A 230,686-nucleotide genomic window follows, 5' to 3' on the forward strand; every position below is an offset into this window, starting at 1 on the left:
GCCAACGCACCCCGCGATTGCTTTTGTCGTCGATGCGCATCGTGCGGGTACGACTGTTGCCGTCGCGCTGATGACGCAACTCGGTCAGATTGCCGCCATCGTCGTAGCTATACGTCTGGGTGTAATTGAGGCGGTTTCGCTCGTCGGGCGGTCGCGGCAGGCCGGGAATGTCCGGGGGCAGGGCGTCGTCATGACCGGTCGCACGGATCAGGCGATACAGGGAGTCGTAGTCGAATTCACGGTGGCCGTCGACCCGTTGATTGGCGAACCAGGTGGGCTCGAAGGCGTGGTCTTCGATGCGGATGATATTGCCGACGCGATCGTAGAAATATTGCAGATCCTGCAATGCGGGTTGGCCGGGCTTATGACTGATCTGCTTGCGCAAGCGTCCGTCGGCTGGATCGTAGGTCCATTCGCTGAGCACACCGTTGCCGTCCTCTTGCTCGATGAGCTGGCCATTAGCGTTGTAGTGCGCATCCTCCAGGACTTGCGTGATGTTTGCCTTCACTTGCAAGTGCATTTGCCTGAGCTGCCCGGCAAGACCATAGCGCGAGGTTCTGCGATGGCCGCCGGCGTCGGTCTGTTCAAGCACGGCGCCAAGCGGACTGAACACCTGATGGCTGGTGAACGCTTGGTGATCATCAAATGTGCGCTTTTCCACCAGTGTCTGTCCGGTGAGGGCATAGCTGGTGATATCCAGCGAGCCTGACGGATCTGTCTGCTGGATCAACCGGCCGCGCAGGTTGGAGTCTGCTCCGGCGGAGCCGGAGGCGTAAGTGAAGGTATTGAGCTGATTTTCGCCGTTTCCCGACACTTCGAGCTGCACCACGCGCAATTGCCCGTCAAAGGTCGATTGCCAGACATGGCCGCGCGCGTCCCATTGCTGCCGAGGCTCCCCGGCCGGCCCCGGCAGCAGCAAACGCCAGCCGCTATCGACACTGTCGGTGAACACCGCATCGCCATTGATGGAATAAACAGTGGTGGTGTTTGCAATGGGCAGGCGCGGATCCTGTTGCGCGACCGGACGTCCGGCCACATCGTGTTCCTGAAACGTCACAACAGCGCTGACCGCGTCCTCTGCCACGGTACGCAAATAAGCGACCTGACGGACTGGCAGGCCACGTCCGTCGCTGGCTGTCAGCGAAGGCGTGCGCCAATGTGTGGAGGCGCTCATGCGCCTGACCCTCGCGTAGACACCACCTCTTCAGCGGTGTCGTTGAAGTCTTCGCTGGTGTGATACCAGGGATGATACGTCTCGCGGGAAAAGTCGCCCTTGGCGTTGATCAGCTTGATCGGACGTCCCGTTGCGTCATAGAACAGCTGATCGAAGAGCCCGAGTTGGCGCAGCGATTGATCATTGACGTAGCGGTGCGTGTTAGCGAAAAACGGCCGGTATTGGCGCTGTGCGAGACCCTTGTTGTTGTATTCGACGCGTTCGCTGATACGCCAGCGTGTCTGCGTCGGTTGCTCACCTTCTTCGATCAGCAATTGACCATCCTCACCCACCACATAAGCCAGCCCGGGGTCGACCTTCTGCTGGGTTTGCAGTACCCGACCAAAGCCATCGACGCAGGTTTTGACAATCTGGATCTGTGCCTTGACGGTGTCATAGGGATAGCGGTCGGCACTGAGCACCACGGTGTGTACCGGCTCTCGGTACGCCAGTTCAATTGCCTCGAGCAATTGCTGGTCTTCAGGCGTCAGGACGTGATTTTGCGCAAGCCGGCGTCTTGCGCTGGCGCGGATCTGCCCGCCGGGCAACAGATCGTCCTGCTTGATTGACAGGGTTTGAAGCGTGGAGGCGGGTATCAGGCCCATCCAGCTGAACAGGTTTTTGTGCAGGGTGCTGGCTGCGTTTTTTACAGTGTCCTCCGGATACTGGATGGCCTGTTCCGGACTGGGGGCCGGCAAGGTCCAGTCATCGGTCAGCTTGTCGAATCCGGCAGGTTGGCCATTCTCGGTACCGTGAAAGCTGATGACCAGCGGCTGACCGGAAGGCTCATGGATGACTTCTTCAGTGTTGTCGTTGGCGTCGGTGATTCGCTTGGGTTTCAGGGCGTGGTAATCGAATTCCGCGACCTGCACGGCACAACCGTCGGGCAACTCCATGCGCATGACCGTCAGCCAGTGTTGATCGTATTCGGCTTTGGTCACGCCATGGCTTGGCGTTTCGTTGAAATCGAGCACTTTATAGAACGCTTGCAAGTCGCCGTACCGAGCCAGATTGAACCGCGATGACCAAAGGTTTTGTTCCTCGCTCGGCGGCGTTTCGAACAGCATCGGCATGGGCGAGTAACCAATTGCCTTGAGGGCCTCGCGAATGTTCAGATCCGGCACAATGCTGTAAGCCTCCAGCGCGGTCTTGTCCAGCAGGGCAAGCTCCAGAGAATGCGACAGGGCTTCGAATCCGGCGACGCCGTCCTCCAGTTCAATACCCTCTACGTCCACATAGTGCTGTATGGATTGGGAAGTCAGTACCCGTTCGATGGCCCATTCTTGCGAATCCTGCAGCTTTCTCAACGATTCGAAAGATATCTGTGCCGGGTTCAGCTCGCCGGGTAGCGTACCTTTGGTCAATTTCAGCGCGTCGCCCCGTTCCTGATAGGGCAAGCCCAGTCGCCATTGCTGCGGCTCTGGCAGATTGATCAGACGCGCACGGGTCTCACTGATGTAAAAGTATTGCTGCGCCTCGTCGTGAGCGTCGGACCACCATTGATTCAGGTGGTCCTCGGTGAAGGGTGGCGGGCTCTGGGCGGTCAACCTGCGCGCATAGCTCACCGTCAGTGCATGGGTCGCGGCGCCATAAGCGTCCCAGCGCAGGCTGACATCGTGGCGGCACAGCGGGTCATTGATAAAGCCGTCGTACTGATAACTGATTGCTTCAACCTGAAGGGGCAGCAGAACGGCTGCGGCATATGGCCCCTGGGGCCGCACCTCGCGCACCAGATAACGCTTTTCCTCTACCGAGTACAGCTTGGCAGCGCCAGGTACCTGCGAATCTTCCTGGTAGGCAAGGGTCTCCGTTCGGGCGACCGAGCCGACCAGTGCCTGCGCAATCCGGTAGCGACTGTCGGCATCTTCCGGGGTGACAGGCTCATCGATTTCACCTTTGGGGTGATAACGACTGAACAGGGTTTCGCCCAACGGGCAGGCGTCCACGTCCGCGTTGAAATAATCCTCGCGGGAACGATTCATTTCCTGCCCGTTGTGAAACCAGGTGCATGTTTGCACCGGCTCGTTGAAGCCAGGCTCTGAAGGATCGGCTCCAATCTCGCAGTCAAGTTGCTGCAAATAGCCGAACCCGCGAAATTCCCGTTCCCTGCCGTCGTAGAACCCTTCGCGCCAGGTGAATGACTGGGTCAACCGGTTGTCGGTGATCTCGTCGTGTTGCTCCTGTTTCTTCACCACGGCCAGCGGAAACGGCAGATGACATACCGGTGCACGCGCAAGTGCCAGCAGCCGCTCCTTTTCATCCAGCCATTCCTGAGCCGAACTGCGATAAGTCACGCTGCTGGAGTAACCCATGTTGTTGTTGCTGTTGACCAGCAGATAGGGCTTGGCTGCAACAAAATCGTAGCGCCAATGCCGAGGCTGGATATGCGGCACCGTCAGAATCAGGCTGGCGCAACCGAGGCCTTGCAGGTCGGCGAAACTGACCTGGCACAAGCGGTCATAGCGCACTTCTTCGGGCCACGGCACGCTGACGGGAATCTGCTCCAGACCGTTGCCGCCCCGGTTCAGGTAAATGTCGAACCCTTCGGATCGCAGATAGATCAGCGCGGGCGCGCCGGAGCCATCGAGGTCGGCCAGGCGCACTCGTGCGGCGTCGAATTCGTCGTAGGTGAAGGGCAGGGCACTGATCTTGCGACCTTGACCGAATTTGCCATGACCAAGATTCGGCCAGCAGCGGACTTCGTCATGGCGGATGCGACACAGTTCGGGCATGTCGCTGCCGAGCAGATTGCCCAGAAGCACCAGTTCGGTTCGCGAGTTACTGAACACCGGCAGACGGTCGTCTTCGTATGCATGGGGGATTTCCTGTGCGGCGGCGAAGCCTTTTTCGCGCAGGCTGGCATAGAGCCGCACACGGTCGTGGCTGATGCTGGCCGCTGACATCAGGCCGTCGCCGCTGAAATCCCCCATGGTCAAAGTCAGATCCTGGTGTTCCCGGGGAAACGTGTCGAACGCGCTGAACAATTCGAATTGTCGCTGCGCATTCAGCGCATGGAACCCGCAGTAACCCAACCGGGCGATGATCAGGTCCAGGCGCCCATCGCCGGTCAGATCCAGCAGTTGCGCCACGGCGCGGTTACGATCTGCCACCGGGATCTTGTCCAGCAGAGCCCATGGGCCGTAACCGATCAGTTCGGTACCAGGCGCCGCGCGCAGCGGCTCGCGGTAGTACCAGGCGTTGTCATAGCGGCAGAGAAAACCCGGCACGCCCTCGCCATACAGATCGACACATTGGTAGAACCCGCCGTCTTCGATGCCCGGTTGAGTTTCGTTTTCCAACAGGCGTGCAGGTGTCTTGTTGATCTCGAAGGGCGAGTATTCGAACTCTAGCGGCGGTGAATGCTCGACATTGCCTTGCGCATCGAAGGCCTGATAGTGCGCCGCGCTGATCTGGCTGTAGGCCCACGGCGTAGAGTTCTGGATAGGTCGATATTCCAGCAGCAGGCGACGGGCAAGTTTCGCCTCTGTCGCCAGGCCCTCGGGGAAGTGATGAAACATCAACACCTGCTGGCACAGCCTGCGGGTGCTCAGCTCAAAACCCTGGCCATAGGTGGAAAACGGATCCGGTCGCAGCCGCCAGCGGTTCACTTCTTCGTAGCTCGGGGTCTCCGTCAGCGAACTGCTGCGTTCGCCGTAATCGAACACCAGTTGAAAATGCCAAGGCAAATCCGTCGGCCGGTCGGTGTCCCAGCTATAGAGACGGTCGCTCGCCGTGGCATTGCCATAACACACCCGGCGCAGATAACGCTGGGCGCGGTAGTCGTGAATCGGGTCGTGCTCGTCAGGCTGATCGTCGGGCTTGTACTCGTAGCAGATGTGTTCGCCATGGGCGTTCATGCTTTCACACAGCAGCCAGCTACTGATGCGCGATTCGTCGTCGGGGTCGGCACGGCGTGAGGCGCTGGTTTTGCCGTAGACATGCAACGTGCCGTCGGCACCGTGGACCAGCCAGAAGGGGGCTCCACCGTCAGCCGGATGCCAGCATTCGCGCAGGGAAAAATCGCTTTCGATCCGCGTCCGGTAAGACACGACGTTGTGTTCGGGAATGGGGCGGTCTCTGTAGCTGTGTTCCGTGCGTGACTTCAAGTCTCCGGCATCATCGAGCTCCGGCATCCACACCTCGCCGTCATGCCCGATGATTTCATCGTGCTCGGTATAACGTGGAACACCTTTGTTGGTGCGGCGACTGATCTGGCTCAGGCCCAGGTGGCAACCAAGGCCAAACGGACCGTTACCGCTCTGGCTGTTGATTGCCAAGGGTATTTGCGGGTCGTAGCCACGACCGCTCGATAGCGGGATCAGCAATTCGCATCCAGCCGAGGCGGTCGGCCCGACGGCGCTCCAGCTTTTGCCGATGGTGGCGATCGATGAGCTCTTGGCGATGGAAGGAGCTGTGATGCTGAGGTCTTGATCGGCCATGGTCGAATCCGTTCGCGCTACATAGGGCGTATGGACAGACGCTAACAGGAGTGGGCCAGAGATGGACCTGTCAGATCTGACAGGTGCGCAAGATCATTTTCTGTGCATGGGAAATTCTGTTATCGCGATTGGTTTGAACAAGCAAAAACGGCCGGGGCATCTTTGCGGATGCGCCGGCCGTTTTCATACGCCTGAGGCTTACTGCACTTCTACCGCCAGGCTTTCGCTGATCTTCTGTTGCCAGATCGCCGGGCCAGTGATGTGTACCGACTCACCTTTGCTGTCCACCGCTACGGTGACCGGCATGTCCTTGACCTCGAACTCGTAGATCGCTTCCATGCCCAGCTCGGCAAATGCCAGCACCTTGGACTTCTTGATCGCTTGCGCAACCAGGTACGCAGCGCCGCCGACTGCCATCAGGTACACAGCCTTGTTGTCCTTGATCGCGTCGATCGCGGTCGGGCCGCGCTCGGACTTGCCGATCATGCCCAGCAGGCCGGTCTGCTCGAGGATCTGGCGGGTGAACTTGTCCATCCGCGTTGCGGTGGTAGGACCCGCCGGGCCAACCACTTCGTCACCGACCGGATCAACCGGGCCGACGTAATAGATGAAACGACCTTTCAGATCCACCGGCAGGGTTTCACCCTTGTTCAGCATCTCGACCATGCGCTTGTGCGCGGCGTCGCGACCGGTGAGCATCTTGCCGTTGAGCAGCACGGTTTCGCCCGGCTTCCAGCTCTGCACGTCTTCCGGGGTCAGGGTGTCGAGGTTGACACGACGCGCCGACGGGCCGGCTTCCCAGACGATTTCCGGGTAGGCGTCCAGCGGTGGCGCCTCCAGCGAGGCCGGGCCGGAACCGTCGAGCACGAAGTGTGCGTGACGGGTGGCGGCGCAGTTGGGGATCATGCACACCGGCAAGGATGCGGCGTGGGTCGGGTAATCCATGATCTTCACGTCGAGCACGGTGGTCAGGCCACCGAGGCCCTGGGCGCCGATGCCCAACTGGTTGACCTTCTCGAACAGCTCCAGACGCATTTCTTCGATGCGGTTCTGCGGGCCACGGGCCTTGAGCTCGTGAATGTCGATGGATTCCATCAACACTTCCTTGGCCATCACCGCGGCTTTCTCGGCGGTGCCGCCGATGCCGATGCCGAGCATGCCCGGCGGGCACCAGCCGGCGCCCATGGTCGGCACGGTTTTCAATACCCAGTCGACGATCGAGTCGGACGGGTTGAGCATGGCCATTTTCGACTTGTTCTCGGAACCGCCGCCCTTGGCCGCCACGTCCACTTCCACGGTGTTACCCGGGACGATGGAGTAGTGGATCACCGCCGGGGTGTTGTCCTTGGTGTTCTTGCGAGCGCCTGCCGGGTCGGCAAGGATCGAGGCACGCAGGACGTTTTCCGGCAGGTTGTAGGCGCGACGCACGCCTTCGTTGATCATGTCGTCCAGGCCCATGGTGGCGCCATCCCAGCGCACGTCCATGCCGACACGGACGAACACGGTGACGATACCGGTGTCCTGGCAGATCGGGCGATGGCCGGTGGCGCACATGCGCGAGTTGATCAGGATCTGCGCCATCGAATCACGGGCCGCTGGCGACTCTTCGCGCAGGTAGGCTTCGTGCATCGCCTGGATGAAATCCACGGGGTGGTAATAGGAAATGAACTGCAGGGCGTCGGCAACGCTCTGAATCAGGTCATCTTGCTTGATCACGGTCATGAGTCGCGCTCCTCTGAAACACGGGAACATTCTATGGGGCAGCTTGAGGCTTTCGGCTCACAGCTGATCCTCTGGCACGCCGGGGCTGCTGGCGCGACGCTAAAAAGGCGCGGCAGTATACCGCGCCTCGGTGGGGCGTACACGCGCCGGCAGTCATTCGTTGGTCGCATGGGTGGGCGAATATCGGACAGCGGGTTTGCACTTCAGGATCGCCCCCCTCACCCCAGCCCTCTCCCCCAGATGGGGCGAGGGGGAAAGGGAGCCGATCTTCATCTTGTTCAAAAACTAAGTCCGGCTCAGGAAAATGAAGCTGTTTTGTGCCGTTTCCAGACTCGAGTTCGGCGCGATGTTTGAAGTCGGTGTAACTCGGATAAACAACCCGGTCAGTCCCCTCTCCCTCTGGGAGAGGGCTAGGGTGAGGGGCTTTTGGCGGTGTCAGTGGGCCACACTTTTGACGTCAATTTTCGAGCCCGAAAATCGGTGGTCATTTAGCGACCGGGCCTCTAAAGTGGCATCCGGTCTGTAGAGTAGGACACTCGGTCAGCCTCCTATCGCACGGTGAGTCAACGATTGACCCATAACGCCATTCAACGCCTTTTGCTCAAACGCTTCGCCCTCGCTGCGGCCACCTACGGATTGGCTCTGCTGCTGCTGTGGCTGGCGTTTTTCACCGGGCATTACCAGCAATCGCTCAGTGGCGTGGCCATCGGCAGCGCGCTGGTGGTGATCAGTCAGGCGAGCCTTTTCGCCATGTTCTGGAGCGGGCGCAACCAGCGCTTCGCCGACCCCAGCCTGACCGAAGCGCAAGTGCTGATGGGTCTGGGCTGGCAGACGTGGCTGATCGCCCATGTCGACGAGGCGCGCGGTGCGTTTCTGGTGTTCTATGTGCTGATTCTGCTGTTTGGCCTGTTCCATCTCACCCGACGGGTGTTCATCCGCTGTGCGCTGTTGGTGTTCTTCAGTTTTTCCGCGATTACCCTGTGGGATGCCTACCACTTCCGCTTGGCCGAGCCTGCGCTCGCAGCGTTGCAGGTGTGCATTCTGGCGATGGTCTTGGCGTGGCTCGTGCTTTACGCACGTTTTGTCCAGGTTTCCCGACAACGTCAGCGCCAGCGTCGGTTTGCCTTGCAGGCGCATCAGGACACCCTGCGCGGGATGATGCGCCAGCTTGAAGATCTGGTCGCCACCGACGAACTGACCGGGCTGTTCAATCGCCGGCATTTCCTGCGCATCGCCTCGCGCGAGCTGAACGCGCTGGACAGCGACGTGATGCATGGGCTGGCGCTGATCGATCTGGACCACTTCAAGCGCATCAACGACCTGCACGGCCACGCCGCCGGCGATCAGGTATTGCAGGCGTTTGCCGGGGTGGCGCAAGCCTGTCTGCGCGACGGTGACGTGCTGGCGCGTTATGGTGGCGAGGAATTCGTCGTGCTGGTGCCCGACTGTGATGCCGAACGCCTGACCGCGTGTTGCGAACGTTTGCGCATCGCCTTCAGTGAGGTGGAATTAATGGGCCTGCAAGTGCGCAACCTGAGCCTGTCGGCGGGCATGACCCTGCTGTCCGTTGGCGATGATCTGGATGAGGCGTTGCAGCGTGCCGATCAGGCGCTGTATCGGGCCAAGCGTGACGGGCGCAATCGTTGTGCCGCCGCGTGGGAGAACATTGATGCCTGAATTGCGCGTCGGTGATCGGCAGTGGACGGTTGAGGCGGGCAGCAACCTGCTCGACAGTCTCAATCAGAACGGCGTTGCCGTGCCCTACAGCTGTCGCGCCGGCAGTTGCCATGCCTGTCTGGTGCAATGCATCCAGGGCCTGCCCGCCGACAATCGTCCGGATGCCTTGAGTGCCGAGCAACGTCAGGACGGTTGGCGCCTGGCTTGTCAGTGTCAGGTGGTCGAAGACTTGCAGGTACACACTTTCGACCCGATCAGCGACGGCCGCCCGGCCGTGGTCGAAGCGCTGGACTGGCTCAGCGACAGCGTTCTGCGCCTGCGCCTGACCCCGCAGCGGCCATTGCGCTACAGCGCCGGCCAGCATCTGGTGCTGTGGATCGGCCACATCGCCCGACCGTACTCGCTGGCGAGCCTGCCGCAAGAAGACCGCTTTCTCGAGTTCCACCTGGATTGCCGCCAGCCCGGCGAATTCATCGATGCCGCACGCAAGCTGCAGATCGGCGACTCGATCCGCCTTGGCGAACTGCGCGGCGGTGCCTTGCATTACGATCCGGACTGGCACGCCCGGCCGCTGTGGCTGCTGGCTGCCGGCACTGGTTTGGGGCCGTTGTTCGGGGTGCTGCGTGAGGCCTTGCGTGAGGATCACCAAGGCGCCATTCGCGTCATTCACCTGGCCCATGACGAACGCGAGCACTACCTGGCCAAACCCCTTGCCGCACTGGCCGCGCAGCGGGAAAACCTCAGTGTCGAGCTGTGGGCAGCGGCCGACTCGGCCGCCGCTTTGGCACAACTGCGCCTTGTTTCCCGGCAGACCCTGGCCTTAGTCTGCGGCTCGACGGCCAGTGTCGACGCGTTCGCCAAGCGTCTGTATCTGGCCGGATTGCCGCGCAATCAACTGCTGGCCGACGTGTTTGTGAGCCGTGGTTGAGCGCTGATTTTCAGACGCGAGACACGCCATGACCGAAGCCATCCTGCTGGAACGCGAACGCGGTTTGCTGACCCTGCGCCTCAACCGCCCGGACAAGAAAAACGCCCTGACCCGCGCCATGTACAGCCGCCTCGCCGAAGCACTGAAACAGGCCGACAGCGACCCCGAAATCAATGCCGTACTGATCAGCGGCAGCGCCGAGTGCTTCACCGCCGGCAATGACATCGCCGACTTCATCGAACAACCGCCGAGCGACCTCGACAGCCCGGTGTTTCACTTCATGCTCAATCTGCTCGAATGCCGCAAACCGGTGATCGCCGCCGTGGCCGGTGCTGCGGTGGGTATCGGCACGACCCTGCTGCTGCATTGCGATCTGGTCTATGTCAGCCGCGACGCCCGGCTGCGCATGCCGTTCGTCAACCTCGGATTGTGCCCGGAATTCGGCTCCAGCCTGATCCTGCCGCGTTTGCTCGGGCAAGCGAAAGCGGCTGAGTTGTTATTGCTCGGCGAAGGCTTTAGCGGCGCACAGGCTGCGCAATGGGGAATTGCCACAGACGCGCTGGACAGTGGCGCGGCTGCGTTGAGCAAGGCCCGGGAAATGGCGCTGCGGTTTGATGAGCTGCCGGCCGAAGCGGTGCACATCAGCAAGCAACTGATGCGAGCGCCCGATCGCGAGCTGCTGCGCAAAGTGATCGAGGAGGAGGGCGCATTGTTTACCCAGCGGCTGCGTTCGCCAGAGGCGGTGGCGGCGTTGAGCGGGTTCTTTCGCTGAGTGTCAAGACGCCTTCGCGAGCAGGCTCGCTCCCACAGGAGATTGCATTTCAAGTGTGAGAGCGAGCCTGCTCGCGAAAGGGCCTTACCAGACAAAATATCTGTTGAATCATAAGCAAAAAAGCCCCGCCATTCACATGGCGGGGCTTTTGCGTTTCAGCTGCCGGTCACTCAGACCTGCGGATCACCGACATGCAGGATCTTCATGCCATTGGTGCCGCCAGTGGTGTGGTAGCTGTCGCCCTTGGTCAGGATGACCCAGTCGCCTTTTTCCACAACGCCGCGCTTGGTCAGCTCGTCGATGGCTTTCTGGCTGACTTCGTGCGGTTCCAGCGAGGCCGGGTCGAACGGGATGGTGTAGACACCACGGAACATTGCTGCGCGGGCCTGGGCTTCGCGGTGCGGGGTGAACGCGTAGATCGGCACCGAGGAGCGGATCCGCGACATGATCAGCGGGGTGAAGCCGCTTTCAGTAAGCGCGATGATCGCTTTGACGCCCGGGAAGTGGTTGGCGGTGTACATGGTCGCCAGCGCGATGCTCTCGTCGCAGCGGCTGAATTCCTTGCCGATGCGGTGGCTGGAGGTCTTGCCGGTCGGGTGTTTCTCGGCGCCGACGCAGATGCGCGCCATCGCCTGCACGGCTTCCAGCGGGTAGAGACCAGCGGCGGATTCGGCCGAGAGCATCACGGCGTCGGTGTAGTCGAGCACGGCGTTGGCCACGTCGGATACTTCGGCGCGGGTCGGCATCGGGTTCTGGATCATCGACTCCATCATCTGCGTCGCGACGATCACGGCCTTGTTGTGGCGACGTGCGTGCAGAATGATTTTCTTCTGAATGCCCACCAGTTCGGCATCGCCGATTTCCACACCGAGGTCGCCACGGGCAACCATCACCGCGTCGGAGGCCTTGATCAGGCCGTCGAGGGTTTCGTCGTCGGCCACGGCTTCGGCGCGTTCGATCTTCGCCACCAGCCAGGCAGTGCCGCCGGCCTCGTCACGCAGTTGACGGGCGTATTCCATGTCGGCGGCGTCGCGCGGGAAGGATACGGCGAGGTAGTCGACTTCCATTTCGGCGGCGAGCTTGATGTCGGCCTTGTCTTTTTCAGTCAGGGCCGGCGCGGTCAGACCGCCACCGCGACGGTTGATGCCTTTGTGGTCGGACAGCGGGCCGCCGATGGTCACCACGCAATGCAGTTCAGTGGCGGTGGCGGTTTCAACGCGCATCACCACACGGCCGTCGTCGAGCAGCAGCTCGTCGCCCACGCCGCAGTCCTTGACCAGATCCGGGTAGTCGATGCCGACCACCTGCTGGTTGCCTTCGGTCAACGGATGGCTGGTGGAGAAGGTGAACTTGTCACCGATCTTCAGCTCGATCTTCTTGTTGGCGAATTTGGCGATACGGATTTTCGGGCCTTGCAGGTCACCGAGCAGGGCGACAAAGCGGCCGTGCTTGGCAGCGAGGTCACGCACCAGCTTCGCGCGAGCCTTGTGCTCGTCGGGGGTGCCGTGGGAGAAGTTCAGACGGGCGACGTCCAGACCAGCCAGAATCAGCTGTTCGAGAACTTCCGGCGAGTTACTGGCCGGGCCAAGGGTAGCGACGATTTTGGTACGACGGACGGACATGCAAAGACTCCTGAGTTCAAGCGCAGGCAGAGGCTACTATGCTCGAAGGGTGTAGTCATTGTTCGAATGCACTACTTATCGTTTTCTTTATTGAACGCGGCAACTTTGCGACCAGCGCGTCTGAAGTTTTCCGACCTGGGGTCGATACAGAGCACAAGACAGGAGAACCCCCATGCGATTGTTGCCCATTGCCGCCCTTTCCCTCAGCGTCCTCGCCGCGACGGGCTGCACCCGTTGGTCGATGAACCACCATTTGAACAACGCCTACAGCGCCTATGAACGCGGCAATTGCGAGCAGGTCATGCTCGAACTGTCCAAGGTCGAACGCGCCAGCCGCGCCCGCCCGTACGTGTGGCCGGAAGTGTCGATGATGCGCGGTCAGTGCCTGGAACGACAGAAGCTCTACATCGACGCGGTGCAGACCTACCAGTTCATCATCGCTTCGTACCCCAACAGTGAATACGCCTACCGCGCCCGCGCGCGTCTGGAAACGTTGCAGAGCCTGGGCCATTACCCGACACGCAGCGCCGCTGCGGTGGTTCGGCCGACGCGCTTCTGACGCGGTTTTCGTACAAAATCTGGCCGTCTGTACAAGCTCCGCTATAGTCAAGGAAACCGTTTCGAGCCGTGTCTCGATAACGGCGCAACACCTGCGACTGGCAGTTACAAGGTGACGGCGATTGTCGCGACCGTCACACCGGAAGCGGGGAGAGCGGGCCTGTCGCACAGGTTCGTTCCGAAGCACAGGTGCGGCTCCGTGACGGAGCCCTGCATGGCGAACAGCACATCATGTTTACCGACCGCCGGATCGAACGGCATCAATTGCCGTATTACCTCAGAGTGTTCAACAGCGTCACCGACAAACCCGTCGGCTTTCTCGGCAATGTGTCTACGGACGGGCTGATGCTGATCAGCCAGTTGCCGATGATGATCGGGGTGGATTTTCAGTTACGCCTCAAGGTCCCCGCCCGCGATGGCAGCCAGCAAGTCATCGATTTCAGCGCCTGTTGCGTGTGGTGCCATGAAGACGCCACGCCGCTGCATTACGACGCCGGTTTCATCCTGCGCCGCGCTCCCCCGGAGTTCGGCCAACTGGTGCTGGCGCTGAAGCAGTATTTCAGTTTTCAGCCGTTGCCCGCTTCTGCCTGAACAGCAAAAGATCGCAGCCTTCGGCAGCTCCTACAGGGGGAGCGCATTCCAAATGTAGGAGCTGCCGAAGGCTGCGATCTTTTGATTTTTACGTCACGCCACCGCGATCGCCCGCTCCTGATCCAGCGCCTTTTCCGCCAGCAATAGGCCCATCTCGCTCAACTGATAGATCGCCATCGCCAGATGTCGCGGCTTGTCCTCGAGGCTGTCCGCCAGGTCGAGCAGCAGAATGCTGACCGAAGAAAAGGTTTCGTAGGTTTGAATGGCCATCGCTTCGGGGTTGATGTCGGGCGCGACCATGAACATCTGCATGCCGCGATCGACGGAATTGCACGACGGCGCAGATGCGGGTTTTTTCAGGTAGTGATCGAGGGCTTTTTCAGCGGCCTCGTGGAGTCTGGTGGAATCGGGGGAGGCGTAGGGGGAGGTCGAGTCTTCGGTTTCAGGGGGATTGGGTGTTGGTTTGATCATGGTGATAACCCTTGGTTGGGGCCTACACCCCTCGCGACTAAACGAAAGGGTGGCGGCTGGACGCAGGTTAGTCGACCGGGGGTATCACCAAAAACCGGCGCGCCGAAGCGCCCTGCGTACAGCCACCATCGAGTGCGGGGATAGGGATTACCCGACTGGATGACGCTTATACACCTTGATGACAAACCCCCGGGCGACTAAACCCGACCACTGATTGGCAGCGGCACGGATCACGTTACGGGGCAGCTTCAAAGCGCACAAGCCGGCGGATTCTGAGTGATGTGTAGGCAACGGCGCAAGCCGATGTAGCCGCGTGTTAATGACTGAAGGACGTCTGCATGTTGCAGCGTGGGAATAGTTACCGCTGATCGGGACTGTCAGGTTTTACAGGTGTCATTTCGTGCTTACGGTTCTTCAATGAGGCACCCAGGTACCGACGGTATAAGGAAGCTCGATCATGTCCGACCATGAGAACCCAGGCTCCAATCCTCCAGAAGATGGCCCGTTTCCTGAGGACCATCGCCCTTCCCAAAAATCCGATGATCCGATTTCCGAAGAGCCGGGAATCCTGGTCGCGGATTTGGAGTATGAGGCCGGCTCCGAGTCACTGTTAGTAGATACCACGATGGACTTCAAGTTTCGTATACCGGTAAACGATGGCCGTTATCACAACGTTCATCTGGATTTTCACGGAGCCGATAATTACTACCGACGTATCACTGAAAGTGCATGGTTGGGGGGCGTCTGGCACAGTATTCGAGTCGAAGACCTTCCCGAGAGTGACCTGCAAGTCAGAGTTGATGGAAGATGGGATTACATTGATCAATGGTCAAGGTGGACACCGCGGACTTTGCTGGTCAGAAAGGCTGCTCGCATTGCCAGCAATCGTACTGTGACTACAACGGTTCCAGGCCTCGCCGGTAAAGGCAGCAAAATCACGCTTGTGCGTCCCAATTCAGGCACTGTACTGAGCACAACGGCCATTACCAATGGCTACGGAAATTGGACTGTCACGCTCCTTGATAATGTCCCTCAGGGTTTACAGGATTTCATTATCCGTGAGGAGTATGGAAATACGCAGGGGCGCTACGCGGGGAAAGCGTCACTGACCGTACTCAAGCCTGTAACGCTCAGTCCGTTGCCGCAGGTTATAAGTACACAAACGCCGCAATTTGCGGGTACAGGCGGTCTGCACCAAGAGTTGACAAGAGTGGATGTTTACATCAAAGACACATCGATCAAAGTATTGGCCTACGCAAAGATCGAAATTGATGGGTCATGGGGTGGTACCAGCACTTATAAGTTTGCGTTCGGCAAAAATTATTCTCTAGTCGCCAGTCAAAGATACGATGGCGCAACATCTGTGCCGTCAGTCCAACGAAATTTTTATGTCATTGACCCCCCCCGAATAACGTCTCCTGGATTGACGCAGACGGTGGACATGACATCGACGTTCACAGGCACTGTCGTCGCCGGGATCTCCAGTGCTGTTGCTGTGCGTTCGGAAAACACCCAAGCTCAAATCAGCACCCCAACCGATGCCGCCACAGGCGCATGGTCTGCATCTTTCACGCTGACACCTGGTCCGCATTCAATTGTCGGCACGCATACCTATTTGGGAACGACATCACTGACCAGCCAACCCTTCGGCATACGAGTACGCACGGGCAAGCCGACGGTCACATATACGCAAGCCAATGAAACGATCACATTTTCCGGCACCGGACATTTCGACGAGAAGCTCAGAACCGAAATCGAGTTCACTATCCTCGAAAGTCCAGCCGACCCAATGCCGGTCGCGCCTCCAAATGCACAAGTACAGCGCAACGGCACTTGGAGCACCACCGTAACGGGCTGGAAATTTGGCACCTATAAAATCAACGCCGTCCAGAAGATCAGAGACAACGCCAGCGGCTGGATCGACTCGCTGCCGCTGACCTTCGAAGTAAAGAATGTCCTCCCCGATGTCAGTGATGTGCAATTCACCAACGACTACCAACCGACCTTCAGCGGCAAAGGCTTCAACGGCGCCACGGTGAATCCACGCAGGCCCAATAGCGGAGATCTCGAAGCGCCAGCAGTGGAGGTTGCTGGCGGGCGGTGGTCTACCAAGGCTTCAACGGTCTGGGGACCCTCGTTTGAGCGTCAGGTCCACATCAAGCAATATCTCGACGGGCACCAGTCGCCAAACTGGTTTGTCCTCAAAGTCACCATCCCGCCGCAGGCCCCTGGCTTGAACGAGCCTGAAGATGACGGACTTTCGCCCAGGTTCGGCGGCACGTGCTGGCCGGGTGCAACCGTGAACATTGAGTACAGCGACGAAACCGGCATTGTGCACAAGGGCATCGTCAGTGCTGGCACGTGGCAGTTCAGGCGCGACAAAGAATTTGCCCTGGATATCACACATACCGTCACGGTGACCCAGGTCGCCGCGCAGCAAACTTCGCAGCCGACGTCCACGACATTCATTGTCAGGAGAGCGATGGTTACGCCAGTGATTACCCAGCCGCCGAACGGCTCGGAAGTCGGTCGTGCTGTAACGGTCGAGGGCACGATGGGTATGGTGGGCGCCACTTTGCAACTGCGCGACAAGCAGTTTGATCGTCCCTTGGGCGATCCGAAAATATTGAGCCAGGATGGCGACTGGTCGATTGNATGGGTATGGTGGGCGCCACTTTGCAACTGCGCGACAAGCAGTTTGATCGTCCCTTGGGCGATCCGAAAATATTGAGCCAGGATGGCGACTGGTCGATTGACCTGAGYCTCGAGCAATTCAGGCTCTACACCTTTGACGCCCAGCAGACACTGGACGGTCGACCGTCGCTACACAGTGACGAGCATGAATTGACGGTGGTGCTGCTRCCGCCAGAATTTCTCCAGCCGATACAACACGGCAAGTTGCCACGAACCGCGTTGCTCAAGGGTACGGGCATGAGGGGCGGGGTTGTCGACGTCTGTCTGCAAGGGCTTGCCGAACCTCTGCTCAGTGATGTCATTGTGGATTGGRCGGGCAATTGGCAAGCCGAAGTGACGTTGCCGGTGGGCAGCAAAACGATCTGGGCCCGGCAGAGGTTCATGGATGAAAGCGGCAAACTGCAGGAGTCGAAAGACAGCGAGCCGCTGCACTTTGACATTGTGCCAGCGGCACCCTTCATTGAAACCCCGRTCGAGGGCGATGCCATCGGGCAGCAGGTGGTGGTGTGCGGTTTTGGCGTGCCGGGCGATACGGTTACGGTGACGCTGGTAGGTGCCGCGCGTTCCGAGCCGGCAAGCGCCGTCGTGCAGGAAAATCGCACYTGGTCAGTGATGCTCGATGCAAGTCTGCTCGGCGGGGGGCTTTACCGGCTCGAGGCAGTCGCATCTCTGGACGGGTTCGAATCATTTGAAACCCTGCGCTCGGTCTTTCTGGGTACTTTCCGNTGGTCAGTGATGCTCGATGCAAGTCTGCTCGGCGGGGGGCTTTACCGGCTCGAGGCAGTCGCATCTCTGGACGGGTTCGAATCATTTGAAACCCTGCGCTCGGTCWTTCTGGGTACTTTCCGACCTGTGCTCGACGGGCCTGCAGCCGGACGCTGGGTCAGTCATCCAGTGCAGTTCAGCGGCAAGGGCCGTCCGGGCGTGGGCGCCATCGTGAGTTGGTACAACCCGGATRTTCAGTGGCTGGCTCAGGTACCCGTGGTCGATGAGCACTGGCGCGGGGCGGCGACAAGGGCACTGCCTCTGGCGGGCAACTGGTACCGATTCCGGCAGACGCTGACTGACGCGGCGGATGACGCAACGATGTCCGATTGGGCNGCGGGGCGGCGACAAGGGCACTGCCTCTGGCGGGCAACTGGTACCGATTCCGGCAGACGCTGACTGACGCGGCGGATGACGCAACGATGTCCGATTGGGCTGACAGCGCGCGTTTTGAAGTCGAAGCTGCGCGCTTGCCCCACGCCGACTCCTGAAATCCAGCTTCCGACGAACGGCTATCAAAACTGTCAGAACTGACAGTGGACTTGACGGCGTTCGAAGCGCTCAATCGTACTCACTGAATGTGCAGCCTGACGAAGGACGTCAGGTTGCGCGGGCCAGTTGTCGCCTAAAGGAATCTGATCATGGTTGATTCGCGCCGTCCCGCCCTGCAACTGTTCGATGAGTTGTTCAGCGAGGAACAACGAGCACAGAACGTCGGACTGCAGAACCTCGAGACATACCTGCAAAACGGTGGATCAATTTATCCACTGGTTGAAAGGGGTGTTCAATGCATGGTCCAAGAGCATCAGCTCAGCGTTGAGCAAGCGCAACAATATTGGCGCGGCGCCAATAGCATAGCCACGTCTCAGCGGCGCCAATTTATCGAGCAGACGCTGAGGGGCACCAGGCCCGCGCCAAAGCGCAGCTCCAGCGGTTTGTTATCGATCGTGGACGGTCCCAATTATCACGCTCTGATCGGTACCGATTTTTCCGCGTTGTGCCCGCCAGATGCACTGGAGTCCATCTGGTCGCCAGTGGCGTATCTGATCGACTTGTTGCGCTGGGTTCGTGACCGTCTGGAGGGTATCAGAGAGGAAGACGATTTCTCGCTGCATAACCGGCGCACAGATCTCTTGGCACTGAAGGTCGACTTCAATGCGGTTTATCAATCGATCTCTTCTGTGGACATCATCGTTGAGGTGCTGGAGAAATTCATCGCGGCGCAAACGGATATCGAATCCATCGAAGACGCGCTGATCGCAGCCCGCTACCCCAATGGTCTGCCTTATTACCAGCATTGGGTCACAATTGATGGTATCGCGCAGTTTCATGACTTGTCGGTGGGCGACTTCGAGCACCGGGTCGACCTGGCTTATCCCTATTTTCTGCAAGCCAATGCTCGAGGTGCCAATACTGCACAGGGTTTCGCCCATGCCTCGCGGCTTGGCCCTTATCAGCGCCAGTTGCTGACCGAACCGCGTGCGGATTTCGCCCTTCGCGAAGATTTTTTTGCGCACAACTTTGGTACCTATACCGAGATGTATTCGAATCTCAATCAGGTGGAGTTTTTCGGTCAGCGCACCAAGCTCGACAGCCGACAGATCGAGGCTCTTCTGTCGATTGGCGACTTTGCTCCCGTGCGCTCGGCCAATGTGACCTACCCGGATGAAACGCCCAAGCAGCCTGAAAGCGAGCGCTCGGGTTCGGTTTACATCAATGACGGTACTGCGCCGGCGGTGGGTTTCGATCCTGCAACCAAGCCTCGCATTCGAATGACGGCAAACCCCGACGAACTCATCGGGTTCAACCGCTATACCCGGATGAATCAGATGGTGCGTCTGGCCAACTGGACAGGATTGCCGTTCGAACAGCTGGACGCAGTGTTGACATCGGTCATCCGGGCAACAGGGCGCGGCAATTCAACGAAAGGTCACAGCAACGAGATGGACATCTCCAGTGGCGCGGTTCATGCGCTTGGGTTGTTCCAGACGTTGCGCGAGCGCTACGAATGCACCGCCGCGGACTTTGCTGTGTTTGTGGGTGAGCTGTCGGTTTATGGCCGCGGTGAAGCGCTCTCGCAATTCGATCAGGTGTTCAATTTTCAAACCGGTTATCGCGAGCCTTTCAAGCTCGACAACGATGAGTTTGCGGTGGCGCCGATACCGGGCGTGGTGGATCTGACGATCAGCCAGCTCTGCAGTGGTCTGGCGATTGATCCGCAGACTTATTACGTGCTGGCGAACGCTGTGGCCAAGGCTCATGGCTTGACCGACAAATTGAAGCGCAACGCAGCGATCATCTCGAGCTTCTACCGTTTGGTGAGGCTGGCCCGGCTGTTGAACATCACTCCGGTTGAAGGCGTGCTGATGCTATCGATCCTGGGCGGCGATGACTGGGTCAATGGCTTGGCCGGTACTCCTGTCATCCACGATGTACCGGACGGTTCACCGGATGCGCTGGAACTGATCGAGGCTATGCAAAGTTGCGTGCAGTGGTGCGCGCAAAACAATCTGCCGGTGTTGTGGGTGTTGCAGCATGCGGTCGCTGCGCCAGCGGCTCAGGATCCATCCGAACAGGATGAGCAGTTTTTCGAGCAGGTTCGCAATTTGCTGCCGACTGCACAGTTGTCCAATAGTACGTTTCTCATGGCAGGCGTTCCGGCAGCCGGGGCCGCGGACTGGATCGAATTTCTCGCGACATCCGCCGACAGCCTGGGGCCGATAACCGACGGGCATGGTTTGATCCTGCCTCCGGAGGGAAGCGCTGAGATGTATCTGGCCTCCGTCCATAAAAAAATCGCCTGGGCGGTCGACAGCGCCTTGGGTGAGATCGAGCCAGCGTTGCGGCAGAGCATCATCGACAGCATGGTCAGCGCGTTTTTACAGATGCGCGATGCGCAGACTTCGCTGGTCAAGGAGACGCTGGCGGCATACGCCGGCGTTGGCGTGGATCAGGCATTGCCGGTCCTGAACTGGGCAGACGTCACGGTGCATCAGTTACTGCTGCATGTGCTGGAGCAAGCGGATGCGGGGAGCGAAGGGGGCGGCCGAACTCGCCCCCGAGTTGCCGACACATCATTCGATCTACTGGCTGAAGTTCGCCGGCGCAGTGAGGTGGTGTCGACCCTGGGGTTAAGCGCGGCGCTGTTGCAGGATTATCTGGATAGCGGCTACAAGGACTGGCTGGTTCAGGACGACAAGCATGCGTTGACGGTGCGCACGCTTTATTACCTGACCATGCTCACTCGCGCTTTTGCCCTCGCCTCAGCCTCGAGCGGCCAACCGCCACAGAAGCTGTTGGACTACCTGCGCCAGGTCAACGCATTGCCGGATGTCACCGGAGATGCGAGATGGCTGGCACAACAGGCGGCGGCGATCAAACTGGCCGATTTTTTTGGCTGGAGCGTTCAGGAAGTGCGCGAATGTGTCAGCCGCATCGATCCCGACCTGAAGGTGTTGAAAAACCTTCCCCAGCTCGATTTGTTGATGCGCGTGCTGGCGCTGTCCACCGAGACCGGCATGGATGCGTTAACGATTTTTCTCATTGGCAATCTGCCCGAAACCGTCGACAAAAAATCCTATGCCGATGCCGCCGAACATGCCCTGCTCGGCGAGTCCGATACTCGTGCCCCGATCGTGCATGTTCCAGGCGACGTCAACGGGCTGGTCACAATCACGTGCGAAGTGGTGGGTGACAGCACCGTCGTGGCTAACAAGCCAGACGAAAAAGTCATTTATAAAGTGACCCTCAAAGACGCCAATGGAAAGTCGCTGAGTGGCGTCAATGTTTATTGGCGCGCGACATTGGGCACCATTGAATACAAGGCGACGGGAACGGACGGAACACTTTTGGCCGAGTTTATCCCCGGCAAGGTCATGGGCCGCGACACGCCACTGCTTTGGTTGGATTTGTTCGAGCCGCAATACGCCCCTCCCATAGAAGTCACCGCCGACTTCAGTACGTTGTCGTTCCCTATTGCAGAACTTTCACCTACGCCTTTGGAAACAGTGAAACACGGTCATGAAGTAGAACTGTATGCGGTGCTGGAGGACAACTACGGAAACCGCGGACAAAACTCGCTCGTGGAGTGGTTCGGCAAGAACGTTCCGCCCGCGAAGATGGATGCCGTCACCATTCGGCCGGCGCAGGGGTTCACAGATCAGCAGGGGCTTACCCGGGTTTTTGTCTCAAGCAAGACGGGCGGCACATTCGTGTTCAGCGTTCGCTCTCAGTCTGGGGAAAACGAAAGAATATTCCCCCATGCCATTACCTTTGCCAGGGAGTAGCGGCAGGGCGTTGCATACCGCCTGGCGAACGTTTTTCCCCGGGCCATATTCCAAGGAGCAAGATCATGGCACTGAGTAATATTGGCGGGCTGCTGGAAAAACGTCGCTCGGCACTTCTTGAATACTGCATCGGTCAAGTGGCCAATGATAAATACCCTTTTCTGAAAACACCTGAAGACTTGTTTGAATTGCTGCGCATGGATCCTCTGGATACTTATCAGGTCAAGAGTTCCAGAGTTGCCGAAGCGATAAGTTGTGTGCAGCAGTACATCCATGCGGTGTATCGAAAGCTGGAACCAGGATTCCGGGATCACGAGTTCGACAAGCGTCATCTGCGCGAATGGGAGATTTTCAGCAATTATCCCGACTGGACCGTGCCCCACCAGATTTCATGCTATGCGGAAAACTTCATCGTTCCATCGGTGCGATTGCGCAAAACCAGTCTGTTCAAGAATCTGGAAAACAACCTGAACCAGGCCCGTCTGGACAAAGATACCGTGCAGGCGGCGCTGCAGGATTATTTGCAGGCATTCGAACAAGTCTGCGATCTCGATGTGATCAGCTGTTTCATGGACGGCGTGACACCGGCCAAAGCTGATTACTACTTTCTGGGGCGGCAGCGGGTGCAGCCGTTTCAGTATTTCTGGCGCAAGGCCGAGATCGAACTGGGCGCAACCAGCGTTTCGGTCAATCCGGCGGTCTGGAGTGAATGGCAGGCCGTGGAAATCCCGACCGCCGATCAGGTGCTGGATATCCGCCCGGTGTTCTGGAATGGCCGGTTGTGTGTGGTCTGGGCGGAATGGCGCGACGCGGTAGTCGCGAGTGCAGCGGAGTCGCTCAGCCCGAGCAAACTGGTGATCAATCTGGCATTCATGAAGCAGAACGGGCAGTGGTCTGCGCCGTTGTGTGTGCACAGTTCAGAACACAAGGACGAGGGTTTGGCGAGCTCCAGACTGATTGCGACGGTGCAGGTCGATTATCTGAATCCGAAGGGCAAGTTGGGGATTTTACTGACGGGCAACCTATCTTCGCCATCCGGCAGTCTGCGGGTGCATGGTGTCTACGACGTTCTGATGCGCCCCCTTCTGGACGGTGGCGCATGGCTGGATCTGGCGCTTGAGGAGCGATTTGTCAGCAACGATACGGTTCAGCACCCACTGAACAGTCAGGTGACTGTTGTCACTCGCATACAGACCCATGGTTCCCTGACGCCCTATCTCGACCTGCACGTTATGGCAACGCGCGCGGATGACAAAGATGTGCTGACGGTGCAGGGTTTTTGCAGCCCCACGGGCCTGGACAGCGCTCGGTTGAAAATGGAGCTGCAAATTGCAGGTCTGCCTTCTGATAGTGACCCGCCGCCGATCCTCGAAGAACAGGATGCAGGCGGGGGCTGGGTAACTCAGTCGTGGACTTCCTCGCGGACGAAAGGCACCTGGCCCACGCCAGTCATTTTTTCATTCGCCTCTCCCACTTCCCCGACAGGACAGAAAGAGTTCGACCTGACGATTGTCGATCTCATGGATTTCGTCCCGCCAGCTCTGCACAAGAACAGTACCGACGGGGCACAGTTTCTTTCATTCAATCAAACTGGACTGGCGTTGAAATTCATTCGGCTCAATTCCTTGTTTGGCTCGGAACTGGTGAGATGCTCGAATATTTCCGTGGACGCCGTGCTGGACTGGTCCAACCAGTTCATTCGCGAACCGTCGCCGATCGGCGCAGAGTTCGTTGAACCACCCAATGGTGCCTTCGACGGTGCCAATGGTCTGAACTTCTGGGAGCTGTTTTTTCACCTGCCGCATTTGATTGCCACCCGGTTGCGCGACGAAGAACGCTTTCAGGAAGCGCAGAGCTGGCTGCATTACGTATTCGATCCACAGGCCACCGCAGATCCGGCCAATCCGCCGGTTCCGATCGCGAACCCGAAACCGGCGTATTGGCGTTGCCGGCCTCTGGATATCGCAACAGCGCCGGGCAATCCAGGGTGGGAAATCCAGAATCCCCTCGATCCGGATGCCATTGGCTATGCCGCACCCGCACATTTTCAGATCCTGATGTTCACCGACTACGTAGAAAACCTGATGGCGTGGGGCGATTGGTATTACCGACAATTGACCCGTGACAGTCTGGTGGCCGCCAAGCTTTGCTATGTCCAGGCCGGGTTTCTGATGGGCAAGGCGCCCACCGCCGACACAGCGACTCATTGGCAGACCGACACCGTGGAAAACCTCTTGGACAATTGCGAATCGCGACCCCTGCTTGAAGCGCTTGAAAAAACGCTGGATTTCAACCTGGCAGATTACCCGATCGCTTCCGACACCCCGCCGATCCTGGGTTTGTTGGCCTGCGAACCTTTCAGAATTCCGATCAATCAATCGCTGCTCGACCTGTTCGCAAAGCCGCAGCAACGCCTTGATAACCTGCGCAACAATCTCACGATCGATGGCAAACCGCTGGACGTGTTGCTGTTCAGCCCGATGACCGATCCCAGGCAATTGCTCCGCGATCTGGCCGCTGGTAGCGCGGCCGGGCCCAGACCGATGGGCGGGCGCCTGGTGGTCAATGCGTATCGCTGGCGGGTCACGTTCGAAGTCGCGTTGCGCGGGGTACAGAGCCTGCGGGATTTCGGCAGTCTGGTGCTGCGTCTGCTCGAGCAACGCGACCGTGCCGAGCAGGAAGAATCGCAGCAGAACCATTTGCTTGAGCTGGGTCGCTATGCCGAAACGGTACAGGAACAATCCATCGCCCAATTGGAGGCGAATGTCACAGCGCTGAAGCAGAGTCGGGCAATGGCGCAGGACCGGGCCGACGCCTATGCAATGCGTTACAGCGAAAACGTTTCGCCGATCGAGTATCAGGTCATGGCCAGTCTGCAGCAGTCGAAGACATCAGCACTGCAGGCCAAAGTTGTCAGGGTGGCAGGGGGCGTCATCGCGGCGTTGCCAAAAATCTATGGTACTTCCAACGGTGGCTTCAAACCCGAACACACTTTCGATGCGGTGGCTTTCGGCCTGGAGGTTTCTTCGTCATTGCTGCAAATCGACGCCGACCGACAGGCCACCACTGAAGGTTATCGCCGTCGCCGCAGTGAGTGGGCGCTGCAACGCGATCAGGCGCTGGCGGAGGTGGGCGCAATCGATGCGCAGATCGAAGCGCAAAGCCATGCGGTCAGCGCGGCGAGGTCCAGCCTTGAACAGACGCTCAGGGCCAACAGCCAAGCGTTGACCATGTACAACTTCCTTAAAAAACGCGCGAGCAATGCCGAGCTGTTCGGCTGGATGCTTGGCCAGCTCAAGGCTCTGCACTATCAGGCGTACGACGCAGTCGTCAGCCTGTGCCTTAGTGCTCAGGCTTCATTGGCTGCCGAAACCGGGGATTATGATGCCCCCGTCCCTTTGCCTCAGGCCTGGCTCGATCACCGTTATGGTCTGGGCTCGGGTGAACAACTGCATATGTACCTGCTGGACCAGGAGCGCAGGCGCTTGCAAAGCTACGAGCGGCGGCCGGAACTGATCAAAACCATTTCCTTGCAGCAGTTGTACGACGACAGAATCGAGCCTCAAGAGGGCATAGCCAGCTGGGCAGATGCACACGCGCAATTGATGGCAACAGGTGTGTTGGAGTTCAGACTGACCCAGTTGTTGTTCGACCGTGATCATCCTGGCCATTTCTGCCGGCAGATCAGTTCGGTGGAAGTCGATCTGCCTGTGCTGGCCGGTCCCTACGAGGATGTGCGGGCAACGTTGCAGCAGATCAGTAGCGTGACCGCGACCCGACCGACCACACAGTCTGTGCAGTATTTGCATAACCCCACCGCAATCGCACCTGGCGATCTGCTGTTCAACCTGCGTAGCGGTCAGCAGATCGTTTTGTCGGTCGGGCTTGGCGATAATGGCCAGACCCACCAGAAACCCGACGAAGGATTGCTCAACCCGTTTGAATACACGGGTGCCGTTTCCCATTGGCGGCTGAGTTTTCCTCGCCCGCTTAATCAGCCGCAAGCTGCAATGCTCAAATCCTTGACCAATATCATTCTTCGCGTGCGGTACTCCATCAAGGCCGGCGAGCCGACGTACGTCCAAAAGGTCACAGACCTGGTGACCGAGGCTGAAAACACCTATCTGGCGCGCCAACGCAACGGAGCCAGCGATCATGAATGAGCCCGTCGTGCAAAAAAATGAAAGCCTGCTGCTCAATGGTGACTTCAATGATCGACTCAAAGAGTGGCGTACCAGCGGTAGGGTTGGCCTGGCGAGCGAGTTTTATGATGGCGAGTTAGTCAATTTCATGGAGGTCGGTGTCGGGGCTTCGGCCACACAGGAAGTCAAAGCTCCCAAAACCCCCGGTGCACAAGCCGGTTACGAACTGACGTTTCTATGTGAACTGCGGCCCGGCGTTTCATGGTCGGGCGAATCGGGCTGGTTGCACATCCGCAAGCGCGGTGAAGTGTTGATGAGCATCGAGCTCACGGCGCCAGAAGGTCGGAATCCGGAGCTCGAAAACGCCCGACGGCTGGCGGGACAGCCGCTTGAATTCAAGCCGCGCGCGTATCAACGGTCGCTGGATCAATTGGAATTCGTCAGCGATGACGCATTGAGCTTCGAGGTCAGCGGTGTCCCTGACAACACGGGCGACAATCGTTCGGCAATCTGCATCACTCGAATCGACCTGCAACTGAAGCTTGAACCGCTGCAACTGCAGACGGTGCGACTGGATAGCGAAGATCTGCCACCAGGCCAGACGTTATACCTTTGCCTGGGCGCTTCCCTTGGCGATGACCCGGACGACTCTCTGTTCATTCCCCACGGCCTGTCTTTTATTCCGGCAGACGGCAGCGCCTGGCTGGATACGAATATCGCATTGATCATTCACGGCAACCCGATGGAGTCAGTCAAGGCGACCCCCGACTGGGGCGCCTATCAACCGCTATTGTCGCAGTGGTCGCTCGATTGCCCGGATATGCAGGAGGAAAAGGCTCATGACTTCACGATAAGTCTGGTGAACCAGTACAACGCCGAGCCTTACACGATTGACGTATCGTTGGGGCATCATCGATTAGCGCTTCGCGAAGTACAGTGCGCGGCTTATTACCCGGTCCTGGAGTATGCGCAAAGCGTCCGTTTGGGTGTGCAGGTTCTCTCTTACTACACCAGTCAGGCGCTTGATGGCCGGGAAGTCAGGTGGACGACTGCCGGGCAAGGTGTTCTGGGCACCAGCATCACTGATGAACAAGGCTTGGTCTACTTCGATTTCGTTCCTGAGCAAGCAGGCGATTTCGTCCTCACAGCTTCGGTCGACAGTCCTTATTACCCTAGTGGCGAGGTGACTCTCGAGTTTTCGGTCACGGTGCTGGCGACCGATCCCTGGATGGACTTGCGTTGCGTTGTCGAATCGCAGGTAACCCTGTGGAGCGCGATCGGTTATCCCAATCGTGGCACTGATTACCCCTTCATTGTGCGCTTGCCCGCCGACAGCCCTTTGCTGGCGACTGATCTATCGCTGCACTGGAGCGGCGTCGGGCATGAAGAGCTGAAGGTCACGGTCAACCCGCCACTCCAGCAACCGGTCGCTTTCGATGGGGACGATAGTCTCTGGACGCTGGCCTGCGAGGACTGGCTGGACGGTCGCTTCGAACTGTCATTGGTCTGCTCGAAGCTGTTACTGCCATCGCCGCGTAAACCCATGTCGCTGGCGCGCAACAAGGTCAGGATCGCTGACACGCGCGGCCCGAATATTTCACCGGTTGTCGAGGACTCCGAAAAGACGTTGATGCGGGTGCAGGTGGTGCATGTCACTGACAAAGGTGCCGGTGAGCCAGTGATTGATGCGATCGTCGACTGGCAAACCCCCGAGGGCATTGTCGAGTCTCGTACCGGCAGTGGGGGCTGGGCCAGCCTGTATTACCGACCGTTGACGGCTTTGAGCAACGAGACGATTACCGCCAGTGTGAGTGCCTACGAAGGCGGGCCGGCAGATGAACACTCATTTTCGGTCACGGCGTTTGCACGAGACGAATGGAAGGACAAGGTCAGCATCACGTTTGATGCCGTTCCGATTGCCCATGACGGAATCGCATGCAAGCGCGGCCAGAGGCATATCCTGACGGTCCGGGCATTAGCGGGCAGCCCGTTGATTGGCGAGGCAATTACGCTCGGATGGCGGAACGAAAATCCAGAGAACGGTCTGGCGGTGAGCGACCTTGACGTACCGAGAATATTGCGCGAAGGGGAAGATCTGAGTTGGTTGTTCAGCTCTGATCGTATCGAAAGTACCAGCAGTATTTTCGAGGTGAGTTTGCGCACTGACACTCTCACGAACAAGGATTTTTCTTGCCGACTGTTATCACCTGACCTCCATGAAGAAATGACCGTGGTCCTGGATCAGATGACCGATCTCAGGGGCCAGCCACTCTTTCCGTGTATCGGCGCTGTACATCGCTATATCTTCCGCACCAATGCGCTAAGCCCTTTAGTGGGTATTGCCATGGATCTGGTATGGAGTGGAAGCCCGGCGGCAGAGCTCGGAATCGAATTGAGTCCACCCCGCGGAAGCGAAAATTTTGTGGATGACAGCGGGTTTATCTGGACGCTGGACTGTTCAAAAAGTACCAAACCCGGTGTCTTCGCACTTCGGTTCGTTATCGATACCCATGGTTTCAGCGACATCAATACGATGACCTTGGGCCACAATAAAATCACTATCGAAGACGCCCGTGCATCTGCGGTGGATCCGGTCATTGGGCAGGATCCTGCGTGGATGTGGCTGAAGGTACGCTCCCCTTATGGTCCCGACCTCGCTCTGGATCAAGTGCCTGTTCAATGGACAGGCGACGGCAGCACCGAAGAGCACAGGACGGCTGCCGATGGCTGGAGTGGTTTTCCCTTTGCGCCATCCACCGCAGGTGAACATGTGGTGACAGCGGCGGTTATCAGCCCTTATGACCGTTTTGAAGAGCGCCGAACCATGAAGGTTCTAGCGCTGGAAGGGGATCCCTGGGCCGGATTTGAATACAGTTTCGACTCCCAACCGTTTCAGCCACTGGGTCAAAGCGCTGAGTTCCCTCGGCGCAAGGGGCAGCACCAATTGCGCGTGAGTGCCCCGGCGGGCAGCGCGTTGTTTGACCATCACCTGACGCTGGGCATGACCGGCACCGGGCCGACGGAATTGGGCATGCGCTTCGAGGAGCCACGTCTGGGTGACCCCAGGCTTTTCTCGAGCGCTGGAATGACCTATCGGTTCAACGCGGGCGACATCAAGGACGGGCGTTTCGGCCTGCGCTTTTCCTCGGCGCGGTTGGCCAGGCTTTCTCCGGTTATTGCAATGTCGCTGGGGCAAGGCGCGCAGGTGGTAAAAATTGCGGATCGTTCACGCAGCAGTCAGACGCTGTTTTGGGGCGAGGCTGTATCTGAGCAGATCACCATTGTGTCGGGCATCAGTGGCAGACCGATGGTGGGGATGAAGGTTGTCTGGTGCAGTCCGGACCTTGGTGAGGTGACCACCACTACCAACTTCTACGGTGAAGCGCGGATACGGTTTGTGCCGACAACACCGGGTGCGGCGCAACTGACCGCCACGGTGGGCGATGCGCTGTATTCGGAGTCGATTTCTTTACCGTTTTTGCTGCACGAGCCCCGGGAGATCAAGGAACTGATCAGCGCTGATCCGAGCGGGTATCCGGGGCAGGTGATGACCGCGCAAGTCCTGGTAGTGTCAGCCAGTACCGCGCAACCCTTGGCCAATGTCGAAGTGATGTGGGAGTACGACCGCACCTCGCTGCCGACAACCCTGACGGATGCCGAAGGCAAGGCAACGGCGCGCATTGTCTTGGGAGGAGCAGGCGAGGCTGCATTGCGGGCGTCGGTAAAGGGTGGTTTGGCTGGCTGGGTGGTAAAAACGCTCTGGTTGACCGTCACTGAGTGTCCAGCAGCGGTGGAATCCGTTGTTGCGTCGCCTAATCCGGTTCCCTTGCAGACCTACGTCTCCATGACCGCGCTGATTGTGGCCAAGGAGGGGCGAGAGCCCATGCCCAGACGGAAAATCCTTGTTTCCACAAATGGAGCACCGTTCACTGAGTCGTTTACCGATCACCGCGGGCGATACCAGGCTCACTGGCGGCCGATGAACCTTACGGAGCAGATTTCGCTGGTCGTCAAAGTAGAAAACAGCGACGGCACTTCGGACAGCGGCGCTGTGTATGTTGCAGTCACCAACTGATCGAATCTGTCAGATCGCAGCGGTCTTTTTCCAGCTCATGTAACTTGTCACCAGTCCGGCCCCCAGCTCGGCGGGCCGAACATCCATCACTGCAACGCCATGAGCAGTCAGCCGCTCATGGAGTTGCGAGCGGGCATTGAGAAAATCGATGGTGCCGCAGTAGGCGAGCGCCTCGGGCAACGTTTGCACCGTGGTCTGGTGCAATGTATCCAACGCCTGTTCACGCAGGCTCGCCACCAGCACCCGATGTTGTGCGCTCAGACGTTTGACTGCGGCCAGCAGTTGCTCGTCTTCATCGCGCAAATTGGTTACCAGCACTACCAGCGCCCTACGCTTTTGGCGGGCCAATAGCTGGTTGGCTGCAGCCTGATAATCGGCGGGGCGCTGAGTGCTCTCGAGGTCATAAACAGCGTTGAGCAAGACATTCAGTTGGCCGCTGCCTTTGACCGGCGCGACATGGCGCGGCTTATCACCGGCAAAGGTACTCATGCCCACCGCATCCCCTTGGCGCAACGCCACATAACTGAGTAACAGGCAGGCATTGAGCGCGTGATCGAAGTGCGACAGCTCACCGTCCTGGCTGCGCATCTGCCGGCCGCAGTCGAGCATGAAAATGATCTGCTGATCTCTTTCGTCTTCGTACTCGCGGGCAATCGGTGTGCGCTGACGGGCGGTGGCTTTCCAGTCGATCTGGCGCAGGCTGTCGCCCTCGCGAAATTCGCGCAACTGATGGAATTCCTGACCCTGACCGCGCCGTTGTCGTTGGCGCACGCCGAGCTGGCTGAGCCAGTTGTCGACGGCGCGCAACTCGCCGCCGTAAAGCCGGGCGAAGTCCGGGAAGACGCGGGTTTCGTCGCGGACGCTGAGCAGGCGTTTGCCGGACCATAATCCCAAAGGGCTGGGCAGGTTGACTTCGCACTGTTCGAAGCTGAAATGCCCGCGTTCGAGAGGGCGCAGACGGTAGCTGATCTGGCTGACATGGCCGGGTTGAAGCTCGACAAGCATCGGCAGATGTTCAAACGCCAGACCGTCGGGAACGTGGTCGAAGAGTCCAATGGCCAGTGGCTCGGCAAATTCATGGGCCACCTCCAGCTTCACCTCCGCCCAGCGCCCCAATGCCAGGCTGCCGGGCATCTGTCGCTTGATGCGCGGCGAGGGCAGGCGTCTGAGGCGCACAGCGTCGATCACCGCCAAGGCCAGCAGCGCCAGGAGCAAACCCCAGTTGATCGAAATCAGGCTGGACGGGAGGTCGATCTGCAACGCCTGCAACGCGCCGAGCACGATACTGACAACCACCAGCAAGGCCAGCCAGATCAGCAGCAGCCGAGACGGTTTCACAGGCGCGGCGCCGGCACTTGATCGAGCAATTGCGTGAGCACCTGATCGACCTGCAGGCCTTCGATATCCAGCTCCGGCGCGATGCGCACGCGATGACGCAACACCGCCAGCGCGCAGCCTTTGATGTCATCCGGGATTACAAACTCGCCGCCGCGCAACAACGCCCGGGCACGGGCACAGCGAACCAATGCAATCGAGGCGCGTGGCCCGGCGCCGAGGGTCAGCCCCGGCCAGGTGCGCGTGCTGCGCGCCAGGCGCACGGCGTAATCGAGGACCTGATCGTCCAGCGGCAAATCACTGGCGATGCGCTGCAAGGCTTGAACATCCTTGGCTTGCAACACCGTGCGCAGCGGTTGCACATCGAGCATGTCGGCGCGGGTCGAACGACAGACCTGACGGACCATGTTCAGCTCCTGATCGGCGTCGGGGTAATCCATACGCACCTTGAGCATGAAGCGGTCAAGCTCGGCTTCCGGCAGTGGATAGGTGCCTTCCTGTTCGATCGGATTCTGCGTCGCCAGCACCATGAACGGTTGCGCGATGGGCAGGGCGCGTCCTTCGAGCGTCACCTGGCGCTCCTGCATGGCTTCGAGCAACGCTGCCTGGGTTTTTGCCGGGGCGCGGTTGATCTCGTCCGCCAGCAGCAGGTTGGTGAACAGCGGGCCTTTGCGCAGCTTGAACTGCTCGGTCTGCAAGTCATACACGGCGTGACCGGTGACGTCGCTGGGCATCAGATCAGGGGTGAACTGGATGCGCGCGAACTCGCCGCCAAAGCATCGCGCCAGTGCTCGCACCAGCAAGGTTTTGCCCAGGCCGGGCACGCCTTCAAGCAGCACGTGGCCGCCGGCAATCAGCGCGGTCAGGACAGCGTCGACCACCGCATCCTGGCCAATCAGCGCCTTGTTCAATTCGTTGCGCACTGCCTGCGCCAACTGGCTGGCGCGCTGGCGCTGCTGGGCGGCGTGCGTCGCGCTGCCGGGCTCGATCTGTTCAGTCATAACGCGTTCCTCAAGGTTTGCAGATGAGCGACCTGACGGCTGAATTCGGCGCTGGACAAACGCTGCTTCGGTCGTGGGCTCAGGGCCTGGCTGATGGCGCGGGTGGGTTGCCGGGTCAGGCGCGATAACGCCAGCCATTGCTCGGCCACATTCAATTGATCGAAACCGGGATGGCGGCGGCGGGCGCGGCGCAGGATGTCTTGTTGCAAGGCTTGCAGCAGCGCCTGCTGGCCGTTGTGGCGCAGGAGGAAATCGGCGCTCGCACGCAGATGCTCCAGCAGTTGGCGGCGACCCGCTGGCGCCGGCATTTGCACCGGGCCGTGACGCACGCCGGCCTGCCACAACCACAGGCCGATCAAGGCGAGCAGGGCGACAATGGCCTGCGCAAAGTAGCGCCAGAGCAACGTCCACAGACCATCGTGCGCCGTGTTGTAAACCAGCGTGACGTCGGTGTCGGCGCTCAGATACCAGAGCAGCCAGGCGTTGTCGTATTTGCCGATAGCCGGGGTTTTCCACAGCTCGGCATCGGTGACCACGGTGATCGTGCCGAGGCCGTACACCCGTTGCATCATGTGCGTGGCTTTGGCGCTGTTGGCCCAGGCTTGCGCGACATTGTTCGGGTCGTCGAGGTGGAAGTCGGTGTCGAAACCGGCGTAGGCCGGCGCGTCTTCATCTTCCAGATACAGTTTGGTCAGTTTCGGGAAGCGGTCCTTTTCCCCGTCCTCGGGAGGATCTTTCAAGTCCTTGCTCAGCGATTGGTGCAGTTGCACCTTGTCGAGCAGCAGATCATTACTTTGCCCGGTTTGCGCATCCCACAACGATTCGGCGACGAACACCAGACGTCCTCCGGCGCGAGTCCAGTTCAACACCTGATCGACTTCACGCGGTGTCATCCGGGCGCGCTCGCCGAACAACAACAAGGTGTGGCTGTGCGGATCGATCTGCGGCAGTACCGCCAGGGTCTCGGCGTGACTGACCGCGAGGCCGCGCTCGCGCAGGAACATTTCCGCCGCCAGATAAGGATTGGCTTGCGCGGCAGGCGAGGGGCCGTGATCGATGACTTCCTGATAAGGGCGGGCTTTGAGGTAGAGGAACAGACTCAAGCCGCCAAGCAGCAAAAACGCCAGCGCAGCCAACGACCCGCCAATGCGCCGGTTCAATGCCCGGACCCTTTGCTGAACAATTCACGCCAGCCGTTACACAGCTCTGCTTGCAGGTGCGCGGCTGGAAGTCGGTGCCCGTAGGCCATGTTCTGCCAGTGAACAGTGAGGTTGCGGCTGTAGGCGAGCAGGTCCGGGCGTTGCAATTGCTCGATGCGGTTGAGGATCTGGCTCTCGGTGTCGGCGGCTTTGAGCGTCAGGTCGAAATCATGCAACAGATGGCTGAGCAGGCCGCGATAGAGCAGGCCCAGCGCGGCCCGAGGTTCGCTCAGCCACAATTGTTCGGCACTGGCGGCGATGTCATCGGGAAGGGTTTCACGGTTCAGATCCAGCCCGAAGACGTGTGGCGGCGCCGGTGGTTTGCTGCGCGAGGGCAGGTTCGGGCGACGACTGACGAAGGCCCGGAGAAATTCGCGATAACGCCAGACCAGCCAGCCCAGCGCGGCAATCAGCGCGCCCCACAACAGCACTTCAATCACGTGCGCCAAGGCATCAAGGTGTCGACCGTCGAGCCAACCGAGAAGGGTTTTCAGCCACTGCGGAGCCTCACCCGGTTGCGCGTCCTTGGCCGGGCTTGCCGGGTCGTCTCCGAAGCGATAGCGGGTGACGCTTTCCTTGTTCTTGAACGGCGGTTGTTCGAGCAGCGACTGGATGCTGTCGCGCGAGGCCTGACTGGTCAGCGGCTGATTGAGCAACCGTGGAGCATCCGGCGCATCGCTGGCCCATACCGGTTGCAGGTTCGGCAGCAGCAGACACGCCGCCAGCAACACACCGAGCACGCTGCTGTTCAAACGCTGGCGCAAACGGCGGAAAACCAGCTCGATGTCCCAGGCTTCCAGTTGCGTGCGACGGTTCAGGTACAGGCTGAAGCCGCAGGCGACATAAACCGGTCCCCAGGCCACCAGGATCAGCGCATAAAAAACGTTGGTCAGGTGCTCCAGCCAGCGCCAGTCCTGATCGGCGGCAAGCAGCAGCGATTGCCAGTCCCAGTCGGTTTCGATCTGCTGCGGCAAGAGCATGTAGAACAGCAGCATCAAGCCGATCCACAGTGCGGTTTCCAGATGCACGCCGATAATCGTCAGCCATTGCGCGGCGCCACCGTTGCGTTGCAGCAGCACCAGCAGACGTTGTTGTCTGGCCTCGCCGTCGAGCCCTTCGAGTTGGGTCACTGGCAGCACAAAGCTGCGACTCAGACTCAGCCGTCGCCAGGTCAGACTGGCCAGCAGTTGCGGCTTGAGCAGGCGCGGCCACTCGCGCAAGGCTTGTCTGAGGGTTGGCGTTTCACCGAACAGCGCTTTGGAGAGGATGTACAGCGGCAGGCGTTCGTAGGCCGGTTTCAGCCACCAGAAAATGAACACCGCCAGTGATGGCCAATCCCACAGCAACAGGCTGAGCAGGGCGAACAGCGGCAGGGTGACGATCGCCCAACTGGTCATCAACAACCGGCGATGCTGCTGGCTCATCAACACGCCCAGGTCCATGGCTTCCCAGGTCGTGCGCGGGCGGATCACTACGCTGGCGTCACTCAGGCGCATGACGAATCCTTCCGGCAAATAGCAGATACACCGCGACGGTCAGCCACAGCGCGGCGCCGACGGCGTATTTGGTCAGCGGCGTGACACTGGTTTTCGACGACCAATAAGCCTCGATGAATGCTGCGATCAACAGGAACAACATCGCCCCACACACCAGCAACACGCTTTTGCGTGCGGCCAGACGCAGCGCCTCGCCCCATGTCAGACGTCCGGGGGCGATCAGCGCCCAGCCCAGCTTGAGGCCCGCCGCGCCGGCGAGGGCAATGGCGCTCAGTTCGAACGCACCGTGACCGATCACGAACGACCAGAAGGTCTGGCCGAAACCGATCTCGCTGAGATGCCCGGCCACCGCGCCGATGATCATGCCGTTGTAAAGCAGGAAAAAACCGCTGCCCACGCCCATCAGCAAACCGCTGGCGAACGTCTGAAAGGCGATGCCCGTGTTGTGCATCACGTAATAGCCGAACATTACCCAGTCTTCGCTGGCCGCCCGTTCCGCCGAGCGTCCGAGGTGGCCGGCAACGGGGTCGTACATGCCTTGCATCTCGCGCACCTGTTCGGCCGGGATCAGGTTGTAGATCAGTTCCGGGAACAGATAAACCAGCACGCCAAAACCGATCAGGCTGCCGAAAAACAACAGGCTGGCGGCCGCAACGAAGCGCCATTGTTCGCGCACCAGTCGCGGGAAGTCGGCGAGGATAAAGCTGATGATTTGCGCCCCGAGCCGACTGCGATGCCGATAGAGCTGTTGATGGCCGCGCAGCACTTGTTGTTGCAATGAATCGATCAGAAAACTGCTGTAGCCGCGCGCCTGGGCCAGAGCCAGATGTTGGCAGAGACGCCGATAGGCCTTGGGAAAATCGCTGACTTGCGCTGTCTCCTTGCCTTGTTCTAGGCGTTCGAGCGCCACGGCGAAGCGCTCCCATTCGGCCTTGTGGCGACTTTCGAACAGGCTCTGCTTCATGCGCTCGGCCCCAACAGGCCGCGCGCGATGCCGTTGAGTTCAGACACGGCTTTGGGCGCAGAGATGTGCAGCGGCTGCGCCAGCAATGCCGCCAGCTCGTTGACCCGTGCGGGAGAGAGCTCGGCCTGACGCTCGGCGAAACCGAGTACCGCGCGTTGTTCGCTCAAGGTCAGCGGAACGGGGCTGCGGCGAGGTTCAGCGTCAGGCAGTTGCGGGCGGCTCAGCGGGCGTTCGCTGTAAACCACCAAGGTGCCGGCGGCAATGTCGCCGAGGCGTTTGAAGGTCGGGTGTTGCAGGCAACTGAGCGCACCGAGGAAATAGCCGAAGGGCAGTAGATCGACAAAGCGCAACAGGTTGCGCAATAGCGAGGCCGACCAGCCGATCGGCGTGCCGTCATCGTGCACCACGCGCAAACCCAGCCATTGCTTACCCGGCGAACGGCCCTGACGCAGCACCTCGAACAGCACCATGTACCACCAGCTGATGGCAAACAGCAGCAAGGAACCGAGGCCCATGCCGAGCTTGCCGAGAAATGCCAGCGCGATAAACAGCACGCCGAGGATCAAGCCGCGAATGCCTAGATCGATGGCAAACGCCACGGCGCGCACCATCAACCCGGCGGGGCGCAGTGGCAGATCGATGCCTTCCGGCGTTTCGACCTGATGCCGGGTATCCAGCGGTGCTTTCCTTCGCGGTGCTGTGGGCTCGAGCATGGGCTACCTGATGTTCGCCTGTTCGGGATGCAAGTGCGCCTGATGCTAGCAGCCTCTCGGGTGTGGGAGCGAGCCTGCTCGCGAATGTGGTGGATCAGTCAGCCTATGTGCAACTGACGGAAAGCCTTCGCGAGCAGGCTCGCTCCCACAAGGGCAATGCATTCCAGTTGTAGGAATCTGGAGAAATTGCTGTTCGAGGGCGACCAGGCTGGCCGTGGCAACCCTGAAACGCCTAGACTTCGCCGATCTTCTGTTCAGGATTCGCCCGTGACTTCAATCTTCTGGTACGACTACGAAACCACTGGCATCAATCCGCGCAACGACCGACCGCTGCAGGTGGCCGGGATTCGCACCGACCATGCGCTCAACGAAATCGACGAGCCGGTCAATCTCTATTGCCAGCCCAGCGAGGACATCCTGCCGCACCCGGCGGCGTGCGCGATCACCGGCATCACCCCGGGCCAGCTCGCTGAAAAAGGCCTGAGCGAAGCCGACTTCATGACTCGCGTACATGCGCAACTGGCCGCACCGGGGACCTGTGGCGCCGGTTACAACACCTTGCGTTTCGACGACGAGATGACCCGCTACAGCCTGTATCGCAATTTCTTCGACCCCTATGCCCGTGAATGGCAGGGCGGCAACAGTCGCTGGGATCTGATTGATGTGGTGCGCGCCGCTTACGCATTGCGCCCCGATGGTCTGGTCTGGCCGACCGATGATGAAGGCCGCGTGACCCTCAAGCTCGAACGTCTCACGGCGGCCAACAATATCGATCACGGCCATGCCCACGAGGCGCTGTCGGATGTGCGCGCCACCATCGCACTGGCGCGGCTGATTCGCGAGAAACAACCCAAGCTCTACGAGTGGCTGTTCCAGTTGCGCAGCAAACAGAAGGTGATGGATCAGATCCGCCTGTTGCAGCCACTGGTGCATGTGTCCGGGCGTTTCTCGGCGGCGCGCAGTTATGTCGGCGTGGTGTTGCCGCTGGCCTGGCACCCGAAGAATCGCAACGCCTTGATCGTCTGTGATCTGCATCTTGATCCGCAGGGGTTGCTGGACCTCGATGCGCAAGCCTTGCGTCAGCGTCTTTATACCCGTCGCGATGAGTTGGTCGAAGGTGAGTTACCGGTACCGCTCAAGCTGATTCATATCAATCGTTGCCCGGTAGTGGCGCCGCTGGCGGTATTGCGCGCACAAGACCAGCAGCGCCTTGGGCTGGACATGGCGCTTTATCATGAGCGGGCAGTGCGACTAACTGACGCACAACAAGTCTGGAAAGATAAAGTCGCGGCGATTTATGCCAGCGAAGACTTCGTTCCCAGCGAAGATCCCGAGCAGCAGTTGTACGATGGATTTATCGGTGATCGTGATCGTCGTTTATGCGAACAAGTTCGAACGGCGGATCCTGCGCAGTTGGCGCAAGAGCAGTGGCCTTTCGATGATGAACGTTTGCCTGAATTACTTTTTCGATATCGAGCACGCAACTTTCCGGACACCCTGGATGTGGCCGAGCAAGAGCGCTGGAAATTATTTTGTCAGCAACGCCTGACGCAACCTGAGGCCGGTGCGCCGAATACCGTGCAGTCATTTATCGAGGCGGCAGAGCAATGGTCGCTTAGTGCGTCACCGATGCAGCGAGAGGTGCTCAATGACTGGCAGAATTATGTCCAGGCATTACGCAAACGTTTGAATCTGTGAAATCGAACATGCCCGGACAATAAATTACGGGCATAAAAAAACGCCAGCGCTAGCTGGCGTTCTTTTGTTCGCGGATCGCTCTGCGAAGGCGTTGCGGCTTAGCCCAGCAGGGTCGCCCAGCCTTCAACCACGTCGCCGCCCCACTTGGCTTTCCACTCTTTCAGAGTCTTGTGGTTGCCACCTTTGGTTTCGATGACTTCACCGTTGTGCGGGTTTTTGTATTGCTTAACTTTGCGTGCACGCTTGGTGCCGGTAGTTTTCACTGCGCCGCCGCGTGGAGCCTTGGATTTGGCTTCTGGATCCAGCAGCGCGATGATGTCACGCAGGGACTTGGAGTATTCACCCATCAGCGTGCGCAGTTTGCCTTCGAATTCCAGTTCGGCTTGCAGTTTGTCGTCTTCGGACAGGTTCTTCAGACGGGCTTGCAGCTCTTTGATGGCTTCTTCGGTGGCGCGATATTCGTTGATCAAGGACATGAGTACTACCTTTTTTAGAATGCTGAATGACAGGGGACAGTGCCGCAATAATAGTCAGGCTGTTTCATCAAGTAAACATTTAGATCGGCTTTTTATTTAAATGAGTTACAGGAATTAGCCGCGCTTTGAATGTTCCGTTAAATAATGTGATGCAGTCAGCACAGATATTTACAGTTGTCTGACAAAAGCCCCGCTAAAGCGTCACTGTCTTGACGTAAGACCTGCGCCAGAAAGCCGTTTGACCATGCTTTGTCCCACCCGGCGCGTATGCGTACTGCAGTTTTCCTGCGCAGTCGCTAGAATGGCGGCCTTTGTGAAGTTCTGGAGTTTCCCCCTCATGCGCACTTTTCGGCTGGTGATCTCTTGCCCGGACCGCGTTGGCATCGTTGCCAAAGTCAGTAATTTTCTGGCCTCTCATAATGGCTGGATCACCGAAGCGAGCCACCACTCTGACAATCAAGTGGGCTGGTTCTTCATGCGTCACGAAATCCGTGCCGATTCCCTGCCGTTCGGTATTGAAGAGTTGCGCGAGAAGTTCGCGCCGATCGCCGAAGAGTTCTCGATGGACTGGCGCATCACCGACACCGAGCAGAAAAAACGCGTGGTGCTGATGGCCAGCCGCGAATCCCACTGCCTGGCCGACCTGCTGCACCGCTGGCACAGCGATGAACTGGATTGCGAAATCGCCTGCGTGATCTCCAACCATGACGACCTGCGCAGCATGGTCGAGTGGCACGGCATCCCTTACTACCACGTGCCGGTCAATCCGCAGGACAAGCAGCCAGCATTCGACGAAGTATCGAGGCTGGTCAAACAGCACGACGCCGAAGTGGTGGTGCTGGCGCGCTACATGCAGATCCTGCCGCCGGACATGTGCCGCGAATACGCGCACAAAGTCATCAACATTCACCACAGCTTCCTGCCATCGTTCGTCGGCGCCAAGCCGTATCATCAGGCGTCGCTGCGTGGTGTGAAGCTGATCGGCGCGACCTGCCACTATGTCACTGAAGAGCTGGACGCCGGCCCGATCATCGAGCAGGACGTGGTGCGTGTCAGCCACAGCGACAGCATCGAAGACATGGTGCGTTTCGGCCGTGACGTCGAGAAGATGGTGCTGGCCCGTGGTCTGCGTTATCACCTGGAAGACCGCGTGCTGGTGCACGGCAACAAGACAGTTGTGTTCTGATCGAGCACGACACGCTTGAAAAACCAGGGGCCTGGGCGTTGAATCGCTCAGGCCCTTGTCATTTGAGCCCGAGGAAAAGTCATGAGCGATCCGCTGGACAAAGCCACTTCCAAAGCCCCCGCCACTCTTGGTGAAGGTTGCCTCAGCCGCTACGATCCGGATGACATGAGCCCGGACGACGGCACCGAATTCCCCGGTGCCGCCGAGCTTTGGGAGCAGCTCCAACAAGAGCAGGACGAACCTAAGAAGCCTGCCTGACGTTCATCAACTTCTTCAGCAACGGCTTGCCCAGCATCAACACGAACACCGGGCCGCCAACCAGCAGATAGAAGTAATACGTCACCACGCGCCAGATCAGGATCGCCGCCGCTGCGGTGGATTTGCCCACCATCGGCGCGAGCAGCGCAGCCGAGGTCAGCTCTGCCGCCCCTGCGCCGCCGGGTAACAGGCTGAATTGGCCGGCGCCCAGCGAAAGCATCTGCACCAGAAAACTCCACGCCCACTGCAAATCCGCGCCGAGCCCGCGCAGGGCCAGATACAGCACGCTGTAGCGCAGCAGCCAGTGCAAGCAGGTCAGGGCGAACACCTGAACCAGCGTCTGCCAGGGCAACTTCAAGGTATCGGTAAACGCTGCGAGAAAGTGCAGCAACTTGCGCGCCCAGCGTCGACGAGTGCGTGCCGTCACGTTCATTCCTGCCAACAGCCGCCCGCTCAGGCGAATCAACGCTCGGTGATAACGCGCGATCAACACGCAACTGAACAACCCCCCAAACAACGAAACGGCGCTGACGGTCAGCAGCCACTCGAGGCGATCGCTCAGGTGCTGGAACAGCGCATAGATCAGAATCCCGCTGAGTGCGCAGAGAAAGAACAGCAGATCGCTGAGCTGATCCATGGCAAACACTGCGCTGCCTCGCGCCGGACGCACGCCGCAACGGGCGAGCAGAGCCATGATCGTCAGCGGCCCGCCGCTGCCGCCGGGCGTGGCGCAATACGCGAACTCGGCCGCCATCACCACGCCGAGGCTTTTCAAGGGCGCGACTTTTTCTCGCTGGTCGCCGAGCAACAAACGCAAGCGCAGCGTATTGATGCCCCAGCAGAGCAGAATCATGCCGAACATGATCAACAGCCAGTGCAGCGGAAAACTGCGCAGGCGCGACCACGTCTCGCCGCCGCCGAGCAGTACCGGAATCAGCACCGCCGCCAGCAGGCCGATCAGCAACAACAGGCTGCGCTTCATGCTGCGCGTTCCAGCTGACCGCGCTGTCGGGCCAGCCAGTCGATCTTGGTCAGCGGCACGCGTCCCTCCGCCAGCAGGCGTTGCAGCGTGTGCAACCAGTAATCGCGAGAAAAGCGGTGACGCATGTCCACCGGATGCAGGCCCAGACGAATCACCGATGCCTCGCGCCAGCGCTGTTCACGCTGGTCGCTGACGATTTTCGACAAGCCACGACGCCAGGCACTGCGCGCACTCCACACCAGCCCCGGTGCATCTATGGCGCTGAAGTCGGGCAAGCGATAAAGATGCTGCGGATCGCTGGTGTAACTGAGCGGTAATTCGCGCAAGGCCTGGCGGGTGCCGTCGCTCATCAGCCAGGCCGGGGCGACGAAACCCTGCACCGGCCAGTCGAAGCGCTGAAACATGTCCAGACCTGCGTGCAGGCGGGCAAGGGCAGCTTCGCGGGACAGGCGGTAAAACTCGCCTTCGTGGGTGTAGACCCGGCGCATGAACCAGTCGCGCGGGGTGTTTGGCATGGGTTCCTGATCGTCGTGGTAGTAGCCGTGCAGCGCCAGTTCATCGCCTCGGGTGACCCTGGCATCGAGCACTCGGCGAAACGCCGGGTTGGCGTCAAGGGCATCGTGGCGATGGAAATCCGGCACCACCAGCCACGTCATCGGCACATCACCCAAGGCATCGACAGCCTCGACGAAGGGCTGGTAATCCGCCCACGTCGAGGGCGCCACATCATGCAACACCAGGCAAACAGCTTTCATTTCTTCAACCATTGGCCACCCGTGGCAGCGTATGGCCGAGCACGGCGTGATAGTGGCTGAGCAGGCTGTCGACCACGGTGTCCCAGGCATAATGCCGTTCGACGTGCTGGCGCGCCTGTTGACCGAGGCGGGCGCAGCCGCGACTGAACAGCTCGCGCACGGCATTGGCCATGGCCTGCGGATTGTTCGGTGCACAGAGCAGGCCGCAGGACTCGTTGACGATCTCTTCAAACGCCCCGGCCGCCACCGCCACCACGGGAATGCCGCAGGCCATGGCCTCAAGGATGACCAGGCCGAAGGTTTCCTGGTCGCCGGCATGCAGCAGCGCATCGGCGCTGGCCATCAGCCGCGCGACTTTCGGCGCCGGGCAGAATTCGTCGATAACGCTGACGTTGTCCGGCACCGCCGCAGGCATCGACGAGCCGACCAACAACAAGTGATAGCGCGGACCGAGGCGTTGCATGCACTTGAGCAGCACCGGCAGGTTTTTCTCCTTGGAACCGCGCCCGGCAAAGATCAGCAGGCGCGTGTCTTCGGCAATGCCCAGCTCGGCCCGCAGGCCAGGGTCGCGGACGTCGGGATGGAAAGTGTGCAGATCCACGCCCAGCGGTTGCACATGGACATTGCGTACACCAAGCCCGATGAGCTTGTCGGCCATGACCTGGCTCGGCGCGAGAACGCGGTCGAAATTGCCGTAGAGACGGGTGACATAAGCTTCGACATTCGGTGTGACCCAATGGCCCATGCGATTGCCCGCCAGCAGCGGTAGATCCGAGTGATAAAAGCCGATCACCGGAACGTCCAGCTGCCGCCGCGCATCCAGCGCCGCCCATGCGGTGAGGTAGGGATCGCCGACTTCGATCAGATCCGGCTGCAGATCCTGCAGGACGTTTCGCCATGGCGCCAGCCGCAGCGGGAAGCGATAGCCTTTGCCAAAGGGCAGGGCGGGCGCTGGAACCGTATAAATGCCGTCATGTTCACCCAGTCGCGCGCCGGGGATCAGCAGGCTGTGGCGAATGGCGTTGCGCTCGCCAAGGCGACGGTGTTTGGCATCCAGATAAGTCCGCACGCCACCGCTGGCCGGGGCGTAGAACATGGTGATGTCGGCGATATGCACGGTGAGCAACCCTCCGCTGTGTTGTTCTCCCTTGATTGACCTTTATCCAGAATAGATGTTCGGTCGGGATTGCGCGGTGGGGTGTCACTCGGGTTTTGTTGAAAGGTAGATATTCGCGAGCAGGCTCGCTCCCACAATGGAATGCATTTTCCCTGTGGGAGCGAGCCTGCTCGCGAAGCGGCCAGTCGTCGCAGCTTAAATCCTGAAGCTGCCAACCAACTGCTTGAGACGCGAAGCCTGCTGCTCCAGATCCGAACAAGCGCGCAACGTCGCTTGCAGGTTCTCCACGCCTTCCTGGTTCAGCGTGTTGATCTCGGTGATATCGACATTGATCGACTCGACCACCGCGGTTTGTTCTTCGGTCGCGGTCGCCACCGACTGGTTCATCCCGTCGATCTCGCCAATGCGCAGGGTCACGCTGTTCAGGCGTTCGCCGGCGAGGTTGGCGATCTCGACGCTGTCCTGGCTGTGGCGCTGGCTGTCGCTCATGGTGCTCACCGATTCTCGAGCGCCGACTTGCAGCTCCTCGATCATGGTCTGCACCTGTTGGGCCGATTCCTGAGTGCGGTGCGCGAGGTTGCGCACTTCGTCGGCCACCACGGCAAAACCACGACCGGCCTCACCGGCGCGCGCCGCTTCGATCGCCGCGTTCAGCGCCAACAGGTTGGTCTGCTGGGAAATGCTAGTGATCACTTCGAGAATCTGGCCGATGTTGACGGTCTTGCTGTTCAGCGACTCGATGTTGGTGCTCGACGCGCTGAGCATGCTCGACAGCTGGTTCATCGCTTTGATGCTGCGCTCCACCACTTGCTGGCCATCTTCGGCCAGACCCCGGGCGTCGCTGGCCTGATTCGACGCTTGCGCGGCGTTGCGGGCGATTTCCTGGGCGGCGGCGCCGAGCTGATTGATCGCGGCGGCAACACTGCTGGTGCGCGAAGCTTGCTGGTCGGAGTTGTACATCGACGAGTTCGACGCAGCGACCACGCGCAGGGCGACCTCGTTGACCTGGCCGGTGGCCGAGGACACTTCGCGGATCGAACCGTGAATACGCTCGACGAAGCGGTTGAATGCGGTGCCGAGGATGCCGAATTCATCGTTATTGACGATGTTCAGGCGTTTGGTCAGGTCGCCTTCGCCGTCGGCGATGTCTTCCATGGCGCGGGTCATCACGTGCAGCGGCTGGATCAGCAGGCGGATGAGCATGCCGAGCAGGGCAATGATGATTACCACGGCAATGATGGTTGCGATTACCGCTGAGGTGCGGAATTCGCTGAGCATCGCGTAGGCCTGGTCTTTATCGATCGACAGACCGATGTACCAGTTCACCGACGGCAGGCCCTTGATCGGGGCGAAGGTGACGATGCGGGTTTTGCCGTCGACGCTCACTTCGCTGAAATCGCTGCTGATGCGCGGCGTGTCTTGTGGGTAGGCTTCTTTGAGCGACTTCATTACCAGGGCCTTGTCCGGGTGGACGAGGATCTTGCCGTCAGCGCTGATCAGAAACGCATAGCCCATGCCGTCGAAATCCCGCGCGGCGAGGGTGTCGATCAGCGATTGCAGGCTGAGGTCGCCGCCGACCACGCCGACGCTCTGCCCGGCCTTTTTCGACGCGGTGGCGATGGAAATGATCAACTGGCCGGTGGCCGCATCGATGTAGGGTTCGGTCAGGGTCGACGTGCTGCTGCTTTCGGCACCTTTATACCAAGGGCGCACGCGGGGATCGAAACCGTCCGGCATCTTCACGTCCGGGCGGATGGTGAAATGCCCGGTGGCATCGCCCAGGTAGGTGGCCATGAACGTCGAGGTCAGGCTTTTCTGTTCCAGCAGGCTGGCGACCGTGGCAGGTTCCGGGTTGATGGCGATGTTCTGCGCGGCGTTCTCGATCAGCAGAATGCGCCCGCTGAGCCAGGTCTGGATGTTGCCGGCGGTGACCTCGCCCATTTCATTGAGGTAGTTGTTCAGATCATCGCGGATCGCATTGCGCTGCAGCCAGTCGTTGTACAACGTGAACGAGGCAAAAGCGGCAATGACGATGAGAGCGGCGGCAAGCAAAATCTTATGGCTGAAGCGCAGGTTTTTGTTCATGGCTTGGGGTTCCGCTAAGGTCTTAATGTCCTGGGCGTGCTTTGATAGAGACGCGCACTATGGGCAAGGTTGAAAAATTGATATTTCCGGCTCTCCTTAGGGAAATGTCCGACCCGGTTTTCTGGCGGGTCTGTCCAATTTATGTATCGGCCATGTGTCATCAAAGATTAACCATTGGGTGAGAAAATGCCTGACTCCTCGCAACTCGTTATCGGCGCTGATCCGGCCGCGCAACCCATCGCTCAGGCCATGCGCCTGGCCAACCGCCACGGCCTGATCGCCGGCGCCACCGGCACCGGTAAAACCGTGACGTTGCAGCGCCTGGCCGAAGCCTTCAGCGACGCCGGTGTGGCAGTGTTCGCTGCCGACATCAAGGGCGACCTGTGCGGCCTCGGTGCTGCCGGCAACCCGCAGGGCAAAGTTGCCGAGCGCATCGCCGGCATGCCTTGGCTTGGTCACACGCCGCAGGCTTATCCCGTCACGCTGTGGGATATCCACGGTGAATCCGGTCATCCGCTGCGCACCACGCTGAGCGAAATGGGTCCGCTACTGATCGGCAGCCTGCTCGAGCTGACCGACAGTCAGCAGTCGGCGCTTTACGCGGCCTTCAAGGTGGCGGATCGCGAAGGGCTGTTGCTGCTGGATCTCAAGGATCTGAAAGCGCTGCTCAATCACCTCAAGGACAATCCACAGTTGCTCGGCGAAGACGCCGCGCTGATGACCACCGGTTCCAGCCAGGCGCTGCTGCGCCGGTTGGCGACGCTGGAGCAGCAGGGCGCCGAAGCCCTGTTCGGCGAGCCGGCGCTGCAACTCGAAGACATTCTGCAACCGGGCGCCGATGGCCGTGGACGTATCCATCTGCTCGATGCCAGTCGGCTGGTGCACGAGGCGCCGAAGGTTTACGCAACGTTCCTGCTGTGGCTGCTGGCCGAGTTGTTCGAGCAACTGCCCGAGCGCGGCGACGCCGACAAGCCGCTGCTGGCGCTGTTTTTCGACGAGGCGCACTTGCTGTTCGGCGACACGCCCAAAGCTCTGCAAGAACGGCTCGAGCAAGTGGTGCGTTTGATTCGTTCCAAAGGCGTTGGCGTGTATTTCGTCACCCAGTCGCCGGCGGATCTGCCGGATGACGTGCTGGCGCAGTTGGGCTTGCGTATTCAACACGGTCTGCGTGCGTTCACCGCCAAAGAGCAGAAATCCCTGCGTGCGGTTGCGGATGGCTTTCGGCCGAATCCGGCGTTCGACAGTCTGTCGGTGCTGACTGAGTTAGGTATTGGTGAGGCGCTGGTCGGCACGCTGACCGAGAAGGGCACGCCGGAAATGGTCCAGCGCGTGCTGGTGGCACCGCCGCAATCGCGGATCGGCCCGCTGACTGAAACCGAGCGCACCGTGCTGATCGCCGGCTCGCCGTTCAAGGGCCGTTATGACAAGCCGATCGATCGCGAGTCGGCCTATGAAGTCCTGATGGGACGCAAAGGGCTGGCGCCCGAGGCTGAAACACCAGCGGGCAAAGCTGCGGCCGAAGAGCCGAGCCTAGCTGACCGCGCTGGCGAATTCCTCGGCACGGCGGCAGGGCAGGCGCTGAAATCAGCGATGCGCCAGGCGGCCAATAACCTTGGCAAGCAGTTGGTGCGCGGGTTGATGGGTTCTTTATTGGGTGGCAGCAAGCGCCGCTGATCTCAGGCGAATCGAAGATCAAAACTGTGGGAGCGAGCCTGCTCGCGAAAGCGCTGTGTCATTCAACATCAATGTCGTCTGACACGGCCTCTTCGCGAGCAGGCTCGCTCCCACACGGAATGGTGTGCGCGGTCAGGTCTTGCTTTTGGCATGCGCCGCCAGCCGCTCCAGCGCCGCGCGCAATCCCGGATCGCTGATCCCGTCGGCCGTCGACTGAATCGTCTCTGCCGCACTGCTGGACAGATCCATCGAGTGCCCAACTGCCCGATGCTGCACGATCGGCGGGCGCACGCTGAATTTGATCCGCGTCAGGTTGGCGAACTCTTCGAACAGTTGCAGTTGCCGTTGCAGGCGTTTCTGCTGATAGCGCAGGCGCGTCGCCCAATGGCCGTCAGTGACCACCAGCGACAGCTCGCCTTCGCGCCACTTGGCCACGCGGCAATGCTCGCGGGCGGCCGGTTGCAGCTGGCTTTCGAGCAGACGCTGCAAATGCTCCAGGCGCTGGGCATGGCCGAGGATGGCTTTGAGCGGTTTGGCTTCACGTAACAGAGCGGCGGGTGCTCTGGCCGTGAGAGGGCGAAACGCCATGATCGAACACCTGAAAGTCACAGAGGCGCCATGGTAGCAGAAAGCTGCGGAACCTCTGGCCCATTGCTTTTGTCCCTGATTTGCTCATTAAATCAACGCCTGACTTCTTTCCCTCGACGGGTTGAAGTTGAGCAAAACGCCCCTATTTTAAGTGAGCCCCGTCAAAGCGCAGTGCCAGCATCGTGGAACATCGCCACTTTCCTCACCACCGTTTCCGGGTAGAATGCTCGTTCGCATGCGGCCATGAGGGCTGCACGGGCGACTCACGGGGCCGCCCTCCATCCCTTTAGTGTGGAAGATCCTGCCGATATGTTTGCGCCTTTGTTAAAGAAACTTTTTGGAAGCAAGAACGAGCGTGAAGTCAAACGCATGCTCAAGACGGTGCAGCTCGTCAATGCCTTCGAAGAGCAAATGGTGGCCCTTTCGGACGATCAATTGCGCGCCAAGACCGCCGAGTTCAAGGCCCGTATCGCCAAAGGGGAGACCCTCGACAAGCTGTTGCCGGAAGCCTTCGCCGTCGCCCGCGAGGCCGGCAAGCGTGTGATGGGCATGCGCCACTTCGACGTGCAACTCGTCGGCGGCATGACCTTGCACGAAGGCAAGATCGCCGAAATGCGCACCGGTGAGGGCAAGACCCTCGTGGCCACCCTGGGTGTTTACCTCAACGCACTGTCCGGCAAGGGCGTGCACGTTGTGACCGTGAACGACTACCTGGCCCGCCGTGATGCCAACTGGATGCGCCCGCTGTATGAATTCCTCGGCCTGACCGTCGGCGTCGTGACGCCGTTCCAGCCGCCGGAAGAAAAGCGTGCCGCCTACGCCGCCGACATCACCTACGGCACCAACAACGAATTCGGTTTCGACTACCTGCGCGACAACATGGCGTTCAGCATGGATGAAAAATTCCAGCGCGAACTCAACTTTGCCGTGATCGACGAAGTCGACTCCATCCTCATCGACGAAGCGCGTACTCCGCTGATCATTTCCGGTCAGGCCGAGGACAGCTCCAAGCTGTACATGGAGATCAACAAACTGATCCCGCAGCTGGAACTGCACGTCGAGGAAGTCGAAGGCCAGGTCACCAAGGCCGGCCACTACACCGTTGACGAAAAGACCCGTCAGGTCGAACTCAACGAAGCCGGTCACCAGTTCATCGAAGAAATGCTCACCCGCGTCGGCCTGCTGGCCGAAGGCGAGAGCCTGTACTCGGCGCACAACCTTGGCCTGCTGACCCACGTCTACGCCGGTCTGCGTGCGCACAAGCTGTTCAATCGCAACATTGAATACATCGTGCAGGACGGTCAGGTCGTACTGGTCGACGAACACACCGGTCGTACCATGCCGGGTCGTCGTTTGTCCGAAGGCCTGCACCAGGCTATCGAAGCCAAGGAAGGTCTGAACATCCAGGCCGAGAGCCAGACCCTGGCCTCGACCACCTTCCAGAACTACTTCCGTCTGTACACCAAGCTGTCCGGCATGACCGGTACCGCCGACACCGAAGCGTTCGAATTCCACCAGATCTATGGTCTGGAAGTCATGGTCATTCCGCCGAACAAACCGTTGGCGCGTAAAGACTACAACGACCTGGTGTTCCTCACCGCCGAAGAGAAATACGCGGCGATCGTCGCGGACATCAAGGAAAGCATGGCCGCCGGTCGTCCGGTGCTGGTGGGTACCGCGACCATCGAGACGTCCGAGCACATGTCCGAATTGCTCGTCAAAGAAGGCATCGAACACAAGGTTCTCAACGCCAAGTTCCACGAAAAAGAAGCTGAGATCATCGCTCAGGCCGGTCGTCCGGGTGCGCTGACCATCGCCACCAACATGGCCGGTCGTGGTACCGACATCCTGTTGGGCGGCAACTGGGAAGTGGAAGTCGCTTCGCTGGAGAACCCGACTCCTGAGCAGATCGCGCAGATCAAGGCCGACTGGCAGAAGCGTCACCAGCAAGTGCTGGAGTCCGGCGGCTTGCAGGTAATTGCTTCCGAGCGTCACGAATCGCGCCGTATCGACAACCAGCTGCGTGGCCGTGCCGGCCGTCAGGGCGATGCCGGTTCGAGCCGCTTCTACCTGTCGCTGGAAGACAGCCTGATGCGCATCTTCGCCTCTGACCGGGTGAAGAACTTCATGAAAGCCCTGGGCATGCAGCCGGGCGAAGCGATCGAGCACCGTATGGTGACCAACGCGATCGAGAAGGCGCAGCGCAAGGTTGAAGGCCGCAACTTCGACATCCGTAAGCAACTGCTCGAGTTCGACGACGTCAACAACGAACAGCGTAAAGTGATCTATCACATGCGTAACACGTTGCTGGCCGCTGACAACATCGGTGAGACCATCGCCGACTTCCGTCAGGACGTGCTCAACGCTACCGTCAGTGCCCACATTCCGCCGCAATCGCTGCCAGAGCAGTGGGACGTGGCCGGTCTGGAAGCGTCGATCGAAAGCGATTTCGGCGTGAAACTGCCGATCCAGCAATGGCTCGACGAAGACGATCACCTGTACGAAGAAACCCTGCGCGAGAAGCTCATGACCGAGCTGATGGCGGCGTACAACGAGAAAGAAGACCAGGCCGGTGCCGAGGCGCTGCGCTCGTTCGAGAAGCAGATCGTCCTGCGCGTACTCGACGACCTGTGGAAAGATCATCTGTCGACCATGGATCACCTGCGTCACGGCATTCACTTGCGTGGCTATGCGCAGAAGAACCCGAAGCAGGAATACAAGCGCGAATCCTTCACACTGTTCTCCGAGCTCCTCGATTCGATCAAGCGCGACTCGATCCGCGTGCTCTCGCATGTTCAGGTTCGTCGCGAAGATCCGGAAGCCGAAGAGCAACGTCTGCGTCAGGAGGCCGAAGCACTGGCGGCGCGCATGCAGTTCGAGCACGCCGAAGCGCCTGGCCTGGATCAGCCGGAAGCGCTGGGTGAAGAGGTCGATGTGGCACTGGCCACCGCCGCTGCCCCGGTGCGCAACGAGCAGAAGCTGGGCCGCAACGAACTGTGCTACTGCGGTTCGGGCAAGAAATACAAGCATTGCCACGGGCAGATCCAGTAAAACCCGTTTCAATCGCTGAACACCCCGCGCCGCGACCGGCTCCTGCCGTCGCGGCGTTTTGCCATTTATCCCACCGTCCTTTCCCGTGGCGGTGCTGACATCATTGAGTAAGGAGCGCATTCATGGCTGTTGGTCTTGGTCCTTTGCCAACGTTGCACCCGGTTGCCGGTTTTGAACTCGGTATCGCCTCGGCCGGCATCAAGCGCCCGGGGCGCAAGGATGTAGTGGTGATGCGCTGTGCTGAAGGTTCGACCGTGGCTGGCGTGTTCACCCTGAACGCGTTCTGCGCCGCGCCGGTGATCCTGGCGAAAAAGCGCGTGCACAATGCCGTGCGTTACTTGCTGACCAACACGGGCAATGCCAACGCCGGCACCGGCGAACCGGGCCTGGCCGCCGCCGAGCGCACCACCGCTAAACTGGCTGAGCTGACCGGCGTCGATGCCAGCCAGATTCTGCCGTACTCCACTGGCGTGATCGGCGAGCCGCTGCCGGTCGAGAAGATCGAAGGCGCACTGCAAGCCGCGCTGGATGATCTGTCGGAGAACAACTGGGAAGCCGCGGCCACCGGGATCATGACCACCGACACCCTGCCCAAGGGCGCCAGCCGCCAGTTCGAGCATGACGGCGTGACCATCACTGTCACCGGCATCAGCAAAGGCGCCGGCATGATTCGCCCGAACATGGCGACCATGCTGGGTTACATCGCCACCGACGCCAAAGTCTCCCGCGAGGTGCTGCACAACCTGATGCTCGACGGCGCCAACAAGTCGTTCAACCGCATCACCATCGACGGCGACACCTCGACCAACGACTGCTGCATGTTGATCGCTACAGGTAAGGCCGCGCTGCCCGAGATCACCCACGCTGAAGGCGAGCTGTTCGCCAAGCTGAAACAAGCCGTGTTCGAAGTGTGCATGGACGTCGCCCAGGCCATCGTGCGTGACGGCGAAGGCGCGACCAAATTCGTTACCGTTGAAGTGAATGGCGGCGGCAACCATCAGGAATGCCTGGACGTCGGTTACACCGTGGCCCACTCGCCGCTGATCAAGACCGCGCTGTTCGCCTCTGACCCGAACTGGGGCCGTATCCTCGCTGCCGTGGGCCGTGCCGGCGTGCCGGATCTGGACGTGAGCAAGATCGACGTGTTCCTCGGCGACGTGTGCATCGCCAGCCGTGGCGCCCGCGCCGCGACCTACACTGAAGCCCAGGGCTCGGCAGTGATGCAGCTGGAAGAAATCACCATCCGCATCGAACTGGGCCGCGGTGATTGCAGCGAAACCATCTGGACCACCGACCTGTCGCATGAGTACGTGAAGATCAACGCTGAATACCGTACTTGATTCAAGGTGTGGGAGTGGGCTGCCGGCCTCTTCGCGGGCAAGCCCGCTCCCACAGTGATTGCGGTCGTTCACAAATGCCGTGTACACCACCAAAACCTGTGGGAGCGGGCTTGCCCGCGATGACGGACGACCAGACGCCAGACATTCTGGATTGTTTCCCTGACGAAAAGGCGCCACACCATGTCCCTGCACCTGATCATCGGCGACAAACTGCTTTCCTCCTGGTCCCTGCGTGCGGCACTGGCGCTGGACCTGACCGGCGCACCCTACAGCGAAGAGCTGATCAAGCTCGGCAAACCCGACACCCGCGAGCGCCTGCTCAAGCACTCGCCGACCGGCAAGGTGCCGCTGCTGCATACCACCCGTGGCACCATCGCCGATTCGCTGGCCATTGCTGAGTACCTCGCTGAGCAGTTTCCGTCCGAGCAACTCTGGCCGAGCGATACCTTTGCCCGCGCGCAGGCCCGCTCGGCCTGCGCACAAATGCACAGCGGCTTCTTCGCCATGCGTAACCACATGCCGTTCAACCTGAGCCAAGACGCACCGCTGAATCCTGTGCCGCCAGAAGTGAAGGTCGATATCGAACGCATGCTCGCGCTGTGGGCCGAATGCCGCGCGGCAGCGACGGAAGAGGGGCCGTACCTGTTCGGTCGTGTCAGCCTTGCCGATGCCTTTTTTGCGCCGATCGCCGTGCGCTTGCGCACCTATCAGGTGAAGCTGCCGGCGGTCGACGAAGCCTATGTTGAAACCATCTACCAATGGCCCGCCTTCAAAGCGTGGCAAAAGGCTGGACTGGAGGAATTGAACCCGTGAAACGCGTCCACGTCGCCGCTGCCGTCATTCGTGACGGCGCCGGCAAAATCCTTATCGCCCGCCGTGCCGACACTCAACACCAGGGCGGCTTGTGGGAATTTCCCGGTGGCAAGGTCGAGGCTGACGAATCGGTCGAGTCGGCACTGGCTCGCGAGCTGCACGAAGAGCTGGGCATCGTCGTTGATGCTGCGCGGCCGCTGATCAAGGTTCGCCACGATTACCCGGACAAACAGGTCTTGCTGGATGTCTGGGAAGTCTCGGCGTTCAGTGGCGAACCCCACGGCGCTGAAGGCCAGCCACTGGCCTGGGTCACTGCCAGGGAATTGATCAACTACGAGTTCCCGGCGGCCAATCAGCCGATCGTCGCGGCGGCGCGCTTGCCTGCCGAATACTTGATCACTCCCGAAGATCTGGAAGGCCCGGCCTTGTTGCGCGGCATCCAGAAAGCGATTGCCGGCGGAATCAAATTGATCCAGCTGCGCGCACCCAACGGCTACGACCCGAAATACCGTGATCTGGCGGTCGACGCGGTGGGCCTGTGCGCCGGCAAGGCGCAGTTGATGATCAAAGGGCCGTTCGAATGGCTGGGCGATTTCCCGTCTGCCGGATGGCACATCACCGCTGCCCAACTGCGTAAATACGCAGCGGCAGGACGTCCGTTGCCGGCTGAGCGCTGGCTCGCGGCGTCCTGCCATGACGCCGAAGAACTGGCGCTGGCCGAGCAGATGGGCGTTGATTTCGTCACTCTGTCGCCGGTGCAGCCGACGTTGACGCACCCGGATGCGCAGCCGTTGGGGTGGGAGCAGGCACAGGCGTTGATTGACGGTTTCAGTAAACCGGTGTTTCTGCTCGGTGGAGTAGGGCCGGCGGAGCGCGAGAAGGCTTGGGGTACTGGGGCTCAGGGTGTCGCGGGGATTCGGGCGTTCTGGCCTGATCCAGTGTAAGGGCTACCGACCTCTTCGCGAGCAGGCTCGCTCCCACAGTGGATTGCATTTCTCCAGTCAGAATGCAGTCAAATGTGGGAGCGAGCCTGCTCGCGAAGGCGCCCTGACAGGCGCTACTTTCCTTCAGGTTTCGCCGCCGGCTGCCACAAAATCTCCGCCACCCCCTGCCGCCGCGCAATCAACCGCGCCACAACAAACAGCAAATCCGACAACCGATTGATATACGCCAGGCCAACCCCGGCCAACGGCTCCAGCGCATTCAAATGCTGACAGCGCCGCTCGGCACTGCGCGCCAGACTGCGGCAGACATGTGCCTGCGCAATCAACATCGAACCACCCGGCAAGATGAAGTTTTCCAGCGGCCCCAGCTCTTCATTCCACACATCGATGGCCGCTTCCAGTCGCTCGATTTCGGCCTCGTTCAACGCCTGATATTCAGGCATCGCCAGTTCGCCACCGAGGTCGAACAGGCGATGCTGACAAGGCGCCAACACTTCGATGATTTCATTCAGCGCCGGATGCACTTCGCGCTCGGCGAGCAAACCGGCGAGCAACACGCCGACCTGACTGTTCAGCGTATCGACCTCGCCGATCGCCTCGATGCGCGGGTGATCCTTGGGGACGCGACGGCCGTCACCGAGGCCGGTTTCGCCTTTGTCGCCGGTGCGGGTGTAGATCTTCGACAAGCGAAAGCCCATGGGTTACCTCGGTAGTGAATTGGTTTCGGTGGTCAACGGCGCAGGCTGCACCAGCGGCAGACGCAGAGTGAAGCAAGTGCCCTGGCCGGGCGCCGACTGCACTTCCATCTGGCCTTTGTGATTGTTGGTGATGATGAAGTACGACACCGACAGGCCAAGGCCGGTGCCCTGGCCGATTTCCTTGGTGGTAAAGAACGGCTCGAAAGTGCGCTTGCGCACGTTCTCGCTCATGCCGATGCCGTTGTCCTCGACCTGAATCTCGGCCCACGGCGGATTGAGCCTGGTGCGCAAAATGATCCGGCCCGGCTCGCTGTCGTCTTCGCGCTGATGAATCGCCTGCGCGGCATTTTTCAGCAGATTGAGCAGCACCTGTTCCAGTTCGTTGGCGGTGCCCGGCACCGGACCCAGTGCCGGGTCGAACTGGCGGATGATCGCCTGGCCCTTGAAGTCGAAGCCGATGGCCAGATCGAAATCGTTGCCGGCGATCTCAACGGCCTGATCGATCAGCGCCGGTAGATCGCACGGCGCCATTTGCCGGGTGCTGCGGCGGCTGAAGCTGAGCATGTGCGTGACGATTTTCGCTGCGCGGGCGCCGGCCTGTTGAATGCCGTCGAGCAGTTGCGGGACTTCGCGGCCTTGCAGGTAGCGGTTCACAGTGTCCAGTTCGATGCCCATTTGTTCGGCAGTCTCGATGTTCTTCGGCAGATCCGCCGACAGACGCCGGCGAATGTTCTGCACGTTGTGCAGGATCGCGCCGAGCGGGTTGTTGATTTCATGGGCCATGCCGGCCGCGAGGCCACCGACCGAGAGCATCTTCTCCGACTGCACCATCATTTCTTCCAGCGACAGACGCTGAGTGATGTCATCGATACGGATCACCACGCCGCGCCCGGCACCGCCCATCAGCGGATAAAACGTCAGCGCATAATGCTTGGGTTCATCGTCCTTGAACCAGGTTACCCGGTCGACTTTGGCCACGGTGTGCTGTTCGACGGTGGCCTTGAGCTGCGGCAAAAACGGCTTGAGCGGTTCGAAGGCGAGGAAGATCGGCTGGTTCAAAGCCTCATCCAGGCGTGTACCGGAGAGCGCGCTGGCCTCTTGATTCCATTGAGTGACGTAGAGCTGCTCGTCGAGGGCGATCAGCGCCGAGGGCATCGAGTCGATGATGCTGTTGAGGTAATTCTGGAAGCCGGTGAGCTTCTTCTCGATCTTGCTGCGCACCTGGACTTCGAGTTCCAGTTTGCGGTTGGTGTGGCGGGTTTCCTCGGCCAGCCCCTGCGCCTGATCGTAGGCGGCCTGCGAGTCGTCGCGGGCGCGTTTCAATTGCTGCTCGCGGGCTTCGATGCGCGAAAGCATGGTGTTGAACGCCTCGGCCAGACTGCCGATTTCGTCGTGGTTGCCGCGCGCGGCGCGCAGGGCGTAGTTCTCTTCGCGGGTGACCTGCCGGGACAATTCCTCCAGCTGATGAATCGGCCGGGTAATCAGGCGCTTGATCTGCCGGGCGATGACCAGCCACAGCAAGACGCTGAAGATCAGGATGCCGAGGCTGGCGGTCAGGGTGCCGGTGTAGAACGCCATCGGCAGTTCGCTGCTGGCCACCAGCAACAGATGCCCAGGTGCGGCGCCGGGGCGGGGCAGGGTGATCAGTTGATTGCTGCGAAACTCGGTGAGTTGCCAGGCTTCGACATGGCGGTAGCGCTCGGGGAGGCTGAGTTTTTCGCCGCGCTGCACTTGCGCCAGGCGTTCACCCTTGCCGTCATACAGGGCGGCGGCGCGCAGCGGTGAATAACTGTCGAGTTCCTTGAGCAGGCGCTCGGCGCTGCGCGGCGACTCCAGCGCATCGCTGACCAGACTCGGATTGGCGATCAGCCGGCCGATGGTCTGCAGGGCTTGTGGCGCCATGCTTTCCTGAGAAATGTAGTAGGCGGCGCTGATAAAGGTCAGGTTGGCGACGAGCAGAACCGTGGTCAACAACACCAGCAGGGCGGCCAGCAGTTTCTGGCCGACCGGCAGGTTTTCAAGGCGCTGGCGCAATGGCATCAGGTTTATCGCAGCAGGGGAACAAGTCGTCAGCCTAGCGGCTGCTCAGTCGCTGGGCAATCCACGCTTGTGCAGATGAGCGATCAGGCGTTGCTGCAACTGCTGCAGATGCGGCAGGTTCAACTGATGGCGCTCGGCAACTTTGCAGGCGTGGCCCAACAGATAGCTGATCTCGGTGCGGCGCTGGTTGGCGACGTCCTGATACATCGAAGAGTAATTGGCGGCGGTGGCGTGGATCACTCGTTCGACTTCCGCTTGCAGATTGTCCGCCGCAGCGGGTTGGCCGCAGCGTTCGAGCAGTTCGGTCAATTCGGCACAGAGTGTGGCAACTTCGCAGTGATGCTCGCTCAGCCCGCCGTTGCGGCAATCGTGGAGCACGGTCAGCGGGTTGATCGCGCAGTTCAGCGCCAGTTTGCGCCACAGTCGGGTGAGGATGTCAGCGCTCCATTCATGGGGAATGTTCGCCGCTTGCAGATCGTCCAGCCAGACCGGCGCCAGCGGATTTGCCGCATCGCCCAGCCAGTTGAAACCGTGACCGGCAAACACCACGCGCCAATCGCCATCGCGGAACGCGCCCTCGGTGCTGGACGCGCTGATGCAGCGCGCTTGCGGTACCCGCGCGGCCACGGCGTCCTGACTGCCAAGGCCGTTTTGCAGGAGGATCAGTTCGGCGTCCGGAGCGAGGCGTGAAGCGAGGCGGGCGACGGCCTCTTCGGCGTCATAGGCCTTGCACGCGACCAGTAAACGGCGAATTGGCTCGGGGCTGTCCGGGGTTTCGCCGGGAACTGCATAGGTATGAGCTTGTCCGTTTTCTACCAGGGTCAAGCCGCCCACTGCCTCGTAGCTGTGCAAGCGCGCGGCATCGCGCAGGATCAGTTGCACAGGCAAGCCGGCCCGGGCCAGACGTGTCGCCCAGAGTGTGCCGAGGCTGCCGGCGCCGAGTACATGCCAGGTGGTCGACATCAGTTTTTTGCTCGATTGCTTGCAGGCATGTGAGGCTCGCCGTATCGGTAGGAAAAGACCCGTTATAATGAGCCCGATTTTAACCGCAAGCCAAGCGCGCTCCATCCACATCGAGCGCGCCTTTTATTGGAGAGATTACATGCCGTCGTTCGACGTGGTATCCGAACTGGACAAACACGAACTCACCAACGCGGTCGAGAACGCCGTGAAGGAACTCGATCGTCGTTATGACCTGAAAGGCAAGGGCAGCTTCGAGTTCAAGGAAAAAGACCTGACCGTCAGCCTCACCGCCGAAGCTGCTTTCCAGCTCGAAGCGATGATCGAAATCCTCAAGCTGGCGCTGACCAAGCGCAAGATCGACGTGCAGTGCCTTGAGGTCAAGGATGCTTACGCTTCGGGCAAACTGATGAAGCAGGACGCCATCCTCAAGGAAGGCATCGACAAAGAGCTGGCAAAGAAAATCGTCGGCCACATCAAGGAAGCCAAGCTCAAGGTCCAGGCCGCCATTCAGGGCGAGCAGGTGCGTGTCACTGGCAAGAAGCGCGACGATTTGCAGGAAGCCATCGCGGCCCTGCGTGCCAGGGAATTCGGCATGCCGCTGCAGTTCAACAACTTCCGCGACTAAGCTTGGTCTGAAGGCTATGTGGGAGCGAGCCTGCTCGCGAATGCGGTGTTTCATTCAGCGAAAAGTTGACTGACACGCCGCATTCGCGAGCAGGCTCGCTCCCACAGTTGTTTTGAATACCCCGGGAAGCCGGAAATCAGGAGATAGAACATGGATTTGAATGCGGAAGTGGACCACCTGGTCAAGGCGTCCCAGGCGTGGATCCCGATGATCATGGAATACGGCAGCCGCGTACTGCTGGCAGTGATTACCCTGGCCATCGGCTGGTGGCTGATCAACAAGGTCACGCAAAAACTCGGCGGTCTGCTCGCTCTGCGCAATGCCGATCTGGCACTGCAAGGCTTTATCAGCAGCCTGGCCAACATCATTCTCAAGGTGCTGCTGATTGTCAGCGTCGCGTCGATGATCGGCGTCGAAACCACCTCGTTCGTCGCGGCCATCGGTGCTGCCGGTCTGGCGATTGGCTTGGCCTTGCAGGGCAGCCTGGCCAACTTCGCTGGCGGCGTGCTGATTCTGTTGTTCCGCCCGTTCCGTATCGGTGACTGGATCGAAGCCCAAGGTGTAGCGGGTACTGTCGACAGCATCCAGATTTTCCACACCGTGCTGCGTACCGGTGACAACAAGACCATCATCCTGCCCAACGGCAACCTGTCGAACGGCATCATCACCAACACCAACCGCCAGCCAACCCGCAAAGTCGTGTTCGACGTGGGCGTGGATTACGAAGCGGATCTGCAGAAGGCCCGTCAAGTACTGCTGGATCTGGCCAAGGATCCCCGCGTCATGCAGGACCCGGAGCCACAGGCAGTGATTTCGACATTGGGTGACAGCTCGATCACTGTTTCCCTGCGCGTATGGGTTAAAACTGCGGACTATTGGGATGTGATGTTCATGTTTAATGAACAGGCGCGAGATCGTTTGAAGGCTGCGGGCATTGATATTCCATTTCCGCAGCGGGTTATACGTGTGGTGCAGGAATCTGCCACGCAGTAAGCGTCTTGGAAGTTGGCTTGGCAGTCAGCAACTAATATAAAACCCGAGCAGTGTGTGCACTCTCGGGTTTTTTATCGGCGCGATGAAACTATGCTGGCTAATAAGTAGCTAGCTAATGTTTGTCTGTTTGATCAGTTATTCATCCATAAAAAAACCGCCCACCTGATACAGGCGGGCGGTTTTGTTAGACCAGAGCTCTACAGTACGTCAGCTTCGCATCCTTATTAGAGGATGTTCAGTGGGTACTCGATGATCAGACGGGTGTCGTTGTTATCAGACGAGTAACCGCTGTAGGCACCGTTGGAGCGGTACATGGCGTAACGCAGACGGAACGACAGGTCTTTGGCCGGACCTTCCTGAACCACGTACTTGGACTCGGCGTTCCACTCGTTCTCTTTACCTTCACCCAGACCGTTGGTCTTGATGTTGTCACCCATCACATAACGGGTCATGAAGCTCAGGCCAGGTACGCCGTAAGTCTTCATGTTCAGGTCATAGCGAGCCTGCCACGATTTTTCTTCGCGGCCCACGAAGTCGGAAATCTGGATGGAGTTGGCCACGAAAATTGTACTGTTGCCGTCAACGCCATAGTAGTAAGCGTTGTCGCCGCTCGACTGCTGGTAAGCAACGGTGAACTTGTGGGCGCCCAAGCTGTAAGCTGCTGCCAAGGACCACAGGTTGTTGTCTACGCCACGGGTATCGTTGTCGTCGGTCTCGTCGCCAATTGCACTGACCAAGTCGCCGCGTTTGTCGCCTTTGGTGTGGTAACCGTTGAAGTCGAAGTTCAGCGACTGCTCGTCGTTGATCGGCAAGGTGTAGTTGAGGTTGACGTAGTACTTCTTGAAGTAGTCTTCAGCGTCGGAAGCAGCCAATGCACCGGTGAAATTGTCTGTGAAGGCGTAGCTGGCACCGAAGATGTTGATGCTGGTCAGGCCTTTGCCGCCATTGCCATCTTCATCCGGCAGACCGGCGATGCTGTCGCGGCCCATGCCGGTCTGCTTGCTCAGCGCTGTGAAGCGACCTGCGCTAAGTTCCAGACCTTTGATCTCTTTGGAAGTGATCAGGGTACCGGTGGCGACTTCTGGCAGCAGACGGCTGTCGTCAGTGGCGAAAACCGGGCTGGCAACGAATTGCTGACCGTATTTCAGAACGGTGTCGGATACACGGAATTTGACTGCGCCGCCGACCTTGCCCTGGGATTTCTCAGGGTTGCCATCGCTGTCGTTGGCGAACAAGCCGTTACCCCGACGACCCGAACCGCCGTCCAGTTTTACCGAACCCATGGCCATGGCGTCGAGACCGAAGCCTACGGTGCCTTGAGTGAAGCCCGACTCGTAAGTCAGCAGTTGGCTGAGACCGCTATCCTGGCGATAGCCACTTTTGAAAGTGCCGTCACCGTTGGAAACGTTGCCCGCGCCATTTTTGTAGTCGCGGTTCATGTATTCGAAACGAGTCTTCAGTTTCAGGCTCTGATCTTCCAGGAAACCTTTGGCTTCATCCTGAGAAGACGCCATTGCGAACTGCGAGGTGCCTGCTGCAACAGCCAGGGCGATCATGCTCCACTTCATCACGCGCATCGTGATTTGCTCCTTTGGTTTTTAGAAGAGTACTGCCGTCCCACCTGTTTTATTATCTGGGCGGCTCTTTCTTTTTGTGTCGGCGCAAACTTATATCACGCCGACATTGTTGGCGATACTTGCGAAATCAACCTTTCAGCTTCTTTACGGCGTTGTCGCAAAAGGAGCGCTGGATGTCGCAAATTCACAGTACCGATGCAGCCGGACTGACAACTTTATCGCTGTTTCCGGGCCTTTTTTGCATCGCTAAAAAAGAGTCCCTGGCAAAACACTTGAATCTCCATCGGGCAACCCTGCCACTGTTTTTATTGGCTTCAAGCGACCACTTCCAGCGGTGCGCTTATAGTCCATACGGTTACTAATGCAACAAGCGTGCACAAACCGCGAAAACGCTGCGGTTATTTTTCTGTGGGCCGCTCGCAGATGTGAAAACCGTGTGAAAACGGGGCTCCGGAGCCTTTTTTTCTGCGGGCTTGACGAGGTTCTCCCAATGGTGTTGCAGCGCACCCAAGGTGCGCAGGACAGCAAAAAACGTTACCGGTTCACCCCGTACTGAGTATTTAGCGGATGCCCGACCCAGTGAGCGTAGTCGTGTTGTGCAGTTTTGGTGCAAAAAAATCATGAATCCAGCCTTGGCCAATCTGGCGGCGATTGACCTGAGGTACGGCAGATCAAGGATTTTCGTGCAGCTCTTCACGTCAAGGCTCATGTCGGGGCCTGTGTTGGTGCGCGGCCGGGATAAATGTTTCATGTCGGAGCGCCTGGCGATTTACTGCCGGCAGCGGCGTGAAGCTCGCTGCATTCGCAGGTATGCTGCCGTTCTGTCGCTTGGCGCGCTGCTTCGAATGGGCCGCCGCTAAGCTGAGTTAGAGGATCAGCGGGAGTGCTCACAGTGTTTGCTTTGGATTCACGACTTCAACAGGACGCCCTGGTCATCGGCGACTTTCCGTTGTGCCGGCTGTTGCTGTCCAACGACAGCAATTACCCTTGGTTCATCCTGGTACCTCGTCGCGAGGATATAAGCGAGTTGTTTCAGTTGGATGTCGCCGATCAGCAGCAACTGTGGCAGGAAACCACCACCCTTGCCGAGTTACTCAAGGATTCGTTCGACGCGGACAAGCTGAACGTGGCAACCCTGGGTAACGTTGTCAGCCAGTTACATATGCATGTGATCGTGCGTAAGCGTGACGATGTCGCCTGGCCGGCTCCGGTCTGGGGCAGGCACCCGGCCAAGCCGTACAGCGCGGAACAGGTAGCAGCCATTCGCGAGCGCTTGCGTCTGGTGCTGACCGATGAATTCACTTTTTTGGAGGGCTGAGTCATGAGCCTTGAAGGACGCGTTACCGATCTGGAAAGCCGTCTGGCCTTTCAGGATGACACCATTCAGGCATTGAACGATGTGCTGGTGGCGCAGCAGAAGGTCATCGAGCGCTTGCAATTGCAGATGGAAGCGCTGATCAAGCGTCACGAAGAGATGGTCGGGCAGTTCGGTGCTTTTGAGGAAGATGCACCGCCGCCGCATTATTGAGCCATTCGGCAGGCATAAAAAAACCGCGAACAGACAGGCTGTTCGCGGTTTTTTTTTTGCTTTGGATCAGCGACGCGGCAGAGCGGCGATCACGTCCTCGGCTTGCAGGCCTTTGTCGCGGTTCATCACCGAGAACTCGACGCGCTGGCCTTCGACCAGAACACGGTGGCCTTCGCCACGAATGGCGCGAAAGTGCACGAAAATATCATCGCCGGAGTCCCGGGAGATAAACCCGAAACCCTTGGAAGTGTTGAACCACTTCACGGTGCCGGTATCGCGATTGCTCATGTCATAGGTGGTCGGCGCAGCGGCCGGTGACGATTTGTAAAAGCTCACGGCCAAATGCAGCAGCACGGCAACCAGGGCGATCACCAGACTGAACAACACCGCCGGTTGGCCAGCGATGACCGGCATTGGTGCGATCAGCGTCAGGGTTTGCAGGACGACAGTCAGCACCAGCAGGGCGCTGACCAGATTTTGCAGATGCTGGCGCGGGCCTTTGTTCCAGTACGGAATCACTGGAGCGATGACCAGGTTCAGCAGGCCGAAAAAGGCCAGGTAAAGTGCATCGGGCTGTTGCAGGTAAGGAACGGCTTCGGCTTTCAGGCTGGGTATGAACGACAGCAGCAAGGCTGCTGCGCCCATTAGCAGGTGGACGATTTTCAACATTTTGATTGGCTCACGTTATGACGGCTCACAAGGAAGAGCTGAAGGCGCACGGTTCGCTTCAGGACAAAATAAGAGGCGGTGGACACGTACACGGCATCAGCCTATGCGCAACACCCCGGAAAATAGGGCATGGCGACACACTGCCTATTTAACAGCAAAGCCTGCGGCTACTCAAATCAGCCCGGCCAGCGGCAGAAAAACGGTCGATTTGTCGCAGTCTGACCACGGATTCATAGCTGCGAGCCGGCTCTTGCCTTGCTACAGTGGGACCGAACCTGCTGGATGAATTCAATCACTGTTAGGGGGCAAGCATGGCAATTGATATCGGTATCAGTGAAGAAGACCGCAAATCCATCGTCGAAGGGCTGTCGCGACTGCTGTCGGACACCTACGTGCTGTATCTGAAAACCCATAACTTCCACTGGAACGTCACTGGCCCGATGTTTCGCACGTTGCACCTGATGTTCGAAGAGCAATACAACGAGCTGGCGCTGGCCGTCGATTTGATCGCCGAGCGTATCCGTGCGTTGGGCTTCCCGGCGCCGGGTGCCTACGCGACCTACGCGCGTCTTTCTTCTATTAAAGAAGAAGTCGGTGTGCCGAGCGCCGAAGACATGATCAAGCAACTGGTCGAAGGCCAGGAAGCGGTGACCCGTACCGCGCGCGGCATTTTCCCGCTGCTGGACAAGGTCAGCGATGAGCCGACCGCTGACCTGCTGACCCAGCGCATGCAAGTGCACGAGAAAACTGCGTGGATGCTGCGCGCGCTGCTCGAGGAATGACCCGGCCGCTGCGGACGGCGTGAGGTCGTCCGCATGCTCTCCAGACTCTTACCGTTGTCGTTGGCTTATCCTACGAGGCTGGTCAACAAGTCGTATGGCGCGAACTTTGTTACTGGGTTTTTATGAAGGCGCAGGATGTTGCCTTATAAATCAGCAGTCATGGCAAAGGAGTGTCAACGCTATGGTAGAAGGAGACAGGCGAAGCGACAGGATGTCGGCTTCGCGGCATGTAATAAAGGTCGATCCGTTTGTCAGCGAGTTCGACATGAACCTGATCCGGCCGCTGTCGCGGTCGATTCGCCTCAATGGTTTTGCGACCTGCCTGCGACTCGAGCAGGTCTACTGGAACATACTCGGCGGCATGGCCGAGGACAATCATTGCTCGATCAGCACACTGCTATCCCACGTTGATCGTGAGGTGCATCTGCGTTACGGCGGAGTGAAGAATTTCAGTGCGCTGGTGCGGGTGGTTTGCGTCATGAACGGGATCAAAGATCTCGCACCCGCAGTTTCGCGCTGAAACGGCGGTTGCAACGAGGTTGCGGGCTGTGCAGCGTTACGGCTGCACAGCCCGCATTTAATCGATATAATCCCGCGCTTTCGCCGCAAAGCCCTGCGCGCGGCAGCAATCTGATCGCCGAGACACCTCCATGCCAATGTACGATTACCTATGTGCTTCCTGTGGTCATCAGTTGGAAGCCATTCAGAAGATCAGCGACGCACCGTTGGTCGATTGCCCTGCCTGCCAGGCGCCCGAACTGAAGAAGCAGCTGTCCATGCCGGGTTTTCGCCTCAGCGGCAACGGTTGGTACGAGACCGACTTCAAGACCGGAGCCAAGAAAAATCTGGCCGGTGGCGACAAAGCTGACTAGGGTTCCAACCCTGAACGAACGACACGCGTGAGTTTCCGCCCTGCTTGATCGCGGCCGGATCTCCACCGAATTTCGAATTACGAGAAGCGAACCACACCATGATGCGCAGCCACTATTGCGGCCAACTGAACGAAAGCCTGGAAGGCCAGGAAATTACCCTTTGCGGATGGGTTCACCGTCGCCGCGACCACGGCGGGGTGATTTTCCTCGATATCCGTGATCGTGATGGTCTGGCTCAGGTGGTGTTCGATCCGGATCGCGCCGAGAGCTTCGCCGCCGCCGACCGCGTGCGCAGCGAATACGTCGTGAAGATCACCGGCAAGGTGCGTCTGCGTCCGGCCGGCGCGACCAACGCCAACATGGCCTCGGGCATGATCGAAGTGCTGGGTTATGAACTGGAAGTGCTGAACGAGTCGGAAACCCCGCCGTTCCCGCTCAACGAGTTCTCCGACGTCGGCGAAGAAACCCGCCTGCGCTATCGCTTCCTCGACCTGCGTCGTCCGGAAATGGCCGAGAAGCTGCGCCTGCGTTCGCGCATGACCACCAGCATCCGTCGCTTCCTCGACGAGAACGGCTTCCTCGACGTCGAAACGCCGATCCTGACCCGGGCCACTCCGGAAGGTGCGCGTGACTATCTGGTGCCGAGCCGTACCCACGCCGGTTCGTTCTTCGCCCTCCCGCAATCGCCGCAGCTGTTCAAGCAACTGCTGATGGTGGCCGGCTTCGACCGTTACTACCAGATCGCCAAGTGCTTCCGTGACGAAGACCTGCGTGCCGACCGTCAGCCGGAATTCACCCAGATCGACATCGAGACCAGCTTCCTCGATGAAAAAGAGATCATGGGCCTGACCGAGCAGATGATCCGCAACCTGTTCAAGGAAGTGCTGAACCTGGAGTTCGGCGAATTCCCGCACATGACCTTCGAAGAAGCCATGCGCCGCTACGGTTCGGACAAGCCGGACCTGCGTATTCCGCTGGAACTGGTTGACGTTGCCGACCAGTTGAAAGAGGTCGACTTCAAGGTGTTCAGCGGCCCGGCCAACGATCCGAAGTGCCGCATCGCCGCACTGCGTGTTCCAGGCGGGGCGAGCATGCCGCGCAAGCAGATCGACGACTACACCAAGTTCGTCGGCATCTACGGTGCCAAGGGCCTGGCGTACATCAAGGTCAACGAGCGTGCCGCCGGTGTTGAAGGTCTGCAATCGCCGATCGTGAAGAACATCCCGGAAGACAAGCTCAACGTGATCCTCGATCGCGTTGGCGCAGTCGATGGCGATATCGTGTTCTTCGGTGCCGACAAGGCCAAGATCGTCAGCGAAGCCCTGGGCGCGCTGCGTATCAAACTCGGTCACGACCTGAAGCTGCTGACCTGCGAGTGGGCGCCAATGTGGGTCGTCGACTTCCCGATGTTCGAAGAGAACGACGACGGCAGCTTCTCGGCGCTGCACCACCCGTTCACTGCACCGAAGTGCACCCCGCAGGAGCTCGAAGCCAACCCGGCCGGCGCACTGTCCCGTGCGTACGACATGGTCTTGAACGGCACCGAGCTGGGCGGCGGTTCGATCCGTATCCATCGCAAGGAAATGCAGCAAGCGGTATTCCGCCTGCTGGGCATCAACGAAGCGGAACAGGAAGAGAAGTTCGGCTTCCTGCTCGACGCGCTGAAGTACGGCGCACCGCCGCACGGTGGTCTGGCCTTCGGTCTGGACCGTCTGGTGATGCTGATGACCGGCGCCCAGTCGATCCGTGAAGTGATCGCCTTCCCGAAAACCCAGAGTGCTGCCGACGTGATGACGCAGGCTCCGGGCGTAGTGGATGCCAAGGCATTGCGCGAGCTGCACATTCGCCTGCGCGAAACGCCAAAGGCTGAGTAAGACGGGCCTGAAGGCGCATCTTCGGATGCGCCTTTTTTCTTTCTCAGGTCGAATTTTTCAATTGCCGGCCGCTGCCTCGGCGGGGCGGGCAAGGTTTCAAAGAGCATTCGGAGCAAGTTATGGCAGGTCATTCCAAGTGGGCAAACATCAAGCACCGCAAAGAACGTCAGGATGCCAAGAGGGGCAAGATCTTCACCAAGTGGATCCGTGAACTGACCGTTGCGGCCCGTCAGGGTGGCGGTGATCCGGGTTCCAACCCGCGTCTGCGTCTGGCTCTGGACAAGGCGTTGAGCGCGAACATGAGTCGCGACATCATCGACCGTGCCGTCGCGCGCGGTGCCGGCGCCACTGAAGCGGACAACGTTGAAGAACTGACCTACGAAGGTTACGGCCCGGGCGGTGTGGCGGTGATGGTCGAGTGCATGACCGACAACCGCAACCGCACTGCGGCGGCTGTGCGTCACGCGTTCAGCAAGTGTGGCGGCAACCTCGGCACCGATGGTTCGGTGGCGTATCTGTTCGAGCGCAAGGGCCAGATCAGCTTCGCTCCGGGCGTCGATGAAGACGCACTGACCGAAGCGGCGCTGGAAGCCGATGCCGATGACGTGGTCACCCACGAAGACGGTTCGATCGACGTGTTCACCTCGTTCACCGGTTTCTATGCGGTGCGCAACGCGCTGGAAGCGGCCGGGTTCAAGGGTGACGATGCGGAAATCGTCATGCAGCCGACCACCAGCGCCGAGCTGGATCTGGAAGGCGCGGAGAAGGTGCTCAAGCTGATCGATATGCTTGAGGACCTGGACGACGTGCAGAACGTCTATTCCAACGCGGATATCCCGGAAGACGTCGCCGCTCAGCTTGGCTGATGTAAATAGAAAGGTCGCAGTTTTTTGCTGGCTCTACACTTCTTCTGTAGGAGCTGCCGAAGGCTGCGATCTTTTGATCTTTTAAAAACACAAAGATCGCAGCCTTCGGCAGCTCCTACATGTACCCTCAGCTTTCGCATCATTTTCTGCAGGCGTTATGACTCTAATCCTTGGTATCGACCCCGGTTCGCGCATCACCGGTTACGGGATCGTTCGCGATACCGGGCGGGGTGGCTGCATCTATGTGGCCTCGGGCTGCATTCGCACCGGTTCCGGCGAGCTGCATGAGCGTCTGCAGATCGTCTATCGCGGCGTGCGCGAAATCATCAAGACCTACGGCCCGGTGACCATGGGCATCGAAAAGGTGTTCATGGCGAAAAACGCCGACTCGGCGCTGAAGCTCGGACAGGCGCGGGGCGCTGCGATTGTCGCCGGCGCCGAAGAGTGTCTGGAAATCGCCGAGTACACCGCCACGCAAGTCAAACAGGCGGTGGTCGGCACCGGTGCGGCCAATAAGGAGCAGGTGCAGATGATGGTCATGCACATGCTCAAGTTGACCAGCAAGCCGCAGATCGACGCCTCCGACGCCCTCGCGATTGCCATTTGCCATGCGCACACGCGCTCAAGCCTGCTGCCGCACGGGCTGGGAACCGCACGCAGTCGTGGCGGGCGCCTGCGTCTCTGATAGCATCAGCATCAATTTTCTCGAAAGTGACTTCGCGGTGCCTGTGTTGTCGGCGCGCAAGCCACCTTCAATCGTCGCCAGCCCACGGCTGGCCAGCGCTCAAGGATTCAAAACGTGATTGGACGCTTGCGCGGCACCCTGGCTGAGAAACAGCCGCCGCACCTGATTCTCGATGTGAACGGCCTTGGCTATGAGGTGGAAGTGCCCATGACCACCCTTTATCGTCTGCCGTCGGTCGGCGAACCGCTGACCCTGCACACCCATTTGGTCGTACGCGAAGATGCGCAATTGCTCTATGGTTTTGCCGGCAAGCGTGAGCGAGACTTCTTTCGCGAGCTGATCCGTCTCAATGGCGTCGGACCGAAACTGGCGCTGGCGTTGATGTCGAGCCTGGAAGTCGACGAGCTGGTGCGCTGCGTGCAGTCTCAGGACACTTCGGCGCTGACCAAGGTGCCGGGGGTTGGCAAGAAAACCGCCGAGCGTTTGCTGGTGGAATTGAAAGATCGCTTCAAGGCCTGGGAAACTTCGCCGGCGATGTTCGCGCTGGTGCCGAATCAGCCGGACGGCCCGGCGCCGGTCAACAGTGCCGAGACCGATGCGGTCAGCGCGTTGATCTCGCTGGGCTACAAGCCGCAGGAAGCGAGCAAGGCGATTTCCGCGATCAAAGACAAGAACCTGAGCAGCGAAGACCTGATCCGCCGCGCTCTGAAGGGAATGATTTAAGTGATTGAAGCTGATCGTCTGATCGCCGCCGCGCACAGCCCGCGCGAGCGCGAAGAAGTCCAGGATCGGGCCATCCGCCCGGTCAGCCTGGCCGACTACATTGGCCAGCCGACCGTGCGCGAGCAGATGGAGCTGTTTATCCAGGCCGCCCGTGGCCGCAGCGAATCCCTCGATCACACCCTGATCTTCGGCCCGCCGGGGCTGGGCAAGACCACGCTGGCGAACATCATTGCCCAGGAAATGGGCGTGTCGATCAAGAGCACCTCCGGGCCAGTGCTGGAACGCCCGGGTGATCTGGCCGCGTTGCTGACCAATCTTGAGCCGCACGATGTGTTGTTCATCGACGAAATCCATCGTCTATCGCCGATCGTTGAAGAAGTGCTGTATCCGGCGATGGAAGATTTCCAGCTCGATATCATGATTGGCGAGGGGCCGGCGGCGCGCTCGATCAAACTGGACCTGCCGCCTTTCACTCTGGTCGGCGCCACCACCCGCGCCGGCATGCTGACCAATCCGTTGCGTGATCGCTTCGGTATCGTCCAGCGCCTGGAGTTCTACAGCACGGCGGATCTGGCAACGATCGTCAGTCGTTCGGCGGCCATTCTCGGTCTGCCGCTGGATCCGGAAGGTTCGTTCGAGATCGCCCGTCGCGCCCGTGGCACACCGCGAATTGCCAACCGTCTGCTGCGGCGGGTGCGCGATTTCGCTGAAGTACGCGCCAAGGGCCACATCACCAAAGCGGTGGCGGATCTGGCGCTGAACCTGCTGGACGTCGATGAACACGGTTTCGATCACCAGGACCGGCGCCTGCTGTTGACCATGATCGAGAAGTTCGACGGCGGTCCGGTTGGTATCGACAGTCTGGCGGCGGCGATCAGTGAAGAACGCCACACCATTGAAGACGTGCTCGAACCGTATCTGATTCAGCAGGGCTATATCATGCGCACGCCACGGGGTAGGGTGGTGACGCGGCATGCCTATCTGCATTTCGGTTTGAATGTTCCGTCACGCATGGGCGAGATGCCCGTGGCAGACGAGTTTCTCGACGCCGTCGACGATTGATACACATTTGTTGGTGATTTATTCAGGGTTTGTACTGTCAGACGACGGTACTTTTGCGTTAAAGCTTTGAAACCACGAAAAACAGTTGTCTGGCCGGATTGGCAACCTGAGGAGTAAGCACTAGAGTATGCGCGCGCAAAACGGGCTTGAGCCGTTCGCACATCGTTGTCGCGTTTATTACGAGGACACCGATGCGGGCGGCATCGTGTATTACGTTAATTACCTCAAGTTTATGGAACGGGCTCGAACCGAGCGGCTACGGGAACTGGGTTTTGCCCAATCTGTGCTTGCCGGAGAGGACCTGTTGTTCGTCGTGCATTCCAGCGAAGCGCGCTACCACGCGCCGGCGCGACTGGATGACGAACTGCTGGTAAGCGCTGATGTAATCGAATTGAACCGTGCCAGCCTGCGCTTCAAACAGCAGGTCAGGCGGGCCACGGATAATGTGCTGCTCTGCGAAGGGCAGTTTTTGGTGGCCTGCGTGCGCACCGACAGTTTGAAACCCCGGGCCCTTCCCGAAGACCTGCGTGCGGCCTTCGCCGACGCGGTCGGCCCGGGTACACACTCAAAGCAGGAGATAAAGCGTGGAAGCTAACGTCGTCGACCATTCCTCCATGTGGAGCCTGGTCAGCAATGCCAGCATCGTGGTGCAGTTGGTAATGTTGACCCTGGTGGCCGCATCGGTGACCTCATGGATCATGATCTTTCAGCGCAGCAACTTGCTGCGCGCCGGTCGACGCGCCCTGGAGAGCTTCGAAGAGCGCTTCTGGTCGGGTATCGACCTGTCCAAACTGTACCGTCAGGCTGGCAGCAACCCTGATCCGGATTCGGGCGTGGAGCAGATTTTCCGTGCCGGCTTCAAGGAATTCTCCCGTCTGCGTCAGCAGCCAGGTGTCGATCCTGAAGCCGTGATGGAAGGTGTCGCTCGTGCGATGCGCGTGGCCATCTCGCGCGAAGAAGAGAAACTTGAGCAGAGCTTGCCGTTCCTCGCCACCGTCGGTTCGGTCAGCCCTTATATCGGTCTGTTCGGCACCGTGTGGGGGATCATGAACTCCTTCCGCGGTCTGGCCAGCGCCCAGCAAGCGACCCTGGCCACCGTTGCCCCGGGTATCGCCGAAGCCCTCATCGCCACCGCGATCGGCCTGTTCGCTGCGATCCCGGCGGTCATCGCTTACAACCGTTTTGCTGCGCGCAGCGAAACCTTGCTGGGCCGCTACTACACCTTCGCCGATGAATTCCAGGCGATCCTGCACCGCAAAGTGCACACCAGCGAAGAATAAGCAGGTATTTCCCGATGGCTTTAATCGCTCGAGCTCGCAAAAAGCGCAAGCCGGTCGCCGAGATGAACGTGGTGCCCTACATCGACGTGATGTTGGTGCTGCTGGTCATCTTCATGGTGACCGCGCCGATGCTCAATCAGGGCGTGAAAGTTGATCTGCCCAAGGTTTCCAGCGAAGCCTTGCCGCAGGACAACAACACTCAGGTCCTGACCATTTCGATCAAGGCTGACAAGACCTACTACTGGAACCTTGGCAGCGAAGTCGACACCGAGAAGCAACAGGACAGGGCCATGACCCTGCCACAGATGACGGACGCGGTGACCAAGATCATCCGCGCCGGCACCGAGGGCGGCAAACGCACCCAGGTGTTCATTCGTGGTGACAAGACTGTCGACTACGGCGCCGTCATGGGTGCCATGGGCGGGTTGCAGAAAGCCGGGGTCGGTAACGTTGGTCTGATTACCGAGGCCCCCTGATGCAGCAACAGCGAGAGCCGTCCGCCTCGGAAAGCTACTTCTGGCCTAGTGTTCTGGCAATCGTCCTGCACGTGCTGGTGTTCGGCATGCTGTTCGTCAGTTTTGCCTTCACGCCCGAACTGCCGCCGGCCAAGCCGATCGTCCAGGCGACTCTGTACCAGCTGAAATCGAAAAGTCAGGCGACCACCCAGACCAATCAGAAGATTGCGGGTGAGGCGAAGAAATCCGCCGCGCGCCAGACCGAAGTCGAACAGATGGAACAGAAAAAGATCGAGCAGGAAGCGGTGAAGGCGGCGGAACAAAAGAAAGAGGAAGCGGCTCAAAAGGCCGAGGAAGCCAAGAAGGCCGACGAGGCGAAAAAAGCCGACGAGGCGAAAAAGGCTGATGAAGCCAAGAAAGCCGACGACGCGAAGAAAGCCGAAGCGAAAAAGGCCGAAGAGAAACAATTGGCTGATATAGCCAAGAAGAAGGCCGAAGACGAAGCGAAAAAGGCTGCTGAGGAAGAGGCGAAGAAGGCCGCTGCCGAAGAAGCCAAGAAGAAGATCGTCGAAGACGCGAAGAAGAAAGCCGCCGAAGACGCCAAGAAGAAAGCTGAAGCTGAAGAGGCGAAGAAGAAAGTCGCCGAAGACGCGAAGAAGAAAGCTGCTGCCGATGCTGCGAAGAAGAAAGCGCAGGAAGCGGCACGCAAATCCGCCGAAGACAAAAAGGCCCAGGCCCTGGCAGATCTGCTTTCCGACACGCCGCAGCGTCAGCAGGCCCTGGCAGATGAGCAGGGTGACGAAGTTGCCGGCAGTTTCGATGACCTGATTCGCGCTCGTGCAGCGGAAGGCTGGGCTCGTCCTCCTTCGGCGCGCAAAGGCATGACGGTCGTGCTGCAAATCGGCATGTTGCCGGACGGCACGGTGACTTCGGTCAGCGTCGCCAAGTCCAGTGGTGACGGTCCGTTCGATGCTTCGGCAGTCGCGGCAGTGAAGAATATTGGACGTTTGACAGAAATGCAGGGAATGAAGCCGAGCGATTTCGCTCCGTATCGTTCATTCAAGATGACATTCACACCTGAGGATCTAGCCTTGTGAGAAACCTTCTTCGAGGAATGCTGGTCGTGATCTGCTGCATGGCAGGGATCGCGACGGCAGATGAAAAGAACATTCTGGTCACCAGCGGCAGCGATCGGGCCACCCCGATCGCCGTCGTACCGTTCGGCATGCAGGGCGGCGCCGTGCTGCCTGATGACATGGCTGAAATCATTGGCAACGATTTGCGCAACTCGGGCTATTACTCGCCTATTCCGAAAGCCAACATGATCAGCCAGCCAAGCCAGCCGAGCGAAATCATCTTCCGTGACTGGAAGGCGGTGGGTGCTCAGTACATGATGGTCGGCAGCATCGCTCCAGCGGGCGGTCGCCTGCAGGTGCAGTGGGCACTGTTCAACGTCGCCACCGAGCAGAAAGTGGCGGACGGCAGTGTTTCCGGTACGACCGACCAGATCCGTGACATGGCGCACTTCATTTCCGATCAGTCGTTCCAGAAGCTGACCGGCATTGAAGGTGCCTTCTCGACGCGCCTGCTGTACGTGACGGCCGAGCGTTTTTCCGAGAAAAACACCCGTTACACGCTGCAACGCTCCGACTATGACGGTGCCCGCGCAGTGACTCTGCTGCAATCGCGCGAGCCGATCCTGTCGCCGCGTTTTGCACCGGACGGCAAGCGTATCGCCTACGTGTCGTTCGAGCAGAAGCGTCCGCGTATCTTCATGCAGAACATCGACACCGGTCGCCGTGAGCAGATCACCAACTTCGAAGGCCTCAACGGCGCGCCAGCCTGGTCGCCGGATGGCAATCGCCTGGCGTTCGTGCTGTCGAAAGACGGTAACCCGGACATCTACGTGATGAACCTCGGTTCGCGTCAGATCAGCCGCGTAACCAACGGCCAAGGCATCAATACCGAACCGTTCTGGGGCAAGGATGGCTCGACCATCTATTTCACCTCGGACCGTGGCGGCAAGCCGCAAATCTATAAAACCAGCGTCGGTGGCGGTGGTGCCGAGCGTGTGACGTTTGTGGGCAACTACAACGCCAACCCGAAACTTTCGGCTGATGAAAAGACTTTGGTGATGATTCATCGTCAGGATGGCTTCACCAATTTCAAGGTGGCAGCTCAGGATCTGCAGCGGGGTAGTGTAAAGATCCTCACTGATAGCACTCTGGACGAGTCACCTACTGTTGCGCCCAACGGCACCATGGTAATCTACGCCACCCGCCAACAGGGCCGGGGAGTCTTGATGCTCGTGTCCATTAATGGACGCGTGAGGCTCCCGCTTCCTACCGCTCAAGGCGAAGTCAGAGAACCGTCCTGGTCCCCTTACCTGAAGTGAGCGGGCGCTACACGTTTTACTTAACACACTGGGGTTCATTAGGAGTTTCACGATGGAAATGCTGAAGTTTGGTAAATTTGCTGCGCTGGCTCTGGCCATGGCTGTAGCTGTAGGTTGCTCGTCCAAAGGCGGCGACAACGCCGGTGAAGGCGCTGTTGATCCAAACGCTGGTTACGGCGCAAACACCGGTGCCGTTGACGGTTCCCTGAGCGAAGAAGCTGCTCTGCGCGCAATCACCACCTTCTACTTCGAATACGACAGCTCGGACCTGAAGCCAGAAGCCATGCGCGCTCTGGACGTTCACGCTAAAGACCTGAAAGCAAACGGCGCTCGCGTTGTTCTGGAAGGCAACACCGACGAACGTGGTACTCGTGAGTACAACATGGCACTGGGCGAGCGTCGTGCGAAAGCCGTTCAGCGCTACCTGGTACTGCAAGGTGTTTCCCCAGCTCAGCTGGAACTGGTTTCCTACGGCGAAGAGCGTCCAGTTGCTACCGGCAACGACGAGCAGTCCTGGGCCCAGAACCGTCGCGTCGAACTGCGTAAGTAATTCGATATGCGAACGTGCCGTCGTGCTGTAACTGTTCTGGCTCTCAGCCTCGCGCCGCTTGCGGCGTGGGCTGCGGTTCCTGTGGTCGATGACAACTCCGGTTATAACAATAGCGGGAGCAGTTATCCGCCTGCGGGTTACGGTACGAACGGCGCCTATGCCGGGGGAGCGGCTTCGGCCCCTGCCTCGGCACAAGGCATGCTGTTCAACCAATTGCAACAGATGCAGGATCAGATCTCGCGCCAACAGGGCGTGATCGAAGAACTGCAGAATCAGGTTTCGCGCATGAAGCAGGAATCCCTGGAGCGATACCAGGATCTTGATCGGCGCATAGGATCCGGCGTTGCACCAGCCGCGACTCCCGAGAATTCTTCTGCCGGTGGCGATGCAAGTGTTGCTGCCGGTGCTGCCGGTGCTGCCGGTGCTGCCGCAGGCGCGGGTGCTGCTGCGGCAGCCCAGGCCCCTGCTGCGGGTAGCGAACCGGCTGATCCGGCCAAGGAAAAGCTGTATTACGATGCCGCTTTCGACCTGATCAAAGCCAAGGATTTCGACAAGGCCAGCCAGGCCTTCGCCGCTTTCCTGCGCAAATACCCCAACAGCCAGTACGCGGGCAACGCTCAATACTGGTTGGGCGAAGTGAACCTGGCCAAGGGTGATCTGCAAGGTGCAGGTCAGGCCTTTGCCAAGGTTTCGCAGCTGTATCCCAAGCACAACAAAGTGCCGGATTCGCTGTACAAGCTGGCTGACGTAGAACGCCGCCTCGGTCATACCGACAAGGTCAAAGGCATTCTGCAGCAGGTGGTGTCGCAATATCCGGGCACTTCCGCCGCGCAGCTGGCCCAGCGTGATTTGCAGCGCATGTAAGCCTGTTCATCCGTGTTTTGAAGAAACCCGCGCTTGTCGCGGGTTTTTTCGTTAGAATTCACGCCCTTTTTCTGAAACACGCTTCTTGTGGTCTACGCGTTGGCGGGATTGCCTGAAGTGCCTGACGGAGGCGGACAGCCTGTTTAGCTGTTACGCCCGTGGCGACTATGCAAGACACATTGAGAATCACCGAAGTTTTCTACTCGTTGCAGGGGGAAACTCGGACTGCCGGGCTGCCCACGGTTTTCGTGCGCCTGACCGGTTGCCCGTTGCGTTGCCAATACTGCGACAGCGCTTATGCGTTCAGCGGCGGCACCGTCCGCACCCTCGACGACATCCTTGAGCAAGTGGCCGGTTATCGTCCGCGCTACGTCTGTGTCACCGGCGGTGAGCCGTTGGCTCAGCCGAACGCCATTCCTTTGCTTGAACGGTTGTGTGGTGCCGGTTACGAGGTGTCGCTGGAAACCAGCGGCGCCCTCGACGTGTCCGCCGTCGATCCGCGTGTCAGTCGCGTCGTCGACCTGAAAACGCCGGGCTCGAAAGAAGCCCATCGCAACCGTTACGAGAACATCGAACTGCTGACCCGCAACGATCAGGTGAAATTTGTCATCTGCTCGCGGGAAGACTATGACTGGGCGGTATCGAAACTGATCCAGTACGGGCTTGATAGACGTGCGGGTGAAGTGCTTTTCTCCCCAAGTCATCATGACCTCAATGCCAGGGATCTGGCGGATTGGGTGGTGGCAGATAACCTGCCAGTGCGGCTGCAACTGCAGTTGCATAAATATCTATGGAATGATGAGCCGGGGCGCTGAGATGATTGAACAACCGAACACTACCGAAAAACGTGCCGTTATCCTGCTTTCGGGCGGCCTCGACTCGGCCACCGTGGTGGCGATGGCACGCGCCGAAGGCTACGCCTGCTACACCATGAGCTTCGATTACGGCCAGCGCTCCCATGCTGAATTGCATGCCGCCGCCCGCGTTGCTCGCGATCTGGGAGTGGTCGAGCACAAGGTCATTGGCCTGAATCTCAACGGCATGGGCGGCTCGGCGCTGACTGACACCAGCATCGATATTCCGGAAGAGCTGGGCGAAGGCATTCCGGTGACTTACGTGCCGGCGCGCAACACGGTGTTTCTGTCGTTGGCATTGGGTTGGGCCGAAGTGCTCGGCGCGCGCGACATCTTCATCGGCGTCAATGCAGTGGATTATTCCGGCTACCCGGATTGCCGTCCCGAGTTCATCGAGTCGTTCGAGCGCATGGCCAACCTGGCCACCAAAGCGGGCGTGGAAGGCAATGGCTTCCGCATTCAGGCGCCACTGCAAAACCTGAGCAAGGCGCAGATCGTCCAGGCTGGCGTGAAGCTGGGCGTGGATTATGGCCTGACGGTTTCCTGCTATCAGGCAGACGATGACGGCCGCGCCTGCGGCAAATGCGACAGCTGCCGCCTGCGTGCTGAAGGCTTCGCGGCGGCAGGTGTGAGCGATCCAACCCCTTATTTTTGATCTTTTTCAAAAAAGGTGTTGAATAGTCCTTAGAAATCAGTATTATACGCGCCACCACACAGCGGGTCGTTAGCTCAGTTGGTAGAGCAGTTGGCTTTTAACCAATTGGTCGTAGGTTCGAATCCCACACGACCCACCATATTTGGCGGTTTAGAAAATCCGGAAGGCCCACGAAAGTGAGGATTTCCGGGTTTTTTTTTGCCTGCAATTCGGGCGTTCGACGTTTCAGCGCGGGCGGCCTGACACAGGTCAGAATCATCTTTTGTATCAACGGGATATTCTGTAGCCTTGCGCAGCTTCAACGCTGTCCGTGCCTGATGATACTCACTCTCCCGGCGGTACCCTCTAACGGTCCGGAGCCGGGTGTATACTCGACTTTCGCGCGAATGCGCCTGCAGGTCTTGCGAACATGACGCAGATTTCCGAACGCCTTCTGGTTCAAGCCCACCTCGACGCCACACAGCCCAAACCGCTGACGGCAGAGGAGGAGGCCTACTACCGTTCCGCCATCGCCGCCGAGCTCAAGGCTCAGGACGCGGTGCTCGTGGCCCACTTTTATTGCGATCCGGTGATTCAGGCCCTGGCCGAAGAAACCGGCGGCTGTGTTTCCGACTCCCTGGAAATGGCTCGCTTCGGCAACGCCCATCCGGCCAAGACCGTGGTGGTCGCGGGCGTGAAATTCATGGGCGAGACGGCAAAGATTCTCAACCCGGAAAAACGCGTGCTGATGCCGACCCTGGAGGCGACGTGCTCGCTTGACCTGGGATGCCCGGTCGATGAGTTCTCGGCGTTCTGCGACCAGCACCCGGAACGCACCGTGGTGGTTTATGCCAATACTTCCGCCGCCGTGAAGGCTCGGGCTGACTGGGTGGTGACCTCGAGCTGCGCACTGGAGATCGTCGAAAGCCTGATGGACAACGGCGAGACGATCATCTGGGGCCCGGACAAGCATCTGGGCACCTACATTCAGCGCAAGACCGGCGCCGACATGCTGCTGTGGGACGGTGCTTGCATCGTCCATGAAGAATTCAAGTCCAAGCAGCTCGAAGACATGAAGGCGCTGTACCCGGACGCGGCGATTCTGGTGCATCCCGAGTCGCCGACTTCGGTGATTGAGCTGGCGGATGCCGTCGGTTCCACCAGTCAGTTGATCGCGGCCGCGCAAAGCCTGCCGAACAAGACCCTGATCGTCGCTACCGACCGTGGCATCTTCTACAAGATGCAGCAGCTGTGCCCGGACAAGGTCTTTATCGAGGCGCCTACCGCCGGTAATGGCGCCGCGTGCCGCAGTTGTGCACATTGCCCGTGGATGGCCATGAACACCCTTGAGCGCACGCTCAAGAGCTTGAAAGAAGGCACCAACGAGATCTTTGTCGATCCGGCGCTGATTCCCCAAGCGATCCGCCCGTTGAAGCGCATGCTCGACTTCACCCAGGCAGCGCGGATGAAATTGGCCGGCAACGCCTGAGAGAACCCCTTGTATGAGTGAGCCCTGTGGTGAGGGGATTTATCCCCGTTGGGTGGCGAAGCCGCCCTAAATCAAACACCGCGGCATATCAGGGATACCGCGTGGGCTCCTTTACGACTGCTACGCAGCCGGACGGGGATAAATCCCCTCACCACAGGCCGACTCTTGAGCATGGAAATTATTTGCTCTTCTTCGGGATCCGCACCACACGCGTATCCGAATAGATGTCGTGCCAGGTGCGTTTCTGCTTGTCGAACAGCGACCAGAAGAACCCCAGCCCGATACACAACCACGACGCGATCGACACCATAAAGCGCAGCAGCGCCTGCCACAGGCTGATCGCTGTGCCGTTGGCGTTCTGCACGCGGATCCCCCACACCTGCATGCCCAGTGTCTGCCCGCCGTGGGTCCAGAACTTGGCGAAGAAGCCGAACAATACCAACAGCAGCACCGTGGAGTAGAGCGGATCACCATCCAGCTGGCCGGCGTCGGTCATCACTCGCAGACGCTCTTCGCCAATGATCGCCGCCTGGATCAACTTATAGATGAATCCGGTGACGATCAGCAGGGCGGTGCACAGCAGGAAGTCGTAGAACATCGCCGCCAGACGACGACCGAGAGCAACGGGAGGAAAGTCCCCTTGCGGCGTGAGCAGGTGTTTCGACATGGCAGCCTCGGGACGCGAATGGAAGCGCCATTTTACGGATAAGCGCGCACAAAAAAGCCCCTGATATCAATATCAGGGGCTTTTTCGTATCAGAAGATCAGGCTTCTGCTTGTACTTCGTCAGCCTGCATGCCTTTCTGGCCTTGCACGGCAACGAAAGTCACCTTCTGGCCTTCTTTCAGGCTCTTGAAGCCGTTGCCCTGAATGGCGCGGAAATGTACGAACAGATCCGGACCGCTTTCTGGAGTGATAAAACCAAAACCTTTCTCGTCGTTAAACCACTTGACGGTACCGCTCTGACGTGTGGACATTTCTTATTTCCTTTGACGCATAAATTGATGACAGCCCCTTTCACATGAAAGAGTACTGGAGCTGGTTGCAAGGAGTAAGAAGACGTCGAGCGGGATGTAGCTAACTTGTAGGCTACTGCCCAGGTCACGATTCCAAGCTGACCCATGCAAACACAGTGGACAAACTCTACGCCAACTACGGGAGAAAAAACAAGCCCTGCGAAGACCCCGGTTTTACTGCTCTTCGCGGCAATTAGTCAGTTCACTAGTGCAGTCTTGGACGATTGTCTGGTTCAGTTTTTTGCAGTCGTTATAAGCAACGTTCATATCCGAAAAAGATGTTAAAAAACGCACTGTTTTATGGCGATTGCGTTACACATTAGTGCACGCATAACGCAATCGCGTTACTTATAGAAACAGTCGATCAACCGCGATAGTAGCGTTGTGGAACAAATGGCATTTTGCTTACAAGCATTTGCACCTTTTTCCCACGGACGATGGCCCACACAGGTGTATCGAGCGTGACGTAGGCGCTGTCGAGGTAACCCATCGCCAATGGGCCGCCCAAGGTCGGACCAAAGCCGCCGCTGCAGACGCTGCCGATGATCTCGCCGGCCTCGTTGACGATCTCTGCGCCTTCACGCACCGGGGTACGCTCCTGTGGCAGCAGGCCGACGCGTTTGCGTGCGACGCCGTTCTGTTGCTGCGCGAAGATCTGCTCGGCGCCCGGGAAACCGCCGGCCCGCGCGCCATCGGCGCGGCGGGGCTTGGAGATCGCCCAAAGCAGGCTGGCTTCGATCGGCGTGGTTTCGGTGTTCATGTCATGGCCGTACAGGCACAGGCCGGCTTCCAGACGCAGCGAATCACGGGCGCCGAGGCCGATGGCTTGGACCTCTGGTTCGGCGAGCAGGGCGCGGGCGAGTTTTTCCGCGTCGGCGGCCGGTACAGAGATTTCGAAACCGTCTTCACCGGTGTAGCCCGAACGGCTGACAAAGCAGTCCACGCCCAGCAACGACACACGGTTGAACTGCATGAAGGTCATCTTCGTCACGTCCGGCGCAAGACGCGCCAGCACCGTGACGGCTGCCGGACCTTGCAGGGCGAGCAGGGCGCGCTCTTCGAACAGCGCCGTAATGGTGCACTGATCGCCGATGTGTTTTTGCAGATGCGCGAGATCCTGATCCTTGCACGCGGCGTTGACCACCAGGAACAACTCGTCATTGCCCAGATTGGCAACCATCAGGTCATCGAGGATGCCGCCGCTTTCGTTGGTGAACATCGCATAACGCTGCATGCCCACCGGCAGGTCGATGATGTCCACCGGCACCAGGGTTTCCAGGGCTTTGGCCGCATTGGCACCGGTCAGACGAATCTGGCCCATGTGCGAGACGTCGAACAGCCCGGCTTGCTCACGGGTGTGCTGATGTTCTTTCATCACTCCAAGCGGGTATTGCACGGGCATGTCGTAGCCGGCGAACGGCACCATGCGCGCGCCGAGTTCGAGGTGCAGTGCGTGCAGCGGGGTTTTCGAGAGTTGTTCGGTGGACATGCGTGGCTCCTTTGAATTTGGGTTGCGGGTGAGAGGCAAGATCAAGAGCCCCTCACCCCAGCCCTCTCCCGGAGGGAGAGGGAGCTAGTTACGTTTGGCTGAGTTCGTAATCAGCATTCGATAATGTTGACCGCCAGGCCGCCGCGGGCGGTTTCCTTGTATTTGCTTTTCATGTCGGCGCCGGTCTGGCGCATGGTGCGAATGACTTTGTCGAGGGAGACGAAATGCTGGCCGTCGCCACGCATGGCCATGCGCACCGCGTTGATGGCTTTCACCGAGCCCATAGCGTTGCGCTCGATGCACGGGACTTGTACCAGGCCGCCGATCGGGTCGCAGGTCAAACCGAGGTTGTGTTCCATGCCGATTTCCGCGGCGTTCTCGACTTGTTGCACGCTGCCGCCGAGCACTTCGCACAGAGCGCCGGCTGCCATTGAACAGGCCACACCGACTTCACCCTGACAACCGACTTCGGCGCCGGAGATCGAAGCGTTTTCCTTGTAAAGAATGCCGATTGCGGCAGCGGTCAGCAGAAATCGCACGACACCGTCGTCATTCGCCCCGGGGATAAAACGCATGTAGTAATGCAGCACCGCCGGAATGATCCCCGCCGCGCCATTGGTGGGAGCAGTGACCACGCGTCCGCCGTTGGCGTTTTCTTCGTTGACCGCCAGTGCATAAAGATTGACCCAGTCGAGCACCGACAGCGGATCGCGCAGGGCCGATTCCGGGTTCTTGCACAATTGCCGATGCAGCGCCGCCGCCCGGCGTTTGACCTTCAAACCGCCCGGCAAGATACCTTCGTTACGACAGCCAGCAGCGACGCAGTCCTGCATCACCTGCCAGATTTTCAGCAGGCCGGCACGGGTTTCGGCTTCCGGGCGCCAGGCGCTTTCATTGGTCAGCATCACCTGGCTGATCGACAGCCCGTACGTAGCGCAATGAACGAGCAAGTCCTTGGCGCTTTTGAAAGGGAAGGTCAGTGGCGTGGCGTCTTCGACGATGCGATCGGCACCGGCCGCATCTTCATCGACGACAAAACCACCGCCAACCGAGTAGTACTCGCGACTGCGAATCTGAATCCCCGCCGCATCGAAGGCGCGAAAGATCATGCCGTTGGGGTGATAGGCCAACGGTTTGCGGATCATTGCCAGATGTTCTTTCTCGTTGAACGCAATGCAGTGTTCGCCGAGCAGGTTCAAGCGGCCGTTGCCGCGAATTTCCTGCAGGCGCGCGGCGACGGTTTCGGTGTCGACTGTGTCCGGGTGCTCGCCTTCAAGGCCGAGCAGCACGGCTTTATCGCTGCCGTGACCTTTGCCGGTAGCACCGAGCGAACCGTACAGCTCGACCCGCACGCTGGCGGTGCTGGTCAACAGGTTTTCACGGCGCAAACCTTCGGCGAAGCGCGCAGCGGCGCGCATCGGGCCGACGGTGTGGGAACTGGAGGGACCGATGCCAATCTTGAACAGGTCGAACACGCTTAACGACATGAGTGGTTCTCCGGTTTCTTGTTATGGGGATTGGCGCAGTTTTTGAGATCGGTGCAGATCCCTTGTGGGAGCGAGCCTGCTCGCGAAAGCGTCGGATCAGCCACCATTTACGTTGACTGAAATGGCGCCTTCGCGAGCAGGCTCGCTCCCACAGGGGGATCTAGGGTATTGCTGAAATCGGGGCCGATATTCAGCCCCTCATTCCATTAAGCGTAGCTTTCGATCGACGGGCAGGCGCACACCAGGTTGCGATCGCCGAAGACGTTGTCGACACGGCCGACCGGCGGCCAGTATTTGCCTTCGATCAGCGACGCGACCGGGTACACCGCTTGCTCACGGCTGTACGGGTGGGTCCATTCGCCGACCAGTTCCGCTGCGGTGTGCGGGGCGTTTTTCAGCGGGTTGTCTTCCTTGTCCAGCGTGCCGTTTTCCACTGCGCGTATTTCCTCGCGGATGCGGATCATGGCATCGCAGAAGCGGTCCAGTTCTTCCTTGGATTCGCTTTCGGTCGGCTCGATCATCAATGTGCCGGCGACCGGGAACGACATGGTCGGCGCATGGAAGCCGAAGTCGATCAGGCGCTTGGCGACGTCATCGACGCTGATGCCGCTGCTGTCTTTGAGTGGACGCAGATCGAGGATGCACTCGTGCGCCACCAGGCCGTTGCTGCCGGTGTACAGCACTGGGTAATGCTCTTCGAGGCGGCGGGAAATGTAGTTGGCATTGAGGATCGCCAGTTGCGAAGCGCGCTTCAGACCCGCGCCACCCATCATGCGGATGTACATCCAGGTGATCGGCAAAATACTTGCGCTGCCGAACGGTGCCGCGCAGACCGCGCCTTCCTTGCGTTCCATCTGGCCGTGGCCCGGCAGGAACGGGGTCAGGTGCGATTTGACGCCGATCGGGCCAACGCCCGGGCCGCCACCGCCGTGCGGGATGCAGAAGGTTTTGTGCAGGTTGAGGTGCGAAACGTCGCCGCCGAACTTGCCCGGTGCGCAGAGGCCGACCATGGCGTTCATGTTGGCGCCGTCGATGTACACCTGGCCGCCGTTGTCGTGAATGATCGCGCAGATCTCGCGAATGCCTTCTTCGAACACGCCGTGGGTCGACGGGTAGGTGATCATCAGCGCGGCGAGGTGTTCGCGGTGCTCGATGGCTTTGGCGCGCAGGTCTTCGATGTCGACGTTGCCACGGGCATCGCACGCGGTGACGACTACGCGCATGCCAGCCATTTGCGCGGTGGCCGGGTTGGTGCCGTGGGCCGACGACGGGATCAGGCAGATGTCGCGGCGCTCATCGCCACGGCTCTGGTGGTAGGCGCGGATCGCCAGGAGACCTGCGTATTCACCTTGCGAACCAGCGTTCGGTTGCAGCGAGATCGAGTCGTAACCGGTGGCGGCGCAGAGCATCGCTTCCAGCTCATCGGTCAGTTGCTGGTAACCGGCGCTTTGTGCGGCCGGGGCGAACGGGTGCAGTGCACCGAATTCGGCCCAGGTCACCGGGATCATTTCACTGGCGGCGTTGAGTTTCATGGTGCACGAGCCTAGCGGGATCATGGTGCGATCCAGCGCCAGGTCTTTGTCCGCCAGTTTGCGCAGGTAGCGCATCAGCTCGGTTTCCGAGTGATAACGGTTGAACACCGGGTGGCTGAGAATCGGCGACTGGCGCACCAGCGCAGCAGGGATGGTGCTCTGCACCGAGGCGGCCAGCGCAGCGAAGTCCGGCAGGGTCTTGCCGTCGGCGAACAGGCCCCACAGGGTTTCGATATCAGCCTGAGTGGTGGTTTCGTCGACCGACAGGCCCAGACGCTGAGCGTCGATCACACGCAGATTGATCTGCTCAGCATGCGCCTTGTCGTGCAGCGCGGCGGTGTGCGCGCCGGTGGCGATGGTCAGGGTGTCGAAGAAACTGGCTTGTTCAACTTGAGCGCCGAGAGCAGTAAGGCCCTTGGCCAGAATCGCGGTCAGGTGGTGCACGCGGTTGGCGATCTGGGTCAGTCCTTTCGGACCGTGGTAGACGGCGTACATGCTGGCGATGTTGGCCAGCAGCACTTGGGCGGTACAGATGTTCGAGGTGGCCTTTTCACGGCGGATGTGCTGCTCGCGGGTCTGCATCGCCAGACGCAGGGCCGGCTTGCCGAAACGGTCAACCGAAACACCGACCAGACGGCCGGGCATGTCGCGCTTGAACGCATCTTTGGTGGAGAAGTAAGCGGCGTGCGGGCCACCGAAGCCCAGCGGCACGCCGAAGCGTTGCGCCGAACCGATGGCGACGTCGGCACCGAATTCGCCCGGTGCGGTGAGCAGGGTCAGGGCGAGCAGGTCAGCGGCCACGGCCACCAGAGCGTTGGCGGCGTGGAAGCGCTCGGTCAGTTCGCGGTAGTCGAACACATCACCGTTGCTCGCCGGGTATTGCAGCAGCGCGCCGAAGAACAGCGTGACGTCAGTCAGTTCGCGCTCATCGCCCACGACCACGTCAATACCGAGCGGCTCGGCACGGGTGCGCAGCACGTCGAGGGTCTGTGGATGGCTGTGGATCGAGGCGAAGAACTGGTGGCTGCCCTTGTTCTTGCTCAGGCGTTTGCAGAAGGTCATGGCTTCGGCAGCGGCGGTGGCTTCGTCGAGCAGCGAGGCGTTGGCGATCGGCAGGCCGGTGAGGTCGCTGATCATGGTCTGGAAGTTCAGCAACGCTTCGAGACGGCCCTGGGAAATTTCTGGCTGGTATGGGGTGTAAGCGGTGTACCAGGCCGGATTTTCCAGCAGGTTGCGCAGGATCGGCGACGGCGTGTGGCAGTTGTAGTAGCCCTGGCCGATGTAGGTCTTGAACAGCTGATTCTTGCCAGCGATGGATTTGATCATCGCCAGGGCGTCGGCTTCGCTGAGGCCGTCGTCCATGCCGAGCACGCTGGTGCCCTTGATGCTTTCCGGGATGACGCTGGCGCTCAGCGCTTCGAGGGAATCGTAGCCGAGGCTGTTGAGCATGGCTTGCTCGTCACCGGCGCGCGGGCCGATGTGACGGGCGATGAATTCGTTGGCGGTGCCGAGATTGATGGCGGTCATGGGGTAATTCCTCAGGCTTCGGCTTGGGCTTTGATCAGGCGGTCATAGGCGTCCTGATCGAGCAGTTTGCCGACAGCGGCGGCGTCGCTTGGCTGAAAGCGGAAGAACCAGCCTTCGCCCAGCGGATCTTCGTTGACCAGCTCCGGGGCGTCTTGCAGCGCCGGGTTGACTTCCAGCACGTCGCCATCGAGCGGCATGTACACGCCGCTGGCGGCTTTCACCGATTCCACGGTGGCGGCTTCAGCGCCTTTTTCGTAAGCCTGCAGCTCAGGCAGTTGCACGAACACCACGTCGCCCAAGGCGTTCTGCGCGAATGCGGTGATGCCGACAGTAACGCTGCCGTCGGCTTCGGTGCGCAGCCATTCGTGATCTTCAGTAAAACGCAACTCGCTCATGGAAACTCCTCAGGGGCCAGACTCGTCTGGTGGACGCGGTGGAAAGCTTGGGGCGGCGAAGCCCTTTATAGATGAGGAGGCAGGTAGCAAGAATGCGGCCAAGGTTGATTTACCCATATAAATCAATGGCTTGGATTTTTTAGGTGGGTGTCGGCAGGTTGCGCCTGTAGCGAAATCGCTACAGCTTGGGGCGAGGAGAAAAGCTTAATCGGATCAAAGCGTTGCGCAGCGCTGGTCACAGGCGGGTGTAGCGATATCGTTCCGCTGTAGCGCTTTCGGTACAGATAGAGGTCGTTTTTGAACGGATTTTGAATCCGCCATAAATCCTGTGGGAGCGAGCCTGCTCGCGAAGACGGTGTGTCAGGCGCCAGCCATTTTGCTGATAGACCGCCTTCGCGAGCAGGCTCGCTCCCACATGGGGAATTCCCTGCAAAAGGGATGCGCGGTGAGTCAGGGTTTATTGGGAATGCCGTATTTGCGCAGGCGATGGGCGATGGCGGTGTGCGAGGTTTGCAAGCGGCTCGCCAGTTGCCGGGTCGAGGGATAGCTGACGTAAAGCTTTTCCAGCAGCGCCCTTTCGAACGATTCGACCGCTTGTTCGAGACTTTCCACCTCAGTGTCGGTCTGGCGCGCGACGGAGGTGCCGGCGATGTCGAGGTCGCCGATGTCGACCAGGCTGCTCTCGCAAATCGCCGCCGCACGGAAAATCACGTTCTGCAATTGCCGCACGTTGCCTGGCCAGCGATTGCCGAGCAGCGCTGTATAAGTGCCGGGCGCCAGACGGCAGACCGGGCGCTGGATCTGCGCACAGGCCTGCTGCATGAAGTAGCGCGCCAGCAGCAAAATGTCCTGACCGCGTTCACGCAGCGGCGGCACTTCGACGTTTAGCACATTGAGGCGATAGAACAGATCTTCGCGGAACAGCCCTTCACTGACCATTTTTTCCAGATCGCGGTGGGTCGCGCTGAGGATGCGCACATTGACCTTCACTTCACGATCACCGCCCACCCGACGAAAGCTGCCATCGTTGAGAAAGCGCAGCAGTTTGGCCTGCAAGTACGGCGACATCTCGCCGATCTCATCGAGAAACACCGTGCCCTGGTTGGCCAGTTCCATCAGCCCCGGTTTACCGCCACGCGCCGCACCAGTGAAGGCGCCGGGGGCATAGCCGAACAGTTCGCTCTCGGCGAGGTTTTCCGGCAGCGCCGCGCAGTTGAGGGCGAGAAACGGAGCGCTGTGCCGCGCACTGATGGCATGGCAAGCGCGGGCGACGAGTTCTTTACCGGTACCGGTTTCGCCTTGAATCAACAACGGTGCATCAAGGGCGGCGACGCGTTGCGCGCGGGCCTTGAGTGTGCGGATCGCCGGAGACTCGCCGAGCAGCGCGTCGAAGCCTTCGGCGTGATCGTGGTGCAGTGCCGAGAGTTGTTCGCCGATGCGGTTCGGTTGATACAGGGTCAGCAGGGCGCCGGCGTCGGTGATCGGCGTGGCGTCGAGCAGCAGGGTCTGGCCGTTGACGGTGATCTCGCGCAGCGGCAGGCGAAAGCCGTTTTCCAGCAGGGTATCGAGCAGGCCCGGATCGTTGAACAGCGCCGAGACACTTTCACCGGCCGGTTCGCGACCGTACAGGGCAATCAACGCCGGGTTGGCCAACAGCACCTTGCCGGCGCTGTCGAGGGCCAGCACCGGGTCGGTCATCGCCGCGAGCAGGGCATCTAGCTGCAAGTGCCGGCGCTGGCCGGGGAGGATATCGACCACGGTCACCGCTTCCACGCCGAGCACGCGAAACAGCGCATCTTTCAGTTCTTCGAGCACTTGCGGGCTGAGGGTCGGCGCGTCGATGTAGACGTTCGGCGGGATCATCTCCACCGCATCCAGATTGAGATTGCGCCCACCGAGGATAGCCAGGACTTCCTGGGTGATGCCGACGCGGTCGATGAAGCTGACGTGGATACGCATGGGGGCGGTTCAGTGATCTGCAGAGCGGAGGGGGGCAAGTATGCCTTAAATCAAAAGCCCCCTCACCCCAGCCCTCTCCCGGAGGGAGAGGGAGCCGACCGAGGTGTCTGGGGTTATGCATCGACCTGAAAGTACCGGGCGATTATGGATTCAGTGATGCAGGATCAGGTCGACGCAATGCTGCAGCATCCCCCAATCGGTTCCCTCTCCCTCCGGGAGAGGGCTAGGGTGAGGGGCTTTTGATTTTTATTCGAAATGCTCGAGGTTCACCGGATCCCCCGACTGCATATTCAACTTCTGCCGAATGTCTTCAAACATCAGATCGTAATGCTTGTGCACCGAGCCGATCTGGCTGTGGGTCTTGGGTATGCCGTACTTCTCGGCGATCCGCGTGACATCGCGGGCGAAGTTGTAGGCCTCTTCCTTGGGCAGGAAAAACGCCTCCTTCATGTCCTTGCCCTGCATGCTGCCGTGCAGGGTGAACTGAATCCCCTTGCCTTTCTGTGGGTCGGTGAACACTTCATAGTCCAGATGCACGTTGTAATTGACGTCATCGTCGGTCAACGCGTGCCGCTCGATGTGCAGATGACCAGGTTCGAACTGGGCCATTGAGCTACTCCTTTCAAGGCATGGAAGCGGAGCAGGTCTTGAGCCTGCCCCGGCGTTTATTGTTATCGGTAGCTGATCCCCGGCTTCGCCGTGCTGACCCGCGTACCGGCGGTGCCCTGGACGATGGCTTCGATATCGGCCAGCGAACCGATCACCGCGACCTTGCCAGTATGGCGCGCGAATTCGCAGGCTGCCTGCACCTTCGGCCCCATCGAGCCGGCGGCGAAACCAAGGCGTTCGAGTTCGTCCGGGTGGGCTTCGGCGATGGCTTTCTGCGTCGGCTTGCCGTAATCGATGAACGCTGCGTTGACGTCAGTGGCGATCACCAGCAGATCGGCTTCCAGTTGCTCGGCGAGCAACGACGAGCACAGGTCCTTGTCGATCACCGCCTCGATACCCTTGAGGTTACGGTTTTCGTCATACATGGTCGGAATGCCGCCGCCACCAGCGCAAATGACGATGCTGCCCTTGTCCAGCAACCACTTGATCGGACGGATTTCGAAGATGCGCTTCGGCCGTGGGCTGGCTACGACGCGGCGGAATTTGTCGCCATCCGGGGCAATTGCCCAGCCTTTCTCGGCGGCGAGTTTTTCCGCTTCGGCTTTCTCGTAGACCGGGCCGATCGGCTTGCTCGGCTTCTTGAAGGCCGGGTCGTTGGCGTCGACTTCGACCTGGGTGAGCAGGGTGGCGAACGGCACTTCGAAGTCGAGCAGGTTGCCCAGTTCCTGTTCGATGATGTAGCCGATCATGCCTTCGGTTTCGGCACCGAGCACGTCCAGCGGGTATGGGGTGACAGAGGTGTAGGCCGCCGCTTGCAGCGACAGCAGGCCGACTTGCGGGCCATTGCCGTGGGCGATGACCAGTTGGTTGCCGGGATGGATCTTGGCGATTTGCTCGGTGGCGATGCGGATGTTGGCGCGCTGGTTGTCAGCGGTCATCGGCTCACCACGGCGGAGCAGGGCGTTACCGCCCAGAGCTACGACGATACGCATGGTGCAATCCTTCTAAGCAGAGGAATGACAAACGATTCGATCTCCCTGCTGGAACCGATATCCCTGTGGGAGCGAGCCTGCTCGCGAACGCGTCAGATCAGTCGACATCGCTGTTGAATGACCCACCGCTTTCGCGAGCAGGCTCGCTCCCACATTGGGTTTCCGGTTCCTTCAGTGGGAGCGCTGTGGCGTCAGAGATCAGCCAGTGTCGAAACCAGAATCGCCTTGATCGTGTGCATGCGGTTTTCCGCTTGCTCGAAGGCGATGCAGGCTGGCGACTCGAACACGTCGTCGGTCACTTCGATGCCGTTTTTCAGGTGCGGATACTGCTCGGCGATTTGTTTGCCGACCTTGGTGTCGCTGTTGTGAAAGGCCGGCAGGCAGTGCATGAATTTGGTACGCGGGTTGCCGGTGGCCTTCATCAGGTCGGCGTTGACCTGATACGGCAGCAGTTGCTGGATACGCTCGGCCCAGGCTTCCACCGGTTCGCCCATCGACACCCAGACATCGGTGTGAATGAAGTCGACGCCTTTGACCGCTTCTTTCGGATCTTCGGTGAGGGTGATGCGTGCGCCGCTTTCCTCACCGTATTTTTTGCAGCGCGCCACCAGATCGTCCAGCGGCCACAGGGCTTTCGGCGCGCAGATGCGCACGTCCATGCCCAGTTTGGCGCCGATCAGCAGCAGCGAGTTGCCCATGTTGTTGCGCGCGTCGCCCAAGTAGGCGTAGCTGATTTCGTGGATCGGCTTGTCGGCGTGCTCACGCATGGTCAGCACGTCGGCGATCATTTGGGTCGGGTGATATTCATCGGTCAGGCCGTTGAACACCGGCACGCCGGCGAACTTGGCCAGCTCCTCGACGATTTCCTGTTTGAAGCCACGGTACTCAATGGCGTCGTACATGCGCCCGAGCACGCGGGCGGTGTCCTTCATGCTTTCCTTGTGGCCGATCTGCGAGGAGTTCGGGTCGATGTAAGTGACGTTGGCGCCTTGGTCATAGGCCGCCACTTCGAAGGCGCAACGGGTGCGGGTCGAAGTTTTTTCGAAGATCAGGGCGATGTTGTTGCCCTTCAGATGCTGTTGCTCGGTGCCGGTGTACTTCGCACGTTTCAGATCGCGGGACAGGTCGAGCAGGTAACGCAGCTCACGTGGGGTGTGGTGTTCCAGGCTGAGCAGGTTACGGTTGTGAATGTTAAAAGCCATGATGGATCTCCTTGGGTTTCGGTTATCCCCTTGGCCGCGCTGGATAAGTCGCGGCGAAGGCTCAAAGATTAGTAATCGATCGGGTCGCGGATGATCGGGCAGGTCATGCAGTGGCCGCCGCCACGGCCTCGGCCGAGTTCGCCGGCGCTGATGGTGATGACCTCCACGCCAGCCTTGCGCAGCAGAGTGTTGGTGTAGGTGTTGCGGTCGTAGCCGATGACCACGCCGGGTTCCATGGCCACCACGTTGTTGCCGTCGTCCCATTGCTCGCGTTCGGCGGCGAAGCTGTTGCCGCCAGTTTCCACCACGCGCAGTTTCGGCAGATTGAGCGCCGCAGCGACGGTGTCGAGGAAGCTGCCTTCTTCGCGGCGGATGTCGATGCCACCCTGTTTGCTTTCGTCAGGACGCAGGGTGAAGGCGACGATCTGGTTGACCACTTCCGGGAAGATCGTCACCAGGTCGCGGTCGCAGAAGCTGAACACGGTGTCCAGGTGCATTGCTGCGCGGGACTTCGGCAGGCCGGCGACGATGACTTTTTCCACCGCTTTGTTGTTGAACAGGTTCAGCGCCAGTTGGCCGATGGCCTGCCGCGATGAGCGCTCGCCCATGCCGATCAGCACCACGCCGTTGCCGATCGGCATGACGTCGCCGCCCTCAAGGGTGGAGTTGCCGTGGTCCTTGTCCGGGTCGCCGTACCAGATCTCGAATTCGGCGTTGGTGAATTGCGGATGGAATTTATAGATGGCGGTGGTCAGCAGGGTTTCCTGACGGCGCGCCGGCCAGTACATCGGGTTCAGCGTCACGCCACCGTAGATCCAGCAGGTAGTGTCGCGGGTGAACTGGGTGTTGGGCAGCGGCGGCAGGATGAAGCTGGAGTGGCCGAGGAAGTCGCGGAACATCTGGATGGTCTTGCCACCGAAGCTGTCCGGCAGATCATCGGCCGACACGCCGCCAATCAGGAATTCGGCGATGTGGCGTGGCTCGAGGCTTTTCAGCCAGGATTTCACTTCGCTGATCAGGCCCAGGCCCACCGAGTCGGCAGTGACTTTGCGCTCAAGAATCCAGTCCAGCGCTTCGGGGATGGCGACGATGTCGGTCAGCAGGTTGTGCATTTCCACCACGTCGATGCCGCGCTCGCGCATCTTGGTGACGAAGTCGAAGTGATCGCGCTTGGCCTGCGCCACCCACAACACGTCATCGAACAGCAGTTCATCGCAGTTGTTCGGGGTCAGCCGCTGATGGGCCAGACCTGGGGAGCAAACCATGACTTTACGCAGTTTCCCGGCTTCGGAGTGGACGCCGTACTTCACTTTTTCCGTGGTCATTTCTGTGTTCCTCCAGATGACAATTCAATCAGGGGTTACAGCGTCAGGAAGCCATCGTAGAGACCATAGGCCGCCACCACGGCGCCCACGACCACTGCGGCGAAAATCAGCTTCTCGACGTTGGTGAAAACCGGTTGTTTGAGTTCCAGCTTGGCCTTGGCGAACAGGATCGCGCCGGGCGCGTAGAGCAGGGCCGACAGCAGCAGGTACTTGACCCCGCCGGCATACAACAACCACACCGCGTAGATCAGGGCGATACCGCCGATGATCAGATCCTTGCGCCGCTCGGCGGCGAAGCCTTCGTAGCTCTCGCCGCGCACCGCCAGCAGCAGGGCATAGGCCGCCGACCACAGGTAGGGCACCAGAATCATCGAAGTGGCGAGGTAGATCAGTGACAGGTAAGTGCTGGCCGAGAACAGGGTGATGATCAGGAACACCTGCACCATCGCGTTGGTCAGCCACAGGGCGTTGACCGGCACGTGGTTGGCGTTTTCCTTGCGCAGAAACTCCGGCATGGTGTGGTCTTTGGCGGCGGCGAACATGATCTCCGCACATAGCAGCACCCACGACAGCAGCGCGCCGAGCAGCGAGATGATCAGGCCGACGCTGATCAGCACCGCACCCCAGTGACCGACCACATGCTCAAGCACGGCGGCCATCGACGGGTTCTGCAGTTTCGCCAGTTCCGGCTGGGTCATGATGCCCAGCGACAGCACGTTCACCAGCACCAGAAACAGCAGCACGGTGATGAAGCCGATCACGGTGGCCTTGCCGACATCCGAGCGCTTCTCGGCGCGGGCGGAGAAGATGCTCGCGCCTTCGATACCGATGAACACCCAGACGGTGACCAGCATCATGTTGCGCACCTGGTTCATCACACTGCCCAGGTCAGGGTTTTTCACGCCCCAGATGTCGGCGGTGAAGATGTCCAGTTTGAACGCGAAGACCGCAATCAGCACAAACAGCAGCAGCGGTACGACCTTGGCGACGGTGGTCACCAGGTTGATGAACGCCGCTTCCTTGATCCCGCGCAACACCAGAAAATGCACGCCCCACAGCAGCAAGGACGCGCCGATTACCGCCGCCGGGGTATTGCCTTCGCCGAAGATCGGAAAGAAATAGCCGAGGGTGCTGAACAGCAGAACGAAGTAACCGACGTTGCCCAGCCAGGCACTGATCCAGTAACCCCAGGCGGATGAGAAACCCATGTAGTCGCCGAATCCGGCCTTGGCGTAGGCGTAGACTCCGCCGTCCAGGTCAGGCTTGCGATTGGCGAGGGTTTGAAAAACAAATGCGAGGGTGAGCATGCCGACGGCGGTGATGGCCCAGCCGATCAGCACTGCCCCGACGTCGGCGCTGGCGGCCATGTTTTGTGGCAACGAAAATATCCCGCCGCCAATCATTGAACCGACTACCAGTGCAACCAGTGCACCGAGTCTTAGTTTTCCGGGCGCTTCAGACATTTGCATGACTCCATTGCAGGAAAGGAGAGCTCACAGCCTAGTACCGTTGTCTGTTCGAATAGCTGACTTGGATCAGTGCATGGCCACATTCCATTGTTAATGAATGACTTATCCACCCGTTGCGGGCATAACACTGTGCTCTGGAAGGCCCGTCCCAGAGCCGTTTCGCTGACGCAATTGGGAATAGCAATTAATGCTTTCGAACTATGACGCTAGTTGCTTTTCCGCGTTTGGCAAATGTCCGTCATCTGTTTTCAGTACAGAATTGAATAATCAAGATTGGCGCACAAAACTGACTTAACGTGCTAAGCGTTATCGTGGTCGGCTATATATAACGGTGCGAAATTGGCCATTACCTGATAAACGTCATCTACCCTTAGGCTTTTAGTCGGCTGTTGTTACAAATAAACAACAACGGCTCTTTCAAGGAGATCTGCATGTCGCAACCGACGCAAAAGCTGCGCCTTGGCGCGTTGATCGCGCTGGTGGTGGGGTCGATGATCGGCGGGGGGATTTTCTCGTTGCCGCAAAACATGGCGGCGCGCGCCGATGCCGGGGCGATCCTGATCGGCTGGGGCATCACCGCAATCGGCATGCTGACGCTGGCCTTCGTCTTTCAGACCCTGGCCAATCGCAAACCGGAGCTGGACTCGGGCGTCTACGCCTACGCCAAGGCCGGGTTCGGCGACTACATGGGCTTTTCGTCGGCGTGGGGTTACTGGATCAGCGCCTGGCTGGGCAACGTCGGCTATTTTGTGTTGCTGTTCAGCACCCTCGGTTATTTCTTTCCGGTATTCGGCCAGGGCAACACGCCGATCGCCATCGGCTGCGCTTCGGTGCTGTTGTGGGCGGTGCATTTTCTGGTGATGCGCGGGATCAAGGAGGCAGCGCTGATCAACCAGTTGACCACTGTGGCCAAGGTCGTGCCGTTGATCATGTTCATCGTCATCGCTGCCGTGGCATTCAAGGCTGACATCTTCACCCGCGACATCTGGGGCCGCAGCAACCCGAACTTCGGCGGGGTGATGGATCAGGTGCGCAACATGATGCTGGTCACCGTGTTCGTGTTCATCGGCATCGAAGGCGCCAGCGTCTATTCGGCTCGCGCAGAAAAACGCAGCGACGTCGGCCGTGCCACGGTCATCGGTTTTATCGGCGTGCTGGCGCTGCTGGTGCTGGTCAACGTGCTGTCGCTGGGGATCATGAGTCAGCCGGAACTGGCCAATCTGCAAAACCCATCACTGGCAGCGGTGCTCGAACACATCGTCGGGCCGTGGGGTGCGTTGCTGATCAGCGTCGGGCTGGCGATTTCGCTGTTGGGCGCGTTGTTGTCATGGGCCTTGCTGTGCGCGGAAATCCTCTTCGCCACGGCCAAAGACAAAACCATGCCGGCGTTCCTGAAGAAGGAAAACAAGAACCACGTGCCGGTCAACGCGCTGTGGCTGACCAATGTGATGATCCAGATTTTCCTGCTGATCACATTGTTCTCGGCGGGCACTTACACCAGTCTGATTTACCTGGCCTCGTCGATGATTCTGGTGCCGTATTTGTGGTCGGCGGCCTACGCGGTGCTGCTCAGCGGGCGCGGCGAAACCTACGAACACGCCTCGGCGGAACGTACAAAGGATCTGCTGATCGGCGGCATCGCACTGGTTTACGCGGTGTGGCTGTTGTATGCCGGTGGGGTGAAGTATCTGCTGCTGTCGGCGCTGCTGTATGCGCCGGGGGTGATTCTGTTTGCCAAGGCCAAGCGTGAACAGGGGCAACCGGTGTTCACTACGGTGGAAAAGGGGATTTTTGCTTGCGTGGTGATCGGGGCGGGGCTGGCGGCGTATGGGTTGTATAGCGGGGTGTTGTCGTTGTGATCTGAAAAGCAGCCCCTCACCCTAGCCCTCTCCCAGAGGGAGAGGGGACCGACCGAGGTGTCTGGCGCTATACATCGACCTGAGCGATCGAGTTGATTATGGATTCGACGAAAATCTTTCACGTCGGCGTAACTCTCCAATATCCCCCAATCAGTCCCCTCTCCCTCTGGGAGAGGGGACCGACCGAGGTGTCTGGCGCTATACATCGACCTGAGCGATCGAGTCGATTATGGATTCGACGAAAATCTTGCACGTCGGCGTAACTCTCCAATATCCCCCAATCAGTCCCCTCTCCCTCTGGGAGAGGGGACCGACCTAGGTGTCTGGCGCTATACATCGACCTGAGCGATCGAGTCGATTATGGATTCGACGAAAATCTTGCACGTCGGCGTAACTCTCCAATATCCCCCAATCAGTCCCCTCTCCCTCTGGGAGAGGGNCGACCTGAGCGATCGAGTCGATTATGGATTCGACGAAAATCTTGCACGTCGGCGTAACTCTCCAATATCCCCCAATCAGTCCCCTCTCCCTCTGGGAGAGGGCTAGGGTGAGGGGCTTCTCATGGCCAACACGGAGGATGCGAGCCCAACTCCGTCGCCGGCCAATTCCACCGCATCGCCGTCCCGCTGATCTGCAGCGGCACGCGCAACCTCCGCGCCGGCCCCCACGCGGTGTGTTCAATCGCCGGATCCTGATCCAGCGCGTCTTCGGCCCGCAGCGGATCAAGCATCCCCGGCCCATGCTCGACCAACAGTTTCGCCGTCCGCGCCAGCGACAACCGCGCCGAACCCCCGCGACCGCTGGCCAGTCGTTCAGTCAGCAGCCTTATTGCACTCGCCGCCATCAGATACCCGGTCGCATGATCCAGTGCCTGCACCGGCAGTGGCGTCGGTTTATCGCTGTGCTTCCAGCGCTGTCCGGCCTCGGCGATGCCGCTGCTCATCTGCACCAGGCTGTCGAAGCCCCGGCGGTTCTGCCAGGGGCCGCTCCAGCCGTAGGCATTGAGGCAGACGTCGATCAGCCCCGGTGCCAGTTGCCTTCGGCGTTCAATACCAAACCCCAGATGTTCCAGCGCATCGGCGCGATAGCCGTGGAGCAAGATGTCGGTGTCTTGCAATAAACCTTCGAACACTGCGCGATCCGCTGGCACTTGCAGATCCAGCCGCGCGCAGCGTTTGCCGACAGTCATTTCCGGAACGACGCCGGGTTCGTTCCAGCTCGGTGGATCGATGCGCAGCACGTTTGCGCCGAGCCCTGCGAGAAAGCGGCTGGCGCTGGGACCGGCGAGCACGCGGGTCAGGTCGAGCACCTTGATCCCGGCCAGAGGTCGTGCGAGCGAGCCTTGCCATGGGCTGCGGTTCTCGTCCGTCTGCTCGCTGAATTGCACCAGCGCTTCGGCATTCACCGCCAGCCCCTGCGGATGCTGCTGCCACTGCGCCCAACTGCGCATCTCGGCGGCGCAGCCGTTGGCGTCGACCACTGCTTGTTCCAGATCCGCACTGTCCCATTGCGCGACTTTTGCCGCCATTGCGGCGCGGTCGGCGCAGGCACCGAGCACGCGTTCAGCGGCGGCGCGGTGATGCGGAGCGTTGGTGTGCAGACGGATCCAGCCGTCCCGGGTCGCATAGTCGCCGGCGATCGCGTCCCATAACGGCGGCACCTGCCAGCCGATCGGGCGAAGCGAGGTGGAGAACCAGAAGGAGGCAAGGCGCCGGTCGACTGCAACTGCTGACAAGTGCCCGATTTGCGGGTGGAGCAATTCGCTGAGCGCTTGGCCGGCAGCGGCGATGCTGGCGCAGGCCAGCTCGGTCACGGCGAACGCCGAGGGCAACGCGCCGTCACCGTTGAAGGGGATGGGCGTGCGAGGCAGGCCGAGTGCGGTTTGGATGGACGTGAGCAGATCAGTCATCGAAGGCCCTCCGGAACGAGAGGGCGATGATAGTGCAAAAGAATCGCGGTTTAGATGAAACCAGGATGTGAACCCGTTTCCCCAGTGGGAGCGAGCCTGCTCGCGAAGGCGTCGTGTCAGTCAACACGGATGTTGGATATGACGACCGCTTCGCGAGCAGGCTCGCTCCCACAGGGATTTATGCTGGATTGTTACACGCGGAACTGATCCATCAATTTCATCTGCTGGCTAGCCAGGCTGTTGAGCTGGCTGCTGATCGCTGCCGACTCGGTGGCCTGTTCGGTCAGGGTTTCGGTCACGGTGCGAATCGCCGAGACGTTGCGGTTGACCTCTTCGGCCACGGCGCTCTGTTCTTCGGCGGCACTGGCGATCTGCAGGTTCATGTCGCTGATCACCGTCACCGCGTCGCTGATCTTGCCCAGTGCATCAACGGCCTGACGAATCTGCCCGGCGTTGTTGTGCGCCTGGGTCTGGCTCGAATGCATGGTGGCGACCACGCCACGGGTACCGGTCTGGATGCGCTCAATGACGATGCGGATTTCTTCCACCGAATCCTGCGTGCGTTTGGCCAGGTTGCGCACCTCGTCGGCGACCACGGCAAAACCGCGGCCGCTTTCGCCGGCGCGGGCGGCTTCGATGGCGGCGTTGAGGGCCAGCAGGTTGGTCTGTTCGGCGATGCTGCGAATCACTTCCAGCACCGAGCCGATCTGCTCGCTGTTCACTGCCAGCGCTTCGACCTCGGTAACTGCTTTGCTCACCTCATCGGCCAGTTGATTGATGTCGCGGGTGCTGCGCTCGATGATCGCCATACCGTCCTTCGCCGACTGATCGGCACCCTTGGCGGCGTTGGCCGCGTTCGAGGCACTGTTGGCGACGTCGTGGGCAGTGGCGCTCATTTCGTTGGAGGCGGTGGCGACCTGATCGATTTCGCGGAACTGCACCTGCATGCCTTCGCTGGTCTGGCGGGCAATTTCCGACGACTGATCGGCCGTGCCGCGCGCTTCGGTGATGCTCTGTTTGATCTGCGCGATGGTCGGCTGAAGCTTGTCGAGGAAGCGGTTGAACCAGTTCACCAGTTCGCCCAGTTCGTCTTTCTTGCTGTAGTTCAGGCGCTGGGTCAGATCGCCTTCGCCGCTGGCAATGTTCTTCAGCATGTCGGCGACGCTGTTGATCGGACGGGTGACGCCGGAGGCGGTGAGCCAGATCAGCAGGAGGCCGACCAGACCGGCCACGCCCGCCACCAGCAGGGCAGTGATGACGCCGGTTTGTTGCGCGTCATCCAGCACCGCTTGCAGTTTCACCGAGTCGGCCAGCAGCACGTGCTCGGGCAGGTCGATGACCACGCCCCAGGCCCGCGAATTGCCGATCGGGTCGACCGGGTAAACCGCGCGAATCAGCTCGCCCTGTTGGAGAATTTTTGCCGTGCCGCTGCCGACCAGTTGCAATACATCCTTGCCGTCAGCGCCGAGGGTGTCGCTGATTTTTTTGCCCACTCGCGTCGCGTCGGCACTGTCGGCCGCCAGTACGCCGCTGCCGGAGACGATCAGCATGTGCCCGGCGTTGTTGAACAGGCTGCGCTGCGAGTCGACGGCGGCGGCTTGCAGGGCGTCGAGCGCAATGTCGACACCAACCACGCCGATCGCTTTGCCATCCACCAGCAGCGGCACGGAAATGGTCGTCATGAGCATTTCCTTGCCACCGACCGTGTCGGCATACGGGTCAAGCAGGCAGGTGCGTTTGTTGTCGCGAGGGCAGGTGTACCAACTGTTGTACGGCGTGCCGCTGACGCTGAGGGTGGTCTTGGTCAAGTCGTCCTCGACCATGATCGTATTCAGCGCGGCGCCGGCGGCACGGCTCCAGTACGAGGCGAAGCGCCCGGCTTCGTTGGACTGCCGCGCGGCATCGTTGGCGAATTCGCTGTCCTTGCCGTCGAGGCCGTTGGGTTCGAAGGCCAGCCAGATACCGAGGACTTTATCGTTGCGCTCGAAAGCGGTTTTCAGGCTCTGGTTCAACTCTTCACGAACAGCGCCGGCTTCGAGCGAACGCTTGGCCGCCATCGTCCGCAGATCCTTGATCTGGTCGGCGAGGGCGGTGACCACGAGCAGGCTTTCACCAAAGGTTTTCTGCACCCGCACCGCTTGCTCGGCGGCCTTGGCCTGCAGCAGGTTCTGCACGCTGGCGGTCAGTAACTGGTTGCTGGATTGACTGACCAGCGCGTCGTTCTGGTTGGTCTGGTAGATGTTCATGCTGACAATCAGCACCACCACTCCGAGCAGGCAAAGGCCGGAGAGCAGGACGATTTTCAGGCGAATGGACAGAGAGTCGAACATGGGGCGATCTCGCGAATGGAATAAACAGGTGGCTGGGCCTGAAGCCCGGTTTGCCAAATCCATTCAGCGCCATTCAATCCTAATCGGCGTCGCGCGAAACGGCATGAGGCGCTCGCCGACGGACGGTCGCCGCTAAACGTTTGCGCAGGGGAAAGTGCTGAAAAGGCTTTAATTACAGGGATGTTTCACTACAGCGATGGGCGTCTCCGGGCGCGACCAGATCCACAGGTTGCCCAGGCCCATGCCGGCAATCGCCAGATAGATCGGCCAGCCGTGATCGAGCATCACCAGCATCAACGTCGCACAAAGCAGCATGCTGAGGGTGGCACTGACTTTGGCCTTGCGCGCGATGATCCTGCCGTTGCGCCAGTTACTGAGGATCGGCCCGAACAGGCGATGATTTTCCAGCCACGCACTCAGGCGCGGCGAACTGCGGGTCGCGGCCCACGCGGCTAAAAGGATGAACTCGGTGGTCGGCAGACCGGGCACGACGATGGCGACAAGGCCAATGCCGAGGCTGACATAGGCCAGCAGGCCGAACAGCAGACGGGCGAGTTTTGATGGGGCGGGTGCGGGCATGGGCTCAGCGGCGGCTTCTGAAGCGGAACGGGGATCTTACAGATTTGTGGTGAGCTCTGTGGGAGCGAGCCTGCTCGCGAAAGCGGTTGATCAGGCACATTGATGTTGAATGTGCTGCCGTCTTCGCGAGCAGGCTCGCTCCCACAAGTGATAAGAGTTGCTTCAGGCCACTTCGGCTTCTATGGCATAAGCCCGTTCCAGCAGCACGGTAAAGCGGTTGAACGCATCCAGCGCACCTTGCTCCACTTCAGCCTCTTCCTCAGCGGTGAACGGCAATGCATCGAGGGTGCGTACGAAGCTTTTCCAGCCCTCGGCGCGGCCACCTTGCGGTTCAGCCAGATGCCGGGCACCAAAGGTTTCGCTCAGATCGAGCGCCACCGCGCGCTTGATCAGGAACGCCGCGCCGAGCTTGGAACCCTCGGAAACAAAGATCCAGCCCAGCGCCCGTGCCTTGCTCGGGTTTTTCAGCGCGCCGGCCACCGGGGCCGGAACCTCGGTGTCGAGGTCGGCGAGGTCAGCCCTGGCCGCTTCGGCGCGGCAACGGGCCGGCAGATCCGGGACGATCGCGGTCAGTTCGGCATCGTTGTACAGCTCCACCAGTTCCGCCTGGAACAGGTATTGCGCGACGACGAAACGGGCGAAGCTGGCGCGGGTTTCGAACGGCGCGTGGGCTTTGACCAGCGCATCGAGTTTGCTGTGCGGCTCGTGGGTGATCTGGTTCAGGCGTTGCGAACGCAAGGTTTTTTCCGAGGCAGTCATGGGGTGTCCTTGATAAATGAGGCGCTTGATAACAAGACGTACGGGCGGACGCCGGACAGTAAAAAAACCTCACTGCGCGGCGCGAACACGCGCAGTGAGGCCGGGCGGATCAGATGTCCCAGATCAGGTTGATCGCGAAGTTGCGTCCCGGTTGGGTCAGGCGATCGAGGTTGGCCGGTTGCGTCACCGAGGCTTCGCCGACGCTGTCGTAACCGCGCACGTCATCCCATAGCCAGTATTTCTTGTCGGTCAGGTTGTAGACGCCGCCGCTGACGGTGACGTCGTCGGTCACCTTGTAATAGCCGGCCAGATCGAGAATGCCGAAGCCCGGGGTCTTGAACTGGCTGCTGACGCCGTCCGGCGACTTGAAGTTGCTGTCGTCGACGCGGTCCTTTTTCTTCACCACGGTCCAGCTCAGCAAACCGCCATAGTTGTCCTGGTCGTAACCGAGACCGAACACGCCGGTGAGCGGATTGACGCTGTTGATCGGCTCGCCGCTGTCGTTGTTGCGACCGTAGGCGTAGGCGATCGAGCCTTGGGTATACAGGCCTTGCGGCGCGCCCAGCGCATCCAGGTTCAAGTGACCTTTGACTTCCGCGCCCTTGATGGTGGCGCGCTTGATGTTGTTGCTCTGGAAGGTCAACTGATCGTCGCCCGGCTTGACCGCGTCCTCGTTGATGAAGTCGCGGTACTTGTTATAGAACACTGCGACGTCGAACGAACCCTGCTCGAAATTCCCGCGCAGGCCGGTTTCGAAGCCTTTGCTCTTTTCCGGCTCAAGGTCGGAGTTGGGCGCTACGGTGTAGCCGGTGGTGTTGTTCTCGAAACGCCCGTACAGCGATTTTGCCGTGGGCGTGCGGAAGCCTTCGGCGTACTGGCCGTACCAGGTGTAGTTGTCCGTCAGTGCATAGGTCAGGCCGAATTTCGGCGACACCTTGTGCCAGGTCTTGTTCTTGTCGCTGACCGTGCCCTGGCCGTCGGCATTCACGGTGTTGAGGAATTCCTCGGTGATGTGCGGCTTGAGCTGGGTGTAGTCGTAGCGCAGGCCCGGCAGGAAGGTCCAGTCGTTCCAGCTGATCTGATCCTGGGCGAACAGGCTGTAGGTGTTGATGGTCGGATCGGGGAAATCAGAGGCCTTGGCCAGCACGTCCGCCGCACTGGTCGCGCCAATCGCCGTGCAGCCGCGACCGACGGCCACGCAGGTGCCGTCGCCGCTGCGTGAACCGGTGACTTTCTGCTGTTTGATCGTGGTGCCGTAAGTCAGCAGGTGATCGGTGTCACCGATGGCGAAAGCCTTGTCCAGTTGGGCATCGAAAACCCACTGTTTTTCTTCGTAGATCGTGTCGCGGGTACGCAGCACTTTACGGGTGATCGGGTAGTACAACTCCTCGGTGCTCTGGTCGGTCTTGGCGATCTGGTGATTGAGGCTCCACTTGACGTTATCGGCGAGCAGGCTGTCGAGGGCGAACGCATGTTCGATGCCGAAACGCTCGCGGGTGATGGTGTCGTTACCGGTGCGCCACTGGTACATGCCGCCGGGCAGTACGCTGCTCGGAATGGTCGGCGCGCCATTAAAGTACGGGCCGCCGTAGGCACTTTTCTGATCGGTGTCGCGATCGTCCTTGTACTTTTCGTAGGTCAGGCCCAGGCGCGAATCGTCGTTGTAGTTCCAGCCGAGCTTGGCCAGAACGTTGGTTGCGCGCACGTCTTCCGGGTTGGCGGCGGTGCGTTCCAGACCGGTGCCGTTGTGGCTGCCAAAGGATTCGGTTTCATGACCGTCGCGCTGGCTGTAATGCAGCAGACCGTCGAACTCACCGCTGCGGCCAGCGACGGTGGCGGATTTCAGCCAGCTGTCGTCGGCGGAGCTGTAACCGCTTTTCAGACGCGCGCCGACGTCCTTGCCCGGTTTGATGATGTCGTCGGCGTCCAGCGTGTAATAGCTGACCGCGCCGCCAATGGCGTTGCTGCCGTACAGCACCGAGGCCGGGCCGCGCAGAATTTCCACACGCTTGACGATTTCCGGGTCGACGTAGTTGCGCTGGCTCTTGGCATACGGGCCGTTGAAGAAGCCGTTGGGGATTTCCACGCCATCGACTTGAGTCAGGATGCGGTCGCCGTCGATACCGCGAATGTTGTAGCCGCTGATGCCGCCGCGCTGGCCGGCACCGCCAACGGAAACGCCCGGTTCGTAGCGCACCAGATCCTTGATGGTGTTGACGTTGTTGCGGTCAAGCGCTTGGCGGTCCTGCACGCTGACGGTCGAGGGCACGCTGTTGACCGACTGTTCCTGGCGAGTGGCGCTGATGGTCACCTGATCGAGATTGAGCGTGCCGCTGCTGTTGCGTTTTTCCAGCACGACATTGTTGTTGCTCAGCTTGCGAAAGCTCAGGTTGGTCCCCACCAACAGGCGCTCGAGGGCTTTCTCCGGCGGCAGCGAACCGCGCACGCCCGGCGACGAAACGTTCTGCCCCAACTCTGCCGGCAAGCCGACCTGCCAACCGGTCACGGCGGTGAAGGCATTCAGTGCCGAAACCAGTGGTTGCTGGCCGATGGCGAACGCGTAATCGCCCATGTTGCGCGTCGGTTGCTCGGTGGCCGCCAGCAGCGGTGCGGTGCCAGCCATGAGGATGGCCGCAGTCAGCAGCGACAGTACGCGGGAAGGGGAAGCAGTCTGGCGGGTAAGGCGTGAGGACATCGATAGCGCTCCGTGTCGCACGAATCTTTATAGGTGCTGATCGGCATGGTTAGATGCGAATCAATTGCATTGGCTATAACGAGACGTACTGTCGCTGGCTATCGAGTAAAAATAATTCTCATTCAGTTAAGGATCACCAGCGCCGGGAATTCCTGCAGGCGCGCCGAGGTGATGTGGGCGAGGGAGCGGACCACGTCGAGCGGCTGGTCGAGACGGTAATTGCCGGTGACGGCGACGTCGGCCAGGTGCTCGTTGTTGTTGATGATCCAGCCCGGGTAGTAGCGGCGCAGCTCGGCCAGCACCTGATTCAGCGGGCAGTTCTCGAACACCAGACGGCCTTCAACCCAGGCCAGATCGGCATTGGCGTCGAGCTTGGCCGGGCGATCAAAACCGTTGGGGCCGATGCGAATGCTCTCCCCGGCGCGCAGGCGCACCCGGGCATCGTTGTGGGTGGCGCGCAGATCGACATCGCCACGCTGCACATTCACTTGCGCGACCCCGTCGAGGTAGCGCACGGCGAATGCGGTGTCGTGGACGCTGGCCGTTACCGGACCTGCGTCGATCTCCAGCGGCTGATTGCGCCCGCTGGCGATCTCGAAAAACGCCTCGCCCTGAAACAGCCGGGCCACGCGCTGTTGATCGTTGATGGTGCTGGAAAACGCCGAGTTGGTATTGAGCAGGACCTTCGAGCCGTCCTCCAGTTGCAGTCGCTGACGCTCGCCGACCACGGTCAGGTGATCCGCTTGAATGCGCATCGGCAAATTACTGAAACTGAACAGCCCAAGGATCAGCACCGCAGCGGTGGCCAGCGGTTTCCAGTGTGGGCGCAAGCGTTTGAGGAAGGTGATTTTTACCGGTTTTGTCGCCAGAGCCTCGGCGCACAGTGCGACTTGCGGGCCTTCCCAGATGGCCTGGGCCTTGGCGAACGCCTCAGCATTCAACGGATCAGCCGCCAGCCAGGCATGAAATTGCCGGGTCTGTTCCTCATCCGGGCTGCCGAGCACGATGAGCCAGTCCAGCGCCTGGTCCATTGCAGCTGCAGCGTCCCGCGCCGAATCGGGCGAAGGCGAGCGGTGGGTGTCCGTCACGGTGGTTCCTCAGGGCTTCTGGCGAAGCAGTTTCTAGCTTCAAGCTGCAAGCTGCAAGCCGGATGCGTTACCGCTTTTTGTTTTTACCTGTAGCTTGCAGCTCAAAGCTTGCCGCTGCCGTTATGTCGTTCGGCGACGCCAATGCAGATCGACATGATCAGTTTCAGTTCTTTCTGCACGGTGCTCAGCGACACGTTCAGTTCATTGGCGATTTCCTGATAACTGTGCCCGTGCAGGCGGCTGAGGATGAAGATCTGTTGCTGGCGCGGGCTGAGTTGGCTGAGGCTCACGTTCAAACGCTCCAGCAGTTGTTCGGCATGGGCGGCGTCTTCGGCGCTGCTGGCCGGCGCGGCGATGCTCTGCACGACATCTTGCGGCACGTCGTCGACCATGGTCCGCGCATGAATCTTGCGCGCACGCAAATGGTCCAGCGCCAGATTACGCGCGGTCTGGAAGACAAAGGGTTCAAGGTGATCGATGGCCCGTTCGCTCAACGCCCGGGTCACGCGCAGGTAGGTCTCCTGCAACAGGTCTTCAGCGGTGCTGTGATTGTTGACCATCCGTTCCAGCGTGCGCAGCAGGGAAGTGCGCTGGGCGAGGAAGACGTGGTTGAAGCGCGATTGACTCACGGGAGGACCTGATCCATTTCGAGCGAATGATAATGCTTATCATCCAGCTAAATGGTCAAGCGCTGATTTCAAATTGAAATCGGATCTCCTGTGGGAGCGAGCCTGCTCGCGAAGGCGTCGTGTCAGTCAATTCCATATCGACTGACAGACAGCTTTCGCGAGCAGGCTCGCTCCCACAGGGATTGGGGACCGGCCGGGATTATTCGGCGTTACACAACGCCAGGCAGTTATCCAGCATGCGGTTGGAGAAGCCCCATTCGTTGTCGTACCAGGCCAGCACTTTCAGCAACTTGCCGCTGACCTTGGTGTGGTTGGCGTCGAAGATCGACGACAGCGGGTTGTGGTTGAAGTCGCTGGAAACCAGCGGCAAGGTGTTGTAACCGAGAATCTTCGAATGCTGGCTCGCCGCTTTCAGCAGGGCGTTGACTTCGTCGGCACTGGCTTCTTTCTTCAGTTGCACGGTGAGGTCGACCAGCGACACATTGATCACCGGTACGCGCACAGCCATGCCGGTCAATTTGCCCGCCAGTTCCGGCAGCACCAGGCCTACCGCTTCGGCTGCGCCGGTCTTGCTCGGGATCATGTTCTGCGTGGCGGAACGGGCGCGGTACGGGTCGCTGTGATAGACGTCGGTGAGGTTCTGGTCGTTGGTGTAGGCGTGGATGGTGGTCATCAGGCCGCTTTCGATCCCCAACTCGCGATGCAGCACCTGCGCCACTGGCGCCAGGCAGTTGGTGGTGCACGAAGCGTTGGAAATGATCTGGTGCGACTGACGCAGAATGTCGTGGTTGACGCCATAAACGACGGTGGCGTCCGCGCCTTTGGCCGGGGCAGAAATGATCACCTTGCGGGCGCCGGCGCTGATATGCGCGGCGGCTTTGGCACGGTCGGTGAACAGCCCGGTGCATTCGAACACTACGTCGATTTTTTCTGCGGCCCACGGCAGGTCGGCCGGGTTGCGAATGGCGCTGACCGCGATGCGGTCGCCATTGACCGTCAGGCTTTCGTTATCGTGCGCCACTTCGGCGTCGAAAGTGCCGTGGACGGTGTCGTATTTGAGCAGATGGGCATTGATCGAACTGTCACCCAGATCGTTGATCGCGACGATCTGCAGGTCTTGACGATAGCCTTGGGTATACAGTGCGCGCAGGACATTACGGCCGATGCGGCCAAAACCATTGATTGCAATTCGAAGAGTCATGGAACAGCGCCGCCGTCGTTTTGTTGTTGGAATTACAAGATTATTCGCATAAAAATAGAAAACAAGCCTTTTTAGTGGCAATATTTTGTTTTATCTACAACGAGTGACCTGAATCAACTGGTCCGAATGGTCAAAAAAGCCGTCTGTCATTCCAACAACAACGGCGTTTGATCAGCATAGACAATCAGGTCGCCACATCCGTTAGCCTGGAGTTCTACACATGCATCCCCGCGTTCTTGAGGTCACCGAACGGCTTATCGCCCGCAGCCGCGCCACGCGTCAGGCTTACCTTGCATTGATTCGCGGCGCCGCCACCGATGGCCCGATGCGCGGCAAGCTGCAATGCGCCAACTTCGCCCACGGCGTGGCCGGTTGCGGCACTGAAGACAAGCACAGCCTGCGGATGATGAACTCGGCGAACATCGCCATTGTGTCTTCGTATAACGACATGCTCTCGGCGCACCAGCCGTACGAAGTTTTCCCGCAACAGATCAAGAACGCCCTGCGCGAAATCGGCTCGGTCGGTCAGTTCGCCGGCGGCACTCCGGCAATGTGCGACGGTGTGACCCAAGGCGAGCCGGGCATGGAACTGAGCCTGCCGAGCCGCGAAGTGATCGCGATGTCCACCGCCGTGGCGCTGTCGCACAACATGTTTGACGGCGCGCTGATGCTCGGCATCTGCGACAAGATCGTTCCGGGCCTGATGATGGGTTCGCTGCGTTTCGGTCATCTGCCGACCATTTTCGTACCGGGCGGGCCAATGGTGTCGGGGATTTCCAACAAGGAAAAAGCCGACGTCCGCCAGAAGTACGCCGAAGGCAAGGCGACCCGCGAAGAGCTGCTGGAATCGGAGATGAAGTCCTACCACAGCCCGGGCACCTGCACCTTCTACGGCACCGCCAACACCAACCAGTTGCTGATGGAAGTCATGGGCCTGCACTTGCCGGGCGCCTCTTTCGTCAACCCGAACACGCCGCTGCGCGACGCGCTCACCCGCGAAGCCGCGCATCAGGTCACGCGCCTGACCAAGCAGAACGGCAACTTCATGCCGATCGGCGAAATCGTCGACGAAAAGGCGCTGGTCAACTCCATCGTTGCCCTGCACGCCACCGGCGGCTCGACCAACCACACCTTGCACATGCCGGCCATCGCCATGGCCGCTGGCATTCAACTGACCTGGCAGGACATGGCCGACCTCTCCGAAGTCGTCCCGACCCTGAGCCACGTCTATCCGAACGGCAAAGCCGACATCAACCACTTCCAGGCAGCGGGCGGCATGTCGTTCCTGATCCGCGAACTGCTCGGCGCAGGCCTGCTGCATGAAGACGTCAACACCGTGCTCGGCCATGGCCTGAGCCAGTACACCAAGGAGCCGTTCCTCGATAACGGTGAGCTGGTCTGGCGTGAAGGCCCGACCGACAGCCTCGACGAAAACATTCTGCGTCCGGTGTCCCGTGCGTTCTCGCAAGAAGGCGGACTGCGGGTGATGGAAGGCAACCTCGGTCGCGGCGTGATGAAGGTTTCCGCCGTTGCGCTGGAGAACCAGATCGTCGAAGCACCGGCGATGGTCTTCCAGGATCAACAGGATCTGGCGGACGCATTCAAGGCCGGTCTGCTGGAGAAGGATTTTGTTGCCGTGATGCGCTTCCAAGGGCCGCGCTCCAACGGCATGCCGGAGCTGCACAAGATGACGCCATTCCTCGGCGTACTGCAGGATCGCGGCTTCAAAGTCGCGCTGGTGACTGACGGGCGCATGTCCGGAGCGTCGGGGAAAATCCCCGCAGCGATTCACGTCAGCCCGGAAGCTTATGTCGGTGGCGCTTTGGCGCGCGTGCAAGAGGGCGATATCATCCGCGTCGATGGCGTCAAAGGCACCTTGGAACTGAAGGTCGACGCCGCCGAATTTGCAGCGCGCGAACCTGCCAAAGGCCTGTTGGGCAACAACATCGGCAGCGGCCGCGAGCTGTTTGGCTTCATGCGCATGGCCTTCAGCTCGGCGGAGCAGGGCGCCAGCGCCTTCACTTCTGCCCTGGAGACGCTTAATTGAAACTGGCTTTGGTCGGTGACATCGGAGGCACCAACGCGCGGTTCGCGTTGTGGCAAAACCAGCAACTGCAATCGGTTCAGGTGCTGGCCACGGCCGACTTCGCCAGCCCGGAAGAGGCAATCGCCTTGTACCTGAGCGGGCTCGGTCTGGCGCCGGGCTCGATCGGCTCGGTGTGCCTGTCGGTGGCAGGTCCGGTGAGCGGCGATGAGTTCAAGTTCACCAACAATCACTGGCGGCTCAGCCGCAGCGCGTTCTGCAAGACCTTGCAGGTCGAGCAGTTGTTGCTGACCAACGACTTCTCGGCGATGGCGCTGGGCATGACCCGCTTGCAGCCGGGCGAATTCCGTGTGGTTTGCGAAGGCACGCCGGAGCCGTTGCGCCCGGCGGTGGTGATCGGCCCCGGCACTGGCCTGGGTGTCGGCACCTTGCTCGATCTCGGCGAAGGGCGCTTTGCCGCGTTGCCGGGCGAGGGCGGCCATGTCGACCTGCCGCTGAGCAGTCCACGCGAAACGCAACTGTGGCAACACATCTACAACGAGATCGGCCATGTCAGCGCGGAAACCGCGTTGAGCGGCGGCGGCCTGCCTCGGCTGTACCGGGCGATCTGCGCGGTGGATGGTCATGAGCCTACGCTTGAAACGCCGGAAGCGATCACCGCCGCTGGCCTTGCCGGTGACCCGATCGCTTTGGAAGTGCTCGAGCAGTTCTGCTGCTGGCTCGGTCGCGTCGCCGGCAACAACGTGCTTACCACTGGCGCGCGCGGCGGGGTGTTTATCGTTGGCGGGGTGATTCCACGCTTCGCCGATTTCTTCCTCGCCAGCGGCTTCGCCCGCTGCTTCGCCGACAAAGGCTGCATGAGCGATTACTTCAAAGGCATCCCGGTGTGGCTGGTGACGGCGCCGTACTCCGGCCTCGTTGGTGCCGGTGTGGCGCTGGATCAATCAATCCCGACCTGAAATGCAATCCAATTGTGGGAGCGAGCCTGCTCGCGAAAGCGGTGTGTCAGTCAACAGATCTGTTGAATGTTAAAACCGATTCGCGAGCAGGCTCGCTCCCACAAGGGTTTCTGTAGTGTCTGTTAGTTTGATGCTTAAGGCATAATCCGCCCAACTCCAACAACAAGGATGCCTTCGAAGTGAGCTCAGTCAACAAGTCGATATTGTTGGTCGATGACGACCAGGAAATACGCGAGTTGCTGGAAACCTACCTGACCCGCGCAGGGTTCCAGGTGCGGGCCACCGCCGATGGTGCCGGTTTTCGTCAGGCGCTCAACGAGGCGCCGAGCGATCTGGTGATCCTCGATGTCATGCTGCCCGACGAAGACGGCTTCAGCCTGTGCCGTTGGGTACGCCAGCACCCGCGTCAGGCACAGGTGCCAATCATCATGCTGACTGCCAGTTCCGACGAAGCCGACCGCGTGATCGGTCTGGAGCTCGGCGCCGACGATTACCTCGGCAAACCGTTCAGCCCGCGCGAACTGCAAGCGCGGATCAAGGCCCTGCTGCGCCGCGCACAGTTCGCCCACGAACGCAGCGGCAGCGAAGTGCTGGCCTTCGACGACTGGCGCCTGGACACGGTCAGCCATCGGCTGTTCCACACTGACGGCGAGGAAGTGATCCTTTCCGGCGCCGATTTCGCTCTGCTGAAACTGTTCCTCGATCATCCGCAGCAAATCCTCGACCGCGACACCATCGGCAACGCCACCCGTGGCCGCGATCTGATGCCGCTCGATCGCATCGTCGACATGGCCGTCAGCCGTTTGCGCCAACGCTTGCGCGACACCGAAAAACCGCCACGGTTGATCCGCACCGTGCGCGGCAGCGGCTATCAGTTGGCAGCCAATGTGGTTGCCGGCAATGCTCACTGAGTCGCTGCGCAAATTCGCCAGTCGCATACCGGTGCCGCGCTCGCTGCTCGGGCGGATGCTGCTGCTGACTCTGCTGGCGGTGCTGTTCGCGCAGACGCTGTCGAGCGTGATCTGGGTGTCGCAACTGCGCGCCACCCAGCTCGAAGGCCTGGTCACCAGTGCCCGCAGCCTGGCGCATTCGATGACCGCCAGCGTCAGCTATTTCCGTTCCCTGCCAGTGGCCTATCGACCGCTGGTGCTCGATCAATTGCGCAGCATGGGCGGCACCCGGTTTGTCGTGACGCTGAACGATAAGCCGCTGGGCATGGACGTGCTGCCGGTGACGCCGCGCAAGGCTGCGGTGATGCAAGCGGTGGACGAAGTGCTGCGCCAGTCTCTGGGCCATGACACGGATATTTCGGTGACCTTCGTCAGCCCCGAAGACCTGCGGATTTTCAACGCAGGTTTGAAACTTGATGAATTGCCGCGCTCTTGGGCGCACTACGCGTTGACGCTTGAACCGGTGAATCCGCCGGTGCTGGTCACGCAGATTCAAATGGCCCCGGGCGAATGGCTGTACATCGCCTCGTTGCTGCCCGAGCCGTATACCAGTCTCGAAGAACAAGGCCTGCCGGCGCAGCAGGTGTGGTTTATCGTCCTCACCAGCGGCTTTCTGTTGTTGTTCATCGGCCTGCTGGTGCACTGGCAGAGCCGGCCGCTCAAGCGTCTGGCGCGGGCAGCGCGGGATCTGTCGCTGGGCGCGGACGTCGAGCCAGTGGCGGAGGGCGGTGGCAGTGAAGTGGTCGAAGTTGGCCGGGCGTTCAACACCATGCGCGAACGCATCAGCCGTTACCTGACCGAACGCAGCCAGTTGTTCAGCGCGATTTCCCACGACCTGCGCACGCCGATCACCCGCCTGCGCTTGCGCGTCGAACTGCTCGAGGACGAACAGCTGCAAGCCAAGTTCGGCCGCGATCTGGATGAGCTGGAGTTGCTGGTCAAAGGCGCGCTGCAATGTGTCAAGGACACCGACATCCACGAGAACATCGAGCCGGTGGATCTCAATCATGTCCTCGATTGCCTGGTCGAGCCGTATCTCGCGCCGAACGGCAATGGCCGCGTCACTCAGCACGGCCGCGCGCTGTCGGCATACCCGGGCAAACCGCTGGCGCTCAAGCGCTGCATCGGCAACCTGATCGACAACGCCTTGAAGTACGGGCAGAACGCGCATCTGCACATCGATGACGATGACAGCGCGTTCGTTTTGCACGTCGACGATGAAGGGCCGGGTGTGCCGCAGCAGCGGCTGGAGCAAGTGTTCGAGCCGCACTTTCGCCTGGCGGGGCAGCAGCAGGGCTACGGATTGGGACTGGGCATTGCGCGCAACATCGCCCATAGCCATGGCGGCGAGGTGACGTTGCAGAACCTGCGTGAGGGCGGGTTGCGGGTGACGTTGCAGTTGCCTCGGTCTGTGGATTAGCCCCGAAAAGCCCCTCACCCTAGCCCTCTCCCAGAGGGAGAGGGGACCGATTGGGGGATGCTGCTGAGGTGCGCTGACCTGTAAATGCGGTGGTGAATCCATAATCGCCAATATTTTTCAGGTCGACGGAGGACGCAAGACACCTCGGTCGGCCCCCTCTCCCTCCGGGAGAGGGTTGGGGTGAGGGTGCTTTTGCTCTTCTCTTTTGTCACGAGCCAGTGACAAACCCCGCCCCCTTCGTTACAAGCCCGCCCTGGCCCGTTGTTTAGACTGCCCGCAGTCCTAACAACAAAAAAGGGTCACGCCATGGACACCTTTCACCCAGACTTCAGCAGTTGGCTGAACGCCCCTGCCCACCAGCAATGGCTAGCCGCCGAAGGCCTGCGTCTGCTGGATTTCGCCAAGGCATCACGACTGCCCGAAGGCTTCGGCAACCTCGACGAACGCGGCCGTTTGCCGGCGAACGCACGAGCCGAAACCATGAACACCGCGCGCATGACCCACAGCTTCGCCATGGCGCACATTCAGGGGTTGCCGGGGTTTGCCGAGCTGGTCGACCACGGTATCGCCGCGTTGCGCGGGCCGCTGCGTGATGCGCTGCATGGCGGCTGGTTTGCGGTTGCCCAGCATCGTGACGACAACACCGGCAAGAACGCCTATCTGCACGCCTTTGTCGCACTCGCCGCCAGCTCCGCCGCGGTCGCGCAACGGCCCGGCGCCCAAGCTTTGCTCGATGACGCAATCGACATCATCGACACTTATTTCTGGAGCGAAGAAGAGGGCGCCATGCGCGAATTCTTCAACCGCGACTGGAGCGAAGAAGAAGCCTATCGCGGCGCCAACAGCAACATGCACGCGACCGAAGCATTCCTCGCGCTGGCCGATGTCACCGAAGATCCGCGCTGGCTGATACGCGCCCAGCGCATCGTCGAACGAGTGATCCATGGCCACGCTGCAGCCAACGATTACATGGTCATCGAACACTTCGATCGCGATTGGCAACCGCTGCGCGAATACAACCGCGACAATCCGGCTGACGGTTTCCGTCCTTACGGCACCACGCCGGGCCATGGTTTCGAATGGGCGCGCTTGCTGTTGCACCTCGAGGCCGCTCGGGTGAAGGCCGGCATGCTCACGCCGGGCTGGCTGGCCCTGGATGCGCAAAAACTCTTCGAAAACAATTGCCGCCACGGCTGGAATGTCGATGGCGCGCCGGGCATCGTCTACACCCTCGACTGGGATAACCAGGTCGTCGTTCGCCATCGCCTGCACTGGACGCACGCCGAAGCCAGCGCCGCCGCCAGCGCCTTGCTCAAACGCACCGGCGACGCGCAATACGAAGCCTGGTACCGACTGTTCTGGGAATTCTGTGAGACGAATTTCATCGACCGTTGCAACGGCAGCTGGTACCACGAACTCAATCCGCAGAATGTGCCGAGTGCCGATATCTGGCCGGGCAAGCCCGATCTGTATCACGCCTGGCAGGCTGTGCTGATTCCACGATTGCCGCTGGCGCCAACCATGGCCACGGCTTTGGCGCAGTCGTCCCGGCCTGTTGCTGTGTAACCATGTCGTGACATTTACGCGTCCCTTCGTTACCTGCGAAGCGAAACGCTCTGTTTAAACTCCGTGCAGCGCAAGCACCAGACTTGCAATGCATAACAACAAGAAAGGTACATCTCGAATGAATGCGATTTCTCGCCTCGCTACTGTCATTTCTGTCGCCTCCCTGTTCCCGCTCGCAATCCTGCCGCTCAGTGTCTCCGCTGCCGATTCCAAAGGTTCGGTCGAAGTCGTGCACTGGTGGACTTCCGGTGGCGAAAAAGCCGCTGTCGATGTGCTCAAGGCCCAAGTCGAAAAAGACGGTTTCACCTGGAAGGACGGCGCTGTTGCCGGTGGTGGCGGTGCGACTGCCATGACCGTGCTGAAAAGCCGTGCCGTTGCCGGCAACCCGCCAGGCGTAGCGCAGATCAAAGGCCCGGACATCCAGGAATGGGCGTCGACCGGCCTGCTCGACACCGACGTTTTGAAAGACGTCGCCAAGTCGGAAAAGTGGGACAGCCTGCTCGACAAGAAAGTCTCCGATACCGTGAAGTACGACGGTGATTACGTGGCCGTGCCGGTGAACATTCACCGCGTGAACTGGCTGTGGATCAACCCGGAAGTCTTCAAGAAAGCCGGCATCACCAAGAATCCAACCACCCTCGAAGAGTTCTACGCGGCCGGCGACAAGCTGAAAGCGGCGGGCTTCATTCCGCTCGCTCACGGCGGTCAGCCTTGGCAGGACAGCACCGTGTTCGAAGCCGTGGTGCTCTCGGTCATGGGCGTGGATGGCTACAAGAAAGCCCTGGTCGATCTCGACAACAAAGCGCTGACCGGCCCGGAAATGGTCAAGGCGCTCACTGAGCTGAAGAAAGTCGCGACCTACATGGACGCGGACGGCAAAGGCCAGGACTGGAACCTCGAAGCGGCCAAGGTCATCAACGGCAAGGCCGGCATGCAGATCATGGGTGACTGGGCCAAGTCCGAATGGACCGCCGCCAAGAAAGTCGCCGGCAAGGACTACGAGTGCGTAGCGTTCCCGGGCACCGACAAGGCGTTCACCTACAATATCGACTCGCTGGCCGTGTTCAAGCAGAAGGACGCAGGCACTGCGGCCGGTCAGCAGGACATCGCCAAAGTCGTGCTGGGTGAGAACTTCCAGAAAGTCTTCAGCATCAACAAAGGCTCGATCCCGGTGCGCAACGACATGTTGAACAACATGGACAAGCTCGGCTTCGATTCCTGCGCGCAGACCGCTGCCAAGGACTTCCTCGCGGACGCCAAGTCCGGCGGCCTGCAACCAAGCATGGCGCACAACATGGCGACCACGCTGGCGGTGCAGGGCGCGTTCTTTGACGTAGTCACCAACTACATCAACGACCCGAAAGCCGACCCGGCCGATGCGGCGAAGAAACTCGGCGCGGCAGTTCAGTCGGCCAAGTAATGCTTGGCCCCTGTAGGAGTGAGCCTTTGTGGTGAGGGGATTCATCCCCGATGGGTTGCGAAGCGACCCCGGAAAGTTGCAGCGGTGCAGTGTCTGAAATACCGCATGTAATGATTTCGCGACTGCTGCGCAGTCGATCGGGGATAAATCCCCTCGCCACAGGGCTCACTCCTGCAAGGGAATGCTTTCGTAAACCCTTATTGTGGATTTCCCCATGAGTTCTGTTGCTGTGTTCAGCAAGGCCTCGCCGTTCGATGCATTGCAGCGCTGGCTACCGAAACTGGTGCTGGCGCCGAGCATGTTCATCGTGCTGGTGGGCTTCTATGGCTACATCCTGTGGACGTTCATTCTGTCGTTCACCACCTCGACCTTCCTGCCCAACTACAAGTGGGCCGGTCTGGCGCAATACGCGCGGTTGTTCGACAACGATCGCTGGTGGGTGGCGAGCAAGAACCTCGCCGTGTTCGGCGGCATGTTCATCGGCATTACCCTGGTGATCGGCGTGTTGCTGGCGGTGTTCCTCGACCAGCGCATCCGTCGCGAAGGCTTTATCCGCACCATTTACCTGTACCCGATGGCGCTCTCGATGATCGTCACCGGTACCGCATGGAAATGGCTGCTCAACCCGGGCATGGGCCTGGACAAATTGTTGCGTGACTGGGGCTGGGAAGGCTTCCGTCTGGACTGGCTGATCGACCCCGATCGCGTGGTCTACTGCCTGGTGATCGCCGCTGTGTGGCAAGCCTCGGGCTTCATCATGGCGATGTTCCTCGCCGGCCTGCGTGGCGTCGATCAATCGATCATCCGTGCCGCGCAGATCGACGGCGCGAGCATGCCGCGCATCTACTGGAAAGTCGTGCTGCCAAGCCTGCGTCCGGTGTTCTTCAGTGCGGTGATGATCCTCGCGCACATCGCGATCAAGAGCTTCGACCTGGTTGCGGCAATGACCGCCGGTGGTCCGGGTTATTCCTCCGACCTGCCAGCGATGTTCATGTATTCCTTCACCTTCAGTCGCGGCCAGATGGGCATGGGCTCGGCCAGTGCGATTCTGATGCTCGGTGCGATCCTCGCGATCATCGTGCCTTACCTGTATTCCGAGCTGAGGACCAAGCGTCATGACTAGTCTTGCTGCCAAACCCGCTATCAGCTTGAGCCGCATCGCAATCTACGCGGTGCTGATCCTTGCGGTGTTTCTGTATCTGGTGCCGCTGGTGGTGATGTTGCTGACCAGCTTCAAGACCCCGGAAGACATCAGCACCGGCAACCTGCTGAGCTGGCCGACCGTGGTCAGCGGCATCGGCTGGGTCAAGGCCTGGGCCACGGTTGACGGCTACTTCTGGAACTCGATCAAGATCACCGTACCGGCCGTCATCATCTCCACCGCGATCGGTGCGTTGAACGGTTACGTGCTGTCGATGTGGCGCTTCCGTGGTTCGCAGTTGTTCTTCGGTCTGCTGCTGTTCGGCTGCTTCCTGCCGTTCCAGACCGTGCTGCTGCCGGCCTCGTTCACCCTCGGCAAGATGGGCCTGGCGAGCACCACCACCGGCCTGGTCTTCGTTCACGTGGTTTACGGTCTGGCGTTCACCACACTGTTCTTCCGCAACTACTACGTGAGCATTCCCGATGCGCTGGTCAAGGCTGCGCGTCTGGATGGCGCGGGTTTCTTCACGATTTTCCGCCGCATCATTCTGCCGATGTCGACGCCGATCATCATGGTCTGCCTGATCTGGCAGTTCACCCAGATCTGGAACGACTTCCTGTTCGGTGTGGTGTTCTCCAGCGGTGATTCGCAACCGATCACCGTGGCGCTGAACAACCTGGTCAACACCAGCACCGGCGCCAAGGAATACAACGTGGATATGGCAGCGGCGATGATCGCCGGCCTGCCGACCCTGCTGGTCTATGTGGTCGCAGGCAAGTATTTCGTGCGCGGGCTGACGGCCGGCGCGGTCAAGGGGTAATCATGGCTACGCTTGAACTTCGCAACGTAAACAAGACCTACGGGGCCGGCCTGCCGGACACCCTGAAGAACATCGAACTGTCGATCAAGGACGGTGAATTCCTGATCCTCGTCGGCCCGTCGGGCTGCGGCAAATCGACCTTGATGAACTGCATCGCCGGTCTGGAAACCATCACCGGCGGCGCGATCATGATCGGTGATCAGGACGTCAGCGGCATGAGCCCCAAGGATCGCGACATCGCCATGGTGTTCCAGTCCTATGCGCTGTACCCGACCATGAGCGTGCGCGAGAACATCGAGTTCGGCCTGAAAATCCGCAAGATGCCGCAGGCAGCGATCGACGAAGAAGTCGCCCGTGTCGCCAAGCTGTTGCAGATCGAACACCTGCTCAATCGCAAGCCGGGCCAGCTCTCCGGTGGTCAGCAACAGCGCGTGGCGATGGGCCGTGCCTTGGCGCGGCGGCCGAAGATCTACCTGTTCGACGAACCGCTGTCGAACCTCGACGCCAAGCTGCGCGTCGAGATGCGCACCGAAATGAAACTGATGCACCAGCGTCTGAAAACCACCACGGTCTACGTGACCCACGACCAGATCGAAGCGATGACTTTGGGCGACAAGGTCGCGGTGATGAAGGACGGCATCATCCAGCAGTTCGGTACGCCGAAAGACATCTACAACGACCCGGCCAACCTGTTCGTCGCAAGCTTCATCGGTTCGCCGCCGATGAACTTCATCCCCCTGCGTTTGCAGCGCAAGGACGGTCGCCTGCTGGCGCTGCTCGACAGCGGTCAGGCGCGTTGCGAATTGCCGATGAGCATGCAGGACGCCGGCCTCGAAGACCGCGAAGTGATCCTCGGCCTGCGCCCGGAGCAGATTGTTCTGGCGAATGGCGAGGGCAATGGTCTGCCGAGCATCCGTGCCGAAGTGCAGGTCACTGAACCGACCGGTCCGGACACGTTGGTGTTCGTCAATCTGAATGACACCAAGGTCTGCTGCCGACTGGCGCCGGACGTGGCACCGCAAGTGGGCGAAAGCCTGACGCTGCAGTTCGATCCATCGAAAGTGTTGTTGTTCGACGCCAATACCGGCGAGCGTCTGGGCGTTGCGGGCCAGGTGCAGACAGAGACCCGGTCGGCGAATGTGGCGCAGTTCAAAGGCCGCTGAAGTACAAAATGTGGGAGCGAGCCTGCTCGCGAAAGCGGTCTGACATCCAGCATTGATGTCGCCTGATACACCGCATTCGCGAGCAGGCTCGCTCCCACAGGGGGCAAGCAGTGCCCGGCCTGTCGAGCACTGCACTTTATGTAAACCGCGTTAGATAAAAACAGTTAATAACAATAAAGACGAGGATGTAGGGATGAAAAAGAAACACGTCAATGCCCGGTTGATCTGCCAGGTTTCAGCGGCAGCTGCACTGGTGCTGGCCGGTAATGCAATGGCGGCGGATGCGTTCAGCTCCGACTCCAAGTGGATGACCGGCGACTGGGGCGGCGAGCGCACCAAGCTGATCGAGCAGGGTATCGACATCAAGGCCGACTACGTTGGCGAGATGGGCGCCAACCTGAACGGCGGTTACAACGACGACAAGACTGCGCGTTATGCCGACCAGTTCGGTCTGGGCGTGGCCCTCGACCTGCAGAAGCTGTGGGGCTGGGACAACACCCAGGCGAAGATCCAGCTGACCAATCGTAACGGCTACAACATCTCCAACGACCGCGTTGGCGATCCGCGTGCCGGCACCCTCAGCTCCTCGCAGGAAGTCTACGGCCGTGGCCACATGGTGCGTCTGACCCAACTGTGGATTCAGCACCAGTTCTTCGACAACAAACTCGACGTCAAGGCCGGTTACTTCGGCGAAGGCGAAGACTTCAACACCTTCCCGTGCGACTTCCAGAACCTGGCGTTCTGCGGTTCGCAAGTGGGTAACTGGGCGACCAACATCTGGTACAACTGGCCCGTCAGCCAGGCCGCGATCCGTGTGAAGTACAACATCAACGACGAGCTCTACGCGCAGATCGGTGCGTACAACCAGAACCCGTCGCAACTGGAACACGGCAACGGCTTCAAGCTCAGCGGCAGCGGCACCAAAGGTACCGTGCTGCCGGTTGAATTGGTCTGGTCGCCGAAGGTCAACAGCCTGCCGGGCGAATACCGCGTCGGTTACTACAAGAGCACGGCCGATGCCGACGACGTTCGCGAAGACGTCAACGGTCTCGATGCGGCAACCACCGGTGATGACTACAAGTCGCACAACAGCAAAAGCGGTTACTGGTTCGTTGCGCAACAGCAACTCACCAGCCACAACGGTGATGCGACTCGCGGTCTGAACATCGCTGCCAACGCGACTTTCCACGACAAGGACACCAACTTCATCGACAACTACCAGTCGGTGATGTTTGTCTACAAAGGCCCGTTCGATGCGCGTCCGAAAGATGACATCGGTATCGGCGCGGCGCGTATCCACGTCAACAAGGATGTCAAGCGCAACGCTGAACTGCTGAACGCTGCCAACGGTGTCTCCGATTACGACAACGCCGCGTTCTCGCCGATTCGTGAAACCGAATACAACTACGAGCTCAACTACGGCATCCATGTCACCAACTGGCTGACCGTGCGTCCCAACCTGCAATACATCACCCATCCGGGCGGTGTGGATGAAGTCGATAACGCTTTGGTCGCTGGCCTGAAAATTCAGTCAACGTTCTGACGCGTCTGCGATAAGCTCCTCTCTATGTGCGCATTTTGCGGACAGCCCAGGCTGTCCGCTTTTTTTTGTGACACAGGTCAGATGTGTTGCTTGATGATTTTTTGTGGCTGGAGAGCTTTTTGTGGCGAGGGGATTTAGCGAAACGTCGCACCGCCCCGCTGGGCTGCGAAGCGGCCCCAAAACCATCCACTGAGGTGTATCAGCGAGAGGCCGTTTTCCAGGTTTGCGACTGCTTCGCAGTCGAACGGGGATAAATCCCCTCGCCACAGTATTCAAGGGTCACAAAGGTAATTGTACCCCCATGATTTTCAGGACCGTAGCCAATGCATGAGCATCCGCTGCAACGCTTCTTCAAATCCCTGCGCGAGCGACCGGTGTTCGCCTGGGAGCGCTATCAGATGCGCGACGTGTTGGTGATCGATCATCCGCTGTGTCAGGCGGTGTTCAGTCGACAGGGTGCGCAGTTGCTGCACTTTCAGCCGCGTGGGCAGAAGCCGTGGTTGTGGTGCGCGGCGAAGTGGCCGCATGTCGGCGCGATTCGCGGTGGCGTGCCGGTGTGCTGGCCGTGGTATGGCCGTCATCCGAGCGAAAACGCCTGGCCATCCCATGGATGGGCGCGATTGCTCGACTGGAAACTGCTCGACAGCAGCAGCGCCGAGGATGGCGTGCGCCTGCACTGGCAATTACAGCTGTGCGATTGGCAGGTCGACCTGCACGCGCATCTGGGCGAACGCATGGAATTACGCCTGAGCACCGAGCATCAGGACGACATGCCGTGCCAGTTGAGCCAGGCTTTGCACGCTTACTGGCGTATTGGTGATGTCGGTGAGATAGCGCTGTCTGGGCTCGAAGGCGCTCAGGGTTATGACCAGTTGAATCGTCAGGTTTGCCAGCAGGAGGGTGAATTGCGCGTTGATGGCGGCTGTCAGCGGGTGTTTCAGCATGACGGCGAATTGCAGCTCAAGGATCACGCCTGGCAGCGCGAGTTGTGCATTGATACCGGTGACAGTGGCGACACCGTCGTCTGGCATCCCGGCGCGCGGCCGTTACTGGGGGTAAGTTGGGACGAGATTTCCGAATTCGTCTGCGTGGAAGCAGCGGCGGGCGGCACGGACAGCCTGCACCTGGCGCCGGGGGAGAAGGCGCATTTGAGTTTGCAGGCGTGGGCGGCGGCTTAGTGCGTCAAGTACACCGATACCCTCACCCTAGCCCTCTCCCAGAGGGAGAGGGGACCGAATGGGGGATGCTCAAGAATTACGCCGACGTGAAAGTGCAGTTCTGAATCCATAATCGACTGGATATTTCAGGTCGATGTACCGCGCAAGACACCTCGGTCGGCTCCCTCTCCCTCCGGGAGAGGGCTGGGGTGAGGGGGCTTTTGATCTTTAGTTGAATTCATCCCCAACCGGATACCGGCTCGCATTCAAGCTCTCTTTGATCTTGCGCAGATGCGGCTGGAAATCCACGCCACGGCGCAGGGTCATTCCCGTTGCCAGCACATCCAGCACGGTCAACTGAATGATCCGCGAGGTCATCGGCATATAAATGTCGGTGTCTTCCGGCAGTGGAATGTTCAGGCTCAGGGTACTGGCTTTGGCCAGCGGTGAATTCTCCGCTGTCAGGCCCAAAACCGAAGCACCGTTCTCCCGGGCGATTCGCGCCACTTCCACCAGTTCGCGGGTACGCCCGGTGTAGGAAATGATCACGAACAGCTCGCCGGTGTGCGCCACCGAGGCAATCATCCGCTGCATCAGCACATCGGCGTGGGCAGTGACGGCGAGGTTGAAGCGGAAGAACTTGTGCTGCGCATCCAGCGCCACCGGGGCCGAAGCGCCGAGGCCGAAGAAGTGGATCTGCCGGGCCTGGATCAACAGGTCGACGGCGCGGCTGATCAGGTTCGGGTCGAGCGCCTGGCAAGCACTGTCCAGGGAAGCGATGGCGCTGCCGAAAATCTTCTGCGTGTAAGCCTCGGGATTGTCGTCGGCCTCGACCGCGCGGCTGACATACGCCGCACCACTGGCCAGGCTCTGCGCCAATTGCAGCTTGAGTTCGGGGTAGCCGCTGACACCGAACGAGCGGCAGAAACGGTTGACCGTCGGTTCGCTCACCGAGGCGGCCTGGGCGAGGGCGGCGATGCTGAAGCGGGTGGCCTGCTGCGGGTTGAGCAGAATCACCTCGGCGACCTTACGTTCGGCCTTGTTCAGCTCTTCAAGGCGACTCTGGATCTGTTCCAGTAAATTTCGCACGCGGTCCATATGGAATTCCTGATTCACCGACGCAGAGTTGCGTCGGGCTATGCAAATTGGGCCTTTGATATGGCCCGTGACGGTGGCCTATCCTACTGATGCGTCCGGGCGACCACCACTCGGATTGAGTATTCTGCGAAAATGTTGTGGTTATTACTACATTTTCCCTTGAGTGATGCCTTGAAAAAAGGTATTTGTAGCTTAACTTGATAAAAGAACAAACATCATGCCTTCCATTACGGTTGAACCGTGCACCTTTGCCTTGTTCGGCGCGCTTGGCGATCTGGCCCTGCGCAAGCTGTTTCCTGCCCTGTATCACCTTGACGGTGCCGACCTGCTGCACGAGGACACGCGCATCATTGCGCTGGCCCGTGAGCCCGGCAGCGAGCAGCAGCACATGGCGTTCATCGCCGCCGAATTGCGCCGTTATGTCGGCAAAGAGCTGAACGAAACCGTGGCCGAGCGCTTCCTCGCGCGCCTGACCTATCTGCATGTCGACTTCCTCAAGGCTGAGGATTACGTGGCGCTGGCGGAACTGGCCGGCAGCAGCCAGCGCATGATTGCCTACTTCGCCACCCCGGCGGCGGTGTACGGCGCTATCTGCGAGAACCTCGAGAAAGTCGGTCTGGCCGAAAATACCCGTGTAGTGCTGGAAAAACCGATCGGCTCTGACCTGGAGTCCTCGCGCAAGGTCAACGACGCAGTAGCGCAGTTCTTCCCGGAAGACCGCACCTACCGCATCGACCACTATCTGGGCAAAGAGACCGTTCAGAACCTGATCGCCCTGCGTTTCGCCAACAGCCTGTTCGAAACCCAGTGGAACCAGAATTACATCTCCCACGTGGAAATCACCGTGGCCGAGAAGGTCGGCATCGAAGGCCGTTGGGGCTATTTCGACAAGGCCGGCCAGCTGCGCGACATGATCCAGAATCACCTGTTGCAGCTGCTTTGCCTGATTGCCATGGACCCGCCGGCCGACCTGTCCGCCGACAGCATCCGTGACGAAAAGGTAAAAGTGCTCAAGGCGCTGGCGCCGATCAGTCCGGAAGGCCTGACCACACAAGTGGTGCGCGGCCAGTACATCGCCGGCCACAGCGAAGGCAAATCCGTTCCGGGTTACCTCGAAGAACCGAATTCCAATACCCAGAGCGACACCGAAACCTTCGTCGCCCTGCGTGCCGATATCCGCAACTGGCGCTGGGCCGGCGTGCCGTTCTACCTGCGTACCGGCAAGCGCATGCCGCAAAAGCTGTCGCAGATCGTCATCCACTTCAAGGAACCGTCGCACTACATCTTCGCCCCGGAGCAACGCCTGCAGATCAGCAACAAACTGATCATCCGCCTGCAACCGGACGAAGGCATTTCCTTGCGCGTGATGACCAAAGAGCAGGGCCTGGACAAGGGCATGCAGCTGCGCAGCGGCCCGCTGCAACTGAATTTCTCCGACACCTGGCGTAGCGCGCGGATCCCCGATGCCTACGAGCGGTTGTTGCTGGAAGTGATGAACGGCAATCAGAACCTGTTTGTCCGTAAAGATGAAATCGAAGCCGCGTGGAAATGGTGTGACCAGCTGATCGCCGGGTGGAAGAAATCCGGTGACGCGCCCAAGCCGTATGCGGCCGGGTCGTGGGGGCCGATGAGCTCCATTGCTTTGATCACGCGGGACGGGAGGTCGTGGTATGGCGATATCTGATGTGCAACTGCCGACGGGTGTGACTGCCCGCGAATTCAACAGCCCGGTGCTGCTGGCTGAAGGCCTGGCGCTGAACGTTGCCAAGCAACTGAGCGAGGCCATTGCCGCGCGCGGCAACGCGGTGCTGGTGGTGTCCGGCGGGCGCAGCCCGGTAGCGTTTTTCCAACACCTGGCCAAGCAGGAGCTGGACTGGTCGAAGGTCGTTGTGACCCTGGCCGACGAACGCTGGGTACCGGTGGAACATGCCGACAGCAATGCCGGCCTGCTCAAGCAGTATCTGCTTAAAGGCCCGGCAGCCAAGGCGCAGTTCCTCAGCCTCTACAGCGCGGCGGCCAACGTCGAGCAGGCTGCTGAACAGGCCGATCGTCTGCTCGGCGAACTGCCGCCGATCGACGTGCTGGTGCTGGGCATGGGCGATGACGGCCACACCGCATCGCTGTTCCCCGACAGCCCGAACCTCGCCGAAGCCCTGCAAGCCGATGGCACGCGCCGTTGCTGGCCGATGCTGGCGCCAAGCGTGCCGCGTCAGCGCCTGACCATGAGCCGCGCGCTGCTGGCCTCGGCCCGGCACAAGATTCTGTCGATTTCCGGTCAATCGAAACTGACCACCCTGAATGCCGCGCTGGCATCCGATGACGTTGCGGCCATGCCGGTGCGCGCGTTTCTGCAACCTACGTTAGAGATTTACTGGTGCCCATGAGCCAAGGAACAGCCGCTATGACAACCCCATCCCCGACCGTTTCCATGGCGGACAAAGTTGCCCTGATCGACAGTCTCTGCGCCAAGGCGCGGATCCTGCCGGTGATCACCATCGCTCGCGAACAGGACGTGCTGCCGCTGGCCGACGCCCTCGCCGCCGGTGGCCTGACTGCGCTGGAAGTGACCCTGCGTTCGCAATTCGGCCTCAAGGCCATTCAGATCCTGCGCGAACAGCGCCCGGAGCTGATGACCGGTGCCGGCACCGTGCTCGACCGCAACATGCTCGCAGCGGCGGAAGCGGCAGGCTCGCAGTTCATCGTCACCCCGGGCATCACCCGCGACCTGCTCGAAGCCAGCGTCGACAGCCCGATTCCGCTGTTGCCGGGCATCAGCAACGCCTCGGGGATCATGGAAGGCTACGGTCTGGGCTATCGCCGCTTCAAGCTGTTCCCGGCGGAAGTCAGCGGTGGCGTGGCGGCAATCAAGGCTTTGGGTGGCCCGTTCGGCGAAGTGAAATTCTGCCCGACTGGCGGCGTCGGCCCGGCCAATATCAAGAGCTACATGGCGCTGAAAAACGTCATGTGCGTGGGCGGTAGCTGGATGCTTGATCCGGAGTGGATCAAGAACGGCGACTGGTCCCGCATTCAGGAATGCACTGCCGAAGCCTTGGCGCTGCTGGACTGATCGTTACCCGACACTTCGTTGTGTGCTTTACGGCTTTATGGTGCGCTTGGTCGGCGCACCTTTTTTTTGCGCTGAAAAAAATTGCCGGTACATGCGGCGATACATAGTTACTGCACGCTGACTTTTTCACGGGGTTAATCTGCGTCCATCTTATGGAAGAGAGAACGCCTCATGGACGACCTTCAGTCTCTGACCCTTACGCCACAATCCCGTTATCAACCGAAGCAACTTCCCCTCGGCCGCCCCGCAGCTGAATCTCAAGTGCGCAATATCAGCCAGGGGGTCGAAGGCCTGCCGTTGATCCTGCGTCTGTCGCTGGTCGATGCGATGACCAGCGAGCCGGTCATCGGCGCGCTGGTGCGCATTCAACAGCGCGTCGATGGCGACACCAGCCTGGGCGGCAGTCAATCGACCGACAGCCATGGCATCGTCCGTTTCACCAGTATCTATCCGGACCGACTGGCGCACGGCGCTGCTTGCCTGAAGCTGAACGTATTCATCCCCGGCGACGAAGCAGGAGCGCAAGCTCACCACGAGGCCTGGGCCGGCACCTTGCACGTCCCAGGCCGCTGCGGCTGTGAAGGTGCCGCCGAGGACGCCTTGCAGTTGGTATTGCAGCCGATCGCCGGCGCCGATCTTGAAGACGGTGCCTTCGCCTGCCAGACCCTCGGCATCGACACCTTCGCCGTGTCGTCGCAGCTTGGCCTGGAAGGCTACGAAAAAAACTCCGGAGCGCCGTTCTAGCGCAGTTGGTCCAGCGCCCGAACCAGCTGCTCCATCTCGCCAGCCGTGGTGGTCAGCCCCGGGGTGATGCGAATGCACGGCCCGCACACGGCGCCGGTGCGCACCACGGTGAACAGGTTGAACTCGCTGAGCAGACGCTCGGTCATGGCCTGCTGATCGGCATGCCGGGTGAAGCGCAGCGCGGTGATCCCGCAATACAGTTGCGGGTCGTCCGGCGTCAGCACCTCGATGCCCGGCAGGTGCCGGACCCGGCTGACCCACAGGTTGCGCAGGTAACTCAGACGTGGGCTTTTGGCGGCGGCGCCGCCGAGCGCGTCGTGCTCTTCGAACACCAGCGGCAAAGTCATCAGCGCCGGGATGTTCGGCGTGCTGTACGAGGTGCGCGCGCGGATATCGGTAATCGGGTAATGCATCTCGCCCATGTCCGGATCGATATCAGCCAGACGCTGCGGGGCGATATAGATGAAGCCAAGGGTCAGCGGTGCGCCGATCCATTTGTGCAGGTTGTAACCGGCGAAAGCGATGCCCAACGCTTGCAGGTCGAATTCAATCTGGCCGAGGGCGTGGGCACCGTCGAGGATGATGTCGACGCCATGCTCTTTGGCCAATGCGGCGATGGCCTGCACCGGCATGACCAGACCGGTGCGATGGGTGACGTGGGTCAGGGCCATCAGTTTGAGTTTTGGATGGCTGACGAAAGCCTCGCGGTAGCTTTCCAGCAGGCTGTCGAAACTGGCGGGATGGTGGTGGGCAATTTCGATGACCTCAACGCCACGCTGCTTCGCCAGCCAGCGCATGGCGCCCTTGACCGTGTCGTACTCGAGGTCGCAGATCAGTACCTGATCACCCGGTTGCAGACGATTGTAATTGCGGATCAGCGATTGCAGGCCTTCGGTGGCATTGCGCGTCAGCGCCACGCTTTGCGCGCGCACGCCAATCAGTTCGGCCAGTTGCGCGCGGATCTCAAGGTTGTCGTGCTGTTCAAAGCGCTGGCGTGCATAAATCGAGTTGCTGGCGTTGATCAGCTCGATATTGCGCTGGTACTCCTCGATCACTGTGCGCGACATGCGCCCGAAGTAACCGTTTTCCAGATTGACCGGACCGGGCTGCACATCGTATCGATCGGCAAAGGTTTGCCAGAAGGCTTCGTCACGGGCGCGGCGGGTGTTGTCAGGCATGGTCGGCAAGGCTCAAGAGGGAAGGGCGCGTCAGTGGCGCGGGGCGGGTTTGCCGTGTTTTGCGCGCAGCGGCTCGAGCAGGTCGGACAGGCCGTTATGGTCGATCTCCTGCATCAGCGCCAGCAGGCCACCGAGTTCACCGTGGGGAAAGCCTTCACGGGCAAACCAGTTCAGATAGGGGCCGGGCAGGTCGGCAATGATTCGGCCTTTGTACTTGCCGAAGGGCATTTCGCGGGTAATCAGCAGTTCGAGTTTTTCCGGATTCATCAGCACGCTTCATCGATTCACATCACAGCCTGGAAAATACAGGCATTCTGCATGCAGGCCAAATGACAGATCATGCAAAAAACCAGCATACAGATGGTTCAATCTTTTGTAAGTCACTGAAAAATAAGGTTCTATTATCAATAAGCAAACTGGCACGCACACTGCAATATCCCTTGCATCTTCAACCAACCGCAAGGAATTGGAAAATGACTGACGTAAACAAAGAATCCATCTCGGTACTCAATGACCTGATCGAAACCTCCAAGGACGGTCAGGAAGGTTTCAAGACTTGCGCCGAAGACATCAAGCACCCAGAGCTGAAAAGCCTGTTTGTGACTCGCGCAGCTGATTGCGCCGCTGCCGCAGCTGAGCTGCAAGCGGCCGTTCGTTCGCTGGGCGGCGATCCGGAAACTTCCACCAGCGTGAGCGGTGACCTGCACCGTCGCTGGGTCGACGTGAAAGCCATGTTCACCGGCAAAGACGAAGAGGCTGTGCTGAACGAAGCCGAGCGCGGTGAAGACCATGCCCTGAAGGCTTACAAAGAAGCGCTGGAAAAAATCACCAAGCACAATCTGGTGGGTATTCGTGACCTGGTTGAGCGTCAGTACCACGGCGTACAACGCAACCACGACCAGGTGAAAGCCCTGCGTAATCAGGCTCGTGCGAACTCGTAAGAGTTAGTCGGCTGAAAAAAAACGCCAGCTTGTCTGGCGTTTTTTTGTGCCTGGCGAAAAGCCCCTCACCCTAGCCATCCCGAAACGTCGGACCGCCCGGAGGGAGAGGGGACTGACCGAGGTGTTCTTGAAAGTTACAGCGATGTGAAATATCCAGTCGAACTCAGGATTTGGAAAGCCAGGAAATCGGCTCCCTTTCCCCCTCGCCCCCGTGGGGGAGAGGGTTGGGGTGAGGGGGCAGCAATCTACCTGACACCCTACAATCCATCAGCCGATACTGATCGCCGGCAATGTCGGCAACGTCACCGTCTGCTGTTTACGTGGCGCGAGAATCTCCGCCTCGCCATCCACCACCAACTCATCACGCTGATTGAATACGCGAGTGGCAATGCGCACGCGGAATTTCGGCAGTTTCTCGAGAATTTCCAGGCGCACTGTCAGCGTGTCGCCGATCTTCACCGGCTTCTGAAAGCTCATCTGCTGACCGATGTAAATGGTGCCCGGCCCAGGCAATTCACAGGCCACCGCTGCACTGATCAGCGCACCGCTGAACATGCCGTGGGCGATGCGTTCCTTGAACATGCTGGCGGCGGCAAATTCGGCGTCCAGATGCACCGGGTTGTGGTCGCCTGACATCGCGGCGAACAGCTGAATGTCGCGCTCTTCGACAGTCTTGCTGTAGCTGGCGGTCTGGCCGACTTCGAGGGCTTCGTAAGGGATGTTGGTAACCTGGGTCATCGGTTTCGATTCCTGTGACGGATTTCAGTCAATCCACAAAAAATTATTCGCTGCGCTGCGGGCGCCGGTGGCTCAGGGCTTGGTCGATCCAGGCGAGCACATCGGTGGTCACTTCGTCGCGATTACTTTCATTGAACAATTCGTGCCGGGCCTGCGGGTAGATCTTCAGTTGCAGGTGCTGGCTGCCGGCCCTGCGCAAGGCATTGGCCAGATCTGTCAGACGCTTGCCCTCGCTCACCGGATCACATTCGCCACCAATCACCAGCAGCGGCAGGCCCGGATCGATCTGCGCGAGATTGGACGCTTTGCTGATTTGCTGCAACCCGCCGAGCAGGTCGACCCACAGCTGATTGGTGCAGCGAAAGCCGCACAACGGGTCGGCGGCGTACTTGTCGACTTCGGCCGGATCACGGCTCAGCCAGTCGAAACGGGTGCGCACCGGTTTGAATTTATTGTTGAACGAGCCGAACGACAGCCACTCGATCAACGCACTGCGGCCCTTGCCGCCCTGGCGCAGTTTTTCCAGCCGGGCTATTTGCCGCGCGATGCGATAGAGGGCCACCGGCTGGAAATTCGAGCCGCTGAGAATCGCCCCGTGCAGACTGGCGCTGTGGTGCAACAAATAGCCTTGGGCGATGTAGCTGCCCATGCTGTGGCCGAGCAGGATGATCGGCACGCCGGGATGTTGCTGGCCGATGTGCTGGTTGAGGCTGGCCAGATCGCCAACGACCTTGCACCAGCCGTCGTCATCGGCGAAATGGCCAAGGGTGCCGTTGTCGGCGGTGCGACCATGGCCGCGCAGATCCGGGGCGTACACGCCATAGTCTTTGTCGCAAAACGTGTCGGCGAGCCGCATGTAGCGAGCGCTGTGTTCGGCCATGCCATGGGCCAGCAGAATCACCGCTTTCAATGGCGTGGCCGGCAGCCAGCGGTTGACGTACAGGCGGCTGCGGTCACTCGCGTCCAGCCAGAAGGTGTCGTGGGTCATGGCGATTCCTTTGCTCTGCATCGCCACAGTGTATAGCGCGTCTGATCAGCTCACGCCACGGCAGGAAGATTCACGGGATCAATGAGGGCTTGCGTCATATTTGCCTCAATGGCCATAGCTGCTAGTGTCCGTGAAGCTCCGCTTTGTGCTTTTCGCCTTCCATGGACGAAGCAGAAACGACAGAAAGCGGCTCCCGGATCGGCTCAGGTAAAGAGGACAAGAACAATGCAACCTGATTTCTGGAATGACAAACGCCCGGCCGGCGTACCGCTGGACATCGACATGGGCGAGTTCAAGTCGGTCATCGAAGTGTTTGAGCGTTCCTGCAAGAAGTTCGCTGACCGCCCGGCGTTCAGCAGCATGGGCATCACCCTGACCTACGCCGAACTCGAACGCCAGAGCGCGGCGTTCGCCGGTTACCTGCAGGCCCATACCGATCTGGTGCCGGGGGATCGCATTGCGGTGCAGATGCCCAACGTCCTGCATTATCCGATTGCCGTGTTCGGCGCGCTGCGCGCCGGGCTGATCGTGGTCAACACCAACCCGCTCTATACGCCGCGCGAGATGCGCCACCAGTTCAAGGATTCCGGCGCACGCGCGCTGGTCTACCTGAATCTGTTCGGGCAGAAAGTCCAGGAAGTGCTGCCCGACACCGACATCCAATATTTGATCGAAGCGAAGATGGGCGACCTGATGCCCACCGCCAAAGGCTGGCTGGTCAACACCGTGGTCAGCAAAGTGAAGAAACTGGTTCCCGAGTATTCGCTGCCGCAAGCGACCTCGTTCAAAAGCGCGCTGCGCATGGGGCGTGGTCTGGGCATCAAGCCGCTGAACGTCGGCCTCGATGACATCGCCGTGCTGCAATACACCGGCGGCACTACCGGCCTGGCCAAGGGCGCGATGCTCACCCACGGCAATCTGGTGGCGAACATGCAGCAGGTGCGCGCCTGTCTGGCTCAGCTCGGCCCGGACGGTCAACCGCTGTTGCGCGAAGGCCAGGAGGTGATGATTGCGCCGCTGCCGCTGTACCACATCTATGCCTTCACTGCGAATTGCATGTGCATGATGGTCTCGGGCAACCACAACGTGCTGATCTCCAATCCTCGCGACATTGCCGGCTTCATCAAGGAACTGAAAAACTGGCGTTTCTCGGCGCTGCTGGGTTTGAACACCTTGTTCGTTGCGCTGATGGATCATCCCGATTTCAAGACCCTGGACTTCTCCAGCCTGAAGCTGACCAACTCCGGCGGCACCGCGCTGGTCAAGGCCACCGCCGAGCGCTGGGAGCAGATGACCGGTTGCCGTATCACCGAAGGCTACGGCCTGACCGAAACCTCGCCAGTGGCCTGCACCAACCCCTACGGCGACCAGTCGCGCCTGGGCACTGTAGGCCTGCCGGTGCCGGGCACGCTGGTGAAAATCATCAACGATGACGGCGTCGAACAGCCGCTGGGCGAGCGCGGCGAACTGTGCATCAAAGGTCCGCAGATCATGAAGGGCTACTGGAACAAACCCGAAGCCACCGCCGAAGTGCTGGACGCCGAGGGCTGGTTCAAGTCCGGCGATATCGCCGTGATCGACCCGGACGGTTTCGTGCGCATCGTCGATCGCAAGAAGGACATGATCATCGTCTCCGGCTTCAACGTTTATCCCAACGAAATCGAAGACGTGGTCATGGCCCACCCGAAAGTCGCTAACTGCGCGGTCATCGGCGTGCCGGACGAGCGTTCGGGAGAGGCGGTGAAGCTGTTTGTGGTGGCGCGGGAGAGCGGGGTCAGCCTGGAAGAGCTGAAGGCTTACTGCAAAGAGAATTTCACGGCCTACAAGGTGCCGAAACACATCGTGTTGCGTGAGTCGTTGCCGATGACGCCTGTAGGGAAAATTCTGCGGCGCGAGTTGCGGGATATCGCATAAAGGTTACGAGCGAAAAGATCGCAGCCTTCGGCAGCTCCTACAGGAAACGCATTCCAAATGTAGGAGCTGCCGAAGGCTGCGTTCTTTTGCTTTTACACCCCATGACTACGGGGCTTTCACAGGGTAATAGGATTTTTGCTCTAAAATGACCGCTGGCAAGTCTTGAGTCATCAATATGACTGTAGGGGCCTCTTTTGGCTCTGGTCGACCCTTGGCAAAGCTGCTACTCTCGGCGCGCTTTGTGACTTCTCGGCATGTAAAACGCCGGATTCACCAATACAAAACACACACCAATAATAATCGCATCAAATGCGGTGAAGAATTCGCGTTGCTGAGGAGTGGGCTTCCATGATCGAAGACTTTTGGAAGGATAAGTACCCGGCTGGAATCGCAGCCGAGATCAATCCAGACGAGTATCCGAACATTCAGGCAGTGTTGAAGCAATCCTGCCAACGCTTCGCCAACAAACCGGCTTTCAGCAACCTCGGCAAGACAATCACCTACGGTGAGCTGTACGAGCTGTCCGGGGCCTTTGCCGCGTATCTGCAACAGCATACCGACTTGCAGCCCGGTGATCGAATCGCCGTGCAACTGCCCAACGTCCTGCAGTACCCGGTCGCGGTCTTCGGTGCCATTCGCGCCGGGCTGATCGTGGTCAACACCAACCCGCTGTACACCGCGCGGGAAATGGAACACCAATTCAACGACTCCGGCGCCAAAGCCCTGGTGTGCCTGGCGAACATGGCGCACCTGGCCGAAGCCGTGGTGCCGAAGACCGGCGTCAAGCACGTCATCGTCACCGAAGTCGCCGACTTGCTGCCGCCGATCAAGCGCCTGCTGATCAACAGCGTCATCAAGTACGTGAAGAAAATGGTCCCGGCCTATCACCTGCCCAAAGCCATCAAGTTCAACGACGTTCTGAGCAAGGGCCACGGCCAGCCAGTGGCCGAAGCCAACCCGGACAGCGGCGATGTCGCGGTGCTGCAATACACCGGCGGCACCACCGGCGTGGCCAAGGGCGCGATGCTCACGCACCGCAACCTGGTCGCCAACATGCTGCAATGCAAGGCGCTGATGGGCTCCAACCTCAACGAAGGCTGCGAGATCCTGATCACGCCGCTGCCGCTGTATCACATCTATGCGTTCACCTTTCATTGCATGGCGATGATGCTGATCGGCAACCACAACATCCTGATCAGCAACCCGCGCGACCTGCCGGCGATGGTCAAGGAACTGTCGAAGTGGAAGTTCAGCGGTTTCGTCGGTCTGAACACGCTGTTCGTGGCACTGTGCAACAACGAAGGTTTCCGCAAGCTGGATTTCTCCGCGCTGAAAGTTACCCTGTCCGGCGGCATGGCCCTGCAACTGGCGGCGGCCGAGCGCTGGAAAGCCGTGACCGGTTGCGCCATCTGCGAAGGCTACGGCATGACCGAAACCAGCCCGGTGGCCACGGTCAACCCGATCCAGCACATCCAGATCGGCACCATCGGCATTCCGGTGCCGTCGACCCTGTGCAAAGTCATCGACGATGCCGGTGTCGAGCAGCCGCTGGGCGAAATCGGCGAGCTGTGCGTCAAAGGCCCGCAAGTGATGAAGGGCTACTGGCAGCGTCAGGAAGCCACCGATGAAATGCTCGACAGCGACGGCTGGCTGAAAACCGGTGACATCGCGCTGATCCAGCCGGACGGCTACATGCGCATCGTCGATCGCAAGAAAGACATGATTCTGGTGTCTGGCTTCAACGTCTATCCGAACGAACTGGAAGACGTGCTGGCGACTTTGCCGGGCGTGTTGCAGTGCGCGGCGATCGGTGTGCCGGACGAGAAATCGGGTGAGGCGATCAAGATTTTCATCGTCGCCAAACCGGGCGTGACCCTGACCAAAGAGCAGGTCATGGACCACATGCGCGCCAACGTTACCGGCTACAAAGTGCCGCGCTCGGTGGAATTCCGCGATGCGCTGCCGACCACCAACGTCGGCAAGATCCTGCGCCGCGAATTGCGGGATGAAGAACTGAAGAAGATCAAGGCCAAGTCTGCCGCGTAAATAAAAAGCCCCGCAGATGCGGGGCTTTTTGTTGGGAAAGATTGGTGATTTGCAGCGTCTGGTAAATTCTACCCCCTCACCCCAACCCTCTCCCCCAAGGGGGCGAGGGGGAAGGGAGCCGATCTTCAAGCTTTTCAGAACCTGAGTTCGGCTCGATATTTCAGGTCGGCGTATTCCGTAAGAACAACCCGGTCGGTCCCCTCTCCCTCTGGGAGAGGGCTAGGGTGAGGGGAAGGGCTGACGCCACAAATCCTACTGACGAAACGGCGCAAAATTCACGTTGGTCCCCGCCGGACGCATGTCCTGCAGGTACGAATCCTTGTCCGCACTCAATTCCAGGCTCAGCGCCGCCTTGCGTTTGCCTTCATTGCGAATCACCAGGCCTTCGAGCTTTTCGCGCAGGAACACCGTCGGCACTTTCAGGTGCAGCAACTCATCGGTGGCCGGGGTGTGCAGCAGCAAGTGAATCCACTCGTACTGACCGATGGCCAGACGCGACACCGGCAGGTCGAACCACCAGATATTGCGGTTGCGGTTCAGTTCGGCGAAGTGGCAGTTGTTGGTGCCGAGCACGGCGCCGCCCAGTTCCTGGTTGCGACGGGCGATGGCCTGGGTTTTATTGAGCTTCATGACATTCCTGCGAATCGGTGTGCCGGGCTCAGCGCCCGTAGGCTGAGCATTCTCGGGGCAACGCCGGCAAACATAAAGCGCAACCTGCGCGCCACGACGAAATGCCGGCAAAATAAATGAAACTCGGCGCAAAGCGCACCGGTCAATCGTTACGTAATGACTTTTCTTCCCTATATGCATCACGGAGAAACACCATGAGTAGCACAGGCGATAAAGTAAAAGGCATGGCCAACGAAGCCGTCGGTAACGTCAAGCAAGGCGTCGGCAAGGTCACTGACAACGACAAGCTGCGCGCCGAAGGCAAGGTTCAAGAGAAAAAAGGCGAAGCCCAGCAAGCGGTTGGCAACGCCAAGGACGCTGTGAAAAAAGGCGTCGACAAGGCGTAAGCGAGCCTTGAACGAATCACACGAGCGGCCATCCAAGGATGGCCGTTTTTGTATCAGAACCCTGCGGTCATCCGCCAAAGGATCGCCAAGTAGGCTACCTTGAGGTAAAAAACGGCCCCTGAGTCGCCACGACTTCAACCTTTTGCGGCGCAAGGAGACGCGAATGATATTTCCGGACATGAAAGGTCTGCCCCTGCACCGGGTGATGGTGCGCACGGTCACTGAGTTCGTCGATGACGAAATGTCGACCTACGCCTCGGCGCTGGCCTACCAGATGCTGTTCTCGCTGTTTCCGTTCATTCTTTTCCTGATTGCCCTGATCGGTTTCCTGCACCTGCCAGACTTCTTTTCCTGGCTGCGTCTGCAATCTGAACTGGTGCTGCCACCGCAGGCACTGGAGCAGGTCAACCCGGTGATCGACCAGTTGCAGCAATCCAAGGGTGGCCTGCTGTCCATCGGTATCGTTATTGCGCTGTACACCGCGTCCGCCGGCGTGCGCCTGATGATGAGCGCAATGAATGCCGCCTACGACGTGGTCGAAGGCCGGCCGATCTGGAAGCGCTTCCCGTTGTCGATCGTCTACACCGTCGGCATCGCCGGCATGCTGCTGATCGCCGCTGCGCTGATGGTGCTCGGGCCGCAGGTGATGGGCTGGATTGCCGCACAAGTGGGGCTGGAATACTTCATCGTCACGGTGTGGACGATCGCCCGCTGGCCGGTGATCGTGATTCTGATGATGGTCGCGGTGGCGCTGATCTATTACGTGATGCCCGACGTCAAACAGGAATTCCGTTTTATCACCCCAGGTTCGGTGCTGGCTGTGGTGGTGTGGATCCTCGCCTCGCTGGGTTTTGCCTTCTACGTGAAAACCTTCGCCAACTACAACGCGATGTATGGCAGCATCGGGGCGATCATCGTGCTCTTGCTGTATTTCTACATTTCCTCCGCAGTCCTGTTGCTCGGCGCGGAAATGAATGCAGTGATCGAGCACATGTCCGCCGAAGGCAAGGAAAAGGGCGAAAAAGCCCCTGGCGAGCCTGACGAATCCCCCAAACAACACGTCTCGGGCCTGGGCCGCGATCATTCGCTCAAGCCGGACACTGATGAAGCGCGACCATGATTCGTGAAATTCTGAAAATGGGTGACGAGCGCCTGCTGCGCATCGCCGCGCCGGTAGCACCGGAAATGTTCAACAGCGCCGAGCTCTGGCAACTGATCGATGACATGTTCCAGACCATGGAAAGCGTCGGCGGCGTTGGCCTCGCGGCACCGCAGATCGGCGTCGACCTGCAACTGGTGATCTTCGGCTTCGAACACAGCGAGCGTTACCCGGACGCCGAAGCAGTGCCGCAGACGATCCTGATCAATCCGCTGATCACACCGTTGAATCCGTTGATGGAAGAGGGCTTTGAGGGTTGTCTCTCGGTGCCGGGCCTGCGCGGCGCGGTGGAGCGTTATCAGCAGATTCGCTACGAAGGCTTTGATCCGAAGGGCGAGCCGATTGTGCGAGTGGCCTCGGGGTTTCATGCACGGGTGGTGCAGCATGAATGCGATCACCTGATCGGCCGGCTGTATCCGTCGCGGATTACCGATTTCAGCAAGTTCGGCTTTACCGAAGTGCTGTTTCCGGATCTTGATCCCAACGCTGACGACTGATTGTCAGAACACCATCAACCCCTGTGGGAGCGAGCCTGCTCGCGAACGCGGAGTATCAGAACCAAATTCGGCGCTGACACACCGCATTCGCGAGCAGGCTCGCTCCCACAGGGTTTCAGCGTAAATCTGCGGGATTGAGTCCCATCGCAATCATCGGCTTGCTCCGCGCGTACCGGCTCAACCGCTCGGCCATCGCCTGCGGCAGTGGCGGATCGAAGCTGAACCCACGCCGCTCATAAAACCCGCGCAAATCCGGATGGCAAAACAGCCACACCGGCTCGTCCACCTGGGCAACCGCCGCTGCGATCAACTGCGCAGCGACACCTTGTTCCCGACACTGCGGATCAACAAACAACCCCGTCAGCCAGTGTCCGCCCGAGACTGGCCGCAGGCACAGCGCCGCAACGATCTCGCCGCGCCTTGCAACCCACAGTTGCGCCTCGCGCACGGCTTTCATCGACGACTGGTGGCTGCGGTAGAACTTGTTCATCAGCGGCCACAACGATTCGTCGAGCTGGCTGTAGTGGATGTCGGACATGATTCGGGCTGTCGCTGCGAAAAGCGCCGATTATAAAAGAACGCGCGCTTCGGGATAGGTGTATACCTGAACTCACACCCCTGTGAGTGGAGTACCGATCATGTCCAAAGGTATGGATTCAAAGAAAGCCGCGAAGAAAAAGCCGGCCAAGACCGCGATTGAAAAACGCGCGGAGAAGAAAGCCAAGAAGGTCGATATTTTCGGCCATTGATCAAACCATGCGGAAGCCCGGTTCACGGGCTCCCGCCTCGCTGGCGAAAACGTCCGTTTTCACCGCACTGTTTCCCTGCGCTGAACCGTTTCTTGTGCAAAAAGTGCCAGATACTGGCCGACTAGTGGCCTTGCGCCCGGCGTCCCGGTGGCTATGCTTGCAGGTAACTAACCATGTCGACCGTCATGCCAACAGGCCGACGGCACAGGTTGGTCCGTGATTCATGCTGCCAGAGTGCGCAATTCAAGGCACCAACACTGAACCAACAAGGAGCGTCACTTAAATGGAAGTTCTTCTACGCGTTAGGGCTGGCCCGCATGCGGGCTATCAAGAAAAGGATGTCTTGATCAGAGCGTCGCTGCACGACGCATCCGATTGATCATCATTTATCACCTGACAACTTCCTCCCGTGGGGGAAGACGTGTGCCTGTTCTGTGGAACGTAGTGATGGATCTTGCAAGACCTGAACTTTCATCAAATCAAAAGAACGCGCGGAAGGTGATACAACCATGTTCAACCTACATCACAAGGCTGACCTGCGGGAAATCGAGCGCTTCAGCTGTGCGCTGACTGAGGCCAACGCGAAAATCGAAGCGATCAGCCGCTCGATGGCGATGATCGAGTTCACTCCGGACGGCATCGTTCTCGACGCCAACGAGAACTTCTGCAAGACCATGGGCTACAGCGCCGAAGAAGTGCGCGGCAAACACCATCGGATCTTCTGCGAAGAAAGCTTTTATCGCAGCGAGGACTACGCGAAGTTGTGGCGCGACCTGGCCCGTGGTGAACCGCTCAGCGGCACTTTCCTGCGTCTGAACAAGAGTGGCCGGGAGATCTGGCTTGAAGCCAGTTACATGCCGGTATTCGGTCCCGACAAACAGGTCAGAAGTGTGATCAAGGTTGCGGCGGACATCACCGCACGCATCAACAAAGAACATGAAGAAGAAGCCATGCTCGCGGCGATCGGCCGTTCCATGGCGGTGATCGAGTTCACCCCCGAAGGCAATGTCATCCGCGCCAACGACAACTTTTTGCAGACCATGCAGTACGCGCACCCAGAAATTGTCGGCCAGCACCACAGCCTGTTCTGTCACCGCGCCGAAGCCGAATCCGCGCAGTACAAGGCGTTCTGGGCTTCGCTCAATCGCGGCGAATATCACTCGCACCGTTTCGAGCGCAAGAACAAGTCCGGGCAGATGGTTTATCTGGAGGCTTCGTATAACCCGCTGTTCGACGCCAAGGGCCGCTTGTACAAAGTGGTCAAGTTCGCCAGCGACATCACTCGGCAAATGACCACTCTGCAGAACGCTGCGGAATCGGCCCACAGTACCTCGGTGCAAAACGACGCCTGCGCGCAGAAAGGCTCACAGGTGGTGCAGCAGACCGTGCAGATCATTCAGGACATTTCCCGCGATCTGAATGAAGCGGCGGTGAGCATCGATGCGGTCAGCAAACAGTCGGACATCATCGGCACCATCGTCCAGACCATTCGCGGCATTGCCGATCAGACCAATTTGCTGGCGCTCAACGCCGCGATCGAAGCCGCGCGTGCCGGTGAGCATGGACGCGGTTTTGCCGTCGTCGCCGATGAGGTACGCAGCCTCGCCGCGCGGACCAGTCAGGCCACTCTGGAAATTGTCGACGTGGTGCGCAAGAACCACGACCTGTCGCTGAGCGCAGTGTCGAGCATGCAGTCGAGTCTGAGCCGAACCGGGCTGGGCGTGGAACTGGCCAACGAAGCGGGTGAGGTGATCCTCGAGATTCAGCAAGGCTCGCGGCATGTGGTGGATGCGATCAGTCAGTTCAATGAAACCCTGCAATTGAACTGAGCTGTTTCAACGTCACCAATAACCAATGTGGGAGCGAGCCTGCTCGCGAAAACGTTATGTCAGCCAGCACATGCCTTTCTGACACGACGCCTTCGCGAGCAGACTCGCTCCCACGGGTGAGTCCTGTGGTGGCCGTCAGCGATGCGCAATGTTCTCCAGCGCCAGATTACGCGTACGCGGGCCGAACCAGCCGATGGTCAGCATCACGATCAGCATGCTGCTGACGATGAACGCCAGTACCCCCGGCGTGCCGAAGTTATCCAGGAACATGCCGATCAGCAGACTGCTGAACACCGTCGACAAGCGACTGAACGAATAGCAGAACCCGACCGCGCGGGCGCGGATGTTGGTCGGGAACAGCTCGCTTTGATAGGAGTGATAACTGAAGCTCAGCCAGGCGTTGCAGAAGGTGATCATCACCCCGCAGAAAATCAGCCCGAAGGCGCTGGTCTGCAGGGCGAACAGGGTGCCGAAGGTCATCGCGCCGAGCGCCGAGCCGACGATTTGCCATTTGTTCTCGAAACGGTTGGCGAACTTCACGAACAGCAACGGCCCGAGCGGGTAGGCGAGGGTGATGATGAACGCATACATCAGACTGTGGGTGACGCTCACGCCCTGGCCGGAAAGCAGCGCCGGCAACCAGTTGCCGAAACCGAAGAAACCGATCGCCTGAAAGATATGAAAAACGATCAGCATCAACGCGCGGCGGCGGTAGGGCGGCTGCCAGATATCGGCGAAGCGGCCCTTGCCTTCGACATCCACAGGCACCGGTTCCGGCGTATCCAGCGCTTTGCCGTGATCCTTGGCGCAGCGCGCTTCGAGGTTATCGAGGATGCGGTTGGCCTCGTCAAAACGGCCATGCTGCGCCAGCCAGCGCGGCGATTCCGGCAGACGCTTGCGCAGCCACCAGATAAACAGCGCAAACACCGCGCTGGCCAGCACCACCCAACGCCAGCCGGACACCCCGAACGGCGCTTGCGGCACCAGCCACCACGACATCAAGGCCACCGCCGGCACCGAGAGGAACTGCACGAAAAACGCAAAGGCGAACGCCGAGCTGCGCATGCGTTTAGGGACCAGTTCCGAGAGGTAGGCATCGATCGTCACCAATTCGATACCTAAGCCGATGCCGACCAGAAAACGCATGCCGATGATGCCCAGCGCCGAGGTCTGAATCCCCATCAGCACTGTCGCCACCGTGTACCAGATCAGCGCGAAGGTGAAGATTGCCCGGCGACCGAAACGATCCGCCAACGGACTGAGCAGACTGGCGCCGAGGAACAGGCCGAGGAACGTCGCCGAGGCGAACGCCGCCTGATCGGAGAAGCCGAACACCCCCTGACTGCCAGTGGCGAACAGGCCGTCGCGAATCAGCCCGGGACTGATGTAGGCGGTCTGGAACAGATCGTAGAGTTCGAAAAATCCGCCGATCGACAGCAGCGCCACCAGACGCCAGATGGTGGCAACGGCGGGCAGCCGATCGATGCGGGCGGAAATTTCGGCGGCGCGTACCGGGTCGATGCCGTCACTGTGCGCGGCGGCGGAAGCGTGAGCAGTCATAAGCTGATCCATTTTTTATTGATGGAAAAGCTTAGCCTGCTATCGGAATTGATGGATTGTGAATATCAGCGGTTTACCCGGTCAAACCGCTGATTTCTCGCAATATCTGCTTACGAATTAGCGATTTATGCCGCAGCGGCAGAATCCGGCAGCGCCGAGTTCGGCAGGCCGAAGATCCGGTCGAACAGCCAGTTGAACACGAAGGTGTAGCACGGGATGAAAATGATCAGTGCCAGATCCAGCAGGAACGCCTGCACCAGACTGATGTTCATCCACCACGCGATCAACGGAATCAGAAACACGATCAGCGTCAGTTGAAAGCCGACGGCGTGGGCGATGCGCCGTTTGACCGTACGGGTGCGCGAGATCTGGCGACTTTCCCAGCGCTCGAACAACGAGGTGTAAATGAAATTCCAGGTCACGGCGATACTGGTGATGATCACCGCCAGCGGCCCGGTGCTGCCAGGAGATGTGCCCGAGAGCAACGCCAGACCGAGGGCCGAGAAGGTCATGCCGATCACTTCGTAGAGCGACACGTAGACCAGTTTGCGTTTCACGCCTTGCATGCAGATTTGCCTCTTTCTTGCCGAATGTTGGCCAGCGGGGCTGGCGAAGGCGAGCAAAGATAGCTTCAATAGACCTGACAGAAAAAGTCGGTAGCTTTCAGTTTTATTGATAGGTGAGGCATTTGAATTTCAGCAGCGACAGCATCGAATTATTTCTCGCGGTGATCGAGCGCGGCTCGTTTTCCGCCGCCGCGCGGCAGTTGGGCAAGGTGCCGTCGGCAGTAAGCATGGGCATCGCCAATCTTGAAGCGGAACTCGGTTACCCGCTGTTCGACCGCAGTCATCGTGAGCCGCAACCGACGGCGATGGCGCAGTCGTTGGTGCCCCACGCGCGACTGATCGCCGAGCAGCTCAAGCAGCTGCAGGTGCACGCGGTGGAGCTGTCGCTGGGGCTGGAAAGCAGGTTGTCGATTGGCGTGGTTGCGGACATGGATCGACACCGCTTGCTGGCAGCGATCAAGGTGATTGCCGAGCGGCATCCGTTGCTCGATATCGAAGTGCTGACTGCGCCACAGGATGATGTGCTGGCGATGTTGCACACTGGCCGGGTCAGCGTGTGTCTGGCGTTTGCCGGGTTAAGTGTCAATGCGCTGGAGCGGTTTCAGTTCGTCGGCAGCGAACGCATGATCGCGACGCTGGCGGCGGACAGCCCGTTGTTGCAAGGGCGGGATGTGTTTCTCGAAGATCTGGTGCAGGTGCGGCAGATCATCGTCGCCAGCCGCGACTTGCCGATCAGCGAGACGCGGCCATTGGTGGCTGAATCCTACTGGCGTACGGACAATCTCGAGACGGCGATGGAAATGGTTGAAGCGGGATTGGGCTGGGGGAATTTTCCGCTGTCGGTGGTGCAGCCGTGGCTGGACGCGGGACGCTTGAAGCGGCTGAATTTTCGCAACATCGAAAATGGCCTGGTGCTGCCGGTGCATGCGGTGTGGCTCAAGAGCCAGCCCTTGCAGAAGGGCGCGCAGGCGTTGGTCGACCTGCTCAGCCATTGAATTTGGTAGATATCCCCTGTGGGAGCGAGCCTGCTCGCGAAGGCGTCGTGTCAGCTGTATCAATACTGACTGACCCACCGCTTTCGCGAGCAGGCTCGCTCCCACAAGGGTTGTGTTTCAACTCAGCATTTGTGAAGGGTCAGGTACTCTCGCGCACCTTCAGCTCAAACCCCATATCCTCCATCGGGCGCGCCACTTTGTTGCCCGCCATTAACGTGAGCATCTGCTCCGCCGCGCGCCGGCCGATCGCCTCGCGCGGGGTGTTGATGCTGCTCAGGCGCGGCACCATGTGTTCGGACATCGGCAAATCATTGAAACCGAGGATCGCCACCTGCTCGGGAATCTTGATGCCGTTACGCAATGCTTCCAGGAGCGCACCCTGGGCCAAGTCGTCGTTGCCGAAGAAAATCGCATCAACATCCGGATGCGCCGCCAGCAATTGCAGGAACAGCTCGCCGCCCAAGCCCACCGACGAAGCACGTGGCGTCAGCACTTCCAGATCCGGGTCGTAACGGCCTGCCTTCTGCAACGCCTTGCGGAAACCCTCACCGCGCAGCAGGGTGCGCTGGTCCAGCTGCGCGCCGATGTACGCCAGACGTTTACGCCCACGGGACAGGAGATGTTCGGCGGCAGTTTCACCCGCGCTCAACTGCGAAAAGCCTACGCAATTGACTCCGGCAGCACTGTCCAGCTCCATCATGTACACGCAGGGAATGTTGCTGGCCTCGATCATCCGCCGCGAACTTTCCGTGCGATCAAAACCGGTCAGCAGAAACCCGCGCGGCTGATAAGCCATGTAATTGCGCAGCAGGTTTTCTTCTTCATCGCGCGAATAGTGGAAGTTGCCGATCAGCACTTCGAAGCCTTTGGGCGTCAGCACCCGATGAATGGCTTCCAGCGTGTCGATGAACAGCAGGTTGGACAGTGACGGCACCAGCACCACCACCGAATGGCTCTGCGCCGAGGCCAGTGCGCGGGCGGCGGGGTTGACTACATAATTGAGCTCAAGCGCAGCTTTCTGCACTTTTTCCACCAGTTCGGTGGCCACCGTGCTTACCCCGCGCAAGGCGCGCGAGGCAGTGATCGGGCTGACGCCGGCCAGGCGGGCTACTTCGTTGAGGGTCGGACGGCCGGTGGTGCGGGTATTTTTATCGTTCTTGGGGGAGGTCATCGGGCGGCTTGCCAAACAAAAATCAAGGCACTAAGGTAGCGCTGTCCTGATGCAGCTGCAAATGCGTGAGCGCGGTCCTGCCTGATCAGTGCTCTTTGGCGTTAGGAACAAACCTGCTGCAACCCAAAAAAACGACAAGAAGGCGTCGGCAACTTCTGCCTGTGCACTAGAGTCATAGCTAGCAAAGGTAGCGCTGTCTGCGCGCTGAGGTGTTATATGAGTCATCCCATCACCGCCCTGGTCATCATGGGCGTTGCCGGTTGCGGCAAGACGTGCGTCAGCCAGGCCCTGTGCCAATTGAGCGGCGCCACTGCCATTGAAGGCGATACTTTTCATCCGGCCGCGAACATCGAAAAGATGAGCGCGGGGATCCCCCTGAACGACGAAGACCGCGCCGGCTGGCTCGACAGCCTGTGCGATGAACTGCGTCGCGTCGATGCCCAAGGCCAGCGCCCGGTATTGACCTGCTCCGCCCTTAAACACAGCTATCGCGAACGTCTGCGCAGTGCCTTGCCGGGTCTGGGCTTCGTGTTTCTTGAATTGACTCCGGAAGTCGCCGCCGAGCGTGTATCGCACCGCCCGGGCCACTTCATGCCGGCGACGTTGATCGAAAGCCAGTTCGCCACCCTCGAATCGCCCAAGGGCGAGCCGCTGACTCTGCCGCTCAATGCCTCGATTCACAGCGTTGAAGAGCTGGCCCTGCAGGCTCACGTCTGGTGGCAGGTCAACGGCCTGAAACAGGCGATATGAGCATGTTGAAAAAGACAGCGCTGTCCTCCCGACTTCTGTTCAACCCGCTTTAATAACAACAACAATCCAGGAGACACCCCCCATGTTTGGCATGTCCCACGAGACGTTCCTGCTGCTCGATGCAGTGGTCACGGTAATCGGCCTGATTATCCTGATCACCAAATTCAAGATTCACCCTTTTATCGCCCTGACCATCGCCGCCGCCTTCCTCGGCCTGACTTCCGGCATGCCGATCAATACCATCATCAAGGCGTTCCAGGACGGCTTCGGTGGCGTGCTCGGTTTCGTCGGCATCATCCTCGCCCTGGGCACCATGCTCGGCAAAATGATGGCCGAATCCGGCGGCGCCGATCAGATCGCCCAGACCCTGATCCGCGCCTTCGGCAAGGACAAGGTGCAGTGGGCGATGATGTTCGCTGCGTTCCTGGTGGGTATCCCGCTGTTCTTCGAAATCGGCTTCGTGCTGCTGATTCCGCTGGTGTTCATCGTCGCCCGTCGCACTGGCGTATCGATCATCAAGATTGGTATCCCGCTGCTCGCCGGCCTCTCTGCGGTGCACGGTCTGGTACCGCCGCATCCGGGCCCGCTGCTGGCCATCGGCGTGTTCGGCGCTGACATCGGCAAGACCATTCTTTACGGTCTGATCGTCGCGCTGCCGACCGCCATCATTGCCGGTCCGATCTTCGGTACGTTCATCGCCAAGCACATTCCGGGTCACCCGAATCAGGAGCTGGTCGATCAACTGGCCCGCGAAAACGATTCGGCCAACCTGCCGAGCTTCAGCATCACCCTGGTCACCGTGCTGTTGCCGGTGTTCCTGATGCTGCTGAAAACCTTCGCTGACGTGGCGCTGCCGGACGGCAACTTCTTCCGCATCTGGATGGACATGATCGGCCACCCGATCTCCGCATTGCTGCTGGCGTTGCTGCTGTCGCTGTACACCTTTGGCTACAAGCAGGGCATCGGTTCCAACCAGATGCTCAAATGGCTCGACGCGAGCCTGGCGCCTACCGCTGCGATCATTCTGATCATTGGTGCGGGCGGTGGCTTCAAGCAGATGCTGGTGACCAGTGGCGTGGGTGACGTGATCGGCCACATGGCGGTCAGCGCGCAGATCTCGCCGATCCTGCTGGCGTGGCTGGTGGCGGCGGTGATCCGTATCGCGACTGGTTCGGCCACTGTGGCGACCATCACTGGCGCCGGCATTGTGGTGCCGGTTGTCGGCATGATTCCGGGCGTCAACCGTGAGCTGCTGGTGCTGGCCACCGGCGCCGGTTCGCTGATTCTGTCCCACGTCAACGACGCTGGTTTCTGGCTGGTCAAGCAGTACTTCAACATGACCGTGGCCGAGACGTTCAAGACCTGGACCGCGATGGAAACCATTCTGTCGGTGGTGGGCCTGGGCTTTATCCTGCTGTTGTCGCTGTTCGTTTAAGCGGCAGTTTGCAGGCACAAAAAAACCGCAGTGATGCGGTTTTTTTGTGGGTGGATTTCGTGGTTCACCCAAAACCAATGTGGGAGCGAGCCTGCTCGCGAAGGGGCCAGGTCAGCCAGCCAATATGCTGACTGACCCACCGCTTTCGCGAGCAGGCTCGCTCCCACAGGGGGCAGGTGTCAGGCAGGAGATTTCGGATTGAAGCCATCCGCGCGGAACATCCCGCGAATCCCGCGCACGGCCTGACGAATGCGGTCCTGATTTTCGATCAGGGCGAAGCGCACGTGATCATCGCCGTACTCGCCAAAACCCACGCCCGGCGAAACGCAGACCTTGGCCTCGGCCAGCAGTTTCTTGGCGAACTCCAGCGAACCCAGATGCGCATACGCCTCGGGAATCTTCGCCCAGACATACATCGACGCTTTCGGATTCTCGACCATCCAGCCCAGCTCATGCAGGCCTTTGACCAGCACGTTGCGCCGCTGACGATACTGCTCGGCGATGTCGCGCACGCACTGTTGATCGCCTTCCAGCGCGGCAATCGCCGCCACTTGCAGCGGGGTGAAGGTGCCGTAGTCGTGGTAGCTCTTGATCCGCGCCAGGGCGCTGACCAGTTCCGGGTTGCCGACCATGAAACCAATGCGCCAGCCGGCCATGTTGTAGCTCTTGGACAGGGTGAAAAACTCCACCGCAATGTCTTTGGCCCCTGGCACCTGCATGATCGACGGGGCTTTCCAGCCGTCGTAGACGATGTCGGCGTAAGCCAGATCGTGGATGACCAAAACGTCGTACTGCTTGGCGAGCGCGATCACCCGTTCGAAGAAATCCAGCTCCACGCACTGCGCGGTCGGATTGGACGGGAAACCGAGGATCATCATTTTCGGCTTGGGGATCGAGCCGCGAATGGCCCGCTCCAGCTCATCGAAGAAGTCCACCCCCGGCACCAGCGGCACCGAACGCACCTGAGCGCCGGCAATCACTGCGCCGTAAATGTGGATCGGATAGCTCGGGTTCGGCACCAGCACGGTGTCGCCCTGGTCCAGGGTCGCCAGCATCAAATGCGCCAGGCCTTCCTTGGAACCGATGGTGACAATGGCTTCGCTTTCCGGGTCGATATCGACTTCGTAGCGCTGCTTGTACCAGTTGGAAATCGCCCGGCGCAGGCGCGGAATGCCCTTGGACGTCGAGTAACCGTGGGTGTCTTCACGCTGGGCGACCTGCACGAGTTTTTCGACAATGTGCGGCGGCGTGGCGCCGTCGGGATTACCCATGCTCAGGTCGATGATGTCTTCACCACGGCGGCGAGCGGCCATCTTCAGCTCGGCGGTGATGTTGAAAACGTAAGGGGGGAGTCGATCTATGCGCGCAAAGCGGCGCGGCGAACCTTGTTCGGCCATTGTTGCCTCGGATAACGTAAGCGCCCGGAACCGTCCGAGCGACGCTGGTCACTGCGGTGACCTGTGGCGGAAGATAAGGGCAGTGATGGCATACTGTCCAGCGCGGTTGTAAACATTTTTTTCAAGGAAAATCGGTCAATGGAATTCACCAGCGGCTTCTTGCTGAGCCTTTCGCTGTGCCTGGATATTGGCGTAGCCAATATCGCGATGATCACCCTGGCCATGCAGCGCGGCTACTTTCAGGGCTTCGCCCTGGGCCTGGGCACCTGCGTCGGCGACCTGATTTACGCGGTGCTGGCACTGGCCGGCATGACCGTTTTGCTGCAATACGAAACCGTGCGCTGGGTGCTGTGGATTGGCGGTTCGGCGCTGCTGATCTACTTCGCGGCGAAGATGATTTATTCGGCGATCCACCACGAAGCGCTGCTGGCGGAAACCGCAGAAGTGGGGCAGAACTCCCATCGCAAGGAATTCTTTCGCGGCATCTTTCTCGCGATGTCGTCGCCGAGTGCGATTCTCTGGTTTGCTGCGGTCGGCGGCACGTTGATTGCGCGATCCGGTGGCGGTGGTCCGTTGAGTTCGGCGCTGTTTTTGGGCGGCTTTCTCTGCGCCGGGCTGCTGTGGTCGGCCGGTCTGTGCTTCGCGGCAAGCCACGGCGGCAAGCTGCTGGGCGACAAGCTGCTGCGTTACTCCTACTTGGCATCGGCGGCGATCTTCTGCTATTTCGCGGTCTACGTGATCGTTTCCGGGTACAACGAGTTTGTCGGCTCGGGCGCCGTCGAGCAGTTGCATGCGCTGTAAACGTGCGAAACGGATCGGGCTTTCTATACTCCCAGCCGAACCCACTTTTGCGTTCTGAGGAGTCGCGTCATGGATGAACAACCACGCGTCGAATTGGCTGGGCCGCGCTTCGAACACGGGCAATTTCTGCTGATTGCCGGTTTCGGCGGGCGATTCACTCAGGGGACCACCGACAACATTCCCGCGTTGTGGGAAAAACTGATCCCGCACTTGGGAAAAATCCCCGCGCAAGTCAATGAAGTGACCTACGGCGTTTGCTGCAACGCGGACGGCGAGGGCGGTTTCGAATACATCGCCGGGGTGCAGATCGACAAGCTCGACGACCTGCCGGAAAAGTACCGCTGGGTTGAAATACAGCCGCAGAAATATGCGGTGTTCGAGCACAAGGGGTCACTGGCGCAACTCCCCGACACCTTTCAGTACATCTGGAACACCTGGCTGCCGCAGTCCGCTTACGAAGCGGCGGATGCCCCGGAATTCGAGCGCTATAGCGAGGATTTCGATCCGAAGCTCAATACCGGCACCCTGGAAATCTGGCTGCCGATCAAGGCTTGAGCGGTGTAACAATCGAGGCGGAGCATGTCCGCCCCGGTGGTTCTGCTTTATGCTGGCGGGCCTTGTTTCCACAGATTCCCGAGTTGCCATGAACACCGTGATCCGCAACGTCAGCGCCGCCGACCTCGACCGCTGCTACGCCATCGAAACCGTCGCCTACGAAGGCGACGAAGCCGCCACCCGCGAAAAGATCGCCACGCGCATTGCCACTTGGCCGGACGGCTTCATCGTCGCCGAGGTGGACGGTGTGGTCGCCGGTTTCATCAATTCCGGCGCGGCGTTCGACGTGCAGATGTCCGACGAGGCCTTCAAGGAGCTGATCGGCCACGACCCGAAAGGGCCGAACGTGGTGATCATGTCGGTGGTGGTGCACCCGGATTACCAAGGGCAGGGCCTGGCCAAGCGCCTGCTCGGCGAATTCATCGAGCGCATGCGTGGGATGGACAAAGCGACAATTCATCTGATGTGCAAAGAGCAACACATTGCGTTGTACGCCGGGTTTGGCTTTGCTTACATCAAACCGTCGGAGTCCGACCACGGCGGCATGGCGTGGCACGAGATGATCCTGACCCTCTGAAGCCAACACCTATCGAAACTGCCTGATCGTTCCCACGCTCCGCGTGGTAATGCAGCCGGGGACGCTCCGCGTCCCAAAAGCGTGACGCAGAGCGTCACAAAGAGGCGTTCCCACGCGGAGCGTGGGAACGATCAGGGGATACTCAGAAGAACAGCCCCATCCGCCGCTCGTAACCGATCCGGCCCTTGTACGCCTCGCCGCTGTCGACATAGCCATGCTTGGCGTACAGCGCAATCGCCGCCTCGTTATCAGCGTCCACCGACAATTCCAGTCCTTTGATTTCCGGCCACGCTTCACGGGCGACAGCGGGCAGCGCTTGCAGGCAGGCCTTGCCATAACCCATGCCCTGCGCACGGCGATCGACCTGCAAGGCATGCAATGTGGCGCTGTGTTCGTCGGCCCAGTCGGGCAACACCGGCGGGCGCTTGAGCAGCAGAAACGCTACCGGTACGTCGTCCGCCAGCAGGGCAAAACCCTTTACGCCGGGGCCGGGTTTCGACAGCAGGGTGTGCAAGGCACCGTGGATGTCGCCGGAGAATTTGATCTGCTCGGGGTGGATTTCAATGGCCTCGACTTGCTGACGCTGTAAAGGGCTGAGGCTGTCGTAAGGCACGAGTTGGGCTGACACGGGAATTTCCTTTTTCCTACAAAGAGTGAGCCTCGGATTCTAGCGAGATTGTCGTCGGCGAAATTTTTTTGTTTGCCCTGTCGATCCGCGCATTGGGCAAACGACTAAGGGTGTCTTCACAACAAAAACCACGGAGAACACCATGAGCGCACAAAGCGAGATCCAGACTCTGATCAACACCTATCGCGAAGCGGTAATGGCCAAGGACGTCGAGAAAGTCATGGCCCTGTACGCCGACGACATCGTCTCGTTCGATGCGATCAAGGCCCTGCAATTCAAAGGCAAAGCGGCGTACCGCGCGCACTGGGTCGAGTGCATGGAAATGTGCCCCGGCCCGCACATCTTCGAGTTCCACGAAATCGCCATCGAAAGTGCCGACAACATCGCTTTCGCCCATTGGGTAGCCAACTGCGGCGGCACCAATGACAAAGGCGAAACCCAGAGTTGCTGGATGCGTGTCACCGCCTGTTACCGGCAAATCGGCGGGGCGTGGAAGATTGCCCACGAGCACTGGTCGGCACCGTTCGATCCGATGAGCGGCGCGACGCTGTTCGATGTGCAGCCCTGATCTTCAGCCATAGTTGATCCGTTCGAATCAGGAGATCGCCATGAAATATCTATGCCTGGTCTACAGCGATGAACGCCTGCTGCACACCTCGCCCGACAGCCCGGAGGACGCCGAATGCTGGGCCTACGCCGAGTCGATTCAGGGCAGCGGGCGGATGATCGCCGCCGAAGCGCTGGAGTCGGTGCAGACCGCCACCACGGTACGCATGCGCAACGGCAAGGTGTCGATCACCGACGGGCCTTTCGCTGAAACCAAGGAGCAACTGGCCGGTTTCTACCTGATCGATGCCAAGGATCTCAACGAAGCGATCCAGGTTGCCGGCAATATTCCGGCAGCGCGGGTCGGCAGCGTTGAAGTGCGTCCGGTGCGGCAGTTGAATGTCTGACGTCAGGGCGCGGGTCGAGCAGGTCTACCGTGAGGATTCGCGGCGGATTCTGGCCACGCTGATCCGCCTGCTCGGTGATTTCGACCTCGCTGAAGAAGCCTTGCACGAGGCGTTCTTCGTCGCGGTCGAGCGCTGGCAGCGCGACGGCGTGCCGGACAACCCGCGCACCTGGCTGGTCTCGACCGGACGTTTCAAAGCCATCGATGTGCTGCGCCGGCGCGCGCGGTTCAAGGCGTCGCAACCGTTGCTGCTGGCACAACTCGATGAGCTGGAACAGGCTGACTGGAGTGGCGAAGACGTGGAAGACGATCGCTTGCGGCTGATCTTCACCTGCTGCCACCCGGCACTGGCGGCGGATGCGCAGGTGCCGCTGACCTTGCGCGAAGTCTGCGACCTCACCACCGAGGAAATCGCCCGCGCTTTTCTCTCGGCGCCGGCGGCGATTGCCCAGCGTATCGTCCGCGCCAAAGCCAAGATCCGCGACGCGAAAATCCCTTATCAAGTACCCACGCTGAACGAATTGCCCGAGCGCCTCGACAGCGTGTTGCGGGTGATTTATCTGGTGTTCAACGAGGGTTATTCGGCATCGGTCGGCACTGAGCTGACCCGCGAGGACCTGACGCGCGAAGCGATTCGCCTCGGGCGCTTGTTGATGGAGTTGCTGCCTGAGCCGGAAGTCATGGGTCTGCTGGCGCTGATGCTGCTGCACGAATCACGTCGACCGGCGCGCACTTCGCCGAGCGGTGAACTGGTATTGCTCGACGATCAGGATCGCTCGTTGTGGAATGCCGGGTTGATGGCCGAAGGCTGCGCGCTGGTCGAGAGCGCGCTGAGCACGCGGCGTTTCGGGCCATATTGTCTGCAAGCGGCGATTGCAGCGGTGCATGCGGAAGCGCCGTCAGCGGCGGAAACGGACTGGCAGCAGATTGTCGGTCTGTATGACGTGCTGCTGCGCGCGGTGCCGTCGCCGGTGATCGAGCTGAACCGCGCGGTGGCGGTGGCCAAACGGGATGGAGCGTTGGCCGGGTTGTTGTTGGTTGAAGGGATTTTGGCGCGTGGGGAGTTGCAGGATTACCACTTGGCGCATTCGGCGCGGGCGGAGTTTTGCCGGCAATTGGGCCGAGTGGAGCAGGCGCGGGCGGCGTATCAGCGGGCGCTGGAGCTGACGCGGCAGGAGCCGGAGCGGCGGTTTATCGAGGGGCGACTGAGGGACCTGGGTTGATCTGGAAGCTGCGTCGGTGCGGCTGGCCCTTTCGCGAGCAGGCTCGCTCCCACAGGTGAGCGCATTTCAAGTGTGGGAGCGAGCCTGCTCGCGAATGGCAGCACCGCTTATTCGAGCATCTTGCTGAGCAACCAGCTCCCTGCCGGCCCCGGCGGATACAAGCGCGACCACAAGGCGTCGACAAACACCGGTTTCGGCCAGCCGCGCACGTCGAGCTCTATCAGCAAGTCATTGGCATAGCGCTGTACCAGCCACCTCGGCAACGGTGCCCAGCCAAAGCCTTTTTCCGCCATTTCCAGCAGCATCAGATAACTCGGCGCCGACCACACCCGGCCTTTGCCACGACTGTCATACGGATTGACGATGGTCGCCAGGCGCAGCTCGCGATGTTGCTCGAGAATCTGCTGATCGACATGCTCAAGCTTCGCCAACGCATGCTCGCGGCTGACGAACAAGGCAATCTCCGTGCGCTCGGCCACCGTCGAGGTCACAAGGTCCGGCGGGTAGCTGTCCTGCATTTCCGCGAAGGCCAGATGCGCCCGGCCACGCTGGACCAGTTCGATCAGGTCTTCGCATTCGGCAATCAGGCATTCCAGCTCAAGCTCCGGATAACGCTGCTCGAAACCCACCAGTGCCGCCTCGAAACGATACGACTGATAAGTGTCGGAAATCGCCACGGTCAGCTTCGGTTCCACACCTTGGGCCAACTGCCGCGCGCTCATTTCCAGACGACTGGTGGCGGCCAGAATCGCCTCGGCTTTTTGCAGCATGACGTGGCCGGCGGGAGTGAGTGTTGGTTTGCGGCTGCTGCGGTCGAACAGCTGTAAATCCAGATCAATCTCCAGACTGGCGACTGCCGCGCTGATGGTCGATTGGCTGCGCCCCAACTTGCGCGCCGCCGCTGAGAACGAGCCTTGCGTCGCCGCCTGTACAAACGCCAACAGCACTTCCTGCGAAGCCATGAACTATCGCCTTGATCGATGGTTATTGGTTTTGAAGTATCGGTATTCAGTTGGATCATGGCAACCATCGTCAAACAAGGAGTCAGGCCATGTCTGCCCACAAGTCCATCACCGAACGTGTTTTTCAGGCTATCGGTTTCGAATTTCTCGCCATCCTCATCTGTACGCCGCTGCTCGCGTGGATCATGCAAAAGCCGCTGCTCGACATGGGCGCGGTGACCGTGTTGATCGCGCTGTTGGCGCTGGCGTGGAACGTGGTGTTCAACCGTTTTTTCGACCGTGCTCTGGCGCGGATGAATCTGGCGCACAACGCCTGGGTGCGGGTGGTGCATGCGCTGTTGTTCGAAGGTGGACTGATCGTGATGGGCGTGCCGCTGATAGCCTGGTGGCTGTCGGTCAGCCTGTGGCAGGCGTTGTTGCTCGACATTGGCGTGCTGCTGTTCTTCCTGCCGTACACCTACGTCTACCACTGGGGTTATGACGTACTGCGCGAGCGCTTCATGGCCCGCCACACATGTGAAAGCTGAGGTAAACCTTTGGTGAGGGGATAAATTCCCTCACCACAAAGGTGAGTCATCGTGCACAAAGTCAGAGAAACATGCCGCCGGATGCCTCGACCCGCTGACCATTGATCCACTGTCCACCCTCCGACAGCAGCAGCGCCAGTGCACCGCCAATATCATCCGGCAGCCCGACCCGACCCAGCGCGGTATTGCTGGCGACCATCGCGTTGACCGCGCTGTTATCGCGCACCGTGCCGCCGCCAAAATCGGTTTCAATCGCGCCCGGCGCCAGAACGTTCACGCCAATCTGCCGCGCACCCAACTCTTTCGCCTGATAACGCGTCAGCACTTCCATCGCACCTTTCATCGCCGCATAGGCGCCGTACCCCGGCAGGCTGAAGCGGGTCAGGCCGCTGGAAATATTGACGATGCGCCCACCGTCGTTGATCAGCGGCAACAGCTGCTGAGTCAGGAAGAACGGTCCTTTCAACTGCACGTTCATCAGCAGATCGAACTGCTCCGGGGTGGTTTCGCTGAACAGCGCATGCACGCCGACCCCGGCGTTGTTGATCAGGAAATCAAAGCGCTGGCGCTGAAAAGTCTGTTCCAGTGCTCGTTCAACCTGCTCGGCAAACGCAGCGAAGTTTTCGCTGTGGCCGACGTCCAGTTGCAGCATCGCCGCTTTCGCGCCGAGTGCCTGCAATTCAATGACCAGCGCCTGGGCCTCGTCGGCGCGGCTGTTGTAGGTGCCGATGATGTCGAAGCCTTGCGCGGCGAGGTGCAGGGCGGCGCTGCGGCCCAGGCCACGACTGGCGCCAGTGATCAGTGCGATTTTGCGGTTCATGCTGACTTCCTCGATTGCGTTGAGTGGGGATGGAAGAAGTTTATTTATCCGCCCTGAGGTGATAAACACGGCAAAAGCGGAATCACTGATCGGCTCAGCCGAACAATCACCGAGGCTCGCCATGAACAAACTGGAACTGCTGCGCACCTTCGTCCGGGTCAGCGAACTGTCGAGTTTCACCCTCGCCGGGGAAAGCCTCGGCCTGCCGCGCTCAACGGTGTCCGAACAGGTGCAGGCGCTCGAAGCCTTGCTCGGCACGCGGCTGTTGCAGCGCACCACGCGCAGGGTGCAGGCCACTCAGGATGGATTGGTGCTGTATGAACGCAGCAAAGATCTGCTCTCGCACATGGATGAAATCGAAGGGCTGTTCCGTCAGGACGAGGCTTCGCTGACCGGGTGCATCCGCGTCGATATGCCGAACATCCTCGCGCGGCGCTTGATCATGCCGCGCCTGCCGGAATTCATGGATCGCCACCCGAATCTGCAGATGGAAATCAGCAGCACCGACCGCCGTGTCGATCTGCTGAGCGAGGGTTTCGACTGCGTGTTACGCATCGGCGCGCAGCCGGATCAGTCGGTGGTCGCCCGGCATCTTGGCGACTTCCCGATGGTCAACTGCGCCAGTCCCGCTTATCTGCAACGTTACGGCGTGCCGCAGACCATCGAGGATCTGGCGCGGCATCGACTGGTGCATTACGTCGGCGTACTGGGCTCGCGTTCGGAAGGGTTTGTCTATGAGGAGGGTGGCGAAGTGCGGCGCGTAGCGATGGCCGGCAGTGTCACGGTCAACAGCACCGATGCCTATGAAGCGGCGTGCCTGGGCGGCTTCGGGCTGACCCAGGTGCCACGTACCGGCATGCAGCCGCATCTGGAAAATGGCGAACTGGTGACCGTACTGCCGCAATACACCGCACCGCCGATGGCGATTTCGTTGTTGTACGCGCGGCAAAGGCATTTGCCGCTGCGGGTGCGGGTGTTTATGGATTGGCTCGGCGATGTCGTTCGTTCAACGCTCTGACTTCTCACCTTGGCCCGAACTGTGGGAGCGAGCCTGCTCGCGAAAGCGCCATGTCATTCAACATTGATTTATCTGACACACCGACTTCGCGAGCAGGCTCGCTCCCACATTTGCCCTACGGTGGCATTGCGTTTTGCGCTCAATAATCCCCGCGCTTGCGAAACGCCCAGCGCCCGGCAATCACGGTGAACGTCGCCACCAACGCGACCAGCACCCAAAACCCGTGCGGGTCCTGCGACAGCGGTACACCCCCCACATTCATGCCGAAAAAACCGGCGATGATGTTGATCGGCAAGGCCAGCACCGTCACCACCGTCAGGGTGAACAGCGTGCGGTTGCTTTGTTCGTTGAGGTTGGCGGCGATTTCTTCCTGCAGCAATTTGATCCGCTCGCCGAGGGCGGTGAGGTCGTTGATGATCAGCGCAAATTCCTCGGTGGATTTGCGCAACTCCTTGACGTCCTCTTTCTGCAACCACGGCGGCGGACGATTGAGCAGGCGCAGCAACGACCCCGGCTCCAACGCCAGCAGCCGTTGCAGTCGCACCAGCACGCGACGGTTGGCGCCAAGTTCGGCGCGGTTGGTCGACAGGCGTGAAGACAGCAATTCGTCTTCGACCTGATCGACACTCAGGCTGGTCTTGCGCACGATCTGCGTCAGCACCTCACCTTGATCGCGCAGTAGATGCACGAGCAATTCCGAGGGCGAGCGAAAGCACTCGCCGGCCTTTACCGACGAGCGCAATTTATCTACCGAATGCAGCGGTTGCAGGCGCGCGCTGACGATCAGTTTGCTGCGCACGCAGACCCACAGCGTCGACACGTCGGAGGAGACCATGTTGCTGAGGTTGAACACCACATCGTTGACCACCGCCAGCAGCGCCGAATCGACATGCTCGATGCGCGTCGAACGCGAACCTTCGTGCAACGCCTCGAAAAATTCCTCGGGCAATTGCAGATGACTTTTCATCCAGCGCTCGCACGCGGCGTGGGCCAGGTTCAGGTGCAGCCAGAGAAATTCATCGCTCTCACCGTCATCCTGCAAACAGCGCAACGCCGTCGCCGAATCGATCTCGCGACCGCGCTCCCCGGGCAGAAAACGAAAGCCGTAGAGCAAGCCAAACAGGTCCGGGTCGCGATGGCTGATATCGAGGCTGTGGTTCATGGCGGCTCGCTGCGAGGAGGGTGTCTGGGGCAGGATTTTCAGGTTCACCGGAGCGGCATCATCGCAAGCTCACATGACCGTTTTGTGACAGCAAAGTGACTGCAAATCAAAGCGTTACCGGCTGTCGGAAGTTTCTCAAGGAAGGCTCTGGCATGCCGATCACAGGTGAGTTAGGTTGCGCGCCATTGGCCTTGGTCATGGTACGTCGACAGGGAAGTCCGGCCATTTTTCACGTCCGTTCGGGCGTGCCTCATCCCTGCTTCGAGTACCTTGCAATGCTGCAAAAATCCCTGAGAGCGCAAATTCTCGCCCTGTTGAGCGGCAGTCTGCTGGCGATGCTGTTGATCGCTCTGGCCTGCTTTCATTTCCTCTCCAACGGCGTGCAAAGCTACAGCCAGTTGATCGCCGGCCCGCTGCACACTTCGCAACTGATCGATGAAGCCAACCTGCAATTCAAGGTGCAGGTGCAAGAGTGGAAAAACGTTCTGCTGCGCGGCAAGCAACCAGCGGATCTGGCGAAATACTGGAGCCAGTTCGAAGAGCGTCAGCGCGACGTGCAGAACATTCTCGGCGAACTGGCCGGCCAGAAAGGCATCGAGGCCAATCTCAAATCCCGCATCGAACGCTTGCGCGACGAGCATCGCCAGTTGGGTACTGCCTACCAGAAAGGCCGCGATGCCTACGTGGCTGCCGGTGGTGATCCGAGCGCCGGCGACGCTGCTGTCAAAGGCGTCGACCGCGCCACCAGCGAGCAGATGAGTGCATTGGTTGCCGAGCTGCGCGAGCAGGGTACCGCGCAGTCGGCATTGATCAGTGCCAGCGCTGAGCGCACCGTGTGGCTGGGGCTGTTGGTGATGCTCGCGTCAGGCTTGTTGATCGGTCTGCTGAGCCTGTGGCTGGTCAGCCGCAACCTGATCGAGCCGATCCGCAACCTCATCGATTACGTCACCCGCTTGAGCCGTGGCCAGTTGGCTGAACGTGTTGTCAGCGAGCGTCGCGATGAACTGGGCAACCTCGCTGCCGCAGCGAACACTCTGCGCGATTTTCTGGCGGACACCTTCACTCGCTTGCAACGCAGCGCCGGTGATCTGGACAGCGCCAGCGGCGAGTTGAACGCCATTGCCACGACCATGGCCGGCGGCACCAGCGAGCAATTCAACCGCACTGATCAAGTGGCCACGGCGATGAACGAAATGTCCGCCACGGCCCAGGAAGTCGCTCGTCACGCCGCCGATGCCGCACGTGCTGCCGACGATGCCGATCAGTCGGCGCAGCAGGGTGAAAAGGTCATGCAAACCACCATTCACTCGATCACGCAGATGCGCGGCGAAATCGCCAACACCGCCACGGTGATCCGTCGCCTGGAAACCGACAGCGGTCGTATCGGCAAGGTGCTGGAAGTGATTCGTGGCATCGCCGAACAGACCAATCTGCTGGCGCTCAACGCAGCCATCGAAGCGGCGCGGGCGGGTGAGGCCGGGCGTGGTTTTGCCGTCGTCGCCGATGAGGTGCGCAACCTCGCTCAGCGCACGGCGGAGTCGATCATCGAGATCAACCAGATCATTCAGAACGTGCAGACCGGCGCTGTCGATGCCGCGCAGGCTATCGAGAGCGGCCAGGCGCGCAGTGATGAAAGTGTCGAGCAAGTCACCCAGGCCGGCGCGATGCTGGAGCGCATCACCTTGGCGGTGGAGGCGATTCGCGACATGAACCGTCAGATCGCCACAGCGGCAGAAGAGCAGACGTCGGTGGCCGAGGATATCTCGCGCAACCTCACTGAAATCACCGCGATTGCCAGCACCAACCTGGACAACGTGCAGCGCACCGAAAGTGCCAGTCAGAATTTGCATGGGTTGTCGGGGCAGTTGAATGAGGTGACGGCGCGGCTCAGTGCTTGATTTTGGGTGGTGGTTTGTCAGCCCCTCACCCTAACCCTCTCCCAGAGGGAGAGGGGACTGACCGTGTTGATTGTTCGAGATTCGCCGACCTGAAATGCCGAGGCGTACTCAGGCTGGTAGTCGTTTGTGATGGCTTTTTAATTTTGAGGCGAACTCAGGCTCCGAAATTTCCCCGATCTGCTCCCTTTCCCCCTCGCCCCCTTGGGGGAGAGGGCTGGGGTGAGGGGGATCGATTTCACAGACCACACAAAGTTTGCGCCTCAATCCGCAACCACAAAAAAGCCGCACGATCGTTAAATCGTGCGGCTCTTTAACAGCGGTCTATCAAGTGTCTTGCTTGTCGCTCAGCACTTTACCGGTGGTGGCATCAAAGTCCACGTCGAACTCTTTGCCGTCAGCAGTTTTAAGTTCAACTTCATACTCATAACCATTGAAGTGGTTATCCAGGTCGGTGTCGGTAATCGTTGCGCCCGGGTGCAGTTTCAGTGCTTCGGCGTTCATCGATTCCAGCGACTTGATTTTGCCGTCCTTGACCAGTTGCGGGATCTGGTCGATGCGAACATCAGCCTGAGCCAGGCCAGCGGTGAGGGTCAGGGCAGCGGCGGTAAACAGGGCAGTCAAAGTTTTCATCGGTTCATTCCTTGGCAGTGCGTTGAAGTGGTTAATCTGTGTAAGTGGGTTCAGATTAACCAGCGCAACTTAATTCACCCTTAAATCTCTGCTCCGCGATAAAACTGCTCTTTGCGCGAACGAGCCTGATCGTGAAGCAGGCGACTCGATAACAAGTCAGAAACCGTTCTTCTTCAAGACATCGTCAATGCTGCCAGCCGCCGGACGCTTGTAAAACTTCAACAGTTCACTGGCGCGGTTGGTAAAGATGCCGTCGACACCCGCGGCCATGACTTTCTCGTAGTCCACCGGCTCGTCGACCGTATAAACATGCACCAGCATGCCCTGATCATGGGTGTACTGATTCATCCATGGCTGCACCAGGTCGGAGTAACTCTGGTCACCACCATGGGTCAGCTTCGCCGAAGGGCCGGTGCCGATCGCGCCCTGGGCCTTGGCGTAATCGACCCATTGCTTGAATTCCGCTTCTGACTTCGGTTCCTGCTTGCCGTAGAAAACGTTTTTGTCTTTCTCGCCGGACGCGGCAAACGTCACCGCAGATTTAGGCTCGATGCTGCCTTCGCCGACCCACAACAGCAGGATCTTCGGCACTTGCGGCATTTCCTTTTCCAGCAATTGCAGGCTGTTCTTATCGAAGGTCTGCAGGATCACCTTGCCTTTGCCCTGACCGACGCCCAGCGCACTTTTCGCCAGTTTCGAACCGGCCGGACTGAGCCAGCCGCGATCCTGCAGTTTTTCCTTCAGGTCATGTTCTATGCCGGGAAACAGCTGCGGCTCTTTGGTTTCGATGTACAGGCCCGGCTTGTGCTGCGGGTTGGCGCGGGCGATGTCGATGATTTCATCGAGGGTAAGAATTTTCAGCCCGGCGTAGGACGGGCGTGCGCGGTCAGGGTATTTGGTGTTGAACCAGCTGCCGGCATCGAGGGTTTTCAGTTCGGCCATGGTGAACGCGGTGGCCGGGCTGTCCTTGCGCTCGGGGAATTTGCTGGCGACGTCGGTGGTGCGTTGCAGGTTGTCGTCGTGCAGGGCGAAGAGCACGCCGTCCTTGCTGCGCTGCAAATCCATTTCCAGGTAATCGGCGCCGAGATCACGGGCCAGTTTGTAGGCCGCAGCGGTGGATTCCGGGGCATCAAACGACGCGCCACGGTGGGCAATCACCGCCGGATGCGGAATGCCATGGGCGGCAGCGATTGCCTTGGGCTCGGGGTGGCTGGCGGCATGCGCCTGACCGAGGCCGAACAACAGACTCAGCACCAGAGCGCTTCGGGTAAAAGTGGCAGGCATGGTCGAGTTCCTTTCGCAGGTTTTTTTCGAGACGTACCTTTTAACAATTGACGCGCCGCAGGGCTATCGCCAGACCGACATAAAGCGAGCAAAACGGAAATTTCCTGCACTTTTGTGGCGCTGTTTGCAGTACGCTTGCCCACGGCAGACGCCCCGGCAGAGGGCGCACCGCTGCGTTGCCCTGCGTGTAAACCATCATCATCTTTCGTGAGGTTTACCATGCGCATCACCTCCCAACTCATCTGCCAGGCCGCCGACGACCTCAAAGGCTTCGTTGGCCTCAACCGCAAGACCGGCCAATACATCGTGCGCTTCAGCGAAGATTCGTTCGGCATGGACGTGGCCGACGACGGCATCATCCCGGCCAGTGAATTCGTCTGGGCGAGGGCGTCGGAAACCACCATGACGCTCAAGCGCGAGTTGATTCAGTTGCTGCTCGATCAACACATCGACGACCGCATCAACATCACCGAACCCTTACGGGTTTACATGAGCAAGGTTGAAGTGCCGGAGATTGTTGCGGTGCGGAGTCTGGTGCGCGGTTGAAGTTTTGCTGTGTGGTTGCGGGCCTCTTCGCGAGCAGGCTCGCTCCCACAGGGATTTCGTGAACGCCACAGATCCAATGTGGGAGCGAGCCTGCTCGCGAAGGCGACCTTAGTTCTGGCACACGTGAGCGTGCAACTCGCTGGTCAGTCCTTCGATGCGCTCGGTGAGGGTTTTCGTCATTTCGGTAAGGCGGGTGTTTTGTTCCAGCAATGCCAGCAATTGCGCGGAATTCTTCGCCGCCTCTGCCTGACGTTCGGTATTGGCCAATGCCAGAGCTTCGCGGTGCTGCGCATCGGCGTCGGCCTGCGCTTTGTCGCGCGCGGCCTGACGGGTTTGTGCAAGCAGGATCAATGGCGCGGCGTAGGCCGCCTGCAGGCTGAAGGCCAGGTTCAGCAGGATGAACGGGTAGACGTCGAATTGAGTCACGCCCCATACGTTGAGGCCGATCCATACCGCAACGATCAAGGTTTGCGCTCCAAGGAACAGCGGCGTGCCGAAGAACCGCGCAAAGGCTTCGGCGCGCAGGGCGAAGGCATCGTTGCCGAAGGTCGTATTCAGGTGGGCGTGGGGGCGGTGAAAGCGCAGGTGATCGATCGGGGCGTTGGATACTTCGGGTTTTTCGTTATTCATGGGGCACTCGGCGGGGCTTGGGACGTGTCGTCACTATAGCTCTGCGTTGTGGCTGCCGACCTTCGCGGGCTGCCCACGAAGGTCGCGACTCGTTCTATCGACCCTGCACAAACCTCAATTCGGCACCCGCTCATTGGCAAACATGCTCACCGCATCCACCGCCTCACTGGCTCCGTCGCGAATCTGCAGAATCACCGTGCCGGCCTGATTGGCCAATTCCACGCCTTCTGCGGCGCGGTCGCGGGTGCCTTGCATGCTTTTGATCGCTTGCCGCGTTTCACTCTGGATCAGACTGATCATGTTCGAGATCTCGGCAGTAGAGCCGCTGGTGCGCGCTGCCAGTTGCCGCACTTCATCGGCGACCACGGCAAAGCCGCGACCCTGTTCACCGGCGCGTGCCGCCTCGATGGCCGCGTTGAGGGCGAGCAGATTAGTCTGATCGGCGATCGCGCGGATGGTGTTGACGATGGCGGTGATCTGCTCGGAGCGGTCGCCCAGTTGTGCAATCAACGTCGAAGATTGGCTGATGTCCTCGGCGATTTCGCGCATTTCGCTGGCAGCCTGCTGAATCACTTGCGTGCCTTGCTCGGCGACTTTTCGCGTTGCTACCGAGATGTGGTAAGCGGTGCTGGCACTGCGCGCGTCCTGCTCGTGCTGCTCGACACGGGCGGTGACGTCAGACGCGAACTTCACGACTTTGTACAAGCGCCCCGAAGCGTCGTACACCGGGTTGTAATTGGCCTCCAGCCAGACGATCTGACCGCGCTTATCCACGCGCTCGAACTGCCCGTGGAAGAACTCGCCCTGATTCAGGCGGCGCCAGAAATCCTGATAGGCGCCGCTGTTGACCAGCGCCGGCGTGCAGAACAGGCGGTGATGCTGGCCCTTGAGCTCTGCGAGGCTGTAACCCATGCGCGTGAGAAAATTCTGGTTGGCGGTAAGAATATTGCCGTCGAGATCGAACTCGATCACCGCCATCGCGCGATCGATCGCCTGCAGCTTGGCGTTGGCCTCGTTCTCCTGCTGCACCTTGGCGGTGACATCCATCGCGTACTTGACCACTTTGATCACCCGTCCCGACGCATCCTTGATCGGGTTGTAACTGGCCTCCAGCCAGATCGGCTGGCCTTTGCTGTCGACCCGTTCAAAAGTGCCGGACTGGAACTGACCGTTTTTCAGGCGCGACCACAACTCGGTGTATTGGGCACTGCGCCCGAACTCAGGTGTGCAGAAATGCCGGTGCGGCTGACCAATCGCTTGGGCAGCCGTGTAACCCATGGTCTTGAGGAAATTGTCATTGGCACGCAACACCACGCCATCAAGATCGAACTCGATCACCGCCATCGAACGGTTGATCGCTTCGAGCATCGCGGCCTGGTCAAAAACGGTGTGTTGCAGTTCAGCGAGGGCGGCTTTCTGGCGATTGAAAAACATGCTTGCGGTACTCGGGAAGTGGGGAAAATCAAAAGAATTCAGTCCCTATTCCTGCGCCGGCAAACCGAAATGCACAGGCGGCATTCGGTGGTGACTGCTCAATGCCAACGTTCCGTTACTGGCAGATGGCTACTTATACAAAACTTAATAAAGTTGTACAAGAAAGGAATTTTTCGCGAGTTTGTATAACTTTTTACGAAATTAGTTGTACACGGCTCGACGAGCCGGTGATTCACCGCTGATACAGTGCCAGGAACATCGCCAGCGCCGACTCGGCAACTGCATTCTGCGCGTCTGGATCAAGGGCCGCGCGACCCAGCGAGATCTGCGGCCAGAACGCGAATGCCTTGAGCAAACCTTGTACTTGATGTGCGGCAAATTCTGGATCCACCGGTTTGAGCCGTCCGTCGGCTTGCGCCGCGCGTATCCAGACGGTCAGACCTTCCTCGCGCTCACCCATGCGCTCGATCATGTTCTGTGCACGTTCGGGGGAATGAATGGTTGCGGCAATCGCTACCCGGGCGAGGGTGAGAAAATTCTCGTCAGCCATCATCTGCACTTTTTCTCGCAGCATCTGGCGCAATTGCTCGTGCAGCGGTTGCTCGCGGTCGTAGCGCACCGATGGTTCGGCGATGATCCGCGCCCACAACTGATTGAGGATCTCGGCGAACAGCTCTTCCTTGCTGGGGAAGTGGTTGTACACCGTACGCTTCGACACGCCGGCCGTAGCGGCGATCTTGTCCATGCTGGTGATTTCGAAACCGTGGGCACGGAATTCGGAGATGGCCGCCTGGATGATGGCTTCGCGTTTACGGTCAGTGAGGCGTTGTGGAGCGGTCATGAGCGGGCTTCGGCAGAGAGGAATGAAATTACACTCGGCAGTTTACTTGGCGTCGGCTTTGATGCAACCTAGAAACTACACCGCTCAGTGTAATGTTGCGTTAATCCTCGCACCTTACAAACCAGAGCGTTTGGCCCTTGCGTGCAGCTTGGCCATTTTCATTTCCCATGGAATATCGTGCAGCACACGGTTTTTCGGAGTCGTTCAGTCATGGCCAATCCAGTCTCTCTCCCGGATAACACTCCCACGCCTGAAGCCTCGCGCCAGGATCAAGGGCTGTTTCGCAATCATGCGCCGGTGCAGCGCGAAGGGCTACGCAAAATGCTGCGGATCATGTGGAGCATGATTTTCCACAAACCGCGCAACACCCGTCCGACCGCCGCCATTCCTGTGCAGCCGCTGACCCGTGAAGATCTGCTCGCAGCGCCCAATCACAGCGTTTACCGCTTGGGGCACTCGACGCTGTTGCTTAAGATGCGCGACAAATTCTGGATCACCGACCCGGTCTTCGCCGAGCGCGCCTCGCCGGTGCAATGGGCGGGTCCGAAACGTTTTCATCAGCCACCGATCAGCATCGACGAACTGCCACCGATCGAAGCGGTGATCCTCTCGCACAACCATTACGACCATCTCGACTACGAAGCGGTACTCAAACTCGCCGCCAAAACCACTTACTTCCTGACTCCGCTGGGCGTGGGCGACACCCTGATCAAATGGGGCATCGACGCCAGCAAGGTGCGCCAGTACGACTGGTGGCAGGGCACCGAAATCGCCGGTGTCCGCTTCATCGCAACCCCATCGCAGCACTTCTCCGGCCGTGGCCTGTTCGACGGTAACAGCACGCTGTGGGCGTCCTGGGTGATGATCGACGCCGACATACGAATCTTCTTCAGCGGCGACAGCGGTTACTTCGATGGCTTCAAACGCATCGGCGAACAATACGGCCCGTTCGACCTGACCCTGATGGAAACCGGCGCCTACAACGTCGAATGGCCCCACGTGCACATGCAACCGGAAGAAACCCTGCAAGCCCACATCGACCTCAAGGGCCGCTGGCTCTTCCCGATCCACAACGGCACCTTCGACCTGGCCATGCACGCCTGGCATGAACCCTTCGACCGCATCCTCGCCCTTGCATGGGAACGCAGTATCGCGATTACCACACCGCGAATGGGGGAGGCGTTCAACATTGCGCATCCACAACGGGGGAGTGCGTGGTGGATGGCGGTTGAAGAGGAGAGTGATGCGGTGGTACAGAACGCATGAATCCGTTCAGTTGGTGAGGGGCGTCCCCTCGCCAGCTTAATCAGCCATCGCAAAATCCCCACGCCCGACCGATTCCCCTGCCATACCCTGTGCCCTGACACTGCGCCCCGGTGCGAACCCCGGGAAGAACACCAACCCCTGCGCTTCAAACCGATAAGCCAGTGCCAGTCTCGCGGCGTCCGCCACGTCCTGCTGCGCTTCGAACCGCTGGATATCTGCCACCGCCACTTCGGCCTCGCGCGACAGTTGTTCAACGCTCCAGCCCAGCATGGCGCGGGCCTGGACGCAGTGGGTCGGGGTGAACTGGAAAAGGGCAATGCGTTCGAGGACGTGGTTCATCGCAAGAGAGGCCATGGTGTGCTCCGGGCTCAAAAGTGCTGATTGAAAATGTACTGTGTTTTTGTACAGTTGTTTTCGGCCGGGATCAAACGCATTTTTCAAATTTGCCTAGTTCGTCGGCTCCAACCAGACGGACGGTGCCTGTCCCAGCACACGCCGAAACATCGTCGAAAACGCCGCCGGGCTCTCGTAGCCGAAGTCCAGAGCAATCCGCGTCACCGCTTCCCCCGCCGCCAACCGTGCCAACGCCTGCACGACGCACGCCTGCTGGCGCCACTGACGAAAGCTGAGCCCGGTCTGCTGCCGAAACAATCTGTTAAAGGTACGCAAGCTTATGTGTAACTGGTCGGCCCAATCCTGCGGCGATTGATGGGTATTGGGCATGTTCAGAAAGGTCTGACACAGACTGAGGAGCTTTCCTTCGGCGGGCATGGGAATGTGTAGGGCAAGGGGCGCGCTGCGTGCCAGTTCATGCAACAGTAAGTTGATCAGCACACCGTCGCGTCCGCCCTGGTCGTACATCAGTGGCACGTCCACCGCGTCCATCAACAAATGCCGCAGCAGCGGCGACACGTTGAGCACTTGGCAGTCCGGCCCCAATTCCACGTTTCCCGGCTCGATATACACGCTGCGCGTGCTCACCCCGAGCATCAATACCTCATGGGCCACGCCCGGCGGAATCCACACTGCGCGTTGCGGCGGAACCACCCAATTACCGTTCTGAGTGCTGACCTGCATCACGCCGGTGGCGCCGTAGAGCAATTGCCCACGGCGATGCGTATGAAACGGGAGTAGGTGGCCGTGGGAATAATCGGTACCGATGGCCACGACCGGGCGAGGCGTATCATCGAGCTGATTGATCGAAATATTGCGCATCAGGCGTGTTCCAGCGATTGGCGTAAACGCGAACATTATTGGCCCAACTACTGAAGCCGGCCAGTGCATCACGCTCTAATGTCCTGGGCTCCCCCGATCCTGGACGCCCACCATGTTCTACCTCCTGCTTACGCTGTTCGGTTGCCTCACCGGCATCAGCGCCGTGCTCTTCGGTTTCGGCGGCGGCTTCGTCATCGTGCCGCTGCTCTACCGCATGCTCACCGCCAGCCACGCAGCAGACGACCCCATCGCGCAATCGGCCATGCACATCGCCGTGGCCACCTCGACCTGCGTGATGATCGTCAACGCCCTGATCGCCACACGCAAACACCAACGCGCCGGCAATCTGCTCCGGGACTACCTCTGGCCATTGGGCGGGTTTATCGGCGTGGGCGCGGTCGTCGGCGCCATCGCTGCGATGTGGGTCAGCGGCCAAGTGATTCGCTACGCCTTCATCGCCTACCTGGGCGTGACCATCGTCGATTGCCTGCTGCGTCGCGGATTTCTCACCCAGTCCCAGACGACAATCCCACGGCGACTGACCTCAACAGAAACATCCGCCGGCGGCGTAGGCATCGGCGCCATCGCGACGTTTCTCGGTGTAGGAGGAAGCGTCATGACCGTGCCGCTGCTACGCCGTTGCGGGCTGAGCATGTCGCAAGCGACCTCCATGGCCAACCCGCTCAGCTTGCCGGTAGCGCTGGCCGGCACACTGACGTACATGGCGCTGGCCGGGTTCACTGAGTCTGATCTGGGAGTTTGGTATATCGGGTATGTCGATGTGCTGGCGTTTGCGCTGCTGACGGTTGGTTCGTTGCTGGGGATCAGATTGGCTGCGCGGTGGATAGGGCGGATACCGGATCGGCTGCATGCCTGGATCTATATTGGTTTGCTGATCGTGGTGCTGCTGAGCATTTCGCTCAAATGAATCGTTGATTGGCGCAGGCGAAAGAAATCAGAATCAGAGGCAGAGCGTTGTCCTCCAGTCTTCAGCAGAGAACCACGATGTTGATCTTCAATTGCACCGAAGCCGCCAGTAAGTTTTTCAGCCGTGTCCATAAAGGCAAAACGATCACGCCGGTGGACACCAAACCGCCGTCATCAGTTATTGAGGATGATGAGCTGAACGGCGCGGACGAACAGTGGTTGGTTCATGCGATCACTGTGCAGCGCAAACATGCGTTGTTGGTCCTGCACATCAAAACCCGCTATTGCGTGATCCTGGCCGATGCCAAAAAGGCCGACGCCGAAGGGTTTGTAGCGTGGTTTAACGAGCGTTGGCGCGAAGGTCTGATCCGCGATGCAATCAATCATGACCTCATGCAATGGGTTGATGCGGGGACAATGACCGATCGTCTCGAGCTGAGTCGCGAGTATCGTTTTTATCGCCGTGGCCATCGCAGCGCACAAAAGCACATCGAACAAGTCGCCTGGTTTTTCGAGGATTGCGCGGCAGAGTGGGGCTGTTTGCCCCAAGGCGAACGTGCAGCTATCGGTTTCGATGCGCGGATGAACTCGCAAATTCGAAACACCAAGGACCGAGAAGATTACTTTCGCCCTGATGAAGAAATGCTCGCTCATTGGCTGCGCCAGTATTGCGGAGTGGAAGATCTGGGCGTTCAGGCTGCAGTTGAGCGACGCAGGGAGGCGGAGCGGGAGATTCGAGCGTTTGAAGAAGGGGCACGCATCAACTGAGCGTCATTCCAACCCCGGCGCTTCACGAATAATGAAGTGATCCAGGTTCTCGATATTGGCATTGAAGACCTCGAAAGGCTTTTCGGGGTTTTTCTTGCCGGGCACCTGCTTCAACTCCGGCGTTACGCCATAGAAGAAACAGAACAACGCCTTGTCGCTATCCACCGCGTGCTTGATCTCTTCCAGAAACGCCTTGCGCTTGCGGTAGTTGTCGATCAGCTTCTTGTTCAGATAAACGCTGACCGGATACGGCTTTTTCTTGTTGTCTTCGGGCTTCTTGAACCAGACCTTGTCCTCGAAATCGATACGAAAACTGGCACTGTGGAAGTCCTCGATCTTCTTGATCCGCCCCCAGTAGATCAGCCCCTTGTTGTCCGTCAGATACTCGATCTTCTTGAAGAACGAACTATACGGCGCCGTATGCTCACCAATCTTCAACGGCATGCGCTTGAGCAAATCCTTGTCGGCGAAGTTGGAAACAAAACACTCCACCGGATGCGCAAACACACTGGTCTTGTCCGGCGCCGACTCACGACCCGCCGACTCTTTACCACTGTCCGCCGCCGCCCGCACCGGATCATCGCGCAACACATCCGCCGCCCCCGCTGGCGCGACAGGCTTGCGCACATACTCACGCCGGGTCAGCAACAACTCTGATGGGAAGTGTTCCTCACGCCCGTCATCCACCTCGCTATCCGCCGTCTCAACGCCAGACGCTGAAGCCTTCAAACTCACATACGGACAACCCGCCACATGCTGCGTAGTGGGTAGATTCTTGAAGTGCGGCGTGCGAACGTAATTCACATTCTTGGCGTTGAACGTCCCCAACTCGTTGGAAGCCTCGAACGCCGCACGACAGGCATCGTTGGGGCACTGGAAGTGTTCCTTCGCGGAATCGAAGGCCACCGTCTCATCGAAATTGAGATCGCGAACATCATAGATCGACAACTTGTCGTCGAGGCTGAGGCAGTAGGCGAGATCGAATTTCATGGTGGGGCTCGGATCCTTGAGGAGAAGATGGCGCGTTAAGACGAGTAAACGAGTTAGGGGGAGCACGCCGATATTAAAGGCGACGGCTGGAAATAGTGGCTCTTTGCTCTGTAATGTATTGAAACCCTTTTGGAGTTTGGCGACTATAGGAATTTTCCTACAGCCATTGACTACAAAGGGCGGCACTCGTGGTGATCAAAGCGGTCTCGAAGGAACGAATAGGCAGCGCGATGCTGGAGTTTGATCACAAATTTCGGAGTAGGCCTGAGTGGCAAGGCTGGGAAAAAAACCAATCGCATCGTTATGCCATTGACGCGGGCGGGGTCCTGTATCCAGCGAAGAAAATTGTCTCTTTGGCGACTGGCATTGCGGTAGGCGATTTTTCGGGTGGGCATCCGACCAACAGTTACCTTAAGAAGCGAGGCTTCACTATTGTGGAGTTACCTCGTGAAGAAGGTGAGCTTTTGTTGCAGTTCACGCCAGGGGTTGTTTATGACCGAAAAACTGAAATCAATGGGCCGTTCGGTGGTAGTCGCCAAAGTGGCATTGCAGCGTCAGCTATCTATCCAGTGATTTTTTTGTTTACTGGCGATAGCGGTGAACAATACGGTTATGCAGATCGTTGGGACGACGGCGCATACCTTTACACGGGTGAAGGACAGCGAGGTGCGATGACTTTGACTCGTGGCAACCGCGCCATTGCTGAGCATGCCGTGGACGGCCGAGCACTGCATTTGTTTAAGTCACTCGGCAAAGGTAAAGGCTGCGCTTATGTAGGTGAATTTTCTTGTGCAGATATGTTCACGCGGATTCAACCTGATGTAACTGGCCAGGATCGTGCGGCTATTGTTTTTCGAATAGTCCCAGTCGGTATTTCTGGCGGAACGATTGAAGTTGGTGACGAGTACGAGGACAAGGCTGACCTTCCCGAGTCTCTGGCTGCTGCGCGGCTGGTCGCGGTGGCTGCGTGTAAGCTTAGCAGTGATGGATTCGGGCAATCCGCCCCCCGTAAGATTTATCAGCGTAGCCGGAAGGTCTCGTTCTACGTATTGATGCGTGCTCAGGGAATATGCGAAAGCTGTGAGATGCCTGCTCCATTCTTGAAGAAAGATGGCACACCCTATTTAGAACCTCATCATGTGAATAGGCTCTCCGATGGTGGTTTAGACCACCCACGGTATGTGGCAGCTGTATGTCCAAGTTGTCACCGGGAAATTCATTCTGGGGTGCATGGCGCATTGGTGAATCAGAGATTGAAGCTTCGGTTGGAAGCAATTGAAGGTTGAATATTCCAATCACGGTTGTTCTTTTTCCTACCCATACGATCGCCGAGGGTGCGAACCCTCGGTCGATATTGAATGGCTGTTATGAACTGCTTATGAAGAGTCGTGGGGCTCGAAAATGCTCCTATAAACACGTCATCTAGCCCATTGAGCGCTTCGAAGATTGGAACGCCTGAGCAACTCGTCGCCACCAAGGTCGAATCGTAGTTGCTCTCCGCTGCGTCTGATCATTTAACAGGTGCGGCATATCCCGTAGCCGAATCCAGCCCTCATCCTGCCAATGCAGCAAACTCAACGACATCTCCGGCCAATCCAACAAGCTCAACATTGGCCGATTTGAATCTCCCGAATCCGCAGCGTCACGCAAGGTCGGCACGACCTCGTTGGTAAGCCATTCACGCAATAACCGATTTCCCGGAACGTAGTGATAGACCAACAGCGCATAAACCCCCGACTCACTGAGCATCAGATGCTGTTCAGGTTCTCGAAAGTACTCAATCCACATAACGCGGCGCTGGTCGCTATCTAGCTTGTTGACCACCCGATCATTCAGATGGAAACCCATCAAGCGGCCGACATCGCGGGCGGAGAACCATGGCTGGTTCTCTAATAGAAGGGCATGCAGAAAAAGATTGTGGCGAGAGAAAACAGTTACCGAGCATGGATCCGACATATCTATGACCTCTACGTTATGGATTTTGGGCGGGCCTGACCCCAACGTAGAGCGGACTTAAGAAATCCCAACGAGCAGAGCAGTTGTGTCACCGGCGAATTACGCGTCTGTGTCACTGACCAAGCTTTCTACGTTGGGCGTTTCTTAGGCACCTGCGCTAGAGCTTAGTAGTGCTCGTATTAGGCTTCAATGGGAAGCGGCTGTAAGTGCTGTAGGAGATTTAGAGCGCTGATGTAGGGATGTAATTATTTTCAGGAACTTTAAAAGCCCTGATCAGATCAGGGCTTTTTTCTTTTACTTATTGAAACGTCAGAGCTCCGCGAAAATGTGAGTCATGTGGCTATCCCCCCGACGATAACCTGGTCGAGGAGTATGGAACGTAGCGCCAGATGTTTTCAGGTCTGATATTTTATTGAGCTCGCACAGATCCCATTCGTGGCCTGGAGTTACATGGCCGCCATGGGTTTGAAAGCAACGGATTACTTCTTTTCCAGTGCGAGAAAGACCAACGGCATGTGGTTCAACTACCCGTGGAATACCGCTGTATGTGAACGTTAAAACTTGATAGTTGCTGATTGCATCAATAATTGTCTGCTTCATAGGAATTACTCTGTACGTGATTATAGAACGGGACAGTTGCCTGTCCCGCACGGTTAGGCTTTCACAAAAAAACAGAAAGGACGCCCGTCTTTGCGAAAGACGTCTTTTCCGCTACGCCAGTGCTTGAAACTCATACAGAAAACAGCTCTGTATCCTGGCGGTGCCACCGGATAATCGTTCATGACGAATTCTCCGACGTGAGGCCGTTGTAACCGTCCGAAAGATGTCTATAATCACGTCGCGCATTTTCCCAATGCATCGTGATCTGAGTTCTTCCAGTCACGGCCCGCACCCTCGGGCTTCTGTTCAATGGTGCGGTCAAGACCCGCAGCAATCGTTGGCGCGATTGCTGCGGGTTTCTTGTTTCTGCCTTCTGAATAACAGCCTTTTGATATTTTTATGGCCCTGCTGCAATTGGAGCAGCAGGGCCATATCAATCAATCCCAGCTCAACGCCCCACCAGTTTGGTATTCGATCACGCGCGTCTCAAAGAAATTCTTCTCTTTCTTCAAGTCCATAATCTCGCTCATCCAAGGGAACGGGTTAGTCGTGCCTGGATATTCCTCTTTCAAACCAATCTGCGACAAACGACGGTTAGCGATGAACTTCAGGTAGTCCTCCATCATCGCCGCGTTCATGCCCAGTACGCCGCGAGGCATGGTGTCGCGGGCGTATTCGATCTCCAGCTGGGTGCCCTGCAGGATCATCTGGGTCGCTTCTTCCTTCATTTCGGCATCCCACAGGTGTGGGTTTTCGATTTTGATCTGGTTGATCACGTCGATGCCGAAGTTCAGGTGCATGGATTCGTCGCGCAGGATGTATTGGAACTGCTCGGCGACGCCGGTCATTTTGTTGCGGCGGCCCATGGAGAGGATTTGGGTGAAGCCGCAGTAGAAGAAGATGCCTTCCAGAACGCAGTAGTAGGCGATCAGGTTGCGCAGCAACTCTTTGTCGGTTTCCGGGGTGCCGGTTTCGAACTTTGGATCGGAGATCGAGCGGGTGTACTTCAGGCCCCAGGCTGCTTTCTTCGCGACCGATGGGATCTCGTGGTACATGTTGAAGATTTCGCCTTCATCCATGGCCAGCGATTCGATGCAGTACTGGTAGGCGTGGGTGTGGATCGCTTCTTCGAACGCCTGGCGCAGGATGTACTGGCGGCATTCCGGGTTGGTGATCAGGCGGTACACGGCCAGGACCAGGTTGTTGGCAACCAGGGAGTCGGCGGTGGAGAAGAAGCCGAGGTTGCGCATGACGATGCGGCGCTCGTCGTCGGTCAGGCCTTCCGGGTTTTTCCAGAGGGCAATGTCGGCGGTCATGTTGACTTCTTGCGGCATCCAGTGGTTTGCGCAACCGTCCAGATACTTCTGCCAGGCCCAGTCGTACTTGAAAGGTACGAGTTGGTTGAGGTCGGCGCGGCAGTTGATCATGCGCTTTTCGTCAACGGCGACACGGGCGGAGGCGCCTTCGAGTTCGGCGAGGCCTTCGGCGACGTCGAGGGAGTTCAGTGCAGCCTTGGCGCGGGCCACGGCGGCCGAGTCGTCGGCGGTGACGGCGCGGGCTTCCAGCGCTGCGGCACCGCCGGCGTTGTCGAGGCGGTCCATGTTGGCTTCGCTTGCGTGGCCGGCGTTGGCGCCTTTCACGGTTGCGACTTCACTGTCTTCTTTATCGAATTCGTCCCAGCTCAGCATGACGTGTCGTCTCCTGCGTGAGGGCTTGTGCCCGTGTGAAACCTGAAGGGTTGGTTTTTCACACGGCCAAACAAGCCGCGTTGGATGTCGTTTTTTGCAGCGCTGCACGCAGGCAAATAAACAGAAATTTTGACGGGTTCCGAGAGCCTCTGATGGGCGCAATCAGCGTATGGCACTGTTGCGGGGCTTCAGAATGGCTTTTGCTCCCTGTAAGGGAATATTGCTGACCCGTATGGGGCGGCATTATAGGGAAATTTTTACCGGCGTGGTGCGGCGAATCGGCTCATGGCGAGGCCGAGGAGGCGGTGGATTTCGGTCCGACCGAGGGATTACAGGGCTTTGCGCGGAATCGGCCCCGGCAGATTTTTTTTCGTTAATTTTTTGCCAGGTGGTTTTTTGTTTAAAAAATAGCCAGAAAAGCGGGTTTTTCACTATATCTAGTGTTTTGCAAGCGTTTTTCACGGCTCCAGACACAACTGAGCCCGACCGTAGCCGGGCTGGAATCGACCCTCAATGTAGCGCTGAGCGATCCGATTCGGTGCAGTCTGGTTCAGTTCGTGCAGCCGTTGCCCATGATGCTGTAGCGCAGGATGTGGCGTTGGCCTTTGGAGTCGTCGTATTCCATTTTTGCCGGTACTACTTCGCAGACATTTGGCACTTCGCTCATCGATACAACTTTGGCGATGTCCAGATGTGTGGAGTAAGTGTATTCCTCGATTACCGGTTGTTGCTGTGCGACATCAGTCGGGACCTCGTCTGCCATGGCGGTTGCGCACAGACTGCTGAGGGCCAGAACCAATAAAGCTTTCATTTCTAATTCACCTTTTTGAGGTCGAGTGGGGTCACGCAACCTTTTTAGGGTTGCGTGTGGAGCTTGAGTATTTGATGCGTTACTTGGAGAGCTGGATTAACGGCCTTCGTGGGGGCTGTAACGTTGTTAATCGCGGTTGCCTTGTTGGCGAGGTGAATTTTAGGGTGGTGGGGCCGGGGTAAACAGAGCGGGTTTTGATAAACACTTTTGGCATATTTGGTAACAATCCCCCAAACACCCCATTCCCTGTAGGAGCTGCCGAAGGCTGCGATCTTTTGACTTTGATCTTGAAAACAGATCAAAAGATCGCAGCCTTCGGCAGCTCCTACAGGGGCGCGTGCGCAGGGGGAGGGTTGTTACTACCATCGTCGAATGGTTCTATGGGGCCCACCCGGCTACAACAGGGTCATACAAAAACAACTATTACACCGAGGTAGGAAAGATGAGTGCGGCTTCTCTGTATCCCGTTCGTCCCGAGGTTCTGGCTAACACGCTGACTGACGAGGCGACCTACAAAGCCATGTACCAGCAGTCGGTCGTCAACCCTGACGGCTTCTGGCGCGAGCAAGCCAAGCGTCTGGACTGGATCAAGCCTTTCACCACGGTGAAGCAGACGTCGTTCGACGATCACCATGTCGACATCAAGTGGTTTGCCGACGGCACCCTGAACGTTTCCTACAACTGCCTCGACCGCCATCTGGCTGAGCGCGGCGATCAAGTCGCGATCATCTGGGAAGGTGACGATCCTTCCGAGAGCCGCAACATCACTTACCGCGAACTGCACGAACAAGTGTGCAAACTCGCCAACGCCCTGCGGGGTCAGGACGTGCACCGTGGCGATGTGGTGACCATTTACATGCCGATGATTCCCGAAGCCGTGGTCGCCATGCTGGCCTGCACCCGGATCGGCGCGATTCACTCGGTGGTGTTCGGCGGTTTCTCGCCGGAAGCCCTGGCCGGTCGCATCATCGACTGCAAATCGAAAGTGGTGATCACCGCTGACGAGGGTATTCGCGCCGGCAAGAAGATTTCCCTCAAGGCCAACGTCGACGACGCGCTGACCAACCCGGAAACCAGCAGCATCCAGAAGGTCATCGTGTGCAAGCGCACCGGTGGCGACATCAAGTGGAACCAGCATCGCGACATCTGGTACGAAGACCTGATGAAGGTCGCGGGCACCGTTTGCGCGCCGAAAGAGATGGGCGCCGAAGAAGCGTTGTTCATCCTTTATACCTCCGGCTCCACCGGCAAGCCGAAGGGCGTGCAGCACACCACCGGCGGTTATCTGCTGTATGCGGCAATGACCCACGAGCGCGTGTTCGACTACCGTCCGGGCGAAATCTACTGGTGCACCGCCGACGTCGGCTGGGTCACCGGCCACAGTTACATCGTCTACGGCCCGCTGGCCAATGGCGCGACCACCGTGCTGTTCGAAGGTGTGCCGAACTACCCGGACATCACCCGGGTGGCGAAGATCATCGACAAGCACAAGGTCAACATCCTCTACACCGCGCCGACCGCGATCCGCGCGATGATGGCTTCGGGTCAGGCGGCGGTTGAAGGCGCCGATGGCAGCAGCCTGCGTCTGCTCGGTTCGGTGGGCGAGCCGATCAACCCGGAAGCCTGGGACTGGTACTACAAGAATGTCGGCAAGTCGCGTTGCCCGATCGTCGATACCTGGTGGCAGACCGAAACCGGCGGCAACATGATGAGCCCGCTGCCGGGTGCCCACGCGCTGAAGCCGGGTTCGGCGGCGCGTCCGTTCTTCGGTGTGGTGCCGGCGCTGGTCGACAACCTCGGCAACATCATTGAGGGCGAGGCTGAAGGCAATCTGGTGATTCTCGATTCGTGGCCGGGTCAGGCGCGTACGCTGTACGGCGATCATGATCGTTTCGTCGATACCTACTTCAAGACCTTCCGTGGCATGTACTTCACCGGTGACGGCGCGCGTCGCGATGCCGATGGTTACTACTGGATCACCGGGCGTGTGGACGACGTGCTCAACGTTTCCGGCCACCGCATGGGTACCGCCGAAATCGAAAGCGCGATGGTCGCGCATCCGAAGGTGGCCGAAGCTGCGGTGGTGGGTGTGCCGCATGACATCAAGGGGCAGGGCATCTATGTCTATGTGACCTTGAAGAACGGCGAGGAGCCGACCGAGCAGTTGCGCCTGGAGCTGAAGAACTGGGTGCGCAAGGAGATCGGCCCGATTGCTTCGCCGGACGTGATCCAGTGGGCGCCGGGGCTGCCGAAGACCCGTTCGGGCAAGATCATGCGCCGCATCCTGCGCAAGATCGCCACGGCGGAATACGACGGGCTGGGCGATATCTCGACCCTGGCGGATCCGGGTGTGGTGCAGCATTTGATTGATACGCACAAGACCATGAATGTTGCTTAAGCGTTAGAAGCATAGGAGCCCTGTCCGGTAATGCCGGGCGGGGCTTTTTTATGGCTGTGAGGTTTGTGGTAGCTGGGAGGGCCTCTTCGCGAGCAGGCTCGCTCCCACAAGGAAGCGGGCGCATTTCAAATGTGGGAGCGAGCCTGCTCGCGAAGGCAATCTGTAAGACACCGCAGTAATCAGCTGTAGGAAACCGCAACACCCAACCAATAATTATCGATCTCCCCCGTCAGACCTTTCCCGCTGTTACCCGCCACAACCCAATGTGTAACCGCCCGCGCCAAACCGGGGCGAAGGGAAACGCGGTGCGCCGTTTTAGAGCCTCCAAAGCCCTGCTGAAAAATAAGACATAACGCTGCGCTTGCCGGATTAGAAGGGTTTACGAATAATAGGCCCGCAACTTGCAATATGTATCGGTTCACTGTCTTTCGCTCTTGCATGAAATTGCAGGGCTGTCAATGAGCTCAAACCGCTTTCTCGGTGCATCTGTAATTAGTTGTCGCATTGAAGAAATATCGGCTTCGGGCCTGTCGTTAGAATGCCGATCACTCGCTCATCGTGGCTGACGTTGAAATCGCCTGCGGTTCCAATGGGAAATTTCCGCCGATGCGCAACCGATTTCCGATTCACCCATTCGCATATTGGGCTGTCGCTCACTCTGCCGTTTTTGCCCTTTACCGATGGAGTCCCAAGATGAAGAAACTTGTGCTGCTTGGCGCCCTGGCACTGTCCGTGCTGTCGATGAATGCCTTCGCTGACGAAAAACCGCTGAAGATCGGTATCGAAGCGGCTTACCCTCCGTTCGCTTCGAAAGCACCGGACGGCAGCATCGTCGGTTTCGACTACGACATCGGCAACGCGCTGTGCGAAGAGATGAAGGTCAAGTGCGTGTGGGTCGAGCAAGAGTTCGACGGTCTGATCCCGGCTCTCAAAGTGCGCAAGATCGACGCGATCCTGTCGTCGATGTCGATCACCGAAGATCGCAAGAAGTCGGTCGACTTCACCAACAAGTACTACAACACCCCGGCGCGTCTGGTCATGAAGGCCGGCACTCAGGTCAGCGAAGGTCTGGCTGAACTGAAGGGCAAGAACATCGGCGTACAGCGTGGCTCGATCCACGAGCGTTTCGCCCGCGAAGTTCTCGCTCCACTGGGCGCCGAGATCAAGCCGTACGGCTCGCAGAACGAAATCTACCTCGACGTGGCTGCCGGTCGCCTCGACGGTACCGTGGCTGACGCTACCCTGCTCGACGACGGCTTCCTGAAAACCGACGCCGGCAAAGGCTTCGCGTTCGTCGGCCCGGCCTTCACCGACGTCAAATACTTCGGCGACGGCGTAGGTATCGCGGTGCGCAAGGGCGACGCCCTGAAAGACAAGATCAACACTGCCATCGCGGCCATCCGCGAGAACGGCAAATACAAGGCAATCCAGGACAAGTACTTCGCCTTCGATATCTACGGCAAGTAACACGTCTCTGCGACAAGTCCGAAATGGCGCAAGCAACAGAATCTCTGCGGTTTGCGCCATTTTTTCATCCCAACTTTCGAGGACCTGAATCATGTTGAAAGGCTACGGGGCTGTCATCCTCGATGGCGCATGGCTGACGCTTCAGCTCGCCTTGTCGTCCATGGCTCTGGCCATCGTTCTCGGGCTGATCGGTGTCGCGTTGCGCCTGTCGCCGGTGCGCTGGCTGGCGTGGCTGGGCGATCTGTATTCGACGGTGATCCGCGGCATTCCCGACCTGGTACTGATCCTGCTGATCTTCTACGGCGGTCAGGACTTGCTGAATCGCGTTGCGCCGATGCTCGGCTATGACGACTACATCGACCTGAACCCGCTGGCCGCCGGTATCGGCACCCTCGGTTTCATCTTCGGTGCGTACCTCTCGGAAACCTTCCGTGGCGCGTTCATGGCGATCCCCAAGGGCCAGGCCGAAGCGGGCATGGCGTACGGCATGAGCAGTTTTCAGGTGTTCTTCCGGGTGATGGTGCCGCAGATGATTCGTCTGGCGATTCCCGGCTTCACCAACAACTGGCTGGTACTGACCAAGGCCACCGCGCTGATCTCCGTGGTCGGTCTGCAAGACATGATGTTCAAGGCCAAGCAGGCGGCGGATGCCACGCGCGAGCCTTTCACCTTCTTCCTCGCAGTGGCGGCGATGTACCTGGTGATCACCAGTGTTTCGTTGCTGGCATTGCGTCACCTTGAGAAGCGCTACTCGGTAGGCGTAAGGGCGGCTGATCTATGATCTTCGACTACAACGTCATCTGGGAGGCACTGCCGCTGTACTTCAGCGGCCTGCTGACCACCCTCAAACTGCTCGCGCTGTCGCTGTTCTTCGGTTTGCTCGCGGCGTTGCCGCTGGGGCTGATGCGCGTCTCGAAAAACCCGTTCGTCAATGGCGCCGCGTGGCTGTACACCTACGTGATTCGCGGCACGCCGATGCTGGTTCAGCTGTTCCTGATCTACTACGGTCTGGCCCAGTTCGAAGCGGTACGCGAAAGCTTCCTGTGGCCGTGGCTGTCCAGCGCAACGTTCTGTGCCTGCCTGGCTTTTGCCGTGAACACCAGCGCCTATACCGCGGAAATTATCGCCGGCAGCCTGAAGGCCACGCCGAACGGTGAGATCGAAGCGGCCAAGGCCATGGGCATGTCGCGCTTCAAGCTGTACAAGCGCATCCTGCTGCCGTCGGCCCTGCGCCGGGCGCTGCCGCAGTACAGCAACGAAGTGATCATGATGCTGCAGACCACCAGTCTGGCGTCGATCGTGACCCTGATCGACATCACTGGCGCGGCACGTACCGTCAACGCGCAGTTCTACCTGCCGTTCGAGGCGTACATCACTGCCGGCGTGTTCTACCTGTGCCTGACCTTCATTCTGGTCAAGCTGTTCAAACTGGCCGAGCGTCGCTGGTTGAGCTACCTCGCGCCACGGAAGCACTGATATGCAACGCATCGACCACGTATTGCCGTGGAGCCACCTGGGCAGCGAGCGCAAGGTTTCGGTTTTCCGGTTCGGTGAGGGCGAGCGCAAGGCCTACATCCAGGCCAGCCTGCACGCCGATGAACTGCCGGGCATGCGCACCGCCTGGGAGCTGAAAAAGCGCCTCGGCGAACTCGAAGCCCAAGGCTTGCTCAACGGCGTGATCGAGCTGGTGCCGGTGGCCAATCCGATCGGCCTCGGGCAATTGCTGCAAGGCAATTTCCAGGGCCGTTTCGAGGCGGGCAGCGGCAAGAATTTCAATCGTGATTTCGTCGAGCTCAGCGCGCCGGTCGCGGCGGCGCTGGGCGAAAAACTCGGTGATGATCCCCATGCCAACGTGCGCCTGATCCGTCAGGCAATGGCCGACCACCTGGCCGGATTGCCTGAAGCAAGCAGCCAGTTGCAAGGCATGCAACGTGTGCTGCTCAGCCACGCCTGCACCGCCGATGTGGTGCTGGATCTGCACTGCGATGCCGAAGCCGCGCTGCACATGTATGCGCTGCCGCAGCACTGGCCGCAGTGGCGTTCGCTGTCGGCACACCTGAACGTCAAGGTAGGTTTGCTCGCGGAAGATTCCGGCGGCAGCTCGTTCGATGAAGCCTGCTCGTTGCCATGGCTGCGCCTGTCGCGGCAGTTCCCCGAGGCGCAGATTCCGCTGGCGTGTCTGGCGACGACGATCGAGCTGGGCGGGCAGGCCGACACCGGCCGCGTCGAAGCCGAGGCTTATGCTGAAGGCATTCTGGCGTTCCTTGCCGAGCAAGGTCTGATCACCGGCGAGTGGCCGGACCCGGCCTTCGAACCGTGCGAAGGCATGCCCTTCGAAGGCACCGAATTGTTGTTCGCACCGCACCCCGGTGTGGTGAGTTTTTCCCGCAGGCCTGGCGAATGGGTCGAGGCGGGCGATGAGATTTTTCAAGTGATCGACCCTGTGTCCGATCGGGTCAGCACGGTATGTGCTGGTACGTCCGGGGTGCTGTTTGCCATTGAACGGCTGCGCTATGCCCAACCCGGTTTCTGGCTGGCCAAGGTGGCGGGGCGCGAAGCGCTGCGTCACGGGCGCTTGCTCAACGACTGACTGACTGTTTTTGTGAGAACCGACCGCATGTACAAACTTGAAGTCCAAGACCTGCATAAACGCTATGGCAGTCACGAAGTGCTCAAGGGCGTGTCCCTGAAAGCCGCCGCCGGCGATGTGATCAGCATCATCGGCTCCAGTGGCTCCGGCAAAAGTACTTTCCTGCGTTGCATCAACCTGCTCGAGCAGCCGCACGCCGGCAAGATCCTGCTCAACAACGAAGAGCTGAAACTGGTGGCGAACAAGGATGGCGCGCTGAAAGCCGCTGATCCAAAACAGCTGCAACGCATGCGTTCGCGCCTGTCGATGGTGTTCCAGCATTTCAATCTGTGGTCGCACATGACCGCGATTGAAAACATCATGGAGGCACCGGTGCACGTGCTCGGCGTACCCAAGTACGAAGCGCGCGAAAAAGCCGAGTACTACCTGAACAAGGTTGGCGTGGCCCATCGCAAAGACGCGTTCCCGGGGCACATGTCCGGTGGCGAACAGCAGCGTGTGGCTATTGCCCGTGCGTTGGCGATGGAGCCGGAGGTGATGCTGTTCGACGAACCGACCTCGGCCCTTGACCCGGAACTGGTCGGCGACGTGCTGAAAGTCATGCAGGCGCTGGCGCAGGAAGGCCGCACCATGGTCGTGGTGACCCACGAAATGGGCTTCGCCCGTGAAGTGTCGAACCAGCTGGTGTTCCTGCACAAAGGCGTCGTCGAAGAAAGCGGCAACCCGCGCGAAGTGCTGGTCAACCCGCAGTCGGAGCGCTTGCAGCAGTTTCTGTCGGGCAGCCTGAAATAAATCAGGGCTGCCGTTGTGCACCAGATTAGGTCATGCTTCGCGACCTTCTGGCTGGCTCAGATCCCTGTGGGAGCGAGCCTGCTCGCGAAAGCGGTACAACAGCCAGCAATTATGTTGACTGGTACACCGCCTTCGCGAGCAGGCTCGCTCCCACATTCTGATCTTCACCGGTTTCAGGATTTGTGTTCATTTCCGGGCTAGCATTGGCCCATGCCTTCATCACCGTTGTTCGTTTCGGATTGCCCGCCCATGACTGCCCATCGAATTGGTTTCCTGATTTGGCCCAGCACTAAAGCGTTGACGCTGGCGCTGGCGGAGGAGGCCTTGCGTGTTGCGCAGCGGGTGCACCCGGACGTGGTTTACGAACTGTCGTTCTTGCAGGCCGAGCCGCAGAGCGAAGGTGCCTGGCAATTGCCCGGCGAGCCGTGGGCCGGCAAGCTCGAGAATTTCCAGAAACTGTTCCTGCTCGCTGACGAGCCACCGACCACGCTCGCGCCGGCGCTGAGCAGTGCGCTCAAGCAACTGGTGCGTGCCGGTTGCGTGATCGGTGGTCTGTCGGCCGGTGTCTATCCGCTGGCCCAGCTCGGTTTGCTCGACGGTTATCGCGCCGCCGTGCACTGGCGCTGGCAGGACGATTTCGCTGAGCGCTTCCCGAAAGTCATCGCCACCAGTCATCTGTTCGACTGGGATCGCGATCGTCTGACCGCCTGCGGTGGCATGTCGGTGCTCGACCTGCTGCTGGCGGTGCTGGCCCGCGATCACGGCGCGGAACTGGCCGGTGCGGTGTCGGAAGAACTGGTCGTTGAGCGCATCCGCGAGGGCGGTGAGCGTCAGCGCATCCCGTTGCAGAATCGCCTCGGCTCCAGCCATCCGAAGCTCACCCAAGCGGTGTTGCTGATGGAAGCCAACATCGAAGAGCCGCTGACCACCGACGAAATCGCCCAGCACGTGTGCGTATCCCGTCGACAGCTGGAGCGGATCTTCAAGCAATACCTCAACCGCGTGCCGAGCCAGTACTACCTGGAACTGCGCCTGAACAAGGCCCGGCAGATGTTGATGCAGACCAGCAAGTCGATCATCCAGATCGGCCTCTCGTGCGGCTTCTCCTCGGGGCCGCATTTCTCCAGCGCCTATCGCAACTTCTTCGGTGCCACGCCGCGCGAAGATCGCAACCAGCGGCGCAGCAGCAGCCCGTTCGAATTGTCGTCAGTGCCGCCGGAGCGTGGCTGAGCGCGGATCGACCCTCAATCGGTTTCCATGCCGCCGGAGAAGTCATGGAAATCCTCAATCGTCTGATACGCGGTGTCGTTGCTCGACTGTTGCTCCAGCAGGCGCAATTGATACGCCGCCTCATACCGCTGCAGGCGCTGCAAACTTTCGGCAGTCAGCGGGTTGTCGCTGAAGTCGTATTCGGTCAGCACGTCGCCGGGCTGTAAAGGAAACTCGCCCGGCAACTCGGTGATCGCGTTTCCGGACAAGTCGGCGTACATCAATCGAGGCAGTTCGAGCAGGCCGTCAGGCACCTTGCTCAAGGCACAGTTGCCCAGACGCACATCGGTCATCTGCGGGAAATGACTCAGATCCGGAGCGACGTTGAGCGGATTGTCGCTCAGGTCCACCGAACTCAGGTTTCTCAGCGTTGCGAATGCTTCTGCGGTCTGCGCAGTCAACGTGATCTCACAGCCCGGCAGATACAGGCTGCGCAGCCTTTCCATGGCGAAAATCGGGGCGGGAATCTCGCCCAGCGGATAATTGCGGATGTCGATGCCTTTGAGCTTCGGGAACAGCTCCAGCAGACGATCGATCCGAGGCGCAGCGGACGCTGTGGTGGTCAGTTTCAGTTGTTCGATGTGGTCGAAACGCGCGGTCAGCGGCGGCAGCTCACCGGTAAACGACAACTCGCAGCTGACCCTTGGCCCTGTCAGGAACGAGGGCGCACGGCGCAGGTCGTCTTCGAGGTTTTGCCTGAAGTGCTGGCGGTTGAGTCTTTCCCTGGCTGCCGCTTCGGTCGCAAGCGGCATCTGCGTGTCAGTATCGTTGGGAGTCTCGTTGGCCCAGCTATCCAGGCGTTCGAGCAGGCTGGTGAGTTCGGTTTTGCGGCGCATCAGCTCAACACGTCCATCGGCCAGCGTGCCCGCAAGCTTGTAGACCAGATCGTTGGCATCGAAGCCGAACAGCGATGGATAAAGGCTTTGCGCCAGATCGATGTCTTGCTGTTGGACCCAGACACCGAAGTTGTCAGCCTTGGCCTGGAATGCGGCCTTGATCCGTTCTCTGGAAGCAACCGACAACGGGTTGCCGCCCAGTTCAATGCCGCGATCGGAATACTGCGTCAGTTGCGCCGGCAATTCGCTGATGTTGTTGTCGCTCAGCAACGCGACTTCCAGGTGCGGCAGCTGTTCCAGCCCGGCGGGAACACTATCGATGCCGGTGTTGATCAGGTCGATGAACGTCAGGTTCTGCAGGGTCGATAGATCGGGCGTCACCTGCAGAGGGTTGCTATACAAGTCCAGAGATTTCAATCGGGTCATCGTGGACAGGATCGCTTGTCCGGCAGGATCCAGAGTGATCTGGCACTTGCTCAGCATCAATCTCTCAAGCAACGGCAGGCTTGGCAACGATTGGGGTATCCGGCCCAAGGCGAAATCCTGCAGTTCCAGTCCGCGCAGGCCGCTGAAGCTTCGGAAAAACCCATCGGGAATGTTCAGCCCCGGATTGCCCTGAAGGTTGAGATGCGTGATGTGGCTGAAGTCAGCGGTCAGTTCCGGCAATTCGCCGGTGAATGTCGCATCGGCTTCGAAAGTATTGAACCGCAGGGCTGAGTTTTCGTTTTGCCGGCCGCGCCAGAGTTTCTCAAGGTCGCTGCTGAATCTTTGTCTGGCGGCGAGTTCTGCAAATCTTTCCGGCGCAGTCCAGGGCAGCTCTGTCGAAGGGTTGTTGACCGGCAAGCGCGCGCTCCATGTGTTGAGATCACTGGTCATGCGGGCGATTTCCGCCTCCCATCTGATCAGTTGCGCCGTGCCGGTCTGTAATGTCCCGGGCAGGCGATAAATCATGTTGATCGCAGCGTTTTCGCCCAGTCGCGGGAACAGTCTCTGCGCCATGGCAATGTCAGCCGATGCCGGCTTGATCCGGAAGTTGCGCCCTTGTGCGGCGTAGTAGCGCTTGACGCGGTCGCGGGCATTCATGGACAGAGGATTGTCGTTCAGATAGACGCTGTCGGCCCGCTCGGGATGCAAACTGAAAACAGCGTCGGGCAGCACGGTTATCTGGTTGTTATTGAGATGGAGCTCTCGCAGCAGCGGATGCTCGGCGATGCCCTTCGGCACGCTCGTCAGTTCGCTATGGCCGAGCGAGAAGTTCGTCACCTTGGGCAGGATTGTCAGGTCTGGCGCGTTTGTCAGTGGGTTATGGCTCAGATGGAGCAACCGCAACTCGGGCAGCGCGCCAAGTACCTGCTGCCCGGCAGGGGTAAGCGTCAGCGCGCAGTCATTGAGTTTGAGCTCTTTGAGATAGTGCAGACGGCTGACGAATGAAGGGATGTCATAGAGTGTGAAAGCTTTCAGTTCCAACATCTGAAGATTCGGGAACAAGGCAGCGAACGGCTCCAGTCCCGCGATCGTCACGTTGCCCGCCAGCTTGAGGCTGGTAACGTGATCGAAGTTGACCGTCAGGCGCGGCATTTCGCCGAGGAACTTGAGGTCTGCCGCGAAAGAAGTCGTGCGCCTGCCGGTACCCATCGATCTTTCGCCCCAGAAATCCTTTATCAATTGCTTGAAGTCCGAGCGTGCGGATCGTTGCGCCAAACGCTCGCTTGCGCTCAAGGCCTGACCGGTAACCGGGTGCGCAGACGGCGTTGCCAAGGCCCAGCGGGTCAGGTCATCGCGCATCTGTTGCTGTTCTGCTTGCCAGCGAAGCAGCTGTTGGCGACCGTCGGCCAGGTCGCCGGGCAAGTCGTAAATCATCTCGCTGGCCTCTTGCTTGTTCAAACCGGGAAACAACTGCCGGGCGAGGCTCACGTCGGGCTCGGCCGCCAATACGTCGAAGTCGTTGCGATGGAGGCGGTAGTAGTTTTTGATCTGGTCGCGGGTGGCGGCCGATAGCGGGTTGTCGGCAAGGTCAATGCCGTCACTGCGCTCGGCGGGGAGGTCGAACAGCGCCTCGGGCAGTTGCGTGATGCGGTTGCCTGCGAGCACTGCGGTTCGCAACCCCGGATGGCTGGCCAGTCCTTCGGGAACGACGGTCAGCCCGCAGTTGGACAGATCGAGATAGATCAATTCGGGCAACAAATTCAGGTCGGGGAACGTAGCCAACGGATTGTCGCTCAGGTCCAGTGAGTCGAGGCTGCCAAGTGACAGCAGCGCAGCCTGATTTTCCGGGGTCATGACCACGCCACAATTTTTCAGCTCCAGATCGCTCAGTTGAGGCAGTTTTGCTTCGCCCAGCGCAAGCGGTCCCAGTTCGAAACCGTTCATTTTCAGCTTGGCAAGGTTGGGGAAGCACTCCACGAAGCGCAGGGCAGCGGTGCTATTGGCGGTGCCGGTGAGGTTCAGCTGCGTCGCGCGCTCGAGACCGGCGCTGAGTATCGGCATATCCCCACTGAACGTCGCCGTTGCCCTGAGTTCTTCAAGGCGCGGGTACAGGGGCGGGCTGCGCCAGAATTGCTCGATCTGTTGCGCAAAGGATCGCCGGGCCTCCAGTTCGCGGGTTTGCGCCTCGAGGGGAAGACGTTCCCCCGACTCAGAGGCGGTCACGGTGGCCTGGTTGATCCATTGACTGAGTTCGAGATTCAGCACGCCGAGTTCATTTTCCCAGCGGGACAACTGTGCGCCGCACTCCGCCAATGGCCCGGGCAATCGGTACAACACCTGTGTTGCGCCTTCCGTGTCGAGGGATGGAAACAAGGCGATGGTGCGTTGCAGATCTTCCTGCACGGGCCGGACGCCGAAGTGCCTTCCGGTGTGCTCGTAGAACACTTTTACCCGCTCGCGAGAAGCCGCCGTCAACGGATTATCGGCGAAGGTATAACCATCGCTGAGGGAGCTTGCCAGGTTGAAAAAACTGTCCGGTATCCGCGTGATGCGGTTGCGATCGAATTGCGCCGAAATCAGGCGCGGATGATCCAGCAGATCGTCGGGCACCGTGTGAATGCCGGTATCCGACAGGTTCACGTAGCGCAATGAAGGCAGTGTGTGCAGGTCCGGAGGCAGGCCCAGCGCATTGCCTTGCAGATCGAGCAGGGTGAGCTGCGGCATGGCCGCGAGCACTGACTCTGTGACCGTCGTCAGACTGATCCGACAATTGCGTAAGCGCAATTCGCGCAGCGAGCGCATCGAAGTCAGTGCTTGCGGCAGGCTCGACAGATTGAGATTGCGCGCATCGATATTCTGCAACTGGCTGAAGGACTGCAGAAAGCTGTCGACGGAGGTGGTCATCGGGCTGCCATCAATGGCGAGCGAGGTGATATGACTGAAGTCTGCTGACAACACGGGCAAGTCGCCCATCACCGCAGGTGTAAGGCGCAAGGCGTATCCGGCGGCAAAGCCCTGGTGATTGATACCCGTGACGTGCTCCCGTCTCCAGGCTTTGAGCAATTGCTCCCGTAGCAGCCTGCGATTCTGGATTTCGGCGCGCTTCTCCAGCGAGGTGAGCGCCGTGCCGGTTTCCGGGTGCACGGCGGGCGGATTGTTGGCCCAGACATGCAGTTCGTTCTGCAATTGCAGGTAGTCATTTTGCAAACGAAGCATTTCGGCGCGCGGGCCTGCGGGACTGCTTCGCATGCTTTCGGCGAGGAAGCGCACTTCATGGTTCGACATGCGTGGATAGAGCACCCGGATGTCTTCTTCGAGGGTGTGCGGCTGGTAAGCGGGGCGTGGCGGACGCGGAGCATGGGCGTAACCGTCGGTACCGAGCAGGCGCAGGGTGTCGATAGCCGGCGCTCGGGACGGCGCATCGGCAATCACCTGACGCCACTCGTTGCGCTCGAGCGTGCGTTCACGAATGGCCGCCTTCAGCGCCTGACCCTGGCCGATCCGCATGTCCAGGCTCTGGCGCTCGCTGTCGGGCAATGCGTACAACAGGCTGGAATAGAAATCAGCGAACGAATGCAGCTGCTGCCCACGATCGTCATAAGGTTGGTATTGGCCATCGTCGCGGCGAACCAGCACCTTGTATTCGGGCGCATCGTCACGGCCGATCGTGTCCAGTAACCGGCCCTCGTAGCGCCCGCCGCGGATTTCGATGCGTACATCGCCGCTCCAGCCCGGCAACAATTTGAGGCTGTGCAGCGCCAGAGAGTCAGAGTCGGAATTGCTCACCGAGGCCAGCTCAAGGCCTTCATACGCGCGGGTAACGCGCACCTCGTCACTGGCCATCTGCATGAGTGCCTGCTGGCGCGGGGGCAATCGTCCTTCGCTGATCTGCAACAGTTCGCTGCCGGTCGCGGTATCGAGCAGTTCGCGGGTAATGCTGGCCGGCAATTGCGGAGGGTGAATCTTGAGTCGTGCAGCCAGCGGGTCGTCGAGGTGCTGGAGGGCTTGATAGCGCGACTCGAACAGCGCGCTGGTGTTGCGTCTGGCGAGGTCGGCCAGTTGTTTGCGCAGGTTGTGGCTGCGGACCTCGATGGACGGCGTCGGTCCCGCGAAGGGCTCGTCCAGCAAGGTTTTGATCTGCGTCTCGTCGAGGGCTTGGAGCAGGGTTTTGAGCACGTCGCCACCGGCCAGTTCACCCTGGCGCAGTTCGGTCACGGGCAGGCTTGCGTCAGTAGACGACTGCCACAGTTGCTCGCCTTGGCGATCGAGCAGACGCAGGCACTGGTCGCCTGGCCAGCGGCCGTATTCGCTGAGCACCTGCAGCTGCGTGACCGGGTCGGCGCGCAAGAAAACTTCAGCGTCAGCGCTGTCGAGCTGGTCGATGAAGCGTTGCAACTGCTGATCAATCTTGAAGCGCTGGATGCTGTCGGCCAGCAGAGGCGGAACGCTTTCCTGCTCGACATGCATTTTGCGCAACGCGTCTTCGCTGGTTCCGCTGATCTGCAGCACGGTTTCGCGCTCGCTCGCGGACAAGCTCTCGACCGCAGGGCCGATACGGCGCAGCGCGGTTGCGCCATCCCATTCCAGCGGTTGCTCGAGTTCAGTGTGCCAGGCACCTTCGCCATTGTGGCGCAGCACCGGTTGGTATGCGTCGGGGCGACTCGGATGTTCGATGCGGTACTGCCCCGGCACCTGACTTTCCGTGACCGCAAAGTGCGCGTCCTCCAAGGGCAGCAGAAGCTTGTCCTCATGCGCATGCAAACCCAGGGCATCGGGTTGCGAATCGGCAGTCGGGCGCTGCGGATGTTTGTAGCGTTCGAGATCCGGTTGCCAGTAGCGGATGTCACCATTGGCCAGTTGTACCGGTTTGAAGCGGTCGATGAACGCCACGATTTCCTTGGGCAATACCTTGCGGAACTCGGCCGCGCCAATCGCACCGCCGACGGCGAACATGCCCAGCTGGATCATCGATTCCACGGTTCCCATCAGGTGTTCGACCGCCTCGGTCGTGCGCCCCTGCGCCCACTCGACAATGCCTTCGAATACTTCATCGAGCATCTGATAGGCCATGTACGCCATCATCGCTTCACCGAGCACCGGCACGAAGGGCGCGACGATCATTGCGGCGGTCTGGGCGATGGAAGAGAGGATGTTGACCAGCGAATCCCAGAACGCCCAGCGCGCCCTTTGATCGACCAACGCAGTCGGTACGGCAATGGTTCGGGCGTCATTGAAGATCTTGTTCAGTTTTGCCTGGTACAGGTGTTGCCACACATCGTCGTAAAACGGCGCCAGCGCAGTCTGCAGATCGGGCCGCTCCACTGCGGCTTCGCGCCACGCCGGCCGAGGGTCGCCGGGTTCGTGCGGGTGCCAGCGGATTTCACTCAGCCGGCTGTTGAGGGTGCTGAAGAAAAAGCCGCGCTGGTCGTGATTGACGAAGCGGCTGAAGAACTGCTGATAGTCCCTGGAGCGCAACTTGCGCGTCAGTTCCACGACCATTTCCAATGGCGAGGCGTACTCCTTGAACGGATGTTCGCGGTCATCCGGGACGTAGGCGACGACGCGCGCTGCATTGCGTGTCATGTACAGGTCCGGGGCGAATACCACGATGCCGGTGAGCGGTGCGCAAAGCATCGTCATGTCATGACACAGCAGCGGGGCGCCGTGCACATGCAGGCCTTTCACACCGTCGAGCATGGCTTCGATCAGGCGTACCGCGTTTTCCGACACGTCGCGGTTCATCCGCGCCCATTGCAGGGCCGATTTCATCGCGGCCTTCTGGCTGGCGTCGATCTTGCCGCGCAAGACCGACGCGACCATCGGATCGGAGTAGCCCAGATTGTCTTCCAGACTGGCTTTGTATTTCGCGCCGATATCCAGTCGACGGCACAGTTTTGTGAATGCGGAAATGCTCAGTTTCGCCTTGATCTCGGGCAGGGTTTCAAACTGCCCTGTGGCCGAGGGGGCGCTAGTGAATGTCGACTCGGCTTCGAAGGCGTCGTCTTCGGTTTCCCTTTCTTCGAAGTTATGCAGTGCCGCCTCAAGCAGTGACACGGACCAGGCGCGGGCGCCGGTGCGGATCGGAAACCATGGGGTGGTGGCAGGAATGTACAGGCGCACGTAGGTGTTTCTGACATCCAGTTCCAGATCGAAGCAGCTTTTCAGCTCGGCCTTGAGCAGGGGCTCGGCGAAGGCCGCAGCGTCCTGTAAGTGCTCAAGGCTCTTGTCGACCCGGCTCTGCGCGGTGATATGCGCCGCCCCAAGGCTTTTCATCAACGCGTGCTGTTCGGCTGGCGCGACCTTGAGCGCGGCCGGCTGTTGCGGGACGCTGTTCTTCAGCGCTTCGCGCCGCGTGGCTGAGGTGTCGCCCAGCCAGGCCGGAATCGCGTTTTTCAGTGTTTGGTAATGCTCGTCCGCATGTTGCGCGTCATGTGCGGCATCCGGGGTTGCCGATGGGGGTGCTTCAGACAAATGCATGGCCATTCCTTGGCGTTGGGAAGAACCCTCAGCAAATCAGCGGCAAGCGACCACCGTGCGGTAGATATTTATGTCTCTGCCGTGGGGGCTGACTTGGTATCCTGCGCGGCCTGCCGCAAATCGGCCGCGCCCGGTAAACTGCGCCTTTGCGACGCTATATGTCGCATTGCCGTAAACCCGGGAAAATCCGGGGTTTGCGCTATAAGAAGTTGTCGCTTGGCGACAAGGCCGGGCACCCAACTGTCCTTACAATCCCCTCATCGCTCGCCAGTTCCAGGCGGGTGTTCCTCTTCAGGAGACTCCGATGTCCGTTGAGCACGCTGCGGTACAACGCGCCGATTTCGACCAGGTAATGGTTCCCAACTACGCGCCTGCCGCTTTCATTCCGGTGCGTGGCGCCGGTTCCCGGGTCTGGGATCAGGCCGGCCGTGAGCTGATCGACTTCGCCGGCGGGATTGCCGTCAACGTTTTGGGCCACGCGCATCCGGCGCTGGTCGGCGCGTTGACCGAACAGGCGAACAAGCTGTGGCACGTGTCCAACGTGTTCACCAACGAACCGGCCCTGCGTCTGGCGCACAAGCTGATCGACGCCACGTTTGCCGAGCGCGTGTTCTTCTGCAACTCCGGCGCCGAAGCCAACGAGGCCGCGTTCAAGCTGGCCCGTCGCGTCGCATTCGACCGTTTCGGCACCGAGAAATACGAAATCATCGCCGCGCTGAACAGCTTCCACGGCCGTACCCTGTTCACCGTCAACGTCGGTGGCCAGTCGAAGTACTCCGACGGTTTCGGCCCGAAAATCACTGGCATCACCCACGTTCCCTACAACGATCTGGCCGCGCTGAAAGCCGCGGTGTCCGAGAAGACCTGCGCGGTCGTGCTGGAACCGATCCAGGGCGAGGGCGGCGTACTGCCGGCCGAGCTGGCTTACCTGCAAGGTGCCCGCGAACTCTGCGATGCGAACAACGCGCTGCTGGTGTTCGACGAAGTGCAGACCGGCATGGGCCGCAGCGGCAAGCTGTTCGCCTACCAGCATTACGGCGTGACCCCGGACATCCTCACCAGCGCCAAGAGCCTGGGCGGTGGTTTCCCGATCGCGGCAATGATGACCACCGAAGCGCTGGCCAAACATCTGGTCGTCGGCACCCACGGCACCACTTACGGCGGCAACCCGCTGGCCTGCGCCGTCGCCGAAGCGGTGATCGACGTGGTCAACACCCCTGAGGTGCTGAACGGCGTGAACGCCAAGCACGACAAGTTCAAGACCCGCCTGCAACAGATCGGCGAGAAATACGGCCTGTTCACTCAGGTGCGTGGTCTCGGTCTGCTGATCGGTTGCGTGCTGAGCGAAGCGTGGAAAGGCAAGGCCAAGGACATCTTCAACGCCGCCGAACAGGAAGGCCTGATGATTCTCCAGGCTGGCCCGGACGTGATCCGTTTCGCCCCGAGCCTGGTGGTGGAAGACGCCGATATCGACGCCGGTCTCGACCGCTTCGAACGTGCTGCAGCGAAGTTGACGCAAGCCTGATGGACCTTTCGGCGCCTGGAGTTTTTCCGGCGCCGAACCAATTTTTGATACCGGGCACATTCACCTGTTGGATTGAACCTGTGGTGAGGGGATTTATCCCCGATGGGCTGCGCAGCGGCCCCAGATTTTTGGGGGTGCTTCGCCCCCCAGCGGGGATAAATCCCCTCGCCACAAGTCCCATTCCTGCATCGATCTTTATGTGGGCCCGGTTTTTTCTGTGAATATTGAAGAGAAAGGAGTGACACCATGCTGGTGATGCGCCCCGCGCAAATGGCTGATCTGGGCGAGGTACAGCGTCTGGCTGCGGACAGCCCGATTGGTGTCACTTCCTTGCCGGATGACGTGGAACGTCTGAGCGACAAGATCGCCGCGAGCGAAGCCTCGTTCGCCGCCGAAGTGAGCTTCAACGGTGAAGAGAGTTACTTCTTCGTCCTCGAAGACTCGAGCACCGGCAAACTGGTCGGCTGCTCGGCCATCGTCGCTTCCGCCGGTTATTCGGAGCCGTTCTACAGCTTCCGCAACGAGACCTTCGTCCACGCCTCCCGCGAGCTGAAGATTCACAACAAGATCCACGTGCTCTCGCAGTGCCACGACCTGACCGGCAACAGCCTGCTGACCAGTTTCTATGTGCAGCGCGAACTGGTCGGATCGCCGTGGGCCGAGCTCAATTCCCGTGGCCGTCTGCTGTTCGTCGCCAGCCATCCTGAGCGTTTTGCCGATTCGGTGGTGACCGAGATCGTCGGTTACAGCGACGAGAATGGCGACTCGCCGTTCTGGGATGCGATCGGACGTAATTTCTTCGACCTCAACTACGCCGAGGCCGAGCGCCTGTGCGGGCTGAAAAGCCGCACCTTCCTCGCCGAGCTGATGCCGCATTACCCGATCTATGTGCCGCTGCTGCCGGACTCCGCCCAAGAGGCGATGGGCCAGGTGCACCCGCGTGCGCAGATCACCTTCGACATCCTGATGCGCGAAGGCTTCGAAACCGATCACTACATCGACATCTTCGACGGCGGCCCGACCCTGCATGCGCGGGTTTCCGGGATCCGTTCGATCGCCCAGAGCCGCGTGGTGCCGGTGAAGATCGGCGAGCCGGTCAAAGGTGCCGGGCGTCAGTACCTGGTGGCCAACGCGCAGTTGCAGGATTACCGCGCGGTGTTGCTGGAGCTGGATTACGCGCCGGGCAAACCGGTGACGCTGGATATGGAAGCGGCCGAAGCCCTGGGCGTCGGTGAAGGTGCCAGCGTGCGCCTGGTGGCGGTTTAACGCCTTAGCGAGTTTCACGGGTGGCGCGAGCGGCCCGTTTGAGGAGATAGCATGATTGTTCGTCCCGTACGCAGCAGCGATTTATCCGCGCTGATCGACCTGGCCCGCAGCACCGGCACCGGCCTGACCACATTGCCGGCCAACGAAGAGCGCCTGACCCACCGGGTCGGCTGGGCCGAGAAGACCTTTCGCGGCGAAGCCGGGCGTGGCGATGCGGACTATCTGTTCGTGCTCGAAGACGATGACGGCCGCGTGGTGGGGATTTCCGCCATCGCCGGCGCGGTCGGCCTGCGTGAGCCCTGGTACAACTTCCGCGTCGGTCTGACGGTCAGCGCTTCGCAAGAGCTGAACATCTACCGCGAAATCCCGACGCTGTTTCTGGCCAACGACCTGACCGGCAATTCCGAGCTGTGCTCGCTGTTCCTGCACGCTGATTACCGCAACGGCCTCAACGGCCGGATGCTGTCCAAGGCGCGCATGCTGTTCATCGCTGAGTTCCCGGAGCTGTTCGGCAACAAGATCATCGCCGAAATGCGTGGCGTGTCCGATGACGCCGGGCGCTCGCCGTTCTGGGAAAGCCTCGGCCGGCACTTCTTCAAGATGGAATTCAGCCAGGCCGATTACCTGACCGGCGTCGGCAACAAGGCGTTCATCGCCGAACTGATGCCGAAATTTCCGCTGTACACCTGCTTCCTTTCGCCGGACGCGCGCAACGTCATCGGCCAAGTGCACCCGGACACCGAGCCGGCGCTGGCCATGCTCAAGAGCGAAGGCTTCAGCTATCAGGGTTACGTCGACATCTTCGACGCCGGGCCGGCCATCGAATGCGAAACCAGCAAGATCCGCGCGGTGCGTGACAGCGAAGCGCTGGTGCTGGCCGTCGGCACGCCGGGCGATGACGCCACGCCGTTCATCATCCACAACCGCAAGCGCGAGGATTGCCGCATCACGGCTGCACCAGCGCGCCTGGCTGCGGGCACCCTGGTGGTCGATCCGCAGACCGCGAAACGTCTTCAACTCAGCGCCGGCGATCAGGTTCGCGCCGTGGCGCTGTCCGCTGCACGGGAGTCGAAATAATGAATTCGCTATACATCGCAGGTGAGTGGCTGGCCGGTCAGGGCGAGGCCTTTCAATCGCTGAACCCGGTGACCCAGCAAGTGCTGTGGGCGGGCGAGGGCGCCACTGCTGCGCAGGTCGAATCGGCGGTTCAGGCTGCTCGCCAGGCATTTCCTCAGTGGGCACGTCGCACCCTCGAGGAGCGCATCAGCGTCCTCGAAGCTTTCGCCGCTGCGTTGAAAAACCACGCTGACGAACTGGCTCGCACCATCGGCGAAGAAACCGGCAAACCGCTGTGGGAAGCTGCGACCGAAGTCACCAGCATGGTCAACAAGATCGCGATTTCGGTGCAGAGCTACCGCGAGCGCACCGGCGAGAAGAGCGGCCCATTGGGCGACGCCACCGCCGTGTTGCGCCACAAGCCCCACGGCGTGGTCGCGGTGTTCGGCCCTTACAACTTCCCCGGTCACCTGCCTAACGGTCATATCGTCCCGGCACTGCTGGCCGGTAACAGCGTGCTGTTCAAGCCCAGCGAACTGACGCCGAAAGTCGCCGAGTTGACGGTCAAGTGCTGGATCGAAGCCGGCCTGCCGGCAGGCGTGTTGAACCTGCTGCAGGGCGCGCGGGAAACCGGCATCGCTCTGGCGGCGAATCCGGGTATCGACGGTCTGTTCTTCACTGGTTCGAGCCGCACCGGCAATCATCTGCACCAGCAATTCGCCGGGCGTCCGGACAAGATCCTTGCGCTGGAGATGGGCGGCAACAACCCGCTGGTGGTCGATCAGGTCGCTGATCTGGACGCGGCGGTGTACACGATCATTCAGTCGGCATTCATTTCCGCCGGCCAGCGCTGCACTTGCGCCCGCCGTCTGCTGGTGCCGCAAGGCGCGTGGGGCGACAGCCTGCTCAAGCGTCTGGTTGAAGTCAGTTCGACCATTGAAGTCGGTGCCTTCGATCAGCAACCGGCACCGTTCATGGGCTCGGTGATTTCCCTCGGCGCGGCGAAAGCGCTGATGGATGCGCAGGAACAACTGCTGGCCAACGGCGCGGTGGCGCTGCTGGAAATGACTCAGCCACAGGCGCAGTCGGCTTTGCTGACCCCGGGCATTGTCGATGTGACGGCCGTGGCCGAGCGTCCGGACGAAGAACTGTTCGGGCCGCTGCTGCAAGTGATCCGCTATGCCGATTTCGGCGCGGCGATCACTGAAGCCAACAACACCGCTTATGGACTGGCCGCCGGTTTGCTCTCCGATTCCGAAGCGCGTTACCAGCAGTTCTGGCTGGAAAGCCGCGCCGGCATCGTCAACTGGAACAAACAGCTGACTGGTGCCGCGAGCAGCGCGCCATTCGGCGGTGTCGGCGCCTCGGGCAACCACCGCGCCAGCGCCTATTACGCAGCGGACTACTGCGCATACCCGGTGGCGTCGCTGGAAACCCCGAGCCTGGTGTTGCCATCGGCTCTGACGCCTGGCGTGAAAATGGCGTAGCGCCCATTCGCGAGCAGGCTCGCTCCCACAGGTTCAGTGGTGTTCACACATTTTGTGTCCAACCTAAATCCTGTGGGAGCGAGCCTGCTCGCGAAGGCCGCGCCTCGGTCGCAAAGAATAGTTACTGAAGCCTATAACAACAGATTCTCGTGGAGCCTCGCTGATGAAATCCTATGAAGTCAATTTTGACGGTCTAGTGGGGCCGACCCATAACTACGGTGGTCTGTCCTACGGCAACGTCGCCTCGCAGAGCAACAGTCAGCAATCCTCGAACCCGAAGGAAGCGGCGCTGCAAGGTCTGGCAAAAATGAAAGCGCTGATGGACATGGGCTTTCAGCAAGGCGTGCTGGCTCCGCAGGAACGTCCCGACGTGGCGGCGCTGCGTCGTCTGGGCTTCAGCGGCACTGACGCGCAGGTGATCGAGCGCGCCGCCAAAGAAGCGATGCCGCTGCTGGTCGCCAGTTGCTCGGCGTCGAGCATGTGGGTGGCCAACGCCGCCACGGTCAGCCCAAGTGCCGATACCGCTGACGGCCGTGTGCACTTCACCGCCGCCAACCTCAATTGCAAATATCACCGCAGCATCGAACACCCGACCACCAGCCGCGTGCTCGGCGCGATGTTCGCCGATCAACAGCACTTCGCCCATCACGCCGCATTGCCGGCGGTGGCGCAGTTCGGCGACGAAGGCGCGGCCAACCACACGCGTTTCTGCCGTGAGTACGGCGAGGCGGGCGTCGAGTTTTTCGTGTTCGGCCGCAGTGCGTTCGACAACCGTTTCCCGGCGCCGCAGAAATACCCTGCACGCCAGACCCTCGAAGCCTCGCAAGCCGTCGCGCGTCTGCACGGTCTGCGTGACGAAGGCGTGGTCTACGCGCAACAGAATCCCAACGTCATCGATCAGGGCGTGTTCCACAACGACGTGATCGCTGTGGGCAACGGTGAAGTGCTGTTCTATCACGAGGACGCGTTCCTCGAGACCGACAAGATGCTCGCCGAACTGCAAGGCAAACTGGCCAAGGTCGGTGGTAACTTCCAGTCCGTTTGCGTGCCGCGTTCGGCAGTCACCGTGGATGACGCGGTGCGTTCCTACCTGTTCAACAGCCAGTTGCTCTCGCGTCCTGACGGTTCGATGCTGCTGATCGTGCCGCAGGAATGCCAGGCCAACGAACGCGTCTGGGCTTATCTGCAAAGCCTGACCAGCTCCGGCGGAATGATCCGCGAAGTTAAAGTCTTCGATCTCAAGCAAAGCATGCAGAACGGCGGTGGCCCGGCGTGCCTGCGTCTGCGCGTGGCGCTGAATGAAACCGAACTGGCGGCGGTCAACCCAGGCGTTATCATGACGGCCCCGTTGTACGGTTCGTTGACCGCATGGGTTGAAAAGCACTACCGCGACCGCCTGAGCGAAACCGATCTGGCGGACCCGCAATTGTTGCTTGAATGCCGGACGGCACTGGATGAACTGACGCAAATCCTTAAACTGGGCGCGGTTTATCCCTTCCAGATCAATTGATCGCCAGCGCGCTGCCTGAACGTGGCGCGCGGCGTGTCACCCCAAGAGAGTAAAAACATGAGCGATTCCCTGCAGCTGATCCTTGAAGACACCGACGGCACGCAATTGCAAACCTCGTGCACCCGCGTTGCGGTCATGTGGCAAGGCAAAGAGCTGTGGATCCAGCAGGACGGCCGTGGCCAGCTGCTGATCGGCGTGGACGTCGAGGAAGGTGACGAAGAGTACGCCAACCTGCTGCTGCGCCCATTGGCGACTAATCTGGTAAGTCTGCAACTGGAAATGGAACCGGCTGACCTCGGCGCTGACGAGGATCACGTACACGGCCCGGATTGCAACCACGACCACTAAGGAAACCGCTCTATGCTCGCCCTCGGCAAACTGCTTGAACTGACCCTCGCCGGCCGCGAACCGGCGGAGAAGACTCAACTGACTGTCGAAGGCGTGCGCATGCGCTGGTTGAGCGAAGGGGCGCTGGAAGTGCGGCCCCCGGAAGCGCGCGACAATGGCCTGGACTTGCTGCTGTCGGCAGGCATCCATGGCAACGAAACGGCACCGATCGAGTTGCTTGATCGGCTGCTGCACGACATCGCGCGCGGCGATCTCAAGCCGCGCGCACGCATTCTGTTCCTGTTCGGCAACCCGGAAGCGATTCGCAAGGGTGAGCGTTTCGTCGAGCAGGACGTCAATCGACTGTTCAACGGTCGCCACGAACAAAGCAGCGGCTCGGAAGCGTTGCGCGCCTGTGAGCTGGAACGGCTGGCGGCGAGTTTCTTCAGCAAGCCCGATCGCGAGCGTCTGCACTACGACCTGCACACCGCGATTCGTGGTTCGAAGATCGAACAGTTCGCCTTGTACCCGTGGAAGGAACGGCGCCAGCATTCCCGTCGCGAACTGGCGCGCCTGCGCGCCGCCGGCATGGAAGCAGTGCTGTTGCAGAACAAACCATCCATCGTGTTCAGTTCGTACACCTACGACAAACTCGACGCCGAGGCTTTCACCCTGGAACTGGGCAAGGCGCGGCCGTTCGGGCAGAACGATGGCGTCAACGTCTCACTGCTGGAAACCCGCCTGAAGCAGATCATCGAAGGCGCTGAGCCGGAGACAGAAGAAGGGCTGGATGGTTTGCAGCTGTTCAGCGTGGCGCGGGAAATCATCAAGCACAGCGATGCGTTCCGCCTGAATCTGCCAGCTGACATCGAAAACTTTTCCGAGCTGGAACCGGGTTATGTGCTGGCCGAAGACCTGGCCAATACCCGCTGGGTGATCGAAGAGCAGGGCGCACGAATCATCTTCCCCAACCCCAAGGTCAAGAACGGCCTGCGCGCCGGCATTCTGATCGTCCCGACCACCGACGAAAACCTCGCCTGATAGCGACATCTGAATCGGCACAAAACCAATGTGGGAGCGAGCCTGCTCGCGAAAGCGGTCTACCAGTCAACTTGTCGTCGGCTGGCAGTCCCTCTTCGCGAGCAGGCTCGCTCCCACATTTGATTTGAGTGAGGTCAAAAACTCACTCGACGTTACACGGCTACCGCACGCGGCTCCGTGCGACGCAACGCGCGAATCTTCTGCAACGTATCGGCGCAAGTCCGCGCTGCTTCCTGACCCTTGTGCACAAAGTGCTCGAAGAAGAACTTTTGATGCTCTTCGCCCGAATGGAAGTGGTGCGGGGTGAGCGACACCGAGAACACCGGCACTTCGGTTTCCAACTGCACCTGCATCAGGCCGCTGACCACCGATTGCGCGACGAATTCGTGGCGATAAATGCCGCCGTCCACCACCAAAGCGGCGGCGACAATACCAGCGTAACGGCCTGACTTGGCCAGCAGCTTTGCGTGCAGCGGCATTTCAAAGGCGCCGCCGACTTCAAAAAAGTCGATGTCCGCTTCCTGATAACCCTGCACCAGCATTTCAGCGACGAAGCCTTTACGGCTCTGGTCGACGATTTCCTTGTGCCAGCAGGCCTGGATGAACGCGACGCGCTCGCCTTGTGGGTGTTTGCTTTTGCTGTCGATAGCGGTGGGTTGCATGTTCTGACTCCTGTTTGTGTGAAAAACAGGGCGTTATGAATCGAAAGGGATGCAAGGGTGCGAACGCAGGCACGGATGCACGCGGACGGCCCTTTGGCGTCGATCCCGTTCTCTCTTCATCCGGACTATGACCGTCGGCCCCGGAATCACACCGGGTCTGCTGACCTTGCCGATGCACCCGATCCAAGCCGTGTGCAGCGCCAAGCGCTCGCGGGCTATGCGCATTGCGCGCAATTACCGCCGGTGGGGAATTGCACCCCGCCCTGAGAACGTTTTCGCCGCCCATAGGCGGGCGGCGGCAAGTTTGTAACACATATTTCCCGGCCATGCACATGACACTGCGGGAGCGAGCCCGCTCGCGAAAGCGGCTTCACATTCAACGAAGATGCTGACTGTTACTCCGCTTTCGCGAGCAGGCTCGCTCCCACATGGGCTTTGTCTGCTCGAGGAAGAATGGGATTTTTCCTCGTTCTAGGGTTGATTAATCTGTGCGATGACCGCAGTAATCCCACTTCACAAAGGGATTTCCCCATCTGACCAGAGGCCAGGTTCATGAGCGTTATCGATCTTCGCAGCGACACCGTCACCCAACCGACTCCCGCCATGCTCGACGCGATGACCGCAGCGGACACCGGCGACGATGTGTACGGCGAAGATCCGACGGTCAATCGCCTCGAGGCCGAACTGGCCGAGCGCTTGGGCTTTGCTGCTGCGCTGTTCGTGCCGACCGGGACCATGAGCAACCTGCTCGGCCTGATGGCGCACTGCGAGCGTGGCGACGAATACATCGTCGGTCAGCAGGCGCACACCTATAAGTACGAAGGTGGCGGGGCGGCGGTGCTCGGTTCGATTCAGCCGCAGCCGCTGGAAGTGCAGGCCGACGGTTCGCTGGATCTGGATCAGGTCGCCGCCGCGATCAAACCGGACGATTTCCATTTCGCCCGCACGCGTTTGCTGGCGCTGGAAAACACAATGCAGGGCAAAGTGCTGCCGCTGGAATATCTGGCGCGCGCGCGACGCTTTACTCAGGAACACGGCCTGCAATTGCACCTGGACGGGGCGCGGCTGTACAACGCGGCGGTCAAGCTTGGCGTCGATGCCCGTGAGATCACCCAGCATTTCGATTCGGTGTCGGTGTGCCTGTCCAAAGGCCTCGGCGCACCGGTCGGTTCGGTGCTGTGCGGTTCCGAGCAACTGATCGGCAAAGCGCGGCGTTTGCGCAAAATGGTCGGTGGCGGCATGCGTCAGGCCGGGTTGCTCGCGGCGGCTGGCTTGTACGCACTGGATCATCACGTCGAACGGCTGGCGGACGACCATGCCAACGCACAGTTGCTGGCCGAGGGCTTGCGTGAAGCCGGTTTCATCGTCGAGCCAGTGCAAACCAACATGGTTTATGTGCAAATGGGCGACAGGGCCGCAGCACTCAAGGACTTTGCCGGCGAACGCGGGATCAGGCTCAGCGCCGCTGCGCGCTTGCGCATGGTCACGCACATGGACGTCAGCCGCGCGCAAATCGAGCAAGTGATCGCGACATTCGTCGAGTTTTCACGCAAGTGACAGCGTCAGCCGTCCAATTGACCGTTTCTATCGTATAAACACGCTGTACCCCGCGCGCAGGGCCGATATAATGCGGCCCTTTGCCGTCGCTTCGTCTCATGACGTTTCGAACAGGCCTTTGGCCGCAGCCTCCGTGGAAGAACCTAATGAAAAGCGCAGAAATCCGTGAAGCCTTCCTTCGCTTCTTCGAAGAGCAAGGCCACACCCGTGTAGCCTCCAGCTCTTTGATTCCGGGCAACGACCCAACCCTGCTGTTCACCAACGCGGGGATGAACCAGTTCAAGGACTGCTTCCTGGGCCAGGAAAAACGTGCGTACACCCGTGCCACCAGCAGCCAGAAATGCGTGCGCGCCGGCGGCAAGAACAGTGACCTGGAAAACGTCGGTTATACCGCGCGTCACCACACGTTCTTCGAAATGCTCGGCAACTTCAGCTTCGGCGACTACTTCAAGCACGACGCGATCACCTTCGCCTGGACCTTCCTCACCGGCGTGCTCAAGCTGCCGAAGGAAAAGCTCTGGGTCACCGTCTACGCCACCGACGACGAAGCGTATGACATCTGGACACAGAAAATCGGTGTGCCGGCCGAGCGCATGATCCGCATCGGCGACAACAAAGGCGCGCCGTACGCTTCCGACAACTTCTGGACCATGGGCGATACCGGCCCGTGCGGCCCGTGCACCGAGATTTTCTACGATCACGGCGAGCACATCTGGGGCGGCCCGCCGGGCTCGCCGGAAGAAGATGGCGATCGCTACATCGAAATCTGGAACAACGTGTTCATGCAGTTCAACCGCACCGCCGACGGTGTGTTGCATCCGTTGCCAGCGCCGTCGGTGGACACCGGCATGGGCCTGGAGCGGATCAGTGCGGTGATGCAGCACGTCAACTCCAACTACGACATCGACCTGTTCAAGAACCTGCTCAAGGCTTCGGCTGAAGCGATCGGCTGCGAAAACGGCGATCAGTCGTCGCTCAAAGTCGTTTCCGACCACATCCGTTCCTGCGGTTTCCTGATCGCCGACGGCGTGCTGCCGTCCAACGAAGGTCGCGGTTACGTGCTGCGCCGGATCATCCGTCGCGCCTGCCGTCACGGCAACAAGCTCGGCGCCACCGGCAGCTTTTTCTACAAGATCGTCGCGGCGCTGGTCGCCGAAATGGGCGAAGCCTTCCCGGAACTGAAGAAGCAGCAAAGCAACATCGAGCGCGTCCTCAAGGCTGAAGAAGAGCAGTTCTCCAAGACCCTGGAGCACGGCCTGAAAATCCTCGAGCAGGATCTGGCCGAACTCAAAGGCACCGTGGTGCCGGGCGACGTGGTGTTCAAACTCTACGACACCTACGGCTTCCCGATGGACCTGACCGCCGACATCGCCCGCGAACGCGGCTTGACCGTTGACGAAGCCGGCTTCGAGCGCGAGATGGAAGCGCAGCGTGTTCGCGCGCGTTCGGCCAGCTCGTTCGGTCTGGACTACAACACCCTGGTCAAGGTCGACGTGGCCACCGAGTTCACCGGTTACGCCGCCACCAGCGGCTCGGCGAAAATCGTTGCCATCTATAAGGATGGTCAGTCGGTCGACGTGCTGAGCGAAGGTCAGGAAGGCGTGATCGTGCTCAACCAGACGCCGTTCTACGCCGAATCCGGTGGCCAGATCGGCGACTGCGGTTTCATTCAGGCCGGCAGCAGCCGCTTCGACGTGCGCGATACCACCAAGACCGGCGGCGCATTCCTGCACCACGGTGTGCTGGCCTCGGGCAGTCTGACCATCGGCGCACCGGTGGAAACTCACGTCGACGCCGAAGTACGTCACGCCACCGCGCTGAACCACTCGGCTACTCACTTGCTGCACGCCGCGCTGCGTCAGGTGCTGGGCGAACATGTGCAGCAGAAAGGTTCGTTGGTCGACAGTCAGCGTCTGCGTTTCGACTTCAGCCACTTCGAAGCGATCAAGCCAGAACAGATCAAGCAGCTGGAAGACATCGTCAACGCCGAGATTCGCAAGAACTCCGCCGTTGAAACCGAAGAAACCGACATCGAAACCGCGAAGAACAAAGGCGCCATGGCGCTGTTCGGCGAGAAGTACGGCGACAGCGTGCGCGTGCTGAGCATGGGCGACTTCTCGGTCGAGCTGTGCGGCGGTATCCACGCCAACCGTACCGGCGACATCGGCCTGCTGAAAATCATCAGCGAAGGCGGTGTGGCATCGGGCGTGCGTCGTATCGAGGCAGTCACCGGTGCTGCGGCGCTGGCCTACTTGAACGCGGCAGAAGAACAACTCAAGGAAGCGGCCAGCCTGGTCAAGGGCAGCCGCGACAACCTGATCGACAAGCTCTCGGCGGTACTGGAGCGCAACCGTCTGCTGGAGAAACAACTCGAGCAGTTGCAGGCCAAGGCAGCCAGCGCGGCGGGCGACGATCTGTCGGCCTCGGCGGTGGACGTCAAGGATGTGAAGGTGCTGGCCGCCCGTCTGGACGGTCAGGATGGCAAGGCGCTGCTGGCGCTGGTCGATCAGCTGAAAAACAAACTCGGCCGCGCAGTGATCCTGCTCGGCGGTGTCCATGAGGAAAAGGTCGTACTGGTTGCAGGCGTAACCAAGGACCTGACTGGCCAACTCAAAGCCGGTGATTTGATGAAACAGGCTGCTGCGGCAGTGGGCGGGAAGGGCGGTGGTCGTCCGGACATGGCGCAGGGCGGCGGTGTCGATGCCGCTGCGCTGGATGGCGCACTGGCGCTGACCGTTCCATTCGTCGAGCAGGCTTTATAAGACGGCTCGCCAGGCCTGCAGTCTAGTGGCGGGCCTGGCGACTGTTCGAAAGATTATTGGGCGCCCTTCATGGGCAGAGGCGGCTTTGAAATGGCTTTGATCGTACAGAAATTTGGAGGCACCTCGGTCGGCACTGTCGAGAGAATCGAGCAGGTCGCCGACAAGGTTAAGAAATTCCGCGATGCCGGCGATGACCTGGTGGTTGTGCTGTCTGCAATGAGCGGCGAAACCAACCGTCTGATCGATCTGGCCAAGCAAATCAGTGGCGAGGCGCAACCGGTTCCGCGCGAGCTGGACGTGATCGTCTCCACCGGTGAGCAGGTGACGATTGCCCTGTTGGCCATGGCGCTGATCAAGCGCGGTGTGCCGGCGGTGTCGTACACCGGCAATCAGGTACGGATCCTGACCGACAGTGCGCACAATAAAGCGCGTATCTTGCAGATTGATGACCAGAAGATTCGCGGTGATCTGAAGGCTGGCCGTGTGGTGGTTGTCGCCGGTTTCCAGGGCGTCGACGAGCACGGCAACATCACCACCCTCGGTCGCGGCGGTTCCGATACCACGGGCGTGGCACTGGCTGCGGCCTTGAAAGCGGATGAATGCCAGATCTACACCGATGTCGACGGTGTCTACACCACCGACCCGCGTGTGGTGCCGGTCGCTCAGCGTCTGGACAAGATCACCTTCGAAGAGATGCTGGAAATGGCCAGCCTCGGTTCCAAGGTCCTGCAGATCCGTGCGGTGGAATTCGCCGGCAAGTACAACGTTCCGCTGCGCGTACTGCACAGCTTCAAGGAGGGTCCGGGCACCCTCATTACTATTGATGAAGAGGAAACCATGGAACAGCCGATCATTTCCGGCATCGCTTTCAACCGCGATGAAGCCAAGCTGACCATCCGTGGCGTGCCAGACACCCCGGGCGTGGCGTTCAAGATTCTCGGCCCGATCAGTGCCGCGAACATCGAAGTCGACATGATCGTGCAGAACGTCGCGCACGATAACACCACCGACTTCACCTTCACCGTGCACCGCAACGACTACCAGGCTGCACAGACCGTGCTGGAAAACACCGCTCGCGAAATCGGTGCCCGTGAAGTGGTTGGCGACACCAAGATCGCCAAGGTCTCGATCGTCGGCGTCGGCATGCGTTCCCACGCAGGCGTGGCCAGCCGCATGTTCGAATCCCTGGCAAAAGAAAGCATCAACATCCAGATGATCTCGACTTCGGAAATCAAGGTTTCCGTAGTGATCGAAGAGAAGTACCTGGAACTGGCCGTGCGCGCGCTGCACACGGCTTTCGAACTGGATGCTCCGGCCCGTCAGGGCGAGTAATCCGATTCTGTGAAGGGCGCGGTCTGACCGCGCCCTTTATTTTTGAATGGCGCGAGCCCCGGAACTGTTCTTTTGCTCGCGCTGGTCAATACTCAGGCATGTAGGGCTACGATCGCTGCGGTTGTAGGTCGGGTGCCTTTTTTTTGCAGACTGTTGTCCCTGAAATGAATGGCGTAAGGAGAAAGGTATGCTGATTCTGACTCGTCGGTGCGCGGAAAGCCTGATTATCGGTGACGGCGAAATCACCGTGACCGTGCTCGGCGTCAAAGGAAACCAGGTGCGTATCGGCGTCAACGCTCCGAAAGAGGTTGCGGTGCACCGTGAGGAAATTTACCTGCGTATAAAGAAAGAGAAGGACGAAGAACCAAGCCATTAATTTTTATCGTTTTTTATGTTTGCAAACGGGGAAGAAGCTGGTTAATATACGCCCCGTGTTGCGGAGAGCTGGCCGAGTGGCCGAAGGCGCTCCCCTGCTAAGGGAGTACACCTCAAAAGGGTGTCGGGGGTTCGAATCCCCCGTTCTCCGCCATTATTTGCTTAGTACGTCGTAATCTGGCTTCTTCTGTAAGTTGTTGAAATTACTAGAAAAAGTGTTTGACATAGAGATTAGACGGCCTATAATGCGCGGCAACAAATGCACTCGTAGCTCAGCTGGATAGAGTACTCGGCTACGAACCGAGCGGTCACAGGTTCGAATCCTGTCGAGTGCACCATTTAAGAGTTATTTGCTGTAAGGTGAGTAACTCGGTTTCAGCCAGTTGTGGTCTGGTTTAAAAACACAAAACGCACTCGTAGCTCAGCTGGATAGAGTACTCGGCTACGAACCGAGCGGTCACAGGTTCGAATCCTGTCGAGTGCACCATATACCAAGAAGCCCGCGTTTAACGCGGGCTTTTTGCTGTCCGGGATTTGGCTTTTCCCTTCACGCAACCTCTTTCATCAAAATCAATTTGAGCACTGCGGCCTCGCTTGAGGTCGTAACGATAGCTCGTGGTCGATGTGCGGGTGTTGATCTTGTCGGGCTTGCCCAGTGCGCTTTCGACGTCCCGCTGACTCATGCCGGCAATCACTCGCCGATTGATGATCGCTTCGCGCCGCTGTCTGTTGTCGATCAGGTTTCCACATTTATGTTCAGTGCCGCCGACGATGCCCGGTTCGCGTCCGCTGTCTTTCATGCCGGTCACAGCTTCGTGATTGAACTCCGGCATGATTGCGACCCAGCCGGGTGAATACGGGTGGACCTCCTGAATTGAGAGTTGCTCGCCAGTTGCGCAGCTCATCGACGTAAACGTGACGCTGCCGTCAGCAGCCTGGCAACGATGAAGTGTGGTGGCGTTGGCAGGCGTGAAGTGGAGCAGGGCGGTCAGTAGAAGAAGCGCTGGTTTTGCTGGCATTCGATGTCCTCCATGACGATCTAAGCTCAAGGGTAGTCGCTGCTTTTTGCATTGCCGGTGTGTTTTCTTTTCGAGATGAGTCGTCGCATTTGCACGGGTCAGGCAGGTGCTCAGGTTTGTTTCGCAAGCGCTTGTTTCAGCCGTGATTTTTTCAACGTTTTAAACCGTCAGGCGTGTATCATTGCGCCCGTCAGCCCCGCCGGGGCTTATGGAAAACCTCCATGGACTTACCCAGTAGTTGTTCAGTAAACCGTTTCACCAATCATGAATTGACTGATTGATCCTTCCGGCGTGCCCCGCTGCTGGGAGTGGAGTTCGCCTATGTCCGAAATCGAAGTAAAGAAAACACAGGAAAGCCTGCAGGACCGCCTGGCTCAGGTCGTCGAGTTGCTGCAGCGCCAGCGTGTCGTTGAAGACCTGACTCATCGCCAGGAAGGTCCGCACCACGACCGCGTGGAAAACCTGGTTCACCGGCAAAACCTCGTCGAGCTGCAACGCAAGCTCGATGATCTGCACTCCGCCGACGTCGCCTACATTCTCGAAGCCTTGCCGCTGGACGATCGTCTGACGCTCTGGCAACTGGTCAAGGCCGACCGCGACGGCGACATTCTTCTCGAAGTATCCGATTCCGTCCGTGAAACGCTGATCGCCGACATGGACGATCACGAGCTCCTGGCTGCCGCCAAGGACATGGACGCCGACGAACTCGCTGACCTGGCCTCCGAGCTGCCGCGAGACGTTGTCCATGAGTTGATGGAGAGTCTGGATAACCAGCAGCGCGAACGCGTGCGCTCGGCGCTGTCCTATGACGAGGATCAGGTCGGTGCGCTGATGGACTTCGAGATGGTGACGATCCGTGAGGACGTCAGCCTTGAAGTGGTTCTGCGCTATCTGCGTCGCCTCAAAGAGCTTCCCGGTCATACCGATAAACTGTTCGTGGTTGATTACGACGGCGTGCTCAAGGGCGTGCTGCCGATCAAGCGTCTGCTGGTCAACGATCCGGAGAAGCAGGTCGCGGAAGTGATGGCCAGCGATCCGGTGAGCTTCCACCCGGACGAAGATGCCTACGACGCTGCTCAGGCGTTCGAGCGTTACGACTTGATCTCCGCGCCGGTGGTCGACAAGAACGGCAAGCTGATCGGGCGTCTGACCATCGATGAAATGGTCGACCTGATCCGTGAGGAAAGCGAAAGCGAAGTCCTCAACATGGCCGGTCTGCGCGAAGAGGAAGATATCTTCGCCTCCGTGTGGAAATCCCTGCGTAACCGTTGGGCGTGGCTGGCGGTGAACCTGATCACTGCATTTGTGGCATCGCGGGTGATCGGTCTGTTCGAAGGTTCGATCGAGAAATTGGTGGCACTGGCGGCGCTCATGCCGATCGTGGCGGGTATCGGTGGCAACTCCGGTAACCAGACCATCACCATGATCGTGCGCGCCATGGCGCTGGATCAGGTCAGCACCGGCAACACTTCGCGCTTGATGCGCAAAGAGCTGGCGGTCGGTTTGATCAATGGTCTGGTCTGGGGCGGGGTGATCGGTGTGGTCGCGTACATGCTCTACGGCAGTTGGTCACTCGGCGTGGTAATGACGGCGGCGATGACACTCAACCTGTTGCTGGCGGCGTTGATGGGGGTGTTGATTCCGATGACGCTGGCGAAGATGGGCCGCGATCCGGCGATGGGTGCCAGTGTGATGATCACCGCAATGACCGACAGCGGTGGCTTCTTCATCTTCCTCGGGTTGGCGACAATCTTCCTGCTCTGACCTTGTGCAATGAAAAGCCCGTCAAATCGACGGGCTTTTTTGTGCCTGCCAAACAAATACGGGCGCAAGTACAAGTAACGGTGGCGAGGGGATTTATCCCCGCTGGACTGCGCAGCAGTCCCATTGTTTTTGGGGCTGCCATGCAGCCCAGCGGGGATAAATCCCCTCGCCACACTCCATTGCCAAGCGGCCATCTGTCATATCGCGGGCAAAAAAAAGCCAGCAATCATGCTGGCTTCAATATGTTCGGTATAACTCAGGACGCGTCTGCGGCCATTTCAGCGTCGTGGGCGATCAGCGACACCAGGGCGTTCTGCTGACGGTGCGACAGCTGACGGAAGCGCTGCAACAGCTCGCGCTCGTGCAGCGACAGCTCCGGGCTGTCCAGGCGCATGCTCAGCTCTTCGCCCAGTGCGCCTTCCTGAATAAGACTCTGCTCAAGGCGCGCAATGATTTCGGAGTTCATGCTGCGATGATGATTGCGAGCCACCTCGGCAATGCGTTCACGCATTCCGTCTGGCAGACGTACGACAAACTTGTCAGCCGTACGGCTGGAATAAATTGCCTGTTTCAATGGGCGCATATATTTAACCGGTTAGTTCAGGGGAGCGGTTCTCGGGATTGGCCGCAGGATGTGTGGTAGGACAAGCATCCGGACCAATTGGTTCAACCTGAATTGTTAAGAGGCCGGCATCATGCCTCAAAATTGCCAGATCATTGGCGTCAATTCTGTGACAAATATTGAGCCGGGTAAAGGCGTAATGCCAGCACCAGTTGTCAGAAATGCGGACTGGTTGGAAAACTTTCCATCCTTCCGTATCGCTGCCCGCTTTCGCATGCACATCTGTTGATGTCCGAAGACCTTAGAACGTGCATGCTATGCGGCTCGCTATTCTTGATCCCTATGTGTACAGGATAGTGGCAATTTGCCGATTTACTAGAGGCAGGACCCGTCGGAGGGCGTTTTCGGGATGGATGGCAAGCTTTTTTACCTGATGGGGCCGTCCGGTTCGGGCAAGGACAGCCTGATCGAAGCAGCGCGTGAGCCACTGCGTGAGTTGAACTGTGAAGTGATGCGCCGGGTGATTACCCGATCGGCGGAGTCAGTCGGCGAAGATGCAATCGGCGTGACGCCTGAAGAGTTCGACCGGCGACAGCACGCTGGCGCTTTTTCCTTAGCCTGGCAAGCCAACGGCCTCTCTTACGGCATTCCAAGGGAAATGGATGAATGGTTGCAAGCGGGCCGGCACGTATTGGTTAACGGGTCGAGAGCGAACCTGCGTCAAGCAATGGAGAAATATCCAACGCTGGTGCCGGTTCTGCTGACAGTCAACGATGAGGTCCTGCGTAAGCGCCTGCTCAAGCGTGGCCGGGAAACCCCTGAGCAAATCGACGCAAGACTCGCGCGCAACGCACTGTTCAAAGACCGCAGATCCAGCGACAGCCCCGTTCATCAGATCGAAAATTCTGTTGATCTTGCTGAAGCTGTCTCTGCATTACTTGAGCTGATCCGGCTCAACGCAGAACCGGATCAAACTTGATCTTGCGCCCTGCAATCAGCGCCAGCACAAACAGCACCGCAAACACGCCACAGCCAACCAGAGGCAAGGTGACTTCCGTCTCCTCGAACAGCGCCAGATGGGTAACGCCACTCAGTAAAGCGAGGATCAGAAATCCCGTCGCTGATTTGGACATGTTGTACTCCTGAAGATATTTCAAAAAACCAGACGTTCGGTGGTCGGCGCCGAGGCTAGCTCAGGCTCGCTGACCATTTGCGTAGAGGCATCGCTGCGATCACTCAGCACCGCCCACTGCGGCGCTTTCTGCACCTGCAAGTAATGCGGCATGCGCTGCGCCACTGGCTGCTCGATGTCCGCCTTGGGAAAAAAATGCGATCCGAGCAAGAAGGCCAATGCCGCTGCGTTTGCAAGCAAGAGGGTGCTGTTCATGGCACGACGCTCCAAATTGTTCTTTTTGATAGAACAGCCATAGCAGTCGCCGTGCCAACAGTGTAACGGCTGATAAGTCCTTTAAAAACAAGGGTTTGGTAAGCTTTTTCGGGCGGCACTGATTGCAAACTGCAATGACCGCTTTTTCGCGTAGTGCAAATTGCCCGGTAAAAGTTCCCGCAATCTTGCACGGCGCCTGCCTACACTTAAAAAGCCCTACGGACGACATGACAAAACAGGGGCCGGCCGTTAACATGCACGCCGTCTGTCGCGCCGCGTACAGCCCGATTCAATCAGTGTCTCAGTAGCTCAATTGGATAGAGCATCCCCCTCCTAAGGGGAAGGTTGCAGGTTCGAACCCCGCCTGGGACACCACTTCTTGAAAACGAAAAGCCCCGTCGCATTTATCCATTGCGACGGGGCTTTTTGGTTTGGTCGACGAACAGGCGTTTTGCACTGTTACAAACTCCGGGGTCCCACCTCTGCCGTTGCATCGGGGCATTTGCGCCGGTGCTGACTGACGATCAGTCGCCGTTCAGTTCGACTTTGCCGAGAGTGCTGCTGACGTCGGTGACATGCCGACGGCCGTGGACTTCGTAAGTAGTCCCGCTCGCCTCGACGCCCGGCTTGCGCACGGCCAGTTGAGCGAATAACCCCGTCTTTTCGCTGTAACTGCCGAACCAGTCAATCAGCGCTCCGATGTAGCATTCGCCGCCGATCATTACCGGCAAATCAGCGATCTTTTCGATGGTGTAGTGCCCTGGACCGTAGCTGTAGTAATCGTCGTCTCCGGCACCCGTGGGAGGAATTGGGCAAAGGGGCGCGTCAGGGTTTGAGTCCGATGCGATTTTCATTGCCTGAGTGATGGCTTGGTTGAGTGCCTCGTGCAGATCCGCGTCAAGCTCGTAGGTGCTGGTGCCATCCTCTTTATGTTGAGTCGTGGGCACCTGCAGGGCGTAACTGTAACGCACGGACACCTTCGGCACCTGACGATTGACCTTCAGCGGATTGAGCAGATACAGGTTGTCGACACCGTAGGCGCCGTTTCGGTAGGCGGCATAGATTCTGTCGTGAAGCTTGATCCAGCTGATTGCCTGATTGGCGCCACGGTCGTTGGTGTAGAACAGCGAGCTTTCCGGCTCGACCGATCTTTTGACGAACCGCTCGCCCGTGCGGCGCCAGGTTTCCACGTAGGTGAACAAGCCGGTGCCGCCTGCGTATGTGTCGACGATAAGGTCGCGCTGGCCATCATGGTCCAGATCCAGCAGTGCGTAGGAAGACCGTCCGGTCTCGGCGGCACCGTCGATGCTTGACGCGTTCAATGCTTTCCATTCGTCCTCGCCCACGCCTTTGGGGCGCGACTTGGGGAAGGTGGTTTGCTCGCCGTAGCTGTCGACTGGATCGCCCGCGAACGATGTCTGCGAAGACTCGAAAGCCCGTGCGGCCAAGGCATGTTCCAGCGCAAATTCCGGGTGGCCTTTGCTCTCGGCACGAATGCTCTCCTGCAGATCGTTCATCGCCTGAACATCCACGGTGTCCGGCTGCCACGCCACGGCGTGTGTCCACTGTGCCTTTAATATTTGCAGTCGCTGGCGGTAGCTGCCATCCAGGCAAGCGACATCGTCCGCGCAGGCGTTGCGGGTTTTCAGCCAGGCGCGCTGGGTGCGCTTGAGCTCAGGTTGCGTCGCTGTGGCAGCTGACATCAGTTGGCGATACAGCGTGCCCATCTGCGCGTCCAGCTCATAGAGCGTTTTGTTCGCGCAAATCGTGTTTTCCACGTCGTTCGCCGCTTTTTTGCAATCCATCGCTGCCGCTGTCGCTTGCTGGACAAAGACAAGCAAACACGCTGACAGGATGTAGCGTCCCTTGATGTACACGATTCAGTCCTTATGCAAATCCTTGAGCAGGCGCGCAGAGTAATACTCCAGGCAACATTCTTGAAGCTCCACCCTCAGGCCCCGGCACTTTTGGCCGATAACCCGAACGGTGAGTTCAGGCTCGCGCGAAATCGCTTGATGGCGCATGGCCTCCAGCTATCATCTGCGCGCCTGAAATCGCCTCGGTTCGTTTTCTTCAATTGCCTGGAAATCTTCGATGTCGTCGTATCACCAAAAAAGCTTTCTGATCGTCGATGATTTTTCCGATTTCCGCAGTTCCGTGCGTTCGATGTTGCGTGAGCTCGGCGTCAAGGATGTCGATACCGCCGACACCGGTGAACAGGCGCTGAAGATGTGTTCGCAGAAGTCCTACGATTTCATTCTTCAGGACTTCCACCTCGGCGATGGCAAGAAGAACGGCCAGCAGGTGCTCGAAGACCTGATGTCGGAAAAGCTCATCAGCCACGAAGCCGTTTTCGTCATGGTCACCGCCGAGACCAGTCAGGCGATGGTGCTCAGCGCGCTGGAGCACGAGCCGGATGCGTACCTGACCAAGCCTTTCAACCGTTCCGGACTGGCCCAGCGTCTTGAGCGTCTGGAACAACGCAAGACTTTGCTCAAACCGATTCTGCAGGCCCTTGATCGCGGTAAGCCGGTCGAGGTGCTCAATGCCTGTATTGCCTTGTGCAAACAGGACATCCGCTATTCGCCGCTGTGCCTGCGCTACCGCGCCGACGCCCTGCGTGACATGAACCAGAACGAAGCGCTGGAGCGGCTCTACGACGGCATCATTGCCGACCGTCCATTGCCGTGGGCCTTCGCTGGATTGGGCAAGTTGCTGTTCAAGCGCGGGCAGGTCTCGCAGGCCAAAGAAGTTTATGAAAAAGCCTTGAAAGTCTTTCCGATGATGCCGGCGCTGTATGACGGCATGGCCGATGTGCTGGTGGCCGAAGGCGACAGCAAAGGCGCGCAGCGAGTGCTCGAAGAAGCGATCCGTCTGTCGCCGCTGGCGGTGCGCCGTCAGGCGCTGCTCGGCAAACTGGCGATGGCCAACGAAGATTTCGAAACCGCCTCGCGGGCTTATCGTCAGGCCGTGGCGCAGGGCGCGCAGTCGCGTTTCAAGGACCCGGAAAGCAATCTCGGCCTGGCGCACGCGCTGATCAGCAAGGGTAGCGATCGCGGGCTCGACACGCGCACGCGACTGGAGATCAACACCACCCTCAGCGCTGTGGCCAAAGAAAACCCGAGCGACCCCGGTCTGCAGATTCGCGCGCGTTTGATGAAAGCCACCAGCCTGTTGCTCAACGACGCCGAAACCGCCGACAAGCTCACCGAACAGGCGCTGATGCGCCTCGATGGCATGGAGCAATTCATGAGTCCCGAGGCGGCGTTGCTGGTGGCCAAGCAGTTGCAGATGCTCGGTCAGGCCGAGGCGGGCACTTCGATGCTCAAGAGCTGCGCGGAGATCTACGGTGATGACCCGGCGGTGATGAAAGACATTGCCAAGCTCACCGACGATCCGACGATTCTCAGTTCGAGCAACGCTGCGGCCGATCTCAACCGTCAGGGCGTGCGCGTGTACAAGACCGGCAATCTGGTCGAGGCCCGCGAAGTGTTCCGCAAGGCGCTCAAGCTGCAACCGAAAAACATCAGTATCGCGCTGAACCTGGCCCAGTCGCTGCTGCACGGCACCGACACCAGTGTGCCGTCGGCGGAGCTGGAAGAATGTCGGGCCTGCCTGAAACTGGTGGGCCTGATGCCCGACACCGACGCGCGGTTTGCGCGTTATCAGAAGCTGAAAAGCAAGGCGTTTGGCGAATGAACCCAATAGATCCGGCGCTGGATTTTTCCACGGTGATTGCCTCCACCGTTCACGACATGAAGAACTCTCTGGCCATGCTGATGCAGGCGCACAGCCAATGGCTGGCGCGTCTGCCGAAAGAGCTGCGCGACGGCTCGGAGCAGGGCGTGATCGACTTCGAGTTCGCCCACCTCAACGGCATGCTCGTGCAGTTGCTGGGGCTGTACAAACTTGGCGTGAATCAGTTGCCGCTGCAGCCGGCGTATCACGAACTCGACGATTTCATCGAGGCGCAACTGGCCGCGCATCAGGAAGTGTTTGCCAGTCGCGGCATCATCGCCACTTATGAAGTCGACCCGTTGAGCCCGCTGGGTTTCTTCGATCGCGAGCTGATCGCCTCGGTGCTCGGCAACTGCATCAACAATGCGATTCGCTACGCCCGCGAGTCGTTGCTGATTACTGTCAGCGACGAAGCCGGGCAACTGGTGTTGAGCATCAACGACGATGGCGACGGCTATCCGGCAGAGATGCTCGAGCGTCAGGCCGATTATGTGCAGGGCATCAATCACAGCAGCGGCAGCACCGGCCTCGGTCTGTATTTCGCCAATCGCATCGCGGCGCTGCATCAGCGCAACGGCGTGGAAGGGCGCACCGAAATCAGCAATGGCGGGCCGTTGGGCGGTGGGGTGTTCAGCCTCTACTTGCCCTGAGGTCTGGTGTAGGAGCTGCCGAAGGCTGCGATCTTTTGATTTTAAAAAGCAAGATCAAAAGATCGCAGCCTCGTTGCACTCGTCAGCTCCTACGTCTCCTGCACAAGATCGGGATTTTTGTGGGCGCTGCTTGATATTCCGAACAGCCGCAGCCTATTTTGTCCGGGTCGCCGTTCGCGGCTCGCACAACAACAAGGATTGCGTCATGACAACCGATGGCCAGGGTTCACTCGCGCAGCGATTGACCGGCATTGATGAGATTGAATGTGTCACCCCGGATCTGAACGGTGTGCCACGGGGCAAGGTGATGACCGCCGAGGGTTTCCTCGAAGGGCGGCGTTTGCAGTTGGCGCGGGGTGTGCTGCTGCAATGCATCATGGGCGGCTATCCGCCGGCGCGGTTCTATGGCAGCGATGACGGCGATCTGGCGCTGGTCGCCGATCCTGCGCAGATTCACCGTTTGCCCTGGAGCGACGAGCCGCGTGCCATGGCGATTTGCGACGCCGACGAACTGAGCGGGGGGAGCTCAAGTCTCTCGACCCGTGGCCAGCTCAAAGCGGTCATCGCCCGTTACGCCGCGCACGGTCTGGCGCCGGTGGTGGCGACCGAACTGGAGTTTTTTGTCTTCGCACCGAACACCGATCCGACTCAGCCGTTCCGTCCGCCGGTGGGCCTCGACGGCCGCCGCGAGGATGGCCAGTCGGCCTTCAGCGTCAATTCCAACAACGGCCTGCGGCCGTTCTTCAGCGAAGTGTATAAATGCATGGCCGCCCTCGGCCTGCCGCGCGACACCTTCATGCATGAAATGGGCGTCAGCCAGTTCGAGATCAATCTGCTGCACGGCGATCCGCTGCTGCTGGCCGATCAGACGTTCCTGTTCAAGCATCTGCTCAAGGAGGTCGCGCTCAAGCATGGCCTGAGCGTGGTGTGCATGGCCAAACCGCTGGCGCACACGCCGGGCAGTTCGATGCATATTCACCAGAGCATCGTTGAGATCGGCAGCGGCAAGAATGTCTTCACTGACTCGAACGGCGAGCCGACGTCGATGTTCCGCCACTTCATCGGCGGGCAACAGGCAGGCCTCGCCGATTTCACCGCACTGTTTGCGCCCAACGTGAATTCCTATCAGCGCCTGTGTCATCCGTACGCGTCGCCGAACAATGCCTGCTGGTCCCATGACAATCGCGCCGCCGGCTTGCGTATTCCCGCCAGCTCGCCGGCCGCACGTCGGGTCGAAAACCGCTTGCCGGGCGCCGACGCCAATCCGTATCTGGCGATCGCCGCCAGTCTGGCCGCGGGTTTGCACGGCATCGAACAGGAGCTGGAGCCGAGCGCGGCAATCCAGGGGGAGTTCGCCGTGCCGGATAATCTGGCCTTGCCGTGTACCTTGCACGCCGCGCTTGAGCGTCTGAAACGTAGCCAGTTGGCGAGGGAACTGTTCGGGTCGGAGTTCATCGAAGGCTACATCGCTTCGAAGACCATGGAGTTGACCAGCTTCTTTGATGAAATCACTCCCTGGGAGCGCCGTGTACTGGCCGCCCAGGCCTGACGTATCGCTGCTGCCGGGCTGTCGTTCTGACCGCCCGGTATTTACTGCAAGGAGCCGCTCGGAACGCCGATGCGCCAAATCTGGAAATCCTTTCGAGCGCTGTATTTCGCCTCGCTGATGATGTTGATCGGCTCAGGCCTTCTTTCTACTTATCTGGCTTTGCGTCTGGCCGCCGACAATGTCGACGGGCTGTGGGTCGGTGCGCTGATGGCGGCCAACTATTTCGGTCTGGTGCTGGGCGGCAAGATCGGCCATCGCCTGATCGCCCGGGTCGGGCATATCCGTGCCTACTCGGCGTGTGCCGGGATCGTCGGCGCGGCGGTGCTCGGCCATGGTCTGGTGGACTGGCTGCCGGCGTGGCTGGTGCTGCGGACCATCGTTGGTCTAGGCATGATGTGTCAGTACATGGTCATCGAGAGCTGGCTCAACGAGCAGGCCGACGCCAATCAGCGTGGGCTGGTGTTCAGCGGTTACATGATCGCTTCGTATCTGGGCCTGGTGCTGGGCCAGCTGATTCTGGTCATGCACCCCGGCCTCGGGCTGGAACTGCTGATGCTGGTGGCGCTGTGCTTTGCCCTGTGCCTGGTGCCCGTGACGCTGACTCGACGGATTCACCCGGCGCCCCTGCATCCGGCGCCGATGGAGCCGCGCTTCTTTATCAAACGTGTGCCGCAATCGCTGAGCACGGTGCTCGGCGCCGGTCTGATCATCGGTTCGTTCTACGGTCTGGCGCCGCTGTATGCATCGCAACAGGGGCTGACGACCGAGCAGGTCGGTCTGTTCATGGGTAGCTGCATTTTTGCCGGCTTGCTGGTGCAGTGGCCGTTGGGCTGGTTGTCCGACCGTTATGACCGCGCATTGCTGATTCGCTGCTTTGCCGGGTTTCTGGCGGTGGCGGCGTTGCCGTTGGCGATCATGCCGCAGGTACCGCTGGAGGTGTTGTTCGTCGTCGGCTTCTTCTGTTCGCTGGTGCAGTTCTGCCTGTATCCGCTGGCGGTGGCGTTCTCCAATGACCACGTCGAAGGCGATCGCCGGGTGTCGCTGACCGCGATGTTGCTGGTGACCTATGGCGTCGGCGCGAGCATCGGGCCGCTGCTCGCGGGTGTGCTGATGAAGTTTCTCGGCAGTCAGAGCCTGTATGCGTTCTTCAGTTTCTTCGCGTTGGTGCTGGTCTGGCGGATTCGTCCGAAAGCAGTCACCAACCTGCATCAGGTCGACGACGCACCGCTGCATCACGTGGCAATGCCGGACAGCATGTCGAGTTCGCCGCTGGTGGCGGCGCTTGACCCGCGTGTTGATGAGCAGGTGGTGCAGGAGCAGATGGTGCAGGATCCGGCGCCGGTCACTCCTGAGCCAGAGCCCGAAGTGCAGCCGGAAGCAGTCGTTGAAACCGAACTGGACAGCGGCAATGACGATAAGCCTGCGCCGGATATCAGTGGTGGCAGGCCTTGAGTCGCACATAAACATCGGCGCATAAAAAAGGGCAGTCCCGCACAGGACTGCCCTTTTTATTGGTCGCTGCGACTCAGAGATCGTCTTTGTCGAAACGCCGTGCTTCACGCTGCAACTGGTAAACGAAACGCTCGACGTTGCGCGCAGCCTGGCCACTGATGTTGTGGAAGCGCAGACCGGCGAAGGTGATGTTGAGTTTTTCTTCGAAGTGCAGGTAGCGCAGCTCGACCGATGTTGGCTGATTGCCGAACAGCGGCGGGGCGATCAGGCGGTCGTAGACCTGGCCCAGTTGCAGGCGATCAGTGATGTCGCCTTCGAAACGGAATTTGCAGCCGGTGGCGGAGATGTCCAGCAGCTTGCCGTGCAGAGGAACCTTGAGCTTTTCGCCGCCCAGTTCAACGCTGACCAGGTCGGTGAGTTTCAACGCAGCGCGGAAGGCGTTGCGGCGCTGGTGGTAGACCACTTCGCTCGGCAGGTCGCCGGTGTAGAAACGGTCACCGTCGGATTCTTCGATGTTCAGCGTGCCGTTGCATTCCCAGGCGATGCGCACGCCGTCATGAAAGCCTTCGACCTTGAACGGCTCGCCAGCCTGGAGGAAGCGTTCGCCATCGCGTGGGATCATTTCGTCCAGGGCGATCGTTGCGGTTTCGCGATCAACCTTGATCAGGTAACTCTGAAAGCGCTGGCTGCGTTCATGGAAGGTGATGATCAGCGGATCGTGGCTGTCTTGCAGCTGGCGCAGGTTGCTGGAGATTTCCAGTGGCGTGGTGAGCACCTTCGGAGGCTGTGGAGCATCATCCGCGCTTAGGGTGTTGGACACGGTTCTTCAATCTCCAGACAAAATAAGACTACGACTGGCCAGTATTTTGCCAGCATGTTGCGCAGGTGGATAGTACAGGGTCAGCGAATGGCTCATGCCTGGCTGAGCGTTCGCGGCTTGACCGGTTTGGCAAAGGTCCCGCTGGCGTCGTACAGCGCTGGCGGCTCACCGCCGGTGAGGATCTTCAGCTGATTGGCCGTGGTCGCCTGCTGGATCTGGATCGACTGGCCATTCTTGACGTTGGCAGCCTGGCACTGGGCGATCAGCGCGGTCAGGGCATCGCCCTGGGTCAGCAACTGGTCGCCAATGCTCGACTGGCTGGCCAGTTGCTCAAGACCTGTGCGATCGGTCGGCAGGTTGAGGCTAGCGAGGATTTCGCTGCGCTTGCGGCCATGCTGCTCGAGCAGAATGATCAACGCTTGCTTGGTCGCCAGAATTTCTTCCAGCAACGGCATGTCGCGACCATGCAAAGCGAGGGATTCGGTTTGCAATAACTCCAGCAATTGTTGCGCTGGAGCAAAGTCGTCGTTGATCAGTTGCAATAAGTTAGTGTCGTGCATGGCTGGCCTTGGGGTTTAAGCGTCCAAAAGCCTGGCGCCGGCAAAAGCCTAGCGCTGGGCTTCGAAGTTGAGCAGTTTGCTGGCTACACGGTTGCTGTCGACTTTATAGCTGCCATCGGCAATCGCGGCTTTCAACTCGGCCACACGGGCTTTGTCGACAGCAGGCTGATCGCGCAGCTTGTCAGTGACCTTCTGCAACTGTTGAGCCTCATTGCTGAGGTGTACCGACTCCCCGCTTTTGGCGACATTGGCCTGTTCGGCCTGGGTATTCAGCGGCGCGGAGGGGCTGTTTTCAGCGCTTTCCTTGGCGTTGCTGGTACGTGTGCTGCCGGTTAGTGACGAGGAACTGTTCAATCGGTTGAAATCGATAACCATGATAAAAAACCTCTGGGAATTTGGACGCTTGCCATGTTTTCGGCTATCCCCTGAAAAACTTTAGGCCCAATCAACCATAAGCTTGCATGCGCCGTTGCGAGACCTGCTGCGGCACAGTTTAGGGAAGCGACGGGATCGGCGCCAGTTTTCTCCACGAGGCTTTTACATGGCCACTTCGACCTGTCCCGGCGCAATCACCTGCGCCTTGATAACTCTTTGAGAATTAAGGTTTTTTACTCGAATCTGTTCTTTCATGCCGCCATTGGAGAGCGCTTCCCCCGGCATGCGTACGGCAAGGGTGCCGCTGCGTGCGGTGATCACCACCTGGTCACCCTTGCGGACCACTTCGGCCTGTTCCAGATGCACCAGAGTTATGACCTGATCGGCGACCGTTGGTCGGGTAAGTTTCTGCCCGATCGCTTCGTCGACCGAGGTCAGGAAACCCTGGTTGATCGTGCTGACGTCGCGCTCGCGCAAGGTCACGTCCTGCGGCTCGATAATGCCCGCGCGTTTCAGCGGACGAGTGGTCGTCACGATCTCGCGAAACAGGCGGACTTGAGCGGGTACGAACACCGTCCAGGGCGAGCTGCCTTCGCAGCGAACCTTCACCGTGACGCGGCCCAGCGGGCGTGCCGGGCTCTCCAGCGTGGCTGTCAATTCCTTGTCGCACATGGGCATGCGCATGCGCGGGTCGAGCTGGTTGACTTCGATTTCGTAGCGGCCTTCGGTTTGACTGGAAGCCAAATAGTCTTCTACGGTGAATTCAAGAAAGCCCTGAGTCACGCCGATAAGCATATCAGGCAAGGTAACCGCATCTGCATGGGCAGGACTGCCAGCAAGCAAGCAGCAAACGGCGGACACCGCGCAAAGCCCTTTGCGAAGGGAAGATGTCAGGCGTCGGGAAAATGTCGTTTGAGCGTTCATACGAGTTAAAAAGCAAGCGCCGTGCCGTTTAGCAATGAATGTGCGTCGCAACAACACTTGGCGTTGGTGTAGGAGTCTGGGCATGGCTGGTGTAATGGATTCGGTGAACCAGCGCACGCAACTGGTAGGGCAGAATCGCCTCGAGCTGCTGTTGTTCCGTCTCGACGGGCCGCAGCTCTACGGGATCAACGTGTTCAAGGTACGGGAAGTGTTGCAATGCCCGTCGCTGACCTTGATGCCCAAATCCAGTCCTGTCGTGTGCGGGGTAGCGAATATACGGGGAGCGACCATTCCGATCCTGGATCTGGCAATGGCAACGGGCTCCGGTGCGTTGAAAGACAAGAACAGTCCGTTCGTGATCATCACGGAGTACAACACCAAGACCCAGGGTTTCCTGGTCCGCTCGGTGGAGCGCATCGTCAACATGAACTGGGAAGAGATCCATCCGCCACCCAAGGGCACCGGTCGCGATCACTACCTGACCGCTGTGACGCGGGTCGACAACCAGTTGGTCGAAATCATCGACGTCGAGAAGGTGCTGGCCGAAGTGGCGCCGACGCCGGAAGCGATTTCGGTGGGCGTGGTCGATGTCGAGACGCAGACCAAGGCGTTGTCGCTGCGGGTGCTGACGGTCGATGACTCGTCGGTGGCGCGCAAGCAGGTCACGCGTTGTCTGCAGACCATCGGTGTCGAAGTGGTGGCGCTGAACGACGGCAAGCAGGCGCTGGATTACCTGCGCAAGCTGGTCGACGAGGGCAAGAAGCCGGAAGAAGAGTTCCTGATGATGATTTCCGACATCGAGATGCCGGAGATGGACGGGTACACCCTGACGGCGGAAATCCGCGGCGACGCACGCATGCAAAAGCTCCATATCATCCTGCATACTTCGTTGTCGGGGGTATTCAATCAGGCGATGGTGAAGAAAGTCGGTGCTGATGACTTTCTGGCCAAATTCCGTCCTGATGACCTCGCATCCCGGGTAGTCGACCGGATCAAAGCAGCAGATATCAGCTAGGGGCCTTCTGCCCCTGGCGGTCAACACGATTTAAGAGGCGGCATCATTGTCTACGGGTAATTTGGATTTCGAACAGTTCCGGGTCTTCCTGGAAAAAGCCTGTGGCATTCTGCTCGGTGAAAACAAGCAGTATCTGGTCTCGAGCCGTCTCAACAAACTGATGGAGCAGCAAGGCATCAAGTCCCTGGGTGAGCTGGTGCAGCGCATCCAGACCCAGCCGCGCAGCGGTTTGCGCGAGCAGGTGGTCGATGCCATGACGACCAACGAAACCCTGTGGTTTCGCGACACCTATCCGTTTGAAGTCTTGAAGAACAAGGTACTGCCGGAAGCGATCAAGGCCAGCCCCAACCAGCGTCTGCGGATCTGGTCGGCGGCCTGCTCGTCGGGACAGGAACCGTACTCGCTGTCGATGTCGATCGACGAGTTCGAGCGCAGCAACCTGGGTCAGTTGAAGATGGGTGTGCAGATCGTTGCCACTGATCTGTCGGGCCTGATGCTCAACAACTGCAAGACCGGCGAGTACGACAGCCTGGCGATCGGTCGCGGTCTGTCGCCGGAACGCCTGCAACGCTACTTCGACCCGAAAGGGCCGGGGCGCTGGGTGGTCAAGGCGCCGATCAAGAGCCGGGTGGAATTCCGCTCGTTCAACCTGCTCGACAGCTACGCGGCGCTGGGCAAGTTCGACATCGTGTTCTGCCGCAACGTACTGATCTACTTCTCTGCCGAAGTGAAGAAGGACATCCTGTTGCGCATTCACAGCACGTTGAAGCCGGGCGGGTATCTGTTCCTTGGCGCTTCGGAAGCGCTGAACGGATTGCCGGATCATTACCAGATGGTTCAGTGCAGCCCGGGGATTATCTACAAGGCGAAATAAGCGGTTTGCGCTGATACAAAAACGGGAGGCCCGCAAAGGCCTCCTTTTTTTATGCCCGAATTATTTTCCACGAAACCCCTGTGGGAGCGAGCCTGCTCGCGAAAGCGGTCTGTCCATAAGACAGTTGGCGCCTGACACGCCGCCTTCGCGAGCAGGCTCGCTCCCACAGGGATCTGCGCTGACCTGGCAACGACGGCAAGCGGCAGAAAAGCGGCATCCGGCGGTAACCGGTTGCCGCTTTTCTGGCATTGCCGCTTTGCCTGTCAGGCGCAAAGCCCCGGAATACGGGGCTTTGTTCATTTGGCACGGCGCTTGCTAAAGCTCAGATACGAAAAACCGGTCACCTGAAGGTTCCCGACATGAGCATCAGCTTCGACAAAGCGCTGGGCATTCACGAAAAGGCATTGGGCTTCCGCGCCCAGCGTGCCGAAGTGCTGGCCAACAACATCGCCAACGCCGACACCCCGAACTACAAAGCGCGGGATCTGGATTTCTCCAAAGTGCTCGAAGCACAGACCGAGAAGACCAAGACCGGCGGCCACTTTGCCCTGAACATGACCAACAGCCGGCACATCGAGGCTGAAGGGCTGGGCAACGGCGACGAGTCGCTGATGTATCGCACGCCGATGCAGCCTTCGATCGACCAGAACACCGTCGACGCTCAACTGGAACAGTCGAACTACGCGGAAAACGCCGTCGGCTTCCAGGCCAGCTTCACCTTGCTCAACAGCAAATTCAAAGGGCTGGTGTCAGCCCTGCGCGGAGAATAATCCATGTCCCTGTCCAGCGTTTTCAACATTGCCGGCAGCGGCATGAGCGCGCAGACCACGCGTCTGAACACCGTGGCGTCGAACATCGCCAACGCCGAAACCGTTTCGTCGAGCATCGACCAGACCTACCGCGCCCGTCATCCGGTGTTCGCCACCATGTTTCAGGGCGGCCAGGCCGGCGGCAGCAATTCGCTGTTCCAGAACCAGGACGCGGCCGGGCAGGGCGTGCAGGTGCTTGGCGTCGTCGAAGACCAGAGCAACCTCGAAGCGCGCTACGAGCCGAACCATCCGGCCGCCGACGCCAAGGGCTACGTCTACTACCCGAACGTCAACGTGGTGGAAGAAATGGCTGACATGATTTCCGCGAGCCGCTCGTTCCAGACCAACGCGGAAATGATGAACACCGCCAAAACCATGATGCAGAAGGTACTGACCCTCGGTCAGTAATAAGGGGCGACTGCCATGAGCGTTACGGATACCACCAGCAGCCTGAGCATGAACGACATCCTGGCCAACTCGTCGAAGAAGGCCAGCAGCACGACGTCGGGCGGCATCGCTTCGGCGACCAACAGTGCCACCGGCGGCCAGGCGCTGGGCAAGGATGCTTTCCTGCAATTGCTGGTCACCCAGCTGAAAAACCAGAACCCGCTCGACCCGCAGGACAACAGCGCCTTCGTCGCGCAGTTGGCGCAGTTCAGCAGCCTTGAAGGCATCACCACGCTGAACTCCACTGTCAGTGGCCTTGCCGGCAACTACAACTCGTCGCAGGCGCTGCAGGCGTCATCGCTGGTCGGTCGCAACGTGATCGTGCAGACCAACACCGCCCAGCTCGATGACCCGAGCAAAGGCCTGACCGGTTCGGTCACCGTGCCTTCGTCGATTGCCGGCGGCACCGTGACCATCACCGACAAGGACGGCAAGACCGTGCGCACCATCGACCTGGGCAGCCGCGCTGCCGGCGATGCCAGTTTCACTTGGGACGGCAAGGACACCGCCGGCACCGTGGTTCCGGTCGGCACTTACACGTTCAAGGCCAACGCACCGATCAACGGCACCGCGACCGACCTGGCGACCTACCTGCCGGCGACCGTCAACAGCGTGACGATCAGCCAGACCGGTGGCGAGCTGATGCTCAACCTGGCCGGCAAGGGCACCGTTGCCCTGTCCAAAGTACAAACCATTGGTATATAGAGCCGACTAACCCGGCACGAAGGAGTGGAACATGTCTTTTAACATCGGCCTTAGCGGTCTCTATGCCGCCAACAAACAACTCGACGTCACCGGCAACAACATCGCCAACGTCGCCACCGCCGGTTTCAAATCCTCGCGCGCAGAATTCGAAGACGTCTATTCGTCGACTCGTCTGGGCAGCGGCAGCAAAGTGATCGGCAACGGCGTGCGCCTGGCCAACGTTTCCCAGCAGTTCACCCAGGGTGACATCAACAACACTGGCAACGTGCTGGACATGGGCATCAACGGTTCCGGCTTCTTCACCATGAGCAACAACGGCTCGATCTCGTACACCCGTGCCGGTACGTTCAAGGTCGACAACGCCGGTTACATCACCAACACCGACTACACCTCGCGTCTGCAGGGTTACGGTGTGGATGCCAACGGCAAGATCATCAACGGCGTGTTGACTGACCTTAAGATCGACACCTCGAACCTGGCGCCGAAGTCGTCTTCTGCGGTGACCTCGAGCATCAACCTCAATTCGTCTTCGCCAGTGATCGTCGATACCGGCGCCAGCGCCGTGACGTTCGACCCGTCGAAGCCGGAAACGTACACCAAGTCGTTCAGCACGCCGATCTATGACACCCAGGGCAACGCCCACGTCATGGACCAGTACATGGTCAAGACTGGCGGGAACACCTGGAAGGTTTACACCCTGGTCGATGGCCGTAACCCGGACGCTACCGGCAGCAACCCTGTGACCACTGCGCCGGTTGCCTCGACATTGTCGTTCGACAGCTCCGGCAAGCTGGTTCAGGTGAGCACGCCTAACCCGGCGGATCCAGCCAACCCGATCATCAGCAGCGATCTGAAGATGACCGGCTGGGTGCCGGGCACTGTGACCAATGGCGTGTTTACGCCTAACGGCGCGGCAGCGAACCCGAATGGCGTGACCATCTCGATGGCCAACACCACGCAGTACAACGCTGATACCTCGCGTACGATCCCGACTCAGGATGGTTACGCCACTGGCCAGATCACTAACCTGACCATCGACGGCACCGGTACGCTGTTCGCCAACTTCAGCAACAACCAGAGCAAGGCGATCGGTCAGGTTGCGCTGGCCAGCTTCACCAACGAACAGGGCTTGCAGGCTGTCGGTGGCACTAGCTGGAAAGAGACTTTCGCTTCGGGCATTCCGGGCTACGACGCGCCGAAGACCGGTACGTTGGGTGAGGTGGTGTCCAACTCGCTGGAAGAGTCGAACGTTAACCTGACCAATGAGCTGGTTGATCTGATCAAGGGTCAGAGCAATTATCAGGCGAACGCCAAGACCATTTCGACGCAGAGCACGATTATGCAGACCATTATTCAGATGACCTGATTCGGGTTTCTGACTGGTTTTTTGGGCCCCTCGGTTTTGAGGGGCTTTTTTTTTGGTCGTGGCGGCCTTTGGGCCGACCAGGCTGTTGGGTTTTGGGTGAATATCCGTTGCTTCGGTAGCGGCTGCTGGCGGTTTCGCCTGACGGCGACTTACTTTTTTACAAGCGCCTAAAAAAGTAAGCAAAAAACGCTAGCTCCTGCGTTCGGCCCTCGCAGGCTCGGGTCTCAGCCTTCCGACGTCGCCGGTGGATCAAGATCAAGAGCACTCGAGCTTGCGCTCATTGTTGAGTGGGGCGGCTTCGCCGCGGGCAGCTGCGCTGCTTTTGCCTTTTTGTGGGAGCGAGCTTGCTCGCGAAGGCGGCATGTCAGCCGACCTGTTCTTGAAGTGGTACCCAATCCAACTGTAGGAGCTGCCGAAGGCTGCGATCTTTTGATCTGGCTTTTGCTTTTGCTTTTGCTTTTGCTTTTGCTCTGGCTTTTGATCCGGCTTTTGATCTTTTGCCCCTTCGGCAGGCTTCGTTACGGGATCGATCCGGGGGTGGGAGCGCAGCGACCGTACGACGCAGTCGTACACAGCGAGTGTAGGTGNTTGATCTTTTGCCCCTTCGGCAGGCTTCGTTACGGGATCGATCCGGGGGTGGGAGCGCAGCGACCGTACGACGCAGTCGTACACAGCGAGTGTAGGTGCAGCGAAGCCAACCGGAGCCGCTGCGCCCGGATCGGTCCCGTAACGAAGGTACCCCGAGCTCCAGCGAGCGGGCCGTACGCCGGGGCAAAGCCTTTTGGGTTACCTTTTTGGCGTCTGAAAAAGGTGACTCGCTGTAAGAGCGAAACCATAAGAAGCCGTTACCGCAGCAACGGATATTCACCCAAACCCAAACCCAAACCCAAACCCCAAAAAACAAAACCCCCAACAAACCTGAAGTCTGTCGGGGGTTTTCTTTTGTCTCGAGATCCCAGGCGTCTCGCAACGCCTGATCTCAGCTCAGCTTATTGGCAAGCTTCGCAATCCGGCTCGTCGATCGCGCAGGCCTTTGGCACTGGCGCCGGACCTGCCGGAGCGGCCAGGACCGAATCGTCGCCGTGGTTGCCGCCGCTGGAAACAGCGTTCAGCTTACCGGTGTTGATGGTCGACTTCTCGGTGCTGGTCGCGGCCAGGGCACGGAGGTAGTAAGTGGTTTTCAGACCACGGTACCAGGCCATGCGGTAGGTCACGTCGAGCTTCTTGCCCGATGCGCCGGCGATGTACAGGTTCAGCGACTGGGCCTGGTCGATCCACTTCTGACGACGGCTGGCGGCGTCAACGATCCACTTGGTGTCCACTTCGAACGCGGTCGCATAGAGCTCTTTGAGTTCTTGCGGAATGCGCTCGATCTGCTGCACCGAACCGTCGTAGTACTTCAGGTCGTTGATCATCACCGAGTCCCACAGACCGCGAGCCTTCAGGTCGCGAACCAGGTACGGGTTGATCACGGTGAATTCGCCCGACAGGTTCGATTTCACGTACAGGTTCTGGTAGGTCGGTTCGATCGACTGCGAAACGCCAGTGATGTTGGCGATGGTCGCGGTCGGTGCGATGGCCATGATGTTCGAGTTACGGATGCCTTTCTGTACACGGGCGCGAACCGGTGCCCAGTCAAGGGTTTCCTTCAGGTCGACATCGATGTACTTCTCGCCGCGCTGTTCGATCAGGATCTGTTGCGAATCCAGCGGCAGGATGCCCTTGGACCACAGCGAACCGTTGAACGTCTCGTAGGCGCCGCGCTCGTCGGCCAGGTCGCAGGAAGCCTGGATCGCGTAGTAGCTGACCGCTTCCATCGACTTGTCGGCGAACTCGACGGCCGCGTCGGAGCCGTAGGCGATGTGCTGCAGGTACAGAGCGTCCTGGAAGCCCATGATGCCCAGACCGACCGGACGGTGGCGGAAGTTGGAGTTCTTCGCTTGCGGCACCGAGTAGTAGTTGATGTCGATCACGTTATCGAGCATGCGCACGGCGGTGTTCACGGTGCGTTGCAGTTTGGCGGTATCGAGCTTGCCGTCGACGATGTGGTTCGGCAGGTTGATCGAGCCCAGGTTGCAAACGGCGATTTCGTCCTTGTTGGTGTTCAAGGTGATCTCGGTGCACAGGTTCGAGCTGTGGACCACGCCGACATGCTGCTGCGGGCTGCGCAGGTTGCACGGGTCCTTGAAAGTCAGCCATGGGTGGCCGGTTTCGAACAGCATGGACAGCATCTTGCGCCACAGGTCTTTGGCCTGGATGGTCTTGAACAGCTTGACCTTGCCCGGGTACTCGGTCAGCGCTTCGTAATACTCGTAGCGCTCTTCGAAGGCTTTACCGGTCAGGTCGTGCAGGTCCGGTACTTCGGATGGCGAGAACAGGGTCCACTTGCCGTCATCGAAGACGCGCTTCATGAACAGGTCAGGGATCCAGTTGGCGGTGTTCATGTCGTGGGTACGACGACGATCGTCACCGGTGTTCTTGCGCAGCTCGATGAACTCTTCGATGTCCATGTGCCAGGTTTCCAGGTAGGCACACACCGCGCCTTTGCGCTTGCCACCCTGGTTCACGGCCACAGCGGTGTCGTTCACTACTTTGAGGAACGGCACAACGCCTTGCGACTTGCCGTTGGTGCCCTTGATGTACGAACCCAGCGCACGAACAGGCGTCCAGTCGTTGCCCAGACCGCCGGCAAATTTCGACAGCATGGCGTTGTCGTGGATCGCGTGATAGATGCCCGACAGGTCATCCGGCACGGTGGTCAGGTAGCAGCTCGACAGCTGTGGACGCAGGGTACCGGCGTTGAACAGGGTCGGGGTCGAAGCCATGTAGTCGAACGAGGACAGCAGGTTGTAGAACTCGATCGCACGGTCTTCTTTCTGCTTCTCTTCGATCGCAAGGCCCATGGCCACGCGCATGAAGAAGATCTGCGGCAGTTCGAAACGCACGCCATCCTTGTGGATGAAGTAGCGGTCGTACAGGGTCTGCAGGCCCAGGTAGGTGAATTGCTGATCGCGCTCGTGGTTGATCGCCTTGCCCAGTTTTTCCAGGTCGAAGGTAGCCAGCACAGGGTTCAGCAGTTCGAACTCGATACCTTTGGCGATGTAGGCCGGCAGTGCCTTGGCGTACAGGTCGGCCATTTCGTGATGGGTGGCGCTTTCGGCGACTTCGAGGAAGTTCAGGCCTTCGGCACGCAGGGTGTCCATCAGCAGGCGGGCGGTAACGAACGAGTAGTTCGGCTCGCGCTCAACCAGGGTACGGGCGGTCATCACCAGCGCGGTGTTGACGTCGGTCAGGGCCACGCCGTCGTACAGGTTCTTCAGGGTTTCGCGCTGGATCAGGTCGCCGTCGACTTCTTCCAGGCCTTCGCAGGCTTCGGTAACGATGGTGTTCAGGCGGCCCATGTCCAGCGGCGCGAGGCTGCCGTCGGCGCGGGTGATGCGGATCGACGGGTGCGCGTTGACTGCTGCTTCGGCAGGAGCGTGAGCTGCGCGCTCTTTCGAACGGCCGTCACGGTAGATCACGTAGTCGCGTGCAACTTTCTGCTCGCCGGCACGCATCAGGGCCAGTTCGACCTGGTCCTGGATTTCTTCGATGTGGATGGTGCCGCCCGATGGCATGCGACGCTTGAAGGTCGCAGTGACCTGTTCGGTCAGGCGCGCAACGGTGTCGTGGATTCGCGACGAAGCGGCAGCGGTGCCGCCTTCAACTGCGAGGAACGCTTTGGTGATAGCGACGGTGATCTTGTCATCGGTGTAAGGAACGACAGTGCCATTACGCTTGATCACGCGCAGCTGGCCAGGCGCGGTGGCTGCCAGATCCGAAGTCGAATCGGCGGCCTGCGGCAAGGTGCCCTGCGGGTTCTCGCGAGTTGTGTCGGTTTGCATGGGGGGTGGTCTCCACATTCTCTATGTTTGTTTGGCACCGTCATGGTGCTCACCGTTCTGTACCGAAGCACTGCAACCGACGGGCGTCGGCATTACAAACTTCGGAACAGTAGGAAAAAGGCTGCAACGCCGCATCCTTGCCGAAGTTTTGGTTACGAGCCGAAGCTCGCCACCGGATTCCTTCGCGGGTGGCAGTCATGACTGCAACACCCATACCGTTTTGTCCGTTTCGGACCAAATAAAACGGTGCCATCCGCCAGTGCGGTTTGGGCTTGAAAAAACTCGCTTGTTCTACCGGAAACCGGCCATAAAGCACTTGAGTTTCAGGTCTGAAATGTGGTTGGCCGTTTTAGGTGAAAACCCTATATGTAGGGTCTCCGTTTTCGCCGTGCTACAAGATAATGCGTTTCAGGGGGGGATTGCAACGTACTACCTGTGGATAAGCCTGTGCGTAATTTGTGTAAGAAACAGGGAAAACGCGTGTAGGCCGCGAACCTGCTGAGCCAGACCGTTTGTCACTGTTTTTTTGCCTGGAAAAACGCTTCAGCGGTTTTTTAAGGGCGCGAACCCTATCACAGAATTCCGCCTTGTCCGAACGCATTTACCGACTTGTTTTCCGGGTGGCCGGCGTTTATACAATCGCTGGGTGCACGGGCATTTTTATCCTCCTGAAACATGACAGATGATCGGGAGATACACGCAGGATTGTGGGAGCGAGCCTGCTCGCGAATCGGTTGACCACTGAGCATTCAGGTTGAAGCAACAGACGCTTTCGCGAGCAGGCTCGCTCCCACAGGTTTTGTCCGTGTCAGGCGATTGTCTTTCTTCTTTTAATAAAAACAGCAAGCAGAGGTCACCGGTGGAGCAACAAACCTGGCAGGTATTGATCGTCGAGGATGACCAGCGACTGGCCGAGCTCACCCGCGATTACCTGCAAGCCAATGGCCTGCGCGTGGAGATCGAAGGCAACGGTGCGCTGGCGGCGGCGCGGATCATCAAGGAGCAACCGGATCTGGTGATCCTCGACCTGATGCTGCCCGGCGAGGATGGCCTGAGCATCTGCCGCAAGGTGCGCAGCCAGTACGACGGGCCGATCCTGATGCTCACCGCGCGCACCGACGACGCTGATCAGATCCACGGCCTCGACCTCGGTGCCGACGACTATGTGTGCAAACCGGTGCGTCCGCGCTTGTTGCTGGCGCGCATCCAGGCGTTGCTGCGACGCAGTGACACACCGGAGCCGGTCGCGGAAAAATCCCGGCGGTTGCAATTCGGTCCACTGGTGGTCGACAACGCATTGCGAGAAGCCTGGCTGAGCGACAACGGCATCGAGCTGACCAGCGCCGAGTTCGACCTGCTCTGGCTGCTGGTGTCCAATGCCGGGCGGATTCTTTCCCGGGAAGAAATCTTCACTGCATTACGCGGCATCGGCTATGACGGCCAGGACCGCTCGATCGACGTGCGCATCTCGCGCATCCGCCCGAAAATCGGCGACGACCCCGATCATCCGCGCCTGATCAAGACCATTCGCAGCAAAGGCTACCTGTTCGTCCCTGAGGCCTGCGCAGACCTGGCGCTGTGAATTCGATCTTCCTGCGCATCTACGGCGGCATGTGCGCCGCGCTGATTCTGGTGGCGGTGCTCGGCGTGCTGGCGCTGAACCTGCTCAATCAGGTGCGCAGCGAGCAATATCGCGAACGCCTGGCCCACGGCACCTTCTCGCTGATGGCCGACAACCTGCAGCCGATGAACCAGACCGAACGCCATCGCGCGTTGCTGGTGTGGGAGCGGCTGCTCGGTATTCCGCTGACGCTGAAGAAGTTCTCTGAAACCGACCTCGATCTGGCCCAGCGCACCCGTGTGTTGCGCGGTCAGGCGCTGGTCGAGCAGACCGGGCCACATGCGGCCAAGGTCTATCGGCTGATCAGCGAAAAAGAGCAGCTTGTACTGGTAGGAGAGGTGCAGCAGATCAGCGAGCAACTGGCTCGGGCGACCATTTACCTGCTGGCCGATGAACTGGTGCGGGTACCGGTCGGCGAACAGCCCAAGCGTCTGGCGCAGATAAAGCAGGAAAAGGGCTTCGGCTTCGATCTGCGTCTGGTCACGGTAAATGACGCCGACATGGACGAAGACCAGAGTCGTCGCGTGGCCGAGGGCGATACGGTGATGGCGCTGGGCAAGGGCGGCGATTCGATCCGCGTGTTCGCCGGCATGGTTGGTACGCCGTGGGTGCTGGAAATCGGCCCGCTGTACCAGATGAATCCGTACCCGCCGGAATGGCTGGTATTGATTGCCGCGCTCGGTCTGACGCTGATCGGTCTCATCGTTTATCTGCTGGTGCGTCAGCTTGAGCGACGTTTGCGCGGCCTCGAAGCGGCGGCCACGCGCATCGCCAAGGGCAGCCTGGAAACCCGTGTGCCGGCGCGCGGCGCTGACTCGGTCGGGCGGCTTGCGTCGGCGTTCAATGGCATGGCTGAGCACTTGCAACAGTTGCTGGCGATCCAGCGTGAACTGGTGCGCGCGGTGTCTCATGAACTGCGTACCCCAGTGGCACGGCTGCGTTTCGGGCTGGAAATGATCGGCACGGCCACCACCCCGCAGGCACTGGAGAAATACCGTGAAGGCATGGATCACGACATCGAGGACCTCGACAAGCTGGTCGACGAAATGCTCACCTACGCACGACTGGAGCAAGGCTCGCCGGCGCTGACTTTCCAGCGAATCGATCTGGATGCGCTGGTC

General features: G+C 59.7%; 189 protein-coding genes, 5 tRNA genes, 5 pseudogenes and 1 riboswitch (1 of these 200 cut by a window edge). Of the genes and pseudogenes, 116 read left to right on the forward strand and 83 right to left on the reverse strand.

Annotated elements, in window-relative coordinates; all coding sequences use genetic code 11:
- The 3 genes and pseudogenes from ASG55_RS14870 to ASG55_RS14880 form a co-directional block, all read right to left on the reverse strand.
- Window positions 1-1,174, reverse strand: a pseudogene (locus tag ASG55_RS14870) (RHS repeat protein); the annotation flags it as partial.
- Window positions 1,171-5,652 carry a SpvB/TcaC N-terminal domain-containing protein gene (locus ASG55_RS14875; RefSeq protein WP_056787827.1) on the reverse strand — a complete coding sequence of 1,494 codons (4,482 nt, stop codon included), beginning with the start codon at window positions 5,650-5,652 and terminating at the stop codon, window positions 1,171-1,173. The pseudogene ASG55_RS14870 and the gene ASG55_RS14875, both read right to left, overlap by 4 nt.
- A 198-nt stretch (window positions 5,653-5,850) precedes the next feature.
- Window positions 5,851-7,374, reverse strand: a complete 1,524-nt coding sequence (locus ASG55_RS14880) for a fumarate hydratase (protein ID WP_016773454.1) — start codon at window positions 7,372-7,374, stop codon at window positions 5,851-5,853.
- A 570-nt stretch (window positions 7,375-7,944) separates the two neighbouring features.
- Here ASG55_RS14880 and ASG55_RS14885 point away from each other — a divergent pair.
- From ASG55_RS14885 to ASG55_RS14895, 3 genes are read left to right on the forward strand one after another with little or no spacing between them, the layout of a single operon-like run.
- Window positions 7,945-9,051 (forward strand): GGDEF domain-containing protein, encoded by a 1,107-nt coding sequence (locus ASG55_RS14885; RefSeq protein ID WP_041479822.1) that lies wholly within the window; start codon window positions 7,945-7,947, stop codon window positions 9,049-9,051.
- Complete coding sequence (locus tag ASG55_RS14890; RefSeq protein ID WP_056787830.1) at window positions 9,044-9,979, forward strand: iron-sulfur-binding ferredoxin reductase; 936 nt, start codon at window positions 9,044-9,046, stop codon at window positions 9,977-9,979. The genes ASG55_RS14885 and ASG55_RS14890 overlap by 8 nt, the downstream gene beginning before the upstream one ends.
- A gap of 28 nt (window positions 9,980-10,007) precedes the next feature.
- Window positions 10,008-10,751: an enoyl-CoA hydratase-related protein gene (locus ASG55_RS14895; RefSeq protein ID WP_056787833.1), complete on the forward strand. Its 744-nt coding sequence runs from the start codon at window positions 10,008-10,010 to the stop codon at window positions 10,749-10,751.
- Between the two features lie 170 nt (window positions 10,752-10,921).
- Here ASG55_RS14895 and pyk read toward each other — a convergent pair whose 3' ends face one another.
- A complete protein-coding gene (gene pyk, locus ASG55_RS14900; RefSeq protein WP_024014116.1) occupies window positions 10,922-12,373 on the reverse strand; it encodes a pyruvate kinase in 1,452 nt (483 codons plus the stop codon).
- A gap of 172 nt (window positions 12,374-12,545) precedes the next feature.
- Here pyk and ASG55_RS14905 point away from each other — a divergent pair, with 172 nt between their 5' ends.
- Complete coding sequence (locus ASG55_RS14905) at window positions 12,546-12,932, forward strand: tetratricopeptide repeat protein (RefSeq protein ID WP_056787835.1); 387 nt, start codon at window positions 12,546-12,548, stop codon at window positions 12,930-12,932.
- Window positions 12,933-13,162: 230 nt separating this feature from the next.
- A complete protein-coding gene (locus ASG55_RS14910; protein WP_041479819.1) occupies window positions 13,163-13,522 on the forward strand; it encodes a PilZ domain-containing protein in 360 nt (119 codons plus the stop codon).
- A gap of 93 nt (window positions 13,523-13,615) precedes the next feature.
- Here ASG55_RS14910 and ASG55_RS14915 read toward each other — a convergent pair whose 3' ends face one another.
- Entirely contained in the window at window positions 13,616-13,993 is a 378-nt protein-coding gene (locus tag ASG55_RS14915; RefSeq protein WP_056787839.1) for a DUF6124 family protein, read from the reverse strand.
- 4,100 nt (window positions 13,994-18,093) lie between these two features.
- Here ASG55_RS14915 and ASG55_RS14930 point away from each other — a divergent pair.
- From ASG55_RS14930 to ASG55_RS14940, 3 genes are all read left to right on the forward strand, one after another.
- Entirely contained in the window at window positions 18,094-21,738 is a 3,645-nt protein-coding gene (locus ASG55_RS14930) for a Tc toxin subunit A (protein WP_056787847.1), read from the forward strand.
- A gap of 65 nt (window positions 21,739-21,803) precedes the next feature.
- Window positions 21,804-25,901 carry a neuraminidase-like domain-containing protein gene (locus ASG55_RS14935; RefSeq protein ID WP_056787850.1) on the forward strand — a complete coding sequence of 1,366 codons (4,098 nt, stop codon included), beginning with the start codon at window positions 21,804-21,806 and terminating at the stop codon, window positions 25,899-25,901.
- A complete protein-coding gene (locus ASG55_RS14940; protein ID WP_056787853.1) occupies window positions 25,894-29,955 on the forward strand; it encodes an Ig-like domain-containing protein in 4,062 nt (1,353 codons plus the stop codon). The genes ASG55_RS14935 and ASG55_RS14940 overlap by 8 nt, the downstream gene beginning before the upstream one ends.
- 9 nt (window positions 29,956-29,964) lie before the next feature.
- On the opposite strand, the gene ASG55_RS14945 is transcribed toward ASG55_RS14940, so the two are convergent.
- The 6 genes from ASG55_RS14945 to ASG55_RS14970 are packed head-to-tail and all read right to left on the reverse strand — an operon-like array spanning window position 29,965 to window position 36,663.
- The gene (locus tag ASG55_RS14945) at window positions 29,965-31,293 is read right to left on the reverse strand and encodes a DUF58 domain-containing protein (protein WP_056787856.1); all 1,329 of its coding nucleotides are present in this window, start codon (window positions 31,291-31,293) and stop codon (window positions 29,965-29,967) included.
- The gene (locus ASG55_RS14950; protein WP_041479813.1) at window positions 31,290-32,291 is read right to left on the reverse strand and encodes an AAA family ATPase; all 1,002 of its coding nucleotides are present in this window, start codon (window positions 32,289-32,291) and stop codon (window positions 31,290-31,292) included. Before ASG55_RS14950 ends, ASG55_RS14945 begins: the two co-directional genes overlap by 4 nt.
- A complete protein-coding gene (locus tag ASG55_RS14955; RefSeq protein WP_056787859.1) occupies window positions 32,288-33,451 on the reverse strand; it encodes a DUF4350 domain-containing protein in 1,164 nt (387 codons plus the stop codon). Before ASG55_RS14955 ends, ASG55_RS14950 begins: the two co-directional genes overlap by 4 nt.
- Complete coding sequence (locus ASG55_RS14960; protein WP_056787862.1) at window positions 33,448-34,986, reverse strand: hypothetical protein; 1,539 nt, start codon at window positions 34,984-34,986, stop codon at window positions 33,448-33,450. The genes ASG55_RS14955 and ASG55_RS14960 overlap by 4 nt, the downstream gene beginning before the upstream one ends.
- The gene (locus tag ASG55_RS14965; protein ID WP_056787866.1) at window positions 34,973-35,950 is read right to left on the reverse strand and encodes a stage II sporulation protein M; all 978 of its coding nucleotides are present in this window, start codon (window positions 35,948-35,950) and stop codon (window positions 34,973-34,975) included. The genes ASG55_RS14960 and ASG55_RS14965 overlap by 14 nt, the downstream gene beginning before the upstream one ends.
- The gene (locus ASG55_RS14970) at window positions 35,947-36,663 is read right to left on the reverse strand and encodes an RDD family protein (RefSeq protein ID WP_041479810.1); all 717 of its coding nucleotides are present in this window, start codon (window positions 36,661-36,663) and stop codon (window positions 35,947-35,949) included. The genes ASG55_RS14965 and ASG55_RS14970 overlap by 4 nt, the downstream gene beginning before the upstream one ends.
- A 267-nt stretch (window positions 36,664-36,930) precedes the next feature.
- Between ASG55_RS14970 and sbcB the strand changes: the two genes are divergently transcribed.
- On the forward strand, window positions 36,931-38,361 hold the full coding sequence (sbcB, locus tag ASG55_RS14975; protein ID WP_056787869.1) for an exodeoxyribonuclease I: 1,431 nt from the start codon (window positions 36,931-36,933) through the stop codon (window positions 38,359-38,361).
- 98 nt (window positions 38,362-38,459) lie between these two features.
- On the opposite strand, the gene mvaT is transcribed toward sbcB, so the two are convergent.
- Window positions 38,460-38,837 carry a histone-like nucleoid-structuring protein MvaT gene (mvaT, locus tag ASG55_RS14980; RefSeq protein WP_016773476.1) on the reverse strand — a complete coding sequence of 126 codons (378 nt, stop codon included), beginning with the start codon at window positions 38,835-38,837 and terminating at the stop codon, window positions 38,460-38,462.
- A gap of 337 nt (window positions 38,838-39,174) precedes the next feature.
- Here mvaT and purU point away from each other — a divergent pair, with 337 nt between their 5' ends.
- Complete coding sequence (gene purU, locus ASG55_RS14985) at window positions 39,175-40,023, forward strand: formyltetrahydrofolate deformylase (protein WP_041479808.1); 849 nt, start codon at window positions 39,175-39,177, stop codon at window positions 40,021-40,023.
- An 81-nt stretch (window positions 40,024-40,104) separates the two neighbouring features.
- The gene (locus tag ASG55_RS26995; RefSeq protein ID WP_016773478.1) at window positions 40,105-40,281 is read left to right on the forward strand and encodes a hypothetical protein; all 177 of its coding nucleotides are present in this window, start codon (window positions 40,105-40,107) and stop codon (window positions 40,279-40,281) included.
- Here ASG55_RS26995 and ASG55_RS14990 read toward each other — a convergent pair.
- The 5 genes and pseudogenes from ASG55_RS14990 to ASG55_RS27680 form a co-directional block, all read right to left on the reverse strand.
- Window positions 40,265-41,263: a lysylphosphatidylglycerol synthase transmembrane domain-containing protein gene (locus tag ASG55_RS14990; RefSeq protein WP_056787870.1), complete on the reverse strand. Its 999-nt coding sequence runs from the start codon at window positions 41,261-41,263 to the stop codon at window positions 40,265-40,267. The genes ASG55_RS26995 and ASG55_RS14990 overlap by 17 nt on opposite strands.
- On the reverse strand, window positions 41,260-42,030 hold the full coding sequence (locus tag ASG55_RS14995) for a DUF2334 domain-containing protein (RefSeq protein ID WP_056787874.1): 771 nt from the start codon (window positions 42,028-42,030) through the stop codon (window positions 41,260-41,262). Before ASG55_RS14995 ends, ASG55_RS14990 begins: the two co-directional genes overlap by 4 nt.
- On the reverse strand, window positions 42,023-43,114 hold the full coding sequence (locus tag ASG55_RS15000; RefSeq protein ID WP_177342726.1) for a glycosyltransferase family 4 protein: 1,092 nt from the start codon (window positions 43,112-43,114) through the stop codon (window positions 42,023-42,025). The genes ASG55_RS14995 and ASG55_RS15000 overlap by 8 nt, the downstream gene beginning before the upstream one ends.
- A 216-nt stretch (window positions 43,115-43,330) precedes the next feature.
- Window positions 43,331-44,095 carry a methyl-accepting chemotaxis protein gene (locus tag ASG55_RS27675; protein WP_425375757.1) on the reverse strand — a complete coding sequence of 255 codons (765 nt, stop codon included), beginning with the start codon at window positions 44,093-44,095 and terminating at the stop codon, window positions 43,331-43,333.
- A 93-nt stretch (window positions 44,096-44,188) separates the two neighbouring features.
- Window positions 44,189-45,220: pseudogene (locus tag ASG55_RS27680) on the reverse strand (HAMP domain-containing protein); the annotation flags it as partial.
- A gap of 186 nt (window positions 45,221-45,406) precedes the next feature.
- Between ASG55_RS27680 and ASG55_RS15010 the strand changes: the two are divergent.
- Window positions 45,407-46,894, forward strand: a complete 1,488-nt coding sequence (locus ASG55_RS15010) for a helicase HerA-like domain-containing protein (RefSeq protein WP_056788618.1) — start codon at window positions 45,407-45,409, stop codon at window positions 46,892-46,894.
- A gap of 132 nt (window positions 46,895-47,026) precedes the next feature.
- Here ASG55_RS15010 and ASG55_RS15015 read toward each other — a convergent pair whose 3' ends face one another.
- Complete coding sequence (locus ASG55_RS15015) at window positions 47,027-47,482, reverse strand: DUF721 domain-containing protein (RefSeq protein WP_056787879.1); 456 nt, start codon at window positions 47,480-47,482, stop codon at window positions 47,027-47,029.
- 309 nt (window positions 47,483-47,791) lie between these two features.
- On the opposite strand from ASG55_RS15015, the gene secA reads away from it, so the two are divergent.
- The 4 genes from secA to ASG55_RS15035 all read left to right on the forward strand — a co-directional run bounded on the left by secA (window position 47,792) and on the right by ASG55_RS15035 (window position 53,630).
- Window positions 47,792-50,533, forward strand: coding sequence for a preprotein translocase subunit SecA (gene secA / locus ASG55_RS15020; protein ID WP_038861039.1), 2,742 nt, complete (start codon window positions 47,792-47,794; stop codon window positions 50,531-50,533).
- Between the two features lie 122 nt (window positions 50,534-50,655).
- Window positions 50,656-51,873: a bifunctional glutamate N-acetyltransferase/amino-acid acetyltransferase ArgJ gene (gene argJ, locus ASG55_RS15025; protein ID WP_056787882.1), complete on the forward strand. Its 1,218-nt coding sequence runs from the start codon at window positions 50,656-50,658 to the stop codon at window positions 51,871-51,873.
- 180 nt (window positions 51,874-52,053) lie between these two features.
- Window positions 52,054-52,686 (forward strand): glutathione S-transferase family protein, encoded by a 633-nt coding sequence (locus ASG55_RS15030; RefSeq protein ID WP_056787884.1) that lies wholly within the window; start codon window positions 52,054-52,056, stop codon window positions 52,684-52,686.
- Window positions 52,683-53,630, forward strand: a complete 948-nt coding sequence (locus ASG55_RS15035) for a Nudix family hydrolase (RefSeq protein WP_056787887.1) — start codon at window positions 52,683-52,685, stop codon at window positions 53,628-53,630. The genes ASG55_RS15030 and ASG55_RS15035 overlap by 4 nt, the downstream gene beginning before the upstream one ends.
- Before the next feature lie 113 nt (window positions 53,631-53,743).
- Here the strand turns inward: ASG55_RS15035 and ASG55_RS15040 are convergent, their stop codons facing one another.
- From ASG55_RS15040 to ASG55_RS15050, 3 genes are read right to left on the reverse strand one after another with little or no spacing between them, the layout of a single operon-like run.
- Complete coding sequence (locus ASG55_RS15040; RefSeq protein WP_056787890.1) at window positions 53,744-54,328, reverse strand: cob(I)yrinic acid a,c-diamide adenosyltransferase; 585 nt, start codon at window positions 54,326-54,328, stop codon at window positions 53,744-53,746.
- Between the two features lie 3 nt (window positions 54,329-54,331).
- Window positions 54,332-56,368 (reverse strand): sensor histidine kinase, encoded by a 2,037-nt coding sequence (locus ASG55_RS15045; protein WP_056787893.1) that lies wholly within the window; start codon window positions 56,366-56,368, stop codon window positions 54,332-54,334.
- 45 nt (window positions 56,369-56,413) lie between these two features.
- Window positions 56,414-57,331, reverse strand: coding sequence for a putative 2-dehydropantoate 2-reductase (locus tag ASG55_RS15050; RefSeq protein ID WP_056787896.1), 918 nt, complete (start codon window positions 57,329-57,331; stop codon window positions 56,414-56,416).
- A 139-nt stretch (window positions 57,332-57,470) separates the two neighbouring features.
- Between ASG55_RS15050 and ASG55_RS15055 the strand changes: the two genes are divergently transcribed.
- Both ASG55_RS15055 and ASG55_RS15060 read left to right on the forward strand, forming a co-directional pair.
- The gene (locus tag ASG55_RS15055) at window positions 57,471-57,956 is read left to right on the forward strand and encodes a YajQ family cyclic di-GMP-binding protein (protein WP_056787899.1); all 486 of its coding nucleotides are present in this window, start codon (window positions 57,471-57,473) and stop codon (window positions 57,954-57,956) included.
- A gap of 150 nt (window positions 57,957-58,106) precedes the next feature.
- Window positions 58,107-58,949 (forward strand): mechanosensitive ion channel family protein, encoded by an 843-nt coding sequence (locus tag ASG55_RS15060; protein WP_016773492.1) that lies wholly within the window; start codon window positions 58,107-58,109, stop codon window positions 58,947-58,949.
- 224 nt (window positions 58,950-59,173) lie between these two features.
- Here the strand turns inward: ASG55_RS15060 and ASG55_RS15065 are convergent, their stop codons facing one another.
- Entirely contained in the window at window positions 59,174-60,526 is a 1,353-nt protein-coding gene (locus tag ASG55_RS15065; protein ID WP_056787902.1) for an OprD family porin, read from the reverse strand.
- Between the two features lie 892 nt (window positions 60,527-61,418).
- Here ASG55_RS15065 and ASG55_RS15075 point away from each other — a divergent pair.
- The gene (locus ASG55_RS15075) at window positions 61,419-61,844 is read left to right on the forward strand and encodes an HIT family protein (protein ID WP_056787907.1); all 426 of its coding nucleotides are present in this window, start codon (window positions 61,419-61,421) and stop codon (window positions 61,842-61,844) included.
- 3 nt (window positions 61,845-61,847) lie between these two features.
- Window positions 61,848-62,054 (forward strand): SlyX family protein, encoded by a 207-nt coding sequence (locus ASG55_RS15080; RefSeq protein ID WP_041479795.1) that lies wholly within the window; start codon window positions 61,848-61,850, stop codon window positions 62,052-62,054.
- 66 nt (window positions 62,055-62,120) lie between these two features.
- On the opposite strand, the gene ASG55_RS27510 is transcribed toward ASG55_RS15080, so the two are convergent.
- Entirely contained in the window at window positions 62,121-62,723 is a 603-nt protein-coding gene (locus ASG55_RS27510) for a cold-shock protein (protein ID WP_016773496.1), read from the reverse strand.
- Between the two features lie 311 nt (window positions 62,724-63,034).
- Between ASG55_RS27510 and ASG55_RS15090 the strand changes: the two genes are divergently transcribed.
- The 19 genes from ASG55_RS15090 to nadA all read left to right on the forward strand — a co-directional run bounded on the left by ASG55_RS15090 (window position 63,035) and on the right by nadA (window position 78,108).
- Window positions 63,035-63,505, forward strand: coding sequence for a Dps family protein (locus ASG55_RS15090; protein ID WP_041479794.1), 471 nt, complete (start codon window positions 63,035-63,037; stop codon window positions 63,503-63,505).
- A 181-nt stretch (window positions 63,506-63,686) separates the two neighbouring features.
- A complete protein-coding gene (locus tag ASG55_RS15095; RefSeq protein WP_024014091.1) occupies window positions 63,687-64,025 on the forward strand; it encodes a ribbon-helix-helix domain-containing protein in 339 nt (112 codons plus the stop codon).
- Window positions 64,026-64,155: 130 nt separating this feature from the next.
- Window positions 64,156-64,377 (forward strand): FmdB family zinc ribbon protein, encoded by a 222-nt coding sequence (locus ASG55_RS15100; protein WP_056787910.1) that lies wholly within the window; start codon window positions 64,156-64,158, stop codon window positions 64,375-64,377.
- A gap of 98 nt (window positions 64,378-64,475) precedes the next feature.
- A complete protein-coding gene (gene aspS / locus ASG55_RS15105) occupies window positions 64,476-66,251 on the forward strand; it encodes an aspartate--tRNA ligase (protein ID WP_041479793.1) in 1,776 nt (591 codons plus the stop codon).
- Between the two features lie 119 nt (window positions 66,252-66,370).
- Entirely contained in the window at window positions 66,371-67,117 is a 747-nt protein-coding gene (locus ASG55_RS15110; protein ID WP_024014089.1) for a YebC/PmpR family DNA-binding transcriptional regulator, read from the forward strand.
- 157 nt (window positions 67,118-67,274) lie between these two features.
- Window positions 67,275-67,802 carry a crossover junction endodeoxyribonuclease RuvC gene (ruvC, locus tag ASG55_RS15115; protein ID WP_016773501.1) on the forward strand — a complete coding sequence of 176 codons (528 nt, stop codon included), beginning with the start codon at window positions 67,275-67,277 and terminating at the stop codon, window positions 67,800-67,802.
- 114 nt (window positions 67,803-67,916) lie between these two features.
- Entirely contained in the window at window positions 67,917-68,525 is a 609-nt protein-coding gene (gene ruvA, locus ASG55_RS15120; RefSeq protein WP_024014088.1) for a Holliday junction branch migration protein RuvA, read from the forward strand.
- Entirely contained in the window at window positions 68,526-69,587 is a 1,062-nt protein-coding gene (gene ruvB / locus ASG55_RS15125) for a Holliday junction branch migration DNA helicase RuvB (RefSeq protein WP_024014087.1), read from the forward strand.
- A 127-nt stretch (window positions 69,588-69,714) separates the two neighbouring features.
- The gene (ybgC, locus tag ASG55_RS15130) at window positions 69,715-70,182 is read left to right on the forward strand and encodes a tol-pal system-associated acyl-CoA thioesterase (RefSeq protein ID WP_041479792.1); all 468 of its coding nucleotides are present in this window, start codon (window positions 69,715-69,717) and stop codon (window positions 70,180-70,182) included.
- Window positions 70,172-70,867, forward strand: a complete 696-nt coding sequence (gene tolQ, locus ASG55_RS15135; RefSeq protein ID WP_008080223.1) for a protein TolQ — start codon at window positions 70,172-70,174, stop codon at window positions 70,865-70,867. The genes ybgC and tolQ overlap by 11 nt, the downstream gene beginning before the upstream one ends.
- 23 nt (window positions 70,868-70,890) lie before the next feature.
- Window positions 70,891-71,343: a protein TolR gene (tolR, locus tag ASG55_RS15140; protein ID WP_160767866.1), complete on the forward strand. Its 453-nt coding sequence runs from the start codon at window positions 70,891-70,893 to the stop codon at window positions 71,341-71,343.
- The gene (tolA, locus tag ASG55_RS15145; RefSeq protein WP_016773505.1) at window positions 71,343-72,419 is read left to right on the forward strand and encodes a cell envelope integrity protein TolA; all 1,077 of its coding nucleotides are present in this window, start codon (window positions 71,343-71,345) and stop codon (window positions 72,417-72,419) included. Before tolR ends, tolA begins: the two co-directional genes overlap by 1 nt.
- Window positions 72,420-72,436: 17 nt before the next feature.
- Window positions 72,437-73,717, forward strand: a complete 1,281-nt coding sequence (tolB, locus tag ASG55_RS15150) for a Tol-Pal system beta propeller repeat protein TolB (RefSeq protein WP_164488347.1) — start codon at window positions 72,437-72,439, stop codon at window positions 73,715-73,717.
- A 52-nt stretch (window positions 73,718-73,769) separates the two neighbouring features.
- Window positions 73,770-74,267 carry a peptidoglycan-associated lipoprotein Pal gene (pal, locus tag ASG55_RS15155; protein WP_003178634.1) on the forward strand — a complete coding sequence of 166 codons (498 nt, stop codon included), beginning with the start codon at window positions 73,770-73,772 and terminating at the stop codon, window positions 74,265-74,267.
- A 6-nt stretch (window positions 74,268-74,273) separates the two neighbouring features.
- Window positions 74,274-75,131: a tol-pal system protein YbgF gene (gene ybgF, locus ASG55_RS15160; protein ID WP_056787913.1), complete on the forward strand. Its 858-nt coding sequence runs from the start codon at window positions 74,274-74,276 to the stop codon at window positions 75,129-75,131.
- 167 nt (window positions 75,132-75,298) lie between these two features.
- Window positions 75,299-75,946 (forward strand): 7-carboxy-7-deazaguanine synthase QueE, encoded by a 648-nt coding sequence (queE, locus tag ASG55_RS15165; RefSeq protein WP_056787916.1) that lies wholly within the window; start codon window positions 75,299-75,301, stop codon window positions 75,944-75,946.
- A 1-nt stretch (window position 75,947) separates the two neighbouring features.
- A complete protein-coding gene (queC, locus tag ASG55_RS15170) occupies window positions 75,948-76,640 on the forward strand; it encodes a 7-cyano-7-deazaguanine synthase QueC (RefSeq protein WP_056787919.1) in 693 nt (230 codons plus the stop codon).
- A 63-nt stretch (window positions 76,641-76,703) separates the two neighbouring features.
- A tRNA-Lys gene (locus tag ASG55_RS15175) sits at window positions 76,704-76,779 on the forward strand.
- A gap of 270 nt (window positions 76,780-77,049) precedes the next feature.
- Window positions 77,050-78,108, forward strand: a complete 1,059-nt coding sequence (gene nadA, locus ASG55_RS15180; protein WP_056787921.1) for a quinolinate synthase NadA — start codon at window positions 77,050-77,052, stop codon at window positions 78,106-78,108.
- Window positions 78,109-78,286: 178 nt separating this feature from the next.
- Here the strand turns inward: nadA and ASG55_RS15185 are convergent, their stop codons facing one another.
- From ASG55_RS15185 to arcD (ASG55_RS15240), 12 genes are all read right to left on the reverse strand, one after another.
- Entirely contained in the window at window positions 78,287-78,775 is a 489-nt protein-coding gene (locus tag ASG55_RS15185) for an RDD family protein (RefSeq protein ID WP_016773510.1), read from the reverse strand.
- A gap of 97 nt (window positions 78,776-78,872) precedes the next feature.
- On the reverse strand, window positions 78,873-79,085 hold the full coding sequence (locus tag ASG55_RS15190) for a cold-shock protein (protein ID WP_003227496.1): 213 nt from the start codon (window positions 79,083-79,085) through the stop codon (window positions 78,873-78,875).
- Between the two features lie 403 nt (window positions 79,086-79,488).
- A complete protein-coding gene (gene gcvT, locus ASG55_RS15195; RefSeq protein WP_056787925.1) occupies window positions 79,489-80,613 on the reverse strand; it encodes a glycine cleavage system aminomethyltransferase GcvT in 1,125 nt (374 codons plus the stop codon).
- 110 nt (window positions 80,614-80,723) lie between these two features.
- Window positions 80,724-82,100 (reverse strand): L-serine ammonia-lyase, encoded by a 1,377-nt coding sequence (locus ASG55_RS15200; RefSeq protein ID WP_056787927.1) that lies wholly within the window; start codon window positions 82,098-82,100, stop codon window positions 80,724-80,726.
- Window positions 82,101-82,306: 206 nt separating this feature from the next.
- Window positions 82,307-85,159, reverse strand: coding sequence for an aminomethyl-transferring glycine dehydrogenase (gene gcvP / locus ASG55_RS15205; RefSeq protein WP_056787929.1), 2,853 nt, complete (start codon window positions 85,157-85,159; stop codon window positions 82,307-82,309).
- Window positions 85,160-85,170: 11 nt separating this feature from the next.
- Entirely contained in the window at window positions 85,171-85,554 is a 384-nt protein-coding gene (gcvH, locus tag ASG55_RS15210; RefSeq protein WP_039758162.1) for a glycine cleavage system protein GcvH, read from the reverse strand.
- A 450-nt stretch (window positions 85,555-86,004) separates the two neighbouring features.
- A complete protein-coding gene (locus tag ASG55_RS15215; RefSeq protein WP_056787934.1) occupies window positions 86,005-87,513 on the reverse strand; it encodes a sigma-54-dependent transcriptional regulator in 1,509 nt (502 codons plus the stop codon).
- Window positions 87,514-87,759: 246 nt separating this feature from the next.
- On the reverse strand, window positions 87,760-88,122 hold the full coding sequence (locus tag ASG55_RS15220; protein ID WP_041479784.1) for a DUF5064 family protein: 363 nt from the start codon (window positions 88,120-88,122) through the stop codon (window positions 87,760-87,762).
- A 62-nt stretch (window positions 88,123-88,184) separates the two neighbouring features.
- A complete protein-coding gene (arcC, locus tag ASG55_RS15225; RefSeq protein WP_056787936.1) occupies window positions 88,185-89,114 on the reverse strand; it encodes a carbamate kinase in 930 nt (309 codons plus the stop codon).
- A gap of 191 nt (window positions 89,115-89,305) precedes the next feature.
- Window positions 89,306-90,316, reverse strand: coding sequence for an ornithine carbamoyltransferase (locus tag ASG55_RS15230; RefSeq protein WP_024014074.1), 1,011 nt, complete (start codon window positions 90,314-90,316; stop codon window positions 89,306-89,308).
- A gap of 68 nt (window positions 90,317-90,384) precedes the next feature.
- Window positions 90,385-91,641: an arginine deiminase gene (gene arcA, locus ASG55_RS15235; RefSeq protein WP_016773516.1), complete on the reverse strand. Its 1,257-nt coding sequence runs from the start codon at window positions 91,639-91,641 to the stop codon at window positions 90,385-90,387.
- A 35-nt stretch (window positions 91,642-91,676) separates the two neighbouring features.
- Window positions 91,677-93,104 (reverse strand): arginine-ornithine antiporter, encoded by a 1,428-nt coding sequence (gene arcD / locus ASG55_RS15240; RefSeq protein ID WP_041479781.1) that lies wholly within the window; start codon window positions 93,102-93,104, stop codon window positions 91,677-91,679.
- 437 nt (window positions 93,105-93,541) lie between these two features.
- Here arcD (ASG55_RS15240) and arcD (ASG55_RS15245) point away from each other — a divergent pair, with 437 nt between their 5' ends.
- The gene (gene arcD, locus ASG55_RS15245; RefSeq protein WP_056787938.1) at window positions 93,542-94,969 is read left to right on the forward strand and encodes an arginine-ornithine antiporter; all 1,428 of its coding nucleotides are present in this window, start codon (window positions 93,542-93,544) and stop codon (window positions 94,967-94,969) included.
- A 559-nt stretch (window positions 94,970-95,528) separates the two neighbouring features.
- Here arcD (ASG55_RS15245) and ASG55_RS15250 read toward each other — a convergent pair.
- The 9 genes and pseudogenes from ASG55_RS15250 to gap all read right to left on the reverse strand — a co-directional run bounded on the left by ASG55_RS15250 (window position 95,529) and on the right by gap (window position 106,159).
- Window positions 95,529-96,878 carry a CoA transferase gene (locus tag ASG55_RS15250; protein WP_056787941.1) on the reverse strand — a complete coding sequence of 450 codons (1,350 nt, stop codon included), beginning with the start codon at window positions 96,876-96,878 and terminating at the stop codon, window positions 95,529-95,531.
- Between the two features lie 191 nt (window positions 96,879-97,069).
- Window positions 97,070-97,825, reverse strand: coding sequence for a methyl-accepting chemotaxis protein (locus ASG55_RS27685; protein WP_371699605.1), 756 nt, complete (start codon window positions 97,823-97,825; stop codon window positions 97,070-97,072).
- A gap of 102 nt (window positions 97,826-97,927) precedes the next feature.
- Window positions 97,928-99,271 (reverse strand): annotated as a pseudogene (locus ASG55_RS27690) (PDC sensor domain-containing protein); the annotation flags it as partial.
- A 105-nt stretch (window positions 99,272-99,376) separates the two neighbouring features.
- Window positions 99,377-99,787 carry a YbaN family protein gene (locus tag ASG55_RS15260; RefSeq protein ID WP_056787946.1) on the reverse strand — a complete coding sequence of 137 codons (411 nt, stop codon included), beginning with the start codon at window positions 99,785-99,787 and terminating at the stop codon, window positions 99,377-99,379.
- Window positions 99,788-99,949: 162 nt separating this feature from the next.
- The gene (locus ASG55_RS15265) at window positions 99,950-100,546 is read right to left on the reverse strand and encodes a biliverdin-producing heme oxygenase (RefSeq protein ID WP_056787948.1); all 597 of its coding nucleotides are present in this window, start codon (window positions 100,544-100,546) and stop codon (window positions 99,950-99,952) included.
- A 109-nt stretch (window positions 100,547-100,655) separates the two neighbouring features.
- The gene (locus ASG55_RS15270; protein ID WP_056787951.1) at window positions 100,656-103,241 is read right to left on the reverse strand and encodes a TonB-dependent receptor; all 2,586 of its coding nucleotides are present in this window, start codon (window positions 103,239-103,241) and stop codon (window positions 100,656-100,658) included.
- Window positions 103,242-103,363: 122 nt separating this feature from the next.
- Window positions 103,364-104,329 carry a FecR family protein gene (locus tag ASG55_RS15275; RefSeq protein WP_056787954.1) on the reverse strand — a complete coding sequence of 322 codons (966 nt, stop codon included), beginning with the start codon at window positions 104,327-104,329 and terminating at the stop codon, window positions 103,364-103,366.
- A 101-nt stretch (window positions 104,330-104,430) separates the two neighbouring features.
- Entirely contained in the window at window positions 104,431-104,958 is a 528-nt protein-coding gene (locus ASG55_RS15280) for an RNA polymerase sigma factor (protein ID WP_041479774.1), read from the reverse strand.
- A gap of 199 nt (window positions 104,959-105,157) precedes the next feature.
- A complete protein-coding gene (gene gap, locus ASG55_RS15285) occupies window positions 105,158-106,159 on the reverse strand; it encodes a type I glyceraldehyde-3-phosphate dehydrogenase (protein WP_016773526.1) in 1,002 nt (333 codons plus the stop codon).
- Window positions 106,160-106,379: 220 nt separating this feature from the next.
- Between gap and edd the strand changes: the two genes are divergently transcribed.
- The 11 genes from edd to ASG55_RS15340 all read left to right on the forward strand — a co-directional run bounded on the left by edd (window position 106,380) and on the right by ASG55_RS15340 (window position 120,363).
- On the forward strand, window positions 106,380-108,206 hold the full coding sequence (gene edd, locus ASG55_RS15290) for a phosphogluconate dehydratase (protein ID WP_016773527.1): 1,827 nt from the start codon (window positions 106,380-106,382) through the stop codon (window positions 108,204-108,206).
- Window positions 108,203-109,162 (forward strand): glucokinase, encoded by a 960-nt coding sequence (locus tag ASG55_RS15295; protein ID WP_056787957.1) that lies wholly within the window; start codon window positions 108,203-108,205, stop codon window positions 109,160-109,162. The genes edd and ASG55_RS15295 overlap by 4 nt, the downstream gene beginning before the upstream one ends.
- Before the next feature lie 179 nt (window positions 109,163-109,341).
- Complete coding sequence (locus tag ASG55_RS15300) at window positions 109,342-110,073, forward strand: response regulator (RefSeq protein ID WP_039758123.1); 732 nt, start codon at window positions 109,342-109,344, stop codon at window positions 110,071-110,073.
- Window positions 110,063-111,532: an ATP-binding protein gene (locus tag ASG55_RS15305; RefSeq protein ID WP_056787959.1), complete on the forward strand. Its 1,470-nt coding sequence runs from the start codon at window positions 110,063-110,065 to the stop codon at window positions 111,530-111,532. Before ASG55_RS15300 ends, ASG55_RS15305 begins: the two co-directional genes overlap by 11 nt.
- Before the next feature lie 306 nt (window positions 111,533-111,838).
- Window positions 111,839-113,098: a D-mannose isomerase gene (locus ASG55_RS15310; protein WP_056787962.1), complete on the forward strand. Its 1,260-nt coding sequence runs from the start codon at window positions 111,839-111,841 to the stop codon at window positions 113,096-113,098.
- Between the two features lie 118 nt (window positions 113,099-113,216).
- The gene (locus tag ASG55_RS15315) at window positions 113,217-114,518 is read left to right on the forward strand and encodes an ABC transporter substrate-binding protein (protein WP_024014061.1); all 1,302 of its coding nucleotides are present in this window, start codon (window positions 113,217-113,219) and stop codon (window positions 114,516-114,518) included.
- A gap of 214 nt (window positions 114,519-114,732) precedes the next feature.
- Complete coding sequence (locus ASG55_RS15320; protein WP_016773533.1) at window positions 114,733-115,641, forward strand: carbohydrate ABC transporter permease; 909 nt, start codon at window positions 114,733-114,735, stop codon at window positions 115,639-115,641.
- On the forward strand, window positions 115,634-116,479 hold the full coding sequence (locus ASG55_RS15325; RefSeq protein WP_039758116.1) for a carbohydrate ABC transporter permease: 846 nt from the start codon (window positions 115,634-115,636) through the stop codon (window positions 116,477-116,479). Before ASG55_RS15320 ends, ASG55_RS15325 begins: the two co-directional genes overlap by 8 nt.
- Window positions 116,480-116,481: 2 nt before the next feature.
- The gene (locus ASG55_RS15330; protein ID WP_041479770.1) at window positions 116,482-117,642 is read left to right on the forward strand and encodes an ABC transporter ATP-binding protein; all 1,161 of its coding nucleotides are present in this window, start codon (window positions 116,482-116,484) and stop codon (window positions 117,640-117,642) included.
- 193 nt (window positions 117,643-117,835) lie between these two features.
- Window positions 117,836-119,185, forward strand: a complete 1,350-nt coding sequence (locus tag ASG55_RS15335) for a carbohydrate porin (protein WP_016773536.1) — start codon at window positions 117,836-117,838, stop codon at window positions 119,183-119,185.
- 323 nt (window positions 119,186-119,508) lie between these two features.
- Window positions 119,509-120,363, forward strand: a complete 855-nt coding sequence (locus ASG55_RS15340; RefSeq protein ID WP_039758108.1) for a D-hexose-6-phosphate mutarotase — start codon at window positions 119,509-119,511, stop codon at window positions 120,361-120,363.
- Window positions 120,364-120,570: 207 nt separating this feature from the next.
- On the opposite strand, the gene ASG55_RS15345 is transcribed toward ASG55_RS15340, so the two are convergent.
- Window positions 120,571-121,431 carry a MurR/RpiR family transcriptional regulator gene (locus ASG55_RS15345; protein ID WP_169842436.1) on the reverse strand — a complete coding sequence of 287 codons (861 nt, stop codon included), beginning with the start codon at window positions 121,429-121,431 and terminating at the stop codon, window positions 120,571-120,573.
- 226 nt (window positions 121,432-121,657) lie between these two features.
- Here ASG55_RS15345 and zwf point away from each other — a divergent pair, with 226 nt between their 5' ends.
- The 4 genes from zwf to ASG55_RS15365 all read left to right on the forward strand — a co-directional run bounded on the left by zwf (window position 121,658) and on the right by ASG55_RS15365 (window position 125,251).
- Complete coding sequence (zwf, locus tag ASG55_RS15350) at window positions 121,658-123,124, forward strand: glucose-6-phosphate dehydrogenase (protein WP_016773537.1); 1,467 nt, start codon at window positions 121,658-121,660, stop codon at window positions 123,122-123,124.
- On the forward strand, window positions 123,111-123,824 hold the full coding sequence (pgl, locus tag ASG55_RS15355) for a 6-phosphogluconolactonase (protein WP_056787964.1): 714 nt from the start codon (window positions 123,111-123,113) through the stop codon (window positions 123,822-123,824). Before zwf ends, pgl begins: the two co-directional genes overlap by 14 nt.
- Before the next feature lie 17 nt (window positions 123,825-123,841).
- Window positions 123,842-124,507, forward strand: a complete 666-nt coding sequence (locus tag ASG55_RS15360; RefSeq protein ID WP_056787965.1) for a bifunctional 4-hydroxy-2-oxoglutarate aldolase/2-dehydro-3-deoxy-phosphogluconate aldolase — start codon at window positions 123,842-123,844, stop codon at window positions 124,505-124,507.
- A gap of 171 nt (window positions 124,508-124,678) precedes the next feature.
- Window positions 124,679-125,251, forward strand: a complete 573-nt coding sequence (locus ASG55_RS15365; protein ID WP_056787969.1) for a hypothetical protein — start codon at window positions 124,679-124,681, stop codon at window positions 125,249-125,251.
- Here the strand turns inward: ASG55_RS15365 and ASG55_RS15370 are convergent.
- Window positions 125,248-126,429, reverse strand: coding sequence for an aminotransferase class V-fold PLP-dependent enzyme (locus ASG55_RS15370; protein WP_056787971.1), 1,182 nt, complete (start codon window positions 126,427-126,429; stop codon window positions 125,248-125,250). The two genes, ASG55_RS15365 and ASG55_RS15370, sit on opposite strands and share 4 nt — an antisense overlap.
- 30 nt (window positions 126,430-126,459) lie before the next feature.
- Entirely contained in the window at window positions 126,460-126,696 is a 237-nt protein-coding gene (locus ASG55_RS15375; protein ID WP_003227425.1) for a DUF3820 family protein, read from the reverse strand.
- Window positions 126,697-126,902: 206 nt separating this feature from the next.
- Here ASG55_RS15375 and ASG55_RS15380 point away from each other — a divergent pair, with 206 nt between their 5' ends.
- Entirely contained in the window at window positions 126,903-127,370 is a 468-nt protein-coding gene (locus ASG55_RS15380; RefSeq protein WP_042607255.1) for a PA2169 family four-helix-bundle protein, read from the forward strand.
- Window positions 127,371-127,637: 267 nt separating this feature from the next.
- Here the strand turns inward: ASG55_RS15380 and ASG55_RS15385 are convergent, their stop codons facing one another.
- Together ASG55_RS15385 and ASG55_RS15390 are read right to left on the reverse strand one after the other, a co-directional pair.
- Window positions 127,638-128,108 (reverse strand): MaoC family dehydratase, encoded by a 471-nt coding sequence (locus ASG55_RS15385; protein ID WP_003227420.1) that lies wholly within the window; start codon window positions 128,106-128,108, stop codon window positions 127,638-127,640.
- 43 nt (window positions 128,109-128,151) lie between these two features.
- The gene (locus tag ASG55_RS15390) at window positions 128,152-129,096 is read right to left on the reverse strand and encodes an alpha/beta hydrolase (RefSeq protein ID WP_056787973.1); all 945 of its coding nucleotides are present in this window, start codon (window positions 129,094-129,096) and stop codon (window positions 128,152-128,154) included.
- Between the two features lie 225 nt (window positions 129,097-129,321).
- Here ASG55_RS15390 and fadD2 point away from each other — a divergent pair, with 225 nt between their 5' ends.
- Both fadD2 and fadD1 read left to right on the forward strand, forming a co-directional pair.
- A complete protein-coding gene (gene fadD2, locus ASG55_RS15395) occupies window positions 129,322-131,010 on the forward strand; it encodes a long-chain-fatty-acid--CoA ligase FadD2 (protein ID WP_024014054.1) in 1,689 nt (562 codons plus the stop codon).
- 348 nt (window positions 131,011-131,358) lie between these two features.
- Window positions 131,359-133,056, forward strand: coding sequence for a long-chain-fatty-acid--CoA ligase FadD1 (gene fadD1, locus ASG55_RS15400; protein WP_024014053.1), 1,698 nt, complete (start codon window positions 131,359-131,361; stop codon window positions 133,054-133,056).
- 252 nt (window positions 133,057-133,308) lie between these two features.
- Here the strand turns inward: fadD1 and ASG55_RS15405 are convergent, their stop codons facing one another.
- On the reverse strand, window positions 133,309-133,686 hold the full coding sequence (locus tag ASG55_RS15405; RefSeq protein WP_016775519.1) for a hypothetical protein: 378 nt from the start codon (window positions 133,684-133,686) through the stop codon (window positions 133,309-133,311).
- A gap of 194 nt (window positions 133,687-133,880) precedes the next feature.
- On the opposite strand from ASG55_RS15405, the gene ASG55_RS15410 reads away from it, so the two are divergent.
- From ASG55_RS15410 to def, 3 genes are all read left to right on the forward strand, one after another.
- Complete coding sequence (locus ASG55_RS15410; RefSeq protein ID WP_041479186.1) at window positions 133,881-134,072, forward strand: CsbD family protein; 192 nt, start codon at window positions 133,881-133,883, stop codon at window positions 134,070-134,072.
- A 163-nt stretch (window positions 134,073-134,235) separates the two neighbouring features.
- A complete protein-coding gene (locus ASG55_RS15415; protein WP_041479188.1) occupies window positions 134,236-135,192 on the forward strand; it encodes a YihY/virulence factor BrkB family protein in 957 nt (318 codons plus the stop codon).
- The gene (def, locus tag ASG55_RS15420; RefSeq protein WP_056787976.1) at window positions 135,189-135,728 is read left to right on the forward strand and encodes a peptide deformylase; all 540 of its coding nucleotides are present in this window, start codon (window positions 135,189-135,191) and stop codon (window positions 135,726-135,728) included. The genes ASG55_RS15415 and def overlap by 4 nt, the downstream gene beginning before the upstream one ends.
- Before the next feature lie 115 nt (window positions 135,729-135,843).
- Here the strand turns inward: def and ASG55_RS15425 are convergent, their stop codons facing one another.
- Window positions 135,844-136,266, reverse strand: coding sequence for a GNAT family N-acetyltransferase (locus tag ASG55_RS15425; protein WP_056787980.1), 423 nt, complete (start codon window positions 136,264-136,266; stop codon window positions 135,844-135,846).
- A gap of 825 nt (window positions 136,267-137,091) precedes the next feature.
- Between ASG55_RS15425 and ASG55_RS27695 the strand changes: the two are divergent.
- Both ASG55_RS27695 and ASG55_RS27700 read left to right on the forward strand, forming a co-directional pair.
- Window positions 137,092-137,760 (forward strand): annotated as a pseudogene (locus tag ASG55_RS27695) (PAS domain-containing protein); the annotation flags it as partial.
- A gap of 120 nt (window positions 137,761-137,880) precedes the next feature.
- Window positions 137,881-138,306 (forward strand): annotated as a pseudogene (locus ASG55_RS27700) (methyl-accepting chemotaxis protein); the annotation flags it as partial.
- A gap of 135 nt (window positions 138,307-138,441) precedes the next feature.
- Here ASG55_RS27700 and ASG55_RS15435 read toward each other — a convergent pair.
- Together ASG55_RS15435 and ASG55_RS15440 are read right to left on the reverse strand one after the other, a co-directional pair.
- Window positions 138,442-139,866, reverse strand: coding sequence for an MFS transporter (locus tag ASG55_RS15435; protein ID WP_056787983.1), 1,425 nt, complete (start codon window positions 139,864-139,866; stop codon window positions 138,442-138,444).
- 125 nt (window positions 139,867-139,991) lie between these two features.
- Entirely contained in the window at window positions 139,992-140,432 is a 441-nt protein-coding gene (locus ASG55_RS15440; protein ID WP_041479195.1) for a PACE efflux transporter, read from the reverse strand.
- 122 nt (window positions 140,433-140,554) lie between these two features.
- Between ASG55_RS15440 and ASG55_RS15445 the strand changes: the two genes are divergently transcribed.
- The gene (locus ASG55_RS15445) at window positions 140,555-141,427 is read left to right on the forward strand and encodes a LysR family transcriptional regulator (RefSeq protein ID WP_056787986.1); all 873 of its coding nucleotides are present in this window, start codon (window positions 140,555-140,557) and stop codon (window positions 141,425-141,427) included.
- Between the two features lie 139 nt (window positions 141,428-141,566).
- Here the strand turns inward: ASG55_RS15445 and ASG55_RS15450 are convergent, their stop codons facing one another.
- Window positions 141,567-142,598, reverse strand: a complete 1,032-nt coding sequence (locus ASG55_RS15450; protein WP_056787988.1) for a LacI family DNA-binding transcriptional regulator — start codon at window positions 142,596-142,598, stop codon at window positions 141,567-141,569.
- Between the two features lie 216 nt (window positions 142,599-142,814).
- Between ASG55_RS15450 and ASG55_RS15455 the strand changes: the two genes are divergently transcribed.
- On the forward strand, window positions 142,815-143,348 hold the full coding sequence (locus ASG55_RS15455; protein WP_056787991.1) for a gluconokinase: 534 nt from the start codon (window positions 142,815-142,817) through the stop codon (window positions 143,346-143,348).
- A gap of 82 nt (window positions 143,349-143,430) precedes the next feature.
- On the forward strand, window positions 143,431-144,783 hold the full coding sequence (locus ASG55_RS15460; protein WP_016773551.1) for a GntP family permease: 1,353 nt from the start codon (window positions 143,431-143,433) through the stop codon (window positions 144,781-144,783).
- 179 nt (window positions 144,784-144,962) lie between these two features.
- On the opposite strand, the gene alaC is transcribed toward ASG55_RS15460, so the two are convergent.
- Window positions 144,963-146,180, reverse strand: a complete 1,218-nt coding sequence (gene alaC / locus ASG55_RS15465) for an alanine transaminase (protein WP_056787993.1) — start codon at window positions 146,178-146,180, stop codon at window positions 144,963-144,965.
- A 138-nt stretch (window positions 146,181-146,318) separates the two neighbouring features.
- On the opposite strand from alaC, the gene ASG55_RS15470 reads away from it, so the two are divergent.
- From ASG55_RS15470 to ASG55_RS15480, 3 genes are all read left to right on the forward strand, one after another.
- Entirely contained in the window at window positions 146,319-146,981 is a 663-nt protein-coding gene (locus ASG55_RS15470; RefSeq protein ID WP_041479200.1) for a LysE family translocator, read from the forward strand.
- A 69-nt stretch (window positions 146,982-147,050) separates the two neighbouring features.
- On the forward strand, window positions 147,051-147,536 hold the full coding sequence (locus ASG55_RS15475) for a GyrI-like domain-containing protein (RefSeq protein WP_056787996.1): 486 nt from the start codon (window positions 147,051-147,053) through the stop codon (window positions 147,534-147,536).
- A gap of 88 nt (window positions 147,537-147,624) precedes the next feature.
- Window positions 147,625-148,113: a GNAT family N-acetyltransferase gene (locus tag ASG55_RS15480; RefSeq protein ID WP_056787999.1), complete on the forward strand. Its 489-nt coding sequence runs from the start codon at window positions 147,625-147,627 to the stop codon at window positions 148,111-148,113.
- 142 nt (window positions 148,114-148,255) lie between these two features.
- On the opposite strand, the gene ASG55_RS15485 is transcribed toward ASG55_RS15480, so the two are convergent.
- Window positions 148,256-148,741 (reverse strand): GNAT family N-acetyltransferase, encoded by a 486-nt coding sequence (locus tag ASG55_RS15485; RefSeq protein WP_056788001.1) that lies wholly within the window; start codon window positions 148,739-148,741, stop codon window positions 148,256-148,258.
- A gap of 142 nt (window positions 148,742-148,883) precedes the next feature.
- On the opposite strand from ASG55_RS15485, the gene ASG55_RS15490 reads away from it, so the two are divergent.
- From ASG55_RS15490 to ASG55_RS15500, 3 genes are read left to right on the forward strand one after another with little or no spacing between them, the layout of a single operon-like run.
- A complete protein-coding gene (locus ASG55_RS15490) occupies window positions 148,884-149,309 on the forward strand; it encodes a YybH family protein (RefSeq protein ID WP_056788004.1) in 426 nt (141 codons plus the stop codon).
- Window positions 149,310-149,349: 40 nt separating this feature from the next.
- Window positions 149,350-149,694 carry a YciI family protein gene (locus ASG55_RS15495; RefSeq protein WP_056788006.1) on the forward strand — a complete coding sequence of 115 codons (345 nt, stop codon included), beginning with the start codon at window positions 149,350-149,352 and terminating at the stop codon, window positions 149,692-149,694.
- A complete protein-coding gene (locus tag ASG55_RS15500) occupies window positions 149,687-150,916 on the forward strand; it encodes an RNA polymerase sigma factor (RefSeq protein WP_056788009.1) in 1,230 nt (409 codons plus the stop codon). The genes ASG55_RS15495 and ASG55_RS15500 overlap by 8 nt, the downstream gene beginning before the upstream one ends.
- Before the next feature lie 107 nt (window positions 150,917-151,023).
- Here ASG55_RS15500 and ASG55_RS15505 read toward each other — a convergent pair whose 3' ends face one another.
- A complete protein-coding gene (locus ASG55_RS15505; RefSeq protein ID WP_056788010.1) occupies window positions 151,024-151,878 on the reverse strand; it encodes a LysR family transcriptional regulator in 855 nt (284 codons plus the stop codon).
- A gap of 89 nt (window positions 151,879-151,967) precedes the next feature.
- On the opposite strand from ASG55_RS15505, the gene ASG55_RS15510 reads away from it, so the two are divergent.
- Window positions 151,968-152,405 (forward strand): multidrug/biocide efflux PACE transporter, encoded by a 438-nt coding sequence (locus ASG55_RS15510; RefSeq protein ID WP_056788013.1) that lies wholly within the window; start codon window positions 151,968-151,970, stop codon window positions 152,403-152,405.
- A gap of 61 nt (window positions 152,406-152,466) precedes the next feature.
- Here ASG55_RS15510 and ASG55_RS15515 read toward each other — a convergent pair whose 3' ends face one another.
- Window positions 152,467-153,225: an SDR family NAD(P)-dependent oxidoreductase gene (locus tag ASG55_RS15515; protein ID WP_056788016.1), complete on the reverse strand. Its 759-nt coding sequence runs from the start codon at window positions 153,223-153,225 to the stop codon at window positions 152,467-152,469.
- 121 nt (window positions 153,226-153,346) lie between these two features.
- On the opposite strand from ASG55_RS15515, the gene ASG55_RS15520 reads away from it, so the two are divergent.
- On the forward strand, window positions 153,347-154,243 hold the full coding sequence (locus ASG55_RS15520; RefSeq protein ID WP_056788018.1) for a LysR family transcriptional regulator: 897 nt from the start codon (window positions 153,347-153,349) through the stop codon (window positions 154,241-154,243).
- A 139-nt stretch (window positions 154,244-154,382) separates the two neighbouring features.
- On the opposite strand, the gene ASG55_RS15525 is transcribed toward ASG55_RS15520, so the two are convergent.
- Entirely contained in the window at window positions 154,383-155,405 is a 1,023-nt protein-coding gene (locus ASG55_RS15525; RefSeq protein WP_056788021.1) for a transporter, read from the reverse strand.
- A 275-nt stretch (window positions 155,406-155,680) separates the two neighbouring features.
- Here ASG55_RS15525 and ASG55_RS15530 point away from each other — a divergent pair, with 275 nt between their 5' ends.
- Window positions 155,681-157,303 (forward strand): methyl-accepting chemotaxis protein, encoded by a 1,623-nt coding sequence (locus ASG55_RS15530; protein ID WP_056788023.1) that lies wholly within the window; start codon window positions 155,681-155,683, stop codon window positions 157,301-157,303.
- 324 nt (window positions 157,304-157,627) lie between these two features.
- Here ASG55_RS15530 and ASG55_RS15535 read toward each other — a convergent pair whose 3' ends face one another.
- Together ASG55_RS15535 and ASG55_RS15540 are read right to left on the reverse strand one after the other, a co-directional pair.
- Window positions 157,628-157,933 carry a PepSY domain-containing protein gene (locus tag ASG55_RS15535; protein ID WP_016773566.1) on the reverse strand — a complete coding sequence of 102 codons (306 nt, stop codon included), beginning with the start codon at window positions 157,931-157,933 and terminating at the stop codon, window positions 157,628-157,630.
- 156 nt (window positions 157,934-158,089) lie between these two features.
- Window positions 158,090-159,217 (reverse strand): glycerophosphodiester phosphodiesterase, encoded by a 1,128-nt coding sequence (locus ASG55_RS15540; RefSeq protein ID WP_041479218.1) that lies wholly within the window; start codon window positions 159,215-159,217, stop codon window positions 158,090-158,092.
- 219 nt (window positions 159,218-159,436) lie between these two features.
- On the opposite strand from ASG55_RS15540, the gene ASG55_RS15545 reads away from it, so the two are divergent.
- Window positions 159,437-159,763: a DUF2025 family protein gene (locus ASG55_RS15545; RefSeq protein ID WP_056788026.1), complete on the forward strand. Its 327-nt coding sequence runs from the start codon at window positions 159,437-159,439 to the stop codon at window positions 159,761-159,763.
- 108 nt (window positions 159,764-159,871) lie between these two features.
- On the opposite strand, the gene ASG55_RS15550 is transcribed toward ASG55_RS15545, so the two are convergent.
- From ASG55_RS15550 to ASG55_RS15560, 3 genes are all read right to left on the reverse strand, one after another.
- The gene (locus ASG55_RS15550) at window positions 159,872-160,393 is read right to left on the reverse strand and encodes a DUF1003 domain-containing protein (protein WP_041479221.1); all 522 of its coding nucleotides are present in this window, start codon (window positions 160,391-160,393) and stop codon (window positions 159,872-159,874) included.
- 114 nt (window positions 160,394-160,507) lie between these two features.
- A complete protein-coding gene (locus ASG55_RS15555; protein WP_056788027.1) occupies window positions 160,508-161,827 on the reverse strand; it encodes a methyl-accepting chemotaxis protein in 1,320 nt (439 codons plus the stop codon).
- Window positions 161,828-162,059: 232 nt separating this feature from the next.
- A complete protein-coding gene (locus ASG55_RS15560) occupies window positions 162,060-162,668 on the reverse strand; it encodes a TetR/AcrR family transcriptional regulator (RefSeq protein WP_056788030.1) in 609 nt (202 codons plus the stop codon).
- 210 nt (window positions 162,669-162,878) lie between these two features.
- Here ASG55_RS15560 and ASG55_RS15565 point away from each other — a divergent pair, with 210 nt between their 5' ends.
- On the forward strand, window positions 162,879-163,934 hold the full coding sequence (locus ASG55_RS15565; RefSeq protein ID WP_056788032.1) for an MBL fold metallo-hydrolase: 1,056 nt from the start codon (window positions 162,879-162,881) through the stop codon (window positions 163,932-163,934).
- Between the two features lie 36 nt (window positions 163,935-163,970).
- Here the strand turns inward: ASG55_RS15565 and ASG55_RS15570 are convergent, their stop codons facing one another.
- Both ASG55_RS15570 and ASG55_RS15575 read right to left on the reverse strand, forming a co-directional pair.
- On the reverse strand, window positions 163,971-164,288 hold the full coding sequence (locus ASG55_RS15570) for a hypothetical protein (RefSeq protein WP_056788034.1): 318 nt from the start codon (window positions 164,286-164,288) through the stop codon (window positions 163,971-163,973).
- Window positions 164,289-164,381: 93 nt separating this feature from the next.
- A complete protein-coding gene (locus ASG55_RS15575; RefSeq protein WP_056788036.1) occupies window positions 164,382-165,149 on the reverse strand; it encodes an AraC family transcriptional regulator in 768 nt (255 codons plus the stop codon).
- A gap of 112 nt (window positions 165,150-165,261) precedes the next feature.
- Between ASG55_RS15575 and ASG55_RS15580 the strand changes: the two genes are divergently transcribed.
- Window positions 165,262-166,077: a sulfite exporter TauE/SafE family protein gene (locus tag ASG55_RS15580; protein WP_056788038.1), complete on the forward strand. Its 816-nt coding sequence runs from the start codon at window positions 165,262-165,264 to the stop codon at window positions 166,075-166,077.
- A 77-nt stretch (window positions 166,078-166,154) separates the two neighbouring features.
- Window positions 166,155-166,844, forward strand: a complete 690-nt coding sequence (locus ASG55_RS15585) for a DUF6933 domain-containing protein (RefSeq protein ID WP_056788040.1) — start codon at window positions 166,155-166,157, stop codon at window positions 166,842-166,844.
- Between the two features lie 3 nt (window positions 166,845-166,847).
- Here ASG55_RS15585 and ASG55_RS15590 read toward each other — a convergent pair whose 3' ends face one another.
- On the reverse strand, window positions 166,848-167,834 hold the full coding sequence (locus tag ASG55_RS15590) for a hypothetical protein (protein WP_056788042.1): 987 nt from the start codon (window positions 167,832-167,834) through the stop codon (window positions 166,848-166,850).
- 188 nt (window positions 167,835-168,022) lie between these two features.
- Between ASG55_RS15590 and ASG55_RS15595 the strand changes: the two genes are divergently transcribed.
- Window positions 168,023-169,120 (forward strand): HNH endonuclease, encoded by a 1,098-nt coding sequence (locus tag ASG55_RS15595; protein ID WP_056788045.1) that lies wholly within the window; start codon window positions 168,023-168,025, stop codon window positions 169,118-169,120.
- A 136-nt stretch (window positions 169,121-169,256) separates the two neighbouring features.
- On the opposite strand, the gene ASG55_RS15600 is transcribed toward ASG55_RS15595, so the two are convergent.
- The 4 genes from ASG55_RS15600 to ASG55_RS15610 form a co-directional block, all read right to left on the reverse strand.
- Window positions 169,257-169,790, reverse strand: a complete 534-nt coding sequence (locus ASG55_RS15600; protein ID WP_056788046.1) for a BRO-N domain-containing protein — start codon at window positions 169,788-169,790, stop codon at window positions 169,257-169,259.
- Window positions 169,791-170,099: 309 nt separating this feature from the next.
- Complete coding sequence (locus ASG55_RS26405; protein ID WP_082530304.1) at window positions 170,100-170,390, reverse strand: hypothetical protein; 291 nt, start codon at window positions 170,388-170,390, stop codon at window positions 170,100-170,102.
- Window positions 170,391-170,827: 437 nt separating this feature from the next.
- Complete coding sequence (locus ASG55_RS15605; RefSeq protein WP_016773579.1) at window positions 170,828-172,078, reverse strand: ribonucleotide-diphosphate reductase subunit beta; 1,251 nt, start codon at window positions 172,076-172,078, stop codon at window positions 170,828-170,830.
- A 550-nt stretch (window positions 172,079-172,628) separates the two neighbouring features.
- The gene (locus ASG55_RS15610) at window positions 172,629-172,889 is read right to left on the reverse strand and encodes a DUF2790 domain-containing protein (protein WP_007912695.1); all 261 of its coding nucleotides are present in this window, start codon (window positions 172,887-172,889) and stop codon (window positions 172,629-172,631) included.
- Between the two features lie 442 nt (window positions 172,890-173,331).
- Between ASG55_RS15610 and acs the strand changes: the two genes are divergently transcribed.
- From acs to argR, 7 genes are all read left to right on the forward strand, one after another.
- Window positions 173,332-175,287 (forward strand): acetate--CoA ligase, encoded by a 1,956-nt coding sequence (acs, locus tag ASG55_RS15615; RefSeq protein ID WP_056788049.1) that lies wholly within the window; start codon window positions 173,332-173,334, stop codon window positions 175,285-175,287.
- 693 nt (window positions 175,288-175,980) lie between these two features.
- Window positions 175,981-176,754 (forward strand): ABC transporter substrate-binding protein, encoded by a 774-nt coding sequence (locus tag ASG55_RS15620; protein ID WP_041479236.1) that lies wholly within the window; start codon window positions 175,981-175,983, stop codon window positions 176,752-176,754.
- Window positions 176,755-176,845: 91 nt separating this feature from the next.
- Window positions 176,846-177,535: an ABC transporter permease gene (locus ASG55_RS15625; RefSeq protein WP_016773583.1), complete on the forward strand. Its 690-nt coding sequence runs from the start codon at window positions 176,846-176,848 to the stop codon at window positions 177,533-177,535.
- Window positions 177,532-178,230, forward strand: coding sequence for an ABC transporter permease (locus ASG55_RS15630; protein WP_024014019.1), 699 nt, complete (start codon window positions 177,532-177,534; stop codon window positions 178,228-178,230). The genes ASG55_RS15625 and ASG55_RS15630 overlap by 4 nt, the downstream gene beginning before the upstream one ends.
- A 1-nt stretch (window position 178,231) precedes the next feature.
- Entirely contained in the window at window positions 178,232-179,344 is a 1,113-nt protein-coding gene (locus ASG55_RS15635; protein WP_056788052.1) for a succinylglutamate desuccinylase/aspartoacylase family protein, read from the forward strand.
- Between the two features lie 27 nt (window positions 179,345-179,371).
- Window positions 179,372-180,136, forward strand: a complete 765-nt coding sequence (locus ASG55_RS15640) for an ABC transporter ATP-binding protein (protein ID WP_007912705.1) — start codon at window positions 179,372-179,374, stop codon at window positions 180,134-180,136.
- Between the two features lie 249 nt (window positions 180,137-180,385).
- Window positions 180,386-181,366, forward strand: a complete 981-nt coding sequence (gene argR, locus ASG55_RS15645; protein WP_024014018.1) for a transcriptional regulator ArgR — start codon at window positions 180,386-180,388, stop codon at window positions 181,364-181,366.
- A 14-nt stretch (window positions 181,367-181,380) separates the two neighbouring features.
- On the opposite strand, the gene ASG55_RS15650 is transcribed toward argR, so the two are convergent.
- Window positions 181,381-189,144: a dermonecrotic toxin domain-containing protein gene (locus tag ASG55_RS15650; protein WP_056788053.1), complete on the reverse strand. Its 7,764-nt coding sequence runs from the start codon at window positions 189,142-189,144 to the stop codon at window positions 181,381-181,383.
- A 304-nt stretch (window positions 189,145-189,448) separates the two neighbouring features.
- Between ASG55_RS15650 and ASG55_RS15655 the strand changes: the two genes are divergently transcribed.
- From ASG55_RS15655 to astE, 7 genes are all read left to right on the forward strand, one after another.
- Complete coding sequence (locus ASG55_RS15655; RefSeq protein WP_016773586.1) at window positions 189,449-190,669, forward strand: aspartate aminotransferase family protein; 1,221 nt, start codon at window positions 189,449-189,451, stop codon at window positions 190,667-190,669.
- 246 nt (window positions 190,670-190,915) lie between these two features.
- Window positions 190,916-191,935: an arginine/ornithine succinyltransferase subunit alpha gene (gene aruF, locus ASG55_RS15660; RefSeq protein WP_024014015.1), complete on the forward strand. Its 1,020-nt coding sequence runs from the start codon at window positions 190,916-190,918 to the stop codon at window positions 191,933-191,935.
- A 51-nt stretch (window positions 191,936-191,986) separates the two neighbouring features.
- Window positions 191,987-193,012, forward strand: coding sequence for an arginine N-succinyltransferase (gene astA / locus ASG55_RS15665; protein WP_024014014.1), 1,026 nt, complete (start codon window positions 191,987-191,989; stop codon window positions 193,010-193,012).
- Window positions 193,009-194,478: a succinylglutamate-semialdehyde dehydrogenase gene (gene astD / locus ASG55_RS15670; protein WP_164488348.1), complete on the forward strand. Its 1,470-nt coding sequence runs from the start codon at window positions 193,009-193,011 to the stop codon at window positions 194,476-194,478. Before astA ends, astD begins: the two co-directional genes overlap by 4 nt.
- Window positions 194,479-194,641: 163 nt before the next feature.
- A complete protein-coding gene (gene astB, locus ASG55_RS15675) occupies window positions 194,642-195,988 on the forward strand; it encodes an N-succinylarginine dihydrolase (protein WP_056788059.1) in 1,347 nt (448 codons plus the stop codon).
- A 57-nt stretch (window positions 195,989-196,045) separates the two neighbouring features.
- On the forward strand, window positions 196,046-196,336 hold the full coding sequence (locus ASG55_RS15680) for a hypothetical protein (RefSeq protein ID WP_016773591.1): 291 nt from the start codon (window positions 196,046-196,048) through the stop codon (window positions 196,334-196,336).
- A gap of 12 nt (window positions 196,337-196,348) precedes the next feature.
- Window positions 196,349-197,356 carry a succinylglutamate desuccinylase gene (gene astE, locus ASG55_RS15685; RefSeq protein WP_056788061.1) on the forward strand — a complete coding sequence of 336 codons (1,008 nt, stop codon included), beginning with the start codon at window positions 196,349-196,351 and terminating at the stop codon, window positions 197,354-197,356.
- Window positions 197,357-197,508: 152 nt separating this feature from the next.
- On the opposite strand, the gene ASG55_RS15690 is transcribed toward astE, so the two are convergent.
- Window positions 197,509-198,018, reverse strand: a complete 510-nt coding sequence (locus tag ASG55_RS15690; protein ID WP_024014011.1) for a 6,7-dimethyl-8-ribityllumazine synthase — start codon at window positions 198,016-198,018, stop codon at window positions 197,509-197,511.
- 103 nt (window positions 198,019-198,121) lie between these two features.
- Window positions 198,122-198,293: riboswitch (FMN riboswitch) on the reverse strand.
- Window positions 198,294-198,570: 277 nt separating this feature from the next.
- On the opposite strand from ASG55_RS15690, the gene ltaE reads away from it, so the two are divergent.
- From ltaE to ASG55_RS15725, 7 genes are all read left to right on the forward strand, one after another.
- Window positions 198,571-199,575, forward strand: a complete 1,005-nt coding sequence (gene ltaE / locus ASG55_RS15695; RefSeq protein ID WP_056788063.1) for a low-specificity L-threonine aldolase — start codon at window positions 198,571-198,573, stop codon at window positions 199,573-199,575.
- Between the two features lie 146 nt (window positions 199,576-199,721).
- On the forward strand, window positions 199,722-202,337 hold the full coding sequence (gene alaS / locus ASG55_RS15700) for an alanine--tRNA ligase (RefSeq protein WP_056788068.1): 2,616 nt from the start codon (window positions 199,722-199,724) through the stop codon (window positions 202,335-202,337).
- Window positions 202,338-202,427: 90 nt separating this feature from the next.
- Complete coding sequence (locus ASG55_RS15705) at window positions 202,428-203,669, forward strand: aspartate kinase (RefSeq protein WP_016773595.1); 1,242 nt, start codon at window positions 202,428-202,430, stop codon at window positions 203,667-203,669.
- Between the two features lie 187 nt (window positions 203,670-203,856).
- Window positions 203,857-204,045, forward strand: a complete 189-nt coding sequence (csrA, locus tag ASG55_RS15710) for a carbon storage regulator CsrA (RefSeq protein WP_002554426.1) — start codon at window positions 203,857-203,859, stop codon at window positions 204,043-204,045.
- Window positions 204,046-204,107: 62 nt separating this feature from the next.
- Window positions 204,108-204,198, forward strand: a tRNA-Ser gene (locus ASG55_RS15715).
- Between the two features lie 107 nt (window positions 204,199-204,305).
- A tRNA-Arg gene (locus ASG55_RS15720) sits at window positions 204,306-204,382 on the forward strand.
- A gap of 72 nt (window positions 204,383-204,454) precedes the next feature.
- Window positions 204,455-204,531 (forward strand) — tRNA-Arg (locus ASG55_RS15725).
- A 19-nt stretch (window positions 204,532-204,550) separates the two neighbouring features.
- Here the strand turns inward: ASG55_RS15725 and ASG55_RS15730 are convergent.
- Entirely contained in the window at window positions 204,551-205,063 is a 513-nt protein-coding gene (locus ASG55_RS15730) for a hypothetical protein (RefSeq protein WP_056788070.1), read from the reverse strand.
- Between the two features lie 321 nt (window positions 205,064-205,384).
- Here ASG55_RS15730 and mgtE point away from each other — a divergent pair, with 321 nt between their 5' ends.
- Window positions 205,385-206,827: a magnesium transporter gene (gene mgtE / locus ASG55_RS15735; protein ID WP_016773597.1), complete on the forward strand. Its 1,443-nt coding sequence runs from the start codon at window positions 205,385-205,387 to the stop codon at window positions 206,825-206,827.
- A 256-nt stretch (window positions 206,828-207,083) separates the two neighbouring features.
- On the opposite strand, the gene ASG55_RS15740 is transcribed toward mgtE, so the two are convergent.
- Window positions 207,084-207,410, reverse strand: a complete 327-nt coding sequence (locus ASG55_RS15740; protein WP_003178899.1) for an Arc family DNA-binding protein — start codon at window positions 207,408-207,410, stop codon at window positions 207,084-207,086.
- A gap of 388 nt (window positions 207,411-207,798) precedes the next feature.
- Here ASG55_RS15740 and phnN point away from each other — a divergent pair, with 388 nt between their 5' ends.
- Window positions 207,799-208,368 carry a phosphonate metabolism protein/1,5-bisphosphokinase (PRPP-forming) PhnN gene (gene phnN / locus ASG55_RS15745; RefSeq protein WP_056788074.1) on the forward strand — a complete coding sequence of 190 codons (570 nt, stop codon included), beginning with the start codon at window positions 207,799-207,801 and terminating at the stop codon, window positions 208,366-208,368.
- On the opposite strand, the gene ASG55_RS15750 is transcribed toward phnN, so the two are convergent.
- On the reverse strand, window positions 208,343-208,522 hold the full coding sequence (locus tag ASG55_RS15750) for a PA3371 family protein (RefSeq protein ID WP_016773599.1): 180 nt from the start codon (window positions 208,520-208,522) through the stop codon (window positions 208,343-208,345). The two genes, phnN and ASG55_RS15750, sit on opposite strands and share 26 nt — an antisense overlap.
- Before the next feature lie 20 nt (window positions 208,523-208,542).
- A complete protein-coding gene (locus ASG55_RS15755; protein WP_056788077.1) occupies window positions 208,543-208,776 on the reverse strand; it encodes a hypothetical protein in 234 nt (77 codons plus the stop codon).
- A 298-nt stretch (window positions 208,777-209,074) separates the two neighbouring features.
- Between ASG55_RS15755 and ASG55_RS15760 the strand changes: the two genes are divergently transcribed.
- Window positions 209,075-209,151, forward strand: a tRNA-Arg gene (locus ASG55_RS15760).
- Between the two features lie 149 nt (window positions 209,152-209,300).
- Here the strand turns inward: ASG55_RS15760 and ASG55_RS15765 are convergent.
- On the reverse strand, window positions 209,301-210,653 hold the full coding sequence (locus tag ASG55_RS15765; RefSeq protein WP_056788079.1) for a lysozyme inhibitor LprI family protein: 1,353 nt from the start codon (window positions 210,651-210,653) through the stop codon (window positions 209,301-209,303).
- 217 nt (window positions 210,654-210,870) lie between these two features.
- Between ASG55_RS15765 and ASG55_RS15770 the strand changes: the two genes are divergently transcribed.
- The 4 genes from ASG55_RS15770 (at window position 210,871) to ASG55_RS15785 (ending at window position 216,165) form a co-directional block, all read left to right on the forward strand.
- A complete protein-coding gene (locus tag ASG55_RS15770; protein ID WP_016773603.1) occupies window positions 210,871-212,475 on the forward strand; it encodes a tetratricopeptide repeat-containing response regulator in 1,605 nt (534 codons plus the stop codon).
- A complete protein-coding gene (locus ASG55_RS15775; RefSeq protein WP_016773604.1) occupies window positions 212,472-213,164 on the forward strand; it encodes a sensor histidine kinase in 693 nt (230 codons plus the stop codon). Before ASG55_RS15770 ends, ASG55_RS15775 begins: the two co-directional genes overlap by 4 nt.
- Before the next feature lie 307 nt (window positions 213,165-213,471).
- Window positions 213,472-214,713: a glutamine synthetase family protein gene (locus ASG55_RS15780; RefSeq protein WP_177342727.1), complete on the forward strand. Its 1,242-nt coding sequence runs from the start codon at window positions 213,472-213,474 to the stop codon at window positions 214,711-214,713.
- Between the two features lie 69 nt (window positions 214,714-214,782).
- Entirely contained in the window at window positions 214,783-216,165 is a 1,383-nt protein-coding gene (locus tag ASG55_RS15785) for an MFS transporter (RefSeq protein WP_056788086.1), read from the forward strand.
- Between the two features lie 73 nt (window positions 216,166-216,238).
- On the opposite strand, the gene ASG55_RS15790 is transcribed toward ASG55_RS15785, so the two are convergent.
- From ASG55_RS15790 to flgA, 4 genes are all read right to left on the reverse strand, one after another.
- A complete protein-coding gene (locus ASG55_RS15790) occupies window positions 216,239-216,985 on the reverse strand; it encodes a flagellar brake protein (RefSeq protein WP_041479276.1) in 747 nt (248 codons plus the stop codon).
- A gap of 92 nt (window positions 216,986-217,077) precedes the next feature.
- On the reverse strand, window positions 217,078-217,545 hold the full coding sequence (locus tag ASG55_RS15795; RefSeq protein WP_041479278.1) for a flagella synthesis protein FlgN: 468 nt from the start codon (window positions 217,543-217,545) through the stop codon (window positions 217,078-217,080).
- Between the two features lie 48 nt (window positions 217,546-217,593).
- Window positions 217,594-217,920 (reverse strand): flagellar biosynthesis anti-sigma factor FlgM, encoded by a 327-nt coding sequence (gene flgM / locus ASG55_RS15800; RefSeq protein ID WP_016773609.1) that lies wholly within the window; start codon window positions 217,918-217,920, stop codon window positions 217,594-217,596.
- 162 nt (window positions 217,921-218,082) lie between these two features.
- Window positions 218,083-218,844, reverse strand: a complete 762-nt coding sequence (flgA, locus tag ASG55_RS15805; protein ID WP_073472167.1) for a flagellar basal body P-ring formation chaperone FlgA — start codon at window positions 218,842-218,844, stop codon at window positions 218,083-218,085.
- A gap of 82 nt (window positions 218,845-218,926) precedes the next feature.
- Between flgA and ASG55_RS15810 the strand changes: the two genes are divergently transcribed.
- From ASG55_RS15810 to flgE, 6 genes are all read left to right on the forward strand, one after another.
- Complete coding sequence (locus tag ASG55_RS15810) at window positions 218,927-219,859, forward strand: chemotaxis protein CheV (protein ID WP_016773611.1); 933 nt, start codon at window positions 218,927-218,929, stop codon at window positions 219,857-219,859.
- 46 nt (window positions 219,860-219,905) lie between these two features.
- Window positions 219,906-220,733 (forward strand): protein-glutamate O-methyltransferase CheR, encoded by an 828-nt coding sequence (cheR, locus tag ASG55_RS15815; RefSeq protein ID WP_016773612.1) that lies wholly within the window; start codon window positions 219,906-219,908, stop codon window positions 220,731-220,733.
- Window positions 220,734-221,092: 359 nt separating this feature from the next.
- On the forward strand, window positions 221,093-221,503 hold the full coding sequence (gene flgB / locus ASG55_RS15820) for a flagellar basal body rod protein FlgB (RefSeq protein WP_016773613.1): 411 nt from the start codon (window positions 221,093-221,095) through the stop codon (window positions 221,501-221,503).
- A 3-nt stretch (window positions 221,504-221,506) separates the two neighbouring features.
- Window positions 221,507-221,950, forward strand: coding sequence for a flagellar basal body rod protein FlgC (gene flgC, locus ASG55_RS15825; protein WP_016773614.1), 444 nt, complete (start codon window positions 221,507-221,509; stop codon window positions 221,948-221,950).
- Window positions 221,951-221,965: 15 nt separating this feature from the next.
- The gene (gene flgD / locus ASG55_RS15830) at window positions 221,966-222,694 is read left to right on the forward strand and encodes a flagellar hook assembly protein FlgD (RefSeq protein ID WP_016773615.1); all 729 of its coding nucleotides are present in this window, start codon (window positions 221,966-221,968) and stop codon (window positions 222,692-222,694) included.
- Window positions 222,695-222,725: 31 nt separating this feature from the next.
- Window positions 222,726-224,060, forward strand: a complete 1,335-nt coding sequence (gene flgE, locus ASG55_RS15835) for a flagellar hook protein FlgE (RefSeq protein WP_056788088.1) — start codon at window positions 222,726-222,728, stop codon at window positions 224,058-224,060.
- 989 nt (window positions 224,061-225,049) lie between these two features.
- On the opposite strand, the gene ASG55_RS15845 is transcribed toward flgE, so the two are convergent.
- Complete coding sequence (locus ASG55_RS15845; protein WP_024013986.1) at window positions 225,050-227,944, reverse strand: ribonucleoside-diphosphate reductase subunit alpha; 2,895 nt, start codon at window positions 227,942-227,944, stop codon at window positions 225,050-225,052.
- Window positions 227,945-228,803: 859 nt separating this feature from the next.
- Here ASG55_RS15845 and ASG55_RS15850 point away from each other — a divergent pair.
- Together ASG55_RS15850 and ASG55_RS15855 are read left to right on the forward strand one after the other, a co-directional pair.
- The gene (locus ASG55_RS15850) at window positions 228,804-229,526 is read left to right on the forward strand and encodes a response regulator (protein ID WP_056788095.1); all 723 of its coding nucleotides are present in this window, start codon (window positions 228,804-228,806) and stop codon (window positions 229,524-229,526) included.
- Window positions 229,523-230,686, forward strand: partial view of an ATP-binding protein gene (locus ASG55_RS15855; RefSeq protein ID WP_041479566.1) — the 5' portion only. 447 nt of this gene lie beyond the right edge of the window; the window shows 1,164 of its 1,611 coding nt (coding positions 1-1,164); the start codon lies at window positions 229,523-229,525; its stop codon lies beyond the right edge, outside the window. The genes ASG55_RS15850 and ASG55_RS15855 overlap by 4 nt, the downstream gene beginning before the upstream one ends.

It is taken from the genome of Pseudomonas sp. Leaf434 (genome assembly GCF_001425545.1).
Lineage (GTDB): Bacteria > Pseudomonadota > Gammaproteobacteria > Pseudomonadales > Pseudomonadaceae > Aquipseudomonas > Aquipseudomonas siliginis.

Coding starts and splice junctions, on each gene's coding strand:
- edd (WP_016773527.1), top strand. CDS start 106,380: ATGCATCCCCGCGTTCTTGAGGTCACCGAACGGCTTATCGCCCGCAGC.
- ASG55_RS14895 (WP_056787833.1), top strand. CDS start 10,008: ATGACCGAAGCCATCCTGCTGGAACGCGAACGCGGTTTGCTGACCCTG.
- tolB (WP_164488347.1), top strand. CDS start 72,437: ATGCTGGTCGTGATCTGCTGCATGGCAGGGATCGCGACGGCAGATGAA.
- flgA (WP_073472167.1), bottom strand. CDS start 218,844: ATGAACGCTCAAACGACATTTTCCCGACGCCTGACATCTTCCCTTCGC.
- ASG55_RS15560 (WP_056788030.1), bottom strand. CDS start 162,668: ATGACCGCTCCACAACGCCTCACTGACCGTAAACGCGAAGCCATCATC.
- ASG55_RS15600 (WP_056788046.1), bottom strand. CDS start 169,790: ATGTCGGATCCATGCTCGGTAACTGTTTTCTCTCGCCACAATCTTTTT.
- ASG55_RS26405 (WP_082530304.1), bottom strand. CDS start 170,390: ATGAAGCAGACAATTATTGATGCAATCAGCAACTATCAAGTTTTAACG.
- ASG55_RS15010 (WP_056788618.1), top strand. CDS start 45,407: ATGCCTGACTCCTCGCAACTCGTTATCGGCGCTGATCCGGCCGCGCAA.
- ASG55_RS14960 (WP_056787862.1), bottom strand. CDS start 34,986: ATGCGCCTGAGTGACGCCAGCGTAGTGATCCGCCCGCGCACGACCTGG.
- ybgC (WP_041479792.1), top strand. CDS start 69,715: ATGCGCGCGCAAAACGGGCTTGAGCCGTTCGCACATCGTTGTCGCGTT.
- ASG55_RS15065 (WP_056787902.1), bottom strand. CDS start 60,526: ATGCGCGTGATGAAGTGGAGCATGATCGCCCTGGCTGTTGCAGCAGGC.
- ASG55_RS15730 (WP_056788070.1), bottom strand. CDS start 205,063: ATGCCAGCAAAACCAGCGCTTCTTCTACTGACCGCCCTGCTCCACTTC.
- ASG55_RS15270 (WP_056787951.1), bottom strand. CDS start 103,241: ATGTCCTCACGCCTTACCCGCCAGACTGCTTCCCCTTCCCGCGTACTG.
- secA (WP_038861039.1), top strand. CDS start 47,792: ATGTTTGCGCCTTTGTTAAAGAAACTTTTTGGAAGCAAGAACGAGCGT.
- ASG55_RS15590 (WP_056788042.1), bottom strand. CDS start 167,834: ATGAAATTCGATCTCGCCTACTGCCTCAGCCTCGACGACAAGTTGTCG.
- ASG55_RS14970 (WP_041479810.1), bottom strand. CDS start 36,663: ATGCTCGAGCCCACAGCACCGCGAAGGAAAGCACCGCTGGATACCCGG.
- ASG55_RS15230 (WP_024014074.1), bottom strand. CDS start 90,316: ATGGCTTTTAACATTCACAACCGTAACCTGCTCAGCCTGGAACACCAC.
- ASG55_RS15755 (WP_056788077.1), bottom strand. CDS start 208,776: ATGAACAGCACCCTCTTGCTTGCAAACGCAGCGGCATTGGCCTTCTTG.
- ASG55_RS15680 (WP_016773591.1), top strand. CDS start 196,046: ATGAGCGATTCCCTGCAGCTGATCCTTGAAGACACCGACGGCACGCAA.
- ASG55_RS15635 (WP_056788052.1), top strand. CDS start 178,232: ATGCAACGCATCGACCACGTATTGCCGTGGAGCCACCTGGGCAGCGAG.
- ASG55_RS14935 (WP_056787850.1), top strand. CDS start 21,804: ATGGCACTGAGTAATATTGGCGGGCTGCTGGAAAAACGTCGCTCGGCA.
- fadD2 (WP_024014054.1), top strand. CDS start 129,322: ATGCAACCTGATTTCTGGAATGACAAACGCCCGGCCGGCGTACCGCTG.
- ASG55_RS15480 (WP_056787999.1), top strand. CDS start 147,625: ATGAACACCGTGATCCGCAACGTCAGCGCCGCCGACCTCGACCGCTGC.
- ASG55_RS15310 (WP_056787962.1), top strand. CDS start 111,839: ATGGACACCTTTCACCCAGACTTCAGCAGTTGGCTGAACGCCCCTGCC.
- ASG55_RS14890 (WP_056787830.1), top strand. CDS start 9,044: ATGCCTGAATTGCGCGTCGGTGATCGGCAGTGGACGGTTGAGGCGGGC.
- tolA (WP_016773505.1), top strand. CDS start 71,343: ATGCAGCAACAGCGAGAGCCGTCCGCCTCGGAAAGCTACTTCTGGCCT.
- ASG55_RS14950 (WP_041479813.1), bottom strand. CDS start 32,291: ATGACTGAACAGATCGAGCCCGGCAGCGCGACGCACGCCGCCCAGCAG.
- pgl (WP_056787964.1), top strand. CDS start 123,111: ATGGCGATATCTGATGTGCAACTGCCGACGGGTGTGACTGCCCGCGAA.
- purU (WP_041479808.1), top strand. CDS start 39,175: ATGCGCACTTTTCGGCTGGTGATCTCTTGCCCGGACCGCGTTGGCATC.
- flgB (WP_016773613.1), top strand. CDS start 221,093: ATGAGCATCAGCTTCGACAAAGCGCTGGGCATTCACGAAAAGGCATTG.
- mgtE (WP_016773597.1), top strand. CDS start 205,385: ATGTCCGAAATCGAAGTAAAGAAAACACAGGAAAGCCTGCAGGACCGC.
- gcvT (WP_056787925.1), bottom strand. CDS start 80,613: ATGTCCACCGAACAACTCTCGAAAACCCCGCTGCACGCACTGCACCTC.
- pyk (WP_024014116.1), bottom strand. CDS start 12,373: ATGTCCGTCCGTCGTACCAAAATCGTCGCTACCCTTGGCCCGGCCAGT.
- ASG55_RS15265 (WP_056787948.1), bottom strand. CDS start 100,546: ATGACTGCCTCGGAAAAAACCTTGCGTTCGCAACGCCTGAACCAGATC.
- ASG55_RS27675 (WP_425375757.1), bottom strand. CDS start 44,095: ATGTACAACTCCGACCAGCAAGCTTCGCGCACCAGCAGTGTTGCCGCC.
- aruF (WP_024014015.1), top strand. CDS start 190,916: ATGCTGGTGATGCGCCCCGCGCAAATGGCTGATCTGGGCGAGGTACAG.
- alaS (WP_056788068.1), top strand. CDS start 199,722: ATGAAAAGCGCAGAAATCCGTGAAGCCTTCCTTCGCTTCTTCGAAGAG.
- ASG55_RS15040 (WP_056787890.1), bottom strand. CDS start 54,328: ATGGGCTTTCGCTTGTCGAAGATCTACACCCGCACCGGCGACAAAGGC.
- pal (WP_003178634.1), top strand. CDS start 73,770: ATGGAAATGCTGAAGTTTGGTAAATTTGCTGCGCTGGCTCTGGCCATG.
- ASG55_RS15380 (WP_042607255.1), top strand. CDS start 126,903: ATGACTGACGTAAACAAAGAATCCATCTCGGTACTCAATGACCTGATC.
- def (WP_056787976.1), top strand. CDS start 135,189: ATGATTCGTGAAATTCTGAAAATGGGTGACGAGCGCCTGCTGCGCATC.
- ASG55_RS15470 (WP_041479200.1), top strand. CDS start 146,319: ATGGAATTCACCAGCGGCTTCTTGCTGAGCCTTTCGCTGTGCCTGGAT.
- ASG55_RS15810 (WP_016773611.1), top strand. CDS start 218,927: ATGGCTGGTGTAATGGATTCGGTGAACCAGCGCACGCAACTGGTAGGG.
- ASG55_RS15630 (WP_024014019.1), top strand. CDS start 177,532: ATGATCTTCGACTACAACGTCATCTGGGAGGCACTGCCGCTGTACTTC.
- ASG55_RS14875 (WP_056787827.1), bottom strand. CDS start 5,652: ATGGCCGATCAAGACCTCAGCATCACAGCTCCTTCCATCGCCAAGAGC.
- ASG55_RS15575 (WP_056788036.1), bottom strand. CDS start 165,149: ATGCGCAATATTTCGATCAATCAGCTCGATGATACGCCTCGCCCGGTC.
- ASG55_RS15370 (WP_056787971.1), bottom strand. CDS start 126,429: ATGCCTGACAACACCCGCCGCGCCCGTGACGAAGCCTTCTGGCAAACC.
- ASG55_RS15605 (WP_016773579.1), bottom strand. CDS start 172,078: ATGCTGAGCTGGGACGAATTCGATAAAGAAGACAGTGAAGTCGCAACC.
- ASG55_RS15365 (WP_056787969.1), top strand. CDS start 124,679: ATGGACGACCTTCAGTCTCTGACCCTTACGCCACAATCCCGTTATCAA.
- ASG55_RS15785 (WP_056788086.1), top strand. CDS start 214,783: ATGCGCCAAATCTGGAAATCCTTTCGAGCGCTGTATTTCGCCTCGCTG.
- nadA (WP_056787921.1), top strand. CDS start 77,050: ATGACGCAGATTTCCGAACGCCTTCTGGTTCAAGCCCACCTCGACGCC.
- ASG55_RS15340 (WP_039758108.1), top strand. CDS start 119,509: ATGCATGAGCATCCGCTGCAACGCTTCTTCAAATCCCTGCGCGAGCGA.
- ASG55_RS15410 (WP_041479186.1), top strand. CDS start 133,881: ATGAGTAGCACAGGCGATAAAGTAAAAGGCATGGCCAACGAAGCCGTC.
- astE (WP_056788061.1), top strand. CDS start 196,349: ATGCTCGCCCTCGGCAAACTGCTTGAACTGACCCTCGCCGGCCGCGAA.
- ASG55_RS15215 (WP_056787934.1), bottom strand. CDS start 87,513: ATGCGTATCCACGTCAGCTTCATCGACCGCGTCGGCATCACCCAGGAA.
- ASG55_RS15015 (WP_056787879.1), bottom strand. CDS start 47,482: ATGGCGTTTCGCCCTCTCACGGCCAGAGCACCCGCCGCTCTGTTACGT.
- ASG55_RS27685 (WP_371699605.1), bottom strand. CDS start 97,825: ATGCAGGTGCAGTTCCGCGAAATCGATCAGGTCGCCACCGCCTCCAAC.
- ASG55_RS15450 (WP_056787988.1), bottom strand. CDS start 142,598: ATGACCTCCCCCAAGAACGATAAAAATACCCGCACCACCGGCCGTCCG.
- ASG55_RS15780 (WP_177342727.1), top strand. CDS start 213,472: ATGACCGCCGAGGGTTTCCTCGAAGGGCGGCGTTTGCAGTTGGCGCGG.
- ASG55_RS15545 (WP_056788026.1), top strand. CDS start 159,437: ATGCGCATCACCTCCCAACTCATCTGCCAGGCCGCCGACGACCTCAAA.
- ltaE (WP_056788063.1), top strand. CDS start 198,571: ATGAGCGTTATCGATCTTCGCAGCGACACCGTCACCCAACCGACTCCC.
- ASG55_RS15055 (WP_056787899.1), top strand. CDS start 57,471: ATGCCGTCGTTCGACGTGGTATCCGAACTGGACAAACACGAACTCACC.
- ASG55_RS15335 (WP_016773536.1), top strand. CDS start 117,836: ATGAAAAAGAAACACGTCAATGCCCGGTTGATCTGCCAGGTTTCAGCG.
- ASG55_RS15060 (WP_016773492.1), top strand. CDS start 58,107: ATGGATTTGAATGCGGAAGTGGACCACCTGGTCAAGGCGTCCCAGGCG.
- ASG55_RS15385 (WP_003227420.1), bottom strand. CDS start 128,108: ATGACCCAGGTTACCAACATCCCTTACGAAGCCCTCGAAGTCGGCCAG.
- gap (WP_016773526.1), bottom strand. CDS start 106,159: ATGACTCTTCGAATTGCAATCAATGGTTTTGGCCGCATCGGCCGTAAT.
- ASG55_RS15305 (WP_056787959.1), top strand. CDS start 110,063: ATGCTCACTGAGTCGCTGCGCAAATTCGCCAGTCGCATACCGGTGCCG.
- ASG55_RS15110 (WP_024014089.1), top strand. CDS start 66,371: ATGGCAGGTCATTCCAAGTGGGCAAACATCAAGCACCGCAAAGAACGT.
- ASG55_RS15550 (WP_041479221.1), bottom strand. CDS start 160,393: ATGAATAACGAAAAACCCGAAGTATCCAACGCCCCGATCGATCACCTG.
- ASG55_RS15565 (WP_056788032.1), top strand. CDS start 162,879: ATGGCCAATCCAGTCTCTCTCCCGGATAACACTCCCACGCCTGAAGCC.
- ASG55_RS15775 (WP_016773604.1), top strand. CDS start 212,472: ATGAACCCAATAGATCCGGCGCTGGATTTTTCCACGGTGATTGCCTCC.
- ASG55_RS15845 (WP_024013986.1), bottom strand. CDS start 227,944: ATGCAAACCGACACAACTCGCGAGAACCCGCAGGGCACCTTGCCGCAG.
- aspS (WP_041479793.1), top strand. CDS start 64,476: ATGATGCGCAGCCACTATTGCGGCCAACTGAACGAAAGCCTGGAAGGC.
- csrA (WP_002554426.1), top strand. CDS start 203,857: ATGCTGATTCTGACTCGTCGGTGCGCGGAAAGCCTGATTATCGGTGAC.
- mvaT (WP_016773476.1), bottom strand. CDS start 38,837: ATGTCCTTGATCAACGAATATCGCGCCACCGAAGAAGCCATCAAAGAG.
- zwf (WP_016773537.1), top strand. CDS start 121,658: ATGCCTTCCATTACGGTTGAACCGTGCACCTTTGCCTTGTTCGGCGCG.
- ASG55_RS15515 (WP_056788016.1), bottom strand. CDS start 153,225: ATGAACCGCAAAATCGCACTGATCACTGGCGCCAGTCGTGGCCTGGGC.
- gcvP (WP_056787929.1), bottom strand. CDS start 85,159: ATGACCGCCATCAATCTCGGCACCGCCAACGAATTCATCGCCCGTCAC.
- ASG55_RS15655 (WP_016773586.1), top strand. CDS start 189,449: ATGTCCGTTGAGCACGCTGCGGTACAACGCGCCGATTTCGACCAGGTA.
- queC (WP_056787919.1), top strand. CDS start 75,948: ATGATTGAACAACCGAACACTACCGAAAAACGTGCCGTTATCCTGCTT.
- ASG55_RS15315 (WP_024014061.1), top strand. CDS start 113,217: ATGAATGCGATTTCTCGCCTCGCTACTGTCATTTCTGTCGCCTCCCTG.
- ASG55_RS15190 (WP_003227496.1), bottom strand. CDS start 79,085: ATGTCCACACGTCAGAGCGGTACCGTCAAGTGGTTTAACGACGAGAAA.
- argR (WP_024014018.1), top strand. CDS start 180,386: ATGACTGCCCATCGAATTGGTTTCCTGATTTGGCCCAGCACTAAAGCG.
- phnN (WP_056788074.1), top strand. CDS start 207,799: ATGGATGGCAAGCTTTTTTACCTGATGGGGCCGTCCGGTTCGGGCAAG.
- ASG55_RS15435 (WP_056787983.1), bottom strand. CDS start 139,866: ATGACTGCTCACGCTTCCGCCGCCGCGCACAGTGACGGCATCGACCCG.
- ASG55_RS15610 (WP_007912695.1), bottom strand. CDS start 172,889: ATGAAAGCTTTATTGGTTCTGGCCCTCAGCAGTCTGTGCGCAACCGCC.
- ASG55_RS14915 (WP_056787839.1), bottom strand. CDS start 13,993: ATGATCAAACCAACACCCAATCCCCCTGAAACCGAAGACTCGACCTCC.
- ASG55_RS15705 (WP_016773595.1), top strand. CDS start 202,428: ATGGCTTTGATCGTACAGAAATTTGGAGGCACCTCGGTCGGCACTGTC.
- ASG55_RS15530 (WP_056788023.1), top strand. CDS start 155,681: ATGCTGCAAAAATCCCTGAGAGCGCAAATTCTCGCCCTGTTGAGCGGC.
- ASG55_RS15540 (WP_041479218.1), bottom strand. CDS start 159,217: ATGCCTGCCACTTTTACCCGAAGCGCTCTGGTGCTGAGTCTGTTGTTC.
- ASG55_RS15030 (WP_056787884.1), top strand. CDS start 52,054: ATGTCCCTGCACCTGATCATCGGCGACAAACTGCTTTCCTCCTGGTCC.
- ASG55_RS15795 (WP_041479278.1), bottom strand. CDS start 217,545: ATGCACGACACTAACTTATTGCAACTGATCAACGACGACTTTGCTCCA.
- ASG55_RS15360 (WP_056787965.1), top strand. CDS start 123,842: ATGACAACCCCATCCCCGACCGTTTCCATGGCGGACAAAGTTGCCCTG.
- ASG55_RS15050 (WP_056787896.1), bottom strand. CDS start 57,331: ATGTCGACCACCTGGCATGTACTCGGCGCCGGCAGCCTCGGCACACTC.
- ASG55_RS15500 (WP_056788009.1), top strand. CDS start 149,687: ATGTCTGACGTCAGGGCGCGGGTCGAGCAGGTCTACCGTGAGGATTCG.
- ASG55_RS15640 (WP_007912705.1), top strand. CDS start 179,372: ATGTACAAACTTGAAGTCCAAGACCTGCATAAACGCTATGGCAGTCAC.
- ASG55_RS14940 (WP_056787853.1), top strand. CDS start 25,894: ATGAATGAGCCCGTCGTGCAAAAAAATGAAAGCCTGCTGCTCAATGGT.
- ASG55_RS15740 (WP_003178899.1), bottom strand. CDS start 207,410: ATGCGCCCATTGAAACAGGCAATTTATTCCAGCCGTACGGCTGACAAG.
- ASG55_RS15320 (WP_016773533.1), top strand. CDS start 114,733: ATGAGTTCTGTTGCTGTGTTCAGCAAGGCCTCGCCGTTCGATGCATTG.
- ASG55_RS15045 (WP_056787893.1), bottom strand. CDS start 56,368: ATGCCATTGCGCCAGCGCCTTGAAAACCTGCCGGTCGGCCAGAAACTG.
- ASG55_RS15415 (WP_041479188.1), top strand. CDS start 134,236: ATGATATTTCCGGACATGAAAGGTCTGCCCCTGCACCGGGTGATGGTG.
- fadD1 (WP_024014053.1), top strand. CDS start 131,359: ATGATCGAAGACTTTTGGAAGGATAAGTACCCGGCTGGAATCGCAGCC.
- ASG55_RS15495 (WP_056788006.1), top strand. CDS start 149,350: ATGAAATATCTATGCCTGGTCTACAGCGATGAACGCCTGCTGCACACC.
- ASG55_RS15000 (WP_177342726.1), bottom strand. CDS start 43,114: ATGTTCTACGCCCCGGCCAGCGGTGGCGTGCGGACTTATCTGGATGCC.
- ASG55_RS15585 (WP_056788040.1), top strand. CDS start 166,155: ATGTTGATCTTCAATTGCACCGAAGCCGCCAGTAAGTTTTTCAGCCGT.
- ASG55_RS15095 (WP_024014091.1), top strand. CDS start 63,687: ATGGTAGAAGGAGACAGGCGAAGCGACAGGATGTCGGCTTCGCGGCAT.
- arcA (WP_016773516.1), bottom strand. CDS start 91,641: ATGACCACGGAAAAAGTGAAGTACGGCGTCCACTCCGAAGCCGGGAAA.
- ASG55_RS15625 (WP_016773583.1), top strand. CDS start 176,846: ATGTTGAAAGGCTACGGGGCTGTCATCCTCGATGGCGCATGGCTGACG.
- queE (WP_056787916.1), top strand. CDS start 75,299: ATGCAAGACACATTGAGAATCACCGAAGTTTTCTACTCGTTGCAGGGG.
- astA (WP_024014014.1), top strand. CDS start 191,987: ATGATTGTTCGTCCCGTACGCAGCAGCGATTTATCCGCGCTGATCGAC.
- ASG55_RS15535 (WP_016773566.1), bottom strand. CDS start 157,933: ATGAAAACTTTGACTGCCCTGTTTACCGCCGCTGCCCTGACCCTCACC.
- ASG55_RS15405 (WP_016775519.1), bottom strand. CDS start 133,686: ATGAAGCTCAATAAAACCCAGGCCATCGCCCGTCGCAACCAGGAACTG.
- arcD (WP_056787938.1), top strand. CDS start 93,542: ATGTCGCAACCGACGCAAAAGCTGCGCCTTGGCGCGTTGATCGCGCTG.
- ASG55_RS15460 (WP_016773551.1), top strand. CDS start 143,431: ATGTTTGGCATGTCCCACGAGACGTTCCTGCTGCTCGATGCAGTGGTC.
- ASG55_RS15555 (WP_056788027.1), bottom strand. CDS start 161,827: ATGTTTTTCAATCGCCAGAAAGCCGCCCTCGCTGAACTGCAACACACC.
- ASG55_RS27510 (WP_016773496.1), bottom strand. CDS start 62,723: ATGTTGAAAATCGTCCACCTGCTAATGGGCGCAGCAGCCTTGCTGCTG.
- alaC (WP_056787993.1), bottom strand. CDS start 146,180: ATGGCCGAACAAGGTTCGCCGCGCCGCTTTGCGCGCATAGATCGACTC.
- ASG55_RS15455 (WP_056787991.1), top strand. CDS start 142,815: ATGAGTCATCCCATCACCGCCCTGGTCATCATGGGCGTTGCCGGTTGC.
- arcC (WP_056787936.1), bottom strand. CDS start 89,114: ATGCGTATCGTCGTAGCTCTGGGCGGTAACGCCCTGCTCCGCCGTGGT.
- ASG55_RS15390 (WP_056787973.1), bottom strand. CDS start 129,096: ATGACCCACGACACCTTCTGGCTGGACGCGAGTGACCGCAGCCGCCTG.
- ASG55_RS14905 (WP_056787835.1), top strand. CDS start 12,546: ATGCGATTGTTGCCCATTGCCGCCCTTTCCCTCAGCGTCCTCGCCGCG.
- flgC (WP_016773614.1), top strand. CDS start 221,507: ATGTCCCTGTCCAGCGTTTTCAACATTGCCGGCAGCGGCATGAGCGCG.
- ASG55_RS15080 (WP_041479795.1), top strand. CDS start 61,848: ATGAGCCTTGAAGGACGCGTTACCGATCTGGAAAGCCGTCTGGCCTTT.
- ASG55_RS15510 (WP_056788013.1), top strand. CDS start 151,968: ATGTCTGCCCACAAGTCCATCACCGAACGTGTTTTTCAGGCTATCGGT.
- ASG55_RS15260 (WP_056787946.1), bottom strand. CDS start 99,787: ATGCCCGCACCCGCCCCATCAAAACTCGCCCGTCTGCTGTTCGGCCTG.
- arcD (WP_041479781.1), bottom strand. CDS start 93,104: ATGTCTGAAGCGCCCGGAAAACTAAGACTCGGTGCACTGGTTGCACTG.
- ASG55_RS15620 (WP_041479236.1), top strand. CDS start 175,981: ATGAAGAAACTTGTGCTGCTTGGCGCCCTGGCACTGTCCGTGCTGTCG.
- ASG55_RS15525 (WP_056788021.1), bottom strand. CDS start 155,405: ATGAACCACAGCCTCGATATCAGCCATCGCGACCCGGACCTGTTTGGC.
- ASG55_RS15185 (WP_016773510.1), bottom strand. CDS start 78,775: ATGTCGAAACACCTGCTCACGCCGCAAGGGGACTTTCCTCCCGTTGCT.
- ASG55_RS15100 (WP_056787910.1), top strand. CDS start 64,156: ATGCCAATGTACGATTACCTATGTGCTTCCTGTGGTCATCAGTTGGAA.
- ASG55_RS15200 (WP_056787927.1), bottom strand. CDS start 82,100: ATGTCGTTAAGCGTGTTCGACCTGTTCAAGATTGGCATCGGTCCCTCC.
- ASG55_RS15330 (WP_041479770.1), top strand. CDS start 116,482: ATGGCTACGCTTGAACTTCGCAACGTAAACAAGACCTACGGGGCCGGC.
- ASG55_RS15425 (WP_056787980.1), bottom strand. CDS start 136,266: ATGTCCGACATCCACTACAGCCAGCTCGACGAATCGTTGTGGCCGCTG.
- ASG55_RS15570 (WP_056788034.1), bottom strand. CDS start 164,288: ATGGCCTCTCTTGCGATGAACCACGTCCTCGAACGCATTGCCCTTTTC.
- gcvH (WP_039758162.1), bottom strand. CDS start 85,554: ATGAGCGAGTTGCGTTTTACTGAAGATCACGAATGGCTGCGCACCGAA.
- ASG55_RS15490 (WP_056788004.1), top strand. CDS start 148,884: ATGAGCGCACAAAGCGAGATCCAGACTCTGATCAACACCTATCGCGAA.
- ASG55_RS15750 (WP_016773599.1), bottom strand. CDS start 208,522: ATGTCCAAATCAGCGACGGGATTTCTGATCCTCGCTTTACTGAGTGGC.
- ASG55_RS15250 (WP_056787941.1), bottom strand. CDS start 96,878: ATGACTGATCTGCTCACGTCCATCCAAACCGCACTCGGCCTGCCTCGC.
- ASG55_RS15475 (WP_056787996.1), top strand. CDS start 147,051: ATGGATGAACAACCACGCGTCGAATTGGCTGGGCCGCGCTTCGAACAC.
- ASG55_RS14910 (WP_041479819.1), top strand. CDS start 13,163: ATGTTTACCGACCGCCGGATCGAACGGCATCAATTGCCGTATTACCTC.
- ASG55_RS15440 (WP_041479195.1), bottom strand. CDS start 140,432: ATGCAAGGCGTGAAACGCAAACTGGTCTACGTGTCGCTCTACGAAGTG.
- flgM (WP_016773609.1), bottom strand. CDS start 217,920: ATGGTTATCGATTTCAACCGATTGAACAGTTCCTCGTCACTAACCGGC.
- ASG55_RS14995 (WP_056787874.1), bottom strand. CDS start 42,030: ATGGTTGAAGAAATGAAAGCTGTTTGCCTGGTGTTGCATGATGTGGCG.
- ASG55_RS15650 (WP_056788053.1), bottom strand. CDS start 189,144: ATGCATTTGTCTGAAGCACCCCCATCGGCAACCCCGGATGCCGCACAT.
- ASG55_RS14880 (WP_016773454.1), bottom strand. CDS start 7,374: ATGACCGTGATCAAGCAAGATGACCTGATTCAGAGCGTTGCCGACGCC.
- ASG55_RS26995 (WP_016773478.1), top strand. CDS start 40,105: ATGAGCGATCCGCTGGACAAAGCCACTTCCAAAGCCCCCGCCACTCTT.
- ASG55_RS14965 (WP_056787866.1), bottom strand. CDS start 35,950: ATGAAGCAGAGCCTGTTCGAAAGTCGCCACAAGGCCGAATGGGAGCGC.
- ASG55_RS15505 (WP_056788010.1), bottom strand. CDS start 151,878: ATGGCTTCGCAGGAAGTGCTGTTGGCGTTTGTACAGGCGGCGACGCAA.
- ASG55_RS15520 (WP_056788018.1), top strand. CDS start 153,347: ATGAACAAACTGGAACTGCTGCGCACCTTCGTCCGGGTCAGCGAACTG.
- ASG55_RS15220 (WP_041479784.1), bottom strand. CDS start 88,122: ATGGCCCAGTTCGAACCTGGTCATCTGCACATCGAGCGGCACGCGTTG.
- flgD (WP_016773615.1), top strand. CDS start 221,966: ATGAGCGTTACGGATACCACCAGCAGCCTGAGCATGAACGACATCCTG.
- ASG55_RS14990 (WP_056787870.1), bottom strand. CDS start 41,263: ATGAAGCGCAGCCTGTTGTTGCTGATCGGCCTGCTGGCGGCGGTGCTG.
- ASG55_RS15690 (WP_024014011.1), bottom strand. CDS start 198,018: ATGCAACCCACCGCTATCGACAGCAAAAGCAAACACCCACAAGGCGAG.
- flgE (WP_056788088.1), top strand. CDS start 222,726: ATGTCTTTTAACATCGGCCTTAGCGGTCTCTATGCCGCCAACAAACAA.
- astB (WP_056788059.1), top strand. CDS start 194,642: ATGAAATCCTATGAAGTCAATTTTGACGGTCTAGTGGGGCCGACCCAT.
- ruvC (WP_016773501.1), top strand. CDS start 67,275: ATGACTCTAATCCTTGGTATCGACCCCGGTTCGCGCATCACCGGTTAC.
- ASG55_RS15325 (WP_039758116.1), top strand. CDS start 115,634: ATGACTAGTCTTGCTGCCAAACCCGCTATCAGCTTGAGCCGCATCGCA.
- ASG55_RS15090 (WP_041479794.1), top strand. CDS start 63,035: ATGGCAATTGATATCGGTATCAGTGAAGAAGACCGCAAATCCATCGTC.
- ASG55_RS14930 (WP_056787847.1), top strand. CDS start 18,094: ATGGTTGATTCGCGCCGTCCCGCCCTGCAACTGTTCGATGAGTTGTTC.
- ybgF (WP_056787913.1), top strand. CDS start 74,274: ATGCGAACGTGCCGTCGTGCTGTAACTGTTCTGGCTCTCAGCCTCGCG.
- acs (WP_056788049.1), top strand. CDS start 173,332: ATGAGTGCGGCTTCTCTGTATCCCGTTCGTCCCGAGGTTCTGGCTAAC.
- ASG55_RS15375 (WP_003227425.1), bottom strand. CDS start 126,696: ATGAATCCGGAAAAACTCGAACTGCTGATTACCCGCGAAATGCCCTTC.
- argJ (WP_056787882.1), top strand. CDS start 50,656: ATGGCTGTTGGTCTTGGTCCTTTGCCAACGTTGCACCCGGTTGCCGGT.
- ASG55_RS15770 (WP_016773603.1), top strand. CDS start 210,871: ATGTCGTCGTATCACCAAAAAAGCTTTCTGATCGTCGATGATTTTTCC.
- ASG55_RS15580 (WP_056788038.1), top strand. CDS start 165,262: ATGTTCTACCTCCTGCTTACGCTGTTCGGTTGCCTCACCGGCATCAGC.